We start from the raw sequence: 190,309 nt of genomic DNA on the forward strand, positions 1-190,309 counted from the left end.
CCGTCCCCCTCCTGAACCGTCCCCCTCCTGAAGCGTCCGCCTCCTGAACCGTCCGCCTCCTGAACCGTCCCCCTCCTGAACCGTCCGCCTCATGAGCCGGCCTTCTGTCGCCGTGCTTGCCCCGGACGTGCCTCCCTCGGCGTTCGGGGGAAGGGCGTCATACCGGCGGCACCGCCCCGGCCCGCGGCCCGCCGTAGCGCGCCCGGTAGAACGCCACCTGCTCGGCGCTCGTCGACGAGTGCACGGCGTACACGTACCCGGCGCACTCCCCGCTCCCGCGCCGCCCCTGCCCGCTCCGGGTGGTCCGGCGGGTCAGCACCGACACCCGGGAGTCGGGCTGCCAGTGCAGGGCGTACTCCGGGCCGTTGGGGTCCGGCACCTCCTCAAGACGCACACCGCGCCGGTCCAGCAGCCGTTCCAGCTTGGCGTGGCGGAGCCGGCGGGCGAAGCGGCCGTACCGCGCGCGGATCACGGGGTTGACGGCGGCGCCGCCGAGGGACGACAGTCGGTGCACCTGCAGGGTGAAGTGGTGCCCCACCCAAGGGTGGTCGGGCGACTCCCGCTGCCAGAAGAACTCGGCAAGGCCGTAATCGCGCCACATGCCGCGGCCGTCGGGGGAGTTCTCGGCGAAGTCGCTCCCGAGGACGGCCGAGACCTGCTCGGGGCCGTCGGTCGGCCGGGCGCCGAGCACCGTTCCCGACGTGATCACGTCCAGGTAGAAGGCGAGGGAGTACGGAGTCAACGGTGCTTTCCTCGAAGGGGTTTCCCCGCCGGACCGGGGCGGCCGGCGCCGGCCGCCCCAGCATAGGTCAGGACGCGTCGCCCAGGCCGAGGTCGGGGGCGCTCATGTCCCCCGTGGCGGGCGTGCCCTCGGCGCGGCCGTAGCGCAGGTGCACCGTGCCCTTGGGGCTGGCCACCGGGGGCTCCAGGAGGGTGAGGTTGGTGGGGACGGCGCCGTCCTCGAAGACCTGCTTGCCGACACCGAGCACGATGGGGTGCAGCCAGAGGTCCAGGCGGTCGAAGAGCTTCTCGCGCAGCAGGGTCTGCACCAGGTTCAGGCTGCCGACGACCGTCACCTGCTCGTGCCGTTCGCGGATCGCGCGCACCGCGCCGGGCAGGTCCGGGCCCAGCTGCTCGGAGCCGGCCCAGGACAGATCCGGCTTGCCCCGGGAGGCCACGTACTTCGGGATGCGGTTGAAGAGCGTGCCGAACCAGTCGTCCTGCTGCGGCCAGTACGAGGCGAAGATGTCGTACGTGCGCCGGCCGAGCAGGAGCGCGTCCGTGCCCTCGTACGCCGCCTGGATCCGGTCGCCGGTCGCCTCGTCGATCAGGGGCGCCTGCCAGCCGCCGAAGGGGAATCCCTCAGGGTCCTCGTCGGGGCCGCCGGGCGCCTGCCCGACGAGGTCGAGGGTCGAGAACATGGCGATGTGGATGAGGCCCATGGCGTGCTCCTGATGCGTCGAACGGTCTCGGGTCGAACGGTCTCGGGTCGAACGGCGGGTCGAAAATTCGGCGGGCGGGACCGTCTCGGGTCGGACCCCTCGGATCGGACGGTCTCGGGTCGAACGGTCTCGGGTCGAACGGTCTCCTCAAGAGGTAGACCCCCGGACGGGCCCGGAATCATCGGCGCGAACGTCCGTTCACCCGGTCGGGCGCCGCGGCCACCGCACGCGACCCGCCCGGCGGGGGACTCGTGCGGCGGCCGCGGCGCGCGGCCTCAGGACCAGGACGCGGCCACCAGGGAGCGCTCCGCCGCCGCCAGGTGGACGGCCGAGGCCAGCCAGGCCCGGGCGTAGGCGTCGGCCGAGGGGTCGGTCAGGCGGCCGAAGGCGTCCCGGGGCCGGCGGCCGGCCTCCGCGGTGAGAGCGCGCGCGAGATCGGCCGCCCCGCCGAGTCCGGCCCGGGCCAGCCGGGCGGCGAGCGCCGCCGCGTCCGTCCCGCGCCCCGCCTCCGCCACGGCCCGCCGGCCGCCCGCGACGCCGGTCTCCAGGAGGCGCCGCACCCGCCACAGGGGCGCGTCCGCCAGCGGGTCCGGACCGGCGGGCACCGGCCCGGGGGCCGCCGGGCGCGCCGTCCCGTGGGGGAAGTGCTCGCCCTGGAGCCGGTCGTAGCCCAGGTCGGCGCGGCCCTGCCACGCCTCCGGCAGCCGCAGGGTGGCCGCGGCGCCCGGCACCGGACCGACCGCCAGCGGCCGGAGCGTCGCCGCCCGGTCCAGGTCCGGACGTCCGAGCACGCGCAGCGCGACCCCCGGGTGCTCGGCGATCCGCCGCAGGTTGCCGGCGTGCGGCAACTCCGGGTGGGGGTGGGCGGGGCGCAGCCGCAGCAGCGGTCCGTCCCCGGCGACGCGGACCACCACACTGTCGCCGGCCGCGCCGACCACCTCCACGTCGCAGCCCAGCAGCCGGGCGCCCGGACCGGCGGGGTCGCCCCCCTCGGCCGCCGCGTGGTCGAGCACGGCGGCCATCGCCTCCCGCACCGGCCGGGCGAAGAGCGCGGCCGCGGGCTCCTCGGACCAGTCCACCCCGCGCAGCGGCGTCGCGCTGACCTTCTTGCCCGCGCCGAGCCGCCCGTCGGCGGAGACGGTCGCGCCGACGATCAGCAGACCGCCGCGGGCCAGCCCGGCGTGGTCCAGCACGCCGCCGCCGAGCGCCACCGACGCGGACCCGGCGCCCTTCACCCGGGCGAGCCCGCCGGGCCGCACGTCCGACACCGTGTAGCCGGCGCCGTCGGCACCGAGCAGGTGCGTGGTCACCCCGCCGTACCCGGTCGCGGACAGCACCGGCTCCCGGCACAGGCCGAACACCCGCAGGCTGCCGCCCTGCTCGTAGACCCGGCGCGCGGACCCCGCCGCGCCCCCGTCCGCCGAACCGGCGGCGAGCAGGGCCGCACCCGCGAGCAGGTCGCGGAAGGCCCCGGCCAGATCGCCCAGGCCCTGCCCCGAACTGCGCTCCCGCGCGGCGCGCAGTCCCCGTACCACCCGCAGCGCCGCGGCCTCGGCCCGCGGCAGCCCGGCCAGCCGCGCGGTGTGGGCGGCGCGCAGCAGCTCGGCCTGCACCACCGCTCCGCCCGCCGTGACACCGGCCGACAGCGCCTCGGCGGCGGCCTCCCACAGGGCCCCCGCGGCGCGCACCTGCGCCTCGGTGACGGCGGGCGCGGGAGCAGGCGCAGAGGCGGGGACGGGGGCAGAAGGCGCGGGGGCGGACGTCGCGGGCGCCGCGGCGGTGCCGGTCGCGGACACGGAGGCCGCGTCCGTGTCCGCGACCGCGCCCTCGCCCGAGTCGCCGTTGTCGTCGGCCGTCGGGCCGGCGCCCCCGTCGTCGTCCGCGCTCTCCTCGCCGTCCGCCAGCGGCGCCGCGCCCAGCGTCGCGGCCCGGTGCAGACAGCGCGGGGCCAGCAGGCAGGAGCACACGGCCTGTTCGGCGGCCGTGACCGTGCCGGACGGGCCGGGGCGCAGCGTGACCGCGGCGTCCTCGCCGAACCGGACCTCGACCGAGCCGTCCGCCGCGACGACGGCCCGCTCGGCACAGTCCGCGATCGCCGCGTCGAGCTTCTTGCGCAGCCGCGCGCTGAGCTGTTCCACGGCGTCGGCGAGGACATCGGGTGCGACGGGCGGCAGCAGTACGGTGCTCAACGGGCTTCTCCACGGAGGCGGTCGCCCACCCAACGGGCGAGTTCGAGCGGACTGAGGGCGGCCACCGGCATGCCGGCCGCGACGAGTTGACGCGCCACCGACACCGAGTAGCGCGGCGCGCCGGTGTCGTCGAGCGCCGCGCAGCCCAGCAGATGGGCACCGGAGGAGGCGAGGGCGCGCACCTCGCCGAGCAGCCCGCCGAGCGGGGCGCCCTCCTCGAAGTCGCTGACCACGACGACGAGCGTCCGGCTCGGTACGGTGATCAGCGACCGCGCGTGCGCGAGACCGGCCGCGATGTGCGTACCGCCGCCGACCCGGACCTCCAGGAGCAGCGACAGCGGATCGTCGACCCGGTCGGTCAGGTCGATCACCTGGGTGGAGAAGGCCAGGAAGTGCGTGGACAGGGTCGGCACCCCGCCCAGGACCGCCGCCGTCAGCGCCGACCAGATCACCGAGGCCTCCATCGAGCCGGAGACGTCGACGACCAGGACCAGGCGCCAGTCGGCCTCCTTGCTCGCCCGCGTGCTGAACACCGGGCGCTCCGGCACGACCACGAGCCGGCCGTCGTCCGTCCGCCGGGTGTGGGCGAGATTGGCCCGCAGCGTACGGGGGAGGTCGAGCCGCCCGCCGGGGCGGCGGGTGGGGCGGGGCGTGGCCACGCCGGTGAGCGCCGGGCGCAGCCGGGTGGCCAGCTCCCGGGACAGCTCGTCGACGAGCCGCTTCACCAGCGGACGCAGCCGGGCGAGCTGCGCCTCCGGCATGCCGCCGGCCAGGGACAGCACCGAACCGAGCAGCTCCACGGACGGGCGCACCGCCGCCGGGTCGAGCTGGGCGAGGACGTCGGTGCGGCCCGCGTCGGCCGCCTCCGCGAGGACCTCCTCGCGCACGTCGGCGCCGAAGAGGGCCTCCAGCTCCTGCGCCCACTCCCGGGCCGTCGGGAAGGACTGCTCCTGGCCGCCGCCCTGACCCGAGACGCCGCCGTCCAGATCCTGGGAGCCCTCGCCGCGCCCACGGCCGTACAGCTCGTCCAGGGCCTGGGCGTAACGCCGGGCGTCCCCGGCGAGCCGTTCCTTGTGGCGGCCGAGCAGCAGCCGCCACCGGTCGGCGGGACCGAGCCTGCGCGCCGGTTCCGACGCGAGGGAGGACCCGGGGCCTTCGGCCGGCTCCGCAGCCGCGACCGGAGCCGTCTCCGTCCTCCTGTCCGCCTCCGTCCTCGTGCCCGCATCCGTCTTCGCGTCCGTGCCCGTGTCCATGCTTGGGGCCGTGCCCGTGCCCGTGCCCGCGTCCGTGTCCATGTCCGAGCGCGTGCTCGCGCCGGTGTCCGGGCCGGCACCCGGCAGTCCGAGGGCCTTCAGGGCTGCCGAGCCGGCCGCGTCGGCCGCCGCCCAGAGGGCGAGCAGTTCGGCCGGGGCGTCCAGCGACAGGTCGAGCCGGTCGCCGAGCCACTCCGTGACGCGGGTCAGCAGCCGGTCGCGGGCGGCCGGGGCCAGCGCGTCGAAGCCGCCGCGCAGGGCCGGCAGCCGGTCGAGGAACTCCTGGTCGGCGAGCGAGTCGACCCGGTCCATGAGCGGCGCGAGCGCGTCGGGCGAGGTCTGGAGCAGCGGCCCGGCGGCCGTGAGCAGGCCGCCGAGGCGCTTCGTCAGCGCCCGGCGCGTGTCGGGTGCCGTGGCGCCGTCGATCCAGCCGGCCGTCCGCTCGCCCAGCCGGGCCGCGTCGTCCAGATCGAGCAGCACCCGTACGGCGAGGGCGGCGCCCTGGATCATCGGGGAGCCGTCCGCGGCCAGTTCGGCGAGCGCCCGGTCCAGCCGGATGCCGAGGTGACGGGCGGCGGCGCGGTCCGCGAGGGCCACCAGCGCGGCGGCGTCGGCGGGGCTGTCGCTCCCGGCGAGTCCCGGGAGCGCGCGGACGGCGGTCTCCAGGAGTTCCTCACCGAGGGCTTCGGCCATGGCGCGGGCGTCCCGCGTCGTACCGGGGAAGTGGCCGCGCCGCAGCCCCTCCAACAGGTCGACGGCCTGGAGGAGTTCGGGCAGCCCTGCGCTGTCGGGCAGCACGGCGGCGGCCTCGTGGAGGCGCGCGTCGACCAGCTCGGGCAGGTCGCAGCGCGCGGCGGCGGCAAGCCCGGCGAGGATCTGCTCGGGCGTGGGCCCGCCCGCGGCGGCCTCGCGGCGCGCCGTCGCGGCCAGTGTGCCGGCGGCGGCCTGGGCCGCCGTCACCCCGCGCACGCCCGCCAGGTCGAGCCGCGCGGGCACCGACGGCGTCCAGGTCACACGCCACTTGGTGCCGAGCGCGGTGCCGTCGCCGGTGCCGGCCACGTCCAGGGGTTCGCCGTACGAGGCGCCGATCACCCGCAGCCGCTGGAGCAGCACCTCGCGGCGCCCGTCCAGCGGCGACCGCAGCGGGTCGAGCCGCAGGTCTCGCCGGTCCGGGTCGTCGGGCCGGGGCAGCCGCAGCTCCGCGAGCTCGGCCTCCACCGAGGGGCCGAGACCGGACCGGGGCGCGTGCGGGCTGATCCGGCCGCGCGCGGCGCCGACGAACACGGCCTCCAGCGCCCGGGCCAGGGCCCGGCCCCGGCCCAGCGGTTCGCCCTGGCCGAGGACGGTGGTGACGGCCTCCAGGAGTTCGCCGCGCCCGGGCGCGGGCAGCCCGCGCAGGACGGCCAGGTCGCAGGCCAGACGGAGGGTCTCGGCGGCCTCGCCGGTTCCCGCGGTGTGCCCCGCGCGCCGCAGCTCCCGGCACAGGGCCGTGACCGCGTCGGAGGCCGCCACCCGCAGCCGCTCCGGATCGCCGGCCGCCGTGAGCACGGCCTGCTGCCACAACGGGTCGCGGATTCCCGCCGGGTAGCCCGAGCGGGAGTCCAGGAGGTCGAAGGAGTACGGGACGAGCGAGGTCACCACCGCGCCCTCGGCGCCCGCGGCGGCCCCCGTACGGGAGGACTGCGCGGGGGATTCCGCCCCGGGCGCACCCGCCTGGGCCGGGACGGCGGCGGCCTTCTCCGCCCCGCCCGGCGTCTCGGCCTCGTCGCCGCCGGCCGCAGCGGGGGCGAGGAGCGCGGGCGCGTGGAAGGCGCCGATCACGGCCGCCACCCGGCGCCCGCCCGCCGACGCGGTGGCGATGACCCGCCGCATCCGCTCCTCCCGCGCCAGGTCGGTCGCGGGCACGGTGCCGTCGGCGCGCAGCGCCCAGCCCACGCCCAGCGCGGCCCGGCGCACCGCCTCCGGGGAGCATCCCGGAGCCAGCACCTCCACCGCACGGTCCCACAGGTCGTCGCCGTCCCGGCCGGTCCCGGCGGCGGCGAGCGCCTCGGCGTACCGACGGCGCCCCCGCTCCCGTACCCTCCCGTCGTCGGGAGCCGCGTGGGGCGCCTCGTCGACGGCGGCGGGACCCTCGGGCAGCTCGTCCCGCGCCGACCAGCCCGGATCGTCCAGCGGAAGGTCGCAGCACACGACCTCCACCCCGTGGCTGCGGGCCCAGCGGACCGCGGCCAGCTCCGGCGAGAAGTCGGCGAACGGGTAGAACGACAGCCGCCCGGCCTCGCCCGCGCCGGCGAGCGCCACCGGCGCGACCGTCTCGGGGTCCGCCAGGTGCTCCAGCCAGGGCTGGAAGTCGGCGGGCAGCTCGACGCACACCACCTCGGCCCGCGCCTCCTCCAGCAGGTCGGGCACCACGGCGGCGAGGGCCGGACTGTGGTGGCGCACCCCCAGCAGGTACGGCGCGCGCGAGGCGGCCAGCGCGTCCACGGCCGCCCGGGGATCCAGCGTCGTCACCGCAGGCTCCCGCGCAGGTCCCAGAGCCGGCGCCACATCGCCGAGCCGTTCTCGGCGCGGCGGCGCACCGGGCCGTCCCAGTAGCCGAGGAGCCGCGCGTGGTCGGCCGGGTCGTCCTTGCGGACCACACCGAGCAGATGGCCCGGCAGCAGGTCCAGCACGTCCCCGCCCGGCAGATAGGCGGCGGCCACTCCCAGCGAGGCCGCCACCTGCACGGCCTCGGCCGTCGACATGACCGTGCCCGGCCGCTCCACGTCCCAGCCCTCGGTGGAACGCCCGGAGCGCAGGTCACGGAAGACGGTGACCAGCGCGTCCAGCACCGCGTCGTCGACGGCGAAGGCCGCGCCCGCCCGCTGCACCGCGGCGACGGCCTGACGGCGGATCAGGACCGCCTCGGCGTCGGCGTCGGCGATCGGGTCCACCGTCTCGAAGTTGAAGCGGCGCTTGAGCGCGGCCGACATCTCGGAGACGCCCCGGTCGCGCAGGTTGGCGGTGGCGATGACGGTGAAGCCGGGCGCGGCGCGTACCACCGCGTCCTCGGTGGCCGTCAGCTCGGGCACGCTGATCCGCCGGTCCGACAGGATGGAGACGAGGGCGTCCTGGACCTCGGGCAGACAGCGGGTGATCTCCTCGACCCGCACCACCCGGCCGGCCCGCATCGCGGCGAGCACCGGCGAGTCCACCAGGGCCTGCGGGGTGGGGCCCTGGGCCAGCAGCAGGGCGTAGTTCCAGCCGTAGCGGAACGCGTCCTCGGTGGTGCCCGCCGTGCCCTGCACGGTCAGTGCGCTGCTGCCGCTGACGGCGGCCGCGAGCAGCTCCGACAGCATCGACTTGGCCGTGCCGGGCTCACCGGTGAGCAGCAGTCCGCGCTCGCCGGCGAGGGTGACCACACAGCGCTCCACCAGGGCCCGCTCGCCCACGAACTTCGGGGCGATCACCAGCTTCGACGGCAGTCCGGCCCGCCGCTCGGGCAGGGCGAGTTCCTCGCCGTCGCTGCCGCAGACGAAGGTGACGACGGCGCGCGGGGTCAGTGCCCAGCCGGGCGGGCGGGGGCCCGGGTCCTGGGCGGCGAGGAAGGCGAGCTCGGCCGCGTGGCGCTCCTCGGCCGGCTGGCCCTGCCGGACGGGCGGGGTCTGTTCGGTGACGGTCATGCGGGTTTCCTTCGTCAAGGTGCGTCGGGGTTCGACGGATGTGCGGACGGGACGGGGCACCGGCGCGGCGCACCCCGGGCGGGTGCGCCGCGCCGTGCTGACGACGGGCGGCCGGTCAGCGGCGGCCGGGAACGCCGGGCGCCGGCGCCGGGGTGGCGGCGCCTCCGCGAGGACGCGGTGCCTCCATGGCGGCGCGGCGCCCCGGCCTCGGGGTGCCTCAGCGGCGGCGCCGGGTCCGGCGCACCTTCAGCTCCTCGAAGCGCGGCAGGTCACCGTCGAGGATCCGCTGCCAGGCACGGGCGAACAGCTCCGCCGCCGGTTCCGTCGGCAGCAGGGCGCCCAGCACCGGGCCGGTGCCGGAGACCACCCCGTACAGCGGCAGCTTCCACTGCTCCACCGGCAGGACCGGCGAGGACTGCTCCGCCCACGCGCCGGGCAGGAACAGCGAGCGTCCCGCCCGGGTCCGTGCCCCCGAGACCACCAGGTCGGTCTCCGCCAGCTCGGCCCGCGCCGCCTTGAGCCGCGCCGGCTTCCACCCCGTCCACCGCGCGGTGTTGCGGTCCGTCGGGTCCGGCAGGGCGAGCAGCATCAGATACAGCGTCGCCGCGTCCGCGCCCAGACCGCGGGCCTGCGCGACCTCGGCCACCAGACCGGGCACCGAACGCGAGGGGTCCTGCGGCCACCACTGCCCCTCGTCGTCCGCCGCACCGGCCAGCGGCGCGCCCGGGTCGGCGAGCAGCCGGGCGAACGCCGGGTCGTGCACCCGCCGCAGGGCCGTCTCGACGGCGGTCGGCTGCTGGTCGTCGCCGCGCAGCGCCACCAGATACGGATCGGAACCGGTGGAGTCCAGCAGCGCGGGCCGCAGGGCCGGCAGAGGCCGGCCGTCCCGCGCGGTGGCCATGAGCACCGCGCCGTACCGCTCGTGGTCCGGCGCCGTCTCCGTCGGGGCACCCGCCACCCTCCGGAACTCCGCGAGGCTCGTGTAGGGCCCCACGGCGATCAGCAGCTCCGGGGCCGCGAGCCGCTGCCGCACGGCGGTCAGCGCACCCGGCAGCGCCGCCCGCACCGGATCGCCCGCGGGCAGCCGGTGGGCCAGCCAGGCCAGCAGGCTCACCGCGCCGACCAGCACCGACGAGGTGAACGGGGCGTCGGCCGGGGCCGCCGTCACCGGACGGTCGCCCTCGATACGCCAGGCCACGTCGGTGCCGAGCTCCGGCGACGACGCCGGGTCGAGCAGCGCCGGCAGCGCCCGGTGGACGCGCCAGCCGCTGCGCACGGCACGCGCGGCCTCCGTCGCCAGCCAGTCCGGCACCTGCCGGCGGCGCCCCACCTTCTCGTTCCACACGGCGGCCGCCGCCGCCACGTCCGGGCCCTCGGTCCACAGGCGCGCCGGGTCGTCCGGCAGCAGCGCGGCGAGCACCGCCCGGCGCACCTCGACCGGCAGCGTGCGCAGCTCCTCACGGGCCTGCCCCGCCTCGGCCACCTTCAGCCCGAGGGTCTTGCGCAGCTCGGTCGGCAGGAAGTTGGTCTCCCAGCTGTCCACCTCGGGCAGGCCCACGAGCAGGATCCGGGCCAATGCCCCCGAGACCCCGGTGAGCCGGCCGAACTCCTCGGCGGCCTCCGGCACGAAGGGCGCCTCCCCGCGTGCCCGCGCCTCTTCGAGGAAGCGCGCGAGCCAGTCGGCGCCGCGCGTCCGGTCGCCCACCGGGCTCTCGGCACGCACCGTGTACGGCGCGGGCACCTCGAACCGGCCGCTCGGGTCGTGGATCAGCGCGCCGAACTCCCAACCGTCCGGCACGTGCTGGTTGTACTCGCCGATGGCGAGCGCCGCGCCGTCGCCCAGGGGCAGCACACTGCGGTGCGAGCCATGGCGCGTCCGCCCGTCCGGCGCCGTCAGATGCGGGGTCGCCACGTGGAGCAGCAGCCGGCGCCAGTGCGCGCCCGAGGCCGCCGTCGAGGCCAGCCCCAGCGCCTCCACCCGGTCCAGGACCGAGAACAGGGCCTCCCGGCCCTCCGGGGCACTGCCCGGCGCGACGGCCCGGTAGGCGATCGCGGCCGGCTCGTCCAGCAGCGAGACGAATGCCAGACCCGTGTGGGGCAGCGCCGGCATGTCGAAGTGCAGCCGACCCGGCACGGCCTCGGCCGACGCGTCGGCGCGCACGGACGCCAGCGTCTCCAGGAACCGCGTGGTCACGTCGCCGTCCGCGCCGTAGCGGTAGTGCCCGGTGTGGACGATGCCGTGCAGCGCCTTGGCCAGCACGTGGTCGCTGGGGCCCTGGGCCCTGGCCTCCACGGCCTCGGCCGCCGGATCGAGCCGCTCGGCCACGGAGTCCAGCGCCTTCTGCTGCCGCACCGCGAAACGCAGCGTCTGCACCACGCCGGCGATCAGCTCGGGCGCCGAGATCTGCGGCAGTGCGGCGCTCACCAGCTCGGGGAAGCCCTCCCCGCGCTCCGCGAGCAGCGCCGACTTGAGCAGCACGCCGGCCGACTCCGCGTCCACGGCCCGCAGCGCCGCCGAGCCCTCCGGATCACGCGGCCGCATCATGTGCAGATACGCCACCGGCGGCAGCGCGAGCGCGGCGGTCCCGTACAGCTCCTGCCGGTGGTCGCTGTGGGCCGTGGCCGTGACCACGCCCTCCGGGTCGACGAGCGACAGCTGACGCCACTGCTCGGTCAGCGCCCGCGGCCGCTCGTCACCGGGGAAGGCCAGCGCCGCGACCGGACGGTCCGCGCCGCGCGGCAGGGTGACGACCCGTCCGCGGGTGTCCTCGCCGTGGAAGCCGCCCTCCGGCAGCCGCACGACCCGCCAGCCGAGGAGCCCGTCCGCGGACGTCCCCTGGACCGAACCCGCCACCTCCGGAGCGGGCCGCAGCCAGCACGAGGCGGCCGACAACTCGGCCCCCGCCGGGTGCCGCGGCAGCGCGTCGGCGAGGAAGCCGGGCAGCGAACGCCGCCCGTACGCCCCGCTCACCGGGTCGTACTCGACCCAGCCGCCCCGGTCGTCACCGTCCGGCTGCTGCCACACCCAGTACGACGGGCCGTCGGACAGCAGCGCCCGCCACCGGGGCAGCTTCGTGTCACCGACGTGCACGACGCCGCCGCCGGTCGTGCGGCCGCCACCGGGCAGCTGCAGGCTCGTGTGCGCCGAACGCACCGCCCAGAATTCGGCGTCCACCGTGAACACGGTGTCGGGCGCGGTGTGCCAGTAGCCCTGCGGTTCGCCCGCCCCGTAGGTGCTCCAGCACACCAGCAGGGCACCGTCCACGTACTGGAAGCCGGTCCGCCACACCGACTTCGTCGGCACGCGCAGGTCGTGCACGAGGACCGTGGAGTCGGCGTCGATGACCCGCACCTGCGTCGCGTTCGCCACGATCAGATACGGCCAGGCCTCGACGACCGTCAGGCCCTCGCTGCTCTTCCGGCCGGGCGCCAGCTCGGTGAGCGCCTCCTCCCAGGCCGGCCAGCGCAGTTCCTCCCACAGGCCGCCGCGCAGCGTGCGCGCCAGGCTCTCGCCGAGATCGGCGGCGGCCGCCGCCGCGACCTCCTCGGGCGCGAGCGCGAGGGCCTCGGACGGCAGCCACGACAGGCGCTCGATCGCCTTCGGCAGACCGGGCAGCCCCGCCGCCACCGACGAGACGGCCACCTTCCGCATCCACTCGGCGAGCATCGGCCGGCCACCGGGCGAGGCGGCCAGCCGCCGCATCACGTCCGCGCCGGAGCCCGCGTTGTTGTAGCTGTACGCGCCCCGCTCGAAGGCGGGCCGGAACCGCGGGTCGGCCGCCAGCGCGACCAGGTCCCGCGGCTCCTCGCCGCGCGCCCAGTCCGACAGGTTGAGGCCGCTGCTGCGCCCGTGGAGCTTCTTCTCCTCCGGGTCGGCGACCGGCACGTCCAGGGACAGCAGCAGGTCCAGGAGGTTCACGTCCTCGAGACCGATCCGCAGGAACCGCTCGCCCTCGGGACGCGCCGCCACATCGGCCCGCAGCCGGCCGGCGGCCCGCTCCACCAGCGCCAGCAGCGCGGGCGGCGTCGGGCGCGGCCCCCAGCCGCGGTGCCGGGCGACGTGGAAGCGCTCCAGCCAGCCCGCCGCGCCGTCGGAGCACTGCTCCTCCGCGGGCAGACCGGCGTCCGCGAGACCGGCGTCGGCCCCCGAGTCCGCCAGGATCTCCAGCCACAGCTCGGTCATCGTCCCGTCGTCACCGGACGGCGTCATCGACAGCAACTGCCCCCGCACGGACGGGACTCGCCGGGCCAGCGCCACCAGCGCCGCGCGGTGCGACTTCCACCAGCCGGGCGCCGCCCGCAGCGTGGCCGGCAGCGGCAGCAGCTCGGCGAGATAGTCCTGCTCCGCCTCGCCGCCCGACAGGGCCGCCGCACGCGCCAGCCGCTTCAGCTCCGTCGCGGCCTGCGCGGACGGCGCGAGCCCGCCCGCCGTCCGGCGCACGCACAGGCGCAGGAACCGCGCGTACGCCTCGGCCGGCTCCAGCCGCGCCGACAGCTCCTTGCCGTAACCGGTCAGGACCTTCACCGGCAGCGCGCCGGCCAGGGCGAACTCCAGGAACACGGAGTCCAGCCGGTCCTCGTCGACCGCGAGACCGTGCTGCGCCTCGCTCGTCCGGGCCCGGCCGAACAACTGGCCCGCGTACGTGGCGTTCTCCACGCCCAGGAAGATGCGCGCCGCCTGCTCGTAGAAGACGGGCAGGAAGTGCGGCACGGACGCGGCGAGCCGCCCCGCCAGCTCGTGGCAGGCGTCCAGGGCCGCCTTGGGCTTGGTCTTGGCCTGCCGGGCCAGCCGGTCCAGCTCCGGCACGACCGCCAGCGCGTGGTGCCCGTCCTCCGGGTGGTGCACCAGCACCCACTCGGGGAAGCCCAGCTCCTGCCGCCGGCCCAGACCGACCACGGCCGGCTCGCCCTCCGGCTCCAGCCCGAGGAACCCGGCCGCCAGGTCCTCGGCGGCCCCCAGCTCGGCGGCGGCGAGCCGCACCACGACCCGGTCCTCACCGAGCACCGAGTGCCGGTACGTCCGCGCGGTCAGCTCGACCGCCGAAGGGCCCGCGTCCCGCGCGTCGGCCGGCAGCACCGCCCCGGCCGCGAGCAGCTCCTTGTTGTCGTTCCCACCCGTGCCGGTCACGCGTCCCCACCCTTTTCGATCGTGCGGCCGGCGTACAGCGCAGCGGCCATGCGCATCCCCTCGGACCAGGCCACCGGTCCGACCTCCGTCAGCCGCACCGCGCGGCCCTCCTCGTCGTGCCAGCTCAGCCCGCCGGTCTCCGACTCCCCGTCCCAGTACGGTTCGCCGATCCACACCGACGCCTCCGTGCTGCGGCCCCCGTCGCGCACCTTGCACGTCGCGTAACCGCCCGACACCCGGTAGCCGAGGCTCGTCGCCCGCGCCGCGAGACCGAACCGCGAGGCGAACTTCCCGCCCGCGTAGTCCCGTACCTCCGTCGCCGTCTCCGGGCGCCCCGCCTCGGGACCTTCCGGCTTCGCCCAGGTCGCGCGGTGGATCTGCTCCACCTTCTGGGTGATCCCGAGATCGGCGGCGAAGTCCCGCACGTCGTCCAGGTCCGGCAGCAGCACCGGGTGAGGCAGCGTCACCGTCCGCGGAGACAGCCGCACGGTCTCGCCGTCGAGGTCGACCACCTTCAGCTCGCCGTCGGCGGTCACGTCCCGCAGGAAGCCCACCTCGTCCGGATCGTCGCCCACGACCGCCATGTCACGCAGCGCCGCCTGCCACGCCTCGTCCGGCCACACCCGCGCGATCAGCTCGGTCGGCACCGGCAGCGACGACACCATCCACGCGTCCACCTGGGCCACGCAGGAGGCCTCGTGCCGCTCCAGCCACTCGGCCAGCCGGCGCAGCCGGTCGACCTCGGGACTGTCGCGCAAGGCCTTCGGCAGCGACTTCAACTGCCGCCCCCCGGCGCGCCGCGCGACCACGCGCCCGTCCTCGAGGGTGATCTCGTACCCCTCACCCGCTGCCAGCCACGCCATCAGCCGTGCCCCTCCGCCTGTCCGTCAGATGCCCGCGCAGCCCGAACCAAGGGCCATCAGGCCCCTGAGCTGCGACATGTGAGGAGACTAACCAGCCCCACTGACAACGCCCCCCGCGCCCCGCTCCCGGCCCTGTGCCGCGCTCCGGCCCGCCGACGGGCGGTCAGCGGCGCGGCCCGCGAGGGGAAGCGGCGAGGACGCGCTGTGACGAGGGAGTGGGGGAGCGGCCCGTAGGCACATGGTCCGGGGGCCTCGCGGGCCTGTCCGGTGCCGTGTTGTCCGGCGCTGTGGTGCGGTCCCGGGCGCCGGGAGTTCCGGCGCCCGCCGGAGAGACGGCCGGGCGGAACCTACCGGCCGCGCCGGACCCGGGCGGCCTTGCGGGCCTCGGCCGTGCGGCGGGCCTCGGCGGACTTGCGGGACTCGTTCTTGGCGCGGCCCGGCCTGCCCGGGACCGTGCCGATGCCGCGGAAGGCCGCGCCGCCGCGCGCGTCGCGACCGGCGGGGGACTTGCCGCCGTCGGGCGTGACAGCGGGGGCCTTGGCTCCGGTGATGCGGCGCAGTTCGGGGTCGCCGGGGGCGACCTTGGCGGTGCGCGCGCGGACTCCGGCCTCCGCGAGGAGGCGGGAGAGGTCGCGGCGCTGGTCGGGCAGGGCGAGGGTGACGACGCTGCCGGAGGCACCGGCCCGTGCCGTGCGGCCGCCGCGGTGGAGGTAGTCCTTGGCGTCGGCGGGCGGGTCGACGTTCACGACCAGGTCCAGGTCGTCGACGTGGATGCCGCGGGCGGCGACCCTGGTCGCCACCAGGACGCCCAGCGCCCCGGTGCGGAAGCGCTCCAGGGTGTCGGTGCGCTGCGGCTGGGACTTTCCGCCGTGCAGCGCGGCGGCCCGCACCCCGGCGGAGACCAGGTGCCGGGTGAAGCGGTCCACGGCCGCCTTCGTGTCCAGGAACATGATCACGCGCCCCTCGCGCGCGGCGATCTCCGTGGCCACGGCGAACTTCTCCGCACCGTGCACGTGCAGCACGTGGTGCTCGGCCCCCGAGGCCGGCTCCCCGGGCGGCTCGGCCGCGTGGACCACCGGATCGTGGAGGTAGCGGCGGACCAGCAGCTCGACGTCCCGGTCGAGGGTCGCGGAGAACAGCATCCGCTGCCCGTCCGGCCGCACCAGGTCGAGCAGCTCGGTCACCTGCGGCAGGAACCCCATGTCGGCCATCTGGTCGGCCTCGTCGAGGACCGTGACCGCCACCTGGTCGAGACGGCAGTCGCGGCGCTCGACCAGGTCCCGCAGCCGGCCCGGGGTCGCCACCAGCACCTCGGCCCCGGCCCGCAGCTCACCGGCCTGCCGGCCCGCCTGCAGACCGCCCACGACGGTCGCGAGCCGCAGCCCCAGCGCCTTGGCGTACGGCGTGAGCGCCTCGCTCACCTGCTGCGCCAGCTCCCGCGTCGGTACGAGCACCAGCGCGAGCGGCTTCTTGGCGTCGGCGCGCCGCCCCGCCGTGCGGGCCAGGAGCGCGAGCCCGAAGGCCAGGGTCTTGCCCGAGCCGGTGCGCCCCCGGCCGAGGACGTCGCGGCCCGCGAGCGCGCTGGGCAGGGTCGCGGACTGGATCGGGAACGGAGCGGTGACCCCCTGGGCCGCCAGGGTCGACAGGACCGCCTCCGGCAGCTCCATCGCGTCGAAGCGGTCCACCGCCGGGAGCGCCGGGGTGCCGGCGTGGCCGGTGAGGTCGGCGAGGCCGGTGAGGTCTCCCGTACGGGCCGAGCGGGTCATGGAAGCCGTGCCTTCGTCGATGAGGGGGTACCCACCAAGGAAAACACGGTCGGGGCGGCCCGGCCGAATCCCGGCCGAATCCCGGCCGGATCCCCGGCCGTACCCCCGACCGGGAGCGGACCCCGCCGCCGCGACGGCGAGCGCGGAGCGGGCGGTGGACCCGACGGCAGGCTCGGCGGACGGCCGCTGCGGGGATTCCCCGCCCCGGCACCCTTCCCGCACCGCCGCGGTGTCCTGATCTCGGGTGAGATGTCGGGACGCGTACGGGCGTTGGAGCCGTAGGCCCCGCGGCCGAGGTCCGGACCGTGCGCACTCGCACACGGGCGAACCCCTACCCTGGGGCCCGCGACGGGGCGGAAGTCGAACAGTGCGACGAACGGGATGTGACAGGTGACGGCGGCGAACGGCGGGGATCTGGTCGGCGAGGTGCTGGGCGGGCGATACCGGGTGACCGCGACGATCGGCCGCGGCGGCATGGGCGTGGTCGCCAAGGCCGTGGACCAGCTGCTCAACCGCGAGGTAGCCGTCAAGGTCCTGCGCGCCTACACCGACGCCTCCCCGGCCGACCTCGCCGACCTGCGGGCCCGGATGCAGCGCGAGGCGCAGGCCGCCGCCCGCATCCGGCACGCCGGTGTGGTCACCGTGCACGACGTGATCGAGGAGCGGGGCCTGCCCGTCATCGTCATGGAGCTGGTCGACGGACCCTCCCTCGACGACGTGCTCGCCGAGCGCGGCTCGCTCGACCCGCGCGAGGCCGCCTCGATCGGCGCCCGGCTGATGGACGCGCTCGACGCCGCCCACCGGGCCGGCGTCCTCCACCGCGACGTCAAGCCCGGCAACGTCCTGCTCGAACGCGGCGGACGCGTCGTGCTCACCGACTTCGGCATCGCCAGCATGGACACCCCGGGCGACGAGGCCCTCGCCAAGCTGACCCAGAGCGGCCAGATCGTCGGCTCGCTCGACTACCTGCCGCCGGAGCGCGCCCAGGGCCAGGTCCCGGGCACCGCGTCGGACATCTGGGCACTCGGCATGACCCTGTACGCCGCGGTCGAGGGCGCCGCGCCCTTCCGCCGCACCTCGGTGTGGTCCACCCTCGCCGCGATCGTCGGCGAACCGCTCCCGGAACCCCGCCGCGCCGGACCCCTCACGCCGGTGCTGCGGGCCCTGATGGCCAAGGACCCTGCCCAGCGGCCCGACGCGGCACGGGCGCGCGAGATGCTGGAGGCGGTCGCCGCGGGCCGGGATCCCCACATCCCGGCGCCGCCCAGGCCTCAGCCCTTCGCCGCACCGCCGCAGGCCGGCGGACCCCAGACCTTCACGCCGCAGGCCGGCGGACCCCAGGCCTTCACGTCGCAGGCCGGCGGACCCCAGGCCTTCACGCCGCAGGCCGGCGGACCCCAGACCTTCACGCCCCAGGCCGGCGGACCCCAGGCCTTCACGCCCCAGGCCGGCGGACCCCAGACCTTCACGCCCCAGGCCGGCGGACTCCAGGCCTTCACGCCCCAGGCCGGCGGCCCGCAGGGAGTCGGACCCGCCGGTGCCGCGCCCGTCCCCGGGGCGTACGGCGCCCCGATGCCCGCTCCCGCGCCCGCCCCGATGACCGTGCCGCAGCCGGCCACGCCCTATCCGGCCACGCCGTACCCGGGCAGGCCGTCCCCAGGAGTGCCCGCGGGCCACGGGAGCCAGGCCGGCGGCGGCTCCGAGACGCGTACCACGGCGGACCGCGCCGGGCGCGTGCGCCGCACTCGTACCGTCGTGGCCGTGGCCGCCGCGACCATCCTGACCTGCGGGGGAGCCGCGTACGCCCTGATCGGCATGCGGGGCGACGACGGCGCCGAAGGCCCGGGCACGGCGCTTCCGGCCGCGAGCACGACGACGGGCGGGGACCCGTCCGACGGCGGTGGCCCGACGGACGGCCCGACGTCCCCCGGTGACCTGACGTCGATCAACCCCGGCGGGCAGCCGTCCACCACCCCGACGAAGAAGACCGGCGACCCGGACACGAAGCCCACGACGGCACCGGCCGGCGGCGACAAGCCCGGCGCGAGCCCGTCCGCCTCCACCTCCCCGAAGGCGACACCGAGCCCCACGGTGAAGGAGCCGGTCCCCGTCTCGACGGCCTGCACCGGATGGGCCCACTCCGACAAGAGCAGCGGCACCGGCCACGCCTCGCAGAACACCCACCTCTACACCGGCCCGTACGCGGACTGCTCCTATGTGACCGTGCTCAAGTCCGGCACCAAGGTCTCCTACGAGTGCTACGTCTCCAACGCCTACGCCAACAAGTGGATCTACGCCCGCATCGCGGGCACGAGCACCGAGGGCTGGGTGTTCGGCGACAAGTCGACTTTGGACGGCGGGACGCTCGCCCGCTGCTGACGCCGGTCCGGGCCGGTCCGGACCGGTCCGGGTCGACACCGGGCGACCCGCCCGGTCCGCTCAGATCGGTCCCACAGGACCACCGGCGCCGGCATCCGAGGCCGTGCCTCCGGCACCGCCCTGCCCGCCGACCCGGACGACGCCCGTCTCGTAGGCGAACACCACCGCCTGGGCGCGGCTGCGGAGGTTCAGCTTCGCCATGAGCCGGTGCAGATGCGTCTTGACGGTGGAGTCGCTGACACACAGGTGCTCGGCGATCTCCTCGTTGGCGAGGCCCTGGGCGACCAGACCGAGCACCTCGACCTCTCGCCCGGTGAGCACACTCGTCGCCCCGGTCCCGGGCGGCGCCGGCCGCGGGTGCTGCGGCGCGTCGGCCACGTGCCTCTGGACGAGCCGGCGGATCCGGGCCGGTGCCACCAGGAGGTCGGCGGAGAGGGTGGCCCTGACGGCGCCGATGAGCTGCTCGGGCGGCATGTCCTTCAGCAGGAAGCCGCTGCACCCGGCGCGCAGGGCCGCGTAGACGAACTCGTCCTCGTCGAAGGTGGTGAGCACCACGATCCGCGGGGCCGGTTCGAGACCGAGGGCGAGGATGCGCTCGGCGGCGGCGAGGCCGCTCAGCCGGGGCATGGAGATGTCCATCAGGATCAGGTCCGGACGGTGCTCGCGCGCCACCGCGACCGCTTCCTCGCCGTCCGCGGCCTCCAGGACCGGACCGAGGCCTTCCACCGTGCGCAGCAACGCGACGATGCCGGAGCGGATGAGGTGCTGGTCGTCCACCACCAGAATGCGGGCCACGGGGCTCCTCGGCATCGGGAGTTGCTCACGTCACGGATCAGCCGCCGCTCCGGTCCCGGCCCTGGGGGGTGTCCGTGTCCGGGGAGGCATCCTGCTCCAGCGGGAGACGGAGGCGTACCTGGAATCCGCCCCCCGGGCGCGCTTCGGCGGTCAACGAGCCGTGCCAGATTTTCGCCCGTTCCCGCATTCCGATCAAGCCGTGCCCGGATCCCGGAGCCCTCGCCGCCGCGTTCGCCGCAGCGCCCGGACCGGCTTCGGACGCCTCCGCGGGGCCGCCCTCGTCCCGTACGGTCACGCGCAGTTCGCGGTCCAGGAAGTCCACGGCGACCTCGGCCGCCCGCGCCGTGGAGTGCTTGACGACATTGGTGAGCGCCTCCTGGACGACGCGGTAGGCGCATAGTTCGATGCCGGGGTGCAGCCGCCACCGGGCCCCGGAGAAGCGGACCGTGACTCGCAGGCCGGCCGCCTCCAGGCGCTCCGCGAGCGCGGGGATGCGGTCGATGTCGGCGAGCAGGTCGTCGGGGATCGGCGCGGACGGGTCGTCCGGTACGAGCGGTGCGCGCGCCCCCTCCGTACCGCCGAGGTCGTACGTGCGCAGGACGACGAGGAGCCGGCGCAGATCGTCCAGGGTGTCGCGGCCGGCCGTGGCGGCGACGCCGAGGGCCTGGTGGGCGGCGGCCGGATCGGAGTGGAAGGTGTACTGCGCGAGGCCCGTCTGCAGGGTGACGATGGTCATGTGCTGCGAGATCGTGTCGTGGAGCTCGCGCGCGATCCGGAACCGCTCGTCGAGCACGGCCCGGCGGGCCTCCTGGCGCTGTTGCTCGTCGAGCAGGACCGTCAGCCGCCGCAACTCCGCGTTGCGCTGGGCGAGTCGGCGCTGCGAGAGCCCGAAGGCACCGGCCACGACGGGAACGATCAACGCCTGCACGCCCGTCACGGGCCACGGCAGCCGGCCGCACGCCCCGCTGAGGGCGATCACCGCGGCGAGCACCAGCCCACCGGCCACGACGTGGCCGCGGCGCTCCCGGGCGGCGACGGAGACGAACGCGATCGCCGGACACCAGAAGTTGATCGACGGCTGGAAGCCGAGGAGCAGGTACGCGGCGAAGCCGGTCGCCGAGAGCACCAGCACGCCGAGGGCGTGCCTGTCCCGGTAGGCGAGGGGCAGGGCGGTGAGCAGGGTGAGCAGATACGCCCACGGGCCGAACGGCTGCCAGGGTTCGGGGTGGTAGAAGGTGCCGATGAGGCAGCCGGCGACGGCGAAGCCGACGCCCAGGGCGGCCGCGGCCGGCCGCGGCCGGAGGGCCTGCGGGGCGGGCATCCGGACATGGTGGAAGACGGTCCCCAACTGCGCGTCCCTCAAAGGTGAGTCGAATGTGCTGCCGGCCTCGATGGTGACAGGCCGCCGCCCGACGGGGCGGGGCGCGCCCCCGTCGCGCGCCCCGCCCCGCCACCCCGCACCCCCGTGCCCCGACCCTAGGAGAGGGCGGGCGTGGCGGGCATCCGCCGGAGGTCCACGGGCTCCGTCGACCTGAGGAGTCGTCCGGTGGGGCGGGGTCAACCTGAGGCGTACGGCGCGTGCCCGGGGAGCGGCGAAGTTCCACCACGTGCGGGACGACGGCGGCCGGCGACCGTCCGTATCGTCGGCGCTCACGCGTCGTCGCAGTCGTCGGAGCATCGAGGACGCGCACACGCACACGCACACGCTCATGCACACGTAGACGTACACGCACACGTACACGGGGGAACCACCATGCGTACCGCGCACACCATCCTGAAGACCTGCGCACTGAGCGGCGCGGCCGTCGCCGTGCTGCTGTCGACCGCCGCCTGCGGCCCCGACTCCTCGACGGAGGGGACGAAGCCGGCACCGTCGAAGACGGCGAGCGCGAGTGCCGGCGGGAGCGCGACGACGAGCGCGCAGCCGTCCACCACGCCCAGCGGCGCGGCGAGTTCGAAGGCACCGAGCGGCGGATCCACCGCCGGAGACCCGGGCGGGAACGAGGACGGGAACGTCGGCGGCGACGGCGTCCCCGGCACCCCGTGCACCGACGACACCTTCACCATCACGGCGTCCACCTCGCCGCACGACTCGCTCCAGCACATCCTGCTCACCGCCACGAACACCGGTGACAAGCCCTGCGTGCTCGGCGGATACCCCGCCGTGGTCTTCGAGGACGCGACCCACCAGGCCACCGTCATGCCGTCCCAGCTTGAGGAGTTCCTCGTCGCACCGGGCAAGAAGGCCTACGCGGGCGTCCGCCTCTTCCGCGTCGACCGCCCGACCACCGCGGTGAAGAAGATGGGCGTCAGCCTCTCCCCGGACGGCTACGAACAGAACGTCCCCCTGCCGGGCGGCGCCGGCTTCGTGAACATCGACGACGACCCGAAGGTCACCTACTGGACGGCCAGCGAGGCCCTGGCGGTGAGGCAGTCCCTCGCCGAGTGACCGTACGGGCCCGGGGCCGGCCTCCCGGCCCCGGCCGCTCAGGCCCCCGCCCCCGCCTTCCCTCCGTCCCGTGGGACCGGTTCGCTGGAGCCGCGGAGGAGCAGGCGGGTGGGGACCATGACGGTGCGGGCGCGGGTGCGGTCGCCGTCGAGGCGGGCGAGGGCGAGGCGGGCGGCCGTTTCGCCGATGGTGGCCGGGTCCTGGGCGACGACGGTCAGGGCGGGTTCGAGGAGGTCGGCGAGGGGGAGGTCGTCGAAGGTGACCAGGGCGATGTCCTTGCGGCCCGCGCGGGTGAGCCCGGCGACGACGCCGAGGGCCATCATGTTGTTGCCGGCGAACAGCGCGGTGGGCGGGTTCGGCAGGTCCAGCAGGGCGGCGGTCTCGGCGGCGGCGCCCTCCTGGCTGTGGGCGCCGGTCACCAGCGTACGGTCGTACGGCAGTCCGGCCTCGGCCAGCGCCGCGCGGTAGCCGGAGAGCCGCTCGCGCCGGGTGTAGAGCTTGGCGGGGAGGTCGCCGACGAATCCGATCCTGCGGTGACCGCGGGCGATCAGGTGCGCGACGCCCTCGTGGACGCCGTCCCGGTTGGAGCTGACCACGCAGTCCGCGGACAGGCCGACCCCCGGCCGGTCGAGGAACACCAGCGGCAGCCCCGCCGCGCGCGCCGCCTTGAGGTGGGCGTGGTCGGCCCCGAACGCCGGGACGACCATGAGCATGCTGACCCGACGGGCCAGGAAGGTCTCGATCAGCGCGCGCTCGCGCTCGGGATCCTCGGCCGACGAGCCCATCAGCAGCGTCAGCCCGCGCTCGCGCACGACGTCCTCGATGCCGCCGGCGACCGTGCCGAAGAAGGGGTTGCCGAGGTCGGGCACGACCAGGCCGACGGTGGTGTCGGGGCCGCCGACGCGGATGTTGCGGGCCATCAGGTTCGGCTGGAAGCCGAGCTTCGCCACCGCCGCGAGCACGCGTTCCCGGGTCTGCGGGGAACTCGGGCCGTCCTCGTTGAGCACCCGGGACACCGTCTTGGCGCTGACGCCCACTTCCCTGGCGACGTCGGCCAGGGTGGGGCGGCGGTTCGCGGCCATGTTCCACCGTTCCTGTGCGTTCGTCGGGCCCGGCCCCCGTCCGGGGCCGGGCCCGCTGTCCTGACTGTGCGGCGGCCCTCCGGCCGACGCGGCGGCGCTGCCGGGCGGCGACTCAGGGGGCGGACACGCCTGCCGCCTGGGCGGCATCCGCGTCGGCAACGACCGTACCCCCATCATCGTCGATCTTGAGCGCCCCCGTCATGATGGCGACGACCTCCGCCATGGAGTGGTCGGACGGCCTGATCAACGCCTCCCGGCGGCCGAGCCGGTGGATGTGGATGCGGTCGGCGATCTCGAAGACGTGCGGCATGTTGTGGCTGATCAGCACGACCGGCATGCCCTTGTCGCGGACCCGGCGGATCAGGTCCAGGACCTGCCCCGACTCCTTGACGCCGAGCGCGGCGGTGGGCTCGTCCATGACCACGACGCTGGACGCCCAGGCCACCGCCCGCGCGACCGCCACGGCCTGCCGCTGACCACCGGACAGGGTCTCCACCGGCTGCGTCAGCGAGCGCAGCCCGATCTTGAGGTCGGCCATGTGCGCGGCGGCCTCCTGCCGCATGCGCTTCTTGTCGAGCATCCGCAGCGCACCACCCAGGAAGCCCGGCCGGCGCAGCTCGCGCCCGAGGAACATGTTGGAGGCGATGTCCATGGAGGCGGCGACCGCGAGGTCCTGGTACACGGTCTCGATGCCGTGCTGCCGGGCGCTCTGCGGCCCGGTGAACCTGATGGGCTCGCCGTTCAGCCGGATCTCGCCCTCGTCGGGGGTGATCGCCCCGGTGAGCGCCTTGATCAGGCTCGTCTTGCCGGCGCCGTTGTCGCCGATGACGGCCAGGACCTCACCGGGAAGCAGGTCGAAGTCGGCGCCGTCGATGGCCGTGACGTGGCCGTACCGCTTGACCAGGCCACGGGCTTGGAGCACGGGCGTGATGGTGGCGTCGGGAGTGCTCATCGGGCCTTCCTCCGGGAGATCTGGTCGACGGTCACGGCCAGGATCACCAGCACGCCGGTGATCAGGGTCTGGTAGATGGAGGCGACGCCCATCAGCTGGAGGCCGTTGCGGAACACCCCGACGATGAGGACGCCGATGAAGGTGCCGAGGACGGAGCCGCGCCCGCCGAAGAGGCTGGTGCCGCCGAGGACGACGGCCGTGATGCTGTCCAGGTTGTCGGTCTGGCCGGCCTGCGGGTCGCCGACGCCGGTGCGCGAGATCAGGAGCAGCGCGGCGATCCCGTAGACGAGCCCGGCGAGGGCGTAGAGGCCGATGGTCAGCCGGGACGTGCGGATGCCGTTGAGGCGGGCGGCCTCGGGGCTGTTGCCGAGCGCGTACACGTGCCGGCCCCACGACGTGTTGCCGAGGGCGTACGCGAAGAGCAGGAACAGGGCGATCGTGACGAGCGAGCCGTAGGTGATGTCGGTGTTGCCGAGCGGGAAGGTCTCGCCGAGGGCGGTCAGCGGGGCCGGCAGTCCGGTGATCGTCTGCTCGGCGGAGTAGATGTGGGTCAGGGCGAAGGCCACGTTCAGCATGCCGAGGGTCACGATGAACGGCGGCAGCGGGATCAGCCGCACCAGCAGGCCGTTGGCCAGGCCGAAGCCCGCGCAGACGACCAGACCGAGGGCGACGGCGGCGAGCGGCGGCAGACCGCCCTGGACGGCCGTCTTGGCGATGACGATGCTGCCGAACGCCATGACGGCACCGCAGGAGAGGTCGATGCCGGCGGTGAGGATGATCAGCGTCTGGCCGATGGCCAGCGTGCCGACGACCATGACCTGCTGCACGATCAGCGAGAAGTTCCCGCCGGAGAGGAACTGCTCGGTCGTCAGGGAGAAGAAGACGCAGGCCAGGAGCAGGGCGGCGAGCGGCCCGGCAGTCGGCGCGGTGAGCAGCCGGCGGACCGTGGTCGGCCCTTTCAGCTGGTCGTAGGGGAGGGCGGTGGCAGTCATGCGGGTCCTTGCCGTGATGGTGGAAGGGGGAGGACGGACGGGCGAGGCGGGAGGGGAGGGGACGGGAGGGGAGGGAAGGGGGCGGGTCGGGGGAGATCCGGGGGTACGGGGTTCGGGTGCGGGGCGGGGGCTCAGCCCCAGCACTTCTCCAGGCCGTAGGCGGTGCCCTTGGCCTCGACGCCCGGCTGGGCCGCGTCCGTGACGAGCGTGACGCCGGTGTCGGTGTAGCCGGAGACCTTGGTGCCGTTCTTCGCGAAGTCGGCGACCGCCTTGACGCCGCGCGAGGCCATGTCGAGCGGGTACTGCTGCGAGGTCGCGGCGATCTTGCCCTCCTTCACGGCCCGGGTTCCGGTGCAGCCGCCGTCGACCGAGACCACCAGCACCTTCTTCTCCAGGCCCTTCGCCTTCAGCGCGGTGTGGGCCCCGAGGGCGGCGGGCTCGTTGATCGTGTAGACGACGTTGATGTCCGGGTTCCGCTGGAGACAGTTCTCCATCGCCGTCTGGCCCTTGGCCTGGTCGCCGCCGGTGTCCTGCATGCAGACCACCGACGGGTCGCCCTCGGCGATGCCGAAGCCCTTGAGGAAGCCCTGGTGGCGCTGCACGCCCACGGCGACGCCGGGCGCGAGGTCCAGCGTGGCGATCCGGGCCGGCTTGCCGGCCATCGCCGCCTTGGCGTACCGGCCGATGAGCTCGCCCGCCTTGACGTTGTCGGTGGCGAAGAGGGCGTCGGTGGCGTCCTGCGGATCGGTCGGGCTGTCGAGCGCGATGACCAGCACGCCCTTGGCGCGCGCCTTGGCGAGGGCGGGGACGATCGCCTTGGAGTCGTTGGGGGTGATGAGGATGCCCTTCACCCCGGAGTTGACCATGTTCTCGATGGCGGTGACCTGGCCGGCGTTGTCGCCGTCGAACTTCCCGGCCGCGCTGACCAGTTCGACGCCGTTCTCCTTCGCCGCGCGCTCGGCGCCCTCCTTCATCTTCACGAAGAACGGGTTGGTGTCCGTCTTGGTGATCAGCCCGACCTTGGTCCCGCCGCCCGAGGCGCCCTGGGCTCCCGAGCCGCAGGCCGTCAGGGTCAGGGCCGACAGGGCGGCGAGCGCGGTGATGCCGAGGGGCGTACGCAGGGTGCGGACGTGGGCGTGAGTGCGGGTGCGGGCGCTGCGAGGCATGCGGAACTCCTGCTGGGCGAGGACGGGAAGGGAACGGGAACGGGACCCGGTCCGGGACGGAGCCAAGCGGTGGGGGTGCGGTGTCAACGTTGACTCATGTCATCGTTGACACCGCTTGCGGAGGATGATGAACTCCGTTGCCCGGAAACGTCAATGCCTTGGTGCCGTCACACATCGGCAACCTCGCCCCGCCCCCCCGGGCCGGGAGGGGCGCTTCCCGTGAGCCTCCGCACCTCCCCCGCACCGCCGCTCGCCCCCTTGTCGCACCCGTCGCACCCGCCGCACCCGGAGAGAACGCCATGAGCCTGCCCCTGCCCCGGCCCCTGCCCACGCCCTTGCCTCCTGCGTCGTCGGCGCCCCCGGTCACCGTCCTCGGCGAATGCGTCGCCGACGCCTTCACCGTCCCCGCGCCCGTGCCGGGCGAACTCGCCCTGCGGGTCCTGCCGGGCGGCGGTCCGGCCAACACGGCCGTCGCCCTCGCCCGGCTCGGCACGCCCGCCCGCCTCCTCGCCCGCCTGTCGGACGACGTCTTCGGCCGCCTGTTCCGCGCCCACCTGGAGGCCTCGGGCGTCGACCTCACCGCCGCCGTCCGCGCCCCCGAACCCAGCACCCTCGCCGTCGCCGAACTCGACGCCCAGGGCAGGGCCGCGTACTCCTTCCACGCCCAGGGCACCGCCGACTGGCAGTGGACGGCGCGGGAACTGTCCGCTGTCGACCTCGCCGGCGCCCCCTGCCTGCACGCGGGCTCCCTGGCCCTGGTCCGCGAGCCCGGCGGCGCGGTCGTCGAGGACTTCCTCGCCCGCGCCTCCGCCGCCGCGACCATCTCGCTCGACCCGAACGTCCGGCCGCTGCTCGTGGGGCTCGACGTCTACCGCGAGCGCCTGCAGCGCTGGTGCGCGTTCACGGACGTCCTCCGGCTGAGCGAGGACGACCTGGAACTGCTGCTGCCCGGCACCACGATCGAGCGCGCCTGCGACAGCTGGCACGCGGCCGGCGCCCCGCTCGTCGTCGTCACCCGCGGCGAGCGCGGCGCCGTCGCCTCCCTGAACGGCGAGCGGGCCGCCGTACCCGCGCCGCCGGCCGACGTGGTCGACACGGTCGGCGCGGGCGACTCCTTCACGGCGGGGCTGCTGCACCACCTCGGCGCCCGCGGGCTGCTCGGCGGGCGGCTGACCGGGCTCCGGCTGGACGACGTCGTCGACGCCTGTGCCTTCGCCGCCCGGGTCGCCGCCCTGACCTGCTCCGTCGTCGGGCCGAACCCGCCCTGGGCGAGCCAGTTGCCGCTCCCCGCGCCCGCGGCCGGGCAGGTGGCCGGACGCGCCGCCGGCTGAACGGGCGGCCGTCCTCGGCCCGACCCGCCCTCCCGGACCGACTCGTGCCCGCCCATTGACGAGCCGCCTGGCGTCCGCCCATCATCACTCCCCAACGGGGTGTCATCGCTGACAGGTGTCATCGATGACACCTGTGGGGGATTGCAATCCCGCCACCCTCCCGCCGCATTCCGGCCGCTTCCCGGCGCATCCCCCAGCAGCCCACCCGCATCCCCGTCCCCATGCCGCCCGCACCCCTCGCCCGTGCAGGAGAAACCATGAGTCCCGTCCCCGCACGCCGTCTTGTCCCCGCACGCCGTCGCGTCCCCCTGCGCCTCACCGCCGCTGCCGCCGCCGCGAGCTGCGCGCTCGCCCTCACCGCCGCCGCCCCGCCGGCCACGGCGGAGGACGGCCGGCCGTACACCGAGACGTACCGCCCCCAGTTCCACTTCAGCCCGGCGAAGAACTGGATGAACGACCCCAACGGACTGGTCTGGTTCAAGGGCGAATACCACCTCTTCTACCAGTACAACCCCGACGGCAACACCTGGGGCGACATGTCCTGGGGGCACGCCGTCAGCACGGACCTGGTGCACTGGCGGGAGCTGCCCCTCGCCCTCGCGCACGACGACCAGGAGATGGTCTTCTCCGGCAGCGCCGTCGTCGACCACGACAACACCACCGGGTTCGGCACCCGGGAGAACCCCGCGATGGTCGCCGTCTACACCAGCCACTTCAAGAACGGCGGCAAGCAGGCCCAGTCCCTCGCGTACAGCACCGACCGCGGCCGCACCTGGACCAAGTACGCGGGGAACCCCGTCCTCGACATCGGCTCGACGGAGTTCCGCGACCCCAAGGTGCAGTGGTACGCGCCCACCCGGAGCTGGCTGATGACCGTGTCGCTGTCCGCCGAGCACAAGGTCCGCTTCTACTCCTCCAAGGACCTGAAGCACTGGACGCACCTGAGCGACTTCGGCCCGCGGAACGCGGTGGGCGGCGTGTGGGAGTGCCCCGACCTCTTCCCGCTGCCCGTCGACGGCGACCCCGGACGCGTCAAGTGGGTGCTCGTGGTCAACCTCAACCCCGGTGGTATCGCGGGAGGTTCGGGCGCCCAGTACTTCGTCGGCGACTTCGACGGCACCCGCTTCACCTCCGACGACGACGGCTCGTACACGCCGCCGCCCGGAGTCGTGACGCAGGACTTCGAGGGCACCGACTACGGAGGCTGGCGGACCACCGGCACCGCCTTCGGCGACGGACCGGTCCCCGCCCCGGCGCCGGGGACGTCGGGGACGAGCGGCTACGAGGGCACCGGGTTCGTCGACAGCTTCCACCACGGCGACGACGAGACCGGAACCCTCACCTCACCGCCCTTCACCGTCGACAGCGACTACCTCAACTTCAAGGTCGCCGGCGGCCGCCACCCCCACGTCCCCGGCTCGGTGCAGGGCCCGTCGCCCGCGCCGCCGGGGGAGGTCCTCGCCGACTTCGAGCAGCAGGGGTACGGCTCCTGGACCGCCACCGGCACCGCCTTCGGCACCGGCCCCGCCCACGGCACCCTCCCCGGCCAGAACCCCGTGACCGGCTACGAGGGCGAGGGCCTGGTGAACAGCTTCCTCGGCGGCGACGCCACCACCGGAACCCTCACCTCGCCCGATTTCACCCTCACCGCCCGCTACCTCAACCTCCTCGTCGGAGGCGGCCGCCACCCCTCGGGCTCCGACGCCCCCACCGCCGTCCGGCTCGTCGTCGACGGCCGGACCGTCCGCAGCGCCACCGGCACCGACTCCGAGGAACTCAACTGGACCGCCTGGGACGTCGGCGACCTCGCCGGCCGGACCGCGCACCTGGAGGTCGTCGACCGCAACACCGGCGGCTGGGGCCACATCCTCCTCGACCGGGTGACACTCTCCGACACCCCGGCGCACCCCCGCTCCACCGAGACCGCCGTCAACCTCCTCGTCGACGGGCAGGTCGTCCGGAGCGAGACCGGCGACGACAGTGGCAGCCTCGACTGGGCCTCCTTCGACCTCCGCCCGTACCGGGGCAGGCAGGCCGTCGTCCAGATCGTCGACATGAACCGCGGCGGCTGGGGCCACGTCCTGGCCGACCACTTCGTCGCCGCCGACCGGCCCGCGGTCCCGAGCGTGCGGCGGGCCTCCTGGCTCGACCACGGCAAGGACTACTACGCGGCCGTCTCCTGGGAGAACACCCCCGACGGCAGGCGCCGCATGATCGGCTGGATGAACAACTGGCAGTACGGCAACGCCATCCCGACCTCCCCCTGGCGCAGCGCCCAGAGCATCCCGCGCGAGATGGCCCTGCGCACGGTGAACGGCCGCCTCCGGCTCACCCAGCGGCCCGTGCCCACGATCGAGTCGCTGTACGACGGGCCCGCGGTGGAAGCCCGGGACGTCACCGTCACCGAGGGCTCCGCGCCCCTGGCCGAGGGCCGCGCCGACGGCACGGCCCTCGACATCCGCGCCACCTTCTCCCCGGGCGACGCCGAGCGCTTCGGCCTCACGGTCCGCACCGGGAACGGCGAACAGACCGTCATCGGCTACGACACCCGGACCCGGGAGCTCTACGTCGACCGCACCCGCTCGGGCGCCGTCGACTTCCACGACGACTTCCCCGGCGTCCAGCGCGCCCCGCTGAGCCCGCGCGGCGACGGAAGGATCGAACTGCGCGTCCTGGTCGACTGGTCCTCCGTCGAGGTCTTCGGCGGCGCCGGTGAGACCGTCATCACGGACCAGATCTTCCCGAGCCCGAGCAGCGACGGACTCCGCCTCTTCGCCGAGGGCGGCACGGCCCGCCTGGACGCGGCGACGGTACGGCAGGTGCGCTCGTACCGCGACTGACCCGGCGGCCGTCACCGGGCCCGGCCGCACCTGGCGCGGCCGGCGTACCGGATAGGGTTCCCCGGGTTCCGCGTACGAGCGGACGAGCGAACGAAGGGGGAGCGCCGTGCGGCGGAGGACGGTGATCGGGATCGGGGCGGGGGTGGCCGTCCTGCCCGCCTGGTGGATCCTGCGGCAGGTGGGCGAGGGCGCCGACCCGGCCTGGCACACCGAGACCGAGCCGCTGGAGCGGGCGTTCCCCGTGCTGGGGCCGCTCACCGACGCCCGGTGGGTGAGCAGCCGGGACAACGAACGGGGCCTGCCGTCACCGGAGTTGGTGATCTCGGGCCTCGCCCGGCTGGCGCCGGGCCGGCTCGACGAGCTGACCGCGGCGCACGTCTTCGTCGACGGCGGGCCCGCGGGCGACTTCGACGCGTGGTTCGAGAAGCCGCTCAAGGGCGAGGGCCCGGAGGATCCGCGGTGGATCCGGTCGGACGCGCTCGACCGGGAGGGGAACGGGCACTCCACCGACCTGTGGTTCGACCGACGCAGCGGGACCGTCCGCTTCCGGGCCCTCGACCCGTACGGCTGACACGCGGTGCGGGCCGGGCTCTCGGTCCGCGAATGGCCCACTCGGATCGTGCCCAAGTGGTCCGGACGTCCGGACGGTCGGGGACTACGGTGGGCACCATGACGACAAGATCGACTCCGGTCGGCCGGCCCGCACCCGTCGCCCTGTCCGAGGCGCCCCGGCGCCAGGCCCGCAACTCCGCCGCGTTCTGGACCGCCGTCGGCCGGTCCCGGGGGCACGCGGTGATCCGGCGCCGCGGATTCGTCGCGGTCGAGGGGGACGCGCGCGCGGGCACCCGGATCCTGATCCAGGAGCCCGAGCTCGCGTCCGGCGAACTCGCCGAGGTGGGCGAGCTGGTGCGCCGCGCCGCCGGGCCGGTGAACGCGGAGGATCCGTACAGCTCGACCGACCTGGGCCGACTGGCCCTGCGCAGCTGGCAGATGCCGGTCATGCTGCGCCCGCCCGGGCCCGTCGCCGAACCGGCGCTGGACGTGGTCCGGGTCGGGCGGTCCGAGGACCTGCGGGCGGCGGAGCGGATCGTGATCGAGGGCTTCGAGCTCACCGGATTCGAGCCGTACCGCCCGGGAGAGCTGTTCCCGGCAGCGCTCGTCGAGCACCCGGGCGTCGACGTGTTCGTCGCCCTCGTCGACGGCGTGCCCGCGGGCGCCTGCGTCAGCCTTCTCGACGACGGCGTCGGCAGCCACTACTGGGTCGGCACCTCGCCCGCCTTCCGCTCGCGCGGCGTGGGCCGGGCCGTCATGCTCGGCTCGCTCGCCACGCTCGCGCACCTGCCCGCCACCCTCACCGCGTCGAAGCTGGGACGGCCGCTGTACGAGTCCCTGGGCTACACCGCCGCGGGACCGTCGACCTGGTGGGCCTCCGTTCCCGCGACGCCGTAGCCGCCGTAGGGGCGCGGTCGCGGAGGCCCGCCGGGGAACCGGTCACGCGCCCGGGTTCTGCAGGCGGGCCAGGGTCTCCGCGAGGGTGCGCCAGACCTCGGCCGCGAGGTCCGTGTTGAGGGACTCGTTGGCCTCGCGGGCCAGGGTGCGCAGGGTGTCGACCGCCTCCTCGGGACGTCCCTCGGTGGCGAGGATCTGGCAGCGCAGGACGTCGAGCCTGACCCGGTCGCGGAAGGAGAGGAGCAGTTCCTCCTCGGCGAGCCGTTCGCACAGCGCCCGCGCGTCGGCGGTGCGGCCCTGCTGGAAGGCGAGGTGCGCCCGGAGCGCCGAGCGCTCCTGCTGGTGGAGCGGGGTTCCCACCAGGCCGAGGGCCGTCTCCGCCTCCTGGAGGCGGAGACTCGCGGCCTCGGTCCTGGCCGGTTCCACCTGGAGGTAGAGCGACGCGGCGGCGAGCCTCAGGCGCATCCACAGCATCAGGTCGTCGTGGCTGTCGAGGTCCTGGAGGGCCTGCTCCAGGAGGCCCTGGGCCCCCGTCAGGTCCCCTTGGCGCATGCGCACGGTGGCGGCCGCCCAGGCGGCCTCGACCGGCAGGGTGCCGGAGGAGTCCTTCACCAGCGCGCACAGTTCGTCGGCGTGGGCGCGGGCGTCCGAGAGCCGGCCGGCCTCCGCCTCGGCGGACACCACGGCCAGCAGGGCCGTCGCCGTGTCGCGGGTGGGCAGGTCGTGCTGCCGGGCGATGCGGAAGGCCTCGGCGGAGAAGGCGTAGGCCTGCTCGTTGTCGCCCAGGGCGCGCATGCAGCGCGCGGTCTGGGTGCGGGCCCGGGTGCGGAGCTCCGGCATGTCCAGCTCGTCCGCGAGGCGCGTCAGCTCCCGCAGGTGGTCGAGCTCCTCGGCGTACTGTCCGCTGCGGCTCCGGATGCGGGTCAGCAGCCACAGCGCCTGCCAGCGCAGCGCCGGGCTGTGGTCGCCGGCCGCGGCGAGGGCGTCCGCGAGGGCGGTGGCGGCCTCGTCGCTCCGGTCGGGGGAGGAGGTGACCCGGGCGAGGACGTGGGCCAGTGACCCCGTTTCGACCTCGGCGAAGGTGGAGGCGGGCACGCCGAGCCGCTCGGCCAGATACGCCACGACCCGGTCCGTGGGCGGGCGGGCCCCCGACTCCAGTCGCGACAAGTAGCCGGTCGAGATCTCGTGGCCCGCGAGCGCGGCCTGGGACAGGCCGCGCTCCAGTCGGAGCTCCCTGAGTCGTCTCCCGAAGATCGGCTGTTCCAGCATCCGTCCCATCCCGCCAAGCCTCCCACCAGCCACGATGCCGGGGAGACTGTAGTGACCCGTCTCTGCGATCGAACCGACACCCGGCGGGTCCGCTCCGGGATGTGGCGGTCCGCCCCTCGTGGTGTGACGGCGACCCGATCGTGTGAACCGAGTACGACGCCCGGCGCGGCCCTCCGACGGAGGTCACCCACCTCGGGGCCGCACGTGCATGGTGAACATAGTTCCTTTTCCCCCGTCTGGCAACCTGATGTTTCCAGATTTGGCAACATCGCGGGTGATGCTCGCGGGGGTCCGCCGTCGTCGGCCATGGAGTGTGTCGTACTTCCGTGTTCGGGGCCTCGGGGTGCCCCGTCGGGGGAGAGGTCCGTGATCGTCCGGGCGTGCGTTCGTGGAGGGGCCGAACTCCTCCCCCGGCAACCCATTGCCTTGGACGTGACGAACTTGACCATCCAGCTTGGCAAGTTGTTGCCAACCGGCGACAAGGTGGGCTAGCTTTCCAGCGCAATCGCTCGGCATGTCCCTGACAGCAGTGAACCCATGGGGGATTCCATGAAGGTGTTGCTCCACGTCGCCCGCCTCTCCGGCGCGGCCGTTCTGGGCGCGATCGTGATCCTGAGCCTCCAGCACGCCGGCGACGCTCCGGCCGGTCACCGACTCGCGGCCGTCGCCGAGCCGCAGGCCGCGCAGGACGAGATCGACTGGCCGTAGCGGGTGTCGCTCTCCCAGGCCCCCGGACGGAGCCCCGCGCTCCGGCCGTCCGCTCGTCCCTCACGCCCTTGAGAAAACGGATCCGGGAATGAACGCTTCCTCAGTCGCCAGAATCGACATCGTCGTTCAGCACATCGCCTCGTTCCGCATCGACCCGGCGGTCCTCGCCCGCCCCGACCGCACCACCGCCCTGATCGTCAGCCCCGCGCACCGGGAGAAACTCACGGCACGAGGCCGGGAGGACGTGTTCGACCGGATCGTCGTCCTCGACGACTTCGCTCCGCAGGCCGTGACCGAGGCCGTCAGCCGCCTCCTGGAGGACGGCGGCTTCGACCCCGCCCAGGCCCGTCTCCTCTGCCACGACGAATACGCGCTCGGCACCGTGGCGCAGGTCCGCGAGAAGCTCGGCATCCCCGGCGACCTGCCCGCGAGCCTCGCACCCTTCACCGACAAGCTCGCGATGAAGGCCGCGCTGCGCGACAGCGGCGTCAGGATGCCACGCCACACGCGGTGGGACGCCGACGCCTACCGCGAGGACCCCGACACGTACCCGGAGACCGTCGCCCGGACCGTGGGCCTGCCCGCCTTCGTCAAACCGGTCAACGAGTCCGGCAGCGTCGGCGCCGCACGCCTGGACACCCTCGACGAGCTGCGCGCCTGGGCTCGCAGCCACACCGACGAATACGTCTACGAGGTCGACGAGTTCCTGCGGGGCACCCTCTACCACGTCGACACCGCCGTCCACGACGGCGAGATCGTCCACGTCCGCGTCAACCAGTACCTCCACCCCTGCCACGAGTACGCGGACGGCCGCATCTGCGCGACCTTCACCCTGCCGGACGCGCACGAGCACCACGCACGGCTGACCTCGTTCAACCGGCAGGTCCTCGACGCGCTGACCGGCAAGCCGCGCTCCGGGGTCTTCCACCACGAGGTCTTCGTCACCCCGGCCGGCGAGCCGGTCTTCCTTGAGATCGCGGCACGCGCCCCCGCCGCCCTCGCCCCGGCCACCGGACGCATCCGCTGGGGCCTGGACATCGAGGAGGCCCACTTCAGGCTCCAGCGCGGGGAAGAGGTCCACGCCCCCGCCCGGCCCGGCCCCTTCGCCGCCTTCGCCTACTTCCCCAAGCGCGCCGGCGAGGTGGTGGAACTCCGCCGGCCCCCGCTCGACTCGTCCCACCGCTGGACCTGGAACGTCGCGGTCGGGGACCACCTGACCGACCCCACCGACATCCGGGACTTCGCCGCGTCCGTCCTGTTCTGGAACGACGACTTCGACGCGCTGCAGCGCGACCTGGAGCGGCTCGACCGGCACACCGCCCTGATCACCCGATGACACCCGGCCCGCACCGGCCGGGGCACGCCCGATCCAAGGAGAGGCAATGAAGTTCATCGACTACGACTTCGTCTTCACCGAGACCGAGGTCCGGAACCTGCGCGACGCCCTGCTCGAGGTGACCGCGCACCCCTATTCCGGTTTCGACGCCTTCATGGACGAGCTCGCCACCCTGCGCGGCGACCACCGGCTCCCGACCCGCTTCGTGGACTTCTGCGAGGCGTCCATGCTCCGCGACTTCACCCAGGAGCCGTTCGTCGTCATCGGCAACGCGCCGATCGACCCGGAACTCCCGCGCTTCACCAGCGCCGACCCGGTGGGGGAGAAGTACCGGCTGAAGAAGAGCTTCGTCGGCGAGGGCTTCCTCGGCCTCTACGCGATCCTCACCGGAACCGAGATCATCGGCCACCTGAGCGTCAACGACGGCGACTTCTTCCACGACATCTACCCGAAGGAGTCGATGTTCGACTCCCAGTCGCAGAAGACCCTCAAGACCCTCCGTTTCCACCGCGACTTCACCAACCACTTCGTCTGCCCGGACTTCGTCAACACCCTCACCCTGCGCGACACGCCGGAGAACGAGGTCTACTCGACGTTCACCATCACCGAGCACGCCGTGCGCGACCTGAGCGACCGGGACGTCGAGATCCTCAGGTCCCCCCGCTTCTACACGCCGTTCGACGACGTCTCGACCACCAACTCCCGGGTGAAGCTGGGCCGGGCCAAGGACCACCCGGTGCTCATCGAGGAACAGGGCGCCAAGGTCTTCGAGGGCCGCACCGAGGGGCTCGACGAGGAGGCCCAGGGCGCCCTCGACCGGTTCGTCGAGGCCCTCCACCGCAACAAGCTGGTCCGCGTCTCGCGCCCCGGCGACTCGGTGACCTTCTCCAACCACCACGTCATCCACGGCCGCGAGGTCCACGAGATCAAGGACATCGACTCCCTCAAGCAGCGCTGGCTGCTGAAGACCCACAACGTCCACAGCCTCCACGCCTTCGAGGAGTTCTTCCTCGAGGACCGGTTCGGCGTCGTCAACGGGTAACGGGAGCAGCAGTGATCATCGTCACCGGGGCCGGCCGCGGGATCGGCGCCGCCATCGCCCGGACGCTCGCCCCCACCGGGCGTCCGGTGTGCATCAACTACGCCCACAGCCGCGAACCGGCCGAGGCCCTCGCCGCGGAGATACGGCGGGGCGGAGGCACCGCCCTCGCCGTACGGGCGGACGTGTCCGAGGAAGCGGACGTCATCCGGCTCTTCGACACGGCGACCGCCGAGCTGGGCCCGGTGACGGCACTGGTCAACAACGCCGGCACCACCGGCGGCCTCGCCCGCGTCACCGACCTCAGGATCGAACAGGCCGACGCCGCGTACCGGTCCGTCCTGCGCAGCGTCCTGCTCTGCACCCGCGAGGCCGCCCGCCGCATGGCGACCAGCCGGGGCGGCAAGGGCGGCGCCATCGTCAACATCTCCTCCACCGGAGCCCGTACCGGCGGAGGCACGGAATGGGTCCACTACGCGGCGCTCAAGGCCGCCGTCAACACCCACACCTGGGGAGCCGCACAGGAACTGGCGGCCGACGGCATCCGCGTGAACGCCGTCGCCCCCGGACTCGTCCAGACCGACCTGCACCAGGACAACGGCGTCCCCGACCGGCCGGAGCGCCTCCGGCCCACCGTCCCCCTCGGCCGCATCGGCACCCCCGAGGACATCGCGGAGGCCGTGCGCTTCCTGCTCTCCGACGCCTCCTCCTACACCACCGGAGCGGTGCTCGACGTCGGCGGCGGCCGCTGAAGCCCCGCCCCACCGCACTCCCACCCCCAGAAACGGCAGGAGTCCCATGTCCGACCGACCGTCCCCCACGATGCTCGAGCCCCACACCCTGACCGACCTGCAGACCCCGCCCCACGTCATCACCCGCGGAGAAGGCGTCCGGGTCTGGGACGCCGAGGGCCGCAGCTACCTCGACGGCGTCGCCGGACTGTGGTGCGTCACCCTCGGCTACAGCGAGCCCCGCCTCGTCCGGGCGGCCACCGAACAGATGGCCAAGCTGCCCTTCTACGGCTCCTTCAACCACCGCACCAACGACGTCGCCCTCGCGCTGGCCGACGACCTCGCCCGCGTCGCGCCGATCCCCATGGGCCGCACCTTCTTCGCCAACTCCGGCTCCGAGGCCAACGACAGCGCCGTCAAGTTCGCCTGGTACTACCACCAGAGCCTCGGCCGGCACCACCGCACCAAGATCCTCTCCCACCACCGCGGCTACCACGGCACCACCACGGCCGCCGGATCCGCCACCGGCCTCGCGCACGTCCACCACGGCTTCGGCATCCCCCTCCCGCAGTTCCTGCGCCTCCACTGCCCCGACCCGCTCTCGTCCTGCGCGCACGGGCTGACCGAGGAGCAGTTCGTCGACTGGCTCGTCCGCCGCCTCGAGGACCTGATCGCCGACGAGGGCCCCGACACCATCGCCGCCTTCATCGCCGAACCGATCCTGGGCGCAGGCGGACTGATCATCCCTCCCGCGGGCTACTACCACCGCGTCCAGGAGGTCCTCGCACGCCACGACATCCTCTTCATCGCCGACGAGGTCATCACCGGATTCGGACGCACCGGATCGCTCTTCGCCACCACCGAGTTCGACCTCCGGCCGGACATGATCACCCTGGCCAAGGGCCTGTCCTCGGCCTATCTGCCGATCTCCGCGGTCATGGTCGGCGAACGGGTCTGCGCCGCCCTCGCCGAGGGAGCCCAGCGCTTCCACGCCTTCGGCCACGGCTTCACCTACTCCGGCCACCCCGTGGCCGCGGCCGTCGCCCGGGAGACCCTCGCCATCGTCCGGGAACGCGACATCCCCGGCCACGTCCGCGCCACCGCCCCCACCCTCGCCAACGCCCTGGACAAGTTCCGCGGCGCCGACCTCGTCCGTGACGTCCGCGCCTACGGCCTCCTCGGCGCCGTGGAGTTCGACCCGGCCGCCGCCGGCCTCGGCCCGGGACAGCTGGGACCGCGCCTGCTCGACGCCGCCGCGGACCACGGCCTCCTGCTGCGCGCCATGGGCGACACCGTCGTCTTCGCGCCACCCCTGATCAGCACCCCGGCCGAGATCGAGACCATGGTCGAGCGCCTCGCCGACGCCCACGAGCAGGTGCTCACCGAACACCGGGCCGGCCAGGGCACCAGGGAGCGCTGATGGGCATCGGCATCCGCGCCACCGGATCCTTCCTGCCCGAGCGCGTCGTCACCAACCAGGAGCTCGAAGCCGTCGTCGACACCACCGACGCGTGGATCGTCGCCCGCACGGGCATCCGCGAACGGCGGCGCGCCGACGACGGAACCGTCAGCTCCGACCTCGGCGCGGCCGCCGGACGCCGCGCCCTCACCCGGGCCGGCCTGCGGTCCGAGCAGGTCGACGGCCTCATCGTCGCCACCTCGTCCCCCGACTACGTCCAGCCCGCGACCGCCTGCTCCCTCCAGACCAAGCTCGGACTGGGCACGGTGCCGTCCTTCGACGTCTCCGCCGTGTGCACCGGCTTCATCTACGCCCTGGTGTCCGGCACCGGGCTGATGCACACCTTCCCCCAGTACGAGCGGATGCTGGTCGTCGGCTGCGAGGTCTACAGCCGGATCCTGGACTACCGGGACCGCACCACCTGCGTCTTCTTCGGAGACGGTGCCGGCGCCGTCGTACTCGAACACGTCCCCGACGGCTACGGGGTGCTCGGCACGCACCTCATGGCCGACGGCACCCAGCTCGACGTCGTCGGCATCCCCGCCGGCGGCGCCGTCGAACCGGTCACCGCCGACGGCGTCGACGTCGGCCGGCACCGCTTCCGCATGGACGGCCCGCGCGTCTGGGACTTCGCGACCCACGCCCTGCCCGCCGTGGTCAAGGAGGCCCTCGCCGCCGCCGACCTGAGCGTCGAGGACATCGACCACCTCATCACCCACCAGGCCAACGCCCGCCTCATCGAAGCCGTCGGCGCCGCCCTCGGAGTCCCCTCCCACAAGGTGCCCCTCACCGTCGACCGCTACGGCAACACGGCGGCCGCCTCCGTCCCCATCACCCTGGACGAGGCCGTCACCGCCGGCCGCGTCCGGCGGGGCGACATCGTCGTCCTCGCCTCCGTCGGCGGCGGCATGACGGCCGGCGCCGTCGTCCTGCGCTGGTACTGAGCCCCACTCCGACCACCCTCACACGAAGGACCACACCGTGACCGTCGCCCTCATGCCTCCGCAGGAACTCGCCCTGGAGGACCAGTTCGCCGACCTCGCCGCACGCCACGTCGCCCCCCGCTCCGTCCAGGCCTACGAAGCCGAGGTCCTCGACCGCCTCGCCTGGCGGCGCATGGCCGCCGACGGACTGTGGCGCATCGGCGTGCCCGTCGAACTCGGCGGAACCGGAGGAACCTGGCGGGACCTGGCCACCGCCATCGCCGGCATCGCGCGCGGCAGCGACGACCTCGGCTTCACCCTGTCCCTGATCGCCCACGCCGGCCTCGTCCGCGCCCTGGTCGAGCACGGCACCGCCTGGCACCACCGCCACATCCTGCCTCCCCTCATGCGCGGAGCCATCGGCGCGACCGCGCTCACCGAACCGCACGGCGGATCCGACGTCGCCCGGACGCGCACCGTCGCCCGCCGCGCGGACGACGGCTGGTACCTCACCGGGACCAAGGACCACATCACCAACGCCCCGGTCGCCGACCGCGCCCTCGTCCTGGGCCGCATCCCCGACCTCGGCCGCCGCGACATCACCCTGTTCCTCGTCAACCTCCGCAGCCCCGGCGTCCGGCGCGGCTCCCCCGAGGAACTGCTCGGCCTGCGCACCAGCCCCACCGGCGCCCTCCACCTCGACGACGTCTTCCTCCCCGAGGAGGCCGTCCTCGGCCGCCCGGGCGAGGGGCTCGCCACGCTCTACGACATCATCAGCTTCGACCGCGCCCTGTACGGGCTCGTCGCCGCCGCCTACCTGGAACCGCGCCTCGACGCGGTCCTCCGCTTCAGCCGGGAGCGCGAGGCCTTCGGTGCGCCGATCCTCGACCACCAGTACGTCCAGGGCCGCATCACCGACATCCGCATCACCATCGAGACCGCCCGCGCCGTCTCCCTCGCCGGCATCGACGCCCTCGTCGCCCGCGACCCCGAGGCCTCCCTGCGCTGCTCCGTCGCCAAGCTCATCGGCTCCGAAGGCCTGGTCGAGGCCGCCGAGAACCTGATGCGCCTCCAGGGCCACACCGGATACATGCGCGGGGACGTCAGCCGCGACCTCCAGGACGCCCTCGGCACCCTCATCGCCGGCGGCACGAGCGAGATGCAGCGCAAGAACATCCTCAACCAGATGCTCGCCACGAGGAGGCAGGCCTGATGCGCACGCCCCGGACCGGCGCCCGCGCCGCGTACACCCACACCGTCAGGACCGAGGACAGTGCCACCCACTGGGGCAACGAGCTGCCCGTCCTGGCCACCCCCGTCCTGCTGTGGCTCGGCGAGGTCGCCTGCATGAAGGTCGTCGAAGACGCCCTCGACGAGGGCGAGATGACCGTCGGCTACGCCCACACCGACGCCCGCCACCTCGCCGCCACCCCCGTCGGCTGGACCGTCACCGTCGAGGCCACCCTCACCCGGGCCGAGGACGGCATGCTCACCTTCGAGGTCGAGGCCCGCGACGCCCAGGACGTCGTCTTCCGCGGCACGCACGTACGGGCCCTGATCGACCGGGAACGGTTCGTCAGGCGCTTCGACCGCAAGGCCCTGCGCGGCGAGACGGCCGAGGCGCGCCCGTGACCTCGTCCCCGCCCACCGCACCTCCGCTCCGCCCGGCCCCCCGACGGCGGGAGAACCCCTTCCTCTCGCTGTGGGGGAGCGCGGGAAGCGCCACCCTCGCGGACGGCATCTACCAGGTCGCCCTGCCCATCGCCGCCCTGCGGCTGGGCAGCGGCCCGGAATCGGTGGCCGTCGTCTACACCGCGACACGCCTGCCCTGGGCCCTGGTCGCGCTGCACGCCGGCGTCCTGGTCGACCGGATGGACCGCCGGCTGCTGATGCTGGTCGCCAACGCCGTCCGCACCCTCATGCTCGTGGCGGGCGCCCTCGTGGTGACCCTCGACGCCGGAGGAGTGGGCGCGCTCGCCGCCGTGGCCTTCGTCCTCGGCGTCGCCGAGACCGTCGGCGACACCGCGATGCACAGCATCACCCCGCGCGTGGTCCCCGAGGCCGAGCTCGAACGCGCGAACAGCCGCCTCCAGGCCACCGAACTGGTCACCAACCTCTTCCTCGGCCCCTCGCTCGGCGGAGTCCTGGCCGGCCTGGCCCTCGGCTGGGCGTTCGGCGCCGTCGCCCTGCTCTACCTGGCGGCGGCCCTCTCGGCGGCACGACTCGCCCGCGTACCACCCCGGCCCGCCGCCGACGCGGCACGCGCCACCGTCCGCGACGGCCTCGCCTTCCTCTTCACCCGCCCCCGGCTGGCCGTCTACGCCGTCGGTGTCGGCATGCTCAACGTCGCCTACGGCGCCTTCCAGACCGCCATGCCGGTGATCGCGCTGCGCCCCGGCCCGCTGGACCTGACGGAGGCGCAGTTCGGCCTGCTGCTCGGCTCCGCCGGACTCAGCGGCCTCGCCGCCGGACTGCTGGCACCCGCGGTGCTCCGGCGGGTCGGCAGCCGCACCAGCATGCTCCTCGGCGTCGGCGGGCTGGCCACGGGGATCGCCCTGCCCGGACTCACCGCCGGCCTCCCGCTCGTCGTCACCGGCATGGTCTGCACCGGACTCCTCGTCCTGGTCAACGTCGTGACCGTCTCCTACCGCCAGCGCGCGGTGCCGGACCACCTCCTCGGCCGGGTCACCGCGGCCTACCGCCTCCTCGCGTTCGGCGGGCTGCCGCTGGGCTCCGCCCTCGCCGGCGTCGTGGGAGCGGCGGCCTCACCGCACACCGTGCTCGTCGGCGCCGGAGTCCTCGTGGCCGGCGCGGGCCTCGTCATGACCGCCGTCACTCCGGCCACCCGCCACCTCGCACGAAAGGACAGCCGATGACCTCACCCCCGGCCCCCGCGCCCTCCGCCGAGGCACTCGACGCACTCCCGGCATCCGTCCAGACGCTCATCGGCGGGACCGGCCACCTGTACGCGAGCCGGGACTGGCTCCGCGTGGAGGAGCAGGTGGCAACGGAGCCGCCGCTCTACGCCTGGGTCGACGGCGACAGCGCCGGCGACGGCGACGGACATGGCGACGGCGCCGGTGCCGGCACCGGCGCCGGCCGGGGCGGTGCCGACGGCGACGGGACGGCCTTCGCCGCCGCGTACCGCTTCGACGCCGACAGCAACCCCTGGCCCTACGCCCGGCTCGACCTCTTCCTCCGCCAGCTCGGCCTCGGAGAGGTCGAGGCCGAGGCGGTGCTCCCCGCGTACCTGCTCGGCGGACGCCGTCCGGGGCACAGCAGGGTCCTCACCACGGGGCGGCCCGCAGCCCGCGCCGCCCTGCTGACGCGACTGGTCGGCCACGCGGCCGAAGCGGCCGCCGCCCGCGGCGCGGCGAGCCTCGCCGCGCTCTACTGCGACCGCTCCGACGACGACCTGGCCGCCGCCTTCGCCGCACACGGCGGAGTCCGGGTCGACTCGTACACCTCCTTCGTCCTCGACCTCCCGGGCAGCAGCTGGGACGACTGGCTCGCCTCCCTGCCCCGCAAGCGGCGCCAGAACGAGATCCACGACAGCCGCAAGCTGGCCGAGAGCGGCGTCCACTACTCCATCGCCCCCCTCACCCACGCCGACATCGACTGGATCGTGCCGCTGGAGCTGGACCTCTACTCCAAGTACGGCAACGACTACCTGGTCGACGAGGCCCGCGCCCTGCACCGGGCCTACCTCGACCGCCTCGGCCCCGACGCCCTGCTGCTGCGGGCCGAACGCGACGGCGCACCGGTCGGATTCGTCTCCCTGGTGCGCAAGGGCGACACGCTCTACCTGCGGCAAGCCGGCTTCGACCAGGAGGCCTGCGCCGGCACGCCGGTCTACTTCGGCGCCGTCTTCCACGCCGCGGTCCAATGGGCGTACGCGCACGGCATCACGAGCGTCGACTACTCGATCTCGGCCGACGAGGTCAAGTTGCGCCGCGGCTGCCGTGCCCTGGAACGGGACGCCTGGATCCTGCCCCTGAGCCAGGGCGCACGGGACGCGCTGCGCGCGCTGCGCTGACGCACGGGGGGGGAGGAGCCCGGGCCGGCCCTTCCCCCGCCGAGCGGCGCCGCCGGTCAACCCGGTCAATACCGCGGTCCGCACGCGCCGCCTGCGAGGATCGTCCGCATGCTGCAAGTGTGTGTGAACGGCTCCCACAACCGCGACGAATGCCCCTGGCTGCCCCTCTCGCCGGCCGAGTTGGCGGAGGAGGCCCGCGCCGCGGTCGCCGCCGGCGCCGAGGACGTCCACCTCCACCCCAAGCTGCCCGACGGCACGGACACGCTCGACCCCGACGTCGTCGCGGAGGTCGTCCGGTGCGTACGCGCCGCGGTCCCCGGCGTCCCCGTCGGCGTCACGACCGGCGCCTGGGCCGTCCCGGACCCCGCCGAACGGGCCCGGCTCGTCCGCGCCTGGACCGTCCTTCCGGACCACGCCTCCGTCAACTGGCACGAGAAGGGCGCCGACCTCGTCGCGGAAGCCCTGCTGGAACGCGGCATCGGCATCGAGGCCGGCATCTACTCCGGCACCGACGCGGCCGCCCGCTTCCTCGACTCCCCGTACTCCCGGCGGGTCCTGCGCGTCCTCGCGGAAGTCGTCGACCCCGACCCGACGACCGCCCCCACGACCGCCGCGACCCTCCTCGGCGCGCTGAGCGGAGCCCGCCGCCCCCCGATCCTCCTCCACGGCGAGAACGGCGGCGCCTGGCCGGTCCTCCGCCTGGCGGCGACCCTCGGCCTGCACACCCGCATCGGCCTGGAGGACGTCCTCCACGACGCGGACGGCACCACGGCGACCGGAAACGTCCCCCTGGTGACGTCCGCCAGGGCGCTCCTCGCCGCGGGCGGCGGGGCCTGACCGGGGCTGCGGGACCACGCCTTTCCGAGGCGGGGACCGGCTTCCTAGAATGATCACCGCCGGTGGGCCCCGGACAGCCCGGGGAAGCACCGGCGGTGAAGACGCTCGGGGGGGAGCGGACATGACCACGCACGTACACGAACGGCCGTCCGGCCGGAGAACCGCGCGCCGCACGGCCCGGGCGGGCGCGGTCCTGGTCGCCCTGTGCACGCTCCTCGCCGGCTGCGGCATCTCGTGGGCCGAGGACATGGACGTCGCCTGGGACACCCCCGTGGACCGCAAGGCCGAACCGCAGGGCGAGGGCGCCTGGTTGTCCGGCGCCACCCTCGTCCACAGCCGCTTCGACGCGGTGCGCGGATACGACGCCTCGACCGGCGAACGACGCTGGGAGTACGCGCCGCCCGGCCGCTCGGCGGTCTGCCACGCCACCGCCGACACCGGCGCCTCCGTCCTCGTCCTCACCCGCGACGCCGACGGCGCCTCCGCCTCGGCCAAGGGCAAGGCCTGCGCCACCGTGGTCGCCCTCGACATGCGGAACGGCCGCGAACTCTGGCACGGCACCCACTCCGCCACCGACCCCGGCTCCTTCAGGCTCCAGCCCCCGGAGGCGTCCGCCGGCGCCGGACTCGCCGTGTTCCCGAAGGACGACGACCTGAGCGCCGTGGACGTGCGCACCGGCAAGCCCCGCTGGAAGGCCGCCCTCCCCAAGGGATGCGTGCCGGGCCGGTCCGCCGTCGCCGCGCACCGGGTCGCCGCGCTCCTCGCCTGCGGCGGCACCGACAACCCCTGGGGCGACAAGGTCCCGAGAGAGGCCGAACTGCACGTCGCCGCCTTCTCCCCGGCCACCGGCGCGCTGCTGTGGTCCGCCCCGCTCGGCGGTCGCACCGTCGTCCCGTGGGACACGAGCGCGGCCTTCCTCGCGGCCGAGCCGGTCGTCGTGGCCGCGTCGAGCTCCGGGGACTCCGACTTCGGGGCGTACTACTCCTTCGGCGGGAACGGGCGCCCGAACCCACCCATCGACTTCAGCGGTTCGTACGGCGAGATCACACGCGACAGCCGGCTCACGGCGGTGGTCGACGACACCCGGCTCTACGTCGCCCCCCGCCACCGGGTACGGAACAGCCGCCTCCAGTTCCGCCTGACGGCCTTCGACCTCGCGACCGGCTCACCCGTCTGGGGCGGCACCCTCGACGACGACCGCCTCGACGGCGACACGAGCGGCGAGTTCCTCCTCCAGGACGGCGAACTCACCGTCCTGGCCTGGTCCAGGGGTGAGGCCCGCCTCCACGTCCTCGACCCGGCCACGGGCGCCCGGCGCGAACTCTTCGACCTCCCCGACGACGTCGACCTCGCGGACGCGATCTTCACCCACCAAAACCCTCGTCGTCGCCCGCTACGACGCCTACCAGCACCCCTACCGCCCCTTCACGGCCTACGAACGCGACTGAGCGCGCCCCGCGCAGAGGTACGGGGCCCTCGGGAGGTGGCGACCCTCGACGCGCCAGCCGCGGCGTTCACCGCGTACGACCTGCGCGTCGAGACGGCCCCGGGCGGGATCACGGCCACCTGACGACGGCGGCGCCGAGCTGACCGGCTCCCGGGGCGTGCGCCTCACCACTGGCGGTGCACGGTCGCCTTGTCGCCCGTCACCAGGGTGGCCGGCGGGACGTCGTCGGCCACGACCGCGCCGGCCGCGATCACGGCGTCGCGGCCGATGGTGACGCCCGGCAGGATCGTGGCGCCGGCGCCGATCCAGACGTTCTCCGCCACGTCGATGGGGGCGCCGGTGAGGTAGTGGCGGCGTTCCTCGGGGTCGACCGGGTGGCCGCTGGTGATGAAGGTGGCCTTCGGGCCGATCATCACGCGCCGGGCGATGCGGATGCCCGCGTAGTCCAGGAAGGTGCAGTTCTGGTTGATGAAGACGCGCTCGGCGAGGTCGAGGTTCAGTCCGTGGTCGGTGTAGAAGGGCGGGTAGATCGTGACCTTCGGCGGGAGGGGCTTGCCGAGGATCTGCTCGAAGAGCGCCGCCTTGCCCGCCTCGTCCTCGAAGGGGAGGACGTTCAGGCGGGAGGTGAGCTCCGTGACCCGGAGGACCCTCTCGGCCATCGCCTGGAACTCGGGGCTGTGGATGCGCATGAGACGCGGGACGGGCATGCCGCGGTCCTCTCCGTGTACGGGCGGGCGGCGCCCGCAGGGGTGTGTGGGGGACGGGTCGGGCCCGTACGGCGGTCAGGCGGGGACGCCCGCCCGCTCCAGGACGCCGGCCATCTCCTCCACCGGGAGCGCCGGGTTGGCGCCGGCGCTGGAGGCCAGCTCCGGTATGTGCAGGGCTTCGCGGAGCCGGGGGAGCGGGAGGCGCGGGTCGCCGGCCGCCGCCTGGCGGGTCCAGACGGCGGGGTCGTGGCTGAGCCGTTCGATCAGGGCGGGTGTGGCGGCCGGGTCACGGACGGCCAGCCGGCGGTGGGCCCCGTCCGGATGGTCCGCGTAGCGCGCCGCCAGCCCCTCGCGGGGGAAGCGGGGGTGCGACTCCGCCATCCAGGCGGAGAACGTGCCGCCGAGGCGCCCGTACACCCGCAGGAGGACGTCCTCCGGCGTGTCCGGGTGGTGGACGCCCAGCAGGTCCTCCACCACCGGGTCCCGGGTGTCCGCGAGCAGGCGCAGGAGTTCGGGCGGCAGGTGGGGGCTCTGGGCGGCGGCGCGCCGCAGCAGCGGATGGGCGGAGGTCGCGGCACGGCGCAGCACTTCGGGGTCGGCCGCCCCGTCCCGTACCCACTCCACGTCCCCCCGGGCGAACTCGCCGACCGTGAAGGCGATCCGCATGCGCCGCGTCTCGTCCAGTTCCGGCCGGAGGGAGACCGCGAGCCGCACGTCCTCGTCCGGGTCGACGGCGAGCCGCTCCACGAGGTCGGCGGGCAGCGAGGGGTTTCCGGCGAGGTCGGCCGGACGGGTCCGTTCGGCGACGAGCCGTTCGGCGTCGGCGCGGTGGAGGAGCCCGTGGCGCAGCGCCTCGACGGCGGATTCCGGGTCACGGAGGAGTTCCGCGGTGAGATCGGCGTCCCGTCGGCACTCCCGGAGGGCCGCCGCGCGCCGTACGGCGGGGTCGTGGTCGGCGAGCAGCGCCGCCCGCTCGCCCGCCGGCAGCGCCGCCCACGCGCGGGTGGCGATCCGCCGCGCCGCCGGATCGCGGTGCGTCGCCAGGGAGGCCGCGAACGACGGCGTGAGATACGGGGAGTTCAGCAGCGCCGTGCGGACGCTCGGGTCGGGGTCCGCGAGCAGACGGGCGCACACTTCGTCCGGCAGGGGCAGGACGTGCGTACGAGGGGCGTGCCCGTCGGGTCCGTGGGCGAGGGCGGCCCGCACCCGGGGGCAGGGGTCGTCCGCGAGCCGGGCGCGCTGCGCCGGGTCGGCCCGGGTGCTCGTCGCGAACTCCACCCGGACGCCGTGCAGCGGGTGCGCGAGGATGCGTGCCACGGCCGCCTCGGGAAGACCGGGCCGCTGGACGGCGAGGGCGAGCGCGCGGGCCACGACGCCGTGCGCGGCGCCGTCGCCGGTGCCGTCGAAGGCCAGCAACCGCAGCAACAGCGGTGTCGGCAGTGCCGGATTGCGGGCGACCCCGTCCAGTGCGGACGCGTGGTGCGCGACCATGATTCCTTCCCCCTCCGTCACGACCGGCGGTGCGGGTCCGCGAACAGCGGTGGCCGGGCGTCTCCACCCGATCATGCACGCTGCCGGGCCCCCGCACCGCATCGCACCGATCCGCCGACCCCGTCGCCGGGTCAGGGCGGGGTGAGGGTGTCGAGCCGGGCGGCGAGCTCGGGATGGGTACGGGTCAGGTGCGGGCGCGCGGCGGTCAGGGGCGCGATGAGGTGCGCGGGGTCGTCGTGCGCGAGGGCCGCGTGGAGGTCGCCGAGCGGGCGGCGGGCCGCCCGGGGCAGGTCGGTCAGCGCGGCGATCTCGCCGGCGAGGCGACGCAGGTCGGCGGCGTTGGTCCGGGCCCAGGCGGCGGTGCTGCGCTCGGCGGCCCGGGCCTGGCGGGTGGCGTTCACGCGCTGTTCGCCGGTGGTGCCGGCGGGTCCGGGGCGGCCGCGCAGATAGCGCCGTTCGGCCGCCTGGCGGCTGGCGACCCCCAGGGGGTGGGCGAGGTCGGCCCAGCTGGCGCCGGCGTCCCGGGCGGACTCGATCAGACCGGTCTCCCACCCGGCGAGCTGCTCGCGCACCTGCCGCAGCAGCAGCAGGGAGGCCAGCGCCTGCTCCGGGCCGGGAGCCGGGCCCGCGGGGGTGTCCGGGGACTCCCGCCGGGCGTCGCGCAGGGCGTCGTCGATGGCGTGGAGGGCCGCGGCGGCGGCGAGGAACGACGCCGGGCCCCGGTCGTTCGTCCCGGCCGTGGGCCGTTCGTCGGGTGTCGTCACGGGTGCCTTCCTCGATGGTCGTCGTATGGACGACATCTTGTTTGTCATCCGATGGATGACATGTTACAACGGTGTCAGTGAGGCGCATTGGCAGTCATTGCCCGAACCGCTGGAGGTGTTTTCACGATGTTGATGCGCACTGACCCCTTCCGTGAGCTGGACCGGCTGGCCCAGCACCTGACGGGCCCGGGCACGTGGTCCCGCCCGGCGGTGATGCCGATGGACGCCTACCGCGAGGGCGACGAGTACGTGGTGGCCTTCGACCTCCCGGGCCTCACGGCGGACGCGATCGACATCGACGTCGAGCGGAACATGCTCACCGTCAAGGCCGAGCGACGGCCCGTGGCGAAGGCCGACGACGTGCAGATGGAGCTGTCCGAGCGGCCGCTGGGCGTTTTCTCCCGGCAGATCGTGCTCGCCGACACCCTCGACACCGAGCACATCCAGGCCGACTACGAGGCGGGCGTGCTGACGCTGCGCATCCCGATCGCGGAGCGCGCCAAGCCCCGCAAGATCTCGATCGGCGTCGGATCGAATCGCAAGGAGATCTCCGGCTGACAACGGCCGGACGGGTGCGGAGGGCGAGCTGTCTCCCCTCACCCCGCCCTCCGCACCCCCCTGGGCAGTCCGAAGAAGAAGGGGTGGCGGCCGACATGACCCTGCGAAGCGAAGCGTTCCTCGACCGGGTCCAGGAGCGCGGCGCCTACGACACCGTGGCGGAAGCCGAGCGCGCGACCCGCGTGGTGCTCGCCCTGCTCGGCGCGCATCTGGTCGGCGACGTGCGCGCGAGACTCGCGGCGCGCCTGCCCGAGCAGTTCGCCCTGATCCTGCTCAACCCGCTGCAGAGTGCCGAGCCGCTGAGCCCGGAGCGGTTCGTCCGGGCGACCGCCGCGTGGATCGAGGGCGCCACCGCCGAGACCGCGGCCTGGGACGTGAGCGCCGTGCTCTCCACCGTCGCCGACACCGCCGACGAGGACCTCATGGGCCAGATCCTGCTCCAGCTCCCCGCCGGCTACGACCTGCTCTTCGGCCGCCCCCAGCCCACCTGACCATCCCTCACGCCGGCGCCGGGGCACCGGCCGCCGGCCACAGCGAGAAAGGCACACCACCCCAGTGATCTCCGACCGGCACGCACCGTCTGGGCCGTCGCACGAGGCGTCGTACGAGAACGCGTACGGGACGTCGTACGGGGCGGCGTACGAGCAGATGCTGGAGAAGGTCCGTTACGAGGGCGCCTACCCCACCCGCGAAAGGGCCGACGAGGCCGTGCGCCTGGTCCTCGCGGGGCTGGGACGCCAGCTGACCGGCGACGAGCGCGTCGACCTCGCCGCCTGCCTCCCCCTGGAAGCCGCCCGCGTCCTGACCGCGCAGATCCCCGACACCCAACCCCTGACCGGCTGGGCCTTCGTCAAGGACCTCGCCGCCCGCGCCGGCGCGTCCCTCGCCACCACCCGCTGGGACACCGGCTCCGTCTTCTCCGCCGTCGCCGCCCACGCCGGCCCCGAGCTGACCGGCCGCATCCTGCGCCAACTCCCTTCCGGCTACGCCCTGCTGTTCGGCCAGGCCGAACTGACCCCGGCCGCCTAGGCTCTCTCTCCCCAGCCGGCGCCGTACGTGCCCGGGGCGGTCCCGGCGCGGCCCGCGTCCGCCGCACCGCCGACCGCCCACGGGCGCCCTCCCCGCGGCGGGCGACGCGCCCCGCAGGGCCGTGACCGCCGCGGACCGGAGGCCGGCCAGGGCGTCGACCACGGGGCGGGAGGCCCGGGCGTCCGGCGGCTGCACCGACGCCGACAACGTCGAGCGGGTGCCGAGGGGCCGGTTCGCCGCGCCCGGCGACATCGCCCAGGCCGTCGCCTTCCCCGCCGACCCCGCCCGCAGCGGCTTCGTCACCGGCATCGCGATGCCCGTGGACGGCGGCTGGACCGCCGACGCGAGGCGGAACTCGCTCCGTCTGCGCAAGCGCTGAGCGAGCGCACGGAAACAGCCGGGGGCGCCCCACCGCTCACGGCGTGGGCTCCTCCGCGGCGGGTTCGCCCGGGCGCGGCCCGAAGGGGTTGTCGATGACGTACCGCCAGCGGCCGTCCGGGCCCCGCCGGGCCACGTCGGTGGCGGTGCCCTCGACGTGCACCGGCCGGCCGTCCCGGCCGGTCCCGTCGATCACCCAGTCCACGATCAGCAGGGCCAGGTCCCCGTTGCGGTAGACGTGCCGCGGACGGACCTCGATGGGGACCCCGAGCTGCTGCAACCGGTGGTTGGCGGCGTGCAGCTCCGGGCCCGTCACGGGAGTTCCGGGCCGGGGGACCAGCACCGCCCCGTCCTCGTAGACCTGGGCCAGCGCGGTGGGGTCGCCGCTGTTGAAGCGCTCGGCGAACACCGCGGGCACCTCTTCGGGCCGTTCGGCCAGTTCTCGCGTGATCGACGTGATCGACATGACAGACAGACGTCCTTCCGTGCCGGGACAATCGGGTGCCCACACGCTAGGAGGCGATCTCGTGACTCACCGAACGGTTGGTCACCCGGCAGGACTGCCCGACGACCCGCACGCGCGCGTGGCGACGCCCACTCCCGCCTGTCCGGTGGAGATCACGCTGGCCGCGCTGCACGGGCGCTGGACCACCCTCGTGGTCCGCGAACTGCTCCGCGGCGACCGCTCCTACAGTGAGCTGCGCACCGCCCTGCCCGCCCTGTCGGACAAGGTGCTGTCCGAGCGGCTGGCCCAGCTCGGCGCGGCCGGGGTCGTGTCACGCGACCGCCGCCCCGGCTGGCCCCCGCGCGTCCGCTACGCCCTCACCCCGCGAGGGCGGCGGCTCGGCCCGGTCCTCCAGGCCCTGTGGGACTGGGGCGCGGAGGCCCCGGCGCCGACCGGCTGACACCCGGTCGGCCTGCGGTCGTACGGGCCCGTTCACTCCGTGCGCAGGGCCCGGGCCGTGTCCGTGCGGGCCGCCCAGGCGGCCGGGAGCACGGCGCCCGCCGTCGCGACGAGGACCCCGGCGAAGGCGAGGCCGACGAGCAGCGGAGCGCCGTACACGTCCAGGTCGGCCGGCGGGATGGTGGTGCCGACGGCACGGCCCATCGCGGGCATGACCGCCCGGTGCAGGGCGACGCCCAGCGGTACGCCGACGGCGCCCGCGACAAGGCCGACGACGCCGACCGGGGCGAGCACCCGGACGGTGGTCTGGGCCGGTGTCATGCCGAGGGACTTGAGGATGCCGAGGTCGCGCACCCGGTCACGGGTGTCGAGGACCACGGTGTCGAAGACGCCGAGCGCGGCGACGGCGACCAGCATCAGGGTCAGCAGCGCGATCAGGGCCTGCATCGCCAGGATCACGCTCGACTTGGCGGGTTCGGCGGGCTCGGCCCGCGCCCCGATCGGCCGGATCGCGGCGTCGAGCCGGGCCGCGACCTCCTCCGCGCGGGTGTCGGCGTCCCCTCCGGAGCCCGCGCCGGCGCCGGTTCCGCCACCGAGCACCACCTGGAACTCGGAGGGCAGGAAGCGCAGTCCCAGTGCGGAGACGGACGCGGCCGGGGTGCGCAGGGTCATGCCCTGGCCGCCGAGGTCGAAGACCTCGCCCACGATCCGCAGACGTGCCGTGCGGCCCTGTTCGGACAGGGTGAGGACGTCCCCGACCGAGAGCCCGGTGGTCCGCAGGAAGCGGGTGGGCGCGACCGCTTCCCCCGGAGCGGTGAACCAGCGGCCGGATACCATGGTGTGGCCGCCTTTCGAGGAGTCTCCCTCGTATCCCACGAGGACCGTGCCGCCCTTGAGTCCCGCGACGCTCACATGGGCCCGGGCGGTCCGGTAGAAGGTGCCGTCGCCCGCGAGGCCGGCCCGGAGGGCGGCGGCCACCGCGGCCGGGTCGGCCGGTTCGGTGTCCGTCGGCGACGGCGGGCCGCCCGGAAGGGCGAGCGTACGGACGGTCACGTCGGCCGCCGAGTCCGGGTCGCCGTCCGTCTTGACCGCGACCAGGGTGGAGCCGAGCCCCAGGGCGAAGGTGACGGTGAGCGCGCCCAGGGCGACGGCGGCGGCGGTCGTCGCCGCGCGGGCCGGCCGTGCGGCGATCCCCGCCAGGCCGAGGGCCGCGGGGCGCGGCAGGGGCAGCCGGCCGAGGAGCCGGCCCGCCCACCGCGCGCCGCCGCCGCGTGCCGCCCGGCCGGGCCGGCCCGGGCCGAGCACGTCGGCGGTGCGCAGCCGGGCGGCCCGCAGCGCCGGACCGTACGCGGCGGCGGCCACGACCAGCAGGACACCGGCGGGTACGAGGACGTCGACCCACACCGGGATCAGGATCTCCGCCGTCCCGTACGTGGTCGCCAGCTCCGCCATCACGGGCACGGCGACGCCGTTGCCGAGCAGCACGCCGAGCACGGCGCCGACGGCCGCGGGGAGCAGGGCCTGGGCCACGAAGGCCCGGCCCACCTGGAACGGTGTGAAGCCGACCGCCTTGAGGATGCCGATCCGCCGGGTCGCGGCGCCGACCACGCCGCTGACGACGATCCCGATCACCAGTACGGACAGGGTGAGGCCCAGGGCGGCGAACGCGGTCACGAACGGGATGAACGCGGCCGTGTTCTCCTGGGCCGTCCGGCGCACGTCCAGGTAGGACTGCGCGCCGGCGACGGCACCCGGCCCGACGGAGGCGGCGACGGCGGCGCGCCCGGCGTCGACGTCCGCGGCGGTCGCCGACCGGTCGAGGCGGTACAGCATCTGGAGGTCGGGCCGGCCGGCGCGGGCGCCGGAGAGGGCCGGCAGCTGCCCGGGCACCACCCAGGCGTCGGCGCTCTCGCCGACGGACTCGGCGATCCCGACGACGGTGAGGTCGATGTCCGACCTGCCGTCCGGCGCCTGTTCCGCGCCGTGCGACCGGCCGTCGGGCGCCTGCCCAGGGCGCTCCGCCGTGCCGCCCGGGGACTGGCGGGCCGTCAGGACGGTGCCCGTACGCATGAACGGGAGCTGCGAGCCCTTCTCCAGGACGATCTCGCCCGGCGCGGTCGCCCAGCGACCCTCGACGAGCCCCACCCGGTCCACGGGCGTGTCGGCGGACGCCCGGCCGGCCACGGTCATGGGCGGGGGCGCGAAGCCGGGCGGCGCGCCGTCCCCGTACAGGCGCACCGAGGCGACGGCGAAGGGACCGGCGGCCTCGGCGAGACCCGGGGCCCGGGCGGTGGCCGCGGCCTGCTCGGCGGTCACGGCCGAGCCGTCGAACTGCACGGTCAGATGGGCGCCGTGCTGCCGCCCGAAGGCCCGGTCGAAGGGCTGGTGCGAGACGACGAGCAGACCCACCGCGAGGACGGCGGCGGCCACCGAGAGCAGGGTGGTGAGCACCATCACCGCGGTCTGCACGCGGCGCCGGGCCACCCCGGCGCGCACCACCCGCCCCAGGGCGGTCCCGCGAGGCTCCCCGGTGTTCCGGCTCATCGGGTCACCGTCCCGTCGGACACGCCGTCGCGCGCGGACACGCCATCGCGGTCGGACACGCCGTCCCGGTTCGTCACGCCGCCCCGGTCGGACACGCCGTTCCGGTCGGTCCGTTCGTCCCGGTCCTTCCGTTCGTCCCGGGTGATCCGCCCGTCCATCAGCTCGACGGTCCGGGTGGCGCACGACTCGGCGAGGGCCAGGTCGTGGGTGACCAGGACGATCGTCTGTCCGTCGGCGTTCAGTTCGCGGAGCAGTTCGCGCACCTCGGCGCCGGACGCCGAGTCGAGGGCACCGGTCGGCTCGTCGGCGAGGAGCAGCGGCGGACGGTTCATCAGGGCACGGGCCACGGCGACGCGCTGCCGCTCGCCGCCGGACAGCCTGCCGGGGTGCGCCGCGGCGCGCCGGGCGACGCCGAGGTGGCGCAGCAGCGCGTCGGCGCGGGCGGCGGCCTCGTCGCGCGGCAGCCCGGCCAGCTGGGCGGGCAGCAGCACGTTGTCGCGGACCGTGAGGTCGTCGAGGAGGTGGAAGAACTGGTGCACCATCCCGACGTGCGAGCGCCGGTAGCGGGCGGAGGCCGTCTCGCTCATCGCGTCGACGCGCAGGCCGCCCACGGTCACGGTGCCGGTGGTCGGCCGGTCGAGCCCGGCGAGCAGGTTGAGCAGCGTCGACTTCCCGCTGCCGGAGGGGCCGATGACGGCGAGCGCCTCGCCGGCCCCGACCCGCAGCGTGACGTCACTCAGGACGGCCCGGTCGCCGTCGTACGTCCGGCTCACCTCGCGTACGTCGATCAGGCGCCGGCCGGGATCGCCGGCCGTCTCGTCGCCGGGCTCGTCGCCGGGCTCGTCGTCGGTCACGCCGGTCATGCCGCTCATGCGTCCTCCAGGGGGCGTCGCGAGGCCGCGCCGGGCGGCGCTCGGTTCGTGCGGGATGTCCCGGAACGCTAGGCGCGGGCCCGGCCGGTGCGCGTCGGCCGCGGTGACGAAGATCGGTACCGCGCCGGGCGGACGCCCGCGGGTGTCATCCCCGGGATGTACGCCCCACGACGACGGGCCTGCGCCTCGCGGCCGATCTTCCGGGCCGGCCGGCTTGGCAGACTGGGCGGATGCGCTGGAAAGAGGCAGTCGCGGGCCTGACCCGCTGGTCGTGGGCGGCGGACGGGCTGCTCGCCGTGGGACTGGCCGCGGCCACCGTGGCCGGGGACCTGAACCGCTCGTACGTGGAGCTGCGCCCCGACGCGGGCGAGGCGCCCGTGCGGCTGCCCGATCCCCCGGCCCTGCCGGAGCTCCCGGAGTCGGGGCTCCCGCCCGTACCGCGTCCGGTGCCGGCCGTGGAGCACACGCTCGCGCCGGCCGAGCCGTGGGAGTGGGCGCTGGTCCTGCTGACCGCGCTGCCGCTGGCGCTGCGCCGCCGCTTCCCGCTCGCCGTGTTCTGGGCGGTGACGGCCGCCACCGTGGCGCTGAAGGCGTGGGGCGATCCGGCGCCGGACGCGATCACGGTCACCTTCGCGTCGGGGCTGGTCGCCGCGTACAGCGCGGTCGTGCACAGCCCGCACCGGAAGGCGGCCGTCGCCTCGCTGCTCGCCGGGGTGGTGCTCTACCCGGCCCTGCACCTGGTGCCGGAGGTGACGCCGGGCCTGATCCCGCTGCTCGTGCTCCTGCCGGTCGGTCTCGCCGCGCAGGTCGTGCACACCCTGCGGCGGCGGGCGCGGCAGCTGCGGGAGCGTCAGGAAGAGGCGCTGCGCCGGGCCGTGGCCGAGGAGCGGGCGCGGATCGCGCGGGAACTGCACGACGTGGTGACCCACAACGTCAGCATGATGACGATCCAGGCGGGCGCGGCGCGCAAGGTCCTCGACACCGCTCCCGAGCAGGCCCGGGAGGCGATGCGGGCGGTGGAGGCGGCGGGGCGGACGGCGATGTCCGAACTGCGCCACGTGATGGGGCTGCTGACGATGACGGCCGAGGGGCCGCCGACGGGTACGGGGGAGGAGCTCGCCGATCTCGACCTGGCGCCGCAGCCGGGCCTGGACCGACTGGAGGAGCTGGTCGACCGGGTGCGGGCGACCGGGGTCCCGGTCGAGCTGACCGTGTGCGGCACCCCCGTCGAACCGCCGGGCGGCGTGGGGCTCGCCGCCTACCGCGTGGTGCAGGAGGCGCTGAGCAACGCGGTACGGCACGCGGAGGGCGCGCGGGTCGCGGTCACCGTGACGTACGCGCCGCGGGAACTGCGGGTGGAGGTGCTCGACGGCGGCGGCCGGACCCGGGCGGGCGCGCCCGAGGGCGGCGGCCGCGGCCTGATCGGCTCGCGGGAACGCCTGGCGGTGTACGGCGGTACGCTGCGGGCGGGCCCGCGTCCCACCGGCGGCTGGCGGGTGCGGGCCGTGATCCCGCTCGCGGCCGCGCCCGTGACGGCGGGCCCGGAGTCCACGACGGAGGGGTCATCGACCATGGGGGAGGGCGTGTGAGCGAGGCACCCCGGGTGGTGATCGCCGACGACCAGGCACTGGTGCGCACCGGCTTCCGGATGATCCTCGCCGCCGACGGCATCGACGTGGTCGCGGAGGCGGCGGACGGCGACGAGGCCGTGGCCGCGGTCGCCCGCACCCGCCCCGACGTGGTCCTGATGGACGTCCGGATGCCCGGCACGGACGGCCTGGAGGCCACCCGCCGCATCCTGGGGGACCCCGGCGGCGGCCCCGTGCCGCGGATCCTCGTCCTCACCACGTACGACCTCGACCGCTATGTGTACGCCGCGCTGCGCGCGGGGGCGAGCGGCTTCCTTCTCAAGGACGTCACTCCGGAGCACCTGGCGGCGGCCGTGCGCCTGGTCCGGGAGGGCGACGCGCTGCTCGCCCCGTCGATCACCCGCCGGCTGGTCGAGCGCTTCGCCTCACCGGCCGCCGACCCGGCCACGGCCCCGGTGCACGGGGACCTGGCGGCGCTGACGCCACGGGAACGCGAGGTGCTCCAGGCCCTGGCGCGCGGCCGGAGCAACGCCGAACTCGCCGCCCGCTTCCAGCTGAGCGAGGCGACGGTGAAGACCCATGTGGCCCGCATCCTCTCCAAGCTGCGGCTGCGGGACCGTGCGCAGGCGGTCGTCGTGGCGTACGAGACGGGTCTGGTCGCGCCCGGCTCGGGCGCCGGCCCGGCGGAGCGCTGAGGCCGCCGCACCGTACGAACGTACCGACGCCGGGCGGGAGGTCAGACGACCGCGAGCCGCTCGACCAGCAGCCGCACCCGTTCCGCGGCGAACTCGGCGGGCAGGCGGCCGGCACGGGTGAGGGTGGCCAGTCCGTGCAGGGCGGCCCAGAAGGTCTCCGTGAAGACACCTGGGTGGAGGGCGTCGCCGGCGACCTCGCCCAGGGTCTCCATCAGGGCGGCGAAGGCGTCCTTGAGGGGCGCGGGAGTGTCCTCCCGCGCGTAGGCGAGGCCGCCGTCGAGCTGGAAGAGCGCGTCGTAGACGGCCGGGTTCCGTTCGGCGAAGTCGAGGTAGGCGCGGGCGAGGGCGGCCACCCGCTCGCGCGGGCCGTCCGCGGCGGCGGCCGCGGCCCGCACGGCCGCGGCGAGCTCGGTCGCGCCCTGGAGGGCGACGGCGCCGATGATCTCGCGCTTGCCCCGGAAGTGGCTGTAGAGGACGGGCTGGCTGTATTCGATGCGCTCGGCGAGCCGGCGGGTGGTGACCGCGTCCCAGCCCTGCTGCTCGGCGAGTTCGCGGGCCGTGGCCACGATGAGGCGCTCGCGGTCGGCCCGTTCGCGGGCCTTGCGTTCCTGTACGGACATGCCTGGAATCCTAGCACCGCTAGACAACCGAGCGGCAGCAGTACTAGCGTTGCCTCAACAGCTAGCAATGCTAGAAATTCGGAGGGATCGCCATGCTCAACGCACTCGAGGTCATCACCACCGTGAGCGTCGGTCTGATGGTGGGGGTGGAAGGCGCCGTGGCCTTCGTCATGAACCCGATCTTCAGCGCGCTCCCCGACGACAGCAATCAGCAGGCCCGCTCCCACGGAGGCCGGATGCTCGGAGCCCTGATGCCGTTCTGGTACATCGGCTCGCTCGTCCTCGTCGCGATCTGGGCCGTCGCCGCGTGGAGTCAGGAGGGCACCGGCCTCGTCGTGACCGCCGCCGGCCTGCTGATCACCAGCGTGATCATGTCGGTCCTGCTCCTGGTCCCCATCAACAACCGCGGCAAGAACTGGACCCCGGAGACCCGGCCCGCCGACTGGAAGGAGCAGATGAAGCGCTGGGACCGCTACCACTACGCCCGCGTCGCCGTCATCGTCGCCGCCTTCACCCTGCTGGTCGCCGCCCTCGTCTGACGCCTCACTGCCCGGCCGGCGCGCCGTGCGGTCGCTGACGGGTGGAGGCGCTCGCCGCGTACGGCGACACGCCGACGTGCCGGCCCACCACGGCTCCGTCGCCACCGCGCTCGGCGTCCACCGCCTGACCGCGACGCTCCTGGTGGCCAACGGCCTGCTGACGCTCCGCGAGCCCCGCGCGTCATAAGAATTCTTATGGCGCTCCGGATGACGAGGGATGATGGGTGATGGAAGGTGGGGTTGTCCCCGACAGCCGCCGGACACCCCATCCCGACGGCACGCGGTCCGCCGCGTACCTCACCTTTACCCGAGAAGGTCAGACCTGCTCATGTCGAAGATCCTCATGGTCGTCTCCGCCGCCACGACGCTGCCGCTCGCCGACGGCTCCGCCCATCCGACCGGCTACTGGGCCGAGGAGGTCGCTGCCTCCCACCGCACGCTCACGGAAGCCGGGGCGACGGTGGACATCGCCACCCCGGCCGGCGCCCGGCCGACCGTCGACGCGCTCAGCCTGAGCGAGCAGGGTGGCGTCTCGGCGGCGGACGCCGCGGAGTACGAGGCCTACCTCGCGGGCATCGCCGACGAACTGGCCGCCCCGCTCCCGCTGTCCGGCGTCACGCTCGAAGGCTACGACGCGATCTACGTCCCCGGCGGCCACGCCCCCATGGCCGACCTCGCCCAGGACGCCGACCTCGGCCGGCTGCTGAACGAGGCCGACGCCCGGAACATGCCGGTGGTCGCGCTGTGCCACGGCGTCGCCGGCCTGCTGAGCGCGACGCGGGCGGACGGCGGCTTCACCTTCGCCGGGCGCTCGCTCACCTCGTTCACCGACGAGGAGGAGAACCAGGGCGGCCTCGGCGCCAACACGCCGTACTTCGTCGAGTCCCGGCTGCGCGAGCGGGGAGCGCTCGTGCGCACCGGTGCGCCCTGGAGCAGCACCGTCGTCGTCGACGGCAACCTGATCACCGGCCAGAACCCGCAGTCCAGCACCGCCACGGCCGAGTCCCTCCTCAAGGCCCTCGCCGTCTGATCAGGACCGGCCCTCGCCAGGGGAGGCACCGCCGGCGTGCCGGTGGTGCCTCCCCGCACTGAGCCCTGACACCGCACGCAGCACATGCCGGTGACCGGCGTCCGGGGCGAACGAGAGAAGGAAGAGACGCGTGCCGAGCCTGGACCTGCTGGCCACGTTCCTGGAGATCTACCGCGCCGGCTCCCTCTCCGCCGCCGCCCAGAAACTGGGCCTCACGCAACCCGCCGTCACCGGCCAGCTCGCCCGCCTGGAAGAGCGGATCGGCGAGCCCCTGTTCATCCGCTCCCGCCAGGGCGTCACCCCCACGCCGCGCGCCGCCGCCCTGGCGGCACGCGTGAGCCTGCACCTGGACGGCCTCCGCGACGCCCTCGGGTCGACCGAGGCCGAGCCGGCCCTGCGCGGCACGGTACGGATCGGAGGCGCCGCCGAGATCATGACCCTGCGCGTGCTGCCCACCCTCGCCCCGCTCACCGGCCGGGGACTGAGCCTCCGGGTCGCGCTCGGCCTGGCGCAGGACCTCCTCGCCGACCTGGCGGCCGACCGGCTCGACCTGGTCGTGTCGGCCGTCCGGCCGACGCAGCAGGCGCTGCTCGCCGTACCGCTCGTCGACGAGGAGTTCCTGCTCGTCGGCCCGCCGTCGATGGCGCACACGGTCGACGCCGAACGACTGCGCACCGCCCCGGCCGAGGCCCTGTCCGCGCTGCCGCTCGTCGCGTACGGCGAGGAGCTGCCGATCCTGCGCAGGTACTGGCGCAGCGAGTTCGGGCACCGCCCCGCCAATCCGGTCGCCCTCGTCGTCCCCGACCTGCGCGCGGTCCTGGCGGCCGTCGAGGCGGGCGCGGGGATCTCGGCGCTGCCGCGCTACCTCGCCGAACCGGCCCTGGCCGCCGGCCGGGTGGTCCAGCTCCACCACCCCGAGGCGCCCCCGCTCAACACCCTCTACCTGGCGACCCGTCGGGGCGCGCCCGGCAACCCGGCGCTGACCGTCGTGCGCGAGCGGATCGCCGGGGCGGCGGCCGCGTGGGGCGGCGTCTGAGGCCGTGAGGGCGTGAGGCCCGCGCGGCCTACGGCTTCGGCAGGACGCAGCCGGCGCGGTTCAGGTCGAACGCGTTGCCGGGCCCGATGCAGGGGACGAGGGTGTATGTCTGCTGGGCGTAGTTGATGCCCTGCCGGACGGTCACGGCACCGTTCTCGTCGACCTCGCACGGGTTGTTGACCGTGCAGCTCTCGCCGCTCTCGTTGCCGGTGTTGTTGACCGCGACGACCTTGCCGGTGGCCGTGTCGATCACCGGTGAGCCGGAGGTGCCGCCGATCGTGTTGCAGGCCGAGGTGTAGCGGACGGAGTCCTTCCAGGTCCAGCCGCCCTCCTTCAGACGGTAGACGAACCCGTCGACGCCGCAGCTGTAGATCCGCTTCCAGTAACCGGAGACCACCTTGATCGTCGAACCCTGCGTGGGGTGGACGTCGTTGAGGGTGAGCGCGTTGATGCCGTACTGGCTGCGGATCTGGTCGTACGTCTGGGTGAGCTGGTAGACCGATACGTCGGTGTCCGTCATCGTGGCGTACGCGATCTTTGCGGCCCGGAGCGTGCCGACCTTGGAGCCGGCGGAGTTGAGCAGCGAGAAGGTGCGGCTGGACCGCTGGTCCTTGACGACCTGTCCGGGAGCCGGGAAGCCGGTCTCCAGGCAGTGCCCGTTGGAGAGCACGAGCGCGGGGTCGCTCGGCAGGGAACTCGGCGTGCGGACGACGGAGCCGGAACAGTTGCTGAGCGCGACCGTCCCGGCGAAGTCCACGGCGGCGGGCGCCACGCCCGCCGCCCGTGCTGCCGCGTCCCGCGGCGTAGCCGCGACGGCGGGGGCGGTCGCCGCCCCGGTGAGGAGCAGCGCGAGCAGCGTGCCGACGAGAGGCTTCTTCATGTGGGGGTTCCCCTCTGATGACTGCGCGACCGAAGATCCTTCGGTTGTCATGCACATTCTCGAAAGGTCGGCCCCCGGCTCGCAAGAGGGCCTGCGGTATCGACGGCGGGGCGCGCCGCCCGGTGCGCGGCCGACTCCTGCACCTCAGGCTGCCGGGGGCCCCGGATGCCCGCGCACCACAGGGACGGGACGGGTCTCAGGCCCATCCTTCGTCGAGGTGAACCGTCCAGGCGTCTCCCACTGCCCTCCGCAGTTCGACCAGGGCCGCGACCTCGGCGATGACCGCCGGGGCGTCGGACAGGCGCAACGGGGAGGCCGGGACGTCGTGGCGGATGTAGACGGGCAACTCGCCGTCGCACCTGAAGGCGTGAAGCGGTGGGGGAGACGTGCCGAACCATGAGGGACGGTTCTCCTCGGCCCATTCGACCGCGGAGTCGACGCGATCCAGCTGCGCCAGCAGATGCTCCGGAGCGGGCCCGTCGGTGAACTGGACGAGGAAGCCCTGCGCGTCCACTGCCCACCAATCCCACGCGTGTCCACGTCGAGGGTGCCGCAGGACGGTCGTCATGCCGTCACTGTATCCAGACCGGACAAGGCCGTTGCGGGCGATCCGCAGGCAACGGGCTGGGCACACCGGGTTCCGCGCTCCCCACCCGGCTCGCCTAGCATCAACGTCCATGACCGAATCCACGCACGTCCTCGACTGGTTGCAGCACTGGTACGCCTCGCAATGCGACGGCGAGTGGGAGCACGAATGGGGCGTGACGATCGGCACGCTCGACAATCCGGGCTGGACCGTCAGGATCAACCTCGACGAGACGGACCTGGAGGACCGGGAACATCCCCGGCGGCGCATCACCCGGGGCGAGGACGACTGGGTGATGGCCTGGACCTCGGACCGCACCTTCCACCTCGCGTGCGGGCCCGGGAATCTGACCGAGGCACTCGGACTCTTCCGCGCCTGGGCCTCGGGCGACGCCGCCTAGACGACGCCGCCCGGGCGGGACTCAGCGGACGCCCTCCCACAGCAGGCGTTCCTCCCGGCGAGGGTCCGAGACCACGGTGGGGGACGGGTCGGTGGCGAAGACCATCGTCTCGCGGGTCGTGGTGTCGTACGGGGCCCAGCCCGGGGTGCCCGTTGTCGCGAAGGAGACCCAGGACCGGTGGACGGCGTCCGCGAGGGACTGGGGCGGGGCCGGGCCGAGCAGCGGGGCGTAGCACGGGTCGGCGAGGCGGTCGAAGACGAAGGGGAGTTCCAGCGCGTGGCAGGCGCCGAGGGCGCCGTCGAACGCGGGGGATCGCCAGGCGAACTCGTACACGTACGAGCCCGGGACCGCCTCCGCCAGGCGGATCGCCGGGATCCGGTAGAACCAGTCCGTCGCCACCGCGTCGAGGAGCTCGCCCGGCGTGGCGTCCGGCCGGCCGGCCCGGTAGACCGGCAGGGCCGCGGCCGGGTCGAGGCCGTACGCGGCGGTCATCGCGCGGAGCGAGGACTCCGGGAAGACGTCGAGCCGCCGCGTCGGGACCAGGAACAGGCGGTACTCCTCGCGGTTGCTGCCGACCAGCAGGTCCACGCCCCGGCCCGGGCCGGGCAGGGCGAGGTCCGGCAGCACCGGCTCGAAGGGCATGATGTTCAGCACCGCCTCGCCCCACCGCGCCGGATCCGGATCCGCGGTCACCTCCGCCCGCAACGCGGCCTGCGAGGCGAGGAGGCCCGGCAGCGGAACGGCCTCGAAGGCCTCCGCGGTCGGCTCGATCCCCAGCTTCTCCGCCAGCCGGGCCGCGATCAGCCGCGCCGACGACGGGCGCAGGAAGTGGTGGCAGGCCCCGCTCTGCAGGATCGCCCGCCGGAACAGCCCGCGGGCCGCCTCGGCGCACAGCAGCGCCCCGATGCTCATCGCGCCCGCCGACTCGCCGAACACGGTCACCCGGTCCGGATCGCCGCCGAAGGAGGCGATGTTCTCCCGCACCCAGCGCAGCGCGGCGATCTGGTCGAGCAGCCCCCGGTTGTCGGGACGGCCCGGCAGGCGCAGGAAACCGTCCGCCCCCAGCCGGTAGTTGAGCGTGACGCACACGACGCCGTCCCGCGCGAACGCGCCGCCGTCGTACCCGGACGCCGAGCCCGACCCGTTGGTGAACGCCCCTCCGTGCAGCCAGACCATCACCGGCAGCCCGCCGCCCGGCCCCGGGGCGGGGGTCCAGACGTTGAGGTTCAGGCAGTCGTCCCCCGGGATCGTGTTCTCCGGGATGAGGGCGTCGAACGGCGGGGCGTACGGGGCGTGCGGAGCCGTCGGCCCCGCCGCCGTCGCGTCCCGCACCCCCGTCCACGGCTCCGGCGGCGCGGGCTCCCGGAAGCGCCGCGCGCCGAACGGCGGAGCGGCGTACGGGATGCCGAGGAAGGCCGTCACCCCCTCCGCGGAGGCACGGCCCCGGACCTCGCCCTGGCGCGTACGGCACACCGTCATGCCGACAGGACCTCCAGGAGCGCCTTGCCGAACTCCTCGGGGCGTTCGAGGTGGACGGCGTGCCCGGCGTCGGCCACGGCGACCTCCCGCACCGAGCCGCCGGCCGCCGCGTAACGGTCGAGGACGTGCCGCGTCTGCGCCAGCATCGGCTGCGCGGGGGTGCCGTCCCACCCCGGCACCGCGCCGATCGCCCCCAGGTGCGCCAGGTCGAACATCGAGGTGTCCGAGACGATGATGTCGTCCTCGCCGCGGATCCACAGCACCGGCGGCTTGGGGTCGACGAGGTGCAGGTCGTCGACGCGGAAGTGGGTGGGCGCCATCGCGTTGAGGACCCCGCGCGTCCCGGGCGCCATGCCCGGCCAGGCGTCGGACGGCGTGCTGTCGCCGGGGTAGTGGTCGTCGCCGACCCGGGTGGCGAGCATGGCCTCGACGTACGCGTCCTCGTCCCCGTGCGCGGGCGTGAAGGGCGGCTTGACGTAGCAGCTCGTGAGGACGGTGCGCGGGGAGGCCGGGAAGCCGGTGCCGCGGTCGCCGTCGGCGAGCAGCCGGACGAAGTCGGGGTTCGCCGTGCCCCCGCCCGAACCGGCCCCGTCCGCCGCGTTGAGGGTCCCCTCCACGCCGTGCGTGCCGCCGAAGCCGTACGGCGAGACCGGGTTGACCAGGGTCAGCGAGCGCACCGCGGCCGGGTGGTCGCGCAGGTACTGCAGGACCACGCCGCCGCCCATGGACCAGCCGACCAGGTGGGCCCGCTCGATGCCGAGGGCCTCGAGCAGCGCGGCGAGGTCGTCGGCGTAGTCCCGCAGACCGCGCGTGGCGTCGACGGGCAGCGGGTCGGTGCCGCCGAAACCGCGCAGGTCGACGGCGATCGGGCGGTAGGGCTCCGGCAGCGCGGCCAGGGTGCCGTGCCAGAACACGGAGGAGGAGACGTTGCCGTGGACCAGGACGACGGGCTCGCCCTCGGCCCTGGCCTCGGTGATCTGCTGGGTGAGCCGGCCGGTGGCGACACGGCGGGTGCGGAGCGTGGTCATGTGTGTCCTTCTGTCCTGTCCTTCTGGTTCCTCGATCCGCGCCGCTCTCAGGCCAGCCAGGCGGCGACCTGCGCCGCCGCCGAGCCGTGCCAGCCCAGTTCGAGGTGGTTGGCGGTCGCGATGGTGGCCTTGCCGCTGACGGTCGGGATGCCGGTGCCGTCGAGCGCGCTGGAGACGAGGACGACGCCGTCGCTGGGGCCGCGGTTCTCGTTGAAGATGCCGACGACGTCGGCGGATCCGCCGGCCAGCAGATAGGTGGTGACGGAGGCGGGCACCCCGGCGCTGTGCAGCGGGGCGATGAGCGAGCCGGCGTCGATGGCGGCCTGGATGCCGCCGCCCGCCGTGGAGAAGCCCTGGCCGCCGTAGTACGTCGTGTACCAGTCCTGGGCGGCGCCGTCGACTCCGTACACCCCGTCCCAGCGGGCCAGCATCTGGCGCTGGCCGGGATAGTTGTCCTGGCCGCCGGCCGGGGTCATCGAGAACTCGGGGTGGGCCGTGGAGAGGCCGTAGCAGGTCATGTGGGAGTGCGGGGAAGGGGCGTTGACGGTGCCGCCGCACTCGGGCCAGATGGAGAAGTCGTGGGCCCAGCCGTGGGCGTACGGGTAGTCGTAGCCGCCGTTCGGACCGCCGAGGGTGATCAGCCGCCGTACGTCCCCGGCGTACGCCCGCCCCCAGCTCGGCCTCAGGGACGACACGTACGCGCGGGTCGACATCTGGCCCTTGCTCCAGCCGACCAGGTCGACCTTGGCGACGCCCAGCTTGGCCTTGATGACGGCGATCGCGTCGCCGACGACCTGCGCCTGCATGAGGTTGTCGCCCTGCTTGTGGGCGAATCCGACGGCGAAGACGCGATGGCCGCGCGCCGCGAGGTACTGCATCAGCCCGGTGGACGGGCAGGAGGCGGCGCCGCAGCCGTAGCCGCCGGCCTCGCCGGGGTTGGCCCAGGCGCGGTCCGCGGTGTCGTTGGCGCCGTGCACCAGGAGGACGGGGGTCGTCTTGCTGCCGGAGTTCCAGCCGGGGGCCGAGTAGAGCAGGAAGCGGCCCGAGGAGGGCCGGGAGACGCCGCCGAAGTACGTGACCCGCTTGCCGTCCTGGTCGCCGCGGCCGTCCGCCGGGTAGCCCTCGGTGCGGAAGCCGGTGGTCGTGTCGAGATAACGCTCCACCGACTCCCAGCCGTTGGTGACCGTCCCGGCCCCGTAGCTCGCCTCCAGGGTGAGGTACGGGGGCGGCGTGGCGGCGGCCGCGGGCGGCCCCGTCAGGGCGGCCGCGACGACGCCCACCACCGCGACGACCCGGGCGGCGCGCAGCCGCCACCGCCGCCCCGGACTCCCTGTCCCAGCCATGCCCCGGCCCCTCCTGCTGATGTGTGCGGATGTGGGCACACGCTAGGGGGACGGGCGGGCGCCGGGGCATGTGGGCGACCCACACAATGCCCGTGCCCCGAGTGGTGGGCCGACGGTCCTGGCCGGGAGCTACGCGGCCCGGGTGCCGCCCACGCCGGCCGGCACGATCAGGTCGGCTCCCGTGGCGGCGCGGACCTCGTCGACGGTGACGCCGGGGGCGAGTTCGGCCAGGACGAAGCCCCCGGGGGTGACGTCGACGACGGCGAGGTCGGTGATGACGCGCTGGACGACGGACCGGCCGGTCAGCGGGAGGGTGCACGCGGCGACGAGCTTGGGCGTGCCGTCCTTGGCGGTGTGCTCCATGAGCACGACGACCCGGCCGGCGCCGTGGACCAGGTCCATGGCCCCGCCCATGCCCTTGACCATCTTCCCGGGGATCATCCAGTTGGCGAGGTCGCCCGAGGCGGACACCTGCATCGCGCCGAGGACGGCGACGTCGATGTGACCGCCCCGGATCATGCCGAAGGACAGGGCGGAGTCGAAGAAGGAGGCGCCGGGCAGGGTGGTGACGGTCTCCTTGCCCGCGTTGATCAGGTCGGGGTCGAGTTCGTCCTCGGTCGGGTAGGGGCCCACGCCGAGGATGCCGTTCTCGGACTGGAGGACCACCTCGACACCGGGCGGCAGGTGGTTGGGGATGAGCGTCGGCAGGCCGATGCCGAGGTTGACGTAGCTGCCGTCGGGCAGTTCGCGGGCGGCGCGGGCCGCCATCTGCTCGCGGGTGAGGGCCATGTCAGGACGCGCCTTCCGGTCGTACGGTCCGGCGCTCGACGCGCCGCTCGGCAGTGGGGTCGCCGGGGGTGACCCGGACGACGCGCTGGACGAAGATCCCGGGCAGGTGGATCTCGTCGGGGTCGAGCTCGCCCGGTTCGACCAGGTGGTCGACCTCGGCGACGGTGACCCGGCCGGCCGTCGCGGCCAGCGGGTTGAAGTTGCGGGCGGAGGAGCGGAAGACGAGATTGCCGTGCCGGTCGCCGACGGTCGCGCGGACCAGGGCGAAGTCGGTGGTGATGCCGTGTTCGAGGAGGTACGGGCGCCCGCCGAACTCCCGGGTCTCCTTGGCGGGCGAGGCCACGGCGACCGAGCCGTCGGCCGCGTACCGCCAGGGCAGCCCGCCCTCGCCGACCTGGGTGCCGGTGCCGGCGGGCGTGTAGAAGGCGGGGATGCCGGCGCCGCCGGCCCGCAGCCGCTCGGCCAGGGTGCCCTGCGGGACGAGCTCGACCTCCAGCTCCCCGCTCAGGTACTGGCGGGCGAACTCCTTGTTCTCGCCCACGTACGAGCTCGTCATCCGGGAGATCTGCCCGGCGGCGAGCAGCAGGCCGAGGCCCCAGTCGTCGACGCCGCAGTTGTTCGAGACGATCTCCAGGCCGTTCACCCCGCGCTGCCACAGGGCGTTGATCAGCGTCCCCGGTATCCCGCACAGTCCGAAGCCGCCCACCGCGAGCGAGGCCCCGTCGGGGACGTCGGCCACCGCCTCCGCCGCGCTCGCGACCGTCTTGTCCAGACCCATCCGGATCCCTTTCCCTCGGGCGACCGGACGACCTCGCAGGTCAGGACCGGTGGCCGATACGACCGATGGCAGGGAGCCTAGGAAGGGGCCCACGGACGCGGCCATGGTCGCCGTCCACACACCCACCGGCTGTCTCATGTCGGTGACCGCTGCCCCGGACGGGCCGGAGGAGGAGCGGCAGGGCCGCGCGACCCCGGGCGGACGGGGTCCGGCCGGGGTCGCGGGGAAAGAGGCGACGAACGGTCTAGCAGCCGCCGTCGGCGAGGACGTAGTACCCGGGGGCGGTCTGCTTGAGCGTGTGCGTGACGAACGTGTTGTAGAGGCCCATCGCCTGGCCCGAACCCTTCGCATAGGTCTGGCCGCCGCTCTGGTACGCGCGGCCGGCCGCCGTGTGCTGGTAGTTGCTGGCCGTGTAGCAGGTGGCCGGGTAGCCCGTGGTGGTCGCCGTCACCGGGGCGGAGACCGCCCCCACCGCGCCGGACGCGTCCACGGCCGCCACCGTGTAGCTGTAGGTGGTGGCGCCGGTCAGTCCGGTGTCGGTGTACGAGGCCGAGGCGGTGGTGCCGATCTTCGTTCCGCCCCGGTGGACCTGGTACGAGGCCGCCCCGCTCACGGGGCTCCAGCTCAGCGCAGCGGTGGTGTCGGTCGTCCCGGTGACCGTCAGGCCCGCGGGCGCGGGCAGGGTGCCCGGCGTCTCGCCGCCGCCTCCCCCTCCGCCGTCGCCGCCGTCGAGGCCCCAGAAGCGGGCGGTGTGGTAGCTGGAGCAGATGGTGTCGAGGTAGTACGTGCCGGTGGTGCCGCACTGCTCGGCACCGGTGCCGGGGTCGACCGCCAGGCCGTGCGCCATGCCGGAGATCGAGTAGACCCGCACCGCGGGCCGGCCGGAGGCGTCGGCGTACTCGCTGAGCGTGGTGCCGCCGCCGAGGCTCGCGGTGCGCGACGGCGTCTGGCCGGTGCCGAGGACATCGGTCCACTGGTCGCGCAGCTCCGTCGCGTTGGCCGGGGCGACGGTGGTGTCCGAGGTGCCCTGCCAGATCGCGACCCGCGGCCAGGCGGTGGTGCCGGCGGGCGCGGCGGAGCGCACGAGGTCGCCCCACTGCGCGGGGGACTTGTCCGGCGGGCTGTGCATGCAGGTGTACGCGGCGGACACGCTGGTCGCGCAGTACGCGGGGAGCCCCGAGTCGATGGAGCCGCCGGCGAAGACGTCGGGGTAGGCGGCGAGCAGGTCGGCGGTCATGCCGGCTCCGGCGGACAGCCCCGTGACGTAGACGCGCCGGGTGTCGCTGCCGTAGCGGGCGACGGCGGCGTCGACCATCTGCTTCACCGACAGGGCCTCGCCCCTGCCCCGCGTGCTGTCGGCCGTGTCGAACCAGTTGAAGCAGGAGTTGGCGTTGTTCGCGCTGCTCGTCTGTGGGAAGACCAGGGCGAACCCGTACCGGTCGGCGAACTTCGGCCAGCCGGAGTGGCTGTAGTAGTCGCTCGCGCTCTGGGTGCAGCCGTGCAGGGCGACGACGAGCGGCGCCCCCGGGCCGAGGCCGTCCGGCGCGTAGGTGTGCATGGTCAGGTTGCCGGGGTTGGAGCCGAAGCCGGTGACCTGGGTCAGGCCCGCGGCGGCGGCCTGCGGCCCGGCCGCGACCAGACCCGCCGTCAGGGCGAGGGCACCCGCGGCGGCGGTGAGCCAGCGGCGGAGGCCGCCGGACGCGCGGCGGCCCGGGGTGGTGCGAGCCCGGGCGGTGCGGGCTCGGGCGGTGCGGGCCTGGTCAGTGGGGGCCGGGCCTGCGGGGGCCGGGGGAGACAGCTGTCCCATGGCTGTTGCCTTCCGTGGGGAGGGGCAGGGGGCACCGCGGCCGCTGCGGCTCGCGCCGTCGGTGTGGCGTGCATCATGCGGGCCCGCCCGGCGACCCCGACATGGGCCGGACAGCCAGCCTTGCCGCGGGACCCATGTGCCGGCCGTCCATGGCCCGACCACCGAACGCCCCTGTAGGACGAAGGGGGTTGCCGGGCCGTCGGGTGCGCCCGCCGCCGCACCGTGGCAGGTGGTGGCCGGATCCATGGCCGGGCCGCCGACAGTGGTCGGCGCACCCATGGCCAGCGGCCGGCCGGCGGCATAGCGTCCCGCGGGTTCTCATCCACCGGCCCCGGAGGCACACCCATGCTCCGTCCCTCCCTCCCTTCCGCCTTCCGTCCCCATCCCCGTTCCGCGCCCGGGCCCTGGCGACGGGGCACACCGGCCGCCCTCGCCCTCGCGGCCCTCACCCTCACCACCGGTCCGGCCGCGCCGGCGAGCGCGACACCCGGCGCGCCCGCCGCCCCGGGCGGCCACTGCGCCCGCATCTCCCAGGTCCGCGTCCCCGGCGCCGAACTCCAGCAGGCCGCCTGCCTCGACGAGTTGACCACCGCCGGCACGGTCGTCTCCGGTCACACCGACCCCGCCGACTGGGCCGGGCTCACCCCCAAGGACCTGGCCGTCCCCAGCGGCGTCCCCGGCATCCAGATCGACGGCTACTTCCCCGACACCTCCGCCACCAACACCAACCACGGCTGGCAGCACGACGCCCAGTTCGTCATCCGCCTGCCCGACCGGTGGAACGGCGGCCTCGTCGTCGCCGGCACCCCCGGCAACCGCGAGCAGTACGCCAACGACCGGGCCATCGCGGACACGGTGCTGGCCCGCGGCTACGCGTACGCCGCCACCGACAAGGGCAACACCGGTCTCGCCTTCCACCGCGACGGAAAGAACCCCGGCGACGCGATCGCCGAGTGGAACGAGCGGGTCACCCAGCTCGCCCGCGCCGCCCGCGCCACGGTCGCCCGGCGCTACCACCGCCCGCCGGCCCGCACCCTCGTCACCGGCCTGTCCAACGCCGGCTACCTGGTGCGCTGGCAGCTGGAGAACCACCCCGAGCTCTACGACGGGGGCGTCGACTGGGAAGGCACCCTCTGGCGGGCCGACGGCCCCACCCTGCTGGACTTCCTGCCGCAGGCCCTGCGCGCCTACCCCGTGTACGCGGCGGGCGGCGAGGGCGCCGAGGCGGCCCGGCGCCGGATGCACGCGGCCGGCTTCCCGGAGGGGTCGGAGTTCCTGTGGCCGTACCACCACAAGGTCTACTGGGACCTGACCCAGCGCATCTACCGCGAGGAACTCGACCCCGGCTTCGACGGCCCGGCCGAGGCCGGCACCCCGTACTGCACGCCGGGCACCCCCGCCTGCGACACCGACTACGACTACGCCACCCGGCCGGACGAGGTCCGGCGGGCCGTGGCGAGGATCGGGCTCACCGGGCGGATCGGCAAGCCCCTGATCACCCTCCACGGCACCCTGGACGCCCTGCTGCCGATCGGCCGGGACTCCGACGTCTACGCGCGGATGGTGCGCGAGGCCGGGCGCGGACCCCTGCACCGCTACTACCGCATCGAGGGCGGCACCCACACCGACGCGCTCGTCGACGCGTTCCCCGACCGGCTGCGCCCGCTCACCCCCTGCCACCACACGGCCCTCACGGCCCTGGAGGACTGGCTGGGCGCGGACCGGCGGCCGCCCGCCTCGGGGACCGTCGCCCTGCGCCCCGGGCAGGATCCGGTGACCCTCGCCAACAGCTGCTCCCTGGGCACCGGGAAGGCCGCCGGCGCGTCCTCCTGAACCCGGGCGCCCGGTACCCCGGACCCATGGTGCGAGCACCCAGGAAAACGGCCGGGACTGTGGTGGGCGCATCCATGGGCCCGGCCGGGGACCCTGCCTACTGTTTCGGGTCATGACGAACACATTTCCCACCCCGGCCGCGTTGCCGTCGCCCCCCGCCGGCATCGACCTCAGCGGGCGCACGGCCCTGGTGACGGGCGGCGCCAGCGGCATCGGCCGGGCCTGTGTGCTCGCTCTGGCCGGGGCCGGCGCCACCGTCCACGTGGTCGACCGGGACGCCGCGGCCGCCAAGGCGGTCGCGGAGCTCGCCGGCGGTCCGGCCCACGTCGTGGACCTCGCCGACCCCGGAGCCGTCGACCTCCTCCCGGCCGCGATCGACATCCTGGTGAACAACGCCGGCCTCCAGCACGTCGCGCCGCTCACCGAGTTCCCGACGGAGCGCTTCGAGCTGATCCAGAAGGTGATGGTCACCGCCCCGTTCCTGCTCATGCGCCGGACGCTGCCCCACATGTACGCGCAGGGCTGGGGCCGGATCGTCAACGTCTCCAGCGTCCACGGACTGCGGGCCAGCGCCTACAAGGCCGCGTACGTGGCCGCCAAGCACGCCCTGGAGGGGCTCAGCAAGGTCGTCGCGATCGAAGGCGCCCCGCACGGGGTGACCAGCAACTGCGTCAACCCCGGCTACGTGCGCACCCCGCTGGTCGAGGGCCAGGTCCGCGACCAGGCCGCCGCCCACGGCATCAGCGAGGACGACGTCCTGTCGAACGTGATGCTCGCCCGCTCGCCCGTCAAGCGGCTCCTGGAGCCGGAGGAGGTCGCCGCCGCCGTGCTCTGGCTGTGCGGCCCCCACTCCGGCTACCTCACCGGCGCGTCCCTGCCGCTCGACGGCGGCTGGACCGCGGGCTGACCCCTGCCCGACCGTTCCCGACCGAACTCCCGCATGGCCCCGTCCCCGTCTGTACGTGAGACCGGTGCCGGGCCGCGGCGATGCCGCGGCACGGCGGTGCCGTCGATCGTCACACGGGCCGGGGCGCCGGTGACGCAGACGGTGGTGGGCGGGTGAACCGCGGGGAGGGACCCTGGAGGGTGCATCCCAGGCCGGGCGCCCTCGTCGTTGCCGAGGGCGGTGTTGCCGAGCCGGAAGGACAGGTCGTCCATCGGCCCGCCCGGGGGGACGCCGACCTGCCAGTAGCCGGTGCGTGACCGCTCTCCTGACGGCCCGCCGGGAGTCCGGTTCAGCCGGAGGTCTCGCGGACGGCTTCCTCGATGAGGTCGACGACGGCCTGGGGCTGGGAGGCGAGGGAGGCGTGGCTGGCGTCGAGCTCGATGACCTTGCGCGGGTTCATGCGCTGGGCCATGCGGCGCTCGTTGTCGGGGTGGATCATGCGGTCCTGGGTGGAGACCTGGTACCAGACGGGCTTGTTGCGCCAGGCGGGGGCGGTGACGGTGTCACCGAAGGTGGAGCCGACGGGGGCCTTCTGAGTGACGGCCATGACGAGGGCCTCGTCGGGGGCGAGGTCCTGGGCGAAGCTCTCGTGGAACTTGTCCTGCTTGATCCAAAGGTAGCCGTCGGAGTCGGGGGCGATGTTGTCGAAGGCGGCGGGCGGGTTCTCCTGGCTGATCTGGCCGGGGCTCTCGCCGGCGTCGGGCGCGAAGGCGGCGATGTAGACGAGGGCCTTCACGTTCGGCAGGTCGCCGGCCTCGGTGATGACGGCGCCGCCGTAGGAGTGGCCGACGAGGACGACGGGGCCGTCGACCTGCTTGACCATCTTGCGGGTGCGCTCGGCGTCGTCGGCGAGGGAGGTGAGGGGGTTCTCGACGGCGCGGATCTTGTCGTAGCCGCGCTTGTTCAGCTCGACGATGACGTTGGCCCAGTGGGCGGCGCCGCCCCAGAAGCCGTGGACGAGGACGATGGTGGGCTTGTCGGCCATGGTGGGTCTCTCTCTGCTCGGTGCGGGGGTCAGCAGGTGGTCTCGGCGGCCTCGTCGATCAGGCCGACGACGGTCTCGGGGTGGGACATCATCGCGACGTGCGAGGAGTCGATCTCGACGGTCCGGGAGCCGGCCCGCTCGGCCTCGAAGCGCTCCAGGTCCGGGGCGGTGTCCTTGTCCTGGCGGGCGACGAGGAACCAGGACGGGATCGACTTCCACGCGGCGGCCTCGGCCACGAGGGCCTTGACGTTCGGGTTGCCGGCCGCGGCGCTGCTGATGACCGCGCCGCCGTAGGAGTGGCCGACCAGGACGATCGGGCCCTTGATGCTCTTCAGGACGCTCGCGGTGTACGAGGAGTCGTTGCCGAGGCCGCGCAGCGGGTTGGCGGGCGCGACGACCTCGTGGCCCCGGTGCTGGAGGCGCATCGCCACCTCGTTCCAGCCGGACGCGTCGGCGAAGGCGCCGTGGACGAGGACGACGGTCGGCTTCGCCTTGCCGGCGGTCCGGCCGTCACCGTCGGTGGCGGTCGCGGGGGCGGCCGCGGGCGGGCCGAGGGAGGGCAGGGACACGCGGGCTCCTGGGAGGGGACTACCGAGAGCGAGTCTCGCGGGCGTGGGAGCCGGGGGCGCGCCAAGGCGCCCAAGGGGGTGACCACGCTTGGGCCGGGAGATGCATCGGGCGGCGGCGCGCGGCACGGCGGTGCCCGACCCTCGGAAGGGCCCGGGCACGCCGACGCGGGGAGCGGGGCCTCGTGCCCGAATGCCCGGGTTCGACGCTCCGTCGTCAGCACCGAACCGGCACGGGAGCGGTGGGCAGGGGTGCTGGCATGGGGTTTCAGGTCTGCACCACACCAGCGCCGACGTGAGAACCCCGTCGTCGAGATGGGCAGAAACAGCCCTGGCCGACGCCCTCCCGCGGTGGGTGCAAGCCGCTATCCGGAAGGTGGTCGACCGCCTCGGAGGGCCTCCCCATGGTGGCCGCCCGCACCTTCGGCCGCAGAACTATGGTGTGCAGCCACATACACGCGTGACCAGCGGGTTTCTACGGTGTGGCGACACGAAAACGTCCCCGTCGCCTGCTCGGAAGTGGTGCACATGGCCGCCGCAACACACGCTCCCACGCCGCCCGGATCCATCAAGCGGATCGTCGCCGCCAGCCTGATCGGCACCACCATCGAGTGGTACGACTTCTTCCTGTACGGCTCGGCCGCCGCGCTCGTCTTCAACACGCTGTTCTTCCCCAGCGCCGACCCCCTCGTGGGCACGCTCATCGCCTTCATCACGTACGCCATCGGCTTCGCCGCCCGCCCGCTCGGCGGCATCGTCTTCGGGCACTTCGGGGACAAGCTCGGCCGCAAGAAGCTGCTGGTGCTCAGCCTCCTGATGATGGGCGGCGCCACCTTCGCGATGGGCCTGCTGCCCACGTACGACGCCATCGGCGTCTGGGCGCCGATCCTGCTGACCCTGCTGCGCCTGGTCCAGGGCTTCGCCCTCGGCGGCGAGTGGGGCGGGGCCGTGCTGATCGTCTCCGAGCACGGCGGCGACAAGCACCGCGGCTTCTGGGCCTCGTGGCCGCAGGCCGGCGCCCCGGGCGGCAACCTGCTCGCCACCGGCGTGCTCTCGCTGCTCGCCGCCGTGCAGTCGGACGCCGCCTTCCAGTCCTGGGGCTGGCGCATCCCGTTCCTGCTCTCCGGACTGCTCGTCATGATCGGCCTGTGGATCCGCGTCTCGGTCTCCGAGTCCCCGGTCTTCCTGGCCGCCCAGGCCAAGGCCGAGGCCGCCGCGGCGGCCGGCGCCAAGGAGGAGGCCCCCGTCGTCGAGGTGTTCCGGCGCAGCTGGCGCGAGGTGCTGTCCGCCATCGGCACCCGCTTCGGCGAGAACATCTCGTACTACATCCTCACCTCCTTCATCCTCGTGTACGTCACCACCCACCTCGGCCTGCCCAAGGGCACCGCCCTGAACGCCGTCCTGATCGGCTCGGCCGTCCACTTCGTCACCATCCCCCTGTGGGGCGCCCTCTCCGACCGCATCGGCCGGCGGCCCGTCACCCTCATCGGCTCCGCCGGCATGGCGGTCTGGGCGTTCGTCTTCTTCGGACTCGTCGACACCAAGTCCTTCGCCGTGATCACCCTCGCCGTCACCGCAGGACTGCTGCTCCACGGCGCGATGTACGGACCGCAGGCCGCGTTCATCTCCGAGATGTTCGACACCAAGGTCCGCTACTCCGGCGCCTCCATGGGCTCCCAGCTCGCCTCGATCCTCGCCGGCGCGCTCGCCCCGATCATCGCGGTCGAACTCCTCAAGGACTACGGCAGCTCCACGCCCATCAGCGTCTACCTCTGCGCCGCCGCCGTGATCACCACCATCACCGTGGCCGTCACCCGCGAGACCCTCGGCCGCGACCTCGCCGGCAGCCGCAAGGAGGAGACGGCGCCCGCCCCCGCCGTCCCGGCCGGCGACCCGGCCTGACCCGGACACCGCCGCACCGAGCCCCGGTACCCCGGTCCGGAACGGTCCGCCGCCGTCGCACCCCGCGACGCCGGCGGACCGCCGCACGACCGCACTCCGCACCCCCGACGCCCGCCCGCACGCGCACACCTGCCCGCGCACACCCGGCCGCGAGGAGGCCCCATGACCCCCGGCCGCCGAGCCGACGCCCGCACCCCGTCGCCCGCCGAGGCGGCCGCACACCGCCTCCTGGAACTCCTCGCCACCGACGCCCCCGCGCCGGAACTCGCCGCACAGCCCGCCCGCGCCCGGGCCGGCGGGGCGAGCCCGCACGACGTCGAACGGATCGAGGAGACCACCGAACTCGCCCTGACCGTACGGCGCGTGCTCGACCAGCACCGCCGCCGCGAGACGGAGCTCGCGGCGCTCTTCGACACCGCCGGCGACCTGGCCGGACTGCGGGACCTCGACGCCGTGCTGCGCGCCATCGTCCGCCGCGCCCGGACCCTGCTCGGCTCGGACGTCGCCTACCTCACCCTCCACGACCCCGCCGCCCACGACACCTTCATGCGCGTCACCGACGGCTCCGTCTCCGCGGCCTTCCAGCAGCTCCGTCTGGGCATGGGCGAGGGCCTCGGCGGCCTCGTCGCCCAGACCGCACGCCCCTACGCCAGCACCGACTACCGCACCGACCGGCGCTACCGCCACACCGGCACCATCGACGACGGCGTCGCCGAGGAAGGACTCCGCGGCATCCTCGGCGTCCCGCTGCGCCTCGGCCAGGAGATCATCGGCGTCCTCTTCGCCGCCGACCGCACCCCGCGCGAGTTCACCCCCGACGCCATCGCCCTCCTCGGCTCGCTCGCCGACCACGCGGCCGTCGCCATCGACAGCGCCCGCCGGCTGGAGGAGACCCGCACCGCACTCGCCCGCCTCGAAGCCGCCAACGCGACCGCCCGCGCCCACGGCGAAGCCCTCCACCAGGCCTCCGACGCCCACGACCGCCTCTCCCGGCTCGTGCTGCGCGGCGCCGGAACCGACGAGGTCGCGGCCGAGATCGCGGCCCTGCTCGGCGGGGGAGTGGCCCTCCACGACACCGACGGCACCGAACTGGCCCGGGTCGGCACCGCACCCGTACCCCCGTCCGTCGTCGGCCCCGACGCCGCGCACGGCGAAGGACGGGCCGTCCACGCCCACGGCGTGTGGACCTGCGCCGTCCTCGCCGGAGCCGAACCCCTGGGCAGCATCGTGCTCACCGGACGCACCGACCTCCCCGAGGCCGACCGGCGCCTCTTCGAACGCGCCGCGCTCGTCACCGCCATGCTCCTGCTCATCCGGCGCTCCGTCGCCGAGGCCGAGGACCGGGTCCGCGGCGAACTCCTCGACGACCTCCTCGCGGACCCCGCCGGCTCCGCCCACCGCGACGGCGGCAGCCTCGCCCTGCGCGCCCGCCGCCTCGGCGTCGACCTCACCCGGCCGCACACCATCGCCGTCCTCGACGGCGAGACCGCCCAGCGCCCCCGGCTCGCCGCCGAGACCGCCCGCGTGGCGCGCGGCCTCGGCGGCCTGGCGGGCACCCGGCACGGACACGGCGTCCTCCTTGTCCCCGCCGACCGGCCCGGCGACCTCGCCCGCGCACTCGCCACCGACCTCACCCGCATCATCGGCACCCCCGTCACCGTCGGCGCCGCGGGCCCCACGACCGGACCGGACCACCTCGCCGCCCTCCACGCCGAGGCCCTGCGCTGCCTGTCGGCGCTGCACGCCCTCGACCGCACCGGCGACGGCGCCGACATCGCCGACCTCGGCTTCATCGGCGTCCTGCTCGGCGACCGGGCCGACGTCGGCGCGTACGTGCGGCGCGTCCTCGGCCCCGTCCTCGCCTACGACGCCGAGCGCGGCACCGAACTCGTGCGCACCCTGCACGCCTACTATGACCACGGCGCGAGCCTCTCCCGCGCCAAGGACGCCCTCCACGTGCACGTCAACACCGTCGTCCAGCGCCTCGACCGCGTCGCCCAACTCCTCGGCCCCGACTGGAACACCCCGGCCAGCGCCCTGGAGATCCACCTCGCCCTGCGCCTCCACCGGCTGACGCCCGGCTGAACGGGGACGCCCCGGCCCTCGCCCCCGGCCCTGTGCGCGGCGGTGGCGGTCGGGCCGGCGTGGCGCCGAGGAGCGGGCGCGAGGACGGGCGGGTGAGTGGTGCGCACACGGCGACCGGCTGGGGCGCACGGCGGTCGTGCGGTGCGTGGAAGGCGCGGCGGGCGTCGCGGACGGCGCGCCGCCGGTGCCCGGGCCGTCGCGACACGTCCTGGTGGTGCCATCACGCCACCGGGCGCTCGGCGCGTCCGGGCGGGTCGGCCGACGGCAGGGCCCGCCGGGGACGCTTCCACGCCGGCGAGGCACTGGTCCATCCCGCGGGGGATGGACCTCGCTGGGTCCGCCATCTGCTGACCGACGGCTGGTGGGCCGACGGCCGGACGGCCTTCCTCAACGGCGGCTGCACCACCCGTTGATCCGTCCCGGCCCTCCGGCCGGTGTCAGTGGCGGCTGAGAGCATCGGAGCATGACCGACCGCACCGCTTCGATCACCGCGTACTGGGACACCGCCGCCGCGTCCTTCGACACCGAGCCGGACCACGGCCTGCGCGCAGCCCCCACCCGTACGGCCTGGGACCGCCTGCTGCGGTCCTGGATGCCGGCCGTTCCAGTCGACGTCCTCGACATCGGCTGCGGGACCGGATCGGTGTCCGCCCTCCTCGCCGAGGCCGGACACCGCGTCACCGGAGTCGACCTGTCGCCGCGCATGATCGAACAGGCCCGCGCCAAGTTCGCCACCGCCGGCCTCCCGGGCCGCTTCCTGGTCGGCGACGCCATGGCCCCGCCGACACACGGCCGGCGCTTCGACGCCGTGCTCTCCCGCCACCTGGTGTGGACCCTGCCCGACCCCGAGGCCGCGCTCCGCGACTGGGTGTCCCGCCTGCACCCGGGCGGACGCCTGCTCCTGATCGAGGGCCGATGGCGCGAAGCGGCCGAGGGATCCGCGCCGTACGTGCCGGGCGCCGAGTCGCTCCCCTGGAACGGCGGCATCAGCGCCCGCGACCTGACGGCGGCGGTGCGCCCGTTCGTCTCCGGACTGCGGGTCGAACCGCTCAGCGACATACCGGAGTTGTGGGGCGGCCGGGTGGACGACGAGCGCTATGCCGTGATCGCGGAGGCCTGACGGCCTGACGGGCCCTCAGGCCCACACCACCTTGACCACGGCGTGGCCCGCCGTCGCCGCCCGGCCGTAGAGCGCTTCGAGGTCCCGGTGGTGGTGGAGGAGCTCCTCCTTCGTCCAGCCGAAGGCGGTGAACGTGGCGCCGACGACCGCCCACAGCTCGTCGAAGGAGACAGCCGAGAGGAAGCGGGCGGCAGCGGAGACCTCGCGCGGCTCCAGGAGCATCATCGGCGGGTCGGAGGGGTCGGCCTCGGGCGTGTGGGGGACGGGACGACCGCCGTAGACGGGAAGCGTTCGGGGGTCGTCGACGCCCGTGTCGGCGGCGGGTGCCGCGGCGGTGTAGAGGTCGTTGACGAAGTCCCAGCCCTTGTTGATCGAGCAGGAGAGGCCTGCCGCGTACTCGGTCACGCGGTTTTCCCAGGCCTCGAACATGAACGCGGCGAGCCAGCCGTGGTCGTCCCGTATCTCGGCCATGGCCACGGCACGGAAGTGCAGGTAGATGCTCACGACGGCACGCCCCTTCGGGTCCGTTGCGACCCACCGGTGGGGCCGATCGGCCAGAACCTACTCGACGGGGCTGACAGCAACGGGGCGCCGACCCCGCGCGCGACGCGCGCGCCCCGCCCGATGCCTCCTACGCCTCCCAGGCCTCCTAGGGCTCCGTCGGGCGGCGCTCCCACGCCGAGATCAGCGGCGCGAGGGTCAGGTCGAGCTCGCCGGCCTCCACCGCGGCCAGGTGGGCGTCGATCTCGGCCCCGTCCGTCAGGCCCGCCGCGAGGTGCTCGCCGCGGACGTGCCGGATGGTCGCCGCCTCCAGCCGGTCGCAGGCCCGGCCGCCGACCGGGAAGGTGCCCGACGCGGCGACGTCGACCAGGCCGGCGGCACGCAGGGCCCGCGGGAGCGTACGGCCGTGACGCAGGTGCGCGCCCCGGCGCGCCGGCAGCTCGCGGACCGCGTCGCGTAGGCGGTTGGCGCGCCGCTGCGCGGGGCCGCTGTCGTCCAGGCACGCCAGCGGCTGCAGAGCGGTGTCGGCGTCCTCGACAAGCAGCCACCCGCCGGGCCGGAGCGCCGCCGCCATCGTGGCCAGCGTGTGGGCCCGGTCCCGCACGTGGATCAGGACGAGCCGGGCGTGGATCAGGTCGAACGTCCCCGGCTCCGGAGGCGGGTCGGCGGCGACGTCGTGCCGGCGCACCTCGTACCCGGCGTCCGTCGCCAGCCAGGACGGGTCGATGTCCGTGGCCGGCACGTGCCCGGTGGGGCCGACCGCCGCCGCGAGCGCCTCCGGGACGCCCGGACCGCCGGCCCCGACCTCCCAGCACCGCGAGCCGGGCCCGACCCCCAGCCGCTCGAAGTGACCCCGCGTCACGCCGTCGAACAGCTCGGCCAGCCAGACGAACCGCTCGCCCGCCTCGGCGCGCGCGTTGTCCAGCAGGTAGCCGCGGTCGTCGAGGTGAGGAGGGAGAGAGGAGGAGGCCATGACTCCACGGTCGACCCGACCGGACCGCCGTGCACGAGGACGGGGGAGGAGAGGGACGTCTCACACCACGGGCAGACCCCGCACGGGCGAACAGGGAGCGCTCCACAGCACGTTGACGTGCACCTGTAGGGTTTTCGGCGGAGAAGACGATCACGCAGGGGGAGAGCGATGGACACGTCGGCCGCGCAGGACCGGGCGCACGAGCGGTCGCAGGAGCGGTTGGTGGCCCCGCTGGCGGCGGCCGTCGGAGCCGAGGCCGCGGAACTCGGCCGCGTCGCCGAGGAGGTCGCCCTGGCTTACCACGAGAGCGGGCAGGAACCGGACTTCGAGGTCAGGACCGCGGACTTCGCGACCGACCCGTTCTTCGTCTGCGCCGACCGCTACTGGCGGCGGCGCTTCGCCGACAGCCCCTCGGCACACACCGCGCTCGCCTGCGCCCGCTGGATCGCCGCACACACCACGCCCGGGTGCCGTTCCGCCGTCCGCGAGCAGTGGACCCTCGGCAACGGCTTCATCAACCGGGCCCACATCGAGCCCCGCGAACAACTCGACGACGCGGCCCGAGCCGTCACCGGAGACCCCGGCGCCGCCGACCTCGCCCTCACCGTCCTGCTCTACCACGCCGGAAAACTGCGCGCGAACTTCGCCTTCGACGAGCTGAACGCCGTCCTCACCACCTCCGCCCTCGCCGTCGCGGCCGGCCGCCACCGCGACGACCCGGTGGTCCTGGCGCTGCGCGCCTTCGCGGCCTTCGGCAGCCGCGCGCTGACCACCGAGCACGCCCGCGACCTCCTGGAACGGGCCTGGTCGGCCCCGCAGCGCTCGCGGCACGTCGTCGACGTGTGCCTCAACGGCCTGGCCTTCTCCGTGCCCTTCGACGGCCAGGGCGAACTCCTGCGCCGACTCGCCCAGGAAGCCGTGGACGCCCACCCCGAGAACCACATGTTCCGCTTCCGCCTCGCCACCGCCCACCACCTCTGCGCCGACCACGACGAGGCCCTCGCCCACGTCGACGCCGCTCTCGCCCTGCTCGCCGACCACGGGACCTTCAGCCGCGACCTGCTCCTCGAGCAGTACCTCGTCAAGCGCGACGCCATCCAGGAGGCCCGGCTGCGCGCCGCCCGCGAGGCGGAACACGAGGCCCGCTGGCGCCGCCAGGAGGCCGCCAACGCCGACCTGGAGCGCGCCATGCACCGCTCCTCCGTCCGAGCCGTCGAACTCGTCGCCGTCTTCACCTCGGCCATCGCCTTCGCGGTCGGCTCCCTCCAGGTGACCCTCAGCGGCACCCTGAAACTCCGCGACCGCCTCTGGCTGTTGACCGCCCTCGGCGCGGGACTGTCCCTCTTCGCCCTGCTGATCGTCGGCGGCACCTGGCTGATCACCCGCAGGCGCACGCGCCGATGACGGAACGGGCAGGCGGGAGCCGTCCGCCGCCCGCGTCGGCCCGGTCACCCGCGCGGACCCGTCCTCCGTGCGGTGACGGGTGGTCGCGGGGCAGGGTGGAGGGGTGCCGGGACGGGGGGCGGACGTCGTCCGGGGGCAGGGGCCGGTGACGTGTGCCCGAGGGGCGTGGGACGGGCGCCCAGCCGACGGAGCGAAGGAAGTGCGCATGGCCGAGACGCAGCCTGGCGGCGGCAGCACGCCGCCCGTCCCGAGCGGCGACGGTGACCGGCGCTCCCCGCGGACCTCTCCGGAGCCCGCGGACCTGCACCTTCCCGACCTGCGGCGCGTCGGCGCGCACCCGGACCACTGGTACCCGGTCGCGCTGTCGAGGAAGGTCCGCCGAGGGCGGGCGTACGCGACCGCGTTCGCCGGCGAGCGCATCGCGCTCTACCGGGGCGAGAGCGGCGCCGTACACGCCCTGGAGGACCGGTGCGCCCACCGGCAGGTGCCCCTGAGCATGGGCGTGGTCGAGGGCGAGACGCTCCGGTGCTGCTACCACGCCTGGGCCTATCGCGGCGACGGGCGCATCTCCCAGATCCCGTACCTCTCCAAGGGAGACCGCCGGCCGCCCCGCGGAGTGCGCGCCTACGCCGTGCGCGAGGCGTACGGCCTGGTCTTCGTCTTCCCCGGCGACCCGGAGAAGGCGGCCGGGACGCCGCTGCCGGAGCTGCCGGCGCACGGCTCGCCGAAGTACCGGACCATGACCTTCTCCCGGACCGTGCACTGCCACTACTCCTTCATGCACGAGAACCTGCTCGACATGAACCACCAGTTCCTGCACCGCGGTGTCGTGGGCCGACTGCACCCGCAGCTCCTGAGCCACCGCGCCGACGGACGGACGGTGGAGGCCCGGTACCTGTTCACGCACACCGGCGGGAAGCGGAACCGCAGCGCCGGCCTGCTGGCCGGCGAGGGCATCGGCGGGGCGGACTCCAGCGACGTCATGACCATCCGCACCCAGTACCCGTACCAGACGCTCGACCTGGTGCCGCAGAACGCCGACCACCCCGCCCTCCGGCTCTGGGCCGCCTACGTCCCGGTGGACGCCGAGCAGCGCAGCTGCCACGCCTACGGGCTCCTCATGATCGAGAAGCCCGGGATCCCGGCCGTCCTCCACGTCGCCTGGCCGTTCATCCGGCGCTTCGCCGAACGGGTCTTCGCCGAGGACCGGATGGCCGTCGAAGCCGAACAACGGGCGTGGGACGAGCAGGGCGAGGACCGCAACCACGAGGTCTTCCCGGTGATCCTGGACGTCCGCGAGGTGCTGCGCACCAACGGAGTCCCCCTGCGTCCCCGGACCGGCGCCCCCTGCGACCCCGCCGCCTGCGACGGTACGGTCTCCGCGACGGCGCCCGAGACCGCGCACCAGAAGGCCCTGCGGCCCACCTGAACACCGCCTCTACGAGACAGTCCGCCCCGGCCCCGCTACCCCTGCCCGGCGAGCTCGTCGAGCTCGCCGAGCGCCTCCACCCACAACCCCGGCAGCCCGGCCAGACCCGCATGGGCCCGGTCGTGCACGACCAGGACACGCGCGGTGCTCTCCGTCCGCGTGAGGGAGAGATAGCCCAGCATGCCGGGGCTGTTCAGGCCGAAGACGCCCGCCGCGAGCGGGACGGCACCCAGCACCCGGTAGGCGCCGTTGACGTGGATGTGACTGGCGGCCAGCCGGTAGTCGGCGCGTTCCACCGCCCGCCGCAGGAGGCGGGGCGGAAAACGCAGCAAGGACGCCCAGCCGCCCTCCCGCAGCCCGGACACCTTGTGCGCCAGCGTCTGCGCGGCCACGGCCTCCAGCCGCTCACCCGGCCCCGCCGCCGTGCACGGCAACCGCAGCATCGCCGGCAGGGCGGCGTTCCCCGGCGCGAGCCGCGCCTCCCGCGTACGGACCGACATCGGCATCACCACCCTCAGGTCCTCCACCCGCCCGCCCCACCGCCGCTGGAACGCCGCGAACGCGCCGCTCACCGCCGTCAGGTACAGGTCGTTGACCCCCACCCCCCACCGCGCCGCCACGGCCCGCAGCCGCTCGTCCGGAACGTCCTCGTACGCCGTCGCCGCCCGCCCGCTCGGCGCCGCCTCGCACCCGGCGGGAACCGTCTCGCGCGCCGGAGGCCTCCTCAGCGGGGACGCCCGCAGCCACGCCGCCGAGCCCCGCCCCGCCAGGGGCGGACGGTACGGATACGGGCCGACGACCGGCTCGTCCGCCAGCAGCGCCGCCACCAGATGGGCCGCACCCACGCCGTCCACGACGGCATGGTCGATACGGAAGCACACCCGCTGCACCCCCTCGCTCCGGCAGGTCAGCACCCGCAGGTCCCAGCCGGGCGCCGGACGGGCGGGCAGCGCCCGGCCCCACACCGCGTCCGTCGCCTCGGCCAGCCGTCCGCCGCCAGGCCGCTGCCGTCCGCCGCCCGGCTCCTCCCCGGTGACGTGCGCCGCGACGTCCAGCGGGGCGGCCGGCGTCCACGAGCGCGCCCCGGGGACCGCCACCACGCCCAGCGCCGCCAGCCCGGGCGCCCGTTCGGCGACCCGGGCACGCAGCTCGTCGAGCGTGAACGACCCGGCGGGGAAGTCCAGGACATGGGCCACCAGCATCGGCGCCCGGCCCCGGGCCGGGACCAGCGCGAACGCCCGGTCGAGTGCGTTCGTCCTGCCGGCCGCCCGGGCCGGCGTCGCCCCCGTACCGGACCCGCCCCTCCGCTCCGTCACCATCCGGACCTGCATGAACCACCTCGTATCCGATCGTCGGGACACCGCCGGTGCGAACGAGGCGCGCCCGCGAGGGGACACGGCAGTGACCCGTCCGGCCCATACCCCGGTGCACACCCGTGCGCGAGCGGACCGGACGGGCCGGCGCGCGGGACCCGGCGTTCGAGCGCCCGCGGTTCGCGCCGCCCCCATCGGGTGAGTTCCGGCGAACGCCGATGTCACGGCACGCGCCGGCCGGTTATGTACGTGGCATACGTCGGCACCACGGTGGGAGAGGGCAGTCATGGCCACAGGTACGGTTCTTCTGGCGACGCGCGAGTCGGGTGCGCCCGGCGGAGCGGTCGGCGAACAACTGCGGAGGATCGGCAAGGAGCTGGAAGCCCAGGGCTTACTCGTACGGTGGGCGGCCGACGCCCGGGACGCGCAGGCCGTGCTCCGCACGGAGGCCGGTCTGGTCGGGGCCGTGGTCGCCTGGGACCTGGACCCGCAGGCCGGGCCCGGCGGCACCGAGGGCGGTGGCCCGGAGGTGCTGCGGGCGATCGGGCGGCGGTTCAAGGACCTGCCCGTCTTCCTGCTGATGCCCCAGGACTCGGACAGCGAGTTCGAGCGACTCCCGCTGTGGGTCGCCGAGGTGGTGACCGGCTACGTCTGGGCCCTGGAGGACACGCCCCTCTTCATCGCGGGCCGCGTGGCCGCCGCGGCACGCGCGTACCGGGACGGCGTCCTGCCACCGTTCTTCAAGGCGCTGCGCCGCTTCGACGACGCGCACCAGTACTCGTGGCACACCCCGGCGCACGCCGGCGGGGTCGCCTTCCTGAAGTCGGCCGCGGGCCGGGCCTTCTACGACTACTACGGCGAGCGCCTGTTCCGCACCGACCTGTCGATCTCGGTCGGTGACCTGGGCTCGCTGTTCGAGCACAGCGGCCCGATCGGCGAGGCCGAGCGCAACGCCGCCCGCGTCTTCGGCGCCGACCGCACGTACTTCGTCCTCCACGGGGACTCGACGGCCGACCGCATGGTCGGCCACTTCAGCGTGATGCGCGACGAGATCGCCCTGGTCGACCGCAACTGCCACAAGTCGGTCCTGCACGGCCTGGTGATCTCCGGCGCCCGGCCCGTCTACCTCGTCCCGACCCGCAACGGATACGGACTCGCCGGCCCCCTGCCCCCGGCCCGCCTGGACGCCGACGCGGTACGGACGCGCATCGCCGGCCACCCGCTGGCCGCGGACGCCCTCGGACCGGAGGCGCAGTACGCCGTGCTCACCAACTCCACCTACGACGGCCTGTGTTACGACACCGTCCAGGTTGCGCGGACCCTGGCCCCGAGCACGCCGCGGCTGCACTTCGACGAGGCCTGGTTCGCGTACGCCCGCTTCCACCCGCTGTACGAGGGCCGGTACGGGATGGCCGTCGGCGCCGACACCTTCGACGACCCGGCACGCCCCACCGTCTTCGCCACCCAGTCCACGCACAAACTGCTCGCCGCCCTGTCCCAGACCGCGATGGTGCACGTCAAGCCCTCACCCCGGGCACCCGTCCAGCACGAGCGGTTCAACGAGACGTTCATGATGCACGGCACCACCTCGCCGCTGTACCCCGCGATCGCCTCGCTGGACGTGGCCACGGCCATGATGGACGGGCCGCAGGGCCGGGCGCTCATCGACGAGGCGGTCACCGAGGCCGTCCGCTTCCGGCAGACCGTCGTCCGCACCGGCCGCCGGATCGCCGGCGCCGGCGACCGGCCCGGCTGGTTCTTCGGCGTCTGGCAGCCCGACACCGTGACCGACCCCGCCACCGGCGAGCGCCTGGACTTCGTCGACGCGCCGCCCTCGCTGCTCGCCTCGGACCCGCGCTGCTGGCAGCTGGAACCGGGCGCCGACTGGCACGGCTTCGAGGGCCTGACCGAGGGCTACTGCATGCTCGACCCGGTGAAGGTGACCCTCACCTGCCCCGGAGTCACCGCCACCGGACACACCGAACCCCGGGGCGTCCCGGCCCGCGTCCTGACCGCCTACCTCGCCACCCGCGGCATCGTCGTGGAGAAGACCGACAGCTACAGCACGCTCATCCTCTTCTCCATGGGCATCACCAAGGGCAAGTGGGGCACCCTCATGGACGCCCTGATGGACTTCAAGACCCTGTACGACACTGGTGCCCCGCTCGACCGGGTGCTGCCCGCCCTCGTGGACGCGCATCCGCACCGCTACACCGGCCTCACCCTGACGCAGTTGTGCCAGGAGATGCACGAACACCTCACCGAGGCCGAGCTGATCGACGCCCTCGACACCGCCTTCCGCGAGCTCCCCGAGCCCGTCGCACCCCCGCAGCACTGCTACCAGCGCCTGATCCGCGGCGGGACGGAACGCCTTCCCCTCGCCGAGGCGGCCGGCCGCGTCGCCGCGGCGATGGTCACCGTCACCCCGCCGGGCATCCCCGTCCTGATGCCCGGCGAGGCCATCGGCGCCGCCGACGGCCCCCTGCTGCGCTACCTCGGCGCCCTGGAGGCCTTCGACCGCGCCTTCCCCGGCTTCCACAGCGAGGCCCACGGCGTGACCATGGACCCCGCCACGGGCGCCTATCTGATCGAGTGCGTCCGGTAGCGGGATCGGTAGCGGGATCGGGATCGGGAGCGGTAGCGGGAGCAGGCGTGGGCGCTGACGGGGCGTGAGAGCCGGACGACGGGGTACGCGAGCGGCATCCGACCCGACAAGGGAGGAACACATGGGTCTGGGAGTCTGCATCATCCTGATCGCCGTCGGCGCCATCCTCACCTTCGCCTCCGACTGGGAACTCGACGGGGTCAACCTCGACCTCGTCGGGCTGATCCTGATGGCCGTCGGCATCATCGGCACCGCCGTCTACACGAGCATCCTGCGCCGCCGCCGGGTCGTCGTGCCGCCGGTCGCCCCGACGGTGGCGGACGACGAACGGCGCGACGACCTGCTCTGAGACGCCCGTCAGGAGCGCCGCAACCGCTTCTGTTGCTGCTCCTCTCGGTGTTCCCGCTCCGAGCCGTCCCGGCCGTACAGCGCGGCGACGGCGGCGGCCGTCGAGGCCAGTTCCGCGCGGACGTCCGGCGGCTCCAGCACCTCGACGTCCGGACCGAAGGCGAGCAGCGAGTGGACCGCGCGCACGGCGGGAAACGCGAGCTCCACCTCCGTCCAGCCGTCGCCGCGCTCCACGGGGGCGGCGGCCACGTTCCCGGCCTGGATCCGCAGGAACATGTCCAGGCGTTCCCGGCGCACCCGGCAGGTCGCGCGCAGGACGGCCTCCCGGATGCCCTCCACCCGATCCCGCAACACGGACCACACCTCGGCGAGCCCGTGTCCGTGCCGCCGGCGCACCGGCTCGTCCGCGACCTCGGCCGTCACCACCCGGTCCGCGCGGAACAGACGCGGCTCGCCGTCCCGGTCCGCCACGAGGTACCAGACACCGGCCTTGTTCACCAGACCGTACGGATCGACGGTGTAGTCGCACGGCGCGGTCGTGCCGCCGTGACGGTAGCTCAGCCGAAGCCGCCGGTCCGTGAACACCGCCCGCTGGAGCGTGGCCAGTTCGACCTCGGCCGGCTCGCCGGCGCCGCGCATCCAGCGCACCGGGTCGACCAGGATCCGTTCGCTCGTCAGCTCCGCCGCCGGACGGTGCCCGGCCGGCAGCGCGGCCATCACCTTGCGCAGCGCCGAACCGATCGCGCCGCCGAGCCCCAGTGCCTCGTACGCCCCGTCCACGGTGAGGACGAACAGGGCACGGGCCTCGTCACCGGTCAGTCCGGGGACGTCGGTCCGGTAGCCGGGCAGGAGCCGCACACCGCCCTTGCGGCCCTTCTCGACCCACACCGGGACGCCGGCGGCGGAAAGCGCCTCGATGTCGCGGTAGATCGTACGGACCGACACCTCGAGACGGCGGGCCAGTTCGGGGGCCGAGGCGCCCTCCCGGGTCTGCAGCAGGAGCAGGATCGACAGCAGTCGGTCGGCCTTCATGGAGGACGAGTCTAAAACCCTGACGGAGGGTGTCAGGGTTCGGTTGCGAGTGTGGATCCGCGTCGGCCGGGGCACGCGGCCCCGGCCATCGACAAGGAGCATGCCGATGGACCGCACGTTCGACCCCCGCCCCCTTCTCCTGCGCGCCCTCGACCAGTTGGAGAAGCTGGCGGGCCGCCTCGACACCGCCCGGCTCACCCGGGAGACCCCCTGTACGGAGTACGACCTGCGGGCCCTGCTGGGCCACACGATCGGCGCGGTCCACCGCATCGCGTACGTCGGCGAGGGCGGCCGCGGCCTGGACCTCCCGGCGGCCGCCGGGGAGATCGCGGACACCGACTGGGGCGGTGCCGTCGGCCGTGCGCGCGAGCGGCTGGCGGCGGCCTGGGCCGAGGACGCGAAGCTCGACCGGGAGGTCGAGGTGCCGTGGGGCCTGGTCCCCGGCCGGATCGCCCTCGGCGGGTACGTGATGGAGGTGGTGACCCACACCTGGGACGCCGCCCAGGTGATCGACCCGGCGACCGAACTGGACGAGGAACTGTCCCAGGTGGCCCTCGGCATCGCCCAGCAGGTGCTGCCGCCCTCGCGGCGCGGCCCGGAGGTGCCGTTCGGAGAGGTCCGCGCGGTGCCGGACGACGCCGACGTCCACACCCGGCTGGCCGGCTGGCTCGGCCGGGCGGTCTGACCGGGCGATCAGACCGGGCGGTGTGGCCAGGCGGCCGTGACGGGGGTGTCCCCGAGGGGCCGGCCGCCTGGTGTTTCGGGCTCGCGGGGGCCGGGCGCGGGTGGACTATCTTGGGCGGCAGCGAGACGAGAAGGAGACACCCTGTGGCTTCCGGGCAACAAGCGCGTGCACAGGCGGCCGCGATCACGCCGGGCCGGCGCTCGTCCGAGGCCGAGGCCGCAGCGGCCCCTCCGGCCGAGCGGCTGAGAGAGCTGTTCGGCGGCCACCGGCTCTCTCCCGCGCAGCGGCGCATCGCCCAGTTCCTGACCGACCACCTCACCGAGGCCGCGTTCCTCTCCATCACCGAGCTCGCGGAGCGGGTGGGCGTGAGCCAGCCGTCCGTGACCCGGTTCGCCTCCTCGCTCGGCTTCACCGGTTACCCCGCGCTCCGGGAGGCCCTGCAGCCCATCGCGCTGAGCGCGGTCGCCGGCGTCCCGGGCGAGGGGGAGGGGCGGCACGGGAACGAACTGCAGTCGGCGATCGACGCCGAGATCGAGAACCTGATGTCCCTGCGGCGCGCCCTGGCCGACCCCGACCGGATCGTCGCCATCGGCCGCGAGCTGGCCCGGTCCGTCCCCCTGACGGTCGTCGGCCTGCGGATCTCGGTCTCCCTCGCCGAGTACTTCGCGTACGCGGCGCGCCGCATCCACCCGGACGTCCGGGTGGTCACGCGCGGCGGCAGCGTCGCCTACGACGGTCTGCTCCAGGCGCGCGAGGCGGGCGGCACCTGGGTGCTGGCCTTCGCGATGCCCCGGCACGCCAAGGAAACCCTGGCCGTCGTCCGCGCCGCCCGCGGCGTCGGCCTGCGCGTCGCGCTGATCACGGACCTGACGCACGGCCCCCTGGCCGAGGAGGCCGACGAGGTCTTCACCGCGGGCACCGGCTCCCGCCTCGTCTTCGACTCCTACGCGGCGCCCGGCCTGCTGTCGGCGGGCATCCTCCAGGCCATGGCGGACGCGGACCCGGAGCGGACCCAGACGCGGCTGGAGAAGTACGAGCACGCGGCCGAGCAGCACGACTTCTTCCTGGACGACTGAGCCCGCCCGAGGCCGTCCGGCGCATGATCGTTCCGCATGAAAATTTTCATGCCCTTGCTTACTTGGCGGTATATATATTTACTAAGGGGACCCTCGCGGGTTCGAACGGATCATCGACAGCCGGTCCCCCTCCTCCTCGGACGGCCACCGATGCTCCGGCGGTCCCCTCCGCGTCGCGTTTCCGCGGGTGCGCTGTGGCGGCTCCGATCGACCCCTGGGTCGGAGCCGCCCCACAGCGACATGCCGGACTCCGGTGGGCGAGCGGCAGGAGCTGCGGGGGATTCACGTGGCCGGCGGGACACCGGGAATGCGGTAGCCGATCCCCGGCGTGGTCGTGATGACCGGCGGACCGCCCAGCTTGCGGCGCAGTCGGCTCACCGTGACGGTCACGGTGTTGGTGAAGGGGTCGGCGTTCTCGTCCCACACCTGTTCCAGGAGGTCCTCGGCGCTCAGGAAGCCCGGGCTCGCCCGCAGCAGCGCCTCCAGGACCGCGAATTCCTTGACGGACAGTTCCAGCGGACGCCCGTCGCGCAGCACCGTTCGCAGCACGGGGTCGAGTTCGAGGCCGGCGGCGCGCAGCGTACGGGCCCGGGCGGTCGGTCTGCGGCGGGCCAGGGAGTGGATCCGCAGGATCAGTTCCGGGAAGTGGAAGGGTTTGCCGAGGTAGTCGTCCGCGCCGAGGGTGAGCCCGCTGACGCGGTCGCCGGGAGCTGCGGCCGCGGTCAGCATCAGCACCATGGCGCGGTCCTCCCGCTCGGTGATCATCCGGCACAGCGCGTCGCCGTGCAGACCGGGCAGGTCACGGTCGAGGAGCACCACGTCGTACGCGTTCACCTCCAGCTTGGCCGCCGCCGTCAGACCGTCGTACGCGACGTCGACGGCCATCCCCTGGTCCCGAAGCCCCTCGGCGACGACCTCGGCGAGCGACCGCGCGTCCTCCACCACCAGCACCCTCACCGCGTCCTCCCCGCGCACCGGTCACCGGCCGCCGCCGTCGGCAGCGCCGCCTCGACGCGCAGGCCGCCCTCCGGCCGGGCCACCAGGACGAGCCGGCCGGCGTGCGCCCCGACGATCGCCGAGACGATCGACAGGCCGAGCCCCGAACTCCCCTCCGGACCCGTCCGGTCGGCGCCGAGCCGCTCGAAGGGCAGCGTCAGCCGATCGACCCGGCCCTGGTCCAGGACGGGCCCACCGGTCTCGACGACGAGGAGCGCCCCCTCGTCCGTCCGCTCGGTGGCGATCCGGATCCAGCCGCCGTTCTCGTTGTGCACGATCGCGTTGTCGATCACGTTCTCCACCATCCGCGACAGCAGCGTCGCACTGCCCCGCGTCCAGACCCGCTCCCGGATCCCGTCCTCGACGGTGAGTGCCTTCGCCGCGAGGTCGGCAGCCCGCGCGCTCAGCGCCGCGCGCGTCAGTGCGTCGAGCGCCACCGGCTCCCGGTCGGCCAGGGCGCCGTGCTCGGCCCGCGCGAGGACGAGGAAGCCGTCCAGCAGGTGGTCCACCCGGTCGAGCTCGGTCCGCAGCCGCCCGGCCAGGGCGAGGGTCTGCGCCGCCGGCTGCGGTTTCGCGACGGCGACGTCCAGCGACGCCCGCATGGTCGCCAGCGGCGTGCGCAGCTCGTGCGAGGCGTTGCCGACGAACCGGCGCTGCGCGAGGAACGAGGCCTCCAGCCGCTCCAGAAGCCCGTCGACCGTGTCCGCGAGCTCCTTGACCTCGTCGGCGGGGCCGGCCACGGCGAGCCGCTGGTGCAGGTTCTCCGCTGAGATGCGACGCGTCGCCGCCGTGATCAGCCGCAGCGGACGCAGCACCCGGTCGGCGAGGACCCGGCCGAGCAGGAGCGAGACGCCCGTCATCACCGCCAGCGCGAGCAGCGAACCGGCCAGCAGGCGGTGGTTCTGCTGCGCGTGGACCTCCGCGAGCTGCCGGCTCAGTTCCCGGACCTGCTGCTCGGGCGAGGCGGAGCCCGGTTCGGCCCCCGGCCCCGGCGCCTGCTCCGGGGCGAGCGTGGTCTGCAGCGTCCCGGACATCAGGTACGTCAGCGCGAGCAGGACGCAGCCGGAGGCGAGGAACCCCGTGGCGTACAGGACCGTGAAGCGCCGGCGGACGGTCCCGCCCCCTTGCCCGCCCATGGCCCACCCCCGTCTGCCCATGGTCCACCATCCTTTCCCTTTCCCTTGCCCGCTTGCCCGTTTGCCCGCCGAGCCGGTTCCGGCCGGGCCCGACCCAGCCTGCCCGGCCGCGCCTTACAGCGAGGTGACAACCGCCGTTCGGGCCCTGTCACGACCGCTCCCGTAGACCGGAACCATGTTTCCGACCACAGAACAACTCCGGCGGGAGTGGAGCGAGTTCCGGCGCGTGGGCCGGCTGCTCGCGATGGCCTGCGCGGCCCTGGCCCTCGTCGCCCTCGGCCTTCTTCACGCGTCCGGCAACCACGCCTCCTGCGACGGGCCCTGCCCGGACCGGCCGACGGCGCCGGACGGCACCCTCGTCCACGACCGCTTCTCCTTCCTGCACCGTGACATGGGCGCCCACGGCAGCATCACGGTCCGGCTGACGTCCATGACGGGCACCCTCACCTACCCGCCGCCGCACCACGACCGGATCGTTCCGGGCCTGGTGCCCTGGGCGAAGGCCGGGATCATCATCAAGGACGGCCTCCGCCCCGGCTCCTCGTACACGGCCCTGATGGTCACCGGCGGCCACGGGGTGCGGATGCAGTACGACTACCGCCACGACATCGCCGGCAGCACCGCCCGGGTCACCGGCGGGGCGGCGCCGCGCTGGCTGCGGCTGACCCGGTCCGGCGACACCGTCACCGGCCACGAGTCCGCCGACGGCAGGACGTGGACGCGGGTCGGCACCGCGCGACTGGCCGGACTGCCGGAGACGGTGCGGGTGGGGCTGTTCGCCACCTCTCCCGGGGACCTGACCCTGCGGGAGACCGGCCTGGGCGGCGCCACGGAGCAGGTGCGCTGGACGCAGGCCGGCGGCACCTTCGACTCCGTCGCCCTCCAGGGCGCGGCGGCCGGACGCTGGAGCGACGGCGCGGTCGGCGAGCGGAACCGTACGGACTGGGAGAAGGACCACCTGGCGTCCGGAGCGGTGGAGAGGAACGGCACGATCACCGTCACCGGCGCGGGCGACATCGGCCCGGCGGGCGCCGAGGACGGCGTCAGCCCGGTGGAACGCCTCCTCGGCGGCCTGATCCCGGCCCTCCTCGTCGTACTCGTGGTCGCGGCACGGTTCGCCGCCACCACCCGCCGGACCGGGCCCACGGCCGGCACCGGCACCGGCGCCGGTTCCCGCACCCGGGCCCGCCCCCGGCTCGCCGCGCAGGCGGTCGTCGTGGCGGCCGTCACCTTCGTGACCGCGCTCCTCGCCCTGGGCATCGTGATCCCCGTCGGCCTGGCGATCCTGAAGGGCAACGGGGTTCCCGTCATCGGCGTTTCCGCGTTCACCGGAACGCGGCTCGTCGTCGGCACGGCCGGCGCCCTCGCCCTGGCCGCGGTGCTCGCCCTCGCGCTCGGCTCCCTCCTGCGGCGCGCCTGGCTCGCGATCCTCGTCGCCGTCCTGGCGGTCGCGGTCCCGTACGCCGTGACCTCGATCCCGCTGCTGCCCGACGGCGTGGCCCAGGGGCTGCTCCGGGTCACTCCGGCCGCCGGCTTCGCCGTCCAGCAGACCCTCGTGGCGTATCCGCAGGTCGTCGCCCACTACGCCCCCTCCGCCGGGTACTTCCCGCTCCCGTGGTGGGCCGGGGCCGCCGTCCTGTGCGCGTACACGGGCGCGCTCCTGGGACTCGCCCTCAACCGTCTGCCGCGCGGCGACGGAGGTCCCGGAGCGGCCGTGGGCCAGGGATGATCCGGGGTCGGCGCGGGAGCCGGTGGGCTCCCGCGCCTCGGCGGGGGGTCAGCCCAGGGCGAGCCATCGGATGCCGAGCCGTTCGATCCGCGCCGCCTCGGACGCGTCCAGCGGCTCGCGGCCGGTGGCCTTGCGCAGGAGACGCGGCCGGCTCCAGCCCAGGGCGTCGGCGGCCGCCTTGTGCTCCGCGCCGAGCAGCAGGTGGAGCACGGTGTCGCCGGCCGCCTCGGTGAGCCAGGGCTCGTGTCCGAGCGCGTCGGCGAGATCGAGGCCGTGGACGGCGACTTCGACGACTCGGGTGATCAGGAACTCCGACAGGAGCATGGCATCGCCATGACGACTGAAGACGGTACGGCCGGCCGGCTGGGCACGGCACAGCCGGTCGACCCGCCGCCAGACCGCGGTGAAGTCCTCGGCCGGGCCGAGCCCGTCGGCCGGCCCCGCCGCCCGGTCCCGCGCGAGGGCGATCCGCGCCCGGTTGGTCCGCGACGAGAAGCGCTCGTCCGGGCGGTAGTAGTCCGCGGCGGAGATCCCGGCCTCCTCGGGCGTCGGCCCGGCCAGCATCCCCGGCACCCAGTCGATCACGACGCACACATGCCCGAGCAGTTCGCGTACGGACCAGGGCGTGCAGCGGGTGGGAAGGTTCCACTCGGCTGCGGACAGTCCGGACACGGCATCGGTGAGGGCCTGGGACTCCCGACGGAACGCTTCCAGCGCGTGATCGCGACTCATGCCGGGGACGCTACCAACTGGGCACGGCCAGCGGCCTGTTCACGAGGGGGCCGCCAGGGGCCGGTTCCGGCCCGCCGGTGGCCGCTCCACCGCACGCTCAGCGCTCGTCGAGCGCGGCGGCGACCCGGTCCATGACGTCCTGCCAGTGCCCGCGCCGCCGTTCGCGTTCCTCGGCGCTCGCCAGGTGCTCCTGGTGGAAGCGCAGCATCGTCCGGGATCCCTCGGCCGCCGGGGCGAGCGCGACCTGGACCGTCGTGGTGCCGTGCGTGACGCGGATGCGGTCCCCGGGGCGGTAGCCGCGCACCTCGCCCGCCACCCCGTCGGCCGTCCGGTACGGGGCGCCGCGCTCCGGAGCGAGGGCCGCGCCGGGGCCGAGCCACAGGGCGATGCCCTCGGGGCCGCTGATGAAGTCCCAGACGACGGCCGGGGGATGGGGCAGCGTGCGGGAGACGCCGATCTGCCAGCCGGCGTCCTTGGTGAGTCCTGTGGGCATGGCGGTCATCCTTCCTCGGTGTGACGGGCGCGCAGCGCCCTGACCTTGTTGCGGTTGCCGCAGTGCTCCATCGAGCACCAGCGGCGGCGTCCTGGGCGTGAGGTGTCGACGTAGACGAGGTGGCAGTCCTCGGCGGCGCAGGTGCGGATGCGGTGTTTGAAGGGCCCGCTGAGCAGCTCGACGGCGTCCCGGGCGACGGTGGCCGCCAACTGCGTGCCGGTCGGGGTCCCGGCCCACTCCCGCTCCCCGCCCGGTGTGAGGGCGGGGGCCAGGGCGGGGCGGGCGGCCGCCTCGTTGATGACCTCCAGGTCGCGGGGCGGGTGCGGCTCGCCGCGCGTGTGGGCGATGACCACCCGGAACAGCGCGTCGCGCAACGCCCGTAGGGCGGCCACTTCCGCTGCGGAGACGTCGAGCACCGGCGACGGGGTGAGCCGCGACCGGTCCGCCCAGGCGGCGACGTCGGCCGGCTCGTGCAGCACCTCGTACCGGCGGTACGGGCCGGGACCGCCGGTGGTCAGCAGTTCCAGGCACAGCGCGCCGGGGTCGAACCGGTAGGCGACGCCGGTGTGGGAGCGCAGGGTGAGGCCCTTGAATGCCGAGGGATCCATGTAACCAGTATAAGCGGTTACATGACGTCGGGGGGAGAAGTCGACCCCCACCGCCCGGTGGCGACGGTCGCCGGACTCGTGCCGTACCTCGGCGGGCACCGGCCGTCGGCGGTGTCGCGTTGAAGGCGAGCAGGTGCCGCGAGCTGCCGATCCGACGGCCTCGTCGACCGGAACGACTCCCTCCTCGTCCCGGCAGAGTGAGGGTGAGGGCCGTCGGCCCGGACGTGCGAGCCGCGAGGGGAAGTTCAGCGCATCAGCTCCCCGGCGTTGACGAGCAGCGACTGCCCGGTGATGGCCCGCGCCCGGTCCGAGGCCAGGAAGGCCGCCGCCTCCGCCACGTCCCCGTCCGTCGCCAGCTCCGGCAGCGCCATCCGGTCGGTGAGCCGGGCCAGCACCTCGGCCTCCGGCACCTGTTCGGTGTCGGCCGTGAACCGCACGTACGCCTGCACCGGCGGCCCCCACATCCAGCCCGGCAGCACCGTGTTGACCCTGATCCGGTACGGACCCAGCTCGCGCGCCAGCGAGTACATCGCCGAGGTGAGCGCACCCTTCGACGCCGCGTACGCCGCCTGCCGCACCTGCGAGGGCGCCGCCACCGCCGACTGCGTGCCGATCAGCACCACCGAGCCGCCGCGCTCCTTCAGGGCCGACAGGCAGGCGCGGGTCATCCGCAGCGTGCCGAGCAGGTTCACGTCGAGGATGCCCTGCCAGGTGCCGAAGTCCGCGTCCTCCAGGCCCCCGAAGTACGAGTCCCAGGCGGCCACGTGCACCACGGCGTCGATCCCGCCGAAGCGTTCCACGGCGAGCGCCGCGAGCGCCTCGCACTGGGCCTCGTCGGTGATGTCGGTCGCCCGGTACGCCGTCCTGGCACCGTCCGGGTCGATCTCGGCGGCCGCCTTGGCGAGGTTGGCCCCGGTGCGCGCACCGAGGACCGCGTTGCCCCCGTCCCGTACCACCGTCTCCGCCACCCGGTGCCCGAGCCCGGCACCGACGCCCGACACGACGACGGTCTTTCCCTGGAGCAGCATCGCGGCCTCCCGACTCTGGTCATTCATCTGACGGGCCGTCAGAGTAGGTGTCCGTCACCGACAACGGAAGACCGGGAAGGGGTACGGGAGTTGAGCGAGGAGACCGACCACGGGACCCACCACGAGACGTACGCGGAGCTGGCCGCCGTCGGACCCTACGGCGTGCGCCCCGGCCACGCGCTGATCACCATGGTGGAGCCGCACCCGGGCCACGAGTACGCGTACAACCGCTGGTACGAGGACGACCACTACTACGCCGGTGCCATGGCCATGCCCTGGATGTACGCCGGCCGGCGCTGGGTCGCCACCCGCGCGCTCCAGGAGCTGCGCTACCCGGAGAAGTCCGCGGTCGCCCAGCCGGTCACCGCGGGCGCCTACCTCTCCACGTACTGGATCACCGAGGGCCGCTACGACGAGCACATGAAGTGGACCGTCGCGATCAACAAGCGGCTCAACCGGGACGCCCGCGTCCACCAGGCCCGGACCCACGTCTTCACCGCCTTCCAGGACCACGAGGCCACCGTCTACCGCGACGGCGCCGCCGGCCCCCGGGACTTCCACGCCCTCGACCACCCTTACCGCGGGCTCGTCCTGCAGGTCGTCGACGCCGAGGACGCGGCCGGGCGCGCCGAACTCCTGGAGTGGCTGCGGACCCGCGAGCTCCCGCATCGGCTCGCCGGCTCCCCGGCGGCGATGGTGACCGTCTTCCGCCCGACTCCGCTGCCCGGCGACCGGATGGCGTACGTGAAGCAGGTCGAGGGCGTCGACACCCGGCTCACCCTGCTCTGGTTCCTGGAGACGGACCCGCGCGACTGCTGGGAGCGGCACTTCACCGGCCTCGACGCGGGCGGCCTCGGCCGCGTGGAGCTGGTGGCCCCGTTCCTCCCGACGGTGCCGGGGACGGACCGGTACGTGGACGAGCTCAGGTGAGGCGACGGGAGACCAGGAGCGGGCCGGAGCCCCCCGGGCAGTGAACCGGCCTGCGGGGCACCGCGAGGCAGGCCGTAGGGTTCTGCCTCGTGGCTCACCTCGAGATATCCGACCTGATCACGGCGGTGGAACCCCGCACCGGCCGCCGTCTCCCGGTACGGCGCGCCGAGGTGATCCAGCAGCTCCTCGCGAGCGGCGACGGGCGCGCGGCCCGCATCGTCTCCCGGCTGCCCGTGGACCGGGACGACGTGCTCGACCCGCAGGCCGTGGACACCCTCCTCATCAGCGTGCACACCGAGCTCCAGCGCCTGAGCGAGGAGCTCCGGATCGGCGAACGCCTCGTCCACGTACTCGACCCCCTGTTCACGGCCATCCGGGCGACCACGCCGGGCACGGGGCCGTACCGCCTGGTCGACGTCGGTTGCGGCCTGGGCTACCTGGTCCGCCGGCTGGCGGCCACCCACGCCCTCGGGCCGGACGTCGAGCTGGTCGGTGTCGACCTCGACGCCGCCCTGGTCGGCGAGGCGGACCGGCTGGCCCGGGCCGAGGGGCTCGGCTGCCGCTTCGTCCACGGAAACGCCTTCGACCTGCCGGAGGCGGCGACCGTCTACGTCTCCACCGGCGTGCTGCACCACTTCCGCGGCCCGGCCCTCGCCGACTTCTTCCACGCCCAGGCCGCCTCACCGGCCCTCGCCTTCTGCCACTTCGACATCGCCGCGACCGGACTCGCCCCCATCGGCGCCTGGGTGTTCCACCACGCCCGGATGCGCCACCCCCTCGGCCGCCACGACGGCGTCGTCTCCGCGCGGCGCGCCCACAGCGACGCGACCCTGCTGCGCGCTGCCGCCACCCCCGGGATCCGGCCGCTGCTGTACGAGCCGCGCGGCTCGGTGAATCCGTTCTGCACCACGCTGCGGCCCGTCATCGGCGTGCGCCCCCACCTGGAGGCGCCGCTCCGCCAGGCCCTCGGACGATCCGCACGCCGACTGGTCGGCCCCGAGCACCTGGCCGAGGCCACCGCATGACGCCCGCCCTCCTGCTCGCGCTCCTCGGCCTGGTCGACGCGTCGTTCAGCGGTTTCCGCGCCTACGCCGGCCGTGACGCCCGCATCCGCAAACGACGCGCCACCGCACGAGCGGCCCTACGTGGCCTCTCCGTCGGATCCGTCCTGCTGCTCGCCCCCGTACTGACCGCGGTCACCGTGCTGCTGACCGCCTCCGACCGGGCCGCGACCTTCGACACCCTGGTCGCCGGAGCCCTCGGCTACCTGCTCCCGCTCACGCTGTACACCGCCGTCGTCCTCGTCTCGCTCCTCGCGTACTTCCTCCTCCCCTTCCGGGCCAGCACCCTCGCGGTGGTCATCGGCCTCGGCCCCCTGACCCTCCTGCGCCCCCTCGCCCTCGCCGCCGCCTGCGCCGGCGCCCTCATGAACGGCGGCGGCCCGCCGTCCCTCCTGGTCGGAGTGATCGCCGGCGCCGCCGTGCTGTGCGTGGAACCGGTGGTGCACCGCCGCTGGTACGCCCGCGTGAGCTGAAGCGCCCGCGTGAGCTGGCGCGCCCCCGACGAGCCCCCCGTTCGGCCGCGCCCGAGGTGCGGGCACGCGGGGCGCCTGATAGGCCGGTGAGCGGTGGAGTCCTTGCGTCGGTCGGTCGGGCAGGCCGGAGTCCAGGAACCGGAGCGGAGCGGACCATGGCCACGTACGCACTCGTCGTGATCGACATGCTGAACGCCTACGAACACGAGGACGCCGAGGCACTCGCCCCCTCGGTGGCCGAAGCGCTGCCCGGCATCGTCGACCTGCTCGAACGCGCGCGGGCGGCCGGTGTCCCGGTCATCTACGCCAACGACAACTTCGGCATCTGGCGATCCCACCACGGCCGGATCCTGGAGACTGCCCTGTCCGGCCGCCACCCCGAGCTCGTCGACCCCGTCCGCCCGGACGACGACGCGATGTTCGTGGTCAAGGCCCGCCACTCGATCTTCTACGAGACCCCGCTCGCGTACCTCCTGCGCACCATGGACGTCGACGAACTGGTCCTCACCGGCCAGGTGACCGAGCAGTGCGTCCTGTACTCGGCCCTCGACGCCCACATCCGACACATCGGCGTCACCGTCCCCCGAGACGCCGTGGCCCACATCCACGCCGACCTCGCGGAGGCCGCACTGCGCATGATCGAACGCAACATGGGCGGGCGCGTGGTCACCGCGTCCGACGTGGAGTGGTGAGGGGCGGCTCCGTCGACGACCAAGGACCTCCTCCACGCGCCCTGGTACCGCCCGGCCTGCACCCACGCGAACATCGGCGGGTCGCAAGCCCGCAAGCCGCTTCCGACGGCTGCCGGCGGGGCCGGGCGACATCGCGCACTATCGCGGCGCCCGATGCTGGGGCGAGCCGGTACCGCCTCGTGGAGGGGAGACGTGAGTGTTGAGTGGGAGTTGCATGCCGGCCGGCCCGCCCGGGACTGGGATCGGTCCAGGGCGACGCTGATCCGTGGCTCGTACGAGCATGGCGACGCCCTCGCGTCGGTGCTGCTCGGCCCCGGGGGAGCCGCGCAGGGCAATTTCGGGCAGGTGGACCCGTACGGCGACACGCTGTTCAACGAGCAGCAGGCGGAATCCGCGCTGAGCGAAGTGGACGGACTCCTACGGCGGTGTTCGGGGCCGTCCCAGACGGCCGCCGTTCTCGCCCTTGAAGAATTGCCGCGCTGCTGCTCGCAGACTCCGGGCAGCTATCTGTGGTTCGTCGGCGACTGAGCGTCCGAGCCGGTCCGCGGCCGACGGCCCCGGTCCTGTGGGCCCCGGTGGCCGGCCACGAGCACGCCACCACCCCGCTTTCTCACCGGCGCCCTCACCACGGAAGACTCCAGCCCATGGATTGGTTTCCCGCGAACCCGGACAGCCTGGACGACCCCGTCACGCTCGTCGACGAGCAGGGCACCTGTTGGACGCTCCATCGCAAGCGCCTCGACCTCCGCGTCGTCCGCCGGCTGGTCAAGGACGCGACCGCGACCGTGATCTGGGGAGACATGGGAGGCATCGTCCCCCGGGCCGTCGATGGAGCCGAGCGCTCCCTGCTCTGGCCCCGGATCAAGGACGCGTACAAGGGCCCCGGCGGGGCGGGGGAGGACGGCAGGTACCTGGCTCATGAGTTCCGCGCCGACTCAGGACGCCGCATGGTGTACGTCGAGGACCACTGCTGAGAGCGGCGGGAGGCCGACCCTACCCGCGTCGCAGAGTGTAGATCTCCCACGCGTCGGGATCACCGATGAAGACGTACAGCTTCGGGTGCTCCCGGGTGCCGTAGACGCTCCAGCTGTCCATGCCGGCCGGGCAGGAGTCGACGGTGACTTCGACCTCCTGGGAGTACGGGCCGTCGGCGGGGTCGTACGTCCACGTACCCGTGCCCGTGCAGGGGCGGACCCGCGGTTCGAAGGGGTCGACGGCGTCGTCGTACGCGAAGGTGTCGACGCGGTGCGCCGTGGCGCGTCCGTCCGGTGCGAGGGTGAGGGTGCCGCCCTTGCCGTCGGAGTAGGTGCCGGCGAGCTGCCGCGCGTTCAGCCGCGGCGGCTCGTACCCGATGCCGGCGGTCAGCGCGATCCCGGCGAGGGTGCAGGCCGTGACGACGGCGAGCGTCCCGTACAGCGCGATCCGTCCGAACACCGCGCCTCCGGAGAGCCGCGGTCGCCCCGGCAGCAGCAGCCTGCGGGCGACGAGGGCGGGCGCGGCGAGTGCGATCGTCGCCGCGAGCCACCCGCCGAGGCACGCCACGGCGCCGGCCTCGGCGAGCACCCCCAAGACGGGCACCGGCAGACCGGCGGCCGCGGCCACGGCCGGCACCCACCACCACACCTCGCGCCCGGTGAACCTGCGGCCGAGCCAGGCCGCCACGGTCAGAAGCGGCATCACCACGCCCATGGTCACCAGGGCACCGAGGAGCGCGCCGGCGGCGGCCACGAACGGCGCGGCGATCACCATCACGACGATCCCCATCGCGTTGTAGGGCAAGGCGGGGCTCTCCCGCGCCTGTCCCCACACGAAGCCCGCGATCATCCCGACCGCAGCCTCGACGAACATCACCGACACGGAAGCCGTCACGACGGCACCGAACCTGTCCCACACGCGCGTCTGGGCAGGGGTGTGGGCATCGGCCGGGACCGGCGCCGGCGCCGGCACCGAAGCCCGAACGTCTGAACGCATTCAAATCCCCTCCGGCCGTCATCATGCCCTACGCCGCCGCGGCTCTGCCCGGCACCCCAGGCGCGCGGGCGGTCGAACGTCTCCCGGGTGTCAGGACTGCCGACTCGTCGCTCGGGCGAGTCCCGTTCCGACGCTTGTCAGCATGTGGCGCAGGAGGTGGAGCGCCCTCGCCCGAGTGGGCGCTCCGCGCGATGTTCCGACCCAGTAGGCGCCGGTGAGGGTCTCTGTCGCCGCGAGGATCCGGCCCTCGTCCCGGCCGGCCAGCACGAGGAGGAGCCGCACGTAATCGCCGATGTCGGTGCCCTGGGGATGCTCGTGCTCGAAGGTTCGCAGGCGCGGCTTCAGGGCGGGCAGGGTGCGTTCCGTCGGGAAGACGACGGCGAGACCGGCGAGAGCGAGGCGCACTGCGGGGCACTCGGCCGACCAGCGGCCCAGCAACCGAGGAAGATGAGCGCGGACCGCACGGCGGGCCCGGGCCTCGTTGTCGGCGTCGGCGTGCGGCGGGGTCGTCGGCCAGGCCTCGGCCAGATGGCGTTCGGCGACGGTGGCAGCGCTGAACAACACGTCGACGGCTTCGAACCGCCGTCGGGCCGGAACGCGCTCGTCGAGCGCGAGGGCCACGAGCAGGACGAGGCCCTCGGCGGTGCCGGGCCGGCACGTGTCCTGGTGCAGGATCTCGCTGTGGAAGTCGGCGAGGAAGCTCCGGTCGTCGTCCCAACAGGGGTCGATCTCCGATCCGAACAGCAACATGGCCTGGACCGGCCGCCGGCCAGGCAAGCGCTCGGCGATGACCTCCCGGAACAACTGCCGGATCGGCGGCTCGGAAACCGCCGGGCCGGGCCGTGCCTGATCTGGATCGGGGGGCGTGTCCATGATCGCCGCAGCCTACGGGAGCGACTCGGGACCGGTCAGCCGCTCGTCTCCGGGCGGCCGGCTGCCGCCTGCAGCAGTGCCGCTGTGCGCGGGTCCGCCGGGAAGAACGTCTCGATGGCGATCTCGTCGAGCGTGACGTCCTTCGGCGAGCCGAACACCGTCGTCGTGTACAGCAGGGCGAGTTCCCCGTACTCGGTGGCCAGCCGCAACGGGACGACGAGGTCGTGCTCCGGCCCGTCCGGAGCGATCGGGGCCGCCGCCTGGTCGGACTGCGGCGGCGCCGGGTAACTCTCCAACTCGGCCAGCAGTTCCGCCAGACCGGCGGCGGACGTCCGCTCCAGCTGCCGGCGCACGCGGCGCAGGACGTGGGCGCGCCACTGAGCGAGGTTCAGGACGTGCGCGGCCAGCCCTTCCGGATGCAAGGTGGCCCGCAGGACGTTGAAGGGCCGACCGGCCCCATCCTGGGCCGGCTCTCCGGCCGCGCCGCCGAGGAAGAGCTCCGTCGCGCGGTTCGCGGCCAGCAGTTCCCAGCGCACGTTGACGGCGAGCGCCGGGTTCGGCTCGAGGCCGGTGAGGACGGCCTCGATCGCGGTGCGCGCCGCGCCCAGATCGGCGAAGGGGCGTTCGGTGTGCACGGGCGCGTAGCCGCCGGCCAGGTAGATCGTGTTGCGCTCCCGCAGCGGCACGTCCAACTCGTCGCACAGGCGCCGGATCATGTCCCGGCTGGGGTTCGCGCGCCCGGTCTCGATGCAGCTCAGGTGCCGGGTGGACAGCTCGGCGGCGATCGACACGTCCAGCTGGGAGCGGCGCCGGCGCTCGCGCCAGTGTCGCAGCAGCGCCCCGACCGGCTCGGTGGTGATCGTCATGGCGTTCAGGCTGCCCGCCCGCGTGCGCGACGGCAATGACCTCGGAGGTCATCGACGCCCGGCACCGCCCTCCCGCAGAGTCGTCACAGCGGGGCTCGGCGGGCCCCCGGCCGTAACCCGCCGATCCACGGACACCACCCGCCGATCCACAGACACCCATCGGATCCCCACCACGAAGGACACTGCCATGACCGACACGACCGTCCAGGACGTCGACCGCCTCGCCGAGCGGTACGTGCACTTCTGGAACACCGGCGCCGAGGAGGAGCAGCAGCGCCTCGCGGACGCGGCCTTCCGCCCGGACGTCGAGTACCGCGCGCCCATCGGCATCCTCACCGGGGCCCCGGCCCTGATGGACTTCCGTCGGCAGTTCATCGGCCACCTGGGCAGCGCCGAGTTCCGCCTGCGCGAACAGCCCCAGGCCCACCACGGCCGCGCCCGGCTCTGCTGGGAGATCCTCACGGGCGACGGCGCGTCCTTCGCCACGGGCACCGACGTGATCGCCCTCGACGAGGACGGCCGGATCGCCTCCGTCACCGTCTTCCTGGACCGCGCCCCCGAGGGCTTCGGGGCGCAGCCGCACGACTAGCTGCTCCCGGCGGACGGTCGGCCAAGACCTGGATCGCCGGCCAGGCACCGGGAGACGGTCCCGCACTACTGGCCGGCGCCGCCCAGCACGGGCACCAGCACCACCCTCAGCCGTTACGCATGCGGTGAGCCTCCTCCACCAGCTCTCGGGACAGCTTCGGCCCGGCACACGCGTAGTCGATCAGCAGGTTCCGGTACGAGCCGTTCGTGACGTCCGGTGCCAGGGCGATCAGCGTCTTCAGGTCGTCAGGCGAGCCGGAAAGACGTGTGCGGTAGGCGGCGTTGGCCGCCCGGAGGGTGACTTCCCGAGGTTCGTGTTCCAGGCCCTGGGCCGTGAGGCTCACGGCCGCGGCGAAGTCGCCCTGCTCGGCGCGTACGTCGGCCAGATCGAGGTAGAGGGACCAGTTCGCGGGGTCGAGGCGCACGGCGGATTCGAAGGCCGCGGCCGTCTGGTCCAGGTCGCCCATCACCCGCCAGGTGGCCGCTCGGGCGACCGCGGTCCACATGACCGGTTCGACGGCGTCGGCGCGGTCGCACAGGGCGAAGGAGAGGTCGTGGCGGCCGAGGGCCCGGGGCAGCCGGGCCATGGCGGCCAGCGCCTCCGGTACGGGATCCCGCTCGGACACCGCGTCGATGGCGTGGAGCCAGGGCGCGAACCGGTCCCGCATCGCGTCGCTGTCCAGGTCGTGGCCGTAGTCCAAGGCCCGCAGACACGCCTCTGCCATCGCCGCGGCGCTCACCGCGCCGAGGAAGCGCGCCTCGCCGAACCAGGGCGCGGCGGCCCAGGCCACGTCGGGCCGTACGCCCGTGACCGAGCCGAGGGCCATCACGGCGTCGTCCACGTTCCCGTCGAGGAAGAAGAAGTACGCCTGCGCCGGCACCGCGCTCACGGAGCGGTCCTCCGCGAGGCCCTCCTCCAGTTCCGAGCGCCGCTCCTGCCACAGCTCGGCGAGGGCCGCATAGGGCTCGGGGGCGGTCGGCGCCGAGGCAATGGACCCCGCCAAGATCTTCACGGCACCCACCGAGCTTCCGCCGCAGTGCGCCATCACAGCGGCGAGACTGACTCCCGCCGTCACAGACTGGTTCGACATCGCCGGAGAATACCGAATACCTGTGGCCATAGGTTCTCTGGCGGCGACGGTCGCCAGACCGCGCCCCGCCGACTGCCGCCGCTGACCGGCCCCTCGCGCCGAACGGCGCACCCCCGCCGTCGGATGACGTCCATCCCGAGCGGCGAACGGACGGCCGGTTGCCCGCCGGAGCGGTCGCCGGGAACACCCGGTCCTGGTGGAGGAGCAGCCGGTACAGATCGCTCACCGCCCGTTCCCGGCGGGCCGGGTCGGGGTCGAGGACGGCATCGAGGACCTCCGGAGTGTCGGGCACACCGTGCCGGCCCGTACAGGCATGGGGCAGAGCGTCCCAGGCGATGGCGGCGAGCTCTGCCTGCGCGCGAGGCGGCAGGGAGTCGGTGGGTGCACAGGGACGGTCCGGGGTCGTCTCGTTGATCACGGCGGCCGTGTTCCAGCCGCCTCCGACACATCGGCGCCCCCGATCCGCCCGGCTGGAGGCGTCCAGCGCCGGCCACGGAGCGGACGAAGTCGGTGGGACGCGGCTGTCACAGGGCTGTCACGGCCTTCGAGGGGTGTTTGACCTTGCCCAGGCCGAGAGCTGACGGTGTCTGCGTCGGCCCGGCGAGTGGCGAGGTGGTGCCCCGCGCGCGGAGATCCGGGCCGGGACGAAGAGGGGAGTTCACGTGGCGACGACGGCCTGCGTCATTTTCGACATCGGCGGCGTGCTGGAGATCACGCCGGAAACGGGATGGGTACAGCGGTGGGAGGAGCGGTTGGAGCTGCCACAGGGCACCGTCCGTGAGCGGATGGGGGACGTGTGGCGGGCCGGGAGCGTCGGCGCCATCAGCGAGAGCGAGGTGCACCGGCAGGTGGGAGCCCGCCTGGGACTCGCCGCGCCCCAGGTCGAGGCCTTCATGACCGATCTCTGGGAGGAGTATCTGGGTGCACCGAACCAGGAGTTGATCGCCCATGTGCGGGCCCTGCGCGGACGCTGCAGACTCGGCATCCTGAGCAACAGCTTCGTCGGCGCCCGGGAGCGGGAGACGGAGCGGTACCACTTCGACACGTTGGTGGAGGAGATCGTCTACTCGCACGAGATCGGCATCGAGAAGCCCGACCTCCGGGCCTTCGAGGCCGCTTGCGCGACACTGGAAGTGCGGCCGGAGAACTGCCTCTTCATCGACGACGTCCCGGTCAACGTCGAGGCCGCCCGGGAGGCGGGCATGCAGGCCCACCTGTTCGAGGACAACGCGCGGACCGTCGCCCGTATCGCCGCGCACCTGGAGGCCGCGCCCTTCCCGGCCGGGCGGGTCCTGCTGGGGTGATGCCGCGCCGGTGGGCGCGTGCCCGGCCGGCCCGGGTCCGCGTCTGCCGCATGTGCCCGTCCACGCCCTGGCCTCCCGACTACGCTGGCCGGGATCGGGGGACACGATCCCACGAGGGGGAACGAGGGGGGTACGCCATGTCGTACGAGATCGGCGCGAGGGTGAGACTGGTCAAGGACGTGCAGGTCACCGACGGTGACCCGGCGGCCGGGACCGGTCTTCCGGGACCGCTGTTCCTGGCCGAGGGCCTGCAGGGCGTGGTCACGGCAGCGGTGAGGGAAGCCGGCGGGTCCGGCCCGGACCATCTCGCGATGTTCGAAGAGCAGATCCGCGGGGTCCGGTTGGACGGCCACGCGTCCGCGCTGATCGACGGTCTGCGCCAACAGATCGTCCAGAGCGGACGGAGCGGGACAGGCGGAGGCGTCCGGTTCCGGTACGGGGTGCGCTTCGAGAACGGGTTCGTTCTGCACGGAGTGGAGGAGGACTGGCTCTCCACGACCTGAGCGCCCCCGCCTCCTCCCTCCCCGCTGATCTGCGAGGGAAGGAGCGCAGGGCTCCTCCTCCGCCGCCGTGCGGGCGCGGCTGCGCTCAGCCGGGATAGGTGAGGGAACCCAGCGGCGGACAGGGGACGAGCGTGGTGCCGGCGCCGGGGCGTGCGACGAAGGCCCGTGCTTCGGCGGCCTGCCGGAGACGGTTCTCCCGCTCGTCGGCGTACCACGCGTCACGGGTGGCGCGCGGGTCGTCCCACGTGTCGTCGATGAGACGGAGACTCGTGTTGCCGGAGCTGCGCATGAACTGCGCCTTGACGGCCGCCCGTTGCAGCGCCGTCTGGACCGCGGCGAGATCGATACGGGTGATCAGGACGCCGGGTGTGTGCGGTGCGCGGGTGGGCAGGGGAGCCTGGGGGAGGAGGGACACCCCGGTGTCGAGGCGGCCGATGTCGTCGATGGTGGCGGTCTGGGCGTCCCGCACCGCGATCTGCATCTCCCGGTGCAGCCAGAGGAGTTCGTCGAGATCCGCCTCGGTGACGCGCATGCGCCGGTACAGGGCCTGGAAGCGGGGGTCGTGGTGCAGCGGGTGCATCGGCGGTGCGTGGAACGCCACGCAGTCGTTGTAGCCGGCCGCCACGGCGGCCTCGTAGTGGAAGAGGGCCCGGTCCGTCTGCCCGTGCGTGTGGGCCAGACCGCCGAGGCTGGAGTGCCCCCAGGCGACGAGCCACGTGCCGTCGGGGCCCAGCGCCGTGGCCCGCGCGACGACGTCATGGAACGCCGCGGCGCCCACCGCGGCGGGCCCGTCGGTCAGGAACGTGACCAGCAGTTCCTGCACATGGGCGGCCAGCGAGCTGACGGACTCGGCCATGGATCTCCTCGTACCTCGGCGGTGAAGAGGGGCAGGAGGCGCCGCGGTCTGCGGCAACTCCCGTACGGATGACGGAGGGAGGGGGACGGTGGTTCCCAGCTCGGGCCCCGGGTCGCGACCGTCACGGGCAGACGGCGCGAGGGCCGGGGGCTCGGCGCGAAGGTCCGTCAGCAGGCGGGTTTCCGCCAGGTCAGCGAGTACCGGCGCAGCACGTGCCGGCGGTAGCGCACGCCGGGCAGGAGCCGCCGGGCAGCGGCCCGGACCTCCCCGTAGCTCATCTGCGGGTCGGCGACCGGCATGCCCTGCGGGCCGCTCGCGCGCCGCAGCACCTTCGTGATCCGTACGATCGGGGCGGCCGCGATCAACGCCGCCCACTCCGTCGCGCTCGCCTCGCGGGCCAGCCCGACCACGACCAGCGTGCCGCCGGGCCGCAGCAGCTCACGCATGCGGACGAGGGCCTCCTCGAAGTCCATGTGGTGGATCGCGGTCACCGAACAGACGAAGTCGTACGACGCGGCGGGAAGCTCCGCGGTGAGGAAGTCGCCCTCGAAGAAGGCGAGTCGAGGTTCTCCGCCGGCGGCCAAGGCGCGGGCGCGGGCGATCATGACCGGCGACTGGTCGATCCCGGTGACCTGCTGTGCCCGCCCGGCGAGCTTCCGGGCCAGCAGCCCGTCCCCGCAGCCCACGTCCAGGGCGTGACCGCAGCCCTCGGGCACGGCCCGGAGAATGCCCGGGTGCCGGGCGACGTTGGTGTTCCAGTACGGCTCCGCGGGCTCACCCATGGAGTCATCGTAGGCCCCCGGCCACGACGCGGGCCCGGTCAGGGCGGCCGGGGGCATGCCGGCCCGCGCCCCGATCCGGCATGCGGCGACGCGGCCAGGAGGCACACCGTACGGCGCGCGGGACCGATCTGGAGACCGGCGGCGACGAGCACCAGCACGCGCGCGGCGCGGCAGCAGCCACCATCAGACGCTCGCTGGTCGGCCGCCGGGCGGAGGCCCGGCCCGGCGAGGTCCCGGCCGAGATGGACGGCGCCGGCCGGGTTCGGGGCGGGCGGGTCCCCTTCGCGCCCCCGCACGGTGCGGGGATGCACCGGGAACCGCAACTCCTCGCAGGAGCCGGCCCGGCCCGAGCGAAGCCCTTGCCGGCGCGACGGTTGTCACGGCCCGTCACTTCGGGCTGTCCGACCGAGGACGGATCGCTCCGGGGCTCCGTGCCGACCTGCTGCTCGTCGACGGCGACCCCGTCACCGACATCACGGCCACCCGGTCCATCGTCGTCGTCCGGCGCCGCGGCGTCCGCCGGCAGCGCTGATCGGCCGCCTCCCCGCACGCCTTGGCGAGGCCGAGCCCCGACCGTCTCGGCCTCGCTCCCCCCGCCGGGACCTCCAGACCGTTGGCCCGTACCACCAACGGCCTCGGGGCCTCGGCCAGGGCCTCGTAGGGTGTGCCTCGGGAGAAGATCCGTCCAACGGCTCGGAGGTGCCATGGCCCTGCGCATGAAGTTGAGTGCGATCACACTCGACTGCCCGGATCCCCTCGCCCTCGCGGCGTTCTACCAGCAGGCCACCGGCCTCGAACCTCACCCGAAGTCGGACGCCGAATTCGCCGGTCTCCAAGGGGAGGACGGACTCCTCATCGGCTTTCAGCGGGTCGCCGACCACCGGGCACCCACCTGGCCCGCCCCTGAGGTTCCCCAGCAACTCCACCTGTGCTTCGACGTCACCGACCTGGAGGGGACGGAGGCCCGGCTGCTGGAGCTGGGCGCGGGCAAGCCGGCCGACCAGCCGCACGCGGACAGGCGGCGGGTCCTCACCGATCCGGCCGGGCACCCCTTCTGCATCGTCGGCAGCTGAGGTGATGGGCGAGGGGCGGGGCAGAGGACCCGGATCGACGACGGCCGGCGTACGTACCTCACGGACGGAGGTGAGGCCGCCCGGTTTCGGATCCGCCGGCGGACGACGGGGTGCGCGCAAGGGTTCACGAGGGCATCGGCGACGAGCGGTACGTCGCAGTGCTCAAGGTGCTGCGCGCACGACGGTGCCGACGTGGAGCGCCACAGGGAGACCGGCGCTCCCGTCTGAGCACGGCCCCTGCACGAGGGCGCCGTACGGCCCGGCCGGCCGCCACAGGTGCCAGGGGCGGCGGATGGCCTCGGCGAGGCGTTCGGCCGGGTCGATGGTGACCGCGCCGAGGCGCCCCCATCCGCACCCGCCGGCAGAAGCCGGTCAGGATGCGGGGTACCAGGAGCGGCCCTGGGCCCAGTGCGTCACCCATCCCGTGAAACCGGGCGTTCCCGGCATCAGGCAGGTGCCCGTTCGGTCGCCGAAGGGGATCGCTCCGAACTCGTCGATCAGCCATACCTGACCGCGCTGCGGACCGGAGACGACCAGGTGCCAGTACATGCCGCACCCGTCGGTGCCCAGCAGAAGTGAGCCGTGGTCGTAGACCGCGCTCACCCGGTCCTCGAACTCCTCCTCCGGCAGTGCCTCCTCGTCCTCCTCCCACCCCCAGGCGTCCGTGAGCGGGAAGGGCTCGGCAAGCAGACGCCGGGGGCGACCGGCACCCCAGTCGTCAGGTATCTGCGCGAAGGGCAACAGACCGTAGTCGGGCGGGCCGGCGGGCAGCCCGTCGCAGATCTCCGCCACGAACGTGCGGTACGGCTCGGGGAGCACGACGCCGTGCTCCGCCTCGAAGGACCGCACCGCCTGCCACCCGGCCGGCGGAGCCGCGTCGGGCTGGGACGTGACGATCTCGCGGAGGGTGGCCAACTCGTCCGGGCCGGAAGCTTCCTTTTTCATGTGGGCCATGATGCAAGATCAGGGAGGGCCGCCTCGCGCCCGTGCGCCTCAGGCGGGCCAGGTGCCCGTGAGGCGGCGCATCGCGGAAGCCCCGCCACGGGCGACGGCAGCCTTGACGAGGGCGAAGACCGCTCCTTGGAGGGCGGCGGCGAGCAGCACCTCGCCCCAGCGGCGCTCCTCATCCGTGGCCTTCGGTGCCTCGTCCTCGTGCTTCAGCAGCTGCCACGTCTTCTTGAACGCGGCTCCGGCGAGCAGGCCGCTCGTGACGCCCAGGGCCAGTGAGGCGGGCTTGTAGGCGGCTGCGGATGCCTTCATCGCGGATCCTTCCCCCTCGGGTCGGGGGCGTCGCGGTCACGGACCGCGCGGTCGTGCGTCGGTACGGGAGGCTGGCGGACACCGCCCGTGGGCCGGCGTCTGCGGGCGACTCGCCTGCTGCCCCACCAGAACGCGCCGATCAGCACCAGCACCACGACGAGCCCCACGAGGATCATCAGCAGTGACGGTGTACCGGAAGCGGCGAGCGGCAGGGCCGCGAGGTTGACGGGAGACATCTCGAGGCGTCCTTTCGCTGCGAGAACGGGCGGTCGCGCGCCGGGTACCCCGGGTCGCGCACCTGCATGCCTGCTCTCCACCGACCCGATCCGTCTCTCGAGCTTCACCCAGCGTCGCGCTACGGTGCGTGAACAGCCGGTCACGATCGGGTGATGCTGGGCCCACGCACTTCATGCCGGCCGGTTCGGTCCAGCCTCGCCGTCAGTGGGGGAGGTGTGCGCAGGACGAGGCGACGAGGGCCCGGTGATGACGAGGGCCCGGTGATATCGGGTGTAGGTCTCGAAGACCTCGGCGACCTTGAAGCCGAGCCGGGTCAGCACGGCGCCGCTTCTGTCATTTCCGTGGGTGACGCCTGCGAACACGTCGGTGGCGCCCAACACGGTGGCTCCGTACTCGATCAGCGTGCGGCAGGCCGCCGTGGCGTACCCCTGCCCCGTTGCCTCGTGGTCGAGCCAGTATCCGAGGCCGAACTTGGGCGGGTTGACAGCCACCAGGTCGACGCGGCCGATGAGGGCGCTGTGCAGGAAGACGCCGCAGCGGAGGGACGGGTGCGGATCGTCGAGCAGCTCGGCATGTGCTGTCTCGTGGTCCGACGCGGCCAGCGCCTGGTAGTCGCCGTGCCGGGTGAGGTGCTCGCGGTTTCGGTCGATGAGCGCGTAATACGCATCGGTGTGCGCGGCGGTGAGCGTCCTCACGGTCAACCCGGCGATGCGTGTGGTGAGTTCAGGCAAGACGTGCTTGTCGCGGTGAAGATCGGCCATGCCGACTGACCCTACGACGAGGGCTGGTTTGCCTGTCGTTCCGATACGCCTGCGTCTGCCCCGCTAGCCGAGGAGTGCCGTCGTGCACTGCTCGGTGAGGTCCTCCGCGTGGGGTGGGAGGGTGCTGCCCGCGCGGAGGTGGCGACGGACCACGGTCAGGGGGAGGTCGATGAGGGCCAGGGCCATGCGGTCCCGGTCCTGTTCGTTCCGGGCGCCGAGGGCCTCGGCGAGGGTGGCGAGGGCCTCGAAGATCCGGCCGTTGCCGGCGTCCGCGCGTCGGCGGTGCTCCTCGGACCAGTCGGCGCGGCCGAAGTCCGCGGCGCCGTAGAGGAGGAGGACCGCCTCGGCCGGGTTCTCGCGGCACCAGGCGACCACATGGCGTGAGGCCGCGCGGGCCGCCCGGTGCGGATCGGGCTCGCCGGTCAGGACCGCGAAGTAGCCCTCCTGGAAACGCTCCACCGTACGCAGCCACAGCTCTGCGAGGAGCGCCGTGCGCCCGGCGAAGCGGTGGTACACCGAGCCGCTGGGCGCGCCGACGGCCTGAGCGACGGCCGACATGGTGACGGCCTGAGGTCCGCCGGAGGCGGCGAGGCGGACGGCGGCGTCGAGGAGCTGGGCCGTGTCGAAGCGGGGTGGTCTCACCATGAATCAGAGAGTACTCTCCAATTAATTGGAGAGGGGTCTCCAATACTCTTGAGGGGAGAGACACGTGGGCGTCTACAACGTGCACCAGCGCCTGTTGCCCGTGGCCGAGAGCGAGGTCGGAGCGCTCATCGACAGCTTGGCGAGCGGGGACGGGGACCGGCTCTGGCCCGGGGCGGCCTGGGCGCCGATGGAGTTCGACCGCCCTCTGGGGGCCGGCGCGGTGGGCGGGCACGGCCCGGTGCGCTACACCGTGGCCGGGTACGCGCCCGGGCGCTGGGTCCGGTTCGCGTTCACCGGACCCCGTGGCTTCCACGGCTTCCACGAACTGGCCACGCTCCCCGCCGGCCAGGACCGCACGGTGCTGCACCACACCCTCGCCATGACACCCACGGGCGTGGCCCGTCTGACCTGGCCCCTGGCCTGGCGCCCGCTGCACGACGCCTGCCTGGAGGACGCCCTCGACCGCGCCGAGCTCGCCTGCACCGGAACCGTACGGCGGCCGGCCCGCTGGTCACCGTACGTCCGGATGCTGCGCGCGCTCGCACGCGTCGCCGGGTCGCGCCGCGACCGCCAGCGGTAGGGGGGCGAACCCGATCCGGCCCCGGCCCGGGCGCCGGTTCCGGTCCCGGCCCCGGCCCTGGTCCCCGCCCGCACGCCGGACAGCGGGAAGCGGGATCAGTCCCGGCGCCAGACCAGCGTGTAGCGCCAGAACAGTCGGCGGCGCAGCCGTGCGCCGGGCAGTTCGCGCCGGGCCTCGCGGGTGATCTCGGCGAAGGTCATGGTCGCCGGCCGCGTCGGGGCGGTCATCGAGGCCGGTGGCGGCGCTTTGCGGCCCCTGTTCTTGATCCAGGCCATGGCGACGTTCGACGGAATGGCGACGGCGTCGATGAGGTGATCGGTCCCCGACCGCGGGCGGTACAGACCGGCGACGACCAGGGTTCCGCCAGATGCCAGGCGCTGCCGGAAGCGGGCGAGGGCCGGTCCGAAGGGCATGTGGTGGACGGCGGCGACGCAGGTGATGACGTCGTGGGGCCCTGAGGCATGTCCCTCAGGGCGTCTCCGACGGCGAAGGTCACCGGGGCGGCCGGGCCGGTGAGCTCTCGCGCGCGTGCGACGACGGTGGCGTCGGCGTCGATTCCGTGCACCGTTCCTGCCCTGGTCGCCAGAAGTCTGACGAGGTCACCGCTGCCCGATCCGACGTCCAGGGCGCTGTTGAACCGTCCCGGGAGCTGCCGCAGGATCCACCGGTGGTAGTGCGCGTTGTGATCCCAGGGGCGGGAGGCATGGAACCGTTCGAGTGCTCGGAACAGGCGGGGCAGCGGTGACTTCATGGCACGAGTCCATCAGACCGGCCCTCCGGAGCGCCGACATCGGGCGAGGTCGGTCCCGCGGCGGGTCCCGGTCTCCCGGCGGGACGGCGGTGTGCACCACGGGGGAGCGCCCCACGAACAGGCGTGGTTCCCGCCACCGTCGCCCGACCGCCCGAACAGCGCCTGACGCGGCGGGACTTCTTGTGGTCCGATTCCGCATCTCCCCTCCGGCGCGGACACACTCACGATATGTTCACCTCGCCTTTACGAGATGATCACATCGAGGGGACCTCATGACGCAGCAGCCCGGATGGGACCAGCAGCCCCAACAGCCGTACGGCTACCCTCAGCAGCCCGGCCCCTACGGCCCGCCGCCTCCGCCGCAGAAGAAGGGCATCGGTGTCGGCGGCGGCATCGCGATCGGCTGCGGTGGCCTTCTCGCCCTGGTCGTCCTCGTCGGCGTGATCGGCGCATTGGCCGACGGCGGCGGAGACGGCGACACGAAGTCCGACGCCAAGCCGAGCAGTGTCGTCTCCGAGCCCGCCGCCAAGCCGACCGCGAATCCGGCCGCCAAGCCTAGGACCGAGGCGCCGCCGGCCGACGAGGTGCCCAAAGAGCAGAGCCAGGCCGACCAGTTCAAGGCGTTCGTGGCGAAGAACGGCACCGACGCCGAGAAGGCCGCCGTGAAGCACGTGACCAAGGTCCAGGGGGCGGAGAAGCAGAACGACATCCTGGACACCGCCGACGTCTACACCGACTTCAAGGGCGGCTTCATGAGCCCGGACGCCAACAAGGCCAAACTCATCGCGTCCGCGTTCGCCGACTGGAAGCACTCGAAGAACGGCCTGGTGACGATCTACGGCTCCGACGGCGATCTCATCTCCAACGGCCAGTTCTGACCGCGCCGGAGGGGTCCGGCCTCGCCGAGGACTCCGCACGGCGACGCTCCGTGCGACACCGCCGGCCGCGGAACCCGAGGCCGGGGCTGGCACCGCTCGGCCCGCCCGTCCGTCATCGGTGACGGATCGCCTCGGTGAGGCGTTCGGCCGCGTCGATGGCGACCTGCGCGAGGCGGGCGCCGGGGTTGCGGGTGAGGCGCTGGATCGGGCCGGTGACCGTGAGGGCGGCGACGACGCGGTGGGCCGGGTCGCGTACGGGCGCGGAGACGGAGGCCATGCCCGGTTCGCGCTCGCCGATCGACTGGGCCCAGCCCCTTCGCCGTACGCCGCTGAGGGCGGTGGCCGTGAAACGGGCTCCCTGCAAACCGTGGTGGTAGCGCTCGGGATCCTCCCAGGCCAGGAGGACCTGGGCGGCGGAGCCGGCCTTCATGGGGAGCGTGGAGCCGACGGGGACGATGTCCCGCAGGCCCGAGGTCCGTTCGGCGGCTGCGACGCAGATGCGCACCTCGCCCTGCCGGCGGTAGAGCTGAGCGCTCTCGCCGGTGGTGTCGCGCAGCGAGGTGAGGACCGGGCCCGCAGCCGTCAGCAGGAGGTCCTCGCCGGCCGCGGCGGAGAGCTCGGCGAGTCGGGGGCCGAGCACGAACCGGCCGTGCAGGTCCCTGCCGACCAGGCGGTGGCGTTCGAGGGCGGTGGCCAGCCGGTGGGCCGTGGGTCGGGCCAGACCGGTGGCGGAGACCAGCCCCGCCAGCGTGGCGGGGCCGGCCGCCAGCGCGCCCAGGATCACCGCGGCCTTGTCGAGGACACCGACTCCGCTGGAAATATCCGGAATGTTCATGAAAAGGGGTACTCCTGTCTCGGTCTGCGCGCGCCAGGGCGCGCAGGAACCTCGGCAGCCGGGAGAGGGCAGGGACGATCAGCGGGGAAGGGCCGAAACGAGCGGCTGATACGTCGCGGAGCACATGAGACGGGTACGCGGAAGGCCCGCAGTCGACAAGGCCTGGGGAAGGGGCAGCACAGAGAGCACCGTGTCTCCTCATCTTTTCCCGCGCCACGTTGGCGCGGGCCGGAGTTGGCACTGATCCCGGCGGCGCGGCGCGAACTGGGAGCGCCGAGTCGACCGGGGAGTTGCCGGGGCTTCGTAGGGCCGGTCCCTCCACCCCTCTGGATGATTCGCGAGGAACCATACAAGACTCCGGACGCTTGCTGCCAATGGCCCCCGAGTCGCCTGTACGACGTGCCACGTGTACAGCAGGTCATGCGTACGACGTGCCACGTGTACGACGGGCCACGCGTACGGCCGCGGACGTGACGCCGTCGCGAAGGGGCCGGGGATGGGCCGGCAACGACCGGGGAGGGACCGGGAAGGACGGGAGGGGCGGGAGGGACCGGCCGGAGCCCCGTCACCAGGGCAGTGGCGCGCCCTTCCGGAAGAAACCGCCGGTGGGTCCGGAGTCGGGCAGGGTCGCCGCCCAGACCACGCTCGCGGCGCCCTGATCGACGGGGTCGCCGCCCGGCCCGCCCATGTCGGTGGCGATCCATCCCGGGCAGACGGCGTTGACCAGGATCCGCTCGGCGCGCAGCTCGTCGGCGAGTTTGCGGGTCAGGGCGTTGAGGGCGGCCTTCGAGACGCCGTACGCGGGGGTGCCGCCGCCCATGTGCTCCAGGGACCCGGACTCGCTGGAGACGTTCACGATGCGGGGGTGGCGCGATCGGCGCAGCAGCGGCAGGAAGGTCTGCGCGGTCTGCCAGGCGCCGAAGAGGTTGGTCTCCAGGGTGCGGCGGACGTCGTCGAGGTCGGCGGAGACGGCGCGCTGGGCGGTGTCGTAGTTGATGGCCGCGTTGTTGACGAGGACGTCGAGGCGCCCGAACTCCCCTTCCACGCGGCGGGCGAGGGCGCGTACGTCGTCGGCGTCGGTCACGTCCAGCCGGCAGGGGAGCAGGGTGCCGGGCAGTCCGGGAGCCAGGTCGGCGACGGCCCGTTCGGCGTCCTGCGGACGGCGGGCGGACAGCAGGACGGTGTGACCGAGGGCGGCGAGCTGGCGCGCGGTCTCGCGGCCGATGCCCCTGTTGCCACCCGTGACCAGCGAGACCGTCGTTGCGGTGTTCATGCTCTTTCTCCCCCTCTGCGGACGGCCGGGGCCGGGCGTTCGGCCACCAAGGCACTCCGGTGGTCCAGAACTCCGGTGGTCCAGCACTCCGGTGGTCCGGCACTCCCGTGCTCCGGTACTCCGGCAGCACGATAGGCCCTCGCCCGGCGGAGACGGAGCGCGGACGGGCCGCGAACGACCGTGCACCGACGCGGCCGAACCCGGCCCCACACACACATCCGCAATCCGTCTACGCCCCGGCCACCAGCATCCCGCCCATCGTCAGCATGGTCGCCGCGACCAGCCCGTCCAGCACCCGCCACGCCTTCGGACGGGACAGGAAGCCGCTCAGCAGCCGGGCGCCGAAGCCCAGCGCGAAGAACCAGCTCAGGCTGGCCAGGGCCGCGCCCACGCCGAAGGCCCAGCGAAGGTCGCCGCGGTCCGACGCGAGCGAGCCGAGGAGCAGCACCGTGTCCAGGTACACGTGCGGGTTCAGCCAGGTCATCGCCAGACACGTCAGCACCGCCCGGCGGGCCGAACCGGCCGCAGGACCGCCCGCCGTCAGGGCGGCGGCCGGATCGGGCCGCAGGACGCGGCGGGCGGCGAGGAGCCCGTACACCAGCAGGAACACCCCGCCCACCACGCCCACGGCGGTCAGCGCCGCCGGCCACGCCGTGACCACGGCTCCCACCCCCGCCACACCGAGTGCGATCAGCACCGCGTCCGACAGGGCGCAGATCGCGACGACCGCGAGGACCGCGTGACGGCGGGCGCCTTGGCGCAGGACGAACGCGTTCTGGGCGCCGATGGCGACGATGAGGGAGAGCCCCGCTCCGAATCCGGCGACGAGGGCGGCAAGGGTGTTGCTGTTCATGACCTTGACCGTAAGGACCGCGGCTCGATGGCGACAGCTAAACTTTCTTACGTATCCTTAGCCGTACTTATGAACGAGCTTCCCCTGGATCTGGTACGGACCCTGCTGGCCGTCGTCGACGAGGGCACCTTCGACGCCGCCGCGGCCGCCCTGCACGTGACGCCCTCCGCGATCAGCCAGCGCGTCAAGGCGCTGGAACAGCGCACCGGCCGGGTGCTGTTGATGCGCAGCAAACCGGTGCGCCCGACCGAGTCGGGCGAGGTGGTGGTGCGCTTCGCCCGCCAGATGGCGCGCCTGGAACGGGACGCCCGCGCCGAGCTGGGCCTGGAGGCGGAGCTGGGCCCGGCCCGGATCCCGATCGCGGTCAACGCCGACTCCCTGGCCACCTGGTTCCTGCCCGCCCTCACCCGGGTTCCGCAGCAGCCGCCGGTCTGCTTCGAGCTCCACCGGGAGGACGAGGCCCACACCACCGCCCTGCTGCGCGAGGGGCAGGTGATGGCGGCCGTCACCTCGTCTCCCGACCCGGTGGCCGGCTGCACCGTACGGCCGCTGGGCCTGGCCCGCTACCGGGCCGTGGCCGCGCCCGAGTTCGCCGCCACCCACCTCGCGGGGAAGCTGCACGAGGACCTGCCCGAGGCCCCGACGGTGACCTTCGACCGGCGCGACGGCCTCCAGGACGCCTTCGTCCGGTCCCTCACGAAGGGCCGCTCCGGCGCGGGGCGCATCCGCCACCTGGTGCCCACGTCCGACGGGTTCCGCGACGCCGTCGCCTTCGGCCTCGGCTGGGGCATGGTGCCCGAACCGCAGGCGGAACCGCTGCTCCTCGCCGGCCGGCTGATGGAACTCGCTCCGAACCGGCCCATGGACGTCCCCCTGTACTGGCAGCAGTGGAAACTTGACTCGCCCGCCCTGTCCACCGTCGCCGACGTGGTGGCGACGGCCGCCGCAGAGGCCCTCCTGCCCGACCGGGGGAGCGGCGCGCGTGAGCTCCCGTCGTAGCCCGCTGAGCGGCTGGTGGCCGTACCTGGAGGAGCGGACCCGCCACGCGGTCGACGCCGACGTCCTCCGTGCCCGTCGCATGTCTGCGGTCAGGACGGTCTGGGAGGCCCTGCGTCCGCTGGACGTCGGCCTGTACGAGGCCGAGCGGGTGGTCCACGCGCGGTACGAGGCCCTCGGCGGGCGGGTGCGGCGCGCCCCGGACCCGCTCGACGTCCCCTCCCTCGCGGCCCGCGCCGCGGCCTTTGCGGGACGAGTGGTCGCGGTCGAGGCGCTGTGGGACGGCGACACGGTGCACGACTGGTTCGTGGTCCTGGTCGCGGTCCTGGACGATCCGGAAGGGGAGGGCCACCTGGCGACCGTCCACGAAGGCCCGCAGGGCGCTCCGCCCGGCCGTGCGGCCGCCGACGCTGGCCGATCACCTCGGTGTGCCGTTCCACTTCGCTTCCCCGGACACGCCGGACGACGACGCTCCCCGCTGGCGCGCGACCCACTGACCGAGCGGACCGCATTCCCTCCCCTCCGAGTCCTCTCGGCGTGTGACCTGCGTCACATCGTGTCACGGTGATCGGCCCGCTGGTGTCTTGAGGCCGAACCCCCTGGGAGACGGAGGAGACGACATGACCGGACACGACATGACCGGACACGACATGACCGGACACGACATGACCGGACACGACATGACCGGACACCTGATGACGGGACGGGCGATGACCGGAGACGCGATGACCCACGACAAGCGGGACTCGCGGCACCACATCCTCGTCCTCGGCGCCGGCTACGCCGGTGCCTACGTGGCCGGAACCCTCGCCCGGCGGCTGGACCCGGCCGACGTCGCGATCACCGTGGTGAACGCGGAACCGGACTTCGTCCAGCGCCTGCGGCTGCACCAGCTCGCGGCCGGCCAGCACATCGATGCCCCGCCGCTGACCGAGGTCTTCGCCGGCACCGGGATCCGGCTGCGCGTGGCCCGGGCCACCGCCCTCGAACCCGAGCGCCGGACCGTCACCGTGGACGACGCCGAGGGCGGCGCGGAACTCGCCTACGACACCCTGATCCACGCCCTCGGCAGCCACGGCGCCGACCAGGGCGTCCCCGGCGTCGCCGCGTACGCCTTCGACATCGCCGCCCGCCCCTCCGCCCTGCGCCTGCGCGAGCGCCTCGACACCCTCGACGCACAAGGCGCCGGCGGAACCGTACTCGTCGTCGGCGACGGCCTGACCGGCATCGAGACCGCCACCGAGATCGCCGAGTCCCGCCCCGGCCTCTCGGTGACCCTGATCGCCCGCGGCGAGCTGGGCGACCGCCTGTCCAGCGGCGCCCGCGCCCACCTGCGCGCGGCCTGCGACCGGCTGGGCGTCACCGTCCTCGAACACACCGTCGTCGAAGCCGTCGAGGCGACCCGGGTCCGCTGCGCCGACGGCACGCTCCTGGACTCCGACGCCACCGTGTGGACGGCGGGCTTCGAGGTCGGCCCGCTCGCCGCGACCGCCGGCCTCGACGTCACCGAGGAAGGCCGGATCCTCGTCGACCGCGCCATGCGCTCGGTCTCCCACCCGGACGTCTACGCCGTCGGCGACAGCGCCCACGCCCTCGGCGACAACGGCCTCCCGCTGCCGATGTCCTGTGCCTCGGCCGGCTACACCGGTCGGCAGGCCACGGACGCGATCGTCGCCCGTCTGACCGGTGGCAAGATCACGCACAGCAAGCTGGAGTACCTGGGCAACCACATCAGCCTCGGGCGGCGCGACGGGATCCTGCAGATGGTCGACGGCGAAGCACGGGCGAAGCCGAAGTACATCGGTGGCCTGAAGGCCGCGAGGATCAAGTCGGCCATCGTGCGCATGTCGTTGTGGGGCACCGCGCACCCGACCTTCGGCCTGCCCAAGCGCAAGCACCGCGTGACCGCCAACCCCGACCCCACGTCCACGACCACGACCACGGCCACGGCCAGGCCCGGGGCCTCGGCCGCCGAGGACACGCCCCGCCGGCTGGAAACGCTGTAGCCGCCCGGGGGCGAACACACCGCCGGCGGGAAGCGGACAGCAGACAGCGGCAGCGGACAGGCAGTCGAACAGGGAGAGGCCGAGAGATGACAGACCACACCACCGATGCGGCGACCGAGGCGTTCGTCGCGCACCGCAACCTGCTCTTCACCGTGGCGTACGAGATGCTCGGCTCGGCCGCCGACGCCGAGGACGTCCTCCAGGAGACCTGGCTGCGCTGGATCAAGGTCGACCCGGAACGCGTCGGCGACGAGCGGGCCTACCTGGTGCGGATCACGACCCGTCAGGCGCTCAACCGGCTGCGCACCGTCAAGCGCCGCCGCGAGGCGTACGTCGGCCCGTGGCTGCCCGAACCGCTGGTCACCGCACCGGACGTGGCCGAGGACGTCGAACTCGCCGAGAGCATGTCGATGGCGATGATGCTGGTCCTGGAGAGCCTCACCCCCACCGAGCGGGCCGTGTTCGTGCTGCGCGAGGTCTTTGACGTCGAGTACGACGAGATCGCCGAGGCCGTCGACAAGACCCCCGAGGCCGTCCGGCAGATCGCCCACCGCGCCCGCCGGCACGTCGGCGCCCGCCGCCCCCGCCGGACCGCCTCCGCGAGCGAGACCCGGGCGGCCCTGGAGTCCTTCCGGCGCGCCGTCGAGACCGGTAACCCGCAGGACCTCCTCGACGTCCTCGCCCCGGACGTCGTCCTGCTCAGCGACGGCGGCGGCGTCAAGCGCGCCGCGCTGCACCCGGTCGTCGGCGCCGAGAAGCTCGTCCGCTTCTGGCTCGGCGGCTCGGCCAAGGTCGAGGCCACGATCACCTGGGAACCCACCCTCGTCAACGGCAGCCCCGCACTCGCCGTGTACGTGGGCGGCGAACTCGACGGCGTCATGGCCGTCCGCGTGGAGGACGCCCGCATCAGCGGCGTCTACTTCGTGCGCAACCCCGAGAAGCTCACCCACCTCACCTCCGACACCCCGCTCACGCTGCGCTGACGACGGTCGCGGCCACCGCCGCCCGGCGCCGCCCGGCCACGGCCACGGGAACGGGCCGGGCGGCGCCGTTCCGTCCCCCTGCCCGCCGAGCAGCGAAGGGCCTGGTCGTCACCGACCAGGCCCTTCGCCCGTTTCACATGGTCAGAAATGTGCGTGCGCGGCCTCGGTGGCGGGCAACCGGAGCGGCCCCCTCACCACCGCCGGCATCAGCTGAAGGAAAGCGCCTGGTCGTCCAGCTCGTACGGCGAGACCCACCAGCCATTGCGGCAGATGCGCCCCTCGGGGTCGTGGTCGCCCTCGGCGTACTCGCCACTGCCGGTCTTCTCCCCGTTGGGGCCGTTGAAATAGCTGGTGTAGTAGTAGCGGCACCCGGCCGCCGCCTTCGCGGCGGGCGCGGCCTGCGCCACGGGAACGACGGCGAGCGCCGCCGCGGCCGTACAGGCGGCGACGGCGACGAGACGCGTCAACGTCTTCATGGGGATCTCCTCACATCATGGGGCGGTCCTTCGCCCGCCCCCGCGCCGCCAGGCTCCCCTCATCCACCCGGCCACGCGGCTCCCCACTCGCGCGGTGTCACCCAGCCCGGTCGGCTGAACCGATTCGCCATTCCGCCATACAGTGCAACGGCCAGGGCGGGCGCGCCCCTGCTCCCCGGCGGACCGGCGATCGGCGTCCAGCACACCGCGGCGGGCTCCCCCCCCGGGCCTGGGGAGTCCTCGGCCTAGACTCCGATGTCATGACGGCTGACCCTCCCGTATCGCCCATCCCGGTCGCGCCGGCCGGTCTGACCCGCAGGGCCAAGGGCTTCGTCGAGTCGGAAGGCATCCGTGTCGCGCGGCAGGACCTCGGGCGTCACCGCGACGTCTGGGCCGCTCACGGGATCCCGGCCGCGGAGATCGATCGCGCGGTGGCCTTCGAGGACCGCTGGGGCGGCCTCGCGCTGCCGCCGGCCCCGCTCTACGAGAGCGGCCCGCGCGTCCTGGGCGCGGACGTTCCCGAGGGTTCGGCCGCCGAGGGCTGGTGGATCCCGGCCGGGGACTGTCGCGTGTCGATGGCCTACGGTTTCGTGATCGGCCCTGGCGGCGAGTTCGGGATCCACGGCTACCGCTGGGCGCCCCTGCATGCCGACACCGAAGGCTGGGTGGAGTCCCTGGCGCTGGCCGCCCACGCGAGACGGTGGGCGAGAACCGTCACGCGCCTCACCGGCGAGGCCGTCGACTCCCTGGACCTCGAAGGGTACGAGCCGGTGCCCGAAGTACGCGGCCTGACCGACACCTGGTGGCGGGGCGCTGATTCCCTCATCGCCGTGTACCGGGGCGAGGCCGTGGCCATGGACGCCCCGGGATGCCAGGAAGCCCATGTCTACGGCGGACTCGACGAGTGGGGCCTGCACGGCGGCTGACCGCCGCCTCCGCGAGGGGCGTGGAAAGACGGGCGCGGAAGACGGGTGTAGGAAGGGGAGATGACCATGATCGAGCGCCTGTGGGAAGAGCTTGAGCTTCCCCTCGTGGACGCACTCCACTTCGCTGACGGACGCTCCTACGCTGTCGCCCTCGACCGCGCGACCCCGAGCGGCTTCTCCGTGCTCTCCCGGATCGATCTCGACGAGATGCGGGAAGAAGATCCTTCCTCGGTGTCCTCGGTGTCCTCGGTCGACGGGCGGGCCGTCGTGGACCTGGGGGAGAAGGGCCTCCTGTGGGGCGGAGAGGGGTCGTTCGGTTCGGAGGGGTTCCTCGCACGCCTGACTGCCGGCCGCAAGCTGATCTGGGCGATGTTCTTCACCGAATCCAATCCCTTCGAGCGAATTCAGCTGTCGGGAAGCGTCGCCACGTTCCGATCGACCTCCGGGGTGGCGATCACCGTCGACATCGACGATCCACGCACCCCGTCCCACCCGTGACGGTCACGAAGACCGGCCGGGACGGCCAACGAGGCGAACGCCACGGGCGACGGTCACCCTTCGGAAGCGGTAAGTCCCTGTTCCCTGCTACTTGTTGGCGAGTCGGGCCTTCTTGACCCTGTTGCCGCAGGTGTTCATCGAGCACCAGCGGCGGCTCGCGCCGCGACTGGTGTCGAGGAAAAGGCCTGCGCAGCGGCAGCGGACCAAGCGGTCCCCCTGCCGTTCGGCGAGCTGCTCAGGGAAGTCTTCGACCAGGCGATCGCCGACGGCCGCGCAACGGACGACTGGGCAGCCATCGCCGAACAGCAGCCACGCTGACGTCGAGCAGCTCACGCGACGGGTGCGCTCGTCCCCCTCGCCCTTCGGGTGACAGGCGGCCCCTGCGTCTTCGCACCCCGCGACCGACGTCCCGGCTGACCGAGGGCCCGAGCTGGGCGTTAGCCTCGGCGCATGCCTTCTCTGCGCCCTTCGAACGTGATCACGCGCCATCGCGACGGGCTGATCTACGCGTACGTCCCGGCCTCCGGTGCGCTCGGCACGCTGGAGTCCGCCGCGGTGTTCCACCCGCGCCGGAACGACGAGGCCTTGGAGTCGGCGGTCCGGCCCGACCTGGAGCGCGTCGTGTACACGACGCTGAACAGCGTCGTGTGCGTCACCCGTGCCGGTGAGCTCGTGTGGGCGTCGGAGTTCGAGCCGCACTCGGACCGTCCCCATGGCCACCAGCCTGGCTGTGTGCTGTCCCTCGACGGCCGCCGGGTGTGGGTGTACCGGCCGGACGCGATGGCGGGACGTGGGGGCGGAGACCAGTGGGTGGTGCACGACGCCGACAATGGTGCCGTCCTGGCCCGCAGGGAGCTCGAGACGGTCGGGCACGGCGCCATCCACTACGTACACCCCGTGGACGGCAGCCTCTACCTCAACGTCGGTGAGGGACAGGACGGCTCCGCCGTCTTCCGAGCCGCGCTCGGGGCCGCCGGCGAGCCGGAGTTCACGACGTATCCCTGGTCGGACCGGTGCCTGATCGACCTGGCGCCGGACGGTCGGCAGTTCATGACCGTCGACCACGGGCAGGAGGACGTCGCGTTCCACCGCCACCCCAGCGGCGAGGCGCTCTTCACCCTGCCCGTCGAAGCCTTCGGACACGACGACGCCGTTGACACGTGGGTGGAGTGGGCCGGCGGCTACCTGACTTCGGACCTGGCCATCGTCACCCTGGGCGGCATGGACGAGGACGACGAGGAGTACTTCCGCCACCACCTGGTCGACGTGCACACGGGGACTCTCAGAGGCGAGTTCACCGCCGAGACGCCCCACCCGTATGAGCTGGTGCCCCTGGGCGACGGCTCCTGGCTCAGCGGCGCTGCCGACGAACACCCTGTCCGCCATGTGCGACGGAGCAGCACGTGACCAAGCCGTCTGCCCGCGGAGCGTCGCACTCGGCCGCCGACCGTTCCACGCGACGGGGGCGGCAGCCAATCCAACCCAGCCCCGCGCTGTACCCGGATCTTGCTGCGGCAGGGAGTCTCTCTGCGGCGCTCGCCCAGTGTGCCGCCGAGAACGCCTTGGACGTCGGCGAGGTTCGGTCCTCTTCCGGCAGTTCGTCACTCATCCACGCGGTAGTCACCAGCCGCAACCCGCGTCTTGACAGATTCAGCGTCCACCTCGGAGCCGCGGAGCGGGTGTTCCTCGTCTCCGCGTGGGGGCAAGGTGTGCATCTCACGAACGGCTCCACCAACGACCTCACCGAGCTCGCGGCGGCCGCCGCGGCCTGGCGGGCAGGCGCCACGCTCGCCCAACTTCAGGCGGCAGCACCCTTCCTGACGGCCAGCCCCCTCGCTCTGGCCCACGAACGCGGCGCCGAATACGCCGTTGCAGAGAAATGGGGCTGCTACCTGACGGCGGATACACACTGGGACCAGGAAATGCTCCGTGCGGCGCACGCCGAGCCCAGACTGAGAGCGCTCTTCCCCTACACCAGCCACGCCGCCCTGATGTTCAGCAGATGCACGGGGTCCCCGTTCTCCCGGGACGTCTCGACGATCCATCCACTCGGTGACCACCGCTATGCGGTCCACCACCGCGGCGAGCCATTCTCGACCGAGCGCGTCTTCACGGCCCAGGAAGCCGCCGCCGAGGTCGTCGCCCGCATGCCGGCGACCTGGGGACCGGCCGTCGCAGGGACCCGGCACGACCTGCGTGACCGCGAGAGCCAGTGAGTTCCTTCCGACCTCGGGCCGAGCTGGTAGCCGTACCAGGCAAACGGTGTCCGCACCCGCTCCCCGAGTGCGGGAGAACCGCGGAGGGGCCGGAGTCCCGTCAGGACCACTGCTGATCGGGGACTGCGGCCGTCATGCGACGTCGCGGGCGACGGACCCCCGGCCTTCCAGGTTCCAGGTGATGATCCGTCGGGGGTGCACGCGGATGATGTCCCTACTGAAGCGGTGGGGTGCCACCGGCGGTACGTCGACGGTCAGCACCTCGGCACGGCCCCGGATCTCGACTCCGCGGCCCCACCCGCCCGCGACCGGGTCATCGGCCGGGGCCAGGTCGTCCACCACCACGGAGACACCGGGGCGAGCCTGCGCGTTGCGGTGCTTCCGGCTGCGGGCCATGGCCGGCCCGCCGATGTCGATGGTGCCGTCGTCGTTGAGGCGAAAGCCCACCGGGCGGACTTGCGGACAGCCGTCGGGACCGACGGTGGCCAAGCGGGCCGGCATCTGGGACCTGAGGTACTCGCGCTCCCCGTCGGTGAAGATCATGCGACCGACCCTGGAAACTCAAGCGTGGTTGAGGTCAAGCCGGACGGGGTGGGGACAGCCCCACCCATGATCCACCGGCCGCCGTCATGGTCCCTGACCTGCCCCTATCCGTACGTTGAACAGGACGAACCCGAACGTACGGAGGAACCCATGGCACGGGAAGCCGCCCCCTCGACGGCGACGGCAGCGGCCGTCGAACTCGCCGGAGTACGGCGCCGGTACGGCAAGGGAGACCGCGCCGTGGACGCCCTGCGCGGCATCGACCTGAGCCTGCCGCGCGGCAGCTTCACCGCGGTCATGGGACCGTCCGGATCCGGCAAGTCGACCTTCCTGCAGTGCGCCGCCGGACTCGACCGCCCCACCTCCGGCTCGGTCCGGCTCGGCGGCACCGAGATCACCGGCCTCGGCGAGGACAAGCTCACCCAGCTGCGCCGCAGCCGCCTCGGCTTCGTCTTCCAGGCCTTCAACCTCCTGCCCTCGCTCACCGTCGAGCAGAACGTGCTCCTCCCGCTGCGCCTCGCCGGCCTCCGCCCCGACCGGAACCGCGCCGCCGAGGTCCTCGGGCAGGTCGGCCTCGCCGACAAGGGCGCCCGACGGCCCTCCGAGCTCTCCGGCGGCCAGCAGCAGCGGGTCGCCATCGCCCGCGCCCTCGTCACCCGGCCGGACGTGATCTTCGGCGACGAGCCCACCGGCGCCCTCGACACCACCACCGCCGCGGAGATCCTCACCCTGCTCCGCGACGCCGTCGACCGGCTCGGCGCGACCGTCGTCATGGTCACCCACGACCCGGTCGCCGCCGCCTACGCCGACCACGTCCTCTTCCTCGCGGACGGCGCCCTCGCCGACCGCCTTCCCCGGTCCACCCCGGCCCGGATCGCCGCCCTGATGACGGAACTCACCGCCACGGCGACGGCCTCGGCCACGTCCTCCGCCCGGCTCGGGGCGGTCGCCTGATGCCACTCCGACCCAACGGCCTCGCCCGGGCCGCCGTCCGCTTCAAGCCCTCCTCCTTCGTCGGCACCTTCGTCGCCCTGCTGCTCGCCGCCGCCGTCGTCTCCGCCTGCGGGCTGCTGCTCCAGACCGGCCTCACCGCCTCCGTACCGCCCGGCCGTTACGCCGGTGCGCCCGTCGTCGCCGCGGCCGACCAGCAGGTGCACGCCACCATCGGCAGCGGCCCGGAACGCGAGACCTTCTCCGCCGCCCTGCCCGACCGCGCCCGCCTCGACGCCTCGCTCGTCCACTCCGCCGCCCGCGCCTCGGGCGCCGCCCGTGCCGTCGGCGACGTCAGCTACCCCGTACGCGACGCCGCCGGCACCCCGCTCACCGCCTCCGGCTGGGGCTCCACCGCCTTCACCGGCACCCGCCTCGCCTCCGGAACCGCCCCCGGCCCCGGCGAGGTCGTCCTCGGCGGCGGCCACGCGCGCGTGGGCGAGCGCGTCACCCTCGACACCCCGCTCGGCCGGCGGAGCTTCACCGTCTCCGGAACCACCCCCACGCCCGGCGCCTGGTTCACCGACGCCCAGGCCCTCGCCCTCTCCGGCCACCCCCGCACCGTCGACGCCATCGCCGTCCTGCCCGCTCCCGGCACGGACCCCGCCACGCTCGCCGCCGAGGTCGACCGCGCCCTGGGCGGCAAGGCCGAGGTGCGCACCGGCGACGACCGCAGCCTCGCCGAGGGCGCCGCGCTCCCCGCCGCCCAGGAGATGCTGGTCGCACTCGGCGGCTCCTTCGGCGGCATCGCCACCCTGGTCGCCGTCTTCACCGCGGCCGGCACCGTCGCGCTCTCCGTGAGCCAGCGCTCCCGCGAGTTCGCCCTGCTGCGGGCCATCGGCGCCACCCCGCGCCAACTGCGCCGCTCCATCGCGACCGAGTCCCTGCTGCTCGCCCCGCTCGCCGGCGCCCTCGGCTGCCTGCCCGGATTCGCCCTCGCGAGCTGGTGGTTCGGACAGCTTCGCGACAAGGGCGCGATTCCGCAGGGCGTACGGCTCGACACCGCACCCCTGCCGTACGCCGCCGCCGTCCTCGTCGTCGTCCTGACGGCCCTGGGCGCCGGGTTCGCCGCCGCCCGCCGCCCCTCCCGCGTCGCGCCCGGCCTCGCCCTCGCCGAGGCGCAGACCGAACGGCGCGCGATCGGCCGGGGCCGCACCGTCCTCGGCGTGATCGCCGCCGCGGGCGGCACCGCGCTCGCCGGGGTCGCCGCCGCCGGCTCCGGTGAGGACGCCGCCAACGCCGCCCTCGGCGTCGTCATGCTCTTCATGCTGGCCGTGGCGCTCCTCGGCCCGCTGGTCGCCCGGCTCAGCGCCACCGTCCTCGGCCTGCCGCTCCACGCCGCCGGTGCCCCCGGGCACCTCGCCGCCGCCAACTCCCGCGCCAACGCCCGCCGGCTCGCCTCCGCGCTCACGCCCCTCGTGCTCGCGACGTCCTTCGCCTCCACCCTCGTCCTGCTGCACGCCAGCACCGACCGCGCCGCCGAGCACCAGCAGCGCGCAGGCGTCCTCGCCGACCACGTCGTGACGGCACCGTCCGGGCTGCCCGTCGACGCCGCCTCCCGCGCCGCCCGCCTCCCCGGCGTGACCGCCGCCGTGGCCCTCCAGCACACCGGCGTCCTGCTCCCCGACCGCGACACGGGCTTCCGGAGCGCCACCGCGCTGGCCGTCTCCGCCGACCCCCGCCCCGTACTCGACCTCGACGTGCGCACCGGGTCCCTCAGCGACCTGCGCCCCGGCACGGTCGCCGTCGACGCCCACCTCGCCGATGCCGTGGGCGTCCGCTCCGGACAGCGCCTCCAGCTGCGGCTGCCCGACGGCCGCACCGCCTCGCCCCAGGTCGTCGCCACCTACGGGCGCGGCCTCGGTCTCGCGGAGGTCACCCTGCCCGCCGCCGACCTGGCCGGGCACCGCACCGTCCCCTACGCCGACGAACTGCTCGTCCGCGGCGGCACGCCGGACCGCCTCGCGGCTCTCGGCACGGTCACCGACGCCGCGGGCCGGGCCGCCGCGCAGAGCCGTGACCGCGAGGTCAACGCCTGGGCCAACACCACCATGGCCGCCGTCCTGGGCGGATTCGCGGCCGTCGCCGCCGCCAACACGCTGGTGATGACCGTCCTCGCCCGCCGCCGCGAACTCCGCACCCTCCGGCTCGTCGGCACCACCCGCCGCCAGGTCCTGCGGATGATCCGCTGGGAAGGCCTGGTGGTCGGCGTCGCCGGCACCGTCCTGGGCGGGGCGATCGCCCTGGCGACCCTCGTGCCCATGACACACGGCCTCACGGGCGAGGGCCCCTACCTGCCGCCGCTCCTCGTCGGCTCCTTCGCGGCCGCCGCCCTGCTCCTCACCCTCGCCTCGACCTCCCTCCCGGCCCGGGCGGTCCTGCGATGAGCAGGTGTGCCGAGCATGTCGAGCACGCCGGTCGCCGACCGCGGAGGGCAGAACCGGACACATCGACGCCGGACGGGTGACACGCGTGCGAAGCCCTTGGCGGAGAAGTACGGCCTTCCTGACCGCACCCCCTCTGCCAGCGGCTTCACCCGCCCGAACGCCCCACCGGCGAGCGCGACGGCCCGGTGGGGAAGCCCTCCCCGGGCCCCGGGGAAGCCCTCCCTGGCCTTGGGGAAGCGGCCGGGTCCGGCAACGTCCTGAGGAGTTCCGCTTGGTGTGCTTTCCCCAGGACCGCTGACCATCCGTCGCGTTCCACCGGGCACGGACGCACCGACAGCAGCCCCACCTCAGGGCCCTCGGCGACGGATCGCCCGGAAATCGCGTCCCTGTCCTGGCATATACATGCCAGTCTGCACCTCCGGTGCCCGTGTCTTCGGCCGCGGACGCGGTCGGGGGGCCGACCTTGGGGGAGACGCATGTTCCGAGCTACCAGATCGATGATCGGACTGGCCGGCCTCGTCCTGGCGCTGGCGGGTCTGTCGGCGCCACAAGCCGCTGCCGATCCGCTGCGCGGTACGGAGCCCAGGACCGCCGCCGTTCAGCACGACGAAGCGGTGTACGTCGTGCAGGAACGCGCCGACGGCACCGTCTACACCGCCATCTACGAGCCCGCCGCGGGCGTCACGCCCGACGAGCTGAGGGCGTCCCTGCGGCGCCAGGGCATCCGCGGCGTGCAGGACGCGGACGCGACCGCCACGGCCGACCTCGGGACGCTCGGCTGCTCCCCGACCGTCGGAACCGCGTCCGCGCTGTGCGGCGCCAAGTGGACGTACGGCGCCTACAACGACCCGCAGGTGTACTTCCTCGACCACACCAGCGACAGCTGGCCGGTGAGCGACGCGCAGGTCGACTGGTACCAGGCGCCCGGCATCGACGCCTACTACCGCTGGTACACGGGCGGTTGCCCCAGCGGCCGGCACTGCGTCCACACCTACAACGGCAACTACGGAACCGACTGGTACGGCCAGACCTCGTACACCACCTCCGGCGGCTACTTCGTGGACGGTTCCGTCGTCGTGAGGCTCAACGACCAGGTGACGCCGAACACCTACTCGGCGCGGCGTAGCGTCGCGTGCCACGAGATGGGCCACGCACTGGGGCTGGACCACAACGGGTCGACCAACAGCTGCATGTCGGTTCCCGAATTCCCGCAGCACCCGTCGTCCGACGACTTCTCGGTGCTGAACCTGCTCTACCCGAAGGCCGGCACCTGACGGAGCCGCCGTGGTGCCCCCGGCCCGGCACCGGGCCGGGGGCACCGGCGCGGATCTCTTCACGCGTCGGGATCGAGGTGAGGGCGTCCTGTCGGGCCGTTCGCGGAGCGCGGGTGCTGGTCGAGAGTGCGTCTCCGCTGGGATACGAGACTCGCCGGTCCTTCGCCGGGGGTGCGTCGGGTGTGTCGCCCCTGCGGGAGCACCGGGGAATCGAGCCAGTAGGCGCCGGTCAGGCTGGCCAGGGATACGGAGTCACGGTGTCGTTCCATGATCGACACAACGAGCGCGGGGAGCATCCGATACAGCCGCGCGCCATGGCGAACGGTGGCGATTGCGACCGCCGGCGCGACATGAACTGCGTGTGACAGCGCGGTAGTTGGCGAGGCAACGCGGGGAGTCACCCGTGTGCCGTCCCGCTGGGCCGGTCCGCCGCGGGGCGCGCCCGGCAGGTGTTGCGACGATCGGATGAAACCTCATCCTGTCACGGCGTCAGTCCTCCCGAGAAGGAGGACCCTTGCGCGAGGGTGGCGGCCATGACCTCGTTCGGACGCCTCGGCCACCGTAGACATGCCCGCAACGCCGCCCTCGCCGCCGTGGGCGGCGCGCTCGCCACCGCCCTGTGGTGCTGGCCCCCGACCGTGGCCTACGCGGACGCCACGTCCTCGTACGGCGAGTGGACCATGAACGGGACCACGGGGGAGGTCGGCATCCCGCTGGCCGGATTTCCCACCGCGGCGGTGACCACGGACAGCAGCACCACGACCGTCCAGTCCGGCAGCTCCGCCTTCCTGGGGCCGGGCACCCCCGTGGGAGCCCGCTACGGGACGTCGCAGGGCAAGAGCTACGTCAACCTGCGCACCGCGGCCGGGCGCACGCCCTCCACGACGACCCTCACCTTCGAGTCGCCGACCAACGCCGGGACCTTCGCGTTCACCCTCGGCGACATCGACGCCGACCGGGTCCAGGTCTCCGCGACCGGCGCCGACGGGCAGCCCCTCACAGCGGAGGAGCTGGGCTGGCAGGGCGCGTTCAACTACTGCCAGTCCTCACCGAAGCCGTCGTCCTGCGGCCCCACCGGAACCGATACCGACCAGCCCGTCTGGGACCCTTCGACCAGCACCCTCTCCGGCAACGGCGCCGACACGGCCGGTGCCGCGGGATGGTTCCAGCCCACGGTGCCCGTCACGAGCCTCACCCTGACCTTCAGCATGCAGACCGGCTTCCCCGTCTACCAGTTGTGGACCTCCTCCCTCTCCTCGCAGATCGCCGGCGGCCTCACCTCCGACTGCGGAACCCCGACGGGACAGGAGGTGCGCCTGCTGGACGAGAACGGCGCCCCGGTCCTGACCCCGGACGGCACACCCGTCACCACGACGACGGACGACCAGGGCCACTACTCCTTCGTGGACATCGCCCCGGGGCACTACCAGGTCACCACGACATCCCCCGACTACACGCCACCGACGACCTCCCTCGCCGCCGACACCAGCGACGGAGACAGCGTCACGGACGCCGACATGACGCTGACCTGCCGGGTTGTTCCGAGCCCTTCGCCGACGGATACGGCCGTTCCGACCCCGACCGACACGGAGTCCACCCCTCCCACCCCCACATCCACACCCACCGACTCACCCACGCCTACGCCCACGCCCACGCCGACCGACCCCACCACCCCCGCACCCCTCCCCACGATCAGCGGCCGGCCCACACCCACCCTCCCGGGCTTCCCGACGCCGCCGGCCACCGTGTCACCCGAGCCCACGCCCACCTACACTCCGGCGCCGAGCGGCACCTGTGCGCCCGCCTCGGTCCCCGCGTACGGAGAGACGCCGGAGCCGCCGCACTGCCCGGCCTGACCGGCAGCGGCCGGGAGAGCGTGCCCCGCCCGCCCGCCCTCCCGGCGCGGGCGCACCCTCCCGCGAGCCCGCCGGTCCGGCCGAGGGGGTGCCCCAGGCCAGGTCAGCCCGGCGAGGGCCCGGTCTCCTGCGATCGCGTCGGGCTGCGCCTCGACCAGGCTGCCCGCGCCGACCGCGAAGTACATGCCGTGCCAGAACTGCTCCATGATCAGTGCCGGTCGATCCGATGCGGGCGATCGGCCACCGCCTCTCGTGCGCCGTGGCTTGATCCGGTTCGCGCCAACGAGTGATCTTGGGCCGAAGCTCCCCACACGACCCTGCCCGGCCAGCACCATGCGGCTGACCGATCCATCGGCCATGCAAAGGGGAAACGACATGACGACTGTGACGAACGACGTCATCAGCGACAAGTACGGGCGGTCCTTCGACCTCCTGGACGCCGACAAGGACGGGTACGTGGAGTGGCCCGACTACCAGGCGCTGGCCGACCGCTACATCAACGCCTACAAGCTCGACAGGAATGACCGTCGCGTCCGGGAGCTGACCGCGTTCCACCAGATGCAGTGGCTGGAGGTGCTGCGTCACGCGGGCGGTCAGGGCGACCGCCTCGACCGCGAGCAGTACGTCCAGGCCATGCGCCTGCTCGCCGTCGACACCAGCCGGATGAACCTCGTCGAAGGCAGCGGCCACGCGATGTTCGACGTGATCGACGTCGACGGAGACAACGAGATCAGCAAGGCGGAGTTCCACCGCTTCCTCGCCGAGGTCTGGCAGGTCACCGACCCCACGGCCATGGACACGTTCGACAAGATCGACGCCGACGGAGACGGGCGCGTCTCGCGTACGGAGTTCATCCGGACGCTGCGCGAGCACTACTACTCCAACGACCCCAGCGCCCCCGGCTCCCTGATCTTCGGTCAGGTCTGACCCCGACACGCCCGCGCCCCGGCACCACGACCTGGTGCCGGGGCGCTGTCACGAGACGCGCCGCGGAAGGGGTCACGCGCGCCGGCCCGACCGGGCCGCCCGCCCACGAGTTGCGCCGAGCCTGTGTCGCCCGGGCCGATGGATCGTTTCTCTCCGGAGCCCGATCAACCCGGGGCCGGGGTGGCCCCGGACGAGGAGAGCGCGGTCGGACACTCGTGGCACAGCGCGACGAACCTGGCCGCCGCGCTGACCACCGTGCTCGCCGAGGAGTACGGGGGTACGGCCAGGACTGCCGCCGGGATTCAGGCCGCCACGCGGACCCTCCGGGGTGCGGTCCGGGCGAGCCGGGTCCGGGTCCGGTACGAGCCCACGACGCAGTACGTGAGGCACGAGGGCGTCGCCGGCGGTGACGCGGACGCCGCCGCCGCGTTCGGCGACGCAGTCACCGACGGGACGCTGTTCAACGGGCTCGTTCTCGTCGTCGACGCGGTCGAAGGCCTTGAGCCCATCAGTGGTGTGTACCTCGGGTCCGCCCACGAGGCGGGTCTGGACAGCATGGCGGAGCGACGCAGACCGCCGTCACCGCCGCCACCCTGGACCTGGTCCCCCTCACCCACCTCGCGCTGGGCCTGTGCTGGGCACCGGCCACGACCGCCTTCGCGCTGCGGACCCGCACCCGGATCCCCCGGCACCCCGAGCGTCGTACGACCATGACGAGAGCGGCGACGGAGCCGTCGGCGTGCCCCGGACCCTCGGCGGCTTCCGCCGCTTTCGCACGCTGTGCCACGGCGGCTGGGGACCCGGTGGTCGACCAACAGTCCGGCGGCCCGTCGACCCCATGGGCCCATGGCCCGGCCCAGGGGACCTCTACGAGGAGCCTGGCTCGCCGGTCAGCGCGAAGGCCCGGATGTGGGCGCTGAGCAGTTCCGGCTGGTCCTCGGGAATGAGGGTGTAGCTGTCCTCGACCTCGACGAGTCGTCCCTTGGGCAGCAGCTCGGCGAGCCTGCGCCCGTGCTCGGGCGGCATCACCTTGTCCTCGGCTGCCCACACCACGAGGGCGGGGCGGTCGAAGCCGCGCAACTTCTCCGCCCAGCGAAGGAGTTCGTTCTTCGGGGGGACACCGAGCACGTACTTGCGCAGGTCGCGGCGGATCTCCTCGGAGTTCCACAGCGGTGCGAACCAGGCGTCCATCACGTCGTGCGGGACCGGCCGCTTGCTCATCCAGCCCCAGGTCATCGGCAGTCGCCGCATCGGCTTCCACTTCAGCAGTCTGAAAGCGAGGCTGATGCCGCCCGGCAGCTTCGCGGAGGTGAAGAGGTTGCGGCCGGGCAGGCCCGGAGGGAAGTTGTCGAACGCCTCGCACGAGGTGATGACGAGGCGCCCGATCCGCTCATCCCTGCCCTCGGCGACCAGGGCCTGCGCACCGCCCCAGTCGCTCATCACCAGCGTGACGTCGCGCAGGTCGAGCCGGTCGAGGAACTCCGCGACCAGTCGTGCCACGCCGGCGATCGACAGGTCCGCGTCCGTCTTCATCGGCCGGCGATGACCACCCAGCGGCAACGTCGGTACCACGCAACGGAACTGGGAGCGCAGCGGCGCCACCACGTTCCGCCACAGGGAGCCGTCCATCGCGACACCGTGCAGCAGTACCACGACCGGGCCCCCACCGCCCGTGTCGAGATACTCCACGGTGCCGGCCGAAAGGTCTACCTCAGCCACTTCTCAGCTCTCCTCGGATCGCCGGGCGTTCGAAAGGTCGTGAAGGTCCTACTCGCTCACGAGACGGCACACACAGCCCAGTTGGGCGGCGTCGCCGCCACCCGACCGGAGGCGGCAGACCGAGGCTACCGGTCACCGGGGCCTAGGGGGTGTCCGTAAAGTCGTTGAGCCAGAGGCGGAGGCAGGCGAGGGTCACCATGGCTTGGTAGTGCTGTGCGCGTTTGTCGTAGCGGGTGGCCAGGGCCCGGTTCTGCTTGAGCCGGCTGAAGCAGCGCTCGACGACATTGCGCCGCCGGTAGGCGGTGCGGTCGAGGCGGCAGAGGGTCTCGCCGCGGCGGATGCGGCCGTTGACCTGGTCGATCCGCTCGGGAATGGTGCAGGCGATCCCTCGTCGTCGCAGGTAGGCGCGGATCTTCCGCGCCGAGTAGCCCTTGTCCGCGACGACACGGTCGGGCCGGGTCCGGGGCCGTCCCGGCCCCGGCCGGGGCACCTTGATCCGGGCCATGACCGGCTCGAACTGGGTGCAGTCGTTCACGTTCCCGCCTGTGAGCGTGAAGGCGAGAGGCCGGCCCTGGCCGTCACAGGCGAGGTGGATCTTGCTGGTCAGCCCGCCGCGTGACCGGCCGAGCGCTTCCCCTTCCCAGGGCCCCCTTTTCGGGCCCCGGCCGCGTGCTGATGTGCTCGGACCGTGGTCGAGTCGACACACACAATGGTCCAGTCGACGGCCCCGACGGCGTCGGAGTGTTGCTGGACATGGGTCAGCAGCCGGTCCCATGTCCCATCCTGCGACCAGCGCCGGAAACGCTCGTAGACCGTCTTCCACGGCCCATAGCGCTCGGGCAGGTCCCGCCATGCGGCACCGGTGGACAGCTTCCACAAGATCCCGTTGACGACCTGGCGCCGGTCCCGCACAGGCCTGCCCACCCGGCCCGGCGCCAGCAACGGAGCGATCAACGCCCAGGAATCATCCGTCAGTTCATGTCGACGCACCACGAACGGAGCAACGAGCGATCGACTTTACGGACACCCCCTAGGGGCCGTGGGTACCGGCGTGGCCGGGCGCCATCGTGCACACCTGCTGGGGCGGCGAACGGACCGCCGCGCTCCGGCTGCTCCCGGCCGCCACGGGCAGGCGTACGGCCAGGCGGGAATGGGCTGTCTCGGGCGTCACCAGCCTCCGGGCAACGAGGCGACTTCTACCGCGGCTGATCGTCGTTCGACTCAGTGGGCCCGCGCTTCTCGGGTTCAGGTCCCGCTGGGCGTGTTCGGGTCACAGGTGCGGAGCCCGGTGGCGTAGTTGCCGTCCGTTCCGTAGCCGGCGAAGGTCGCCCACTGGCCGGGCAGGATGACGCGGCACGGCGCCCACTGGCCGTTCGTGTACTCGACGGTGACGGCGACGGTCTCGGAGCAACCGTTGTGAGCGTCGGTGTAGCGCCAGCTCTGGTAGTACGCCACGCACGACGGAGCGGGATCTCCGGTGGCTGCGACGGCGGTCGGAGCGACGGCGAGAGCCGTCAGGAGGCCCCCGATTGTCGCGGCAGCGAGGGCGGCGGGGCGCGCTATGCGCGTCATGAGGTTGGCCATGCACCGAACCTTCATGCCCGCGAGTGTCTTGCGCAACTACCTGCAAAGATTTTCAGCCATGCGATGAGTATTGGCGCCAAAGAGCAGGTCATCCCGCTATTTCATGAGTGAAATGGCTTGCATTCCTGTCGGTTGCTCACTCCGGTCGGGCTCGGGGCCGGCTCAGCATCCGTACCCGTGAACCGACGTAGCCTCGGCGGACGCACCCAGGCTGCTGTGGGTTCACAGCGGCCGGTTCCCCGTCACCGAACAACCGGACGCCCGGCCGCGGGACGGGCGTCAACTGGGTACCTGGGCAGGGTGCTTGAGTACGTGCGCGCATGGCGGGATTTCGCGGCGGACCCAAGGATGGGCACACCCCGAACACGAGGAGCTCGCGATGTCCGCCATCCACCCGACCGTCAGCCCGGTGCAGGACGCACGTCCCACGTTCCGGCGCCGGATGCCGACCGTTCTCGCGCTCTGCGTCGCCGCGTCGCTCGCGGTGTCCGCGTGGGGCGTCAAGGACCCGACCACCTGGCTGTTGGAGACGGTGTGGGTGACGGTGGGTCTGCCACTGGCGATCGTGCTCCGTCGGCGGTTCGCCCTGAGCGGCCTGCTCTGCGGTCTGCTGGCCGCGCACGCGCTCGTCCTGATCGTGGGCGGGCACTACACGTACGCGGAGGTCCCGGCAGGTGGCTGGGTGCGCGACTGGCTCGGCCTGGAGCGCAACCCCTACGACCGTTTCGGCCACCTCATGCAGGGCTTCGTCCCGGCGATCCTCGTCCGCGAACTCCTGGTGCGTACGTCGCCGCTGCGGGGGAGCCGCTGGCTCGCCCCGCTTGCCGTCTGCGCCTGCCTGGCCTTCAGCGCCGTGTTCGAGATGCTGGAGTGGGCGGCGGCCGTGACCGGAGGCGAAGCCGCCGACGCGTTCCTGGGCACGCAGGGCGACGTGTGGGACACCCAGTGGGACATGTTCTGCGCGCTGATCGGCGCCGTGTGCTCCCTGATGCTCCTCAGCCGCCTGCACGACCGCAGCCTCGGCCGCCTGTCACCGTCCTCCTCCTCGAAGGGCTGAACCGGCCCAGAAGGCGCCGCGGTCCGCTGCCTGAGCGGAGGAGAGAGGGCGCGGCGACCGACCCGACGACGAAGGCACCGACACCGCGGCGGCCGACGTGGGCCGCGCCGACCCAGGTGCCTGTCGCCGGCAGTGGGGGAGACCTTCGTGGGGCGGAGGGCGTCCGGTTCATGACTTCCAGGAGGTCCCGAACCCCGCTCGGCGTCGTGCTTGTCGATCCGGAGCCGACTCACCGCGGTGGCTTCGGGCTAGGGTTCCCGCGTGACCATGATCGAACATGCGGGCGGCAACTTCGCGGCCGTGGCTGCCCGGTTCCGCGTGGCTGCCGCCGAACGGGACCTGTCGGCCGTCGCCGCCGAGACGTACCTGAGCCTCGTCCGCCCCGCCCTGAAGCTCACCAAGGACGGCCCGGGCCCGATCGTCGCCGTCATCGGCGGCAACCCGCCCGTCCCCGAGGGCATCGCGCTCTCCGAGCGTCTGTTCGTGGCCGCCGTCGACTGCTCCACCCTGCCTCCCGGCGCCACCGGTCTGCCCCTCCCCGCCGAGGGGCACCTGTTCTTCTTCGCCGACCCGTGGCCCTTCAGCATGGTGCTCCCGGACGCCGTCCAGTACGTCCCGCCGGGCACCCCGCTCGGGCCCGAGGAACCCGTGGACCCGGACCACGAGGAGATCAACGCCCGCTCCTGCCTTCACGGCCGGCACCACGCATGGTCCTGGCCGCACAACGCGGCGCACCTGTGGTCGCAGCCTCCCCTCGCCGACCTGCCCGCGGAAGAACTGCGCGAGGCATGGGGGAGCGCGGAGGAACTCCCCGGTGTCTTCGGCGACTTCCAATTGGGCGGCTACCCCCTCATCTTCCAGAACGACCCCTTCGAACCCGCCCAGGGCACATCCTGCTGCGAGGAAGAGATGCCTCTCCCGCCGGCGGAGGACGGTGACGAGTGGGTACTGCTGGCCACCTGGAACGCCCGTGAGGACAGCCCCCACATGCCGGACGGCCTCTTCCACTGGATCATCCTCCGCTCCGACCTCGCCGCCCTCCGCTTCGACCGGGTGTACACGTTCGCCGAGCTCGCCTAGCGCGCTTTCTCACCGACGCCGGTCCCGGTCCGCCTCGGTAGTGGTGGCCCGATGAGACCGGCTCCGCCGGGCGCCCGCCGGCAAGCGGCGGGCGCATCCGGCGAAGCCGGGGGGCGGCGGCGGGTGCGGTGGCGGTGAGTGTGTTCAGCACCTGTAGCCACGCTCACCACCATCCCGCACCGGGTGCTCATCCGTTCATGCGTCTCCTCGACCGTCCCGGCAGCCTGTCCGCATTCCGTACGTCGACGCGGGCCGGGACGGCCGCATCGAAGGTCCGAGGACGAGGCGGCGGCCCGTCCGGCCGGGCGAGCGCCGAGCGCCGGACAGGAGCCGACAGACCCATCCGCCGCTCCGCCGCAGGGCCCGCGGCACGACCCGAGACCGAGGCGGAGTACCCGCTGCCTCCGACCGGAGACCGGTGCGGCCGCGTTCGCGAGCGCACGCGCGACAGAACACGTAGGCCTGCGATGTCCAGAAGCCGGAGAGCGACTCGCCGGGCATGAACGTTCCTCCCGAACCGGCTCCCCGGAACAGATGCCCGGGCGTGCCGAAGTGAAAGGTTTCTCCTGGTGGGGTGGTCGCTCACGACGACGGGCGCCGCCCGGCCGTCCAGATCGCCTCGAGTCCCAACCCGGCCTCCCCGCTGCCGCCGGCTGACGCCGAGCTGAATCGTTCCTGCAGGACAGGCTGCGGGGCCGGCCGCTCGATACGTCCAAGGCGTCGCTCGAAGTCGGCCTGCAGTCGATCCATGGTCGCCAGGAAGCCGTCAAGCGCCAGGTCTCCGTCGTACATAAGCTCCTCGTTCCACGTCCCGACCCCGGTGGCACCCGGGCAAGCCGGTCTGCCGTTCAAGCCGGGGCAGGGGTGATCGGAGGGGTCCCGCCGGCGTGAGCGGATGGGACCCCGATGGTCCTCAAATTCGAAACAAAACAGCATTTCCTGTGTCGCACCCCGCACAACGATCTTCCCCCTCAAGGGGAATGCGGCATTCGGGTGATCTATATCGAAGCGGGCGTATTCCTGCTCCATGGGCGTACGGGCGACCTGACACTGAGGGAAGCGTTCCGGCTGACCGGCTGACCGGCTGACCGGCTGACCGGCTGACCGGCTGACCGCCGGTCTGTGGCCGGCCGGCGTGACGGTAGCCGACCGTGCTCAGCCCCGGCGGCTTCGCGTCACGGGCGCCCTCGCAGGTGCCGACAGCCGGCTTCCCGACGGGGCCAACGCGGGGCTGATCGCCCCCGCACTGGCGGCCGGCAGAGCGACCAGAGGCCGCCGAACCCGGACCCCAAGCCCCAAGCCCTGAGCGCGAGCGCCGCTGAGCGCGAGGGCCGTTGCGCACGAGGGCCGTTGCGCACGAGTGCCGCTGAGCGGCGCGGCGGCGGTCCTGTCCAAGGACACCAGGAGGGCGGGCCGGTCGGCTCGGTGAGCCGTGGATGCCGACGCGCGGTCAATCACGCGCTGGAGTGAGGGTGTGCGCGAGCTGGATGCGTGAGTGAAGGCCGAGTTTCCGGTAGACGCGGCTGAGAGTCGCCTCGACCGTCTTCACGCTGATGGTGAGCGTGGTGGCGATGTCGCGGTTGCTCGCGCCGGCGGCGGCGAGTTCGGCGCAGCGTTGTTCGGCGGAAGTGAGGGGGTGGGCGCTCGCGCCGGTGGGGCCGGCCTCGAGTCGGCTGAGGGCGTGCGCGGCGGTCTTGGCCCAGGGGTGCGCGTGGTGGGTGGTGAAGAGGTCGGCGGCGCTTTGCGCGGCGGCGCGGGCACTGGCGCGGCGGCGTCCGCGCCGTTCGGTGTGGCTGAGCGCCAGCAGCGTTCTGCCGCGTTCGAGGGGAAGGCGGCGGAGGCGGTCGGCCGCGTCGGTGAGGCGCCGGGACGCGGTGTCGTAGTCGCCGCGGGCGGCGTCCAGAAGTGCCTGAGGGCGTTCGAGCAAGGGGAGGACCGCGCCCCTGCCGAGGACGGTCGCGGTGCGGCGGGTGTCGTCCAGCAGGTCCTGCGCCTGGTCGAGGTGTCCGAGGGCGGCGAGGGTTTCGGCGAGTTCGGGGTGCCAGCGCAGGACGGAGGGGTCGTGCACCTGCTGGAGTTGCTCCAGTTCCCGTACCTCCTCAAGAGGCTCCAGTGCCTCCTTGGGGCGGCCGGTGAGCAGGAGGAGGTGTCCGAGGGCGAAGAGGTTGCGGGAGAGGAAGACCTTGTTGTCCTCCTGCCGGGCGATGTCGACTCCGCGGCGGGCGTGGACGAGGGCGAGCTCGGTGCGTCCGGCGCTGCCTTCGACGAGGGCGGAGGTGTAGCACGCTGGTGCGGCTGACAGGGCGGTTCCGTCGGTCAACGCCTGGGCACGGTGGGCGTGGTCGAGTGCTCTGGCGCACCGTCCGGCGCGGAGTTCGGCCTCGGCGAGGCTGCGCAGGATGTCCACGGTCGCCTCGGCGTCTCCCATGCGTTCGGCCTCGACGAGCAGGGGCAGCAGTGCGGTACGGGCCTCGTCCGGGCGGTCGTCGAAGAGGGCGTGCCGGGCGGCGAGGTGCTGAGGCGTGCCGTTGAGCGGAATCGAGGCGGCGCGGGGCAGGGAAAGGGCCTGACCGAGCGTTGTCTCGGCCTGCGGGTGGCCGAGGATGCGCTGGAAGCGGGCCTGCATCGTGAGGGCCATGACGGTGCTGGTGGTGTCGCCGGCGGCCTCGGCGAGGGCGGCGGCCCGGCTCGCCAGGGCACACGCCTGCTGGGGGTCGCCTTCGTTGACGTTGACCCAGACGGATTGGCGCAGGAGGATCCGCGCGGTGAGGTCGGTCCGTCCTGCTGCCGCGTGGAGCGCGCCGGCGAACAGTTCGTCCATGCCGTGAAGATTCCGGCCGCTCGCGTCGATCAGGGCGATGAGAGCGTCGACGCGCTGATCGGCAGTGGTGTCGTGGCCCAGGACGAGGCCGGCGGCAGCCCGGCCGCGGGAAAGGTCCCCGTGGTGTGCGGCGTCACGCGCGGCGGTGAGGGCCCGCTCGGTGAGCAGCTCGCCGTCCTCGTGCGGCGTGCGCTGGGCGGCGAGGAGGGAGAGCTCGGCAGCGAGCGCGTGTTCGCCGCGCGACCGGGCGCGTGCGGCTGCACGGGCGGCGTGCCGGGCCGCGCCCGGGTCGGAGGCGTCCGCCGCCAGCGCGGTGTGCCGGTCGCGGCGGACGCTGTCACGGCTGACCTCGGCCAGGCGGGCGTGCAGGACCCTGCGGGCGCGGCCCGGCAGCCGGGCCACGAGTTCGGTGCCGATGACGGAGGCGGTGAATCGCAGTCTGCCGGCGGGTTGTCCGAGGTCGACGAGTCCGGCCGCCTCGGCCTCGGCCAGGAGGCTTTCGGCTGCCGGGCCGGCGAGCTCGCTCAGCAGGCCGAGATGGGGCCGGTCGTCGAGTGCGGCAAAGGTCAGCAGTTCCTGCACTTCCTCCGAGACGGTTCCCAGCCATTCGCCGACCAGCTGACGGACCTGGGGAGGGAGGACCGGGTCGTCTTCGGTGTCGGGGGCGCCCGGCGCGGCGCCGGTGTGGCCACGGGCCTCGGCCAGTGCCAGGGCCAGCGCCGGGTTCCCCCCGCTGTGGGCGTGGATGCGCAGGACCTCGCGGGAGACGAGGCGGTACGGGGACAGCAGGGTCGCGACCTGGGGGACCGTCAGGGGCGGGATGCGCACCGTGCGCGCCTCCTCCCCGCACCAGTGGCCCCCGGCCACCGCACGCCAGGCGCGCTCGGCCGCGACGACAGGAAGGCCGGGGGTCAGGCGCAGCGCCCAGCCCAGGACGGTCGCGCTGGCCGGGTCCAGCCACTGGGCGTTGTCCACCACCAGCGTCATGGGGGGTGCGTCCCGCAGCAGAGCGGCGGTCTGTCGGCGCAGCCGCAGGGCCCGGCCGGCTTCGTCCGGAAAACCCGGCCGGCCGGCGGCGTCGTCGAGCGACGCCGTCACATCCCGTGCGGCAGGCAGCGTCGGGAGGGCCAGGGCGAGTTCGAGGAGCCCGGCGTAGGGGACCCGGGCGTCCTGCGGTCGCGGGGCGAGCCGCAGGACGGGCAGTCCCATCCGTCGCCCCAGGGTCTCCGCCGCGGTGGTCTTGCCGCTGCCGGGCGGCCCGAACAGGACCACCCGGCGGGTGCCGTGCACGTCATCCGGCACCACCGGCAGCACGGGACCGGTCTCGTGGGACGCGTGCGTCCCCATCGCAGAGTCTGGCATCGGGCCATGGTGCGCCCGCCGGGCCTCCCCGTCCAGGTCAAGGGTTTGCCCCGATGTCGGCCGCCTCCCGCGTCCCTAGCCTCATGGCCACAGCCGAGCCAACCGCTGCTGAACGCCCCCCGCACCTGAGATGACGTCCTGCGGCTTATCCCCGACGTGGCCCGGCGGAAGGATTGCGATGAACGGCAAGAACGCCTTGGCGGCCGGTGTCGCGGCAGCCCTCGCCCTGGGCTCCGTGACCATGGTGGCCACCCAGTCCACCGCGGCTCCCCGGCCCACCGCGGCCGCCGGTACCTCCGCCGCCCAACCCGGAGCCGGGTTCCAGGCGATGACGGCCGACGCACGTGGCGAGGCGATACGCGCGGCCGGCCGGAACGCGGCCGCGACCGCCCGCGCGCTCGGCCTGGGCCCCGACGAGCGCCTGGTGGCCAAGGACGTGCTGATCGACGCCGACGGCGCCCGGCACGTGCGCTACGACCGCACCTACAGCGGACTGCCGGTGATCGGCGGCGACCTGGTGGTGCACCTCGCGAAGGACGGCACGATCACCGGCTCGGACCTGGCGCACCAGGGCGCCGTACGGGTCGCCGGCACCACGCCGAAGCTGACGGCCGCCGAAGCCTCCGCCAAGGCCGTCAAGCACGCCAGGCACGTGAAGAAGGCGAAGGCCGGCAGCAAGGACAGCACCCTGGTGGTGTACGCGGTCGGCAAGATCCCCGTCCTCGCCTACCGTTCGACCGTCACCGGCGCGGGCGAGACCGGCCCCACCTCACGGGAGGCGGTGATCGTCGACGCGACCAGCGGCGCGGCGCTGGACCAGTACGAGCTGCACCAGAACGTCACGGGCACCGGCAACGGCGTCACCGTCGGCCAGGTCTCCCTCGAGACCACCCAGACCGCCGGCGGATACACCCTCACGGACACCGCACACGGCGGCACGATCGTCTACGACGCGTACAACAGCCCGCAGTCGAACCCCAGGCAGAACGCCCGGGCCTTCTCCAAGACGACCAACTCCTGGGGCAACGGCACCACGTCCAGCCGCGAGAGCGCCGCGGTGGACGCCTCCTACGGCCTGGCGAAGACCTGGGACTACTACAAGAACTCCTTCAACCGCTCCGGCATCCGCAACGACGGCCGCGGCGCCCCCGCCTACGTCCACGTCGACACCAACCTGCTCAACGCCTTCTACGACGACAACTGCTTCTGCATGTACTTCGGCGACGGCTCCTCGCAGAACGGCAACACCCCGGTCACCGCGCTCGACGTGGCCGGCCACGAGATGAGCCACGGCGTCACCGCCGCCACCGCCAACCTCACCTACTCCGGCGAGTCCGGCGGCCTCAACGAGGCCACCAGCGACATCTTCGGCACCATGGTCGAGTTCTCCGCCAACAACACCGGCGACCCGGGCGACTACTACATCGGCGAGAAGCTCAACATGTCCGGCGGATACATGCGCCGGATGGACAACCCCTCCGCCGACGGCAGATCGCTGTCCTGCTGGAACTCCAGCGCCGGCTCGGTGGACGTGCACCTCTCCTCCGGAATCGGCAACCACTTCTTCTACCTGGCCGCCGAAGGCACTGGGGCGAAGACCATCGGCGGACGCTCGCACACCGGCACCACCTGCAACAACGACACCTTCACGGGCATCGGTAAGGACAAGGCCGCCGCGGTCTGGTACCGCGCGCTGACCACCTACATGACCTCCACCACCAACTACGCCGGCGCCCGCACCGCCACCCTGCAGGCCGCCGCCGACCTGTACGGCGCCAACTCCCAGGAGCGGTACCTCGTCTCCAAGGCGTGGGCGGCCGTCAGCGTCGGCACCGCCCTGCCCGACCCCGGCACCCCCACGCCTTCCCCGACCGACCCGACTCCTTCGCCGACCACGCCTCCCGGTGGGAACGCACTGGCCAACGGCGGCTTCGAGCAGGGCACCAGCGGCTGGACCCAGAGCGACAACATCATCACCAACTCGTCCCTGCAGGCCGCGCGTGACGGGTCCTGGTACGCCTGGATGATGGGCTACGGCGCCGACGCCGTCGAGTCCCTGTCCCAGTCGAACGTCGCGGTGCCCTCCACCGGTACCCCGAAGCTCACCTTCTGGCTGAAGGTCTCCACCCAGGAGTCCGGCTTCACCGCGTACGACACCCTCAAGGTCAAGGTCAACGGCACCACGCTGGCCACCTACTCCAACGCCGACGCGAGCTCTGGATACGTCCAGAAGACCGTCGACCTGTCCGCCTACAAGGGGCAGACGGTGAAGCTGGAGTTCGCCGGCACCGAAGACACCTATCTGTCCACCGTCTTCCTCCTCGACGACGTCACCATCGGCTGACCAGTCCCGCTCACCAGCGCTCCTGCGGCCGGAGCCACTCCTCGGGGTGCTCCGGCCGCAGGAGCTGCCGCATACATGCAGGTTCGCGGGCTTCGGGATGTGTTCAACCGCCGTCCACCTTTCTGTCGAGGTCATGACAGTCGCGCAGGCGAAATTCTCCCTTGTCAGGGCAAACCCCCTATACAAGGATGAACAATGACGATACGTCTGGTGGCTCGTGCCTCCGCGGTCGCTCTCTGCACGACACTGGCGGCCTCGTTCGCCCTCCCGGCGCAGGCCTCGGGGATCGACAGCGTCCACCCGAAGGCCGAGACCGCGCCGCTGTTCGACGACGAGGCCGGCGGCAACGCCAACGCGGACGACCCGGCGATCTGGCGCAACGCCGCCGACCCGGACCGCAGCCTCGTGATCGCCACCGCCAAGCAGGGCGGTCTGCGGGTGTACGACCTGGACGCGCACCAGGTGCAGTCGCTCCCCGCCCCGGCAGGACCGGGCGCCGACGACAAGCCCGGCCGCTTCAACAACGTCGACCTGGTACGGGGCCTTCGCGTCGGCGGCTCGCGCGCGGATGTCGCCGTGGTCAGCGACCGCGGCAACGACCGGCTGCGGATCTACCGCATCGACCGCGACAGGCCCGGCGGCCCGCTCACCGACATCACCGACCCCGGGGTGCGGCCCGTCTTCTCCGCCGACCAGGCCGAGATCAACAAGCAGAAGACCGCGTACGGCCTGGCCACCTGGACCGACCGCGCCACCGGCCGCTCCTACGCCCTGGTCAGCCAGCGCAATCGCACCCGGATCGCCCTGCTGGAACTGGTCGCCACCGCGGCCGGCACCGTCGACTACCGCCAGGTCCGCACCCTGGACCTCCCCTCCTCCTTCCGCCTGCCCAACGGCGCCACGTGGTCGCCCTGCGCCGAGCCGGGCGAACTGCCGCAGGTCGAGGGCATGGTCGTCGACCCCGCGGACGGCACCCTGTACGCCGGGCAGGAGGACGTCGGCATCTGGCGCATCGACGCCGGCCTGACCGGCACGCCGACCCTGGTGGACAAGGTCCGCGAGTACGGCGTCCCTGGCACGTACGACGAGCAGACCGAGGAGTGCACCCCCGGCGCCGACCCCGGCTACGGCGGTAAGCATCTGACAGCCGACGTCGAGGGTCTGACTCTGGTCGAAGAGTCGGACGGCGACGGCTACCTGCTCGCCTCCAGCCAGGGCGACAACACCTTCGTCGCCTACGACCGCGAGCGCGACGAGGACAACGAGTACGAGAACGCCTTCCGCATCGCCGCGGCCTCCACCACCCTCGACGGCTCCGAGGTCTGCGACGGCGCCGCCGCCCTCAACGCCCCGCTCGGTAGTCGCTACCCCAACGGCCTCCTCGTCGTCCAGGACGGCCAGGAGACCCCTGGCGACGGCGACCGTGAGGCCACCGGCTTCAAGTTCGTCGACCTCGGCGAGATCGTCGACACCATCGACTGACGACTGACGACTGACGACTGAACGCCGCGGGCGCACGGTGGCGACATCGTGCGCCCGTACCGCCGTCCCGCCCCGAAGAGACGGGCCGCAGCTGTGCCGGCCAAGTGACCGCGGTGGCGTCCTTCCGCGCCGACGCCGCCCCGCGGCAGCCGCTGGTGGCCGGCTACCACTCGACTCGACCAGAGGCTCTTGTCGGGAAAGGCCGGCTCCAGGCCGAGCCGGCGAAGCCGGCCGTCCACCTGTTCGTTGGCGTGCTTGGAACGACGCTCGCGGCCGGTCGGGGCCTCGGCGAATGACGTGGTGACGCCGGCCTGAGCTGCCGACGGAGGGTGCTGCAGCGGGTGGTGTGGGACGCGCTGCACCACCGTGATGGCGCGCATGGACAGATCAGAGTCGTGATTTACATCCGACCTCAGCTTCACGAGGGAGGACGAGCCACCGCACAGCGCGTCGACGACCGGGAACGGTCCCCTGCCAGGGTTCTGCGGTTCGCTGCCTGACAAGGACCGGTGGGTTTTCGCGTCAGCCGTTGCGCTCGGTGTCCGCACGGTCATCGAGGTCTGGTTGAACGGTCGGGGACACGCCAGGAGTTGGCCTGGGCGCTGCGACCAAGGGAACTCGCCTGTGATGGCGGGTTGTTGTCGCGGGTGTGTCGCCGTCGTGGTCAGGGGGTGTGTCGTGGGGGTTGGGTGGGTGGCTTTGTGTATTGGTGGCATGGGCCGGTGAAGACGGTGGCGAGTTCGGCTTGGAGGAGGGGCGAGACGAACGGGGTCAGGGTTGTTTCGGGAGTGTTCTCGGGTTCGCGGTAGACCTGGAGTGCGAGGCCTTCCGTGATGGCGGCGAGACGGATGGCGGCGGGTAGGGGGTCCACGTTCTTGTCGACTTCTCCGCATTCCTTGCCGTTGTGGACGGCGCGGGCGATCTCCTTGCGGAGGTCGCGGGCGGTCTGGGTGTCGATGGCGGCCAGGGCGGGGGAGTCGAGGGCCCGGCCGGCGAAGGCGCGGGTGACGCGGTACTCGGCGCGGCGGGCCTGGTCGAGGGGGATGTATTCGGTCATGACGTCCGCCATGACGCGGGCGATGGGCTGCTTGTGCTCGATGCCGTCTTTGATCCGGGCCTCGACGCGCGTGCGGATGCGGGCCGAGACCTCGCGGAAGGCGTGGAGGAGCATCTCGTCCTTGGTGCGGAAGTAGTGCTGGACGAGGCCGACGGACATGCCCGCGGTGGCGGCGGTGCGGGCGACGGTGACGGCGTCGAGCCCGTGCTGGGCGATCAACTGGCTGACGGCGTCGGCGATCTGACGGCGGCGTTGTTCGTGATCGGCGGTTCGCGGCACTTGATAACCGTACCAGCGTACGGCTATAACCGTATCTCCATACGGTTATGTGTGATGCGCCATGAGAGGACGAGGCCCATGCTGAGCCCGCTCCGCCGGACCGCCGCAGCGGCGGTCCTCCTGCTCGGTCTGTTTGCGTTAGGTCAGGCGCCGGCCGCGGCCGAGGCACCGGCCGAGGCACCGGTCCCCGCCGGGCGGCTGGCAGCCGTGGACGCCTACGTGCGCGAGCGTATGGAGGCCACAGGCACGCCCGGCCTGTCCTACGCCGTGGTCGGACCGGGCGGGCCGATCCACACGCGGACGTGGGGAAGGGACGGGTACGGCGAACCGGTCACGGCCGACACTCCCTTCCTGTGGGGCTCGGTCGCCAAGCCGATCGCCGCGAGCGCGGTGATGACGCTGGTGCAGGACGGACGTCTCGGGCTCGACGACCCGGTCGTCGACCACGTACCCGCCTTCCGCTTCGGCGGCGCCGGCCATGCCTCACGCGTCACCGTGCGCCACCTGCTGCAGCAGACCGCCGGTGTGCCCGAGTCGGTCACGTTCAAGGTGACCGACTGCGTCGATTCCGCTTGCCCGAGAGCGCCGCAGCGCGTCGCCGAGCTGGACGATGTCCGTCCGCTCGGGCCGCCCGGTACCACGTACGCGTACAGCAGCGCGAACTACCTGGTCCTGGCCGCGGTGGTCGAGTCGGTGACCGGTCGTTCCTTCGCCGACCACCTTCGGGACAGTGTCCTGCGCCCGGCCGGTATGGACGGCGCGATCGCCGACCGGGCGTCCGCACGCCGGCGGAACCTTCCGCCCGGTCACCAGCTGCTGTGGGGCATCCCGTCCGCAATCGCCGACGGTGTGGATGACGACGGCGCCGCCTACGGATACACCGGCGGTGACCTGCACGACCTCGCGGCCTTCGCAGCCCTTCAACTCCGGTCGGGGAAGGCCGTCGACGGACGGTCCGTTCTGACTGCCGAGTCGGTCCGCCTAATGCGGGAGACAGGCCGACTCAATCCGTCCGGCGCCCACACCGGATACGGACTCGGCTGGCGTGTCGGAGGCCTGGAAGCTCCCCTCGACAGGGCGGTCTGGCACACGGGCGCCACTCCTGGCCATGCCGCGATGCTCTTGCTCCTGCCGGAGCAGAACATCGCCCTGGTCCTCCAGCAAAACCTCTATGGCCTTCTCCAGGACGGTGCCGTGATGCAGGTCGGCTTCGGCGCCGCGCGCATCCTCGCCGGCGGCACCGTCCCCACCGACACGCCCTCCGCCGTGACCTATCACGCCACTGTGTGGGGCCTCACCGCCCTGGCCCTCGCCCTGCTCGCCGGCACCGTCCACGCTGCCCGCCGGCTGCGTCGACGGTCCGTACCCGGCCGTGTCGTGCCCATGGTGCTGTGGTGTCTGGCAGGCGTCCTGCCCTGGATCGCCATGGCGGCAGCCCTGGTCCTCATCGGCCCGAGAGCACTGTGGGCCTGGACCCCCGATGCCTTCATCGCCCTCGGCACGGCTACCGCCGCCGGGACCACCACCATCGCCCTCGAGCTCGCGGGCGCAGCACGCAGGCGTGCCCTGCCGGACCCTGCATGAGTGGCACCTGCGGAGGAACCCGATCCACCCGACGAGACTCTGGCCGCACCCGCTGTGACAGCCTCCCGATGACCGTTGTCAAGCGCCGCAGGCGCCTACCGGGACCCACCGAGGGCACGCCGGAAGCTGGCCCAAGGCGAGGCCGGCAAGGTGACGGCAACGACGTCCTCGCCACAGCCGGCTTCGTGCGCCGTGCCGGTCCGCTCTGCTGGGTCCTCGTGAGCGTCTCCGCGGAACGCGACGGCGCTCTCCCCGATCCCCACGACCTCCAGGAGGGTGTCCAGGGCTTTGTCGGCTTGGGCCCGCGACTGGATGGAGAGTGCGTCGTGAAGGACCCGTGACGCACGGTAGGTGAAGCGTGGTCGGTCGGCTTGCGGCCGGGCTCCCACGCGGTCTCCGGCGCGTGACGTGTCTATCGGCTGTGGTGGTTCGGAGGTTCCCCTGCCCATTCCTTCCATGTGGGCTCTTCGCTGAGCTGAGCGGCAGGAACCAGGGCGATTACCTCCGCTCTCGCGCACTGCGGAAGGCGCCCATCGGCCGGGCGGCGTCAGACAGGGGAACGGGGACCGTGAAATGGTTCAACGCCGAGAAGGACTTCGGCTCCATCGCCCAGAACAGCGGTGACCCCGACGTCTTCGCCCGCTACTCGGACATCAACGCTTCCGGTCTCCGGGGCTTCAGGAAGGCCAGGTCGTCCCCTACGACGTCACGCAGGGCCACCAGGCCGTCAGGGAAGAACTTCATCCCCGTTTGACCGTGGCCTTCCTCGCCGGGACTGCCCAGCAAGCAACCAAGGCAGGCTGAACCCGGGCGAGGCGAGGGCCCACGTGGAAGACCGGGGGCCCTCGACACGAGCGGTCGGGGCACAGCGGCGCCTGCGCCTCGCGAGAGTGTCGCGTGGTCGGGCGACGCGCAGCGGAACACGACGGGGCTCACGGGGCAGAACTGCTGCTCCAGGGGGGATCGGGCGACGAGGAGCGCGACGTTGTCTGGACCCTCGGGGCGGCGCACCGGCGATGAGGGGCTGCAGGTTGCGTCAAGTGGCGTCCGATCCTGCCCGAGGGCGTGCGCAAGCGCGGTGAGACGTGCCTCGAGAGGAATGGCCTTACGCCGGAGCGATCATCTGGGGCGGGGTGACGGCCGAGCACCGCTCCCGCCGCCTTTCGCCCATGCACCTCGGCTCCACGATGCTCATCCCCGCCGCGAAGGCGCCGCACACCTCCAAGCTGACGGCCGGCGATGCGGCTCATGGCCTCGAGGTGGTTTCAGACCCACTCCGCGCCTTCCGCGTCCGCGAATCCGACGCGCACAGCAGGAGTCTTCGACGTCCCTGATTCACGCCGCCCACGTGCCCTGCCGCCTCGCCGCGTCCCCACTTGCCCCTGTCCGTTTCATCGCCGGCCGGAACAACCGCCCCAATGGCCCGGGGTGAAGGAGGCCCGCGCCCTCCTGAGCATGAATGATCCGGTGAAACCATGACGAGGACGTGTGGTTGCGGTCACGATGGGTTCATGAGTGGCGAAGACGCGGGCCCGGCGGGATGGCCGGTTCGGGTGAGGGTTCCGGTGGAGCCGGTGGAAGCTGCGGTGGAGGCCGACGCCGTTGACGCGGCGGTGCGTCACTGCTCGCTGGCGGTGCGGGGCCCGTTGTTCGGAGTGGCCGCGCAGAGCGGCGATGACGGGCCGCGGTGGCGGGTGGTTGTCGAGGTCACGCACGGCTGTCCGCAGCAGGCTCGGGACGGACTGAACTCGCTGCTGTGGTTCCGGGCGAAGGACGACGCGAAGAGCGTGGAGGAGCGGCGTGCGTTGCTGGCCGCGGTTGCCCGGCTGGAGACCGAGTACGTCGACGAGCTCTCCGTCCTTGGCACCCGTTACCGTGTCGTGCGGGCCGAGGAGTACGCGGCGGTCGACGCGTTCGGCGATATCGAGACGCCTCGGCCCACCGACCCCGAGCCCCCCACGTGTGACTGGAGCCCCGGCGCAGGAGCGGGCAGCCCGGGGGTCGACGAGGGCCTGGTCCTGGACCCGGATGCCCCGCTTTCCCCTCTCCAGGCGGCGGAGCGTCTCTCGCTGCGGTCCTTGGCCTACTCCGGCACCAGGTTCCCCGCTGCTGTACTGCGTGACTCCGCGCGAGCCGTGGAGACCCACCCGGACGTGATGCTCATGCCGGCGGCGTTCCTGATCGTCGAGCGGGCCGGTACGGAGCCGTGGTCGCCGGGCAGCGGCCTGCAGCCCACCGCCCACGACGCCCGCCGGGCGCTGGACTTCGCCCTGACCTGGTTGGAACCGCGCCAGCGCGGTCTGATCCCCTTCGACGCCGACCGAGACGTGGACGCCCACACCGTCGTCGCGCAGAACACCAGCCCTGCGGGCGGGGAACTGGCGGTGCTCGCCGAGGCGGCGGGTCGGCTCCGCGCCGGTCGGCTCGACCAGGTTGAGGTCCATGACACCGTCTACCGGATCGCCCGCATCCGCCGGCTCCTGCGCTGGGGCCCCGACGGGCCGGAAGGCCCGCGCCCGTCCGACGTCAACACCCATGGGCCCGAGGTTCTTCACCTGCGCCTGGACGAGCACGGCACCGTGCATTTCGACGAGTCCGCGGAAGAGGACGCCGACTGCTGACCCCGCAGACACGGTCGTCGTCCAGGAGCCGAACCGCGCGTGGGGCAGTTGGCGTGCTGGGCCACCACGAGGGCATATCGGGGCTGACGCGGAAGGTGTGCAGGGGGAGGGGAGTGGCTCCGAATGCGGCCGGGGCGCGGCGGTGTACGGGTGCGGTACGGCAGGTCGGCGTGCGGATCGCCCCCCCGAGCACTGGAACGGTTCCATGTGTGAGGCCGTCGTCTCCCGGCCTCCGTGCCCGGTGTGTGGTGTGGTCGGCAAGCTGCGCGTCACGACGAGTGGCCAGAGGGGCGGCGAGGTGTTCCGTACCCGGGGCGGGAGGAGCGACGCCGTGACTCACGAGCAAGTTGTTCACCGAGTCTCTCGGCGAAAATCGCTTCCAGGCGTTGCCGACAACCGGCAGGCCGTCGACGACAGCTCCTGGATTGACTCGCTCACGCACGGGTGACAGCCTGCCTCGGTCATGATCCGACTGGCCGCAGGGGAGACATGTCCTTTTTCGACGCCGTCCTGCTCGACTGGGTGGGAACACTCATCGTCCCCAAGTGGGGCCCGGCACAGGCGCGGCCGCGTGGGGCGCTGTGGATCGAGCGCGCACTGCGACAACTCGGGCGTGACTCGTCCGAGGCGGAGGTGCAGCGGATCAGCGCGGCCCTGGTCGCCGCGGGCAAGCGGCCGGACGTCGAGCGGGGCTGGTCACGGGCGGACGCCTCGGCGGTGGCACACCGTGAGAGCTACGCTCGATGGACGGATGCCGCGGGAGTCGACCCGGTCCTGGCTGATGAGTTGTACGCGGCACTGTCCGACGCCACCGACAACCCGTTCGCCACCGATGTCGAACCCACGCTCGTGGCCCTGAAGGCAACTGGTCTGAAGGTTGCGATCGTCAGTGACATTCACTTCGACATCCGCCCCGGGTTCGTGAAGGCCGGCCTGGACCGATACGTCGACAGCTACGTCCTGTCCTTCGAGCACGGCGTGTGCAAGCCCGACCCCGCCCTGTTCCGCCTTGCCCTGGACCGGCTCGGGGTGCGGCCCGACAGGGCGCTGATGGTGGGCGATCGTTCCGGCTACGACGGTGCGGCCGTCGAAACGGGGATCGCCACCCTGCTCGTCCCGCCCTTGACGCAGGTCACCGAGGAGCGGCTGCACCTCGTGCTCGCGGCCTGCGGCATCCCCACCCGTTCGACGGCTCCGTTCGTGACATGACCTTCGCGGAGCGGTTCGACCCTGCCCGCCTGCCGGACGCCCACCGTCGCCAGACCGGCACGCCGGAGAGCTCCCGTGAGTTGGGGCCGTTCCGCCACGCGTCGAGAACCTTCCGCGTGTCACCGCGCTGGAGGACGTCGGGCGGTCCGTGGTCGTCAGCGGGGCCGTTGTGATGCTGAGGGTGCTGGGCGCGAGCGTCCGGAGGCCTTATGCGTGGTCGGCCGGCGGGAGGGTGTCGGCGTAGAGGGGCGAACAGGCACAGGGGAGCGCTGTCACCGGTGTGCTGGGGGAGTTGGTGCAGATGGTGCCGGCAGCCGGAAAGTGGTGGCGTGGGGTCTGCCGTTGGCGGAACGCTGCTGGTCCGACAGTCTGCTCCCCGCGCTTGCGGGGGCGTGATCGTCACCGTCACCACGGCCGTCGACGGGCTGCCCTGCTCCCCGCGCCTGCGGGGGCGTGATCAGAGCCCACGACTACCCTCGCTCACTCCTCGGCTGCTCCCCGCGCCTGCGGGGGCGTGATCTTCGAGACCGGTACCGACTCCTGTCGCCTTCCGAAGACCCGGGCCCGAGTCGAAGAGGCCGCCAGGACCGACTGCCTGCTCCGGCAGCCGGTCGTAAGGTCCCGGCTATGTGTCGGTGCGGGTCCAGAACTGACGCGGCGCGAACCCCTCGCGCCGCAGCCAGTGCTCGGTATAGACGATCCGTTCGGCCTCGATCACGACGAGCGGCCCCGTCGGCGGTTCGTCGAGAGAACGCGACCGTTCGACATGGTCGGACTGCCAGCGGAAGGCCGGCCAGTAGTGCTCGAAATCAGCGTCGTCTTCGGACAGCACCCGAGCCTGACCGAAGAGCTGGGCACCTCGGCTGCTGGCCTGCCCGACCAGCGGAGCGAAGATCCCCACCGAGACCCGGGGGTCCGCGGCGAGATTTCTCATCTTCGGCGAACCAGCGGCCGTGGAGAACATCACCGCGAAGTCGAGATGGAAGTACCGCACCGGCGTCGCGAGCGGCCCCTCTGGTCCCGCCGTCGCGAGCACGCACATGTTCTGCGACGACAACAGATTGAGTATTCGCTCTTCCAACCGCTCGCGATCGAGTCGCTGCTTCGGAGACGGGCCGGCCAGCCACGGATTGGTCACAGGCATGATCAAGTATCCCACGCCCACGCCCTGCCCCGTAGCTCTGCAGCCCGGACGGCCACGCCCGTCGGCAGCGTTGTCAAAAACTCGTCGACACTTTCGCGGCCGTCGAGCACCAACTGCCGCTGGAAATCACTGACAGACGCTGTCGATTGAAGTCGACGAAGCCACATTGGTTGTGCGTGGGGAAGAAGCCATGACCGTGTCTGGGGGAGGGGAGTGAGGTGCCGATGTGGTTGTGGGTGGTGGAATGCTGCTGGTCAGGCAGTCTGCTCCCCGCTGCTCCGGCTTCGTCGAGTACGTCTGCTCCCCGCACCCACGGGCATCGTCGTTCCAACCGTGTGATACGCGGAAGGGGTCGGCGCGCTCTCGATCGAACCGACGGACCCCTCGAGCGACGGACCGTTCCGATTCTGGGACCTGCAGGACACCACCGTCCTTGCCCACTGGCCCACGCCGGGCGATCCCGGGCGCTGGGACATCGTCGTGGGCACCGGAGTCAGGGAGGACGACTACTGGGGCAGCAAGCGGCTGCCTTCGCGTCCGCGGTTCGACCTGTGGTTCCCCTCGATCCGGGCAGACAGCCCATCGGGCAGTTGCCTTTCCGTCGACGGCCTGTTCACGCCCCGCCCGCGACGACCGACCCAGCCGGTCCACCTGCTCGGCTGCGAACCCGTCGAACCACTGCTGGCCCTGCTGCGCCGCCCGCGTCCACAAGACAACGGCTCGATCCTGCTCCAGTGCCTCGATCGCCACGGCCGGACGATGACCAGCTACCGCCTCGAACTGAACAATGTTGAGGTCCGCCCGTCCGTCCTCGGCGGAGCCCTGATTGACTTCACCCTCACCGACCCCGGTGACGACCGCCCAACCCTGGCCGCCCGCGCAGTCTGGGAGATCTGGTCCGACGGTGTTCCCACGCGGCCCAACCAATGGGCACAGTTCGACGCCGCGGGCCGGTCCGAGTGGCTGGACCTCACCCGTGTCGGCCCGTACGGGCCGCAGGGCCTCTCCGGCGGGACGTACCACCTGGACGGACAGCACGTCACCGACAGGACCGGCTTGCTCCTGGCACTCGGCGAAGCCTTGCTCGGCCCCGGCGCCAACTACGGCAGATGCCTGGACTCGGTGCAGGACCATCTGTGCGGCGGGCCGTCCGTCGTTCCCCCGTTCACCCTCGTCTGGCACCACCCGGACATAGCCCGCCGCGCCCTCGCCGGACACATCCTGGACCACCTCGGTGGCCTGTCCTACTTCGAGGAGACCGTGAACCTCCTGCGAGAGTACGGCGTCACCGTCGTGCTCCAGTGAGGGAGGCCACGGACAATCCCGGCCCCCTTTGACGACGGCGCCTGACGTGGAGATCGAGTGCGTCCGTCGTCTGGTGGCTGTCGTCGGTTGCGGGCATCACGGCGTTGTGGCCGGGCGGGAAGCCGTGCGTCGGGAGGGAAGGACCGCATCAGTTTCGTCAGCGCCATGTGGGCCTGTTCCCGCCAGGACCGGACCCACTCCGCGTCAAGCCGCCTACCCTTGGCTCCCGGTCCGGTCGAACCTGCTCAGGCAGCGTGGGCCGGGAGCCGAGGGAGGAGGAGAGGACCTCTACCTCTGCACGCGGAGCGCGCGTGCGCCGTGAGACGAGCGGGCTCCGCGTGGGTGGGCTGGAGCGACTGGGGCCGGTGCTCAATTTTCGGCAATCGCTTCCCGCGGCTGATTGATGCCCCGCCAGGACGTGTGCGGCGACAGACTGTTTCCTGCGTGCGCGGGATGGTTGCCTGCCCCCCGGAGACGCACCGAGACGCCCCGAGCCCGACGCATGGCCTACTGCTCTCCACATCTGCGGGGGTGGTCCCTCGCCCGCTGAGACGCCGACACCGACAGCGGCCTGCTCCCCGCACCTGCGGGGATCACATCGCCGGCATGGGCGTTTGGGTTGTCGTGTTTGGCTTCTGGTTCCTGTACCTGAGGGATCACCCTGAGGGGGCGGTGGTTTGTCATTGGTGTTCCGTGGGTCGGGTTGGGGCTGTCAGGATGCGTGGGCGCTTTCTTGTTCTCGGCGCGGCCCCCGCTCCGTGGTCTTGTTGTGGGACACGCGGTGTGTGTCCCTGTGTGCGGCCCTGTCGGCGTCGGGGGAGGCCGCCGTGGTGACGGGGTGTGTGTTGACGGGTTAGGGAGGGGTGGGTGCCGTGTTTGTTGGGCGTGAGCGGGAGCTGGCTGAAGTTGCGGGTGGGTTGGGGGTGTGTCGGCTGGTGACGGTGACGGGCGTGGGGGGTGTGGGTAAGTCGCGGCTGGTGCGGGAGGTGGTGGATCTCGGGCTCGTGGCGGCTGTGGAGGACTGTTGTTGGGCGGATCTGTGGCAGTTGCGTGATGACGCTTTGCTGGCGGCGCTTGTGGCGGATGCGTGCGGGTTGTCCGATCACACGCCGCGGTTGCCGGTGGAGGTGATCTGTGACTGGATCGGTGAGCGCGAGCTGCTGGTGGTGCTCGATTCGTGTGAGCATGTGCTGTCGGCGTGCCGGGGCCTGGTGGAGAGGCTGCTGGCGAGGTGTCCGCGTCTGAGGATCGTGGTCACGAGTCGTGAAGTGCTGGGTGTGGAGGGGGAGTTCGTCGTTGTTGTGGAGCCGTTGCCCTGTGCGACGGATGCTCCCGAGTTGTTCTTGCGGCGGGCCATGGAGCTGGGGCATGTGCCGGAGCCGGGGGATCTGAACCGGGTCGTCGAGTTGTGTTCCTACCTCGACGGGCTTCCGTTGGCGTTGGAGCTTGCCGCGGGGGCGTTGCGGCATTGTGGTGTCGAGGATCTTCTGCGGCGTCCGCGGCACGAGTTGAGCCGGGACGAGGACGCGGTGCGTCCTGTGGCGCCTTGGCGGCATGATGTGCTGCGGACGGCGCTGGGGTGGAGCCATGAGCTGTGCACGCCGGCGGAGCGTTTGTTGTGGGCGCGGTTGTCGATAGTCCAGGGGCATTTCGACGAGGCGTTGGCCGTGGCGTTGTGCGCCGGGGGACCGTTGTCCGCGACCGATGTGGGGCGTGCTTTGGACCGGCTGGTGGACCAGTCGGTGGTGACCCGCAGGCGCGGGCGCTTTGTGTTGCTGGACACGGTGCGTGAGTACGGGCGTTTGTGGCTGGCCGAGCTCGGTGAGCTGGAGGCGATGGCGAGCCGGCACGCCTCGTACTTTCTGACGCAGGCGCGGCATGCGGACGCCACGTGGACGAGTGCGGAGCAGACCGGCTGGTACCGCACGATCAAGGAGGCGCACCCCGATCTGTGCGCGGCCCTGGATTATCTGACCGGTCACGACGCCGACGGGGCGCTCGAGCTGGCGACGTTGACGGGCTTTTACTGGACGTGCTGCGGGCATGCCCACACCGCGCAGCTGTATCTCTCCCGCACGCTGAAGGCCTGCGGGAGTCAGGGACGGGTGCGGCAGCGGGCGTTGTGGGCTTTGGGTCTGACGTATCTCCTGCAGGGGAATCACGCCGCTGGGACGCATCTGGCGCGCCAGTGTCTGGAGGACGCGCGGCTCACGGGGAATGTGACGGCGTTGCTGCGGGCCGCCTATCTGCAGGCGATGAGCGATCTTCTGCGGGGTGATCCGCGGCCGGGCCTGGAACTGTTGGAGCGCGCTCTGCGGGCCGCGGACGCCCCCGGTTCGGGCGCTGCTGTCCAGGCGGTGATGATGTGCCGGATGCTGCGTCTGTTCGCCCTCACCGGGCTCGGGGAGCTCAAGGAGAGCCTGGAGTCGGCCACGGTCCTGCGGGCGGAGTGTGTCGCCATGGGCGAGTACTGGATCCGCTCGTATGCCGATTACCAGTTGTGTGTGATCGCGCTGCGTGAGGGAAACAGCGAACCGGCGTTGGAGTATGCCCGATCGATGCTGCACGCGAAGCAGCGGATCGGTGACACCTTCGGCATCGCGCTGGGCCTCGACATGCTGGCCGCGGCTTTCTCCGCGAACGGCGACGGCTATTCCGCGGCGCTCGCGTCCGGCGCGGGCCAGCGGCTGTGGGACGCGGTGGGGCATCCGCAGCGCGGTGCGCCGGACGTGGCCCCGCTGCGCGAGGCGGGTGAGGACACCGCACGCCGCCTGGTGGGTGCGGTCGCCTACGAGTCGTACCGCAGCGAGGCCGCCCATGCCGACCCCGGCGAGATGCTCGCCTGGGCGGCCGGCGGCGAGTCACCCCTATAGAGCGCGGCCCGGCGGCGAGGACCCCTGTGGGGTGCCGACGGCGGAGTGGCTCCCTGGTGGGGTGTCGGCGGTGAGCCGCCCCGCCGTGGGGGGCGAGCGGGCCGCGGCGTACCCCCTGTGGGATGCGTGGCGCGGCGCGATCGCATGAGATGACTTTTCCGGGCCGTCACCCGTTTGCCGCGTACGGCCCGGCCGTCGCCGTACCGGTCCGTGGTGGCGAAATCCCTTGTGCCGCCTGGGCGAAGCCGTCTTCGGGAGCGCGGCGGCGCAGGGGGGCGCGAGGTGGTGAAAACCCGCGCACGAATTCGACCGCGTACACCCCCTCACGCGGGCCGGTTCGAAGATCACGCGCTGGTAGCTTCCGGCTTCGTGATCAATTCGTTTCCCGCATGTCCGGGTGACCCGCAGGACCTCATGCCGTTTCCGCCGGGACGGGAGGTGTGCGTCCGGCCCGCCCTGCTGCGCCCCGCTGAGGCGGATGACAGGGCCGCCCTGGAGGAGCTGCTCGATTCCGGCCGCGTACGCGAGCGGCATGACCGCATCGACGAGCAGCTGGCCGAACTGGCGCGCTGCACGCGCCCTCACGAATCGCTCACGGGAGGGCGGCTGACCGAGGCCGTGGCGGAGTTGACCGGCGGTGTCGACCTTGCCCGTTACGGAACGTGGGCGTGGTACCCGTGGTCCGGGCGCCTTGTGCGGGTGCTGCCCCGCGAGGAGTTCCGGCGGGTGCGCACGGACCGGAACCGGGGCAGGATCACCACTGCCGAGCAGCGGCGTCTGCTCGCGGCGCGGATCGGGGTGATCGGCCTGTCGGTGGGCAACAGCGCGGCGCTGACCTGCGCGATGGAGGGCGTGGGGGGATCGTTTCGTCTGGCCGACTTCGACACGCTCGGACTGAGCAACCTCAACCGGCTGCGGGCCGGCGTGCACGACCTGGGCCTGCCCAAGACGGTGCTGTGCGCGCGGCAGATGTACGAGATCGACCCCTACCTCGACATCGAGCTGTGGCAGGAGGGGCTCACCGAGGGCACCATCGACGCCTTCTTCGGCGCCGCGAACCGCCCGCTCGACCTCGTGATCGAGGAGTGTGACACCCCGTGGGTGAAGACCGCCGCCCGCGAGCACGCACGGCGGCACCGTGTCCCGGTCCTGATGGACACCAACGACCGGGGGATGCTGGACGTCGAACGGTTCGACCTGGAGCCGGACCGTCCGCTGTTCCACGGCAGGGGCGGTGACCTGAGCGCCGAGGCCGTACGGCGCATGCCCCCGGCGGACGCCTTGGCCTACCTGCTGCGCGTCTGCGACGAGAGCCGGCTCAGTGACGCCATGAAGGACGCGCTCGGCCGGATCGGGCACTCCCTGTCCAGCTGGCCCCAGCTCGCCAGCGGTGTGGCACTGGGCGGCGCCCTGGTCACCGACACCGCCCGCCGCATCCTTCTCGGCGCGCCCGTGGCCTCGGGTCGCTACTACACCGACCTCGAAGAGATCATCGGCGCCCTCGACACCGACCCGGTCCCCGCAGGAGCTGCCCGGTGAACCACCTGCCCGAACTCCACGGCGAACACCTGTGGTTGCGCGAACTGCGCGCCACCGACCTGGCCCCCTTCGAACGCATCCACACCCACCGTGTGCTCACCCGCTACCTCGGTGTCGACCGGATGGACGCCCGCCAGGCCCAGGACGCGTTCGCCCAGCACCTCGCCCAGCCCTACACCCACCCGCGGCGCAAGCACACCCTGGCCGTCTGCCCACCCGGCCAGGACGTCATGGTCGGCACCATGGGCCTACTCGTCGAGGAATACGGGCGCAACGCCATGCTCACCGGCCTGGTCCTGCTCCCCGACGCACCCGTGCGGGGCTACGGGCACGAAGCGGGACGCCTGCTGATGGCCTACGGATTCGGGCACCTGGGGCTGCACCGCATCTGGGCCGGGCACCGCGCCGATCACACCCGGATGCGCGCGGTGATGCTCGCGGCCGGCCTGCAGCCCGAGGCCACGCTGCGGGAGCTGTTCCACACCCAGGGTCGGTGGCACGACGTCACCACCTACGCGGCGCTCGCCCCCACCTGGATCCACCAGGCCACCCCCGCCGAGCAGGCCATCCTCCGCGGTCCGGCCTTCCCTTCCCCTTCCCCTTCTCCTTCCCCTTCCCTCACCGGTCCTGCGGGCGGACCGGCACGCTCCGCCTGCGTGACGGCCGGCCGGTGAATCCCGCCGTCGGCGGGCCTGGCAGCCGTGACAGCAGTGGACGGTGGAGGGCATCCGCAACGGACGATGCCGAGGGCGATGCCGCCCACCGTGGTGGCGGGGGAGCCGCGCTGCCGGCGCTCCGGCAGCGGCCCGAGCCCTGACCCCGTCCGGTACGAAGGAGGTGGGGACCGTGGCACAGGCCGGTGGCCTCCTGGCCGACGGCTGTGACGGGCCGGGTGAGGGTTGCGGCCAGCCAAGGTAAGGACGAACACCGGCTCCCGGGCCCGCTTCCGCCCGCCCGCCGACAGCGGCGCCGCCACCCCATCTGCGGCGCCGAGGGTGGTCGAAGCCCCGCTGATCCTGCTCCGGCGCCAGCGGCGTCAGCCGCGTGAGCGGTGTACGGGCCCGGGGGTTCGGGTGCGGCGTGCCCGCGGTCGGTACGAGTACCGGGCGCCGGCCTTGGCCCACGTGGAGCACTGGCGAAGGATGTCTCGTCCCTGCCGGGGGGTGCCCCTATCTCCTTCGTCAAGCTCGGAGAGGATGGGCGCCATGGTGGATGTGGGTCAGGGGCTGGACTGGATGGGTCGCTCGGCGGTGCATTACTGCGCTGTGCAGGGAGACGTTGCTGGCTTGCGGGAGGCGCTGGCGGGCGGGGCGGATCCGGACCTGGCAGACAAGGCAGGCATGACGCCGCTGCATTTCGCCGCGCAGTCCCAGAGCGCGCTCGCGGCTGAGTTGCTGCTGGCGGCGGGCGCGACGGTGGATGCGCATGCTCGTAACGGCAACACGGCTCTGTTCGACGCGGTATTCAACTATCGGGGTGATCCGGCAACGCTCCAGGTGCTGCTGGCGGCGGGAGCCGATCCCGAGCGGCAGAACGTGAAGGGCGTGAGTCCGCGTGCTCTGGCCGACCTGATCGGTAACTACGACGTGGCGGTTCACGTTCCTGGTGCAGGCGAGGAGCGGTAGCCGCCAGTCCGTCTTCTTGCCTGCTCATGACACTGCTGACGGCTGCGGTTCATGGAAGGTTCCGTCGCGGAGCATGGCGAAGAGGACGTCTGCCCTGCGGCGGGCGAGGCGGAGAAGGGCCTGGGTGTGGTGCTTGCCCTGGGCGATCTTCTTGTCGTAGTAGGCCCGGGAGGCCGGGGCGCCCAGGGCTGCGAACGCGGAGAGGAAGAAGGACCGTTTGGGCTGCTTGTTTCCTCTCCGGGAGGGTTGTTCGCCGCGGATCGACGACCCGGAACTGCGGGTCGCGGGTGCGAGTCCTGCGTAGGCGGCGAGGTGGCCGGCGGTCGGGAAGGTGCTGCCGTCGCCGACCTCGAACAGGATCCTGGCTCCGGTCCTGACGCCGACGCCCGGCATCGAGGTCAGGACCTTCGAAAGAGGGTGGGCCTCCAGGAGTTCCTCGATCCGCCCGGCCAGCAGCTTGCGCTGATCGAGCACGGACGTGAGCGATCCGGCCAGGCTCGGGATGATCAGCGCGGCCGCCTCCGTGCCCGGGACTGTCATGGTCTGCTCGTCCAGGGCGTCAAAGATGTCGTCGACCAGCCGCTCGGCCATCCGCGGGGCCTTCGGCCGCAGCAGCGTGACCAGCCGCCGACGGCCGGCCTTGCGTATCTGTGCCGGTGAGCCGAACCGTTCCAGCAGGGTGAGGACGGCTGGATGCTGCAGCCGCGGCCCCAGTACCCGTTCGAGCGACGGATGGATCTGGGTCAGCAGGCGGTGGAGCCGGTTCGCGACGCGGGTGGCCTCGCCGGCCAGGTCGTCGCCGAAGCCGACGATCATCTCCAGCTCGGCGATCGTTTCGTCCTCGCCGTCGATGGCCCGCAGCGTGTGCGGCATCGCGCGGGCGGCGTCGGCGATGATGAACGCGTCCTTCGCGTCCATTTTGGCCTCACCTGGGTAGATGTCGGCGATCCGTCGCATCGTCAGTTCTGGCAGATAGGCGACCGGGCAGCCCATCTCCCGTGCGACCGCCAGCGGCAGGGCCCCGATCAGGCCGGCTGGTCGACCACTACCAGCACCGTTCCGTGCTTGGCCTGGAGTTTTGCGAACAGTTCGCGGAGCCTGGGTTCGGTGTTGGGCAGGCGCTTGTCGAAGGCTTTCTTTCCGGCCGGTGCGACGGCGGTGGCGTGGTGTTCGCCCTTGCCGACGTCCAGGCCGAGGGTGACGTCGATGTCGCCGGTGTCGATCACGTGCCAGCCCCTCCATCATGCTTTCGTCCGGCCTTGCCTGGGCACCGAGCTGCCACATCCGCGTTACAGAGAGCTCTTCCGGCCTTGGGTGAAGCCGGTGCTCAAGCCCCTCATCAGTGGTCCGTCGATGCCTCCGGGGCCGGTGACACCACCCCCCCCGGATCATCAACAACAGGAGGGGGAAGTCATGCCGGACCCGAAGGCCGGTAGCCCCATTGCGGAGCCACGAAGAAGGTAACGGGGGGAGGTCGCTGGGGGCTGGGTTGCTGGTTCGATCGCGGGTAGCGAGCGTATGGGCCCCTCGTTGATCACGCCGGTGTGCCGGGGTGCATGATGGGCCTGGGTGCATGAAGTGCCTGGATGTGCCTGGATGCAGGGGGGACGCATGACGCAGACCACGCCGCCGGAACAGGGCCCGATAGCGATGGGGGCTCCGGGAAATCCGGCTGTGCCGCCGCAGGGGTTCACGCCCGTGCGGCCTTCGGGCGGCGGGAACGCTGCGGTGTTCACCGTTGGTGCTGTGGCTCTCGGCGCCGAGGCTGTGATCGCCGCGCTGGTCACGGTCCTGTACAACTTGCAGTTGGAGTCCCACGGGGGCGAAGGCGGCCTCGGATGGCTGTTCGGCACCGTCTTCGCGCTCGTGCTGCTGGCGGTCGTGTCGGTGGTCGTGGGGCTGGCCGGTTCGGCGATGGCGGTGCTTCCCTTGGTTCTCCTTGGGCGTGCGGTGGCCCGCCGTACGGGGCGGCGCGACAGCTGGCAGCTCACCCTGGCCGCGGTGGCGGTCGTCGCCGCCGCCCTGGCACTGCTCATCGGCTCCTGCGTGCTCCTGGCCGGTTTCGACGGCTCCGGTGACCTGCTCGTCTATCCCGTCCTTGCCCTCGGTCTCCTCGTCGTGCTGGCGCCTGCGGCCTTGTGTGCCCGGGCGGCGGGGAACCCCGGTCAGCCCGGGGCCCGTTGGCGGGTGCTCGGGGGCGTGGCTGTGGGCGGTTTGGGGCTGTTCGTGGTGACGCTCGCGGTCGGGGTCGTGGCGTACGGCTCGGGGATCCTCACGATCTACGAACCGCCCCGGCTCGCGGAAGCCGACATGGTCGGCACCTGGACGGACGGTGACGGCGGAAGCCTCCGCTTCGAGGCGGACGGCACGGTGACGGCGAAAGGCGTCCACCGGTACGAGGCCACGGGTGAGCGGTCCGGCGCCTCCGACTGCACCGGGACGTGGCAGCTGACCGACAACGACAGTGCCCCGCACGAGCTCGGCATCGCGGACTGCGAGGGCCTGTCCCTCGGCTGGGACATCGGCGGCACGAAGGAACACCCGACGGTCTTCACCTGGATCGGCGAGCCGGATACGGGTGACCGGTACATCCTCACGCGCCAGCGGTAAGCCACCCGGTGCCGAGTCCTCGGGCCTGGCCGGCCCTGGGTGTGCGCTCATGCCACCCTCGGCCTGTGGCCTCCACCGCCACATGCGTTCCGGCCTCCTGCCCCGGAGCGACGTCGTCAGCACCACGCGGCACGCCAGGAACGCGGGAAACGTTCTCCACCAAACGTGGGATGGCCCGGCCCTGGCTCCCGGCTTCGGAGCCCGGCCGCCGGCTCGCCGCGGGAGCGGTGGGCGGCTGCGCCCCGGAGCTCACCGGGCGCGTTGCCGCCGTGGCGTATGGCTCCGGCCGGTTCACGGTGTGCCCGGAGTCTCCGGACCGGGTGACGAAGACGCGTCTGGAGGAGGCGCGGATCATCGCGGCCGCGGCCGAGTCCGCCGCCCGGTCGTCATCCGGTCCCTGAAGATTCTGCCTCCCGGCTCGGTGTCCGTGCCCGAGCCCGAGCCCGAGCCCGCCATCGTCGTCCCGGCGTCTCGGGCCGTACCGGCCGTACCGGCCGGACCGGTACGCACCCGGGAGACCGCCTCGCCTGGTGACCGCTCCCGGGAGACCGCCTGGCCTGGTGACCGCTCCCGGGGCCGAACTCGAGCGCGCACCCTGGCAAGAGGTACGACCTGCGGTGGCTTCGTTCATGGAGGCGGACAGCGTTTGTTCGATGATGTTGGGCGGCGATCGGTGATCACTGGGCTTCGACGTGTCGACGAGTTCTGACGGCGCTGGAGGGCTTCCCGGCTGCCGCATGTGCCCGGACTGTGCCCGCGAGGTTCAGGCGACGGACGGCCGTCTTGGATCGGTGGGGACGATCGCGTGCTCGTCGAAGAGCTGTTCAAGGGCTTCGTGGCCGTGTTCGCGGCGGTAGGCCATCTCGGCTGCGGTGACCGGCAGGGCCCAGAGGACGCGGGCATGACCGTCCGGCAGCGGGCAGTGCTCCAGATCGGGGCCGTGCAGGTAGGGGAGGCTGATCAGCAGGTGGTCGCAGTGGGACCCGGGCAGCCACGGCTCCCCGATGGGCAGGCTGTGCTCGAGACCGAGGTGGTGATCGGCGTGGTAGCAGGCGGTCATGGCCAGGAGCTCGGCAAAGCGTTCGTCGCGGACGGGCGCGGAGAGGACGAACTCGAGGCCGTGACCGTCCGTCTCGACCGCGGACGAGCAGCCGGCGGTGATGTAGGACCAGCTGTCGGCGCGCGGTCCCGGGCTGACGGTGAGGATCCTCAGGTCGGGAACCGCTTCCCTTCGTCCAGGTCCCAGGTCGTAGTCGCTGACCGTGATCGCATGGCCGGTGAAGAAATCGCGAACGTGGGCCTCGACGCCTGCTGTCGCCCGCTGGTTGCGCTCGCTCTCGAACATGACGGAGAGGATCTCACGGCTGCTGAAGGTGTCCTGGCCGTGAGTCCGCCCCGCCGCAGGCGGGGCGGATCCGGATGGTTCAGCCGGCCTTGCCTCATGCCCGGCCACCACCCTGGCGTCCGGCCACTACGTGGTGTGCGGCCTTCAGGTGTGCGTGGTGCGGGCCTGCGGGAGTGGGCCGGGCGGGGCGTTCTTCAGTTGTCGATCGCCTGGTAGAGGGTGGTCCAGAAGTCGTTCATGACCTGGACCGGGGCGGGGAGGGTCGTGCCGACCTGGGTGAGCAGGATCCCGGTGAGGCCGGTGACCGGGTCTGCGTAGGTGGAGGTGCCCGCGCCGCCGTCCCAGCCGAACTGGCCCACGGGCGCGTAGTCGCCGCGGTAGGTGCGCACGGCCATCCCGAGGCCCCAGCCGCCTTGCTGTCCCTGGCCGAAGGAGATGTGGACGTTGTCCAGGGCGAGTCTGGTCCGGGCGGACAGCTGGTCGGGGGTGAGGCGGTTGGTGGTCATCAGCTCGACGGCCTGCCGGGACAGGATCCGTTCGCCGTTGTGCGTGCCGCCGTTGAGCAGCATGCGGAAGTAGGCGTGGTAGTCGTCGGCGGTCGAGGTCAGGCCGGCGCCGCCGCTCGGGAACGCCGGCGGGGCGCTGTGGCGTCCGCCCTCGGCCTCGTCCCACACGTGGAAGGCGCCGCTGTCCGGGTCGGGGGCGTACAACGGGGGCAGCCGGTGCAGCTGGTCGGCGGGCACGTGGAAGCCGGTGTCCTTCATGCCGAGCGGCCCGAAGACGCGCTCGTTCAGGAAGGACTCGTACGACCGGCCCGTGACCCGTGCGACGAGCACGCCGACCAGGTCGCTGGCGATCTGGTACTGCCAGCGCTCTCCGGGCTGGTACATCAGCGGCAGTTCGCCCAGCCGGCGCATCCACTCGTCCGGCTCCGGCATCGGCGTCGGCAGGTTGGGTGTGAGCCCCCGCTCGAACAGCGCGCCCATGATCGGCGTGCCGAGCACCGTCATGTCCATGCCGAGGCCGAACGTGGAGGTCAGCACGTCCCGTACGGTGACGGGCCGTCGCGCGGGGACGGTGTCGTCGATTGGGCTGTCGATCCGCTTGAGCACCTGCCGGTCGGCGAGCTCGGGCAGCCACTCCTGCACCGTGTCGTCCAGGCGCAGCCGGCACTCGTCGAGCAGCACCATCGCCGCCGCGATCGAGACCGGTTTGGACGTCGAGGCCATGCGGAAGACGGTGTCCCGGCGCATCGGCTCTCCGCCCTGGTGGCGCATCGTGCCGATCGTCTCGACGTACGTCTCGCCGCCCCGGCTGAACAGCGCCACAAGGCCGGGGATCGTGCCGGAATCGACGTGCCGCGCCAGCACGTCGCGCACGCGCCCCGGGCCGGACTTGGTGAAACCGCCGGTGTTCTGACCCATCCAGAAGCTCCTTGAAATGAGGGGATCGTGCGACTCGTGCGACATTCGGATACGGCACCGCATGCCCGCACCGGCAAGGGCGGCACGTTCAGCGGTACGAGGGGAAGAACCCCGCCCGACCGTGACGGGCACGCCGCGGCCGGGGCCCGGTCCGGCTCCCTGCCGGGCCCTGCCGAGAAAGCCGGCGGCGCCTGCCCCGGTCCTCCTGGCACAGCCGCGGACGGCACTGACCGAGGTCAGGTCCGGCCTCGCTTGCCGGGCGCGGAGCGGGCAGGGGAATCGGCCATGGAGATGTCGTCCTCGCTGTGGTCGGCATGGGGCCACGCAGCCGCAGCGCCACGGCCCGGCCGGAACCAGCCTGGCCCGCGGCCGAAGGGCTATCAACCGCCGGATCGGCAAGACACCGTTGCCCGCAGGCGCATCGATGCGCGTTGCGTCAACGCACTGCCGCCCATTAGGTTCACGACCGGTAAGCGGTCAGGGGGGAGGGGCGATGGAGCTGCGCGACATCGAGATTTTCCTGACGCTGGCGGAGGAACTGCACTTCGGCCGCACTGCCGAACGCCTCCACGTCACCCCGTCCCGAGTGAGCCACGTCATCAAGAAGCAGGAACGCCGCATCGGCGCCCCGCTGTTCGAGCGCACCTCCCGCACCGTGCGTCTCACCGCGCTCGGCGAGGAGCTCCGCGACGAGCTGCTCCCGGCGCACCAGCGCATCCGCCGGGCTCTGGAACGGGCCACCGCCGAGGGCCGGGCGACAGAAGGCGAACTGTGCACCGGCTACACGACCCCCTGGTGCGCCGAACTGCTGCTGCGGACCGGCGACGCGTTCCGCGCCCAGCACCCCGGCTGGTCCGTGCGCGTCAGAGAGATCTCGTTCACCGATCCCTACGGCGCGCTCCAGCGCGGCGAGATACAGCTGCAGATCGCGGAGTTCCCCGTCCTCGAACCGGGCATCGTCACCGGCCCGGTCCTCTTCCGCGAGCCGAAGGCCCTGATGCTGTCCGCCGGCCACCCGCTGGCCCGCGCCTCGACGGTGTCCGTCGAAGACCTGGCCGGCGTGCCGCTGATCCGGCTGGACACCATCCGGTCGAAAGCCGCTGCCGACACCCACTTCCCCTCACGCACCCCCATGGGCCGCCTCATTCCACGAGGCCCTTCCTGCTCCTCCTGGCACGAGATCCCCGTGCTGGTCGCCGCCGGGTTCGGCGCGTCCATCGTGGCGGCGCGATCCGCGCACTACCACGCCCGACCGGACATCGCCTTCGTACCGTTCAGCGACGCACCGACCCTCGACTACGGCGTGCTGCTGCCCGCCACCGGTGCAAGGCCGCCGGCGGAACCCTTCGTCGACCTGCTCCGCACCCAGGCGGCCGGCGCCGCTCCGCTCCACCCCCAGGAAGCCCCCGCCGCGGACCGGCCCCCGCGCGCGTCGCTGCCCGAGCCGGCGACACACCGGTGCGGAACCGGTGGCTGACGCCACCACGAGCCACGCCCCCGGCCACTGAGGCGACACCCACCGCCCCCGCCGCCTCCGTACCAGCCTGCTCGCCGCCCGCTTTCACGCCGGACCCTCGACACTCGGCGCCGGCCCCGCCGAATCCCCGGGCCGGCCGACCGAGCCGGCCACGAGGCCGTAGTCGCCTCCCACTGCACGATGCCCGCCCGCCATGGCGCCCCCGGACACGCCCCGAGCGCCGCACCCGCGGACCCACCCCCCAGCACGATGGACGTGGACACCGCCGTACGACTCTTCCCGGTCCCTCGTCCCGCACTGCCTGCGGCGGCGAAATGCTGCTCGGACAACGCAAACGACACAGCGCCGACCGCGGGCTGCCCCCCCGTACCCGCGGGGATCGGCCCACGCCCTTTGGAGATCGCCCCCCGTGGTGCTCCCCGTTTTCGCGGGAATGACCCCGTATAGCGCCGTGTGGGCAGACGAGCGCACCCCCAGCAGCCGGAAGCTCGGATCTGCCGGGGATTCCTCCTCCAGCGGCATGGCCCCGCTGCCGTTGAGCGTGAAGGGGCTCGAGTTGTCTTCGAGTTCCCGGTGTGTGGGCCGTGGGTCACGTAGCGGCTGAGTGTCTTTCCGCACCTTACGGCGCCCAAGTGCGGGGTTTCGTAGCGCTGTTGGCTGTTACGGGGTCGTCGGCGGGCCCTTCTTCTTCCTGTCCTCCGCGTCCGCAGCTTGTAGTGCCGCGATCCTCTCGTGGATCACCCTCTTCTTGTCGTTGCCGAGCAGGTCGCTTTCGTCGAGCTCGGAGATGCTGCTCGGGTGCAGCGGGTGGGAGAAGTGCCGGAAGTCGTCGGCTGTCGCGAGGGTGCCTCCGTCGCTGCGTTCCTCGGCGAAGAAGTGCGCGATCGCGTCACGGAGCATCGCCTGGTCCTGTTCCCCGAAGGGGCCCGCCCACGGGTGGCCTTTGGTGACCTCCTGGTCTCCTGCCCTTTCCTGTTTGAGGAAGGCCCGCCCGTACCGCGGACCGAAGATCGCTTCCAGTTTCCCGCCGCGCTCCCAGCCCTTGGAGGGGTACTTCGTCGCGTCCGTCTCGTTGTCCACCGTCTGGCCGTTGCGGGGCCTGGGCTGGTTCGGGGAGATGTCGATCGACAGGGTCTTGATGCCGGCGAAGGCGAACTGGTCGGTGACGCCGCTGCGCATGCCGACCGCGCCGATGATGGTGAACTTCTCATTGAGGTAGTGCAGCAGCGCCAGCTCGGAGCGGCGGCCCGTCATCCCGGGCCACTGCCAGTACTTGTGCAGGTGCGGCCCGTCGGTGGGGACCGGTCCCGGAAAGTCGCCGATGAGGAGGGGCTGCGCACCCCCGAGATCGGGGTGCGTGCGGATCATTTCCTGGAGCTGGCTCAGGCCGTCGTGTCCGGTGTCGAGCGCGGGGGCGTTCCCTTCCCCGGTGTGGCCGCTGTCCCGGTAGTTCACGATGACGTACCGGACACCTGTCCTGAATCTGCTCAGCGGGTGGTCGGAGTCGGAGCGGGCGGCGTCGAACGCCTGCTTGGTGTCCTCGTCCGGAGCGGCGTACTCGCGGTGGAAGTCCTGCATTCCTGCCGCGTCACCGCCGGCACCGACCCAGGCGCGCCGCTTCGCCAGCATGCTTTCCATGAACGCGTCGGTGGATCTGGTCTCTCCGCTGTGCCCGATCTTGAGGTTCCTCGGGCTCTCCTTGGTGTAGAAGACCCGGCCGGGCAGGTCCTCGTGGAGTTGGTACATGTGCTGGGCCTTGCGGTCGACGGCGCGCTTCTCCGCGGGGCGGTTGGTCTGGAGCGCGGTGATCTCCGCGGCGATTTCCGCGGCCGTCTCCGCTGCGAACGCGGCCCTGTAGGCGGCCTCGGGCGATGTTTTCATGGCCTCCTTGATCCGGCGTTTCTTTTCCTCTTCGCGCCACTTCGCGACTTTGGCCTCAGCATCAGCAGCAGCAGGATCGTGATCCGGGGGGAAGGATTTGCCGACTTCAGCTGCGATGGCGTCTTTTGTCTGGTTGAACTCAGTCGCCCTCGCGGTGGACGCGGCGATTTTTTCCGGGGAATTTTCCTCCGCTTTCCTCCTGTTTTTCACGGATTCGGTGATCCGCTTGCCGTCGGCCTTGGGGTCGAAGTCGTCCAGGAGTCCGTACATGAGGAGCCTGAGCTCCGGGTTGACGATCAGGGCGGCCCGGACGTGGTACATGTCGCCGGAGTGCTTCGCGTTGACGACGAGAGTGTTCTCGGCCGTCAGTCCGTGGGCCTTCACGTCCGCTGTGCTGCTGATCTTGATGCCGAACATCGGGGCGGCCGGGACCGCCGCCGCCTGCGTGGGCGCTGCGGAGGACGAAGACGCCGTCTCCGCCGTCTCCGCCGGCACCCGCTGAACGGAAAGCCGCGTGCCACCGGTCGTGCGCTGGACGGGCGGTGCGACAGCCGGCCCCGCCGGAGCCGGGCCCGACAGTGCGCGCCGGGCGTTTGCCTCGGCCTCCCGCTCGAAGCGGTCGGAGGGGTCGGAGACCTTCAGGCCGTCCCCGTTGTCGGTGCCGGCGACAGGGCCGGAGCGTTGCTGGATGACGTGGGTGAGTTCGTGGGCGAGGGTGTGCCGGTCGGTGCCGCCGTCGCCGAGGACGACGTGGTTGCCGCTGGTGTAGGCGCGGGCGCCGACCTCGGCGGCGGAGGCGCGGGCGGCGGAGTCGTCATGGACGCGGACATCGGAGAAGTCGGCGCCGAGCCGGGCCTCCATGTCGGTACGGGTGGCGTCGTCGAGGGGGCGCCCGGAGGTGCGCAGGACGTCGTGGACGGTGGAGCGCTGCACGGCGGGCTGTTCGGCCCGCGCGTTGTGCGGGTGGCCGCAGCCGGCCGTGTGCTGATGCGGCTCCTGGGCCCAGGGGTGGCCCGCCTGGCGCAGGAGCTGTATCAGCGCACTGTTCCCGGCGGAGCGTTGGATATCGAGGGCATCGGACGGGGCGAGAGGGGCCCGCGCCGCCGTCCGCTGGTGCCGGTGTTCGACGTCCGCAGGCCGGTCGGCTTCGCGAGTCATGGGAGAGGGCGCCTTTCCGTCGGGCAGCCGGGTTTCACTCCACGACACCGTTTGGTCAAGGCCGGAGGAATGTCCCTGCGGACAGGAGTGAGGGCAGGGGGCGTTGCCCGAACGCCCGGCGAGCCCTGCCGGCGCTCCCGGCTGAGGGCCGGGGCCGGCACCCGGCCTGGAGAAGCCTCGGCCGACCTGCACGAACCGCTGGAGAACCACCCGATGAACTGCCCCTCGCCGCGTCAGTTCGGTGACGTCAACCTGGTGGGCCTGCCGAGCGCTGCCGATGACCACGCCCGGGGAGCTGGCCACGCTGGAGATCCGGGTCCAGGCCCGTAATCCGCAGAACCCGTTCGCCAGCCCGAAAAGTCACGACAGAACACGCGGAAGGAAGCCGACCAGCTCCTCGGCCGGGCTGTCTGCCTCCAGCGTCACGCCCCGCGCCGCGATGCTCGGGCGCTGCGTGATCGGTACGGAATCCAAGGAGCCACCTCCAGCTCAACGTCTGCGACGACACCGCCCGGCGGGGCAACGTCGAAGACGGCAACGGCACCACCAGCTGCGTCAACCGGCGAATTTGTTTTCGCCGGGCCATGGTCGACCCCACCACCCGAGGGACCCTGCTCGCCTTCGTCCGTCACGACGACGGCACTGCAGCCGCCCGCGCCCGCGTTGGCGCCCTCGGGTTCGGGCGTCCTGATGGCGTGGTCGTGTCGGTCGTGTCCGCCGGGCGGTGGAGGGTCCGGAGGGCTGTACGAGCTCCGGATCGGTGTTGATGAGGCGGGGGCGGGGCGGGGCCGCTCTGATCCGCTCGGCGATACGAAGGCAGGCCGGCCGGTGGGACGGGCCAGGCCACAGACGTTGTGTGGCTGCTTCCCGCAGGTTGCTGGGACGGGTGGGGTGGACCGGCGGAAGGCTCCTGCGGAGTTCGCCACCGCGGTGGAGGAGTACGAGGGGCGGCGGGGGAGGGCTGCAGCGGAGGTGAGGGGCGGACGTGTGCGGACGGCACGCCGACGCCCGGTAGCGCGGCGGCGGCGCCGGGTCGTCACATGGGGGGCGCGGGTGAAAACAAGCCCCCGACGTTGCCGCCACGGGCCGGGCACTGTGCCGAGGACCGGCACCACCGCGCGCCGGCCCGCCTCTGTGAAGCCTGGCCGCTTCCGTGCCTGCGCGGGAACGCTCGGGGACGGACCCTGCCCGCTGGATACTCCGGACCTCCCGGCCGGGCCGGGCCCCGCTCACCTGCGCCCCCCGACAAGACCCCCGGCCGAGTTTCACAGTTTCCACACATACGGCCCCGGTGGGCTGCGATGATCACACCCCTCAGACGCCACCCCCCCCTTGCCAGACAGGTCCACGATGAGCCGCACCATACGCATCGCCGCATTCACCTCCGCAGCCCTCGGCACCCTCGCCCTCGCCACCCCCAGCCAGGCCGCTTCCACCACCGGCGCCCTGATGATCACGCATGTCCGGCCGAACGCGGCCGGGGCCGACACCAGCGGCACCACCCAGCTCAACCTCAACGGCGAATACTTCGTCATCAAGAACGTCACCAGCCGCACCGTCAACACCAGCGGCTACATCCCCGACATCACCACCAACACCTACGGCCGCGCCCTGCCCACCTACTACCTGCCGGCCGGAGCCAAGGCGTACGTCCACACCGGCAGCGGCCGCAACTACCGCGACAGCTACGGCAACCACCACATCTTCCGCGGCTACGCCCGCCACGTCCTGCCGAACACCAGCACCGTGAAGAACCCGGACCTGCGCCTGAAGAGGCCCGGCAGCCACGACGACAACACCGCCACCGGCAGCATCAGCACCTGCAACTGGAACACCGCCGCCGACGGCACCACCTACAGCTGCTGAAACCCCGCCCGCCCGCAGCCGGACTCGACGCCGTGACGCACCAGTTCCTGCCGAGGGCGCACAAGGGGTACGCGAAATCCGGGCCCTGAGCCAGGGCGATCCCTGTCCTGCGACGCGCCGTCGCCCTTCGACGCGCCGTCGCCCTTGCATCACCCCTGATGCGGGCGTGACGTTTCACGGCAGAACCTGACGGCCTCTCACCCCCGCCTTTTGCTCCGAGGTGGGCGGAACGCTCCCGCGCGGCCGCCGGGGCCGAGCCCGATGCCGCGCGGCCCTCCTGGCCCGCCCTGCGCCCCGCCCTTGTGGGGTGCGGGCGGACAGCGCCCCTGCCGGGCCCACCACCCCGGCAGGGGTTCCTGCTGCTGGTGTGCTGGTGTGGCTTGGGGTGCTGTGGCCGCGGAGTGCGCGCGTTGCCGGGTGCGGGGGAGCGGCGCCGTGCTGCCGGGCCCGGGCCGGTTCGGCCGCGGTGCGGCCCTTCGGAGCCGGCGGTGGCCGAGGCCGGAAGTGTCATCCGCGGTCCGCAGGCAAGGTCGCCTCCGTACGCGTGCTGCGTGCGGGGCCTTGGGCTGGCCGGCACGGCGGGCACCGGCCTTGCCGCGGCCGGCGGCGTTGTCGCGGCGCTCGAGGACCTCGTGGCGGGCGGGCCCCCGGGGCCGGGCGTCGCAGCGGGTGGTGCCAGCGGAGAGGTCGCCCCGGGGGTGGCACAGGCCCGGACGGCGGAGGGGGTGATGCCGAGGACGTCGGCGGCTTCGTTGCCGGCGAGGAGAATCGCCGGGGTGTTCTCCCGTGGGCCGAGAAGGCACAGGAGTGCCGGACGGGGCAGGCCTGGTCCGCTCAGGGCTGTAGAGCGGGAATCGGCCGGGCAGCATATCGGCCTCCGGTCGTGTGTGTGTCGCCGGTGGCCGGGGCCGGGGCCGGGGAGCGTTCTGTCCAGGGGAGCGTTCGGTCCGGGGGTCACCTTTCGTAGCGGGCGGCCAGGGTTCGTGCCGTCTCGGCGATGCGGCTGCGTAGTTCGGCCGGTGCCAGGACCTCGATATCGGTGCCCAGCCGCAGGAAGTCCCGGTGGGCGTGGTCGATCGACTCGATGGGCAGACGGATCTGCGTCCATCCGTCGCCCGCGGGTGTGACGCCGAGGAGGCGGGCGCCCTGCGGGGTGAGCCGCACCAGGGCCTCCGCGGTGTGCAGTCGTGCTCGGAAGCCGGCCAGATAGACGTTCCAGTACCCGGCCAGGTCGAACCGGCCTGGGATGACGAACTCTTCTTCCAGCGGCCGGAATGCGAGGATCTGGTCGACTCGGTAGGTGCGGATCCCGGACGGCCCGCCGGCGACCAGGTACCAGCGGCCGGCCTTGAGGACGAGCCCGTACGGTTCCACCCGCCGCTCGATCTCCTGCGGCGCCCGCCAGCGCCGGTAGCGCAGGACCACCGCCCGCCGCGTCCACACCGCGTCGGCGACCGCGCCCAGGTGAGGCGCTTGGCCGGCGTCGCCGTACCAGCCGGGGGCGTCGAGCAGGAAGCGTTGCTGGATCCGTTCGGCGTGCTCGCGCACCTCTGCCGGAAGGGCGGCCTGCAGCTTGAGCCGGGCGGTGGCGAGCGCCTCGCCGAGGCCGAGTTCGGCGGCGGCGCCGGGGAGCGCGGCGAGGAACGCGGCCCGTGCCTCGTCCACGGTCAGTCCGGTGAGCCGGGTCCGGTAGCCGTCGACCAGCCGGTAGCCGCCGGCATGGCCGGCGGCGCCGTACAGCGGGATACCGGCGGCTCCGAGCGCCTCGACGTCCCGGTAGACCGTCCGGACGGAGACCTCCAGTTCGTCGGCCAGCTGCCGGGCCGTCATCCGGCCCCGGTTCTGGAGCAGCAGAAGCAGGGTGACCAGCCGGCTCGCACGCATGCCGCCCAGTATCCACTGACAGCCGATGTCAGCAGACCGGCCCTAACCTGCCGCGCATGGACGACAACCGGACCACGGACCCCACGCCCACCGGGCAGGTCACCGCATGAGCATCGTCGAGCTCCGGCAGTACACCCTGCGTCCCGGCACCAGAGAAACGCTGATCGAGCTGTTCGAGCGCGAGTTCGTGACGGGCCAGCAGGCGGCCGGTATCACCCTCGGCGGCCGCTTCCGCGATCTGGACGACCCCGACCGCTTCGTCTGGCTGCGCGCCTTTCGCGACATGGCGCACCGCCGGCGCGCGCTGGAGGCGTTCTACACCGGCCCGGTCTGGAGGGAGCACCGCGACACCGCGAACGCCACCATGATCGACAGCGACGACGTCCTGCTGCTGCGCGGCCCGGGCTTCACACCGGAGCCGGGCACGAGTGAGGTACTCGCGACCGTCTGCCATCCCACCGACGCGGCCGCCTTCGACGCGTACGCCGCCCGGCACCTGGGCCCGGAGCATGCACTGCACCGCACCGAGCACGCCGAGAACGACTTTCCCCGCCTGCCCGTCCGGACCGGGGAGGACGTCCGGATCTGGTTCGGCCCGGCCCAACCGGCACCCTGGCCGACCCAGCGGCTGCGGCTGGAACCCGTGGAGCCCTGGAACGCGTAACCGCGCCCGCTCGTGAAACGCAGCGGGACCGCCGTGCCACCGACTCCTCTTCCAGGCCCTGACCGAACGCGACACCGCCTACGTCACCACCCACCGCACCACCCACCGCCCCGATGCATGGGCGAGTCCCCACCCGCTCCCGCGCCGCGCCCACCAGCAGGCCGTCCTGGCGCTGGCCGGCCTCGGCGGCGACCGGGCCCGGCCCGGACTGCTGACGGCACTGGACACCGGCACCGACGCCTGGCGCGCCCTGAGCGCTGCCGGGCACCTGCCCCAGGCCGCCCACGAACGCGCACCCCGGCTGATTCGCCTCCTTGCCGGCGTCGACCACTCGCGGGAGTGGCCCGCCATCGGCGCCCCGGCTCTGGCCTCCGCCCTGGCCGAAATGGGCGACCCGGCGGCCGCGCCCGTGCTCACCGGACGCCGTCCGAGCCGCCGTCCGGCACAAGCAGTGGCGCACCGCAGTACCGATCCTGGAAGCGCTCGCGAGTTCGCCCCTCCCACGCCGCACCCGCCCTGGACGCCATCCGCATTCCGACCGACGAGGAAGACCCGGACCTACGGGTAGCCACGGCGGGCGCCGTCTGAGAACTCGAACGCGCCCCCGAAAAAGTCCTCCCGCAGCTGGAGGGCCTGCTCGACACCTACCGGTCCCGTGAAGCGTGCGTCGTCCTGGGCCGGACCGGCCCTCCCGCCGCGGCCCTCCCGCCGTGACCCTGCTGCCGCGTCTGCGGCGGATGCTGAACGCGCAGCTCGAGCAGAACGCGCGGAACCAGCAGAACGATGCGACCGCCCTCAACATCGGGAACGCCTGAACTCTCCCTCATGTCGCGTCAGCCCTGTGGGAGATAGGCGGACACCGCCGGCCGAGCCCTCATGCGTGCCGGGAGGACAACGACTCCACCGCACGCGACGTCGCCGCCCGCCTCAACCGCATGGGCCACGCAGCCCGCCCCGCTGCGCCCCGGATCCAGGAAACACTCGCACGGCCCCGCCGCGGGCAGGAACACCTTCGGATGGGAAGTCGCCTCGACCTGGAACTCCAGCGCTCCTGCCGCGCCATTCTCACGCGCCGCCTGCATGATCTCCCGGATCTTCCCCCCGGTACCGGAAGAGTAGGCACGCCCACGACGGTACGCGGGCCCCGGTGGCGGTTGGGCAGCAGACGGCTACTGCGCCCGCTCGAAGGCCCGTCCAGGCAGCACGCAGAACGTCGGCGGTCCGGTCCTCGGGGGAGACGCCTTGGGTCCTGTCCGGCGGATCCAGGGAAGCCAGTTCTTGAGCGGCCTCGATGCACTCGTGTCCAAAGGGGGGGGCTGAGGTGGGCTCGTGAACCAAGGAGGGAAGGCGGAAAGCGACGCGCACAAGCCTCCGGCCTTGCAGCGCTGGCTTTAATCACGAGTCGTGGCTCTGGCTCAACTTCTGTGGTCCATAACTGTGGGTCACTGGTCATATCTCGAAGAGGGCTTCCTCTTGTGGCGGGATCGGAGGGTCGAGGACGTCGCGGAGGCGGGTGATGTCTCGGCGCCATCTCGGCCCGTCCGTGGCCTCGTCCCACAGCTCGGCGATTTCAGACCGCTCGTCGACTACTCGGTCCAGGGCGCCGACGGCGAGCGTCCGAAGGTCCGCGGGCAACTCCGGCAGCGGCTCCGATGGGCCGTAGTTCGAGCACGCGGGCTCGCCGTCAGGGTGCTGTGCGACCACCAGGGCTGCTGCGGCAACTGCTCGCTCGGCGTCGGGGGTGATCAGGTAGTCCGAAGGGTCGGCGGCGCGTTTGAGGACTCTGCGGATCATGGACTCGCGTTCTTCCATGGTTGCCTCGTCCAGGTCACCGGCAAAATCGGCGGCGGTGTCATTGTCGAAGGGGCCGATGTCCCAGGTGCCCATATCTCTCCTCGCGCGGTCGTCTCGGGATCCTCGCACTGGCCACCGACAAGGAGGTCAGGAGCCAAGCAGCACCCGCTTGCGCAGGAGCTTGAAGCCAGCGCGTCCGTACATCTGCCGTTTGATCATTTTAAAAGTTACGTGGAATCTGTCCGGGGCGATCATGTCTCCCCGGTGCAACCACGGACTTGGGAGATGGCTTGAGCGGCACGACGGTGCTGAGGAAGAAGTGGCCGGTGCTGGGCCGGCATGAGCAGGCGGCGGTGTGGCTGCAGATCTGGACTGATCTCGGTCGGGCGCCGAGGACGATCGACGCCTACGCCCGAGGGCTGGCTGAGTACCTGGTGATGTGCGAGCGGGAGGACGTCGACCCGGTCACCGCAGGCCGTGCGCACATCGCCCTGTATGTAAGGGAATTGATGTCACGACCGCACCGGCGGGGTGTGAATGTGGTGGCGATCGACTCGGGGTCGGGGCTGGCGAACGCCACGATCCAGCAGCGCCTGGTACCGGTCCGTCTGTTCTACGACTTCCTCATGGAGGAGGGCCTGCGCGAGTCGAACCCGGTGGGCTGCGGCCGCTACACCCCTGGGCGCCGACGAGGCGGACAGCAGCACGGACTGGTACCGCGGCTTACGAAGCTGCCGTGGATCCCCAGCGAACAGCAGTGGCTGGGGATCCTTCAGGTCGCGCGGGAGGAGCCGGTCCGCAACCGGGTAATGCTGGCCCTGGCCTACGACGGCGCGCTGCGGCGGGAGGAGCTGTGCTCGCTGCGGACGGACGACCTCGATCCAGCCCACCGGACGCTGAGGGTGCGGGCGGAGACGACGAAGAACCGGCTGGAGCGGGTGGTGCCGTACTCGGCGTCGACCGGCGTGCTGATGTCGGCCTACCTCGCCCACCGGGCCACGATCAGCCGGGCCAGGGGGCCGCTGTTCCTGTCGGAGTCCCGGCGCAACCACGGACAGCCGCTGACCCTGTGGACCTGGTCGAAGGTGGTACGGCGGATCGCCGTGACGTCCGGCGTCCCGCGCTTCTCGACCCACACCACCCGGCATCTGTGTCTAACCGATCTGGCCCGAATGGGGTGGGAGTTGCAGACGATCGCATCCTTCGCCGGCCACCGCAACACCGATTCCACGCTGCAGTACATCCACCTGTCCGGCCGTGACCTGGCCGACAAGCTCGCCCGCGGCATGGAGCACATCCACGCGTGGCGAATTGAGGCACTCACCTCCCCGAACGGCACGGCAACGAAGGAGGCACGGTGAACACATCTCGCCTGGACCTGCCCCCTGAGAACGGGCCCGAACGCTGGTCCTGGCCGATCATTCCGGACCACTACGACACTGCTGTCGAGGTCCGGCCCGTCGAGGCGGTGGCAGTGAGCGAACTCGGGGTGCGGAATCTGCGCCGGCTCAAGGACCACGATCCGTCCGCTGCCGGCTGGCGGGCGGTCCACCGTCTGCTGGTCCCGCTGGAGGCGGTCAACGCCGCTCTTGACTCGCCACCTACCCCGCACCGTCGACGTGCGATGCTCGACGTGATCGCCGTGCTGCTGACACGTTGCGCCGACACTGGCCGAACCTTTTGGGGATGGACCCCGCAGGAGTGGATCCATCTGCTCGGCCGCAACCAGACTGAGTTCCACGAGCGTGCCCCGGGCTGGGTCAACGACGAGGTCCGCCCCTATCTCGCCGCGCACGCATACCTGCTGGGCTCCTTCAACGAATTCCACCGACTCGGCAGCTTCCAGCGACTCACCCTGTCCTGGCGGGTTTTCGGACGCGGCTTGGTGACCAGCGAGATCGCCCGCATCCGCGCCGTCCTCACGTCCTGGGGCTACCAACTGGGGCGGGACGATGACACGCTGCTGCCGATGGTCGTCTGCCAGCTGCTTCTCCTCAACCGGAGCCCGCATTTGGAGGATCTCGACACTTCGCTGTTCGACCGGGTTCGGAGCGAGAAGATGCTGGCCGGCTCACAGCGCCACACCCTGCACGCCACCCAGCGGGCGGTTGCCGAACTCGGATTCTGTGATCCTCCGCAGCCCATCACCGGCCGCCAGTCGGCACGGGCGACCGGCGGCGCGAAGACGTGGGAACAATGGGTCGATCGCTGGCACACCACCTCCACGCTCACCCCGGGCGTCCGCGGGGCCATGCGCTCCGCCCTCCTCAGGGTGGGCCGGTGGATAGCCGCGGAACAGCCCGACACTGCTGACCCGACATTCTGGACGAGGCAGACCTGCGCGACCTGGATCGCCGCGGTGGACCGGATGAGGGTCGGTGACTACGTTCAGCGGACGGCCGGCCTGGGAGACCGTCTCGGCAAGCCGCTCGAAGCGGCGACCAAGGCCGCGCAGATCACCGCGCTGCGGACGTTCTTCAAGGACTGCCAGGAATGGGAGTGGCTGCCCCGCAGCTTCGACCCACTGCGCGCGCTGGCGATCCCTCGCAGCATCACGGCCCTCCTTGGCCCCGACCCGCGGGTGATCGCCGATGAGGTCTGGGCGAAGCTTCTGTGGGCGGGTTTGAACCTGGAAGCTGCAGATCTCCCACAGTCCCAGGCCGGGCAGTTCTACCCTTTCGAACTGGTCCGCGCGGTCACACTGACCTGGTTGTTCTCCGGTCAACGCAGCAACGAGATCGCCCGATTGAGGGTCGGCTGCATTCGTTGGCAGCACGACGGCACCCTCATCACCGGTGACTCCCAGCAGGTCCTGGCCCGCGACACCGTCTGTCTCCTCGACGTCCCGCCCCACAAGACCGGCACCGCCTTCACCAAGCCGGTCGACCCGATCCTCGGCCAGGCCGTCGATGCCTGGCAGGCCATCCGCCCGGATCAGCCGAAGTTCACCGACCGCCGCACCGGCGAGCGCGTCGACCTGCTGTTCGCCATCCGGGCCCGTCGCGTCTCCACGCACTACATCAACAATACGATCATCCCAATGCTCTGCCGTAAGGCCGGAGTCCCGGACGCCGACGTCCGCGGGAACATCACCAGCCACCGAGCCCGGTCCACCATCGCCAGCCAGCTCTACAACGCCAAGGAACCGATGACGCTGTTCGAACTGCAGGCCTGGCTCGGACACCGATCACCGCAATCGACCCAGTACTACGCGAAGATCACTCCGAACACCCTGTCCAAAGCGTATTCCGAGGCGGGCTACTTCGAGCGGAACGTCCGCACGATCGAGGTCCTGGTCGACCGCGACGCGGTCGCTTCCGGCGCCGCAGCGGCCGGTGATCCTTGGCAGCACTACGACCTCGGCCACGGCTACTGCACCTACACCTTCTTCGAGCAGTGCCAGCACCGCATGGCGTGCGCCAAGTGTGACTTCTACACCCCGAAGGACTCCACCAAGAGTCAGATCCTGGAGGCCAAAGGCAATCTTCAGCGCATGCTCGTCACCATCCCACTGACCGACGACGAACGCCAGGCCGTCGATGACGGCCAGACCGCCTTGGACAAGCTCCTCGCGCGCCTGGCTGATGTCCCCACCCCGGCCGGCCCGACGCCCCGCCAGATCGGAATACCCCCAAACGCCGCGTTGCTTCCTCTCGTCGAAGTCCGACGCAGCGCGCCGTCGGGAAGCGCCAAAGGGCCGAACGCACCCGGAGTGCATCGGCGAAAGGGGGAATCGTGACACCTGGTCCCGACACGGATGACTTGGCCAGCATCTATCCCGAACTCGGTCGGAACGAAACGCTCCAGAGCATCCTGCAGACGGCCGTTCACCAGGCTGGACACGGGCTGGACGTACTCCCCGAACGCGCGCCAGGCTGGTGGCGGTCCGGAGCCCGCGTAGACGGTGACAGCCGGACGACCAACGTTCTCCTCGGCATCGCAGACCGCGCCTTCATCGTGAACTTCTGGGAACGCGGCGTCATGATGGCCAAGGGCACAACGACCAGCTTGGACGCTGTCGTATCGGCCATCGGTGCTTGGCAATCCGGCGCCGCCTTGGCACGTCTGAAGTCCGCCTGCCCGTTCGTCGACTACAGTCCGCTCGCCGAAGCCCACGAGCGCGGTGACGCAGTCGAAGCCCAATGGACGAGCTATCGGCATACCACAGCACGGCACGTGGACCATGGACTCATCGAAGCTGCATACGCCCAGCCACAGCTGCGAGCCCTGTTCCCCTTCCACAGCCACCGGACGCTGAACTTCAGCCGCTGCACCGGGTTCCCCTACACCCACGACGTTCCAGTGATTACTCCCGTGGACGGGAAGTACCGCGTCACCTGGTGGAAGACCCGCTCGCCGCACGGACCGGCGGACATCGGAGAGACTGACAACCCGCGTGACGCTGTTGCCTTGGTCCTCATCCACCTTCCCACCAACTGCGGGCCAGCAGTCGTTGGCACTGCCAATGATCTTGACAAATCAGATTCCACATAATGATGCGGTTGACGTGGCCTTCCACTGCGCCCGAGCTCCAGGGCAGGGTCAGGCCGGCGATGACGGCGTTGAGGTCGCGGTCGATGCCGGCGGCGAGGGTGTGGAGGCTGGGCAGGTCGTCCTGTCGAACTGCGTCGAGCCACTCCGGAAGACGTTCGCCATGCCGGTCGGTGAGCATGGTCGCGAAGGATCGGACGTGGCGGGTCAGGGCGTCGAGCTCGGGGCACTGGGTGCGGATGGTCTTGAGCTGGAGTTGTTCGGGCTCGCTGAGGGTTTCTGGGCGGCGGAGGATCCATCCGGAGACCGTTCGGGGTGATGGCGGCCGGGCGCTCACCGGTCGCGGTGAAGTTCGTTTCTTGTGCAGGTAGGCGCGGACACGCTGGTAGCTGCCCTTATAACCGAGCGGCACGATCTCCTCCCACAGTTTCCACGCGTTGGTGAAGCCCTCGTTCCAGCGGTCGTCCAGGTGGGACTTGTAGTCATCGAGGACCGAGGGCCGGTCCTGCCACTGGCCGGTGAACAGATCCTCCGGCTTCGAGGCGTCGGCGAACCGTTTGACGGTGTGCCAGGCCATGCCGAGCTGCCGCTGGACCGACCGCAGGCTGTGTCCAGCCTCCAGGAGTGCGTGGACGGCGGCATGCCGGGCCCTGGTGCGGTCGGCGAACCGGTGCCCGGTCGGCCACGGTGAATCGGACGGTGTTTCTTCCTGGACGGAGGCAGGGTCGGGTTCCGGGGTCTCAGGGACAAGGGCTCGCAGGCAGTGGCGGTGCTGGGAAACTGCCCGCTCGGCGGCCTCGCTCAGGTTGTGCCAGAGGTGCCACCGGTCCGCGACCTGGACGGCCTGCGGGGCGCCGACGGCGGCGCCTTCGGCGAAGAACGGCGCCCGGTCCCGGCAAACGACCTCAACGCCTGGCCGGTCGGCGAGCCAGGCCGCCAGGCTGGAAGCCTCCCGGTTCGGCAACAGGTCGACGGGGCGGCGGGTCTCGATGTCGACGAGGACGGTGCCGTAGTGGCGGCCCTTGCGGGTGGCGTACTCGTCGACGCCGACCACCCGCGGCGCGGCTACCTCAGGTTCGGGAAGTGCGTCGACCAGCCGGAGCACCGTGCTGCGGCTGACGGATGGGCGAAGCCGGCTCCGGCCCGGCCTGCGAGTGCCAGACCGACCGCGGCCAAGGTGGAGCGCAACCGCTCGGTCCGCTGACCGTGCCGGCGCGTCAGGCCAGGTATCTGCTCGACGAAGGTACGGCGTGCGCAGCCCGAGTTCTCGCAGGTGAACCGGCGGACTCTCAGCTGGAGGACAACGCTTCGGCCACCGCTCGGTACATCAGCGGGAAACCGCAGATAGGAACCATGAACTCGGTTCGACCAGACTCCGCAAACTGGACACACAGCGCCGTCCGCGATGCTCTGGGCGTCAACGCGCACTATCTCGATGTCTACGTCCACCGACAGCACCGCGGCGTCCGGGATCGACGGGAACAACAGCTCCTTCAGTCGGAGCGCAACCTCTTCCACGGCCCCGAACTGTCAGCCCCACCGCCTGGTCCACGGACCATTTTCGGGCGACTTCGCGGACGGCTCGAAGGAGTCCGTCTGTCACTCAGAGTGGCGGCATCACAGAAGTTGTGCCAGAGCCTCTTCACAGAGCCACAGCCGCCCCCCCCGGACCACCCGGCACGTGTCGGCACGTCCCTGCGTACCTACCGCCGTCATGTCGCGGACGTGTGTGACCGTGCCCTTCGCGGCTGGCAGCCGCCCGGCCGGAACAGGCGCGGTCGTCAGTGCCAGTTCTCGGCGTCGTACAGGTACACCACCAGCGCGTGTCCTTCCGCGCGCGATGCCGTGCGGGCCAGCTCGGTCGCCGCAGGGTAGTCGTAGGCGTCCGCGGCGACGGTCATGGTGCTCGGTGACGTCAGGACGCGGTATCCGCACACGCTTCGCTTCCAGTTATCGAGGTACAGCGTCTCGCCGATCGGCTGGTCGACGGGGTCGACACGGGGATCGCGGTATCGGACCGTGGCCACTCCCGTACGAGATCGCCGTGCCGGTGGACCGCCACCTTCTGGGCCCTCCGGAGGATCTTGTAGCCCATGGGGATCCACCGGTACAGGTCAGGGGCATCGGACAGTGCCGACTCGGTGAACGCCGACGAGGCGGTCGCCACCGAAAACCATGTACTGCGTCTCGGTGCGCATGCTGTCGAAGGGGTCCGCCTCGGCCGGCGGGTAGGGCCAGTAGTCCATGCCACGATCGTGCCAGGCGGCCCTGACAGTGGCCGCCGGCGGAGGACAACACCCAACCGAGACTGAAGGTGCGGACATCGGCGCACCCCCGGACCTGAAGAGCGGTGTCGGTGGATGAGCGCCAGTCGCGGGTCCGGCCCGGTGGTCGGTGATGCGACCGTGGGCCGGTGCGCCTGCGCGGCGCGCGCGTCCTCGAAGCTCTGGGCGTTGTGCGAAAGCAGGGCATCGAGGCTCCGGGCCGTTTCGTGGTGCCGCTGGGGGGCCGCGTCCGCCTGGCCGGCGGGCCCGTCTCGGCCACCCCCGAAGACATGCGTACGAGAGTCACCTTCCGCATGACTTATACTAAAACTGCATTTCCATGCTAGGGTTGCATCATGATGGGTACCGAGGAACTCCTCAGACTCACCGTTGCCGCGTTGATGACCCGGACCGGCGAGCGCCAGAACGATCTGGCCGCCGGGCTCGGACAGTCCCAAGCACAGGTCTCCCGCAAGCAATCCGGCAAACAACACTGGGGCCTGGACGACGTCGACCTGCTCGCCGCCCACTACCGCCTGCACGTCCTGGACCTGCTGGCCGGGCCTACCCACGCGGTCGGCGTACTCCACGGCGCGATCCCAAGCCTGCGCCCCGCCGACACCCCCGCACCCGCGCCGGCCGCACAGCCGCCCCTCGCGCCCACGGCACCCCTCCCGGCCGGCACTGCCTCTCCCTCCAGCGCAGCGCCCGCTCCCGCGGTGACACTGCGACCGTGCGTGCTGTGCGGGCAGCCTGCCGGCGACGAACTGGACGGCTTCCCGCAGCACCTGAGCGCCGACGAGTGCGCCCAGGCCGTCGCCACCGCAACCACGCCACCCCCGCCCGAACCTGCAGTGGAGACACCGCCCCCGGCGCCGGCTGCTGCGCCCGACCTCGAGCCCGAACCCGCCGTGGCCCCGCCCCCGGCGCCGACGCCCGCGCCGACATCCCGGCCGCACCGCAGTGCTCCGGGATACGCCTCCGGGACGCTGGTCGAGCAGATCACCGACCGGGCGCGCGAGGTCCTGGACGAGTGCGGCGGCGACGTGGAGGCGGCCCAGGCCCTGCTCATCAAAGCCGCGATCCCGGACGTGATGGCGCTGCTGAAGGCCTCCCGGGTCGGCGGCCGCTACGAGCACTCCGAGTTCCCCCCCACCCAGGACATCCTCCGCAAGCGGTCACAGAAGGGCGCGGACGAGATCTGGGAGGGCCGGCCGAAGTGGCGCAACCCGGAGCTTTTCCGGGCGGCGAAGAAGGGCGAGCGGATCGAGGTCACCGCACTCGACATGAACGCCGCCTACCTGTCCGCCCTCAAATGCTGGCTACCGATCGGCCAACTACGCGAGGACACCAGCGGCGCCCACGACCCCAAGAAGTCCGGCGTCCACCTCATCACCCCACCCGAATGGGACCACCCCAACCTGCCCAACCCGCTCGGCAACCGCATGGAGCCGGGGGAGTTGTGGGTCAGCGAGTCCACGCTCCGCCTGCTGCTCGACTGCGCCCGCCAGGACCTCTCCGACGCCCCGGTCATCCACCGCTCGCTCGTCTCCGGTGCCACGGAAGCCCTGTTGGAGAAACTCCGCCGAGCCCTCGCAGAGACCCGGAAAACCGCCCTTGCCCAGGGCGACGAATTGACCGTGGCCTATGTGAAGGCCATGTATTCTAAATTCGTGTCCACCATCGGCGAATCCAGCGCGAACCGCGAACTGCGCCGTCCGGACTGGATGCACATCATCCGAGCAAAGGCCTTCGCGAACCTTTGGATGAAAGCCAACAAGGCACACCGCGCCGGACTCCAGATCGTGGAGATCTCCGGAACCGACGAACTCCACGTCGCCGGAGACTGGCGCACGGTATTTCCCGAAGGCCTTGACCTGAACCAGGTCAAGGAAAAGGACACTTACGTTCTGGGGGGTAAGCGCTGATGGCCGGATCTCCAGATCTGTGGTCCCGATGGGGCGAATTCGGGAAGTTCAACACCCGCGGTATGAAGGGCGGTGAAGCCCTGATCATGGAACTGAACCGGATTGTCTACTCGTCGGGCATTTCCTCGCCGGTCACGTCCAAGCGCGGTCTTTCCGCCCGGCTGCGCTACCTCGACAGCACCGCCGGCCGCGAGGCGCTGAAGCAGCAGGGCGTCTCGGACCGCACCATCCGCTCGTGGATGAAGGGCAAGTCCAAGCCCTCGAAGGCGAACCTCCAGCGCATCGACTCCGCCTACTGGTCGCGCCGGCGCGAGAACCTGATCCGCTCCGGCTGGCTCAAGCGGCACCTCGACAACGACGGCCGCGGCCGCCGGATGGAGATCTACCCGGTCGATCAGACCCAGGTGGACGAGCGGTTCCGCCGACCCGGCCTGTCCCAGCGCTCCATCACCGTCCGCTACGTGTGGAGCGACCTGATCGACGCCTACGCCGACCAGAACGAGGACCTGGTGGACGAGATCTGGGACGACGTCATCAGCGACCTCGACTCGGACTACAACGCCTACGCGTACGTCTCCTCGGTCGGCATCGGAGCCTAACCTGTCGACGCTCAAGTAATTCCCACGAGTCGCACCTTCGGCTTCACCAAATTGCCCACCCCTGTCCGGACGGCAGCTCGGTGTACGGCTCAGACGGCTGGACGATGGGTCTCATCGCACCGACCCAACATGGCTGCAATGGAGAGTTCGAACATGACAACGAGTGCGTCACATGCAGACAAAGTGGAAGTGGCATGGCGGGAGCTGCTCGACTCCGATCAGGTGAGCGCTGAGTTGGTTGTGGCGGCATACGCCGAGCCGCGGCTAAGGCAGCTCTTCCCCTGGGTGGGGATGTGGGAGCTGCACTTCAGTCGCTGCACTGAGCAGAGTTGGACATGGGACGTTCCCTACGTCGGCCCGACAGCAGCCGGCCCGGGTCACGCCGGGCCGTACTACGTCGAGGGACCTTCGCGGACTCAGAAGGTCGGGAGGGCTGATACAGCGCAGGAGGCAATCGCGATGGTCGTGGAGCGACTGCCGCCCGACTGCGGGCCCGCGTTCGACGGCACGCCCGAAGAACTGGCCGTGCTCGAGAGCGGAAGAGACCTGTGATCGACCGGAGTTTTCGTCCGGAGGCGGGTCCGACGGGCATGGCCGACCGGCGCCCACGGTGCGGACTCCGGGATTCCCCTGGGGAAGATCGTGAACTTCTGGCTGGGGAATTACGTGAGCGTCCACAGACCCTTGTACGCCCCTCCCCGCCCGCCCCCTCACCCCAGGGCGGGCGCTCCACGACGCAGCGGGCCGGGGGCGCGCTGGGGCGGGGCTGCATCTCCCACCCCGCGGCCCGTCGGGCAGGCGGCCGACCGTCCGCGGATGGGCTCGCCACCGTCACATAGCCAGTCACATGAGGAGCAGTCACACGCGCTTACCTGGGAAAAGACCCCGAAACCCCCGCCCGTCCCGCGCGTGTGACCGACGCCGCGGGTCAGAACTGCGGCGTCGGCAGCCCGGCCGGGGCGCAGCCGCGTTCCTGCTCGGCAGCGCCCCGGCCCGCCCGTCGGCGAGGAGGACGATGGAGGTATGGGCGAGCACGACCAGGGCGACGCCGAGCTGGTCCCGGCGTCGCCGCGCGATGACGATCAGGCTGCACCAGGCGATGGACGACGTCCGGGTCCGCGACGTGCACGCCGCCCGGATCTGGGAACCGCTGGGCCACACGTCGTGGGAGTCTTACTGCGCTTCGGAGCTCGGTATCTCCCGCGCGAGCGTACCGGCTCCTGGACGTCGCCCGCACCGCCCCTCCGGCGCCCACCGAACCGCCGATGGACCCGGCCGCCGCCGCACGACGGCGCCTCGGCGACCAGCTCGTCGCGTGCGCTCACGAGATCGGCGAGCTGATGCTCGAAATCGCCCCGGCCTACCTCTCCGACGCCCAAGCCACCGACATCGTCGCCCTGCTGTGTGACGATGTCGGCGAGCCCCTCGAATACGGCCTCGCCGCCCGCCGCTACGCACTCACCGGCGACCGCCGCGCCCTGAACGGCACCCTCCTATAAGTCGGGTGCCGTCGTCTCCTTTCCCTGGAACAGGTGCTCTGACCCTTTTTGAGGAGTGTTCAGGTGGGTTTTGGGGGAGGAGCGTTGGGGCTTGTCGGGTATTCGTTTTCGGTATTGAGAGGCATTCAGGAGGGTATTCGGTTTTGGTATTTGGCTCGGTTCCGTTGTTCGATGCTCGCGGCCCTCCCCCACCCCTCTTGTTGCGTCTTTTTGGTGTAGACCACCTGCTGTGTGGGTCGGGGTGCCTGTGTGACGGTGGGTAGTGTGTTGTGGGAGGGGCCGGCGGCTGGACGGTGTTTCCGGGCGTGTGCATACTGTGGTGGTGAGGGAGCGCGCAGCGCGACCGGAGGACCCGGAACTCCGGAGGCCCCGCAGGGGCCGCCGAGCCCGGTATCCGGACCGACACCCCGTCAAACCCCCTCCTGGCCAGCCAAAACAGAAGACCGGAAACCGTGCACGCGGCCCGCACCACCACCAGTCGGCCCCCACGGACCCGAGCCGACCCGCACCACCCCGCAGTCACCGCAGGTGACTGCCCACCGGGACCACTCTGCCCGGCGGCGCGCAGCGCCGCGGTCCCCCTGGGAGTGACGCAGTCACTCCGCGTCGTGTCTCCGCAGGAGACCGCGCGC

Annotated in this window: 166 protein-coding genes, 3 pseudogenes and 1 riboswitch (1 of these 170 cut by a window edge); of the genes and pseudogenes, 92 read left to right on the forward strand and 77 right to left on the reverse strand. The window is 72.9% G+C overall.

Features of this window, described 5'->3' with window-relative positions; genetic code table 11:
- Positions 1–15, forward strand: partial view of a nuclear transport factor 2 family protein gene (locus ACIGW2_RS27695; protein ID WP_356068657.1) — the 3' end only. The gene continues 363 nt to the left of window position 1, outside the view; 15 of the gene's 378 nt are visible here — the last part of the coding sequence; the start codon falls outside the window, past its left edge; the stop codon is at positions 13–15.
- Positions 16–157: 142 nt separating this feature from the next.
- On the opposite strand, the gene ACIGW2_RS27700 is transcribed toward ACIGW2_RS27695, so the two are convergent.
- The 8 genes from ACIGW2_RS27700 to ACIGW2_RS27735 all read right to left on the reverse strand — a co-directional run bounded on the left by ACIGW2_RS27700 (position 158) and on the right by ACIGW2_RS27735 (position 16,303).
- On the reverse strand, positions 158–742 hold the full coding sequence (locus ACIGW2_RS27700) for a hypothetical protein (RefSeq protein WP_399846708.1): 585 nt from the start codon (positions 740–742) through the stop codon (positions 158–160).
- Positions 743–809: 67 nt separating this feature from the next.
- Positions 810–1,442 (reverse strand): dihydrofolate reductase family protein, encoded by a 633-nt coding sequence (locus ACIGW2_RS27705; protein WP_361581618.1) that lies wholly within the window; start codon positions 1,440–1,442, stop codon positions 810–812.
- A gap of 275 nt (positions 1,443–1,717) precedes the next feature.
- Positions 1,718–3,631 (reverse strand): hypothetical protein, encoded by a 1,914-nt coding sequence (locus tag ACIGW2_RS27710; protein WP_399846709.1) that lies wholly within the window; start codon positions 3,629–3,631, stop codon positions 1,718–1,720.
- The gene (locus ACIGW2_RS27715; protein WP_399846710.1) at positions 3,628–7,395 is read right to left on the reverse strand and encodes a DUF5682 family protein; all 3,768 of its coding nucleotides are present in this window, start codon (positions 7,393–7,395) and stop codon (positions 3,628–3,630) included. The genes ACIGW2_RS27710 and ACIGW2_RS27715 overlap by 4 nt, the downstream gene beginning before the upstream one ends.
- On the reverse strand, positions 7,392–8,546 hold the full coding sequence (locus tag ACIGW2_RS27720; RefSeq protein WP_356068647.1) for an AAA family ATPase: 1,155 nt from the start codon (positions 8,544–8,546) through the stop codon (positions 7,392–7,394). Before ACIGW2_RS27720 ends, ACIGW2_RS27715 begins: the two co-directional genes overlap by 4 nt.
- Positions 8,547–8,763: 217 nt before the next feature.
- Entirely contained in the window at positions 8,764–13,674 is a 4,911-nt protein-coding gene (locus ACIGW2_RS27725; protein WP_399846711.1) for a DNA-binding protein, read from the reverse strand.
- Entirely contained in the window at positions 13,671–14,537 is an 867-nt protein-coding gene (locus ACIGW2_RS27730; RefSeq protein ID WP_399846713.1) for a DUF4132 domain-containing protein, read from the reverse strand. The genes ACIGW2_RS27725 and ACIGW2_RS27730 overlap by 4 nt, the downstream gene beginning before the upstream one ends.
- Before the next feature lie 347 nt (positions 14,538–14,884).
- Positions 14,885–16,303: a DEAD/DEAH box helicase gene (locus ACIGW2_RS27735; protein WP_391655516.1), complete on the reverse strand. Its 1,419-nt coding sequence runs from the start codon at positions 16,301–16,303 to the stop codon at positions 14,885–14,887.
- Positions 16,304–16,693: 390 nt separating this feature from the next.
- Between ACIGW2_RS27735 and ACIGW2_RS27740 the strand changes: the two genes are divergently transcribed.
- Positions 16,694–18,682 carry a protein kinase gene (locus ACIGW2_RS27740; RefSeq protein ID WP_399846714.1) on the forward strand — a complete coding sequence of 663 codons (1,989 nt, stop codon included), beginning with the start codon at positions 16,694–16,696 and terminating at the stop codon, positions 18,680–18,682.
- A gap of 60 nt (positions 18,683–18,742) precedes the next feature.
- Here the strand turns inward: ACIGW2_RS27740 and ACIGW2_RS27745 are convergent, their stop codons facing one another.
- Both ACIGW2_RS27745 and ACIGW2_RS27750 read right to left on the reverse strand, forming a co-directional pair.
- A complete protein-coding gene (locus ACIGW2_RS27745; RefSeq protein WP_391655518.1) occupies positions 18,743–19,477 on the reverse strand; it encodes a response regulator in 735 nt (244 codons plus the stop codon).
- A 37-nt stretch (positions 19,478–19,514) separates the two neighbouring features.
- On the reverse strand, positions 19,515–20,798 hold the full coding sequence (locus tag ACIGW2_RS27750; RefSeq protein WP_399846716.1) for a sensor histidine kinase: 1,284 nt from the start codon (positions 20,796–20,798) through the stop codon (positions 19,515–19,517).
- 432 nt (positions 20,799–21,230) lie between these two features.
- On the opposite strand from ACIGW2_RS27750, the gene ACIGW2_RS27755 reads away from it, so the two are divergent.
- Positions 21,231–21,926 (forward strand): DUF4232 domain-containing protein, encoded by a 696-nt coding sequence (locus ACIGW2_RS27755; RefSeq protein WP_399846717.1) that lies wholly within the window; start codon positions 21,231–21,233, stop codon positions 21,924–21,926.
- A 38-nt stretch (positions 21,927–21,964) separates the two neighbouring features.
- Here ACIGW2_RS27755 and ACIGW2_RS27760 read toward each other — a convergent pair whose 3' ends face one another.
- The 4 genes from ACIGW2_RS27760 to ACIGW2_RS27775 all read right to left on the reverse strand — a co-directional run bounded on the left by ACIGW2_RS27760 (position 21,965) and on the right by ACIGW2_RS27775 (position 26,118).
- Positions 21,965–23,008: a LacI family DNA-binding transcriptional regulator gene (locus ACIGW2_RS27760; RefSeq protein WP_399846718.1), complete on the reverse strand. Its 1,044-nt coding sequence runs from the start codon at positions 23,006–23,008 to the stop codon at positions 21,965–21,967.
- Positions 23,009–23,120: 112 nt separating this feature from the next.
- Positions 23,121–23,960, reverse strand: coding sequence for an ATP-binding cassette domain-containing protein (locus tag ACIGW2_RS27765; protein WP_391655523.1), 840 nt, complete (start codon positions 23,958–23,960; stop codon positions 23,121–23,123).
- On the reverse strand, positions 23,957–24,952 hold the full coding sequence (locus ACIGW2_RS27770) for an ABC transporter permease (RefSeq protein WP_399846719.1): 996 nt from the start codon (positions 24,950–24,952) through the stop codon (positions 23,957–23,959). Before ACIGW2_RS27770 ends, ACIGW2_RS27765 begins: the two co-directional genes overlap by 4 nt.
- Before the next feature lie 131 nt (positions 24,953–25,083).
- Complete coding sequence (locus ACIGW2_RS27775) at positions 25,084–26,118, reverse strand: sugar ABC transporter substrate-binding protein (RefSeq protein ID WP_399846720.1); 1,035 nt, start codon at positions 26,116–26,118, stop codon at positions 25,084–25,086.
- A gap of 299 nt (positions 26,119–26,417) precedes the next feature.
- On the opposite strand from ACIGW2_RS27775, the gene ACIGW2_RS27780 reads away from it, so the two are divergent.
- From ACIGW2_RS27780 to ACIGW2_RS27795, 4 genes are all read left to right on the forward strand, one after another.
- The gene (locus ACIGW2_RS27780; RefSeq protein WP_399846721.1) at positions 26,418–27,449 is read left to right on the forward strand and encodes a carbohydrate kinase; all 1,032 of its coding nucleotides are present in this window, start codon (positions 26,418–26,420) and stop codon (positions 27,447–27,449) included.
- Between the two features lie 257 nt (positions 27,450–27,706).
- Positions 27,707–30,289 (forward strand): GH32 C-terminal domain-containing protein, encoded by a 2,583-nt coding sequence (locus tag ACIGW2_RS27785; protein ID WP_399846723.1) that lies wholly within the window; start codon positions 27,707–27,709, stop codon positions 30,287–30,289.
- Positions 30,290–30,395: 106 nt separating this feature from the next.
- Positions 30,396–30,860, forward strand: a complete 465-nt coding sequence (locus tag ACIGW2_RS27790) for a hypothetical protein (RefSeq protein ID WP_391655528.1) — start codon at positions 30,396–30,398, stop codon at positions 30,858–30,860.
- 98 nt (positions 30,861–30,958) lie between these two features.
- Positions 30,959–31,738, forward strand: a complete 780-nt coding sequence (locus ACIGW2_RS27795) for a GNAT family N-acetyltransferase (RefSeq protein WP_399846724.1) — start codon at positions 30,959–30,961, stop codon at positions 31,736–31,738.
- Between the two features lie 42 nt (positions 31,739–31,780).
- Here ACIGW2_RS27795 and ACIGW2_RS27800 read toward each other — a convergent pair whose 3' ends face one another.
- The gene (locus ACIGW2_RS27800; protein ID WP_391655530.1) at positions 31,781–33,016 is read right to left on the reverse strand and encodes a helix-turn-helix domain-containing protein; all 1,236 of its coding nucleotides are present in this window, start codon (positions 33,014–33,016) and stop codon (positions 31,781–31,783) included.
- Positions 33,017–33,556: 540 nt separating this feature from the next.
- Here ACIGW2_RS27800 and ACIGW2_RS27805 point away from each other — a divergent pair.
- From ACIGW2_RS27805 to ACIGW2_RS27860, 12 genes are all read left to right on the forward strand, one after another.
- A complete protein-coding gene (locus ACIGW2_RS27805) occupies positions 33,557–33,715 on the forward strand; it encodes a hypothetical protein (protein ID WP_361581551.1) in 159 nt (52 codons plus the stop codon).
- Between the two features lie 88 nt (positions 33,716–33,803).
- Positions 33,804–35,051 carry an acetyl-CoA carboxylase biotin carboxylase subunit family protein gene (locus tag ACIGW2_RS27810; RefSeq protein WP_399846725.1) on the forward strand — a complete coding sequence of 416 codons (1,248 nt, stop codon included), beginning with the start codon at positions 33,804–33,806 and terminating at the stop codon, positions 35,049–35,051.
- 46 nt (positions 35,052–35,097) lie between these two features.
- A complete protein-coding gene (locus ACIGW2_RS27815) occupies positions 35,098–36,093 on the forward strand; it encodes a hypothetical protein (protein WP_361581545.1) in 996 nt (331 codons plus the stop codon).
- A gap of 11 nt (positions 36,094–36,104) precedes the next feature.
- Entirely contained in the window at positions 36,105–36,842 is a 738-nt protein-coding gene (locus ACIGW2_RS27820) for an SDR family oxidoreductase (protein ID WP_361581543.1), read from the forward strand.
- A 70-nt stretch (positions 36,843–36,912) separates the two neighbouring features.
- Positions 36,913–38,241, forward strand: coding sequence for an aminotransferase (locus ACIGW2_RS27825; RefSeq protein WP_399846726.1), 1,329 nt, complete (start codon positions 36,913–36,915; stop codon positions 38,239–38,241).
- Complete coding sequence (locus ACIGW2_RS27830) at positions 38,241–39,224, forward strand: 3-oxoacyl-ACP synthase III family protein (protein WP_391655533.1); 984 nt, start codon at positions 38,241–38,243, stop codon at positions 39,222–39,224. Before ACIGW2_RS27825 ends, ACIGW2_RS27830 begins: the two co-directional genes overlap by 1 nt.
- Before the next feature lie 37 nt (positions 39,225–39,261).
- A complete protein-coding gene (locus tag ACIGW2_RS27835) occupies positions 39,262–40,416 on the forward strand; it encodes an acyl-CoA dehydrogenase family protein (protein ID WP_391655534.1) in 1,155 nt (384 codons plus the stop codon).
- Entirely contained in the window at positions 40,416–40,835 is a 420-nt protein-coding gene (locus tag ACIGW2_RS27840) for a thioesterase family protein (protein ID WP_391655535.1), read from the forward strand. The genes ACIGW2_RS27835 and ACIGW2_RS27840 overlap by 1 nt, the downstream gene beginning before the upstream one ends.
- A complete protein-coding gene (locus ACIGW2_RS27845; RefSeq protein ID WP_399846728.1) occupies positions 40,832–42,079 on the forward strand; it encodes an MFS transporter in 1,248 nt (415 codons plus the stop codon). Before ACIGW2_RS27840 ends, ACIGW2_RS27845 begins: the two co-directional genes overlap by 4 nt.
- A complete protein-coding gene (locus ACIGW2_RS27850) occupies positions 42,076–43,239 on the forward strand; it encodes a GNAT family N-acetyltransferase (protein ID WP_399846730.1) in 1,164 nt (387 codons plus the stop codon). Before ACIGW2_RS27845 ends, ACIGW2_RS27850 begins: the two co-directional genes overlap by 4 nt.
- 108 nt (positions 43,240–43,347) lie before the next feature.
- Positions 43,348–44,076, forward strand: coding sequence for a 3-keto-5-aminohexanoate cleavage protein (locus tag ACIGW2_RS27855; RefSeq protein ID WP_399846731.1), 729 nt, complete (start codon positions 43,348–43,350; stop codon positions 44,074–44,076).
- A gap of 121 nt (positions 44,077–44,197) precedes the next feature.
- A complete protein-coding gene (locus ACIGW2_RS27860; RefSeq protein WP_399846732.1) occupies positions 44,198–45,646 on the forward strand; it encodes a PQQ-binding-like beta-propeller repeat protein in 1,449 nt (482 codons plus the stop codon).
- A gap of 41 nt (positions 45,647–45,687) precedes the next feature.
- On the opposite strand, the gene ACIGW2_RS27865 is transcribed toward ACIGW2_RS27860, so the two are convergent.
- From ACIGW2_RS27865 to ACIGW2_RS27875, 3 genes are all read right to left on the reverse strand, one after another.
- On the reverse strand, positions 45,688–46,230 hold the full coding sequence (locus ACIGW2_RS27865; RefSeq protein WP_391655540.1) for a DapH/DapD/GlmU-related protein: 543 nt from the start codon (positions 46,228–46,230) through the stop codon (positions 45,688–45,690).
- Between the two features lie 75 nt (positions 46,231–46,305).
- A complete protein-coding gene (locus ACIGW2_RS27870) occupies positions 46,306–47,721 on the reverse strand; it encodes a Mucin-2 (RefSeq protein WP_399846733.1) in 1,416 nt (471 codons plus the stop codon).
- A gap of 131 nt (positions 47,722–47,852) precedes the next feature.
- Positions 47,853–48,485, reverse strand: coding sequence for a type III effector protein (locus ACIGW2_RS27875; protein ID WP_399846735.1), 633 nt, complete (start codon positions 48,483–48,485; stop codon positions 47,853–47,855).
- Between the two features lie 126 nt (positions 48,486–48,611).
- Here ACIGW2_RS27875 and ACIGW2_RS27880 point away from each other — a divergent pair, with 126 nt between their 5' ends.
- The 4 genes from ACIGW2_RS27880 (at position 48,612) to ACIGW2_RS27895 (ending at position 50,451) form a co-directional block, all read left to right on the forward strand.
- On the forward strand, positions 48,612–49,043 hold the full coding sequence (locus ACIGW2_RS27880) for an Hsp20/alpha crystallin family protein (RefSeq protein ID WP_361581510.1): 432 nt from the start codon (positions 48,612–48,614) through the stop codon (positions 49,041–49,043).
- A 95-nt stretch (positions 49,044–49,138) separates the two neighbouring features.
- Positions 49,139–49,534: a DUF2267 domain-containing protein gene (locus ACIGW2_RS27885; RefSeq protein ID WP_391655543.1), complete on the forward strand. Its 396-nt coding sequence runs from the start codon at positions 49,139–49,141 to the stop codon at positions 49,532–49,534.
- 157 nt (positions 49,535–49,691) lie between these two features.
- Entirely contained in the window at positions 49,692–50,072 is a 381-nt protein-coding gene (locus ACIGW2_RS27890) for a DUF2267 domain-containing protein (RefSeq protein ID WP_361582152.1), read from the forward strand.
- Between the two features lie 121 nt (positions 50,073–50,193).
- The gene (locus ACIGW2_RS27895) at positions 50,194–50,451 is read left to right on the forward strand and encodes a hypothetical protein (RefSeq protein WP_399846737.1); all 258 of its coding nucleotides are present in this window, start codon (positions 50,194–50,196) and stop codon (positions 50,449–50,451) included.
- A gap of 36 nt (positions 50,452–50,487) precedes the next feature.
- Here the strand turns inward: ACIGW2_RS27895 and ACIGW2_RS27900 are convergent, their stop codons facing one another.
- On the reverse strand, positions 50,488–50,916 hold the full coding sequence (locus ACIGW2_RS27900) for a YybH family protein (RefSeq protein ID WP_391655545.1): 429 nt from the start codon (positions 50,914–50,916) through the stop codon (positions 50,488–50,490).
- Between the two features lie 61 nt (positions 50,917–50,977).
- Here ACIGW2_RS27900 and ACIGW2_RS27905 point away from each other — a divergent pair, with 61 nt between their 5' ends.
- A complete protein-coding gene (locus ACIGW2_RS27905; protein WP_399846739.1) occupies positions 50,978–51,355 on the forward strand; it encodes a winged helix-turn-helix transcriptional regulator in 378 nt (125 codons plus the stop codon).
- A gap of 32 nt (positions 51,356–51,387) precedes the next feature.
- On the opposite strand, the gene ACIGW2_RS27910 is transcribed toward ACIGW2_RS27905, so the two are convergent.
- Both ACIGW2_RS27910 and ACIGW2_RS27915 read right to left on the reverse strand, forming a co-directional pair.
- Positions 51,388–53,898 (reverse strand): ABC transporter permease, encoded by a 2,511-nt coding sequence (locus tag ACIGW2_RS27910; RefSeq protein WP_399846740.1) that lies wholly within the window; start codon positions 53,896–53,898, stop codon positions 51,388–51,390.
- Complete coding sequence (locus ACIGW2_RS27915) at positions 53,895–54,770, reverse strand: ABC transporter ATP-binding protein (protein WP_399846741.1); 876 nt, start codon at positions 54,768–54,770, stop codon at positions 53,895–53,897. The genes ACIGW2_RS27910 and ACIGW2_RS27915 overlap by 4 nt, the downstream gene beginning before the upstream one ends.
- Positions 54,771–55,000: 230 nt before the next feature.
- On the opposite strand from ACIGW2_RS27915, the gene ACIGW2_RS27920 reads away from it, so the two are divergent.
- Together ACIGW2_RS27920 and ACIGW2_RS27925 are read left to right on the forward strand one after the other, a co-directional pair.
- Positions 55,001–56,359, forward strand: coding sequence for a sensor histidine kinase (locus ACIGW2_RS27920; RefSeq protein WP_399846742.1), 1,359 nt, complete (start codon positions 55,001–55,003; stop codon positions 56,357–56,359).
- Positions 56,356–57,054, forward strand: coding sequence for a response regulator (locus ACIGW2_RS27925; RefSeq protein ID WP_399846744.1), 699 nt, complete (start codon positions 56,356–56,358; stop codon positions 57,052–57,054). Before ACIGW2_RS27920 ends, ACIGW2_RS27925 begins: the two co-directional genes overlap by 4 nt.
- A 41-nt stretch (positions 57,055–57,095) precedes the next feature.
- On the opposite strand, the gene ACIGW2_RS27930 is transcribed toward ACIGW2_RS27925, so the two are convergent.
- On the reverse strand, positions 57,096–57,674 hold the full coding sequence (locus ACIGW2_RS27930) for a TetR/AcrR family transcriptional regulator (protein WP_399846745.1): 579 nt from the start codon (positions 57,672–57,674) through the stop codon (positions 57,096–57,098).
- 92 nt (positions 57,675–57,766) lie between these two features.
- Here ACIGW2_RS27930 and ACIGW2_RS27935 point away from each other — a divergent pair, with 92 nt between their 5' ends.
- The 3 genes from ACIGW2_RS27935 (at position 57,767) to ACIGW2_RS27945 (ending at position 60,279) form a co-directional block, all read left to right on the forward strand.
- Positions 57,767–58,213: an anthrone oxygenase family protein gene (locus ACIGW2_RS27935; protein WP_399846747.1), complete on the forward strand. Its 447-nt coding sequence runs from the start codon at positions 57,767–57,769 to the stop codon at positions 58,211–58,213.
- A 328-nt stretch (positions 58,214–58,541) separates the two neighbouring features.
- The gene (locus ACIGW2_RS27940) at positions 58,542–59,243 is read left to right on the forward strand and encodes a type 1 glutamine amidotransferase domain-containing protein (protein WP_399846749.1); all 702 of its coding nucleotides are present in this window, start codon (positions 58,542–58,544) and stop codon (positions 59,241–59,243) included.
- A gap of 130 nt (positions 59,244–59,373) precedes the next feature.
- The gene (locus ACIGW2_RS27945; RefSeq protein ID WP_391655554.1) at positions 59,374–60,279 is read left to right on the forward strand and encodes a LysR family transcriptional regulator; all 906 of its coding nucleotides are present in this window, start codon (positions 59,374–59,376) and stop codon (positions 60,277–60,279) included.
- 28 nt (positions 60,280–60,307) lie between these two features.
- On the opposite strand, the gene ACIGW2_RS27950 is transcribed toward ACIGW2_RS27945, so the two are convergent.
- Together ACIGW2_RS27950 and ACIGW2_RS27955 are read right to left on the reverse strand one after the other, a co-directional pair.
- On the reverse strand, positions 60,308–61,159 hold the full coding sequence (locus ACIGW2_RS27950; protein WP_399846752.1) for a serine protease: 852 nt from the start codon (positions 61,157–61,159) through the stop codon (positions 60,308–60,310).
- Positions 61,160–61,355: 196 nt separating this feature from the next.
- Positions 61,356–61,727, reverse strand: coding sequence for a hypothetical protein (locus ACIGW2_RS27955; protein WP_399846753.1), 372 nt, complete (start codon positions 61,725–61,727; stop codon positions 61,356–61,358).
- 109 nt (positions 61,728–61,836) lie between these two features.
- Between ACIGW2_RS27955 and ACIGW2_RS27960 the strand changes: the two genes are divergently transcribed.
- Positions 61,837–62,145, forward strand: a complete 309-nt coding sequence (locus ACIGW2_RS27960) for an immunity 53 family protein (RefSeq protein ID WP_399846755.1) — start codon at positions 61,837–61,839, stop codon at positions 62,143–62,145.
- Between the two features lie 21 nt (positions 62,146–62,166).
- Here ACIGW2_RS27960 and ACIGW2_RS27965 read toward each other — a convergent pair whose 3' ends face one another.
- From ACIGW2_RS27965 to ACIGW2_RS27990, 6 genes are all read right to left on the reverse strand, one after another.
- Positions 62,167–63,624 (reverse strand): carboxylesterase/lipase family protein, encoded by a 1,458-nt coding sequence (locus ACIGW2_RS27965; protein WP_399846757.1) that lies wholly within the window; start codon positions 63,622–63,624, stop codon positions 62,167–62,169.
- The gene (locus tag ACIGW2_RS27970; protein ID WP_399846758.1) at positions 63,621–64,652 is read right to left on the reverse strand and encodes an alpha/beta fold hydrolase; all 1,032 of its coding nucleotides are present in this window, start codon (positions 64,650–64,652) and stop codon (positions 63,621–63,623) included. The genes ACIGW2_RS27965 and ACIGW2_RS27970 overlap by 4 nt, the downstream gene beginning before the upstream one ends.
- A gap of 47 nt (positions 64,653–64,699) precedes the next feature.
- On the reverse strand, positions 64,700–65,995 hold the full coding sequence (locus ACIGW2_RS27975; protein WP_399846759.1) for an esterase/lipase family protein: 1,296 nt from the start codon (positions 65,993–65,995) through the stop codon (positions 64,700–64,702).
- Between the two features lie 129 nt (positions 65,996–66,124).
- The gene (locus tag ACIGW2_RS27980) at positions 66,125–66,784 is read right to left on the reverse strand and encodes a CoA transferase subunit B (RefSeq protein ID WP_399846761.1); all 660 of its coding nucleotides are present in this window, start codon (positions 66,782–66,784) and stop codon (positions 66,125–66,127) included.
- A gap of 1 nt (position 66,785) precedes the next feature.
- Positions 66,786–67,562, reverse strand: coding sequence for a CoA transferase subunit A (locus ACIGW2_RS27985; protein ID WP_391655562.1), 777 nt, complete (start codon positions 67,560–67,562; stop codon positions 66,786–66,788).
- 244 nt (positions 67,563–67,806) lie between these two features.
- The gene (locus tag ACIGW2_RS27990) at positions 67,807–69,369 is read right to left on the reverse strand and encodes a PHB depolymerase family esterase (RefSeq protein ID WP_399846762.1); all 1,563 of its coding nucleotides are present in this window, start codon (positions 69,367–69,369) and stop codon (positions 67,807–67,809) included.
- A 345-nt stretch (positions 69,370–69,714) separates the two neighbouring features.
- Here ACIGW2_RS27990 and ACIGW2_RS27995 point away from each other — a divergent pair, with 345 nt between their 5' ends.
- Positions 69,715–71,202, forward strand: coding sequence for a tannase/feruloyl esterase family alpha/beta hydrolase (locus ACIGW2_RS27995; protein ID WP_399846763.1), 1,488 nt, complete (start codon positions 69,715–69,717; stop codon positions 71,200–71,202).
- Positions 71,203–71,314: 112 nt separating this feature from the next.
- A complete protein-coding gene (locus ACIGW2_RS28000; protein ID WP_399846764.1) occupies positions 71,315–72,109 on the forward strand; it encodes a 3-hydroxybutyrate dehydrogenase in 795 nt (264 codons plus the stop codon).
- On the opposite strand, the gene ACIGW2_RS28005 is transcribed toward ACIGW2_RS28000, so the two are convergent.
- The 3 genes from ACIGW2_RS28005 to ACIGW2_RS28015 all read right to left on the reverse strand — a co-directional run bounded on the left by ACIGW2_RS28005 (position 72,058) and on the right by ACIGW2_RS28015 (position 73,702).
- Positions 72,058–72,360 carry a hypothetical protein gene (locus tag ACIGW2_RS28005; protein ID WP_391655566.1) on the reverse strand — a complete coding sequence of 101 codons (303 nt, stop codon included), beginning with the start codon at positions 72,358–72,360 and terminating at the stop codon, positions 72,058–72,060. The genes ACIGW2_RS28000 and ACIGW2_RS28005 overlap by 52 nt on opposite strands.
- Positions 72,361–72,437: 77 nt before the next feature.
- Positions 72,438–73,133, reverse strand: coding sequence for an alpha/beta hydrolase (locus ACIGW2_RS28010; protein ID WP_391655567.1), 696 nt, complete (start codon positions 73,131–73,133; stop codon positions 72,438–72,440).
- Positions 73,134–73,162: 29 nt separating this feature from the next.
- Complete coding sequence (locus ACIGW2_RS28015; protein WP_399846766.1) at positions 73,163–73,702, reverse strand: alpha/beta fold hydrolase; 540 nt, start codon at positions 73,700–73,702, stop codon at positions 73,163–73,165.
- 525 nt (positions 73,703–74,227) lie between these two features.
- On the opposite strand from ACIGW2_RS28015, the gene ACIGW2_RS28020 reads away from it, so the two are divergent.
- From ACIGW2_RS28020 to ACIGW2_RS28030, 3 genes are all read left to right on the forward strand, one after another.
- Positions 74,228–75,601, forward strand: coding sequence for an MFS transporter (locus ACIGW2_RS28020; RefSeq protein WP_391655569.1), 1,374 nt, complete (start codon positions 74,228–74,230; stop codon positions 75,599–75,601).
- Between the two features lie 162 nt (positions 75,602–75,763).
- The gene (locus ACIGW2_RS28025; RefSeq protein WP_399846767.1) at positions 75,764–77,686 is read left to right on the forward strand and encodes a helix-turn-helix domain-containing protein; all 1,923 of its coding nucleotides are present in this window, start codon (positions 75,764–75,766) and stop codon (positions 77,684–77,686) included.
- A 463-nt stretch (positions 77,687–78,149) separates the two neighbouring features.
- On the forward strand, positions 78,150–78,806 hold the full coding sequence (locus ACIGW2_RS28030; RefSeq protein WP_399846768.1) for a class I SAM-dependent methyltransferase: 657 nt from the start codon (positions 78,150–78,152) through the stop codon (positions 78,804–78,806).
- Positions 78,807–78,821: 15 nt separating this feature from the next.
- On the opposite strand, the gene ACIGW2_RS28035 is transcribed toward ACIGW2_RS28030, so the two are convergent.
- Positions 78,822–79,310, reverse strand: coding sequence for a DUF1877 family protein (locus ACIGW2_RS28035; RefSeq protein WP_399846770.1), 489 nt, complete (start codon positions 79,308–79,310; stop codon positions 78,822–78,824).
- Between the two features lie 145 nt (positions 79,311–79,455).
- Complete coding sequence (locus ACIGW2_RS28040) at positions 79,456–80,280, reverse strand: methyltransferase domain-containing protein (protein WP_391655571.1); 825 nt, start codon at positions 80,278–80,280, stop codon at positions 79,456–79,458.
- Between the two features lie 168 nt (positions 80,281–80,448).
- Here ACIGW2_RS28040 and ACIGW2_RS28045 point away from each other — a divergent pair, with 168 nt between their 5' ends.
- On the forward strand, positions 80,449–81,684 hold the full coding sequence (locus tag ACIGW2_RS28045) for a hypothetical protein (protein WP_391655572.1): 1,236 nt from the start codon (positions 80,449–80,451) through the stop codon (positions 81,682–81,684).
- Between the two features lie 205 nt (positions 81,685–81,889).
- Positions 81,890–83,113: a Rieske 2Fe-2S domain-containing protein gene (locus ACIGW2_RS28050; protein WP_399846773.1), complete on the forward strand. Its 1,224-nt coding sequence runs from the start codon at positions 81,890–81,892 to the stop codon at positions 83,111–83,113.
- A 35-nt stretch (positions 83,114–83,148) separates the two neighbouring features.
- On the opposite strand, the gene ACIGW2_RS28055 is transcribed toward ACIGW2_RS28050, so the two are convergent.
- Entirely contained in the window at positions 83,149–84,444 is a 1,296-nt protein-coding gene (locus ACIGW2_RS28055; protein ID WP_399846775.1) for a hypothetical protein, read from the reverse strand.
- 268 nt (positions 84,445–84,712) lie between these two features.
- On the opposite strand from ACIGW2_RS28055, the gene ACIGW2_RS28060 reads away from it, so the two are divergent.
- Positions 84,713–87,031 (forward strand): Orn/Lys/Arg decarboxylase N-terminal domain-containing protein, encoded by a 2,319-nt coding sequence (locus tag ACIGW2_RS28060; protein ID WP_399846776.1) that lies wholly within the window; start codon positions 84,713–84,715, stop codon positions 87,029–87,031.
- A gap of 121 nt (positions 87,032–87,152) precedes the next feature.
- Entirely contained in the window at positions 87,153–87,380 is a 228-nt protein-coding gene (locus ACIGW2_RS28065) for a DUF6458 family protein (RefSeq protein WP_399846777.1), read from the forward strand.
- 8 nt (positions 87,381–87,388) lie between these two features.
- Here ACIGW2_RS28065 and ACIGW2_RS28070 read toward each other — a convergent pair whose 3' ends face one another.
- Positions 87,389–88,411 (reverse strand): helix-turn-helix transcriptional regulator, encoded by a 1,023-nt coding sequence (locus ACIGW2_RS28070; RefSeq protein WP_399846779.1) that lies wholly within the window; start codon positions 88,409–88,411, stop codon positions 87,389–87,391.
- A 106-nt stretch (positions 88,412–88,517) separates the two neighbouring features.
- Here ACIGW2_RS28070 and ACIGW2_RS28075 point away from each other — a divergent pair, with 106 nt between their 5' ends.
- Positions 88,518–89,096, forward strand: a complete 579-nt coding sequence (locus ACIGW2_RS28075; RefSeq protein ID WP_356066801.1) for a TIGR03086 family metal-binding protein — start codon at positions 88,518–88,520, stop codon at positions 89,094–89,096.
- A 143-nt stretch (positions 89,097–89,239) separates the two neighbouring features.
- Positions 89,240–90,172, forward strand: coding sequence for a MurR/RpiR family transcriptional regulator (locus ACIGW2_RS28080; protein WP_391655580.1), 933 nt, complete (start codon positions 89,240–89,242; stop codon positions 90,170–90,172).
- A gap of 282 nt (positions 90,173–90,454) precedes the next feature.
- Here the strand turns inward: ACIGW2_RS28080 and ACIGW2_RS28085 are convergent, their stop codons facing one another.
- Positions 90,455–91,129 carry a response regulator transcription factor gene (locus ACIGW2_RS28085; RefSeq protein WP_356066805.1) on the reverse strand — a complete coding sequence of 225 codons (675 nt, stop codon included), beginning with the start codon at positions 91,127–91,129 and terminating at the stop codon, positions 90,455–90,457.
- Positions 91,126–92,325: a sensor histidine kinase gene (locus tag ACIGW2_RS28090; protein WP_399846781.1), complete on the reverse strand. Its 1,200-nt coding sequence runs from the start codon at positions 92,323–92,325 to the stop codon at positions 91,126–91,128. Before ACIGW2_RS28090 ends, ACIGW2_RS28085 begins: the two co-directional genes overlap by 4 nt.
- 154 nt (positions 92,326–92,479) lie before the next feature.
- On the opposite strand from ACIGW2_RS28090, the gene ACIGW2_RS28095 reads away from it, so the two are divergent.
- Positions 92,480–94,033 (forward strand): hypothetical protein, encoded by a 1,554-nt coding sequence (locus tag ACIGW2_RS28095; protein WP_399846783.1) that lies wholly within the window; start codon positions 92,480–92,482, stop codon positions 94,031–94,033.
- A gap of 48 nt (positions 94,034–94,081) precedes the next feature.
- Here ACIGW2_RS28095 and ACIGW2_RS28100 read toward each other — a convergent pair whose 3' ends face one another.
- The 4 genes from ACIGW2_RS28100 to ACIGW2_RS28115 form a co-directional block, all read right to left on the reverse strand.
- Entirely contained in the window at positions 94,082–94,765 is a 684-nt protein-coding gene (locus ACIGW2_RS28100; protein ID WP_399846785.1) for a maleylpyruvate isomerase family mycothiol-dependent enzyme, read from the reverse strand.
- Positions 94,766–94,862: 97 nt separating this feature from the next.
- Positions 94,863–95,258, reverse strand: coding sequence for an SRPBCC domain-containing protein (locus ACIGW2_RS28105; protein ID WP_356066812.1), 396 nt, complete (start codon positions 95,256–95,258; stop codon positions 94,863–94,865).
- A gap of 5 nt (positions 95,259–95,263) precedes the next feature.
- Positions 95,264–95,866: a CGNR zinc finger domain-containing protein gene (locus tag ACIGW2_RS28110; protein ID WP_399846787.1), complete on the reverse strand. Its 603-nt coding sequence runs from the start codon at positions 95,864–95,866 to the stop codon at positions 95,264–95,266.
- Between the two features lie 245 nt (positions 95,867–96,111).
- The gene (locus ACIGW2_RS28115) at positions 96,112–96,894 is read right to left on the reverse strand and encodes an SDR family oxidoreductase (protein ID WP_399846858.1); all 783 of its coding nucleotides are present in this window, start codon (positions 96,892–96,894) and stop codon (positions 96,112–96,114) included.
- A 90-nt stretch (positions 96,895–96,984) separates the two neighbouring features.
- Between ACIGW2_RS28115 and ACIGW2_RS28120 the strand changes: the two genes are divergently transcribed.
- The 6 genes from ACIGW2_RS28120 to ACIGW2_RS28145 all read left to right on the forward strand — a co-directional run bounded on the left by ACIGW2_RS28120 (position 96,985) and on the right by ACIGW2_RS28145 (position 101,024).
- Positions 96,985–97,824 (forward strand): hypothetical protein, encoded by an 840-nt coding sequence (locus ACIGW2_RS28120; protein ID WP_399846788.1) that lies wholly within the window; start codon positions 96,985–96,987, stop codon positions 97,822–97,824.
- An 89-nt stretch (positions 97,825–97,913) separates the two neighbouring features.
- A complete protein-coding gene (locus ACIGW2_RS28125; RefSeq protein WP_399846789.1) occupies positions 97,914–98,849 on the forward strand; it encodes a class I SAM-dependent methyltransferase in 936 nt (311 codons plus the stop codon).
- Entirely contained in the window at positions 98,846–99,358 is a 513-nt protein-coding gene (locus tag ACIGW2_RS28130) for a hypothetical protein (protein WP_356066824.1), read from the forward strand. Before ACIGW2_RS28125 ends, ACIGW2_RS28130 begins: the two co-directional genes overlap by 4 nt.
- A 155-nt stretch (positions 99,359–99,513) precedes the next feature.
- Entirely contained in the window at positions 99,514–100,050 is a 537-nt protein-coding gene (locus ACIGW2_RS28135; protein ID WP_356066826.1) for an isochorismatase family cysteine hydrolase, read from the forward strand.
- Positions 100,051–100,242: 192 nt separating this feature from the next.
- Positions 100,243–100,578 carry a hypothetical protein gene (locus ACIGW2_RS28140; protein ID WP_399846790.1) on the forward strand — a complete coding sequence of 112 codons (336 nt, stop codon included), beginning with the start codon at positions 100,243–100,245 and terminating at the stop codon, positions 100,576–100,578.
- A gap of 116 nt (positions 100,579–100,694) precedes the next feature.
- Positions 100,695–101,024: a hypothetical protein gene (locus ACIGW2_RS28145; RefSeq protein ID WP_356066828.1), complete on the forward strand. Its 330-nt coding sequence runs from the start codon at positions 100,695–100,697 to the stop codon at positions 101,022–101,024.
- Positions 101,025–101,043: 19 nt separating this feature from the next.
- Here ACIGW2_RS28145 and ACIGW2_RS28150 read toward each other — a convergent pair whose 3' ends face one another.
- The 3 genes from ACIGW2_RS28150 to ACIGW2_RS28160 form a co-directional block, all read right to left on the reverse strand.
- Positions 101,044–101,919: a hypothetical protein gene (locus ACIGW2_RS28150; protein WP_399846791.1), complete on the reverse strand. Its 876-nt coding sequence runs from the start codon at positions 101,917–101,919 to the stop codon at positions 101,044–101,046.
- 192 nt (positions 101,920–102,111) lie between these two features.
- Positions 102,112–102,771, reverse strand: coding sequence for a hypothetical protein (locus tag ACIGW2_RS28155; protein WP_399846792.1), 660 nt, complete (start codon positions 102,769–102,771; stop codon positions 102,112–102,114).
- A 158-nt stretch (positions 102,772–102,929) separates the two neighbouring features.
- Positions 102,930–103,760 (reverse strand): helix-turn-helix domain-containing protein, encoded by an 831-nt coding sequence (locus tag ACIGW2_RS28160; RefSeq protein WP_399846794.1) that lies wholly within the window; start codon positions 103,758–103,760, stop codon positions 102,930–102,932.
- Positions 103,761–103,947: 187 nt separating this feature from the next.
- Here ACIGW2_RS28160 and ACIGW2_RS28165 point away from each other — a divergent pair, with 187 nt between their 5' ends.
- Positions 103,948–104,349: a nuclear transport factor 2 family protein gene (locus ACIGW2_RS28165; protein WP_356066834.1), complete on the forward strand. Its 402-nt coding sequence runs from the start codon at positions 103,948–103,950 to the stop codon at positions 104,347–104,349.
- A 106-nt stretch (positions 104,350–104,455) separates the two neighbouring features.
- Here the strand turns inward: ACIGW2_RS28165 and ACIGW2_RS28170 are convergent, their stop codons facing one another.
- The gene (locus ACIGW2_RS28170; RefSeq protein ID WP_399846860.1) at positions 104,456–105,394 is read right to left on the reverse strand and encodes a tetratricopeptide repeat protein; all 939 of its coding nucleotides are present in this window, start codon (positions 105,392–105,394) and stop codon (positions 104,456–104,458) included.
- A gap of 707 nt (positions 105,395–106,101) precedes the next feature.
- Here ACIGW2_RS28170 and ACIGW2_RS28175 point away from each other — a divergent pair.
- Both ACIGW2_RS28175 and ACIGW2_RS28180 read left to right on the forward strand, forming a co-directional pair.
- The gene (locus tag ACIGW2_RS28175) at positions 106,102–106,743 is read left to right on the forward strand and encodes an HAD family hydrolase (protein WP_391656712.1); all 642 of its coding nucleotides are present in this window, start codon (positions 106,102–106,104) and stop codon (positions 106,741–106,743) included.
- Positions 106,744–106,880: 137 nt separating this feature from the next.
- Positions 106,881–107,246 carry a hypothetical protein gene (locus tag ACIGW2_RS28180; RefSeq protein ID WP_391656711.1) on the forward strand — a complete coding sequence of 122 codons (366 nt, stop codon included), beginning with the start codon at positions 106,881–106,883 and terminating at the stop codon, positions 107,244–107,246.
- A gap of 85 nt (positions 107,247–107,331) precedes the next feature.
- Here ACIGW2_RS28180 and ACIGW2_RS28185 read toward each other — a convergent pair whose 3' ends face one another.
- Both ACIGW2_RS28185 and ACIGW2_RS28190 read right to left on the reverse strand, forming a co-directional pair.
- The gene (locus ACIGW2_RS28185) at positions 107,332–108,102 is read right to left on the reverse strand and encodes a hypothetical protein (protein WP_391656710.1); all 771 of its coding nucleotides are present in this window, start codon (positions 108,100–108,102) and stop codon (positions 107,332–107,334) included.
- Between the two features lie 167 nt (positions 108,103–108,269).
- Complete coding sequence (locus tag ACIGW2_RS28190; RefSeq protein ID WP_391656709.1) at positions 108,270–108,884, reverse strand: class I SAM-dependent methyltransferase; 615 nt, start codon at positions 108,882–108,884, stop codon at positions 108,270–108,272.
- A gap of 55 nt (positions 108,885–108,939) precedes the next feature.
- Between ACIGW2_RS28190 and ACIGW2_RS28195 the strand changes: the two genes are divergently transcribed.
- Together ACIGW2_RS28195 and ACIGW2_RS28200 are read left to right on the forward strand one after the other, a co-directional pair.
- Positions 108,940–109,416: an amidohydrolase family protein gene (locus ACIGW2_RS28195; protein WP_391656708.1), complete on the forward strand. Its 477-nt coding sequence runs from the start codon at positions 108,940–108,942 to the stop codon at positions 109,414–109,416.
- 172 nt (positions 109,417–109,588) lie between these two features.
- Positions 109,589–109,957: a VOC family protein gene (locus ACIGW2_RS28200; protein WP_399846796.1), complete on the forward strand. Its 369-nt coding sequence runs from the start codon at positions 109,589–109,591 to the stop codon at positions 109,955–109,957.
- Between the two features lie 372 nt (positions 109,958–110,329).
- Here the strand turns inward: ACIGW2_RS28200 and ACIGW2_RS28205 are convergent, their stop codons facing one another.
- The 5 genes from ACIGW2_RS28205 to ACIGW2_RS28225 all read right to left on the reverse strand — a co-directional run bounded on the left by ACIGW2_RS28205 (position 110,330) and on the right by ACIGW2_RS28225 (position 112,860).
- Entirely contained in the window at positions 110,330–110,902 is a 573-nt protein-coding gene (locus tag ACIGW2_RS28205) for an SMI1/KNR4 family protein (protein ID WP_391656707.1), read from the reverse strand.
- Between the two features lie 48 nt (positions 110,903–110,950).
- A complete protein-coding gene (locus ACIGW2_RS28210; RefSeq protein WP_356066850.1) occupies positions 110,951–111,217 on the reverse strand; it encodes a DUF4235 domain-containing protein in 267 nt (88 codons plus the stop codon).
- Positions 111,214–111,453, reverse strand: coding sequence for a DUF6479 family protein (locus ACIGW2_RS28215; protein ID WP_399846797.1), 240 nt, complete (start codon positions 111,451–111,453; stop codon positions 111,214–111,216). The genes ACIGW2_RS28210 and ACIGW2_RS28215 overlap by 4 nt, the downstream gene beginning before the upstream one ends.
- Before the next feature lie 171 nt (positions 111,454–111,624).
- Positions 111,625–112,215, reverse strand: a complete 591-nt coding sequence (locus ACIGW2_RS28220; RefSeq protein ID WP_399846799.1) for a GNAT family N-acetyltransferase — start codon at positions 112,213–112,215, stop codon at positions 111,625–111,627.
- Positions 112,216–112,278: 63 nt separating this feature from the next.
- Entirely contained in the window at positions 112,279–112,860 is a 582-nt protein-coding gene (locus ACIGW2_RS28225) for a TetR/AcrR family transcriptional regulator (RefSeq protein WP_399846801.1), read from the reverse strand.
- Between the two features lie 64 nt (positions 112,861–112,924).
- On the opposite strand from ACIGW2_RS28225, the gene ACIGW2_RS28230 reads away from it, so the two are divergent.
- Positions 112,925–113,440, forward strand: a complete 516-nt coding sequence (locus ACIGW2_RS28230) for an SRPBCC family protein (RefSeq protein WP_391656703.1) — start codon at positions 112,925–112,927, stop codon at positions 113,438–113,440.
- A gap of 95 nt (positions 113,441–113,535) precedes the next feature.
- Here ACIGW2_RS28230 and ACIGW2_RS28235 read toward each other — a convergent pair.
- Positions 113,536–114,191 (reverse strand): annotated as a pseudogene (locus tag ACIGW2_RS28235) (class I SAM-dependent methyltransferase).
- A 272-nt stretch (positions 114,192–114,463) separates the two neighbouring features.
- On the opposite strand from ACIGW2_RS28235, the gene ACIGW2_RS28240 reads away from it, so the two are divergent.
- A complete protein-coding gene (locus ACIGW2_RS28240) occupies positions 114,464–115,069 on the forward strand; it encodes a hypothetical protein (RefSeq protein WP_391656701.1) in 606 nt (201 codons plus the stop codon).
- A 112-nt stretch (positions 115,070–115,181) separates the two neighbouring features.
- Here ACIGW2_RS28240 and ACIGW2_RS28245 read toward each other — a convergent pair whose 3' ends face one another.
- The 3 genes from ACIGW2_RS28245 to ACIGW2_RS28255 form a co-directional block, all read right to left on the reverse strand.
- Complete coding sequence (locus tag ACIGW2_RS28245; protein WP_356066862.1) at positions 115,182–115,904, reverse strand: IclR family transcriptional regulator; 723 nt, start codon at positions 115,902–115,904, stop codon at positions 115,182–115,184.
- 195 nt (positions 115,905–116,099) lie between these two features.
- A riboswitch (SAM riboswitch) is annotated at positions 116,100–116,241 on the reverse strand.
- Positions 116,242–116,469: 228 nt separating this feature from the next.
- Positions 116,470–117,177, reverse strand: coding sequence for an SDR family oxidoreductase (locus ACIGW2_RS28250; RefSeq protein ID WP_391656700.1), 708 nt, complete (start codon positions 117,175–117,177; stop codon positions 116,470–116,472).
- 229 nt (positions 117,178–117,406) lie between these two features.
- Positions 117,407–118,030, reverse strand: coding sequence for a LysE/ArgO family amino acid transporter (locus tag ACIGW2_RS28255; RefSeq protein ID WP_356066866.1), 624 nt, complete (start codon positions 118,028–118,030; stop codon positions 117,407–117,409).
- 69 nt (positions 118,031–118,099) lie between these two features.
- Here ACIGW2_RS28255 and ACIGW2_RS28260 point away from each other — a divergent pair, with 69 nt between their 5' ends.
- From ACIGW2_RS28260 to ACIGW2_RS28275, 4 genes are all read left to right on the forward strand, one after another.
- A complete protein-coding gene (locus tag ACIGW2_RS28260) occupies positions 118,100–119,029 on the forward strand; it encodes a LysR family transcriptional regulator ArgP (RefSeq protein WP_399846803.1) in 930 nt (309 codons plus the stop codon).
- Complete coding sequence (locus ACIGW2_RS28265; RefSeq protein WP_399846804.1) at positions 119,013–119,594, forward strand: hypothetical protein; 582 nt, start codon at positions 119,013–119,015, stop codon at positions 119,592–119,594. Before ACIGW2_RS28260 ends, ACIGW2_RS28265 begins: the two co-directional genes overlap by 17 nt.
- A gap of 157 nt (positions 119,595–119,751) precedes the next feature.
- On the forward strand, positions 119,752–121,032 hold the full coding sequence (locus ACIGW2_RS28270) for an NAD(P)/FAD-dependent oxidoreductase (RefSeq protein WP_399846861.1): 1,281 nt from the start codon (positions 119,752–119,754) through the stop codon (positions 121,030–121,032).
- Between the two features lie 86 nt (positions 121,033–121,118).
- Positions 121,119–122,015, forward strand: coding sequence for an RNA polymerase sigma-70 factor (locus ACIGW2_RS28275; RefSeq protein WP_399846805.1), 897 nt, complete (start codon positions 121,119–121,121; stop codon positions 122,013–122,015).
- A gap of 206 nt (positions 122,016–122,221) precedes the next feature.
- On the opposite strand, the gene ACIGW2_RS28280 is transcribed toward ACIGW2_RS28275, so the two are convergent.
- Positions 122,222–122,491 carry a hypothetical protein gene (locus tag ACIGW2_RS28280; protein ID WP_356066870.1) on the reverse strand — a complete coding sequence of 90 codons (270 nt, stop codon included), beginning with the start codon at positions 122,489–122,491 and terminating at the stop codon, positions 122,222–122,224.
- Between the two features lie 260 nt (positions 122,492–122,751).
- On the opposite strand from ACIGW2_RS28280, the gene ACIGW2_RS28285 reads away from it, so the two are divergent.
- Together ACIGW2_RS28285 and ACIGW2_RS28290 are read left to right on the forward strand one after the other, a co-directional pair.
- Positions 122,752–123,417 carry a hypothetical protein gene (locus ACIGW2_RS28285; RefSeq protein WP_356066872.1) on the forward strand — a complete coding sequence of 222 codons (666 nt, stop codon included), beginning with the start codon at positions 122,752–122,754 and terminating at the stop codon, positions 123,415–123,417.
- 60 nt (positions 123,418–123,477) lie between these two features.
- Positions 123,478–123,915: a hypothetical protein gene (locus ACIGW2_RS28290; RefSeq protein ID WP_399846808.1), complete on the forward strand. Its 438-nt coding sequence runs from the start codon at positions 123,478–123,480 to the stop codon at positions 123,913–123,915.
- Positions 123,916–124,002: 87 nt separating this feature from the next.
- On the opposite strand, the gene ACIGW2_RS28295 is transcribed toward ACIGW2_RS28290, so the two are convergent.
- Positions 124,003–124,404 (reverse strand): CGNR zinc finger domain-containing protein, encoded by a 402-nt coding sequence (locus ACIGW2_RS28295; RefSeq protein WP_399846809.1) that lies wholly within the window; start codon positions 124,402–124,404, stop codon positions 124,003–124,005.
- On the opposite strand from ACIGW2_RS28295, the gene ACIGW2_RS28300 reads away from it, so the two are divergent.
- Entirely contained in the window at positions 124,366–125,322 is a 957-nt protein-coding gene (locus ACIGW2_RS28300) for a hypothetical protein (RefSeq protein WP_399846810.1), read from the forward strand. The genes ACIGW2_RS28295 and ACIGW2_RS28300 overlap by 39 nt on opposite strands.
- On the forward strand, positions 125,319–126,131 hold the full coding sequence (locus ACIGW2_RS28305; protein ID WP_399846811.1) for a DUF6193 family natural product biosynthesis protein: 813 nt from the start codon (positions 125,319–125,321) through the stop codon (positions 126,129–126,131). The genes ACIGW2_RS28300 and ACIGW2_RS28305 overlap by 4 nt, the downstream gene beginning before the upstream one ends.
- 132 nt (positions 126,132–126,263) lie before the next feature.
- Here ACIGW2_RS28305 and ACIGW2_RS28310 read toward each other — a convergent pair whose 3' ends face one another.
- Positions 126,264–126,674 (reverse strand): PPOX class F420-dependent oxidoreductase, encoded by a 411-nt coding sequence (locus ACIGW2_RS28310; RefSeq protein ID WP_391656692.1) that lies wholly within the window; start codon positions 126,672–126,674, stop codon positions 126,264–126,266.
- 150 nt (positions 126,675–126,824) lie between these two features.
- Between ACIGW2_RS28310 and ACIGW2_RS28315 the strand changes: the two genes are divergently transcribed.
- The 5 genes from ACIGW2_RS28315 (at position 126,825) to ACIGW2_RS28335 (ending at position 134,108) form a co-directional block, all read left to right on the forward strand.
- Entirely contained in the window at positions 126,825–127,628 is an 804-nt protein-coding gene (locus ACIGW2_RS28315; RefSeq protein WP_391656691.1) for an ABC transporter ATP-binding protein, read from the forward strand.
- Complete coding sequence (locus ACIGW2_RS28320) at positions 127,628–130,051, forward strand: FtsX-like permease family protein (RefSeq protein WP_399846812.1); 2,424 nt, start codon at positions 127,628–127,630, stop codon at positions 130,049–130,051. Before ACIGW2_RS28315 ends, ACIGW2_RS28320 begins: the two co-directional genes overlap by 1 nt.
- Positions 130,052–130,527: 476 nt before the next feature.
- The gene (locus ACIGW2_RS28325; RefSeq protein WP_356066886.1) at positions 130,528–131,325 is read left to right on the forward strand and encodes a matrixin family metalloprotease; all 798 of its coding nucleotides are present in this window, start codon (positions 130,528–130,530) and stop codon (positions 131,323–131,325) included.
- Positions 131,326–131,858: 533 nt separating this feature from the next.
- Positions 131,859–133,181: an SdrD B-like domain-containing protein gene (locus tag ACIGW2_RS28330; RefSeq protein ID WP_399846814.1), complete on the forward strand. Its 1,323-nt coding sequence runs from the start codon at positions 131,859–131,861 to the stop codon at positions 133,179–133,181.
- Between the two features lie 375 nt (positions 133,182–133,556).
- Positions 133,557–134,108, forward strand: a complete 552-nt coding sequence (locus ACIGW2_RS28335) for an EF-hand domain-containing protein (RefSeq protein WP_356066890.1) — start codon at positions 133,557–133,559, stop codon at positions 134,106–134,108.
- 867 nt (positions 134,109–134,975) lie between these two features.
- On the opposite strand, the gene ACIGW2_RS28340 is transcribed toward ACIGW2_RS28335, so the two are convergent.
- The 3 genes from ACIGW2_RS28340 to ACIGW2_RS28350 all read right to left on the reverse strand — a co-directional run bounded on the left by ACIGW2_RS28340 (position 134,976) and on the right by ACIGW2_RS28350 (position 137,411).
- On the reverse strand, positions 134,976–135,827 hold the full coding sequence (locus ACIGW2_RS28340; RefSeq protein ID WP_391656688.1) for an alpha/beta fold hydrolase: 852 nt from the start codon (positions 135,825–135,827) through the stop codon (positions 134,976–134,978).
- A gap of 142 nt (positions 135,828–135,969) precedes the next feature.
- Positions 135,970–136,817 (reverse strand): IS5 family transposase gene (locus ACIGW2_RS28345; RefSeq protein ID WP_399846862.1). Its coding sequence is split into 2 segments (ribosomal slippage): positions 135,970–136,478 and positions 136,478–136,817, totalling 849 coding nucleotides; the frame shifts between segments, so codons are not numbered across the junction.
- 255 nt (positions 136,818–137,072) lie between these two features.
- Entirely contained in the window at positions 137,073–137,411 is a 339-nt protein-coding gene (locus ACIGW2_RS28350) for an alpha-amylase (protein WP_399846816.1), read from the reverse strand.
- 379 nt (positions 137,412–137,790) lie between these two features.
- Here ACIGW2_RS28350 and ACIGW2_RS28355 point away from each other — a divergent pair, with 379 nt between their 5' ends.
- Together ACIGW2_RS28355 and ACIGW2_RS28360 are read left to right on the forward strand one after the other, a co-directional pair.
- A complete protein-coding gene (locus ACIGW2_RS28355) occupies positions 137,791–138,468 on the forward strand; it encodes a DUF2238 domain-containing protein (RefSeq protein WP_399846817.1) in 678 nt (225 codons plus the stop codon).
- Between the two features lie 267 nt (positions 138,469–138,735).
- The gene (locus tag ACIGW2_RS28360; protein WP_399846864.1) at positions 138,736–139,548 is read left to right on the forward strand and encodes a DUF1963 domain-containing protein; all 813 of its coding nucleotides are present in this window, start codon (positions 138,736–138,738) and stop codon (positions 139,546–139,548) included.
- A gap of 582 nt (positions 139,549–140,130) precedes the next feature.
- Here ACIGW2_RS28360 and ACIGW2_RS28365 read toward each other — a convergent pair.
- Together ACIGW2_RS28365 and ACIGW2_RS28370 are read right to left on the reverse strand one after the other, a co-directional pair.
- Positions 140,131–140,340, reverse strand: a complete 210-nt coding sequence (locus tag ACIGW2_RS28365) for a hypothetical protein (RefSeq protein WP_399846819.1) — start codon at positions 140,338–140,340, stop codon at positions 140,131–140,133.
- 658 nt (positions 140,341–140,998) lie between these two features.
- Positions 140,999–143,731 carry a LuxR C-terminal-related transcriptional regulator gene (locus ACIGW2_RS28370; protein ID WP_399846820.1) on the reverse strand — a complete coding sequence of 911 codons (2,733 nt, stop codon included), beginning with the start codon at positions 143,729–143,731 and terminating at the stop codon, positions 140,999–141,001.
- 178 nt (positions 143,732–143,909) lie between these two features.
- Between ACIGW2_RS28370 and ACIGW2_RS28375 the strand changes: the two genes are divergently transcribed.
- Both ACIGW2_RS28375 and ACIGW2_RS28380 read left to right on the forward strand, forming a co-directional pair.
- Positions 143,910–146,075, forward strand: a complete 2,166-nt coding sequence (locus ACIGW2_RS28375) for a M4 family metallopeptidase (protein ID WP_399846822.1) — start codon at positions 143,910–143,912, stop codon at positions 146,073–146,075.
- 195 nt (positions 146,076–146,270) lie between these two features.
- Positions 146,271–147,557, forward strand: coding sequence for a phytase (locus ACIGW2_RS28380; protein WP_399846824.1), 1,287 nt, complete (start codon positions 146,271–146,273; stop codon positions 147,555–147,557).
- Positions 147,558–148,221: 664 nt separating this feature from the next.
- On the opposite strand, the gene ACIGW2_RS28385 is transcribed toward ACIGW2_RS28380, so the two are convergent.
- Positions 148,222–148,893: a TetR/AcrR family transcriptional regulator gene (locus ACIGW2_RS28385; RefSeq protein ID WP_399846825.1), complete on the reverse strand. Its 672-nt coding sequence runs from the start codon at positions 148,891–148,893 to the stop codon at positions 148,222–148,224.
- Positions 148,894–148,971: 78 nt separating this feature from the next.
- Here ACIGW2_RS28385 and ACIGW2_RS28390 point away from each other — a divergent pair, with 78 nt between their 5' ends.
- From ACIGW2_RS28390 to ACIGW2_RS28405, 4 genes and pseudogenes are all read left to right on the forward strand, one after another.
- Positions 148,972–150,477: a serine hydrolase domain-containing protein gene (locus ACIGW2_RS28390; protein ID WP_399846827.1), complete on the forward strand. Its 1,506-nt coding sequence runs from the start codon at positions 148,972–148,974 to the stop codon at positions 150,475–150,477.
- Positions 150,478–151,009: 532 nt separating this feature from the next.
- Positions 151,010–151,281, forward strand: a pseudogene (locus tag ACIGW2_RS28395) (cold-shock protein).
- A gap of 707 nt (positions 151,282–151,988) precedes the next feature.
- On the forward strand, positions 151,989–153,098 hold the full coding sequence (locus tag ACIGW2_RS28400) for a DUF5954 family protein (protein ID WP_391656680.1): 1,110 nt from the start codon (positions 151,989–151,991) through the stop codon (positions 153,096–153,098).
- 489 nt (positions 153,099–153,587) lie between these two features.
- Entirely contained in the window at positions 153,588–154,307 is a 720-nt protein-coding gene (locus tag ACIGW2_RS28405; protein WP_399846829.1) for an HAD family hydrolase, read from the forward strand.
- A 625-nt stretch (positions 154,308–154,932) separates the two neighbouring features.
- Here ACIGW2_RS28405 and ACIGW2_RS28410 read toward each other — a convergent pair.
- On the reverse strand, positions 154,933–155,451 hold the full coding sequence (locus ACIGW2_RS28410) for a pyridoxamine 5'-phosphate oxidase family protein (protein WP_356073061.1): 519 nt from the start codon (positions 155,449–155,451) through the stop codon (positions 154,933–154,935).
- Between the two features lie 480 nt (positions 155,452–155,931).
- Between ACIGW2_RS28410 and ACIGW2_RS28415 the strand changes: the two genes are divergently transcribed.
- The 5 genes from ACIGW2_RS28415 to ACIGW2_RS28435 all read left to right on the forward strand — a co-directional run bounded on the left by ACIGW2_RS28415 (position 155,932) and on the right by ACIGW2_RS28435 (position 162,793).
- A complete protein-coding gene (locus ACIGW2_RS28415; protein WP_399846830.1) occupies positions 155,932–156,756 on the forward strand; it encodes a barstar family protein in 825 nt (274 codons plus the stop codon).
- A 935-nt stretch (positions 156,757–157,691) separates the two neighbouring features.
- Positions 157,692–159,629: an ATP-binding protein gene (locus ACIGW2_RS28420; RefSeq protein ID WP_399846831.1), complete on the forward strand. Its 1,938-nt coding sequence runs from the start codon at positions 157,692–157,694 to the stop codon at positions 159,627–159,629.
- A gap of 414 nt (positions 159,630–160,043) precedes the next feature.
- Positions 160,044–161,168, forward strand: coding sequence for a ThiF family adenylyltransferase (locus ACIGW2_RS28425; protein WP_391651690.1), 1,125 nt, complete (start codon positions 160,044–160,046; stop codon positions 161,166–161,168).
- Entirely contained in the window at positions 161,165–161,842 is a 678-nt protein-coding gene (locus tag ACIGW2_RS28430) for a GNAT family N-acetyltransferase (RefSeq protein ID WP_391651689.1), read from the forward strand. The genes ACIGW2_RS28425 and ACIGW2_RS28430 overlap by 4 nt, the downstream gene beginning before the upstream one ends.
- Before the next feature lie 531 nt (positions 161,843–162,373).
- Entirely contained in the window at positions 162,374–162,793 is a 420-nt protein-coding gene (locus ACIGW2_RS28435) for an ankyrin repeat domain-containing protein (protein WP_356073047.1), read from the forward strand.
- A gap of 24 nt (positions 162,794–162,817) precedes the next feature.
- Here ACIGW2_RS28435 and ACIGW2_RS28440 read toward each other — a convergent pair.
- A pseudogene (locus ACIGW2_RS28440) lies at positions 162,818–164,019 on the reverse strand (IS110 family transposase).
- A gap of 385 nt (positions 164,020–164,404) precedes the next feature.
- Between ACIGW2_RS28440 and ACIGW2_RS28445 the strand changes: the two are divergent.
- Complete coding sequence (locus ACIGW2_RS28445) at positions 164,405–165,403, forward strand: hypothetical protein (protein ID WP_399846833.1); 999 nt, start codon at positions 164,405–164,407, stop codon at positions 165,401–165,403.
- Between the two features lie 763 nt (positions 165,404–166,166).
- On the opposite strand, the gene ACIGW2_RS28450 is transcribed toward ACIGW2_RS28445, so the two are convergent.
- Together ACIGW2_RS28450 and ACIGW2_RS28455 are read right to left on the reverse strand one after the other, a co-directional pair.
- Positions 166,167–166,748 carry a suppressor of fused domain protein gene (locus ACIGW2_RS28450; RefSeq protein WP_356073041.1) on the reverse strand — a complete coding sequence of 194 codons (582 nt, stop codon included), beginning with the start codon at positions 166,746–166,748 and terminating at the stop codon, positions 166,167–166,169.
- 194 nt (positions 166,749–166,942) lie between these two features.
- Positions 166,943–168,172 (reverse strand): serine hydrolase domain-containing protein, encoded by a 1,230-nt coding sequence (locus ACIGW2_RS28455; protein WP_399846835.1) that lies wholly within the window; start codon positions 168,170–168,172, stop codon positions 166,943–166,945.
- 493 nt (positions 168,173–168,665) lie between these two features.
- On the opposite strand from ACIGW2_RS28455, the gene ACIGW2_RS28460 reads away from it, so the two are divergent.
- Entirely contained in the window at positions 168,666–169,649 is a 984-nt protein-coding gene (locus ACIGW2_RS28460) for a LysR family transcriptional regulator (protein ID WP_399846837.1), read from the forward strand.
- Positions 169,650–170,309: 660 nt separating this feature from the next.
- Here ACIGW2_RS28460 and ACIGW2_RS28465 read toward each other — a convergent pair.
- Positions 170,310–172,688 carry a DUF4157 domain-containing protein gene (locus ACIGW2_RS28465; RefSeq protein ID WP_399846838.1) on the reverse strand — a complete coding sequence of 793 codons (2,379 nt, stop codon included), beginning with the start codon at positions 172,686–172,688 and terminating at the stop codon, positions 170,310–170,312.
- A 1,350-nt stretch (positions 172,689–174,038) separates the two neighbouring features.
- Between ACIGW2_RS28465 and ACIGW2_RS28470 the strand changes: the two genes are divergently transcribed.
- Positions 174,039–174,554: a hypothetical protein gene (locus ACIGW2_RS28470; protein ID WP_356075189.1), complete on the forward strand. Its 516-nt coding sequence runs from the start codon at positions 174,039–174,041 to the stop codon at positions 174,552–174,554.
- A 954-nt stretch (positions 174,555–175,508) separates the two neighbouring features.
- Here ACIGW2_RS28470 and ACIGW2_RS28475 read toward each other — a convergent pair.
- Positions 175,509–176,438, reverse strand: a complete 930-nt coding sequence (locus tag ACIGW2_RS28475; RefSeq protein ID WP_399846840.1) for a helix-turn-helix transcriptional regulator — start codon at positions 176,436–176,438, stop codon at positions 175,509–175,511.
- 106 nt (positions 176,439–176,544) lie between these two features.
- Between ACIGW2_RS28475 and ACIGW2_RS28480 the strand changes: the two genes are divergently transcribed.
- On the forward strand, positions 176,545–177,102 hold the full coding sequence (locus tag ACIGW2_RS28480) for an NIPSNAP family protein (protein ID WP_399846842.1): 558 nt from the start codon (positions 176,545–176,547) through the stop codon (positions 177,100–177,102).
- Between the two features lie 1,449 nt (positions 177,103–178,551).
- On the opposite strand, the gene ACIGW2_RS28485 is transcribed toward ACIGW2_RS28480, so the two are convergent.
- Positions 178,552–178,989: a DUF4259 domain-containing protein gene (locus ACIGW2_RS28485; RefSeq protein WP_391651682.1), complete on the reverse strand. Its 438-nt coding sequence runs from the start codon at positions 178,987–178,989 to the stop codon at positions 178,552–178,554.
- Between the two features lie 197 nt (positions 178,990–179,186).
- On the opposite strand from ACIGW2_RS28485, the gene ACIGW2_RS28490 reads away from it, so the two are divergent.
- Genes ACIGW2_RS28490 through ACIGW2_RS28500 form a run of 3 tightly spaced genes read left to right on the forward strand, consistent with a single transcriptional unit; the run spans position 179,187 to position 183,390 of the window.
- Positions 179,187–180,257: a tyrosine-type recombinase/integrase gene (locus ACIGW2_RS28490; RefSeq protein WP_391651681.1), complete on the forward strand. Its 1,071-nt coding sequence runs from the start codon at positions 179,187–179,189 to the stop codon at positions 180,255–180,257.
- Positions 180,254–182,635 (forward strand): tyrosine-type recombinase/integrase, encoded by a 2,382-nt coding sequence (locus ACIGW2_RS28495; RefSeq protein ID WP_399846845.1) that lies wholly within the window; start codon positions 180,254–180,256, stop codon positions 182,633–182,635. The genes ACIGW2_RS28490 and ACIGW2_RS28495 overlap by 4 nt, the downstream gene beginning before the upstream one ends.
- Before the next feature lie 23 nt (positions 182,636–182,658).
- Positions 182,659–183,390, forward strand: a complete 732-nt coding sequence (locus ACIGW2_RS28500) for a DUF6193 family natural product biosynthesis protein (RefSeq protein ID WP_391651679.1) — start codon at positions 182,659–182,661, stop codon at positions 183,388–183,390.
- Here ACIGW2_RS28500 and ACIGW2_RS28505 read toward each other — a convergent pair.
- The 3 genes from ACIGW2_RS28505 to ACIGW2_RS28515 form a co-directional block, all read right to left on the reverse strand.
- A complete protein-coding gene (locus ACIGW2_RS28505) occupies positions 183,314–184,492 on the reverse strand; it encodes a transposase (protein ID WP_399846847.1) in 1,179 nt (392 codons plus the stop codon). The two genes, ACIGW2_RS28500 and ACIGW2_RS28505, sit on opposite strands and share 77 nt — an antisense overlap.
- Positions 184,453–184,905 carry a transposase family protein gene (locus ACIGW2_RS28510; protein WP_399846848.1) on the reverse strand — a complete coding sequence of 151 codons (453 nt, stop codon included), beginning with the start codon at positions 184,903–184,905 and terminating at the stop codon, positions 184,453–184,455. The genes ACIGW2_RS28505 and ACIGW2_RS28510 overlap by 40 nt, the downstream gene beginning before the upstream one ends.
- A 263-nt stretch (positions 184,906–185,168) precedes the next feature.
- Positions 185,169–185,414: a hypothetical protein gene (locus ACIGW2_RS28515; protein WP_391651677.1), complete on the reverse strand. Its 246-nt coding sequence runs from the start codon at positions 185,412–185,414 to the stop codon at positions 185,169–185,171.
- A 593-nt stretch (positions 185,415–186,007) separates the two neighbouring features.
- Here ACIGW2_RS28515 and ACIGW2_RS28520 point away from each other — a divergent pair.
- The 4 genes from ACIGW2_RS28520 to ACIGW2_RS28535 all read left to right on the forward strand — a co-directional run bounded on the left by ACIGW2_RS28520 (position 186,008) and on the right by ACIGW2_RS28535 (position 189,677).
- On the forward strand, positions 186,008–187,579 hold the full coding sequence (locus ACIGW2_RS28520; protein ID WP_391651676.1) for an acyltransferase: 1,572 nt from the start codon (positions 186,008–186,010) through the stop codon (positions 187,577–187,579).
- 86 nt (positions 187,580–187,665) lie between these two features.
- Entirely contained in the window at positions 187,666–188,178 is a 513-nt protein-coding gene (locus ACIGW2_RS28525; protein WP_399846851.1) for a hypothetical protein, read from the forward strand.
- A gap of 138 nt (positions 188,179–188,316) precedes the next feature.
- Entirely contained in the window at positions 188,317–188,730 is a 414-nt protein-coding gene (locus tag ACIGW2_RS28530; protein ID WP_391651674.1) for a DUF6193 family natural product biosynthesis protein, read from the forward strand.
- A 713-nt stretch (positions 188,731–189,443) separates the two neighbouring features.
- Positions 189,444–189,677, forward strand: a complete 234-nt coding sequence (locus tag ACIGW2_RS28535) for a hypothetical protein (protein ID WP_391651673.1) — start codon at positions 189,444–189,446, stop codon at positions 189,675–189,677.
- Positions 189,678–190,309 lie beyond the last annotated feature (632 nt).

It is taken from the genome of Streptomyces sp. NPDC053541 (assembly GCF_044544705.1).
GTDB lineage: Bacteria > Actinomycetota > Actinomycetes > Streptomycetales > Streptomycetaceae > Streptomyces.

What these genes read in the sequence shown, in the direction of transcription:
- ACIGW2_RS27705 (WP_361581618.1), bottom strand. Translation starts at nt 1,442, where the DNA reads ATGGGCCTCATCCACATCGCCATGTTCTCGACCCTCGACCTCGTCGGG.
- ACIGW2_RS27720 (WP_356068647.1), bottom strand. Translation starts at nt 8,546, where the DNA reads ATGACCGTCACCGAACAGACCCCGCCCGTCCGGCAGGGCCAGCCGGCC.
- ACIGW2_RS27730 (WP_399846713.1), bottom strand. Translation starts at nt 14,537, where the DNA reads ATGGCGTGGCTGGCAGCGGGTGAGGGGTACGAGATCACCCTCGAGGAC.
- ACIGW2_RS27735 (WP_391655516.1), bottom strand. Translation starts at nt 16,303, where the DNA reads ATGACCCGCTCGGCCCGTACGGGAGACCTCACCGGCCTCGCCGACCTC.
- ACIGW2_RS27750 (WP_399846716.1), bottom strand. Translation starts at nt 20,798, where the DNA reads ATGCCCGCCCCGCAGGCCCTCCGGCCGCGGCCGGCCGCGGCCGCCCTG.
- ACIGW2_RS27755 (WP_399846717.1), top strand. Translation starts at nt 21,231, where the DNA reads ATGCGTACCGCGCACACCATCCTGAAGACCTGCGCACTGAGCGGCGCG.
- ACIGW2_RS27760 (WP_399846718.1), bottom strand. Translation starts at nt 23,008, where the DNA reads ATGGCCGCGAACCGCCGCCCCACCCTGGCCGACGTCGCCAGGGAAGTG.
- ACIGW2_RS27765 (WP_391655523.1), bottom strand. Translation starts at nt 23,960, where the DNA reads ATGAGCACTCCCGACGCCACCATCACGCCCGTGCTCCAAGCCCGTGGC.
- ACIGW2_RS27770 (WP_399846719.1), bottom strand. Translation starts at nt 24,952, where the DNA reads ATGACTGCCACCGCCCTCCCCTACGACCAGCTGAAAGGGCCGACCACG.
- ACIGW2_RS27775 (WP_399846720.1), bottom strand. Translation starts at nt 26,118, where the DNA reads ATGCCTCGCAGCGCCCGCACCCGCACTCACGCCCACGTCCGCACCCTG.
- ACIGW2_RS27780 (WP_399846721.1), top strand. Translation starts at nt 26,418, where the DNA reads ATGAGCCTGCCCCTGCCCCGGCCCCTGCCCACGCCCTTGCCTCCTGCG.
- ACIGW2_RS27785 (WP_399846723.1), top strand. Translation starts at nt 27,707, where the DNA reads ATGAGTCCCGTCCCCGCACGCCGTCTTGTCCCCGCACGCCGTCGCGTC.
- ACIGW2_RS27795 (WP_399846724.1), top strand. Translation starts at nt 30,959, where the DNA reads ATGACGACAAGATCGACTCCGGTCGGCCGGCCCGCACCCGTCGCCCTG.
- ACIGW2_RS27800 (WP_391655530.1), bottom strand. Translation starts at nt 33,016, where the DNA reads ATGGGACGGATGCTGGAACAGCCGATCTTCGGGAGACGACTCAGGGAG.
- ACIGW2_RS27805 (WP_361581551.1), top strand. Translation starts at nt 33,557, where the DNA reads ATGAAGGTGTTGCTCCACGTCGCCCGCCTCTCCGGCGCGGCCGTTCTG.
- ACIGW2_RS27810 (WP_399846725.1), top strand. Translation starts at nt 33,804, where the DNA reads ATGAACGCTTCCTCAGTCGCCAGAATCGACATCGTCGTTCAGCACATC.
- ACIGW2_RS27815 (WP_361581545.1), top strand. Translation starts at nt 35,098, where the DNA reads ATGAAGTTCATCGACTACGACTTCGTCTTCACCGAGACCGAGGTCCGG.
- ACIGW2_RS27825 (WP_399846726.1), top strand. Translation starts at nt 36,913, where the DNA reads ATGCTCGAGCCCCACACCCTGACCGACCTGCAGACCCCGCCCCACGTC.
- ACIGW2_RS27830 (WP_391655533.1), top strand. Translation starts at nt 38,241, where the DNA reads ATGGGCATCGGCATCCGCGCCACCGGATCCTTCCTGCCCGAGCGCGTC.
- ACIGW2_RS27840 (WP_391655535.1), top strand. Translation starts at nt 40,416, where the DNA reads ATGCGCACGCCCCGGACCGGCGCCCGCGCCGCGTACACCCACACCGTC.
- ACIGW2_RS27850 (WP_399846730.1), top strand. Translation starts at nt 42,076, where the DNA reads ATGACCTCACCCCCGGCCCCCGCGCCCTCCGCCGAGGCACTCGACGCA.
- ACIGW2_RS27855 (WP_399846731.1), top strand. Translation starts at nt 43,348, where the DNA reads ATGCTGCAAGTGTGTGTGAACGGCTCCCACAACCGCGACGAATGCCCC.
- ACIGW2_RS27860 (WP_399846732.1), top strand. Translation starts at nt 44,198, where the DNA reads ATGACCACGCACGTACACGAACGGCCGTCCGGCCGGAGAACCGCGCGC.
- ACIGW2_RS27865 (WP_391655540.1), bottom strand. Translation starts at nt 46,230, where the DNA reads ATGCCCGTCCCGCGTCTCATGCGCATCCACAGCCCCGAGTTCCAGGCG.
- ACIGW2_RS27870 (WP_399846733.1), bottom strand. Translation starts at nt 47,721, where the DNA reads ATGGTCGCGCACCACGCGTCCGCACTGGACGGGGTCGCCCGCAATCCG.
- ACIGW2_RS27880 (WP_361581510.1), top strand. Translation starts at nt 48,612, where the DNA reads ATGTTGATGCGCACTGACCCCTTCCGTGAGCTGGACCGGCTGGCCCAG.
- ACIGW2_RS27885 (WP_391655543.1), top strand. Translation starts at nt 49,139, where the DNA reads ATGACCCTGCGAAGCGAAGCGTTCCTCGACCGGGTCCAGGAGCGCGGC.
- ACIGW2_RS27890 (WP_361582152.1), top strand. Translation starts at nt 49,692, where the DNA reads ATGCTGGAGAAGGTCCGTTACGAGGGCGCCTACCCCACCCGCGAAAGG.
- ACIGW2_RS27900 (WP_391655545.1), bottom strand. Translation starts at nt 50,916, where the DNA reads ATGTCGATCACGTCGATCACGCGAGAACTGGCCGAACGGCCCGAAGAG.
- ACIGW2_RS27910 (WP_399846740.1), bottom strand. Translation starts at nt 53,898, where the DNA reads ATGAGCCGGAACACCGGGGAGCCTCGCGGGACCGCCCTGGGGCGGGTG.
- ACIGW2_RS27915 (WP_399846741.1), bottom strand. Translation starts at nt 54,770, where the DNA reads ATGAGCGGCATGACCGGCGTGACCGACGACGAGCCCGGCGACGAGCCC.
- ACIGW2_RS27920 (WP_399846742.1), top strand. Translation starts at nt 55,001, where the DNA reads ATGCGCTGGAAAGAGGCAGTCGCGGGCCTGACCCGCTGGTCGTGGGCG.
- ACIGW2_RS27930 (WP_399846745.1), bottom strand. Translation starts at nt 57,674, where the DNA reads ATGTCCGTACAGGAACGCAAGGCCCGCGAACGGGCCGACCGCGAGCGC.
- ACIGW2_RS27935 (WP_399846747.1), top strand. Translation starts at nt 57,767, where the DNA reads ATGCTCAACGCACTCGAGGTCATCACCACCGTGAGCGTCGGTCTGATG.
- ACIGW2_RS27940 (WP_399846749.1), top strand. Translation starts at nt 58,542, where the DNA reads ATGTCGAAGATCCTCATGGTCGTCTCCGCCGCCACGACGCTGCCGCTC.
- ACIGW2_RS27950 (WP_399846752.1), bottom strand. Translation starts at nt 61,159, where the DNA reads ATGAAGAAGCCTCTCGTCGGCACGCTGCTCGCGCTGCTCCTCACCGGG.
- ACIGW2_RS27955 (WP_399846753.1), bottom strand. Translation starts at nt 61,727, where the DNA reads ATGACGACCGTCCTGCGGCACCCTCGACGTGGACACGCGTGGGATTGG.
- ACIGW2_RS27960 (WP_399846755.1), top strand. Translation starts at nt 61,837, where the DNA reads ATGACCGAATCCACGCACGTCCTCGACTGGTTGCAGCACTGGTACGCC.
- ACIGW2_RS27965 (WP_399846757.1), bottom strand. Translation starts at nt 63,624, where the DNA reads ATGACGGTGTGCCGTACGCGCCAGGGCGAGGTCCGGGGCCGTGCCTCC.
- ACIGW2_RS27970 (WP_399846758.1), bottom strand. Translation starts at nt 64,652, where the DNA reads ATGACCACGCTCCGCACCCGCCGTGTCGCCACCGGCCGGCTCACCCAG.
- ACIGW2_RS27975 (WP_399846759.1), bottom strand. Translation starts at nt 65,995, where the DNA reads ATGGCTGGGACAGGGAGTCCGGGGCGGCGGTGGCGGCTGCGCGCCGCC.
- ACIGW2_RS27980 (WP_399846761.1), bottom strand. Translation starts at nt 66,784, where the DNA reads ATGGCCCTCACCCGCGAGCAGATGGCGGCCCGCGCCGCCCGCGAACTG.
- ACIGW2_RS27985 (WP_391655562.1), bottom strand. Translation starts at nt 67,562, where the DNA reads ATGGGTCTGGACAAGACGGTCGCGAGCGCGGCGGAGGCGGTGGCCGAC.
- ACIGW2_RS27990 (WP_399846762.1), bottom strand. Translation starts at nt 69,369, where the DNA reads ATGGGACAGCTGTCTCCCCCGGCCCCCGCAGGCCCGGCCCCCACTGAC.
- ACIGW2_RS27995 (WP_399846763.1), top strand. Translation starts at nt 69,715, where the DNA reads ATGCTCCGTCCCTCCCTCCCTTCCGCCTTCCGTCCCCATCCCCGTTCC.
- ACIGW2_RS28000 (WP_399846764.1), top strand. Translation starts at nt 71,315, where the DNA reads ATGACGAACACATTTCCCACCCCGGCCGCGTTGCCGTCGCCCCCCGCC.
- ACIGW2_RS28005 (WP_391655566.1), bottom strand. Translation starts at nt 72,360, where the DNA reads ATGGACGACCTGTCCTTCCGGCTCGGCAACACCGCCCTCGGCAACGAC.
- ACIGW2_RS28010 (WP_391655567.1), bottom strand. Translation starts at nt 73,133, where the DNA reads ATGGCCGACAAGCCCACCATCGTCCTCGTCCACGGCTTCTGGGGCGGC.
- ACIGW2_RS28020 (WP_391655569.1), top strand. Translation starts at nt 74,228, where the DNA reads ATGGCCGCCGCAACACACGCTCCCACGCCGCCCGGATCCATCAAGCGG.
- ACIGW2_RS28025 (WP_399846767.1), top strand. Translation starts at nt 75,764, where the DNA reads ATGACCCCCGGCCGCCGAGCCGACGCCCGCACCCCGTCGCCCGCCGAG.
- ACIGW2_RS28030 (WP_399846768.1), top strand. Translation starts at nt 78,150, where the DNA reads ATGACCGACCGCACCGCTTCGATCACCGCGTACTGGGACACCGCCGCC.
- ACIGW2_RS28040 (WP_391655571.1), bottom strand. Translation starts at nt 80,280, where the DNA reads ATGGCCTCCTCCTCTCTCCCTCCTCACCTCGACGACCGCGGCTACCTG.
- ACIGW2_RS28045 (WP_391655572.1), top strand. Translation starts at nt 80,449, where the DNA reads ATGGACACGTCGGCCGCGCAGGACCGGGCGCACGAGCGGTCGCAGGAG.
- ACIGW2_RS28050 (WP_399846773.1), top strand. Translation starts at nt 81,890, where the DNA reads ATGGCCGAGACGCAGCCTGGCGGCGGCAGCACGCCGCCCGTCCCGAGC.
- ACIGW2_RS28055 (WP_399846775.1), bottom strand. Translation starts at nt 84,444, where the DNA reads ATGCAGGTCCGGATGGTGACGGAGCGGAGGGGCGGGTCCGGTACGGGG.
- ACIGW2_RS28060 (WP_399846776.1), top strand. Translation starts at nt 84,713, where the DNA reads ATGGCCACAGGTACGGTTCTTCTGGCGACGCGCGAGTCGGGTGCGCCC.
- ACIGW2_RS28065 (WP_399846777.1), top strand. Translation starts at nt 87,153, where the DNA reads ATGGGTCTGGGAGTCTGCATCATCCTGATCGCCGTCGGCGCCATCCTC.
- ACIGW2_RS28070 (WP_399846779.1), bottom strand. Translation starts at nt 88,411, where the DNA reads ATGAAGGCCGACCGACTGCTGTCGATCCTGCTCCTGCTGCAGACCCGG.
- ACIGW2_RS28075 (WP_356066801.1), top strand. Translation starts at nt 88,518, where the DNA reads ATGGACCGCACGTTCGACCCCCGCCCCCTTCTCCTGCGCGCCCTCGAC.
- ACIGW2_RS28090 (WP_399846781.1), bottom strand. Translation starts at nt 92,325, where the DNA reads ATGGGCAGACGGGGGTGGGCCATGGGCGGGCAAGGGGGCGGGACCGTC.
- ACIGW2_RS28095 (WP_399846783.1), top strand. Translation starts at nt 92,480, where the DNA reads ATGTTTCCGACCACAGAACAACTCCGGCGGGAGTGGAGCGAGTTCCGG.
- ACIGW2_RS28100 (WP_399846785.1), bottom strand. Translation starts at nt 94,765, where the DNA reads ATGAGTCGCGATCACGCGCTGGAAGCGTTCCGTCGGGAGTCCCAGGCC.
- ACIGW2_RS28105 (WP_356066812.1), bottom strand. Translation starts at nt 95,258, where the DNA reads ATGCCCACAGGACTCACCAAGGACGCCGGCTGGCAGATCGGCGTCTCC.
- ACIGW2_RS28110 (WP_399846787.1), bottom strand. Translation starts at nt 95,866, where the DNA reads ATGGATCCCTCGGCATTCAAGGGCCTCACCCTGCGCTCCCACACCGGC.
- ACIGW2_RS28115 (WP_399846858.1), bottom strand. Translation starts at nt 96,894, where the DNA reads ATGCTGCTCCAGGGAAAGACCGTCGTCGTGTCGGGCGTCGGTGCCGGG.
- ACIGW2_RS28130 (WP_356066824.1), top strand. Translation starts at nt 98,846, where the DNA reads ATGACGCCCGCCCTCCTGCTCGCGCTCCTCGGCCTGGTCGACGCGTCG.
- ACIGW2_RS28135 (WP_356066826.1), top strand. Translation starts at nt 99,514, where the DNA reads ATGGCCACGTACGCACTCGTCGTGATCGACATGCTGAACGCCTACGAA.
- ACIGW2_RS28145 (WP_356066828.1), top strand. Translation starts at nt 100,695, where the DNA reads ATGGATTGGTTTCCCGCGAACCCGGACAGCCTGGACGACCCCGTCACG.
- ACIGW2_RS28155 (WP_399846792.1), bottom strand. Translation starts at nt 102,771, where the DNA reads ATGTTGCTGTTCGGATCGGAGATCGACCCCTGTTGGGACGACGACCGG.
- ACIGW2_RS28160 (WP_399846794.1), bottom strand. Translation starts at nt 103,760, where the DNA reads ATGACGATCACCACCGAGCCGGTCGGGGCGCTGCTGCGACACTGGCGC.
- ACIGW2_RS28165 (WP_356066834.1), top strand. Translation starts at nt 103,948, where the DNA reads ATGACCGACACGACCGTCCAGGACGTCGACCGCCTCGCCGAGCGGTAC.
- ACIGW2_RS28170 (WP_399846860.1), bottom strand. Translation starts at nt 105,394, where the DNA reads ATGGCGCACTGCGGCGGAAGCTCGGTGGGTGCCGTGAAGATCTTGGCG.
- ACIGW2_RS28180 (WP_391656711.1), top strand. Translation starts at nt 106,881, where the DNA reads ATGTCGTACGAGATCGGCGCGAGGGTGAGACTGGTCAAGGACGTGCAG.
- ACIGW2_RS28185 (WP_391656710.1), bottom strand. Translation starts at nt 108,102, where the DNA reads ATGGCCGAGTCCGTCAGCTCGCTGGCCGCCCATGTGCAGGAACTGCTG.
- ACIGW2_RS28190 (WP_391656709.1), bottom strand. Translation starts at nt 108,884, where the DNA reads ATGGGTGAGCCCGCGGAGCCGTACTGGAACACCAACGTCGCCCGGCAC.
- ACIGW2_RS28195 (WP_391656708.1), top strand. Translation starts at nt 108,940, where the DNA reads ATGCCGGCCCGCGCCCCGATCCGGCATGCGGCGACGCGGCCAGGAGGC.
- ACIGW2_RS28200 (WP_399846796.1), top strand. Translation starts at nt 109,589, where the DNA reads ATGGCCCTGCGCATGAAGTTGAGTGCGATCACACTCGACTGCCCGGAT.
- ACIGW2_RS28205 (WP_391656707.1), bottom strand. Translation starts at nt 110,902, where the DNA reads ATGAAAAAGGAAGCTTCCGGCCCGGACGAGTTGGCCACCCTCCGCGAG.
- ACIGW2_RS28210 (WP_356066850.1), bottom strand. Translation starts at nt 111,217, where the DNA reads ATGAAGGCATCCGCAGCCGCCTACAAGCCCGCCTCACTGGCCCTGGGC.
- ACIGW2_RS28215 (WP_399846797.1), bottom strand. Translation starts at nt 111,453, where the DNA reads ATGTCTCCCGTCAACCTCGCGGCCCTGCCGCTCGCCGCTTCCGGTACA.
- ACIGW2_RS28220 (WP_399846799.1), bottom strand. Translation starts at nt 112,215, where the DNA reads ATGGCCGATCTTCACCGCGACAAGCACGTCTTGCCTGAACTCACCACA.
- ACIGW2_RS28225 (WP_399846801.1), bottom strand. Translation starts at nt 112,860, where the DNA reads ATGGTGAGACCACCCCGCTTCGACACGGCCCAGCTCCTCGACGCCGCC.
- ACIGW2_RS28240 (WP_391656701.1), top strand. Translation starts at nt 114,464, where the DNA reads ATGACGCAGCAGCCCGGATGGGACCAGCAGCCCCAACAGCCGTACGGC.
- ACIGW2_RS28245 (WP_356066862.1), bottom strand. Translation starts at nt 115,904, where the DNA reads ATGAACATTCCGGATATTTCCAGCGGAGTCGGTGTCCTCGACAAGGCC.
- ACIGW2_RS28250 (WP_391656700.1), bottom strand. Translation starts at nt 117,177, where the DNA reads ATGAACACCGCAACGACGGTCTCGCTGGTCACGGGTGGCAACAGGGGC.
- ACIGW2_RS28255 (WP_356066866.1), bottom strand. Translation starts at nt 118,030, where the DNA reads ATGAACAGCAACACCCTTGCCGCCCTCGTCGCCGGATTCGGAGCGGGG.
- ACIGW2_RS28260 (WP_399846803.1), top strand. Translation starts at nt 118,100, where the DNA reads ATGAACGAGCTTCCCCTGGATCTGGTACGGACCCTGCTGGCCGTCGTC.
- ACIGW2_RS28270 (WP_399846861.1), top strand. Translation starts at nt 119,752, where the DNA reads ATGACCCACGACAAGCGGGACTCGCGGCACCACATCCTCGTCCTCGGC.
- ACIGW2_RS28275 (WP_399846805.1), top strand. Translation starts at nt 121,119, where the DNA reads ATGACAGACCACACCACCGATGCGGCGACCGAGGCGTTCGTCGCGCAC.
- ACIGW2_RS28280 (WP_356066870.1), bottom strand. Translation starts at nt 122,491, where the DNA reads ATGAAGACGTTGACGCGTCTCGTCGCCGTCGCCGCCTGTACGGCCGCG.
- ACIGW2_RS28285 (WP_356066872.1), top strand. Translation starts at nt 122,752, where the DNA reads ATGACGGCTGACCCTCCCGTATCGCCCATCCCGGTCGCGCCGGCCGGT.
- ACIGW2_RS28290 (WP_399846808.1), top strand. Translation starts at nt 123,478, where the DNA reads ATGACCATGATCGAGCGCCTGTGGGAAGAGCTTGAGCTTCCCCTCGTG.
- ACIGW2_RS28300 (WP_399846810.1), top strand. Translation starts at nt 124,366, where the DNA reads ATGCCTTCTCTGCGCCCTTCGAACGTGATCACGCGCCATCGCGACGGG.
- ACIGW2_RS28295 (WP_399846809.1), bottom strand. Translation starts at nt 124,404, where the DNA reads ATGGCGCGTGATCACGTTCGAAGGGCGCAGAGAAGGCATGCGCCGAGG.
- ACIGW2_RS28310 (WP_391656692.1), bottom strand. Translation starts at nt 126,674, where the DNA reads ATGATCTTCACCGACGGGGAGCGCGAGTACCTCAGGTCCCAGATGCCG.
- ACIGW2_RS28315 (WP_391656691.1), top strand. Translation starts at nt 126,825, where the DNA reads ATGGCACGGGAAGCCGCCCCCTCGACGGCGACGGCAGCGGCCGTCGAA.
- ACIGW2_RS28320 (WP_399846812.1), top strand. Translation starts at nt 127,628, where the DNA reads ATGCCACTCCGACCCAACGGCCTCGCCCGGGCCGCCGTCCGCTTCAAG.
- ACIGW2_RS28325 (WP_356066886.1), top strand. Translation starts at nt 130,528, where the DNA reads ATGTTCCGAGCTACCAGATCGATGATCGGACTGGCCGGCCTCGTCCTG.
- ACIGW2_RS28330 (WP_399846814.1), top strand. Translation starts at nt 131,859, where the DNA reads ATGACCTCGTTCGGACGCCTCGGCCACCGTAGACATGCCCGCAACGCC.
- ACIGW2_RS28335 (WP_356066890.1), top strand. Translation starts at nt 133,557, where the DNA reads ATGACGACTGTGACGAACGACGTCATCAGCGACAAGTACGGGCGGTCC.
- ACIGW2_RS28350 (WP_399846816.1), bottom strand. Translation starts at nt 137,411, where the DNA reads ATGGCCAACCTCATGACGCGCATAGCGCGCCCCGCCGCCCTCGCTGCC.
- ACIGW2_RS28355 (WP_399846817.1), top strand. Translation starts at nt 137,791, where the DNA reads ATGTCCGCCATCCACCCGACCGTCAGCCCGGTGCAGGACGCACGTCCC.
- ACIGW2_RS28360 (WP_399846864.1), top strand. Translation starts at nt 138,736, where the DNA reads ATGATCGAACATGCGGGCGGCAACTTCGCGGCCGTGGCTGCCCGGTTC.
- ACIGW2_RS28365 (WP_399846819.1), bottom strand. Translation starts at nt 140,340, where the DNA reads ATGTACGACGGAGACCTGGCGCTTGACGGCTTCCTGGCGACCATGGAT.
- ACIGW2_RS28370 (WP_399846820.1), bottom strand. Translation starts at nt 143,731, where the DNA reads ATGCCAGACTCTGCGATGGGGACGCACGCGTCCCACGAGACCGGTCCC.
- ACIGW2_RS28375 (WP_399846822.1), top strand. Translation starts at nt 143,910, where the DNA reads ATGAACGGCAAGAACGCCTTGGCGGCCGGTGTCGCGGCAGCCCTCGCC.
- ACIGW2_RS28380 (WP_399846824.1), top strand. Translation starts at nt 146,271, where the DNA reads ATGACGATACGTCTGGTGGCTCGTGCCTCCGCGGTCGCTCTCTGCACG.
- ACIGW2_RS28390 (WP_399846827.1), top strand. Translation starts at nt 148,972, where the DNA reads ATGCTGAGCCCGCTCCGCCGGACCGCCGCAGCGGCGGTCCTCCTGCTC.
- ACIGW2_RS28400 (WP_391656680.1), top strand. Translation starts at nt 151,989, where the DNA reads ATGAGTGGCGAAGACGCGGGCCCGGCGGGATGGCCGGTTCGGGTGAGG.
- ACIGW2_RS28405 (WP_399846829.1), top strand. Translation starts at nt 153,588, where the DNA reads ATGTCCTTTTTCGACGCCGTCCTGCTCGACTGGGTGGGAACACTCATC.
- ACIGW2_RS28410 (WP_356073061.1), bottom strand. Translation starts at nt 155,451, where the DNA reads ATGCCTGTGACCAATCCGTGGCTGGCCGGCCCGTCTCCGAAGCAGCGA.
- ACIGW2_RS28425 (WP_391651690.1), top strand. Translation starts at nt 160,044, where the DNA reads ATGCCGTTTCCGCCGGGACGGGAGGTGTGCGTCCGGCCCGCCCTGCTG.
- ACIGW2_RS28435 (WP_356073047.1), top strand. Translation starts at nt 162,374, where the DNA reads ATGGTGGATGTGGGTCAGGGGCTGGACTGGATGGGTCGCTCGGCGGTG.
- ACIGW2_RS28445 (WP_399846833.1), top strand. Translation starts at nt 164,405, where the DNA reads ATGACGCAGACCACGCCGCCGGAACAGGGCCCGATAGCGATGGGGGCT.
- ACIGW2_RS28450 (WP_356073041.1), bottom strand. Translation starts at nt 166,748, where the DNA reads ATGTTCGAGAGCGAGCGCAACCAGCGGGCGACAGCAGGCGTCGAGGCC.
- ACIGW2_RS28455 (WP_399846835.1), bottom strand. Translation starts at nt 168,172, where the DNA reads ATGGGTCAGAACACCGGCGGTTTCACCAAGTCCGGCCCGGGGCGCGTG.
- ACIGW2_RS28460 (WP_399846837.1), top strand. Translation starts at nt 168,666, where the DNA reads ATGGAGCTGCGCGACATCGAGATTTTCCTGACGCTGGCGGAGGAACTG.
- ACIGW2_RS28465 (WP_399846838.1), bottom strand. Translation starts at nt 172,688, where the DNA reads ATGACTCGCGAAGCCGACCGGCCTGCGGACGTCGAACACCGGCACCAG.
- ACIGW2_RS28470 (WP_356075189.1), top strand. Translation starts at nt 174,039, where the DNA reads ATGAGCCGCACCATACGCATCGCCGCATTCACCTCCGCAGCCCTCGGC.
- ACIGW2_RS28475 (WP_399846840.1), bottom strand. Translation starts at nt 176,438, where the DNA reads ATGCGTGCGAGCCGGCTGGTCACCCTGCTTCTGCTGCTCCAGAACCGG.
- ACIGW2_RS28480 (WP_399846842.1), top strand. Translation starts at nt 176,545, where the DNA reads ATGAGCATCGTCGAGCTCCGGCAGTACACCCTGCGTCCCGGCACCAGA.
- ACIGW2_RS28485 (WP_391651682.1), bottom strand. Translation starts at nt 178,989, where the DNA reads ATGGGCACCTGGGACATCGGCCCCTTCGACAATGACACCGCCGCCGAT.
- ACIGW2_RS28520 (WP_391651676.1), top strand. Translation starts at nt 186,008, where the DNA reads ATGATGGGTACCGAGGAACTCCTCAGACTCACCGTTGCCGCGTTGATG.
- ACIGW2_RS28525 (WP_399846851.1), top strand. Translation starts at nt 187,666, where the DNA reads ATGGAACTGAACCGGATTGTCTACTCGTCGGGCATTTCCTCGCCGGTC.
- ACIGW2_RS28530 (WP_391651674.1), top strand. Translation starts at nt 188,317, where the DNA reads ATGGAGAGTTCGAACATGACAACGAGTGCGTCACATGCAGACAAAGTG.
- ACIGW2_RS28535 (WP_391651673.1), top strand. Translation starts at nt 189,444, where the DNA reads ATGGACCCGGCCGCCGCCGCACGACGGCGCCTCGGCGACCAGCTCGTC.